Origin of the sequence: Psychrobacter sp. TB55-MNA-CIBAN-0194 (genome assembly GCF_040309505.1) — a bacterium.
Classification (GTDB): Bacteria; Pseudomonadota; Gammaproteobacteria; order Pseudomonadales; family Moraxellaceae; genus Psychrobacter; species Psychrobacter fozii.
In genome coordinates, this window is the sequence record NZ_JBEOOW010000004.1 from 1 (window position 1) to 230,686 (window position 230,686).

Sequence of the window (230,686 nt, forward strand, 5' to 3'; positions counted from 1 at the left end):
CCGATGGTACCAACGTTGACATGCGGTTTTAGACGTTCAAACTTGGCCTTTGCCATGGGTATTTCCTCTTTTTTTGGTGAATCTTTATCAATCAAAGATCAGTGAATAGCTGTTTGACGGCTCATGATGCAGGTAAGACCATCAAACCGTTGACGCTATGGTTTATCTACTAAAACTGTTCTGTAATCTTGCTAAAGTCTATGCATTCAAACCATGCAGTTCAACTTCATACAGATAAATATTATACTTACTTTTCAAGCTATTGAACATTGCCAGCTATTATATAACATCGCTGTTGCACTAATTTATCTTACTGTAGCTCATCTACAAATAAACTTAGTATTTATTAATAAATTGACAGCACTAAAGGGCAACACCTCAGTGTCACCCTTAAATCATCAATTGCTGTACTGTATTTATAATGTTCAATATCCTATGCTTTCGATATCGATGCAACGCTGTTTAAGATAGCAAAGCAAACACAAAAAGCTTAAACAATAAATGGAGCTCATATCGAGAATTGAACTCGAGACCTCTCCCTTACCAAGGGAGTGCTCTACCGCTGAGCTATATGAGCATGTTTTTAATAACTACAGTACAAATAATATTGTAGATTTACTAAAAAAATATCACGATACAGTTATCATAAACTGATTATCGTGATTTATTATTGATAATTTTTGCGATGGTGTATATATGGAGCGGGTGGCGGGAATCGAACCCGCGTCATTAGCTTGGAAGGCTAAGGTGTTACCATTATACCACACCCGCATTTACTCTTATTCTAAAGGACTCTAATCGAGAGTCTCTAAATATATAGAGTATGCTTGGCGCTATGACAAACTTAGAAAATATGGTGGTGGGAGAAGGATTCGAACCTTCGAAGCTTTCGCGACAGATTTACAGTCTGTTGGGTTTGACCGCTCCCCAATCCCACCTTAGGTTGCTTTAAACAAAAATGACTTTAGTTTAAGACATATTCATAAAAAGCTACTTTAAGAGAGATGGTGCCGACTGCCGGGATCGAACTGGCGACCTACTGATTACAAGTCAGTTGCTCTACCAACTGAGCTAAGTCGGCTTGTTCTCTTAAAGTGGTGGCTATTCTATCAAATATTTTGAGATGCGCAAGCTCTTTTTCATCTTTTTTTCAATTATTTTAATAAAAATATTTAAGCTGTTGATTAAATTAGCATTTTTATAAATAAAGATATAGCATTAAATTGGCTTTTTACTCAAAGCATTTGTTTTTGCCATCCAGATGGCTATTTAACTAGCGAATGTGCAAACCATTACACGCCATTTTTACTGCTTTTAACAAGGCGAGTGCTTTTTTATTGGTCTCATCCCATTCATCTTCTGGAATAGAGTCAGCGACGACACCTGCACCTGCTTGGATATGGATTTTGCCACGGCGCATGACAGCCGTACGGATAGCAATAGCGGTATCCATGTTCCCATGCCAGCCCAAGTACCCTACTGCACCACCAAAGACTGTTCGACGTACTGGCTCTATCTCATCAATAATTTGCATGGCGCGGATTTTGGGTGCCCCTGTTAAGGTGCCCGCTGGGAACGTCGCACAAAAGACATCTAGTGCGTCTTTATCAGGCAATATCGTACCCTCAACGTTAGAAGCAATATGCATCACTTGTGAGTAGCGCTCAATAAACATCTTTTCGGTCACCTTAACACTACCGTACTCGCAGACGCGGCCAATATCATTGCGACCCAAATCAATGAGCATCAGATGCTCAGCGATTTCTTTTTTATCATTGAGCAGTTCTTGCTCAAGCGCTTCGTCTTCTGCTTGGTTCTGTCCACGTTTACGAGTGCCCGCCAATGGTCGCACTGTTACTTTGCCATTTTCGATACGTGATAATATCTCAGGCGATGCACCAATGATGTCAAAGCGTTTGTGATCGTCGAGCGTATAACCATGCACCAAGAATAGATACGGTGATGGATTTAAAAACCGTAGAGCACGATAGACAGCCAGTGAATCTCCGGTATAATCAGCTGTCAAACGCTGCGCAGGAACGACCTGCATGACATCACCTGCTAAGATATAGTCTTTAATCTTATCCACGTCACTACAGTACTTCTCTGCACCTGTTTGTGAAGTAAACGTCGGCGTCGGCATCACTGGTGCACTTAGATTTGGCATCTCTGCCAGTTTTTCTTCAATTTTTTCTAATTCACGGATAGCATTACTGTAGCCTTCTTCACTATTGCAGTCGGCATAGACGATGATAGATAACGTGTTTTCTAAACTATCGAAAACTATCACGCTCATCGAAAGCATCAGCCACATGTCTGGCATCGACATTGGATTGGGTGCATCAGACAAGCCCACGCTTGGCTCAATGACGCGTACCATGTCATAGCCAAAGTAACCTACTAACCCACCGCTAAAGCTCGGTAGCATAGCGATATCGGCTGCTGTGGGCATATTGTATTGAGCCATCAGCTGACGAATATAATCAAATGGATCATCTATTGCATTTACATCCGTCTGATCGTTTCTTTTGACCGTCATATTGCCATCTGTATATTGCAAAATCAGATCACTACCCAAGCCAATCATCGAATATCGTGCCCAACGCTCACCCCCTACGACTGACTCAAATAAATACGCCGAACCATTCAGATCACGTACTTTAGAAAACACAGATACTGGCGTTTGTGCATCCATTAGGCGTTTTTTTACCAGTGGTGCATGACTAAAGCCACGGTCTTTAAAAGACTGATATTCTTCAAAGGTCATCATAGTAAGGCTCTCTTAGCAACATATTGGCAAAAGATAAAAAGAATTGAAACAATAAAAAGGTATAGTCGGTTTAATGTAATTTGGATACAAGGAAGGCGAGTAAAAGTATTACAAGTAGTAGACTAAGCGAGACTGACTATAGATAAAATATAGCGTCAACACTCTACTGAATGCTGACGCTATAGAAACTCGCTTTTACAGCTTAACGCTGACAGATATAAACTATCTGGCTAGTACATAAGCGACTATCGGCTATACGACGCCTTTATTAAACAACCATAGCGCTAACCCAACGATGAGAATGGCAACAAATATCCATATAAACCAACCACCGCTTGGTTTTTTCTCTATGTGTCCTGCATTGGCTGGGTTGTTGACTGCCTGATTTGCCGCGTTGTTACCTTCGGTACCAAGATCACGAGACTGGCCTAGATTGGCTGTACCTGAAAACTGTGCCGTGGCTGCTTGCTTAGCACGTAAGACATCAGGATCAGCTTCTTCTTGCAGCTCAGTCGTCGTCGTTTTGTCATGTTCTGCTTCGACTACTGGATCTTCATTCACTACGTCTTCATCTGCTTCTTCTTCGCGTATCACTTCTTCGTGCACGGCTTCTTCATGTACAGCCGACTGCTCTACTAATGGCTCACTCTCGTCCACTACTGACAATTCAGGCTCTGTCGCTACTACTTCTTGCTGCTCAGCCACTTCTTCTGCTATCACGGGTTCTTCTGCCACCACGGGCTCTTCTAGTGTTTCTTCTACTATAAGCTCTGGAGTATCATCTACTGGTGCAGACTCTACACTTTCTGCGGCAGACAAGACTTCCTCAATATTTGTTTCTTTGACAATTGGCTCTTGTGGGGTTAGTTCAGCTATTTTGGTAGCATTCTCTATAGGCAGGCTAGTATCAGGTGTTTCATTTGTTGATTCTACTGCTGCCTCTGACGCTGTATCGGCAGCTACTGTCTCAATACTCTCATTTGTAGCAGGCAGCATATCTTTAATACCTGTTTCTTTCACCACAGGTTCATCGATGGTTGGGTGTTCGATGATGTACTCTTCGAACTCATCTGCTTTGGCAGTAGCCTCAGTAACAGCAGCTTCAGTATTACTGTCATCAGCAGTATTCATATTAGCCGCTGCATCCTCTGCCGCTACAGGTGCTACGGGTATTAACGACTCATCTTCCGTAGCAACAGGCGCATTCACCAAAAAGCTAAAACTGGCAAAGCCAATTGTGTCATCTACTTGCAATAGGCTTGACTGGTTTCCTTCGATACGCTGCTCATTGATAAACGTACCGTTCGATGAGTCCAAATCTTTTACATATAACTGACCATCTAATACGCTGAGCACGGCATGATTGCGCGATACTTGCTTGCTGCCGAGTACCACATCATTATCACTGCCACGTCCGATAGATAGGCTGTCATCGACCGTCAGGGTCAATTCTCCAAGCGCTTCTGTTAATGCATTAAGCTGCCAAGTGCTCGCTGATGGTGTCGGGTTTCCGCTGTCTATATTGTTTGTCATGATGCTATTCCTTATTTTTCTATTAAATTTCAAATGATTTTAGCTAAATTATTGCCAATTTTTAAAGCGATTTGACAGCTATTTTGGTATTAACCGTCATAAATAATACCGTGTCTATTTGCGCTATTTAATAATAAAACGAGGCTTGATAATACCGTCAAGCTTGCTATATGGAATGCTTAATACAGGCATACCATAAGCATATGGACCGATAGAATAGTGCTGATAGCGAATGTCGATACCTTCATCCGTCATCGTTATATTATCACTCAATGTAAACGGCCAGTTTTTTTCATAACTACTGACATCGTCGTCCACCGTTTTAACCCACGTTTTATAAGCGTCGTATGCAAGTGCTTCGAACTTTGATTTTTTACCTGATTGAAGCATATCATCAAGTATAATTTGTTTTTTGGTGCTTAGATCAAATACTAAATACTCACTATAAGGCATGCCATGAGCACCACCAGTGAAGACATAGGAGTCAATTTCGAACAATTCAAAATCACTCACATGCCCCAAATACTCAGGCGTAACCATCAAGCTGTAAGCCCATGAACTGCCTTCAGGAATATCTATAAATTGTGAGCCAGCAAAGTCATCAATCGCTGTGTTTACCGCTGCCTGATTCAGTTTCGTTTTGATAGGTGCTGACTCAGTCGGTTTACTATTGACGACTAACGCATTAATACGCTCATTCGTCATATCATTGATCCAACGATGATTGGTATTCAAATATTTAATATCAATCTCTGGACAGTTTTCATGCTCTACACATTGTGCTTGTATGTTTTCTGGCAACTCATAATTCAAATAATCGGTACTGCTAATGAGATTACCTGCATTTGCAGGTATAGCGACGACCCCTAGCAAAAAACCACTAGCCAATAGACCCATCAGACGTGCGTGACTCGCTTTCATAGATGAGCGCAGACGTAATGATGAGTTATTAATATTAAATGGATTCGTAGCGTTCATATAGCCTCTTTCATAAACATACAACATTGCTTAACATTCTACCGTAACAATAGTGAGTTATTGTAGGAACACTGTTTGTGTTTTAAGAAATTACCAGTTTTTGAACGTCTGGTACATAAACTATAGGTAATAAAAAAGACACGGCTAGCGTGTCTTTAGAGATAAATCATATCGTGGGATAATGGATTTTAATGCTCACGAGTATTACTAAAAGTGATTTCTGGATAGCGATCTTGCATCAACTGCAAGTTAACCCGTGACGGTGCAAGATACGTCAGATAGCCACCACCATCGAGCGATAACTGGTCATGGGCTTTCTTCTTAAACTTGGCCAGTGCCACTTCATCATCACAGTGAATCCAGCGTACCGTTGCAATAGATACAGGCTCAAAGATACATTGAACCTTATACTCTTCTTTGAGACGATGCGCCACCACTTCAAACTGTAGCACACCAACTGCACCCAAGACTAAATCGTTGTTAATCTGCGGCATAAAGACCTGTGTTGCGCCCTCTTCACTTAACTGCTGAAGACCTTTTTGTAGCGCTTTAGATTTTAGTGGGTCTTTGAGTATCACACGGCGGAACAATTCAGGCGCAAAATGTGGAATACCGGTAAAGTTTAGCTCTTCACCTTCTGTGAAGCTATCACCGATTGAGATGGTTCCGTGGTTGTGCAAGCCGATAATATCTCCTGGATACGCTTCTTCTAATGCTTCACGATCACCTGCCAAAAAGGTCAAAGCATCAGCAATACGTACGTCTTTACCCAAACGTACATGCTTTAGCTTCATGCCTTTTTCGTACTTGCCTGAGCAGACTCGTAAGAATGCAATGCGGTCACGGTGACGCGGATCCATATTTGCCTGAATCTTAAAGACAAAACCACTAAAGTCAGTCTCAGTCGCGGCGACTTCACGCTCATTAGTCGGATGCGCCTTGGGTGGCGGTGCATATTTGACCAAAGTATCAAGTACCATATTGACACCAAAGTTACCCAGCGCTGTACCAAATAATACTGGCGTCATCTCGCCTGCTAAGAATGCTTCAACACTAAACTCTTCTAGCGCCATTTGTACCAGCTCAAGCGACTCTTCAAAGGCATCAAACATCAACGTCCCCAGACGCTCACGTATATCAGGATAATCATAACCTTCGCGAGTCTCAGAGACCGTCATCTTGCCGCCATTACCTTTTTGGTAAAAGTAGGTTTTGTTTTCAGTCAAGTGATACACACCAACGAAATCCTGTCCCATACCGATAGGCCAAGTCACTGGAATACATTTAATCTTTAGAACTGACTCGATTTCACTAAGTAGCTCAAGCGGCTCGCGAATTTGACGATCGAGCTTGTTAACGAATGAGATAATCGGTGTGTCACGCATCCGGCACACGTCCATCAGCTTGATGGTTCGCTCTTCGACACCCTTTGCTCCATCAACCATCATCAACGCACTATCTACAGCGGTCAAGGTTCGATAAGTATCTTCACTAAAGTCAGCGTGACCCGGTGTATCTAGTAGATTCACCATATGATCTTGATACGGAAACTGCATAACTGAGGTGGTAATAGAAATACCACGCTCTTGCTCCATACTCATCCAATCTGAGGTAGCATGACGATCAGTCTTACGGCCTTTTACTTCGCCTACTACTTGAATCGCCTGCCCCCACAGTAGCAGTTTTTCAGTCATGGTGGTTTTACCAGCATCGGGATGTGAAATAATGGCAAAGGTACGACGTTTGGCGACTTCTTTGTTTAGTTTCTTTGGATCTACGCTCATAATTTTTGGCTTCAACCTTAACTTCAAAAAGGCTGTCTTTAGACAGTAATCTGAATAAATAGAATAAATAATGGGCGTATTGTAGCGGATTTAGCGTCAAGGTGCAGAATTAGCATACAAAAAAACGTTCCCTAACAGTCAAATAGAGCCTATTGGCGCAATTTTTGAATTAATAGTAGCGTTCAATTTGGGCCGCTGATAAATCTGATGTCGTTTGCCAAACGAATGGCTGCTGCATCTATGTTTTCAGCGAATACTAGGGCGTGTCCTCAATTCAATCGATAGTTATCTAAATGGGTTAAAAATGGCTAAATCTTGCCAAATGGCGTCAAATAGCTGACTAATATCTCGATATTATCTGCGCTATTTTCCTTGTTTGACTGCGATTTATCTCATTTTTATCACCATTTTTAAAATGAGGACACGCCCTAGATCCAAAAATCGTCACTGAATCCTTTAATTACAATTCCACAGTATATATTTACGCCTGACCTATACAGCTGACTTAATGGTTTGTTATGCTGAAGCTCGTATCAAAACGTACCCGTTAAATATAAAGTAACTATAAAAACTGACAACAAAAAAGGATGTGTTATGAAAACTCTATACTCTACCAAAGCAACTGTTACTGGCGGCCGCGCGGGTTCAGCCAGCTTGAGCGACAGCGATCTCACTATCAATATGGTAGCACCAGGCTCAGGCAAAGATGGCAATAACCCAGAGCAGATGTTTGCGATAGGTTACAGCGCTTGCTTTGACGGTGCACTTGGCGCTGTTAAGCAAATGGAAAAAGCAAAGTTTGATTCAAAAACGTCGATAGAAGTAGACCTATTACAAGGCGAAGGCCCTGATTATAAGCTAGCAGCTAGAATCCATGTCATTGGTGAAAACACTGAGCTGTCTGCTGATGAGTTTCAGCAACTGGTTGAAAAAGCACATCAAGTATGCCCATACTCAAAAGCAACACGTGGCAACATCGATGTAGAATTAACTTCAGAAGTAAAATAACACAAGCTTGACGGTTAAGCAGCCTGATTGTTAAAGCTGTTTGATTGTTAGATAAGCTATGAAATAAAGAACTCAGTTCACGCTGGGTTCTTTTTTTATGTGTGATTCAATTGTCTTCCCATACGCACCATTCATATCAATAGGCAATTCAATAGGTGATATTGAACATCTCGTAATGATTAAGCAGTTCGGCACACACGGATTTTATCGTTATAATAAGCACATATTTCTATCTAATAGCTGATAAGTGACCTTTATGACTGATCCTATGACCGACTCCATCACCGACAGTGACCACAACTCCCATCAAGCGATTGATCCTGCCGCATTGCCAAACTTTGAGACCATGCCAAATGTAGCGACGATGGATACCAGTCACGTCGATAAAAACCAACCACCTTTTATCTTGGTTGATGGCTCTTACTATCTGTTTCGCACTTATCATGCCTTACCAAAGACCATGCAAAACTCGCAAGGCCTGATAACCAACGCCATCCGTGGCACGCTCAATGCGCTGCTCAAGCTGATGCGCCGTTATCACCCTACGCATATGGCCGTCTGTTTCGATACCAAATCACCGACTTTTCGTCATCATATGTCTGCTGACTATAAAGCAGCTCGCCCGCCCATCGACGTAGAGCTAGTAGAACAGATTCCTTATATCCATCGTTTGGTCACCGCCTTAGGTCTTCCCTTGTTGCGTATTGAGGGTGCAGAAGCTGATGATATCATCGGTACACTTGCCCATCGCGCTGTCGCTGAAGGTCATCATGTCGTCATTTCAACGGGTGATAAAGACATGATGCAACTGGTCAATGACTGCGTTATCTTAGAAGACAGCTTTACGGGTAAAATTACGGACACAGAAGCTGTCATCGAAAAATTCGGTATTAACCCAAATCAGATGATTGATTTCTTGACGTTAATGGGTGATGCTTCAGACGGTATCAAAGGCGTGCCTGGCATCGGTAAAAAAACCGCAAAAGACTTACTCGTTGAGTATGGCGATATCGGCAATATGTTAAAGCATATTGGTTTTATCAAAGGTCGCGGTGCTAAAGGTTTGATTGAGCACGCCGATGATATTCCGTTTAATAGGAAACTGGCTACCATCGTGACAGATTTGGCCATCGGCCAAGATTGGAACGATCTAAAAATCAATACTGATCCTAGTGCCCACATCGACGAATTACGCGAATTGTATAATGAGCTAGAGTTTAGAAACGAGCTCGCGTCTCTCGACCACCCAAATCATCCTGCAAATGGCTCGCAGAGTGTCGCTGACAGTCAAGCGAATGCTGAATCACAAGCGCAAATCGCTAAGTCGCTACAATCAAGCAGTGTTGAAAATATCCAAGATAGCAAATCGCATGATAGAGCATGGCATACTGTGCTCGACGAACCAGCCTTTGAAAGTCTGGTCCAATTGTTAGAGTCTGTACCTCATTTTGTCATTGATACTGAAACTACCAGTATTTATTGGCGTCAAGCTGAAATCGTCGGTCTCTCTTTTGCTGTGCAAGCCCATGAAGCATATTACATTCCGCTGACGCATAGTCTAGAAGGTGATGAACTAACCGCTAAACAGCTCGACCGTGACACCGTTTTGACACGCCTAAAGCCAATTTTAGAAAATTCAAACATCGGTAAAATCGGTCAACATTTAAAATACGATGCTCATATTCTCAGTCATTATGATATCGATTTGGTCGGTGCCATTCATGAACAACCCAATAACTGGACAATGGATACCATGCTTGCCAGTTATGTGATTAACGCTGCCGCCACTCGTCACGGTATGGATGACTTGGCACGGCATTATCTACAGACGCAAACCATCAGCTATGAAGATGTCGCTGGTAAAGGTGCTAAGCAAGTCACCTTTGATCAAGTCGCTATTGATATCGCCAGTGACTATGCTTGTGAAGATGCCGACATTACCTATCAATTATTTGAGGTGTTCAGCGTTGAGCTGGCGAACGATGCCAATAACGCCAAATTGCTACATGAGTTAGAGATTCCAACGGCAGAAATACTGTGCCAAATGGAAGCGAACGGCATTCTTATCAAACGTCCATTCTTAAACGAACTATCAAAACGCTTTGATGAAGAAATTATCGCGCTTGAAAAACGCGCTTATGAAGTGGCAGGTGAAGAATTCAACTTAGGCTCTCCGAAACAACTCGGTGAAATGCTGTTTGAAAAGCTTGGCGTCGCTGGTGGCAAGAAAACCAAATCAGGCCAGTACTCTACTGGCGAAGCGGTACTGTCAAAAATAGACCATCCATTGGTCGATATCACGTTGGAATATCGCAGCCTATCTAAGCTAAAGAGCACCTATACCGATGCGCTTGATAATGTGGCAGATAGCGAAACTGATCGTGTACACACTAGCTATCATCAGGCACTGACCAGCACTGGGCGTTTATCTTCTACTGATCCCAATTTACAAAACATTCCGATTCGTACCGCGACTGGTCGATTAATTCGCCAAGCCTTTATCGCTCCAGAAGGTCGTGTGATTCTCGCAGCGGATTATTCACAAATTGAATTGCGTCTCATGGCGCATTTTTCAGGCGATAATAATTTAACGCATGCCTTTAACGAAGGTCTCGACATTCACGCTGCGACTGCCGCTGAAGTGCTTGGCAAAGATGTCACAGATGTCACGTCAACTGAGCGCCGTAATGCCAAAGCCATCAACTTTGGACTACTGTATGGCATGAGTGCTTTTGGTCTGGCCAAGCAGCTACAAATGAGTCGTAATGAAGCGCAAGACTATATCGATATGTACTTTGAGCGCTACCCGGGTGTCAAAAACTATATGATCAATACGCGTGCCAGCGCTCACGAACAAGGCTATGTCGAGACAATATTGGGCCGCAAGCTTTATACCCCTGATATCACTCACAGTAACCGCATGGTCAAGCAAGGTGCTGAACGTGCAGCGATTAATGCGCCACTTCAAGGCTCAGCGGCAGATTTAATCAAACTTGCTATGATTGCCGTGGATAAGGTGTTGCCAAAAGAGCAAGCTAAAATGCTGCTACAAGTCCATGATGAATTAGTGTTCGAAGTTGATGCAGATAAAGTTGATGAGATTAGCCAGTTGATTACCGATGCGATGCAAGATGTATTGACAGTTACTGCGGTCGAAAAAGGCTGGAATGTGGACTTTGCAGTGCCGCTATTGGTTGAGACGGATAGTGGTCAGAACTGGGATGAGGCGCATTAATAGCTACAGTATAGAATTTATTCTATGTACTTTTTAATAAAAAAGGTTAGGCATTTTGCTTAGCCTTTTTTACATTCGAAGACCTATTAAGTAATGCACTAATATCAGCAATAGTCCCTTCCTCCATCATGAAAGATAAACTCCCTTGCTATGCAGCTATAAGTAAAAGTCATCCCTCGCTCATCAGAAGTAAAGTATTCCTAGCCACAACTTCCCTATAATTAACGACCTATGGCATAATACTTTTGTTTACCCTTTTCAGAGACCAAAACAATTGAAACCCTTCATGACGACATCAGCAAACTTTAACACCTGTACCGTTTATATAATTGCCAGTTTAGGTTTATGCACGCCAGTATGGGCAGATGCTACGCCCATTACAGATTCAGAATTGCTAGAATCTGTAAATACAGAAACGGCTTCGTCATCTAATGATAACGATCCCAATCGCGATGAAATTCTTGATCAACTTGGCTATCAACCTACTGAAGAACTTGTCGAGCAACCTTTCCCATCAGTACAAGAAGAGCAAGGCTGGACAGATGAACGCCGTGAAGATGTTCAAGACCAATTGCATGAATGGGCACATAAAATGGACGGCTGGTTTGGAGAACCCGATCCCAAAAAGCCTGCCAAAGCCAGCTTACGAGTCGTGCTAGATACACGTTGGGCCAATGATCCCAAAACAGGTAGTGATGTCACCGTTGAGCCGAGGATTCGTGGTCGCTTACGCTTGCCTGTGTTAGAGAGACAACTAAGTCTGATTATTGGTGATGAAGAGCTGGATGAAGATACTTTTTTAAAACAAAGCACGACAGGCAATACTTATCAAGCAACCTCCAACAATCAAGACAGACTTATTAATACTAAAAAAACGCGAGAAGACAACGCCTCTATTGCCCTACGTTGGACACGTTTTAATGACGAGCTCGAAGATCAATTAGGTGTGAACACAGATGTCGATATCGGGATTCGTTCACTGGACGATCCTTATCTAAAAGTAAGTATCGATAAAGACTGGTATAAAAGCAAAAAACTAGAAGTGACTAGTGATAGTTTTTATCGCTATGGACTTGATAGTGAGCACTATGTCAAAGGTGGATTAAATCTACAATATGGCGCAGATACCAAGCGATTTATCAATAATAACACCACTGTTCGTTATCGTAATCAAGACGAAGAAGAGCGCAAAGACTGGGATAACGACCTGAGACAGGTGCATTATTTAGGTAATGAGAAACAGCTAGCCTACGGACTCTCTGCCAGTGGTTATTTTGAAAGTGATAAGTCAACTTTAAACAGTTATGGTCCTGCCATTAGTTATCGCCAACCCATTTGGCGCGAATGGCTATATATGCAGACAGAGCTAAATTACTATAATGACAAAACAGAAGATAAAGACCATTACCCTTCTGCCTTGCTACGTATGGAAGCTTTGTTCTAACCCTACTACCAGTCAAGTTTTCTGAACCAAAATCAATAGCAACCATTGATAGTTATATTTACATTAAAGAGTATTAGGCTGCCTACATTAACAATGAATTATGACCGATTAGTTATATTAATTAACAACATGAGGTTGGATTTGGCGTTATAGTAGCGGCCTATTGAGTTATATATAGCCAAATAATTTTCATTCTGAAGTGAGCCCTTGGGCTCACTTTTTGTATTTTATGAATCAGGAGACCACCATTATCACTGAAAATAGTATTATCGAAATTGGTGAAGCCATTATCTTAACCTTATGTTTGCTACGCTGCTTACAATATTCAGTGCAAAGCCGCGTCCTACAGGGTCGCCACTTTTGGCTTGCCTCCGTTTTAGTTTTCTTCAGTGTTATTCGCAGAGAGCTGAGTTATTTGTCTGATTTATTGGTACCAGAAGACTTTGTGCTGCTCGGCCATTCTTACGACTGGTGGGAAGACAGGGTATTACTGGTCATCATTGTGGCTACGCTTATATTGCTAGTTCGTGCGCGCCATTATTTTTGGAGCGTTCTGAAAAATGTCCCAAAATCGTTATATCTGGGTGTTGCTGTCTTAGCAGTACTGCAATATATGGGTGAAAATGCGATTATGTTCCCACATGAGTTTGGCGAGGTCGTCGAAGAGCTGTCAGAGAATATTATCTATATAATTGCGCTGATTTACTTATTACAATTCAAATTATCGACGTTTGACAACCTACCAAGCAATCAGCAAAAATTCACTGTGCTAAATCGACAATAACGGCAGATAATGCCGATTAATTTGTGATGCAATTAAATTCTATTAGAGGTCATCACGATATAGTTCTCATCATATAAGTATTGTCATGTAAGTATTGCCATATGTCCATCGCAAAGTATCAAATCAGTACAGCTGTAATGTTTGAGCCATAGTTTGCTATACTGAAATGCAAACACCAAAAACAATGACAATTGTGGCCATCATGTTAGTGTTGTCGCTCAATATTGACGTCTGGCATTAACCTTTAATTTACAGCATCTGAATAACTATTGAGTGAATGACTATGAACATATTGATTACAGGCGCATCACGAGGCATTGGTCTGGCAACGGCAAAAAAGCTGGCGGCAAAAGGTCATAATGTCGGGCTATTTGCTACTAACACTACTACGCTTGGACAGGCTATTACCGATAAAGCATTTAAAAAATCGCTCAAACAAAAGCGTGTGATAACGGGTCAGCTTGATGTTACTCAGCCTGACTCATGGGACAATGCTATTACTCAGATGATTGATAATTTTGGCAGTATCGATGCGTTGGTTAATAATGCTGGTGTACTGGTCACTGGCGCATTACCGACAACTAACCTAGATGACCAACTGGCTCTCATTGACGTCAACTGTAAAGGCGTACTCATTGGCTGTCATAAACTGGCACCTTATTTAGCCGATAATAAAAACGGCAAAATCATTAATGTATCGTCTGCGTCTGCTATTTATGGTCAGCCTGAAGTTGCGAATTACGCTGCCAGTAAGTTCTTTGTACGAGGTCTCACCGAAGGACTTAATATTGAGTATGAAAAGTTGGGCATCAAGGTTATCGACGTCATGCCGCTATGGGTCAAATCTGACATGACAGCGGACATCGAAGTAACCAGTATTGATCGCTTAGGCATCAACCTAGACGTCAATGATGTCGCAAAAACTCTATGTAAACTCACCACGAGTCCTAATCGCAAGCTTAGAAGCACGCATTACTCTGTCGGCCTTCCAGCTAAGTTGTTTCAGACACTAGCACAAGTGGCCCCTGACTCATTGATACGTTGGGTAAATACTAAAGTGGGTGCATAGTAGCGCATTAGGCTAGCAACACTACGCCCATTAAAGTATAAAAAATGGCTACCGAATTTCGGTGGCCTTTTTTCTTACTCTGGTATGTTCTCATCTTAAAAGTTGTGCCTTACATTTTTTGAACATCCTGTGACACCTTAATACTATCAGTGATACCCATAACGCGTCACACTGATCATGATAAATAAGACAAATCACAATGATCAATAATAATAAGGAAAGCATTATGGATAACATTAAAAGCCCATTACCAGAAGAAATGGATCACATAGAAGGTGATACCAGTATCAATGATAACAGCCAAGAAATTGATTTAGACAATCCGATGTTACATACCATTGATAATAACGATGTCATTGATAATAGTGCAGGGTTTGACAACTCACAAGTAGGCAGTGATGCGACGCAAGGACTAACCCCGATGCATCGCCAAAATATTGATGAGTCGCGTGTCGATGAGATCTTAGTCCAAGACAATCTTGATGATAGCGATTATCCAGATGCGATGGATATCGCTGATAGAGAAGCGGCTGAACGTAGCAACGATGATGATTTTTAGCAATTAATACGACTGTTGATACAGCACTTTGGTCAAAAAAAAGCACGCTTAATTATATTAAGCGTGCTTTTTTATCGATCATAAAATAGATTAGATTTTGCTAAAAACCATTTTTACTAAACATGACTTACGCCGCTGATAACGGCTGATCGGTCCACACATCACGATAACTGGTGTAATAAGTAATCATACCTATTGGGAGCAGTATTAGAATACCCAGTCCCAATGTAAAGATGACGGCTAATATCATAATTATGGGAGCAACTATCCAAAAAACCAAAAACGGTAGAATGTTTCTTAAACAGCCCTTAAAGCTCATTTTCATCGCTCGAACAGGTTCAATGTCGTGAAGTACAATTAAAGCAGGTGCAAACCAAATGGCCATTAATACAGGGAATAACAGTAAAAAAACCAATAAAGTCCCTATCGCCATGCCTACAATCGCAACATCACTTGACTCTTGAGCTAAGGATGCAAACATACTGCCGAATACGATCAGCATCGGTATCATCATGACAATCATAGCCACTAGATACAGTACAAATAAAACAATTAATGGCATAAGATGAGTATTGAAGGCCGAAAAGAGATGATCAAATTTTAACTCTCTGCCCGTAGCTTGGTCAGCACAGCCCTTTATGATTCCACCAACAAATACAAAAGATATGAAAGGGAAAATAAAGTTTATCACAGGGACACTACTACCAATGACAGCGATGATTAGGTAAGCAACACCAATCGCTAACCACAATAAGAATTGATCTTTAAATATTGCAAATGCCTTGGTAATCCAGTTTACACCCCATCCTGCTTGGCAAACTCGTGGTTCTGCTAATAACTGTGGCAACAAATTACCATATTCATCCATTGGCGGTAAGTTCGGTGGTTGGCCGTTAGGTTTTTGCAATGATATAGGGTTCAGTGAATCGTTCAAGCTAGACATGCTTATCCTCAAAAATAAAGTGGTACAAATATAAAATTAAGCAACTATGTAAAAATAGCAAACAGCACAAAACAAAAATCTGCTTGGCACATTGTTACATACCAGCAACAAAAAATCTCAACTTTATTCTATTGATAGAACGCATACAAAAAAATACCGAACATTATGTCCGGTATTTTTTATGATTTATTCATTATAGCCATTATATCAATGACATCTAGCCGTCAAATTCAGTGACTAAGCCCAACCATCCAGTGTGCCTGCCCAACCTTTAACCAATGGTGCACTAAGCGCTTCAAGCAAATCAATATGCGCATCATCAAGGTTCAAGGCTGGAATATAGTGATATTCTTGTCCGCCCGCATGGAGAAAGTTTTCACGGTTCTCGATGGCCAGCTCTTCTAGTGTCTCTAAGCAATCCGCTGAAAATGCTGGACTAATCACTTGTACCGAGCGCACGCCAGACTTGCCCCAATCTTCCAATACGACATCAGTATACGGCTTGACCCACTCTTGCTTACCGAAGCGCGACTGGAAACTGATAATCCATTCATCTTCTGTTAGACCAAGCGCGTGAGCAACTTGTGCTGCGGTACATTTACAACGCTTGGGATACGGATCACCCTTGTCAGCATAGGGCTGCGGAATACCATGAAAGCTAAACATCAGCTTTTCAGGCTTGCCATGTATAGCTTGAAAGCGACGAATCGAATCTGCCAATGCTTCGATATAAAGTGGATGCGCGAAGTAATCTTTGACTATCGTATAGTTTGGCAAATTACGTTGCTTCAGTGTCCATTTCGTCAATGCATCATAAACCGCGCCGCCCGAAGAGGCTGAGTATTGCGGAAATAATGGCAAAATAACAAAATGATCAACACCCTCACTGCGTAGATTATCCATCACGTCAGGCAAACCAGGATTGCCATAACTCATCGCAGGATGCACAGACACGCGAAATGGTGCAGCAGTATCTGCTAGCCGTGGCTCTAACATCTCAACTTGGCTTTTTAATATCTTACGAATCGGCGAGTCGCCTTCCCAGATACTGGCGTATGCTTTTGCCACACGTTTAGGGCGGCTGGGTAATACAAACAAGTTGAGAATAATCGCCCATAAAAATTTAGGAATCTCAATCACACGTGGGTCTGACAAAAACTGTTTTAGGTAACGACGTACAGCAGGTGCTGTTGGCTCATCTGGTGTACCTAGGTTCACTAATAGGACGGCAATACGTGGTGGCAGTTTAGGTTTCATAGCAGCACTATTTTATTAGGTTAATTAAAAAGACATCAGGTAAAAGATTATTAAGTCATTATTAAATAAATGCCTTATTAGTGTAGCATTTTATCCATTAATAACGCAGGGTAAAAGCGCACTTATACAATTTGATACTCAGTTGCTATTTGTTTATTATCTACCCATTATGCATCTGCTATAACAACCAAGCACGAAAGACCTAGATCGAAGGTTGTACTCATATGCGCATCGCCATACAATAGGCAGGCGCATTATAAACACAGTGTAGGTAAGACGGTATCGGCGCAATAGTCTGTCGATGTGTTGCCATTTTTATTTTATTGATGATTGTTGTCTTGCGAGGTAGCTTTGAACGCACGCCCTGATAATACCAGTGACCAGTTCCCCACAGATACATCCGATTCAATTGACTCAACCAGTGCAGCTAGCACGGTGGGCTCAGTCGGAATCGTGACGCCCCAAATTTTTCATTTTGCTGAGCCATTGACCTTAGAGTGTAATCGCACCTTGCCCTCATTCGATTTAATAATCGAGACTTACGGCACACTCAATAGCGATAAATCAAACGCCATACTTATCTGCCATGCCTTATCTGGTAGCCATCATGCAGCAGGACTGCATAGTGCCGATGATAAAAAGGCGGGCTGGTGGGACAATATGATTGGCCCTAATAAAGCCATCGATACCAATCGATTTTATGTGGTCTGCGTGAACAACATCGGCAGCTGTTTTGGCTCGACAGGCCCAACGACGCTTAACCCTGATAGCATTAGCGCAGATGACGAAAGCACTGGCAGCGAACCGCCGGTTTATGGCCCTGACTTTCCACTCGTTACGATTAAAGATTGGGTGAAAACGCAAGCCATGCTCTCAGATCGTCTCGGCATTGATGTATGGCACGCCATCGTTGGCGGATCTATGGGCGGCATGCAAGCACTACAGTGGTCGGTTGACTATCCAGAGCGGCTAAAACGCTGTGTCGTCATTGCTAGTACACCAAAGCTCTCTGCACAGAATATCGCCTTTAATGAAGTGGCGCGTCAGTCTATATTGTCTGACCCTGACTTCAAAGATGGTCGCTACTTACAAGCAGGCACCTACCCTCGTCGCGGGCTGATATTGGCGCGTATGGTTGGCCATATTACCTATCTGACCGATGATGCAATGAAGGCAAAATTTGGTCGTGATCTAAAATCCGGCAAGTTCATGTATGGCTACGATGTCGAGTTCCAAGTCGAAAGCTACTTGCGCTATCAAGGCGAACGCTTTAGTGAAAACTTCGATGCCAATACTTATCTGCTCATGACCAAAGCCTTAGATTATTTTGATCCGACACGTGACTATCCAATACGCAGCTACCCAACACACGACTACCCATCAGTCGCAGCAACAGATACGATAGGGTCCACAGAATCAGCAGTACAACTTGAAGACTCAATCGCGGCTTCCGTCGAATCTAGTAAGAACAGTACGCAAGTTGAGCTAGAAGATGCAGTAGCGACGATTGAAGATATTGAATCTGATCGTCAGCAAGAGCTGTCTGCACTCAAAGCGGCCTTTGCTCATACTCAATGCCAATACCTAGTGGTCTCATTTACCACTGATTGGCGCTTTGCACCGGAGCGCTCACAAGAGATTGTCGATGCACTAATGGCGACTGGCAAACCTGTCAACTATATCAATGTTGATGCGCCGCATGGCCATGATTCTTTCTTATTTGATATTCCACGTTATATGGGTGCGGTCAGAGGATTTTTAACTGCGCCGTTTATTTCTGGCAAAAGTACCGCTACAGGAGACCGCTCATGAGAATGGATCATCAACTGGCTGAGCGTTGGATTGCCCCGCACTCGCATGTGTTAGATTTAGGCTGTGGTAATGGCGAACTACTCGCTCATCTACAACAAAATCGCGGCGTGACTGGCTACGGACTTGAGATTGACGAAGAAAAAATCAACGATGGCATCGCAAAAGGCTTGTCTATTATCGAGCAAGACCTCAATGATGGTCTAGCGCGCTTCGCTGATAACAGTTTCGACACCGTCGTCATGGCCCGTGCGCTACAAGCCGTGAAATCGCCTGACGTACTATTGCTTGATATGCTACGTGTCGCCCGCGAAGCCGTCATCACCTTCCCTAACTTTGCCCACTGGCAAAACCGCCTGCACTTAGGGCTTAAAGGTATGATGCCTGTGTCAGAGGCATTGCCTTATGAATGGTACAACACGCCAAACATTCATCTGTGTACCTTTAAAGATTTTGAGCTGTTATGCGCGCAACATGATATTCATATCGTCAATCGTTTTGCCGTCAGTGATTCTGAAAAAGGCCATACGTCACTGATGAAAGCATTGATTCGACAAGCTCCCAATCTGTTAGCAGACGTCGCTATTTACAGAGTGACTAAACGTACATCAGATTAATATTATCGATTTAGATGTTTGCCTCTTAGCCTAAAAATATTGATATCTGAGTAACTGTATGATTTTGTTACAAACAATATTGGGTAAATTACCGTTAACTTAGGTAATTAGTATTTGAGTTTCGTAAACTTGGATGTTAAGCTAGCAAAATAATGTTGGCCACGCCCTAATTCCGACCGTTTATCGTGTCAATTAAGGTTAACCAACCCTCAAACATTAAATATATTGCTAATAATTAGGTCAGTTAGTCTCGCTGGATGTCCCCTAATTGTTATCGCCGTCTAAATTTCTTTAGCGGTGCAACTCTTTTGCTTATTAACTGCCTAATTTTGGAGCTGCTATGAAATTATTAAAAGCTGCGTTGTTTACTGCATTGTTCTCTTGTGCAGGTCTTGCCAACGCTGAGTTAATATCAAACGTACCACTTGATACGTCACGTTTTGAGCTAATGCCAATCAGCGAGCTATCTAGTCGTGCTGCCCAAGGCAATGACCATGCTCAGTTCTATTTAGCCAAACGCTTACAGAAAGGTGAAGGTGTTGCACAAAACACTCAACAAGCCGTTCAGTGGTATACCAAAGCAGCTCAGCAAGGTGTTGCTCCTGCTCAGTTAAATTTGGCCATCATGTACTTGCGTGGTGAAGGTGTACAGCCTAACCTACAACAAGCCCGTGGTTGGCTAGAAAAAGCCGCCATGCGTGGTGATAACCGTGCCAGCTATACGCTTGCATTGTTAGATGAAAAGCAAAAGAATTTGGTCGATGCTTATAAATGGTATGACTTGGCTGCCCGTGATGGCATGCTAGATGAAAAAGTACGCAACAAAGCTCGCGGTAAAATTGGTCAGTTGGCATTGAACTTATCAAGCTCAGACATCGCTAGCGCTCGTAGCAAAGCGGATACGTGGTTCCAGAGCAAGTAAATCTAGCAACATAAAGTCTTAGTTTAAAAATAAAAATCCAGCCTTTGAGCTGGATTTTTTGTGTTTGGTGCTATAGTTGGTTTCTGTTATTAAGCAAAGTGATATGAGCCTAAATAGATTTGGATTAGAAAGAACTACTAGTTATATATAGAGCAAAATCAATGTTCTTAAAAAACAGATATTGAATAATAAAAATTTAAGGAACATTCGTATGAGTGGAACAAGAAAAATACTACTATTGGGTAATGGATTTGATTTAGCGCATTTCTTACCGACCAAGTATGACCACTTTATGCATGTCATGCGTAATGTGGAAAATTATGATAAAGATACTCCAATGACTTTTCAGGAGTTATATACAGACTTGATAAGTAATGAAAGTTACTTCTTTGAGAATACTATCAACTTTTATAAGACTGAGGACGTTACCTTACCTTTGGAAGAAGTTAAAGAGCTTCAAGATAAACTGGACAAGAATGGTTGGTTTCAATATTTTAAAAGCTATATTGATAGCGGTATTGATACATGGATAGACTTTGAGAACGAAATGGAAGTGGTGCTAAGTGCCCTCTGTTATATAATATCGGAAATAGAAAAAAATGTAGAATATCTCCGTCATTTTCCAACTGAAAGCTTAAGTTTAAGTCCTAAAATATTCAATAAAGATGTTAAGAGAAAGTATCCATTCATCAATAATTTACTCAAAAAATTTTCTATAACAGATAAACATAGCATACATGCCGACACGCACATGATATTTAATAAAGCTTTTGTAAAATACTATTCAGGACAACCTGTAGATATATGTTCTTCTAGCTTGTTGAAGCACTTAGAAGAAGATTTAATGGGTTTTATTGAGATATTCTCTGAATACATTGCCTTTATTGACAAACTAGAATTAAAAAACATTCTAAAAAATCCAGAAATTTTTGAAAAAGATTTGGATGCCATTTATAGCTTCAATTACTCATCTACTATTGAGCGTTTGTACGGTCATTCCAATATCAATTTTATACATGGGAAAGCTGGTAAAGATAGTAATAAAAAAATTGTTTTAGGTATTTCAGAGCTTCAAAATCAAATACTAATAGACAATAAAGCCTACGGGTTCGTTAAATACTATCAAAAGCTTGTCAACAATACTGATTATCAATTTCTTAGACCAAAGTCCTCTATCATAGAGATAGAGAATAAAATGAAAATTTCAAGTCTCACGAAGTACCATCCCATTGAAATTTACATTTGGGGGCACTCTTTAGATTCGTCAGACAACGACTATATTCATGAAATATTTTCTTTTAATCAAGGAAAAAAAACATCAGTTAGAGTCATCATTTATTACTATTCGAAGCCACATGCACAACTATCCAACCTGATAGATATACTTGATAAAGATATTATTGAAACTTGGATGAAAAATAAATGGTTAGAGTTTGTTGAAACACCCGACATACGAAAGCTAAATGTTAATGGTAACTATATTGATAAAAGTATCAGCGAATTCTCCAAAACTGTGCTTAAGCCAGAAGAAACCCGTAATATAGGTTTTTCTTAGGTATATAGTACTGATATTTTTGCATTGTTAAGTTTCAAAACCCATCTAAAATTTGCTACACTACGCGCGCATTATTTAATTCCACAATTAGACTAGTGTTATAACCCATTTTTAACTGACAAAGTCTATTTCAAATGAATGCAATATAAGGAAGCCGAGCGCAGATTGTACCCAAAGTACATCAAGCGAGGATGACACAATAGCGTATTTATTTGAACCAAACTGTTAACCCAACGCACTAGGTTTACGACCTAGCCAGCAGGAGAAAAACATGAGTACTACTCAAAGTAGCAATATCCAAGATAGCACCACTCACAGCCCTACTACAACTGACAACAAATCAGCGCCCGCTTACGATAGCGTGACCAATAATATTGTCGTTGCGGCACTCTATAAATTCACGCGCTTTGCAGACTTTGAGCAATACCGTGAACCAATCTTAAATACCATGCTCGATAATGATGTAAAAGGTACTTTATTGATTGCCGCTGAAGGTATTAACGGTACGATTTCTGGCACGCGCCAAGGTATTGATACTGTCCTTGAATATCTGCGTAGTATCGAAGCGATTGGCACGTTTACTTTTAAAGAATCGTATACCAACGAACAGCCTTTTTATCGCACTAAGGTAAAACTCAAAAAAGAAATCGTCACCATGGGTGTCGAAAATATCGATCCTTTGCAATCAGTCGGCCGCTATGTAAAACCAAGCGAATGGAATGCGCTAATCTCTGATCCTGATGTCATTCTGATCGATACTCGTAACGATTATGAAGTGCAAATCGGTACCTTTAAAAATGCTGTCAATCCAAATACTGAGACCTTCCGTGAGTTCCCAGAATACGTGGCAAAAGAAATGGATCCAGCTAAGCATAAAAAAGTTGCGATGTTCTGTACTGGTGGTATCCGCTGCGAAAAATCTACTGCTTATATGCGTGAGCAAGGGTTTGAAGAGGTTTATCACTTAGAAGGCGGCATCCTAAAATATCTAGAAGAAGTACCTGCTAGCGACTCTATGTGGGAAGGTGATTGCTTTGTCTTTGACAACCGTGTATCGGTCAATCACAACTTAGAAAAAGGCAGCTACGAGCAATGTTTCGCATGTCGCATGCCCATTACTCAAGAAGAGATGCAAAGCAGTGCTTACATTAAAGGCGAGTCATGCCCGCATTGTATCGATAAAGCGACTGACGAACAAAAGGCGCGCTTTCGTGAGCGTGAGCACCAAATGCAATTGGCCAAAAAACGTGGCGAAGCGCATATCGGCAGCGACGTGATAGATGTGATAGAGAAACGCAAAGCCGCTAAGGTTGAAGCACAACGTTTAGCTGATGCAGCAAATCAAGCCAAAAAGAGATAAACGGTCTTACTTTCAGGCTAAAAAAAAAGAGAGGCTCTATTTATTAGAGCCTCTCTTTTTTTATAACAAATTATCAGTGCTTATCGCAACAATCAACGCTGATATAGTTGATCCAATTTAAAAGTGGTACAAGGCAACCGAGTGCAGATGTATATGCAATACTTCAAGCGAGGTTAACGCTGCAACGCTTTTATAGTGGATTGACTATACTAGAATAAGATACGTACGCGGATCGTTTCTTCTACGTCTTTTAGCTGATCTAAAGCGGCACTTGAATCGTTATAATCCACATCCATCACCAGATAACCAACATCACCTTCGGTCATTAAGCTTTGCGCTAAAATGTTGATATGCGCTTCAGCGAACAGGCGGTTGATTTGTGACAATACGCCCGGCACGTTTTTGTGAATATGAAGCAGGCGATGCGAGTTTTCTTTAAATGGAATCGATACTTCTGGGAAGTTGACAGCAGTCGCTGTATCACCTTGATCAGAATATCGAACAAACTTGTCTGCTACTTCTAGCCCAATGTTAGCCTGCGCTTCTTGGGTAGAACCACCGATATGCGGTGTCAAAATCACGTTATCAAACTTACGTAATGGTGATTCAAACTCTTGGTCAGCAGATTTTGGTTCTTTCGGGAACACGTCAATTGCCGCGCCCAATACTTTACCAGACTCAAGCACAGCAGCAAGATCATCAATATCTACGCAAGTACCGCGTGCGGCATTGATAAAGTAGCTGCCTTCTTTCATTTGTGCGAACTGCTCAGCTTTCATCATATAGCGCGTGCTTGGTACATCAGGCACATGCAATGTCACGATGTCGGCAGTTGACAATAACTCTTCTAAGTTACTTACTTGCACGGCATTACCTAGTGGCAATTTGGTTACAGCATCATGATAAATGACTTTCATGCCGAAGCTTTCTGCCAATACTGACAGTTGTGAGCCGATAGAGCCGTAACCAACGATACCGATGGTTTTACCACGTACTTCATGTGAGTTCGTCGCAGACTTGCCCCAGCCGCCACGATGTACGGTGGCGTTCTTTTCAGGGATACCACGATACAGCATAATAGCTTCAGCCAATACCAGTTCAGCCACCGAGCGGGTGTTTGAGTATGGCGCGTTAAAGACAGGAATACCTAGGTCGCGAGCTGCTTCCAAATCTACTTGGTTGGTACCGATACAGAAGCAGCCAATACCGATCAGCTTATGTGCATGCTCAAGCACTTCACGTGTCAATTGAGTACGCGAGCGGATACCAATGAAGTGGGCATCTTTAATTTTTTCAATCAGCTCATCTTGATCTAGAGCTTGGCTGATATTTTCGATGTTATGATAGCCAGCGCCTTCCAATACTTTTAGAGCATTGGCATGTAGACCTTCAAGCAATAAAAACCGGATTTTGTCTTTTTGTAGTGATAACGCCATGTGGGAACTGTCCTATAATTGTCTTATAAAATTATCTGCGCGATAATCTATGATGGATGAAACGAAAACAGTCTAGATATCTTACACAAAATTCAACGCCGATGTTAGCAGATTAGATGAATTATTGATTATCTATCCTGAATTTTTTTTATGCTATAGTGAATTATATCCTTCAATGTTTATTAAATAGTTTCTTTACTATACTATTTACGCTTGTGCATGCACATGCCATCATATCGCTCTATAATTACCACAATCACCAACGCCTACTGAGTTGAACACACTTACCTAAAAGTGCGGCTGTCACAACAATGCGTAAGTCACTACAGTTATGATAAGTATGTTTCTATCAATTTAGCGATACAATAATCCCCTTTATACATAGCGCTTGTTTATACCGAGATCTGACCATGACTTCTTTATCTAGCCAAAGCACATCTGAAACCCATACCGCAGCTGTCCAAACTATTTTAAGTACCCTGCTTGAGACTCATCAGTTTGACGCTAGCCAAATCAAAACTGACGCTGAGAGTTTAGAGCATTGGGGCAAGGACTGGACCAAGCATTTTGCGCCTGCTGCTGCCGCCATTGTTTTTCCGAAAACTACCGAACAAGTGCAATCTATCGTCCTACTTGCCAACGAACACAATGTTGTCCTGACACCTAGTGGTGGCCGTACTGGTCTATCAGCTGGCGCAGTCGCTGCTAATGGCGAGATTGTCGTCAGTATGGACAAGATGAACCGTATCGGACAGTTCTATCCAGCCGATCGAATAGTTGAAGTCGAAGCCGGTGTCATCACTCAGCAGTTGCAAGCATTCGCAGAGTCTAAAGACTTGTACTATCCTGTTGATTTTGCCTCAGCAGGCTCTAGTCAAATCGGTGGCAATATCGGTACTAACGCAGGCGGTATCAAAGTCATTCGTTATGGCATGACCCGTCAATGGATTATGGGCCTGACCGTTGTCACGGGTAAAGGTGATATCTTGCACCTCAACCGCGGTATGGTGAAAAATGCCACGGGTTATGATCTGCGCCAATTGTTCATCGGTAGCGAAGGCACGCTAGGTTTAGTCACCCACGCGCAAATCAAGCTTGAGCGCCAACCACAAGACTTAAACGTCATGGTACTTGGCATGGACAGCTTTAACGATGTCATGAATGTACTGGCAGCATTTCAAGCTAAAATTGATTTGACCGCGTTTGAGTTCTTTGATGATGTCGCGATTGACAAGCTAATGGCACACGGTCAAGTACAAGAGCCATTTGAATCACGTACCAAGTTTTATACGCTACTAGAGTTCGAAGCGCCTTATGAGCCAATTATGGACAAGGCCATGGCAATATTTGAGCACTGCATGGAACAAGGCTGGGTCATCGATGGCGTCATGAGTCAGAGCTTGGCACAGGCTGAAGAGCTGTGGAAGCTTCGCGAATACATCTCTGAGACCATTTCAGTATTTACCCCTTATAAGAATGACGTCTCTGTTCTTATCAGTCATGTGCCAGAGTTTATCACTGAGATTGATCATATTGTCAGCAGTAACTATCCTGACTTTGAAGTATGCTGGTTCGGTCATATCGGTGATGGCAACTTGCATCTAAACATCTTAAAGCCTGAAAACATGAGCAAAGACGATTTCTTTGCAGAGTGTCAGGTTGTCAATAAATATGTATTTGAGACGGTACAAAAATATGGCGGTTCGGTGTCTGCTGAGCATGGCGTGGGCATGACGAAGAAACCGTATCTGAGTTATAGCCGCAGCGAGACAGAGATTGATTATTTACGAGAGGTCAAAAAAGTCTTTGACCCCAACAATATCATGAACCGCGGTAAGATTTTTGATATGTGATGGGCTAATTACTCACGAGATTAAAGGTATCTTAAACGTTTAACCTACCCTCAATAAAAAAGACGCTAAACCATGAAGATTAGCGTCTTTTTTTTGGCTTATAAAAGCGATAATTTATAAATATAGGAGTATCAGCGCCACCACAAGCAATACGCTTAAAAACCCTTGAATGATCAAAAAGGCTTGGTGCGGGGCGGCGATATGGCGAAACATATTACCCAGAGCATTATACGTAATACCTGCGGCTTTCACATGCGGTGGACTATCGAAGGTTTTTATGATGTGCAGAAATTGCTCAGTACGATCAGGAGACCAGCCATGCGGTGCAAATGGCAAGTACGGTGACAGTTGCGTGGCTTGATTTTTGGTCGCTGGTGACCATAACCAACGTTCCAAAAACAGCAAACGCATACGCCAGTCAGCAAAACTACGATGTTCTATGGTCTGTAAGAGCAGCACCTCAACATCTTTATGGCGGCTATCTGCAAAAATGCGTTGCTTTAGTGCATATACGTGAGCCTTCTCACCTTCGATGCATTGCAAAAAGTGGCCACTACCATAACATAGCGTACCGGTGATGCCATGCTGCTGATTATAGTCACGTGCATGGCTTTCTACTTCGTCAAATATAGAGGCGCTTAAGCGTGAGGCAATCGTCAGGCTACTGACATAAACCAATTGGACCAGAGTTGAGTCTTCTATCTCGTCCCACGTACTGATTCTATCGGTGTGACTTAAGGGCATAATAAAACAATCCTAAAAAGCCGTTTGAATACGGCTAAACAAAACAAGCAAAGGAAAACGATGCCCGAATAAAAAAGATACTGACTCACAAAAACGTAGCAAATAGTTACCACGTTAGACTGTCATTGCTTGTGTAGCTTGCTATGATAACGAGCGACATAAAGCGACTAAGCTACCAAGTAGTAAGAAATGCTATATAAAAATGCTATCGAATCAATATGAGGTTTTCTTCATACGCATTACCTGAAAATAGTCATAAACGATAGTGAAGATCGTCACATACAAATTTTGCGACTTCCTATCGTCATTTTCAAACAATCATTTTTAAGCGATATTACCTTTAAAAACCATTGTGGTAACGCTGAATTTAACAGGCAAAATAAGATAAAATACACGCATAACTTATTGTAAATACAATGATAAATTATTGTAACGGTAATGTTTTGCGATTGGAATGTTTTTATCACTTTTTTATATAAAAACTTGCCAACGTGACTGCTAAACTCGATTAAGATAATCTATATACAAGGAAGGCGAGTTAAAATATGACAAATAGCACACTCGGCCAGACTGACCACGCATCAGGTTAATATAGAATTTACACTGCCCTATTAGCTATAACTAATACCCATAAATATTCAAAACAGGAACATTATGAGCAAGATAGAAAAACTAGATGACCTTCACCTAACGATTGCTGAGATCAAGAAAAAAGATTACCCTCAATTAAAAGAATTGATGGACCGTGTTTATGTCAACTTAGGCGGCGCATGGTCAAAAACCACTATCCATACTTTGATTGATGCCTTTCCTGAAGGGCAGATTGCAATGTTTGATCATGATCAGCTGATCGGTATCGTTCTCTCTATGCGCGTGGATTATGCCAAGTTTTCTAACCCACATACTTATGACGATTTAATTGGTCAAAAAGAGATTATTAGAGACAACCCGGAAGGCGACGCTATCTATGGTCTAGATGCCTTGATTGATCCAGAGTATCGTGGCTATCGCTTAGGACGTAGATTATATGATGCGCGCAAAGAGCTGTGTCGTCAGCTGAACTTCCGCGCGATTTTAGCCGGTGGTCGTATTCCTAACTATCATAATCATCAAGATCTCACCCCTGGCGACTATATCGATGCGGTTGCTGCTCGTGAAATCCATGACTCTGCGCTATCATTCCAATTGTCAAACGGCTTTATTGTCAAACGTATCTTGACTGCTTATCTGCCAGATGATGCTCAGTCTAAAGGTTTTGCCACCCTGCTTGAGTGGGCCAATATTTATTATGAGCCAAAGGACTACAAGCCAAACACCCGTAAGTCTGAAGTACGTATCGGTGGTATCCAGTGGCAGATGCGCGAAGTAGAGTCACCAGAAGAGCTACTACAACAAGTCGAGTTCTTCGTCGATATCATGGCTGATTACAACTCAGATTTTGCCTGCTTGCCAGAGTTTTTCAATGCGCCATTGATGGGTCTATGCGAGTCAACGGATCAAAACATTGCCATTCGATTTTTGGCAGAATATACCGAGTGGTTCAAAAACGAGATATCGCATCTAGCGGTCAGCTACAACGTAAACGTCATCTGTGGCTCTATGCCGTTACTAGATGAAGATGACACCTTATATAATGTCAGCTACCTGTGCCGCCGTGATGGTACGGTTGAAGAACAGCGTAAAATCCATATTACCCCACATGAGCGCAGCGCTTGGGTCATCGAGGGCGGTGATGAAGTTAAGGTGTTCGATACTGATGCTGGGCGCATTGGCATCTTGGTTTGTTATGATGTTGAATTCCCCGAACTTGCTCGTCTCTTAGCACTTGATGACATGGATATCTTGTTTGTGCCTTTTTGGACAGATACGAAAAACGGCTACTTACGTGTGCGTCATTGTGCCCAAGCACGCGCTATAGAAAACGAATGCTATGTGATGATTTGTGGTTCAGTTGGTAACTTACCGCAGGTAGAAAGTCTAGATATTCAGTATGCTCAATCATCTATTTTTTCACCATCAGATTTTGCATTCCCGCACGATGCGATCATGGCAGAAACTACAGCCAATACCGAAATGGTGTTTTTCTCTGATTTGAACCTAGACAAACTAACCCATGTGCGTAACGAAGGCTCGGTTCATAACCTGATTGACCGCCGTGATGACTTATTCAGTCTAAAATGGAAAAAGAAAGCCAAAATTCCAGCCAGCAAACTGACTGATGAAGAACGCCGTGAAAACTCAGGCAGCGTACTTATAGGCAACCCATTACAGGACCGCGCGCAAAAGCCTTAATCAAGTGGGTAGATAATCCATCTATTAACAATCATATAATCAAATTTGTGAATAATACGGCTGATATTTCAGCCGTTTATTTTATCTACTAAAAACATGTAGGATAGCCAAGTAGCCATTATGACGACTGATATTGATAATAAAGAGCACCCTCCTACAAAAACAACCAGACAAAAAGTAATGTCTGCATTTAAGACGGTGCTGTTATACGGTCTGATGTTTATTGTGATTTACACAGCGGTTAACTGGTGGCGACAACCTGTCATGCCAGCTAATCCACAGTTGCAATTGATGGACTATCAAGGGCAAGCGGTTGATTTAGCCGCGCTGAGTAATGAGCAGCCGACACTGGTATACTTTTGGGGTACGTGGTGTTCAGTCTGTAGCTTCACCTCTCCAACGATAAACAAGCTGGCCGCCGCAAATAACTATCCTGTCGTTACTATCGCTGTTCAATCAGGTTCTAACCAAGAGTTGCAAAGTTACCTGACTGAAAAAGACTTTAACTTTACAACGGTAAATGATCAAGAAGGTTATATCTTTGATGATTGGCAAGGACAAGTCACACCCTCCTATGTCATTCTAAAAGATGGTGAGATGACGCAAGGACTAACGGGGATTCAGCCGCTTTGGTCATTAAAGTTACGGCTGTGGTTATCATCTATTTTTTAGTGTTTAATTAATAAGTAAACAGTTCATGTAATCGTAACAAATAGATAATCAATATTCTAATACGTATGATTTAATAGAAGACATATGACTGATAGGCATGATTGATTTTTGCTAAAGTTAGAGTGAAATGGACCAGCTCTTTTTACCCTACCCTTTTTGTCATATAATAGCTGCCGATCCAAATATTTTTTCTCATTATTTTTACCAGCACATTTTATGTTGCAATCGTCTCATTACCATTTATTATTGACGTCACTATTTGCGGACTAATGAGCGACAATGGTTATTTATTGACATGATGGTTGATAAACCGACTATGATGAGCAATATACCTATTATTATATTAGCAATTAAGCAGTAATAACTCAGCATAAATCCCAGTATTATATTGAACATTGAGCCTTGTATCCGGTTTTGAACCGACACACAAACCTACCTTTAAAAAGATACCTTCTATGACTGATAAAAGTACCGACACACCAAGCCAAGATTACAAAGACACACTAAACCTCGCAGACACGCCTTTTGCGATGCGTGCAAACCTTGCCAAACGTGAGCCAGATTGGCTGGCAGCTTGGGAAGCAGATGACGTCTACGGTAAAATTCGTCAGGCACGTACTGGCGCAACCAAATATATTTTGCACGATGGCCCTCCATACGCTAATGGTCAGATTCACTTAGGTCATGCGGTTAATAAAGTGCTAAAAGACATTATCGTAAAGTCAAAAACCTTATCAGGCTTTGATGCGCCTTACGTACCCGGTTGGGACTGTCATGGTCTACCAATCGAACAAAAGGTCGAAGCCAAAGTCGGTAAAGTCGGCAAAAAAGTCTCAGCAACAGAATTCCGTGGTCTGTGCCGTGAGTACGCGAGCACCCAAATCGAGCTCCAAAAAACTGACTTCAAACGTTTGGGTATCTTTGGTGATTGGGACAATCCTTACCTGACCATGAACTTCCATCAAGAAGCCAATATCGTACGTGCGCTTGCCAAAATCTATGACAATGGTCACGTCACTCGCGGTATGAAACCCGTTAACTGGTGCTTGGACTGTAGCTCTGCGCTTGCAGAAGCAGAAGTCGAATACCAAGATAAAGTATCAGATGCCATTTACGTAAGCTTTGATGTACTCGATACTGACAAAGTGGCTGCATTGGCTAACTTAGACAATATTGCCGCCATCATTTGGACAACGACCCCTTGGACGTTGCCTGCTAACCAAGCTATCGCCGTCAGCCCTGACAGCGACTATAGTGTCGTCGCGACTGAAAAAGGCAACTTTTTATTGGCGACCGATCTGGTCGAAACGGCAGTAGCAGAACTTAAGTTAGAAAATAAAGGCATCTTAGCGACGGTATCAGGCAGTGATCTTGAAGGCCTACGTGCCCAGCATCCATTGATTGAAGACCGCCAAGTACCGCTTATCTTAGGTGATCACGTGACCACTGACAGTGGTACTGGTCTGGTGCATACTGCGCCTGGCCATGGTCTAGACGATTATATCGTCGGTCTTAAATATAATTTGCCAGTTGAAAATCCAGTGAGTGGTACTGGTGTTTATTTAGAAAGCGCAGCCGTATTTGCTGGCGAGCATATCTACAAAGCCAATCCACAAATCATCGCCGCCTTACAAGACAATGGTCACTTAATCAGCCACACCAAAATTGAACATAGCTATCCGCATTGCTGGCGTCATAAGTCACCGATTATCTTCCGTGCAACACCGCAATGGTTTATCAGCATGGAAGCCAAAGGCCTACGTGATCGTGCGCTTGCTGACATTCCTTCAGTCAACTGGACGCCAGCATGGGGTCAGAACCGCATCGAATCTATGATGAATGGTCGTCCAGATTGGTGTATCTCACGTCAGCGTACATGGGGCGTGCCAATTACTTTCTTTACTCACAAAGAAACAGGCGAGTTGCATCCAAACACGCTTGAGCTGATGGAAGTCGCGGCACAAAAAATCAATGAAGGTGGCGTTGAAGCTTGGTTTGATGCGAGCTGTGAAGATTTCTTAGGCGCAGAAGCGGCTGACTATGACAAAGCGACTGATACCTTGGACGTTTGGTTTGACTCAGGAACGACGCATTTTGCGGTACTTGATCAGCGTGATGAATTGACCAATCCAGCTGACATGTACTTAGAAGGCTCTGATCAACATCGTGGTTGGTTCCAGACGTCATTACTAACCTCAGAAGCCATGTACGAGCGTCCACCGTTCAAGCAAGTATTAACCCATGGTTTTGTGGTCGATGAAAACGGTCGCAAGATGAGTAAGTCACTCGGAAACATCATCACCCCGCAAGAAGAGATCAATAAAACAGGCGCTGATATGTTGCGTTTGTGGATTGCTTCTAGCGACTATCGTTATGAGATGAGCGCCGGTAAAACGGTATTTAAAGGTGCGATCGATATGTATCGCCGTATCCGTAATACCCTACGTTTCTTGCTTGCCAATACCGATGACTTTGATCCGGCGACCAACAGTGTTGATATCAATGAGCTAGTAAGCCTTGATAAATTCATCATCGAGCGTGCACAGACAGTACAAGCACAAATCATCAGCGCTTATGATGCGATGGACTTTCACCAAGTCACTCAACATATCACCGCGTTTTGCTCGCAAGATTTGGGTAGCTTCTACTTAGACATTATTAAAGACCGTCAATATACGACACAGACTGATGGTCAGCCGCGCCGCTCTGCGCAAACGGCTATCTACCATATCGTTCAAGCGCTTATTCGCTGGATTACGCCAATCTTGTCATTTACTGCCCAAGAAGCGTGGGAAGTGTTGGAAGGTAAAAATGGAAATGAAGCTGGCTATGTGTTTACCGAAGGCTGGTACGAGTTCCCAGCTCTTGAGCTAAGTGCTATTAGCAATGATGACTGGCAACGTATCATGCGCGCTAAAGATATGGTGAATAAAAACATCGAAACCGCACGTGGTGAGAAAATCATCAATGCCAACCTATCAGCTGATGTGAACTTATATGCTGATGGTGCGATGCATGAAAGCTTAGCCAAGCTTGGTGAAGAGCTGCGCTTTGTACTCATTACCAGTAGTGCCACCTTAAAACCAATGAGCGATGCACCTGCTGGAAAAGTAAATGCAGAAAGTCAAACCGAGGGCAGTGCAGAAGAAGCTACAGATTTGGTGGTAGATATTAGTGCCGCTGCTGGTACCAAATGCGTACGCTGTTGGCATATCCGTGATGACATCGGCACAGATAGCGCACACCCTGAGTTATGCGCACGCTGTGTGACTAACGTCAGCGGTGATGGCGAGGTGCGTCATTATGCCTAACTCAACAGACCCATTAGAGCAAAAGCAGGTGCATACTCAGAGCGATGGCTCACCTGAGCCTGCTCATGCGACGATAGGGAATTCATCAACGCCGAAAGGTCGCCTAACGAAAACACCAAAAGTTCTCGCTAATGGCAGTCGCGCCTTTACGTGGTATTTACTGTCATTGGTCGTGGTTATCATCGATCAGTGGACGAAATGGTTAGCTGAAACCAAGCTGACTTTTCATGAGCCAGTGCCTGTAATTGAGCCGTTCCTTAATTGGACATTGGCATATAACTATGGCGCTGCTTTTAGCTTTTTGGCCGATGCTGGTGGTTGGCAAAAGTGGTTTTTTTCAGGCTTAGCATTGGTAACGTCACTATTTTTAATCGTGTATCTGATTAAGGCTCCGCGCAAAGCCACGCTATTATCATTAGGGCTGGCATTGGTGCTTGGCGGTGCCGTTGGCAACCTCATTGACCGACTGCTACATGGTCATGTCATTGACTTTATACATGTGCATAATGCCGATGTCTGGCATTACCCTATCTTCAATATCGCAGATATGGGTATCAGTATTGGCGTGGCGATGATTGTCATTGATATGCTGTTCTTGGAAAAGAAGCGTACTAGCTAATATCTACTCATATTTAGCAGCCTAAACAAAACCCCCATCATAGGATCTATGATGGGGGTTTTTCGACGTGGATATTATAGTTACCTATTATAAAATTTAAATAAGCGATGATTCACAAATTAAAAAGGTAATAGTGCTCTATACCTCAATACAAATAAAAGTGCTGTAAAATTAATCACTGCGGTCAAATAATATGTCATGCGAAACTCGCGCTTTTGTGACTTATGACGTAGATAAGTCTGTGCAATCATTGCTCCCACCCAACCGCCAAGCACACTTAACAGATGCAACGTTGATTCGGGTGTTCGCCAGTCACCACTTTGGGCAGCGGCTTTATCTTTGGCATACGTCATATAAGTGATAACTCCTAGCACTATATACCAACCTGCCACTAGCCAGCTAATCTCATATATTACTGTTAGAAATAGCAAAACCGCATAAAATCCGAAACCAAGAAACAAACGTTTCTTTTTTCCTGCTTCAAAGTCTTCTTGAGTACTATGCTTATGATTACTCTGACGGATTTTTTGTGCTTTTTGACGTTGTACAAAGCTGAGTTCTTGCACATCCTTTGCTCGCATACGTCCTTGATTGTCTTGACCGAGTGTAAAAACCACTTGCTCACCGACATTAGGACGACGATGCGCCTTAAACTCCTTGATATGAAAGAATATTGAGTCACCATTCTTCGTTTCAATAAACCCAAAACCTTTATCGTCTTGCCACTTTTTAACTTGCCCCTGCTGTTTACTAGCCATCGATATGCCCGCTCTCTCTTAAATTCACTAAATACGTAGTCAATCTCATATAAATCAGATACGCTTTCATGCTTGCTCAGCCTATGCGTTATAGTCCTTTCACTCGCCCTCCTCATATCTAAGCTGTCTTGAACCAACTATAGTACACTATTTGCGTTACACTTTTTACGCTTACATACACTGTCAGATGACTTATCATTTCTCATATTATTTTTTGATTTAATATTCCAATTTCGCAACGAATGGCCTCTGACTATGACCGACTCACAATTTATCAATCCCAATGAAGACACCCGTATCACTCACGGCAGTCTTGTAAAGCTACATTTTCAAGTATCACTAGAAAACGGTACGGTGATTGACTCTACTTTTAGCCGCGACGCCCCTGTGACTTTGACCATTGGTGATGAGAGCTTGTTACCAGGCTTTGAACAAGTTCTAATGAATTTACGTGCTGGTGATACGCGCTCCGCTCATCTTGAGCCAGAGCAAGCGTTTAGCGATTGGAATCCTGATAACATTCAGCATTTCAGCCGTACCCAATTTGCACTGATCGCTGACAATCCTGAGATTGGCATGATGGTGGAGTTTGAAGACAAAGGCAAAAACACCTTGCCTGGTACGATTAGTGCCATCGATGACGACCAAGTCGAAGTGGACTTCAATCACCCACTTGCCGGGCAATCGCTGCTGTTTAAAGTAAAAATATTTAAAGTGACACCACCTGGTGTGACTGGCATAAAACTCATCTAATACAATAATAAGGACACAACATGCAATATCAAAAACTGCCACAAATCGATGAAGATGTTTCTAAAATTTGTCTGGGTACGATGACATGGGGACAGCAAAACACTGAGTCCGAAGCGCATGAGCAAATGGACATGGCATTGAGTGAAGGTGTAAACTTTTGGGATACTGCTGAGATGTATCCATCACCACCGGATAAAGACAAGCAAGGCGACACTGAACGCTTCATGGGCACTTGGTTTAATAAAACCAAACAACGTGACAAAGTCGTTCTTGCCAGCAAAATATCTCCTATGGGATTTTTGCGTGATGGGCAAACACGTTTTAACGCTGAGCAAATCAGTGGCGCTATTGATGACAATCTTAAACGTCTGCAAACAGACTATATTGATATTTATCAACTGCATTGGCCTGAACGCCAAACGAACTTTTTTAGTCAGCTTGGTTATACTGAAGAGATGGCATCGCAACCGCTAGATGATTTGACGCCTTTTTTAGAGACCATTCAAGCATTGAACGATGAGATTAAAAAAGGCCGCATTCGTGCTTATGGTCTATCGAACGATACTGCATGGGGACTCATGCGCTATCTTTGGGAAGCGGATAAAAATGGTTTAATACCACCTCTTACTGTGCAAAACCCTTATAGTTTGTTAAACCGCTTGTATGAAATAAACATGGCGGAGATTGCTCATCGTGAGAATGTTGGCTTGCTCGCCTACTCTCCACTCGGCTTTGGTGTCTTATCTGGTAAATATCTGGACGGCAAACGCCCAACAGGTGCGCGCCTTACTATGTATGATCGCTTTGCCCGCTATACCAATGAAGAGGCAATATCAGCCACCGTTCAATATGCCAAGATTGCCGCTGATGCAGGATTGGATATGGCACAAATGGCATTGGCTTTCGTTAACTCACGCTCGTTTGTCACCAGTAATATCATTGGGGCAACCACGCTCGAGCAGCTTAAATCTAACATCGACAGTGTTAATTTGACCCTAAGCGCAGATGTGTTAGAAGCGATTGAGGCAGTACATACTCAGCATCCTAATCCGTCACCTTAACTCAGTCTGGCTCATAGCTATTTAAAAGAAAAGGCGCAAATCGCGAGAATTATCACTGCGATTTGCGCCTTTTTTATTTCTGCTTACTTATCAATTCAAGCAAGCCTGATACTTAAGAAAACTTATGCTTTAGATGTTTTTTCTTGAACCAGCTTTTCTTGAGAGGCTTTTGTCAGCACTCTCGAATGCAATTCAGCCAATCCTTCTTGCATACGTGCTTGCAATATATTGGTAATCTCACTCTTATTTAAGCCTTTAGGATCTATTGGCTCAAGTGGCAATACGTAAGCCGTCACATCCTTACTATCCAGTACCTTTTTCAGGCTATCTTTCATCGTCAGCTTGCCATAATAAGGCAGCTCTTCACTCAATGTGCCGTCCTTATTAACATAAGCAATCACGAGAGGACGCACAGGAACATCAGCATCTATCGCAGCTTGTAGCAAGGTGCCATGGATGCGCTTGATTTTTTTGCCATCGGTAGTGGTTGCCTCTGGAAAAAAGATAACCGAAAACCCCTTACTTAGGAAATTGGCAATCTGCATCGCGACCGTGCCTGCATCACCGGATCCACGTTCAATAAACACCGTACCTGCTGCATGAGCCAATTTACCAAATACTGGCCAATCACCGATTTCTGCTTTGGATAAGAAAAAGGCTGGGCTCAAAGTGCCTACCACAGGAATATCCATCCATGACACATGGTTAGATACCCACAGACCATGGTGCTGCTCTACTCGCTCGACTGCAATGACTTTTACACCGAAAGAGCCTGCCATCTTACGGCAAAAGGCCTGAATATAGCGTGGTAGTGTTTCGCGTGGTGGCTGTTTGAAAGCACCGATACGTTGAGCTGCGCGTAGTCCACCAGCAATAGTGGTAGTCATGCCAGCGATTTGTTTACCGCGACCGAACTGCTGTCTGAGTGAAAAGCCTGACTTAGATTGGCTCATCTGTATCCCTCGTGGTTAAAAACGTATGATTGTATATCTTAAATAAACGCAGTGAGTATAACAAAATTTATGAACTCAGTGATGATTTGTTCACTGAGTTATGGATGCCTTTTGTTAGCATTGGACACTCATCATCTTTCCCTCACCTTGATGCTACCCACATTAAATATCTCAGCATGATTAAAAGTCCACTAAACGAATTGATGGTATAGTCGATTCAATATAATTTGGATACAAGCAAGCCAAGTGAAAGTGCTACAAATAGTAGACTAAGCGAAACTGACACCGTATCCAGTTTATAGAGGATTGGCTATAGTACGCATATATTCAATAAAAGAGGCCTAATTACCAACCTTGTAACATAAAAGCATCGATATTTAGGCTAATACGCTTTAACATCAAGTGATAAGACCACATATAGAAGGTCATACAAAAGCTATTTCGACGTTTGTTAAAACGTTTATTAAATTGATAATAGCGATATATCTACTTTATTAAATAGGTGACACTCTTTGGATTATTTTGAAAGACATGAAGGTGGCGAACGCGCCATTATAGTACATTTAGACATCCGCCAAATTCAGGATCCTGACGATCTGGGTGAATTTGAGCTATTAGCAGACTCAGCCGGCGCAGATCGCTTGGCACTGGTCACAGGCTCACGTGCACGTCCCGACGCCAGATATTTTGTTGGTAGCGGTAAAGCAGAAGAGATAGCAGAAATGGTACGCGAGCATGATGCCGATATCGTGCTTTTTAACCACAGTTTATCGCCCTCACAAGAGCGTAATATCGAAGCGTTGGTGAAGTGCCGCGTGTTAGACCGTACTGGTCTGATTTTGGATATTTTTGCTCAGCGTGCCCGCACCTATGAGGGCAAGCTACAAGTTGAGTTGGCACAGCTTAATCATTTATCGACGCGTTTGGTCCGTGGTTGGACGCATTTAGAACGTCAAAAAGGTGGTATCGGTCTGCGTGGACCAGGTGAGACTCAGCTTGAGACCGATCGTCGCCTGCTACAAGTGCGCGTCATGCAGCTTAAAAGTAGAATTGAGAAAGTTAGACAGACACGTGCGCAAGGTCGAGCCCGCCGTCAAAAATCAGATGTGCCAACTATTTCACTCGTTGGTTATACCAATGCTGGCAAGTCCACTTTGTTTAATCGTTTGGTCGATGAAAACATCTATGCTGCTGATAAATTGTTTGCAACACTTGACCCGACGCTACGCCGCTTAGATTGGCAAGGTGTGGGACGTGTGGTACTGGTCGATACAGTAGGTTTTGTTCGTCATTTACCACATGAGTTGGTTGAGTCGTTCCATGCGACACTAGAAGAGACATTAGAGGCAGACTTATTATTACATGTCATCGATTCCTCTAGCGAAGACATGCATGAGCAAATTCAAGCGGTTAAAGACGTACTGGCTGAAATCGATAATGATGTGCCAGTTCTCAATGTCTACAACAAAATCGATTTAACCGATGAGCCTGCACGTATCGGCTATGCCAGTGAAGGTGAACCTAACCGCGTCTATGTGTCTTCTAGAGAGAACTTGGGCATGGAAGAATTATCATTAGCCGTGCAGCAATTACTCACAGGTACACTAACCACTTTTGATTTGACACTCCCTTATCATGCGGGGCAATTAAAAAACGCTTTGTACGAGCTCGGTGTTATCCAAGAAGAAAGCTATGATGACAGTGGTCACGAATGCTTAACGATTCGCTTGCCAAGCGATAGATTGAGACAACTCCTTGGTCAAGCGGATCTAGATCCAGTAGATGTACTGCCGCTTGCCCAAGCAACGCTACTGATGCCTGTACTTGAAGAGTTTGAGCAGCCTGATGAGGTTGAAGAGCAGACAATTACTGAAGCAGAAGAAAAAGCGTTTGACGAATTTGATGCGCTGAATACTGAAGCAGAAAGTCTAGAAACATCGTCGGTCATAGAAAAACAGCATCCTGACTCATAGAGTTAAATGTCTGAGTTTTTAGACCTAATGGCTTATGAAAATAATCGACCTTTAGAAATAGTGGGTTTCTTGGAACCATTTGGAATCACGTTGCTCTAAATGAAAGGATGATATCAATCGATATCATCCTTTTTTATGGGCTATGTATCATGATAATTGATATCTAGTCCAAACAACAAAGCACGGTATTACCTTATAGACTTTATTAGTTTGTCTACTCTGTATATAATCGCCTGTTATACATTCAACAAACATTGAGACATAGGACACGCTTAACAAGGCATTATTACCTATACTGACTTTGCGTTTATTCTATTTATCTCTGACTTGGCCAGCATTTCTTATGAAATCTACTCACTTATCTAGTATGCCTCTATGGCTCGCCGTAATCTTGACTTTGGCGCTAGTTATTCTTGTTCGTGAATCAGCCGTTATCCTCTGCCAATGGGCAGGCATCGAAAAAGCCGCCAATATTGTCGGGCTGGTCGCTATGTTTTGTATCTTGATGTCCTGGCGATTGCTCAAAGGTTTGCCAAGCTGGCTAACGCAAGCCAGTAATACCCTATTGGTCGATAGTGGCTTTGCTTTTTTGCCCGTCTCTGCTGGTGCAGGATTGCTACTCTTTGCCTTAGGTGATGAGCTATGGGGCGTGATGGCTACGATGATTATCAGTGTGCTGATTCCACTGTGGGGCTTGGCGATTCTTTCCAATCGCTGGCTAAACGACAATGTTGGTACTAACCCTACCTCTGTTGAAGAGCACAAATAATAGCTGTGAGCAATATGAACAAGGAAAAGGTATGAGTTTTGACAGTGTATTTGTGACGACCCTAGCAGCCATCGTATTAACCTTGGCGGCGCATGTCATTGCTCGATTGCTGGCACGTAAGATTTCATGGTTGCCAATGGTGATTACCGCGTTAGCACTTGTTCTTTTATTCTTGTTCCTTTTGCAATGGGATTACAATGATTACTATAGTGCGGCAAAGCCGGTATTTGATCGTCTGTTAGGGTATGTCACCGTATTATTGGCAGTGCCTTTGGCAGCGATGAGCTTTAAAGGGTTACCAGTCAAAAAGCTCATGTTAATCGTCACTATTGCGAGTCTTGTGGGTGCATTATTACCCATGTCATTGGCATATCTGTTTTCGTTAAGTCACGACACCATACTCGCTTTTGCGACACGTTCAGTGACCACACCGATTGGTCTGAGTGTCGCCGATTTGATTAAAGCACCACTTGCCATGGCGAACTTAATTATCATTGTCTCAGGGCTTATCGGTGGGGCTTTAGCGCGATTTTTGTTTCGTGGTATCGATGATGACCGTGCTAAAGGCCTAGCACTTGGCTTAGCCGCTCATGCTTTTGGTACCGTGGAGGCTTGGCAAATCAGTCATACTGCCGGACGTTACGCTGCATTTGGGTTGGCAGTAAACGGTCTGGTAACAGCCATCTGGGTACCTATTTTTATCAGCGCACTCATCAGTTAAATCCTCAATAATATGATAGGGCTGAACTAGTTATTTAGGACAGCCCTTACTGTTTTCCAGTATTTAAATACAATTGATTCAATTTAAAAGTCGTATAAGGTAACTGACTGTAGATCTATATTTAGTATTTCAAGCGAGGTTAACGCAGTAACATCTTTATAGTGAAATGATTATAGTCTCTTTCTCAAAAGTCTCTTGCTCAGAAATCCTTTGCTCAAATTATCTAAGCAGTCTTTTATGGCCAATTTTTCATATGTATAAAGCTATATAAATCCTGACCTACTTGCTTAAAACACAAACTGAAAAATCATAGCATATTGATTTTTCTAAAGTTATCCCAAGATACAACCTCTATTTTTACATCTTATTTTGACAATCCTATGCGATGAAAAGTTATTGTATGCTATAGTAAACAACTATTATTTTTTGTATATATTACGAGTGGTTTCTAGTTAAACGTGGTTTTTCTAGGTTGCTATATTCCTTATAGCTATAAAATCCGACAAGCCCAATAACCGCTTAAATGCGAAAAACGAAGCGCCTATAGGCAAAGTAATTTGCTATTACTCGATAAAAAGTGATAACCCTATGATAAACGTTGCAACCTTAGTGACTCGCTGCTTGTCTCCTGTTCTACTTACTACCGTCGTCCTCTCTAGCCTACCTATCGTTGCTCAAGCAGGAAACATAACGATTTATAAGGATGAAAGTGGAAAGGTATTACTGACTAACGTCAATCCCAGTGGTAATTTTGATCAATTTACCAAAAAAGTTCAGGTGAATTACTACAAAAGCTCTAAGTTGTATGATGGCAGTAATAATGGTTATAGCAGCAATAATAATTACGGTAGCAGCGCTGCTAGTAACAGTGGCACCCGTAACGCTTATGATAGCTATATTCGTGACTCTGCCCAACGTCATGGCGTAGACCCTGCCCTCATGAAAGCAATGATGCATACAGAATCAGCTTTTAATCCAAACGCGCGTTCACCAGTCGGTGCCCAAGGTCTGATGCAGCTTATGCCAGCGACAGCTCGCCGTTTCAAAGTGAACAACCCTTGGAACCCTGCTGATAACATTGAAGGCTCAGCCAAATATATCGCTTGGCTCATGCGCCGTTTTGACAATAGAATTGAGTATGCAGTCGCAGGCTATAATGCGGGTGAAGGAAACGTCGATAAATACGGTGGCATCCCTCCTTTTAAAGAAACACAGAACTATGTTAAAAAAGTGATGAGCCGCTACCATAGCTTATATAAAAATGACTCAGGGCTGTCTGGTGCGAGCATGAGCGCCAGTAACCAAACTAGTAATACGAACGGTGGTCTAAAAAATGTCAGTTATGGCACCAGTAGTAATAATGCCAGTTATACCAATTCTGCTTATGCTGCCTTACGTTAAACCATAAAAACCATGTACAAACAATCAGACATAAAAAAGCCCGTTAATAAATTAACGGGCTTTTTTATATTTGGAGACTCTATCTTACCTCTTATAATGCAGGTGATAGAGTCAGACTATGAATGCTGAATAAAATTTCACTCCACACGCATAGCCATTTCCAATGTAAAAACTTACTTGTTAGCTGCTTGAGTAGCCGCAACTTCAGCAGCAAAATCTTCTTGCTTCTTCTCAATGCCTTCGCCAACTTCTAGACGTTTGAAACCAAGTACTTTTACGCCTTCAGCTTTTAATACATCACCAACTTTTTTGTCGTTGTCCATAACGTACGGCTGACGCAATAAAGTAACTTCTTCTAGGTACTTACGCAGGCCACCTTCGATCATTTTTTCAACGATGTTGTCAGGCTTGCCAGACTCACGAGCTTTTGCTTCGATGATGTCTTTTTCGCGCGCTAACAAATCAGCAGCAACGTCTTCGTCATCAATCGCAACAGGGTTGAACGCAGCGATATGCATGGCAAGGTTCTTACCAGTGTCTGCAGCGCCGCCTTCGAAAGAAACCACTACACCGATACGTAGACCATGACGGTATGCAGCGATGTTTGCACCTTCAAGTACTTCAACACGGCGGATCTGAATGTTCTCACCGATTTTTTGTACTAGTGATACACGTGCTTCTTCAACGCTTTGGCCATTACCATATGGTAATTCAGCAATAGCAGCAACATTAGTCTCGTTGTTTTCTAGAGCGATGCTAGCTACTTGCTCTGCAAAAGCATTGAAGTTTTCGTCTTTTGCAACGAAGTCAGTCTGACAGTTAACTTCTAACAAGAATGCTTTGTTTTCGCCTTGAGCGATGATGATTGCGCCGTCAGCTGCGATGTTACCCGCTTTTTTAGCTGCTTTGGCTTGACCAGATTTACGCAAGTTATCAATGGCAGTTTCAACATCGCCGTTTGATTCTTCTAACGCTTTTTTACATTCCATCATGCCAAGACCAGTACGGTCACGCAATTCTTTTACCATTTTGGCAGATACTTTTACTTCTGACATAAGAGTCACCTTAGTATTGTTATGTGAGGTACAGTTAAGTCCATATAAATCCGCTACATCGTTGTATCAGAATTATTTGAATTCAACTATCGTGCTTAATTTTTGCTGATGTTGCTTTACTATCTAGCTATACAATCAAGTTGTACGGTGTCGCTCTTATTGTGAGGAAAGCGTCCGTTATGTCGTTATCACAGGAACTGTATATAGCGACAGAAGGTATAGGCGATAATACTCGCCTATTAACGAGCTATCCATCAACAACAAGGCATGACGAGTAAAACTACATCATGCCTATTGTAAGCTTGTACGCTGTTAATAACGTTATATGGATATTGATAACGGTACTATCAAGTTATCCTTACAACGTTAAACCTTTCAGGCCAGCTATTTATTCTGCTGGAGTAGCAGCTTCTTCTGCAGCTGGAGCTTCTTCAGTAGCAGCAGGTGCTTCTTGCTCAGCTTTGCCGCCAGCTTGAGTTTGTGCGTATTCTTTACCGGCAATGATAGAATCAGCCATAGAAGTAACATACAAAGTCACAGCACGGATAGCATCATCGTTAGCTGGAATGATGTAATCAACGTTATCTGGGCTAGAGTTAGTATCAACGATACCGATAACTGGGATACCCAAATTCTTGGCTTCTTTGATAGCGATCGCTTCATGATCTACGTCTACAACAAAGATAGCGTCAGGTAGGCCGCCCATGTCTTTAATACCGCCTAGTGAACGCTCAAGTTTTTCCATATCGCGAGTACGCTCTAACGCTTCACGCTTAGTTAGCTTAGCGAAAGTACCGTCTTCTGCTTGCTTCTCAAGCTCTTTTAGACGATTGATTGACTGGCGTAGTGTTTTCCAGTTAGTCAACATACCACCTAACCAGCGATGGTCAACGTATGGCATGCCAGCGCGAGCAGCTTGCTCACGGATGATGCCGCTTGCAGCGCGTTTAGTACCAACAAACAATACTTTGTTTTTCTTAGCAGCTAAGCCGTTTACGTAAGTCAATGCTTCGTTAAACGCTTTTACTGTGTGCTCTAAGTTGATGATGTGAATCTTGTTACGTGCACCAAAGATGTATGGTCCCATTTTTGGGTTCCAAAAACGTGTTTGGTGACCAAAGTGAGCGCCGGCTTGTAGTAAGTCGCGCATTTCGATTTTGGTTGGATTCTTTGTAGCCATGTGAAATATTCCTATTGGTTGGGTTATGCCTCCACATCACAAAAACTGCCTATCTAGCGACACGCATCTGCTAATGGTTAATGTTTATTGAGAAAGCACTAACTTTTTTGCAAATTAATCAAGTCGCCAAACACCCAGCAATTCTTTGCCATGATGTGTGTGTCATTGGTTGGTTTAAAAAAGAAGCTATGCTCAGATTTCAGAAATACTCTCAAACCTAAACTATAAAGCAAATTATAAAATAGCTGCGCCGTATTTTATCATATAACTTACTGTAATCGCCAGTAATTTATCAGTATAACGCAGCAAAGTAAAAGTGAGATATCACCATATTAACAGACAAAAAAAGCGACACAGATGCGTCGCTTTTTCGGGAATTACTTTGGCTGCATATCATTTGCGCTATATTAGGCTATGCAATGCAAATACCTATCACAGCTTTATGACCATGCCAAGTAAATGGCGTGACATAGCTTTGGCGGTCTTTAGGCAAATAAGACACGCTAGGCGCACTTTCTACAATATGCGGTGGAGAGATAATGAACTCAGAACCAAACTCTGTACGAGCATTACCAGAGATAGTATTGGCCATTTCACCCAGCAAATCTTTCATCATTATAATTGATGAGTCAGGCTCTCCCATGACTTTTAACACCTCTCGTAACATCACGCTTGGTGCACTCACGTACACGCAGCCTTCGAGAGGGCCAGATATTTCAATCACACCACTATAATCATAACCAATAGCACTTCTGTTATGATTCAGATAAGGGGTATCAATAGATACTTCTGAGCCATCAATCTGTGCAAAAAATGCATTGATTGAGCTAAGAAACACACCTAGTTTTTCTACTTTGACCATAATATATTAATATCCGTCTTTATTACGCGGCAGTGTCGTTAATCTTGTAAACAAACCACAATCTCGCCAACTTGTGAATGCCAAGTGATGGGGATAATAAAAGAACGCTCATTGTTCGGCAACACAATACTTTGTGGAGAGCCTTTGAACACAAGTGGCACAGAGATATGAAACTCTGATCCAAACTCTTTGCGTGCATTACCTGCGATAGTATTGGCCACTTCGCCAGCCAAATCTATATAATTTTCATCACTTTTGTCCGTTTCACCCATGCTGTCTAATATAGAAGACAATAACTGACGGGTTGCCGAAAAATACACCACGCCTTTTTGCCCACCTGATATACCGATGACACCCGTATAGTCATGAACTTTTGGCTGTTTGTTTTCTAACAAATAAGGAGTGTCTGCGACGAGCTCCTCTCCACCAAACTGATTAAAATAGTTACTGATAATATTTAAAAAAATCTGTAGCTTTTGTTCTTTCATAATAACATCTACTTAAGTCGTTGAAGGGTTTAGTCTTGCATCAATTCATACAAAGACTCGACAAGCTCTTCTTCAGAAAAAGGCTTGCATAAAAATCCGCTGGCACCCAACGACAACGCTTCAATGCCAGTGGCTTTGTCAGATAACGCTGACACTACTAAAATACGTACATCAGGATCAATCTCAATGATTTTTTCAATGCATTCGAGACCATCCATTTGTGGCATGGTCAAGTCCATCGTGATCACATCAGGACGATGAATATTAAACTTTTCGATAGCTTGAACACCACTGGTGGCCGTAGCAACCAACATAAATTGCCCTGAATCGTACGCGCGCTGAATACGATTTCTAATAATATTTGAATCATCAACAATCATTAACTTATACATAACTGACTTATTACCTTTAATGAAGTGCTTGTCGTCCCTGACAATATAACTTGCTATTTTTAATTAAGCTTTAGGCAATGTAATAACAAACCGTGTCATCTGACCCAGCTCACTATTCACATTAAGCTTACCATCGTAATCTTTTACTTTCGCTTTGATGATATCAAGACCGACACCGCGGCCGCCGTCTTCATCTGCATCATCTTTGGTAGAAAATCCTGAAGAAAACAGCTGCTTAAGTAACTGACCTTTAGTCAACTTATTGGCTTCTTCAATACTAAAACGACCTTCTGTGCTTAATTTAGTACGAATGCTATCATAATCGATACCTTGACCATCATCTTGTACAATCAGCATGAAGTTCGAATCATTATTTTGTATTTCTAGATCAATGGTTCCTACCTCAGCCTTACCAGTCAAATGACGAACACTTGGCGCTTCGATACCATGCACCACAGCATTACGTAGCAGTTGAATACTCATTTCTTTAAATGGCTTTGCTACATGTTCTGGTATATGCACTTGCGTTAGTGTACTACTCTTTACCTGCACTTGCTTACCTTGTCTTTCAGCAATATCTTTTACAAATCCTTCATAAAAAGACAAAAGACTATCATCGTCGTCACTATCTAAATCAATATCCTGACCGCCATCGATATCAACACTATCGACTGAGTCAGTTGATACTGACGTCTCGACCATGACTGTTTTTGATGTGCTATTTTTAGCAATATCATCACTTAGTATAAGCGATTCTTCTGCAGGTTTTGACGTCGTTGGTGCTGAGCGGTTGATACGCTCACCTAACGTCGAGATGGTATTTGATAAGCTTAATAAGTCATCTAAATGTACTGCCAATGGCAAGAAGTCATTGCCAGATAGCTGACCTTGGTTCTGTAATGCGTGCAATTTATCTTCCGCATCAGAAGCAATCTTCGTAAAGCTGTGTAGTTTTAGCGCAGATGCCTCACCTTTTAAACTATGCATCTCGCGATAAATAGCTTTTAGTTTCCCTTCAAGCTCATACTGCGAGCTACCAGGATTTTTCAAGATATTATTCATTTTTTCGATATGCATCTGAGTATTAATAATGAACTCATTAATAATCTTCGGATTTACATTCAAGATAGTGGTTAACATCTCAATTTGCATATCATTTTGTGAGCGCTCTTTCTCTAAACGCTGCTCTAAGTAAACGGCATCTGATACATCATTGACGTTAACCAAAATACGGGCAATGTCTTTATCATCATAAACTCGTGAAAACTTGAAGTCTAAGAAGCGATTATCTGTTGCTTTACTGCCAGACGCATTATGCAACATCACCTTATGCAAAGGATTGAGAGAATTCACCAATTTTTCTTTAACTCGTGGATTGTAGAGCTGCTCAATAAACTGCTCTGTTGTCTTCAAATCCTTATCAGAAATACGGCCACGTAAAACATTGGCAAAGTTCTCTCCTGATAACTGATCAGAACCGATAATACCGTTTAGTGCTTTAGAATGCTGTTGACCAATATTCAGATCTTTATCAAGCAAGAATAGACCCGTACTTACCGTTTCCATAATTTCTTGTGTCTCGCGACGAGCAGCGAATGCTTCAGCATCCGTTTCACGCAAACGGCGTACAAAGAAGAATACGAAGATTAGAAAGTAGGTGAAGATAGCGGCAACACCAAGTACCTGAATAAGACGAATGGTCGTCGCTTGACGTTCTGTTTCTTCATAAACTTCATTAGTCAACTGGTCTAGCGCATCGTTCATACTCAAGCTAGAGGTTTTCGCTTGCTCATAAGCCAATGCCAACTCATCTGAAGAGTCAACCCGGATATCACCAGCGCCTTCGAGATATTTTGCGATCAGTGGTTTTAGTTCACTCCAATCTTGCTGTGCCCCTTCCAATGCAGCCAATTCCGTTGCCGTTTTGATACTAGGGATCTGATGAGCATTACCAGAAGCATCAATATATTCAGAACCTTCACGCATACTCGCAAGTAGTTGATCAATACCTTGTGTATTGTTTTCTAGTCTTTCTCTTACACGTTTTTGGTGAGGAGAATTGATATGCTCACCCACACTACCTTGTAAATCGAACAAATCTTTAATAATAGCCTGAGCATTATTGGCTGTTTTATTCGATATATTTACTAATGTGGTATTGCGCTCAAGAACACTTGAGGTATAAAACGTAAAAGCGAGCAGTATTCCAATCAATGCCAAGAAGGCAGCAATCGACAAGATCAAACCCCGATAACGGGAGTTACCGTTGTGAGTTGATATAGTCATAGCAGAATCCTTTCAATGTATATAGTCCATTCTCTATAAATTGGATACGGTGTCAGTCTCGCTGAGTCTACTACTTGTAGTACTTTCGCTCGGCTTTCTTGTATCCAAATTATATTGAATTGACTATAGATAAATTTATATTTATGGTTTATTTAAAAATAATACGTTCCATAACGACTACGCTTGAGGCTACTGCAACATTTCTTGTTGCTCCAAAGAGGCTTTGGTCAAATCAGTACCGAACCATTTGGTGGTTAACTTTGCGTACGTACCATCTTCTTTTAGGCCTTTTAATCCTGTATTTACTTTTTTGAGTAAATCAGGTTGGCTCTTATCAACTAAAAACACTTTGCGAGCACCATCTGCTCTGATACTTTCATAATCAAAATATCGTGGTTGCAAACTTGGCAAATCATTTAACGTATAGCGCAGTACACCAGAATCATCAACTACAGCATCAACTTTGTCTTGTGCCATCGCTTCTACTGCTGCAAACGTAGTCGGATACTGCTCTAAAGAACCTAGCTTATACGTACCTTGCGCGAAGTATTCATAAGGTTCTGAACTGGTCAACACACCCACTCTTAAAGTACTCAAGTCATTTAATGATTTAATATTTAATGAGTCGTCTAAATATACAAGGCTAGTAGGAAGAGGTGCATAAGCATCCGAAAGTAGGTATTTGCTAGCACGCTCGCTGCTATAAGTGAGACCTGCTGCTACCATATCTCGACTTTTATTATCCAAGTTGTCAAATAACCCTTCCCAAGGATCATTATAAACTTCAACTTTAAAACCTTGGTTTTCACCAATATATTGCATCAGCTCTATATCGAAGCCCGTTACATTTCCATATTCATCTTTGAACTCATAGGGAGCGTAATTGGCTTCAGTACCAACCTTAATAACTGGTGCTGTATCAGGCAGATTGCTAACAAAGTCATTCTTACTTTCCGTTACTGGCGCATCAGCCGAATTAGTATTTTCTTGAGTGGAAGAGTTACCACAGCCAAATAGGCCGACACTCAATACAACTGGTAACACTCGATATAACTGCATCATAATCTACCCTTTACGCTTAACGTTGTTATACATTTCAGTGAAAAATAATTTAGCAAGGTTATACAATATGTTCGTAATATTTCCTTACAGAAAGTTACGTATTGATAATACTTATCTAAATTTATGATTGCAATAACTATGTTTAGTAATTCATAAAATACGCTCTGCAAAAAGAAAGCTACTCCATATATATAAGTTTATTTCTTAGGATCTAATTTTCAATAACCCTATGTTTAATAATTGATTTTTATATATTTCAAAGAAACCATGATACATAAAAAAAGCATTTATACGTACCGAACGTATAAATGCTTCTTAAAATACAATTAAAAAAATATTGCATATTTTATGCCTACTCAGCATCATCCAAATTTAAGTTACGATCTATTTGCCAGATCAAGAAGCAACCTAGGCCCATTAATGCAAACATGGCAATACCAATTTTGAGTACTGGATTGACCGGAAATAGGTTTAATAATAACCCACCGAAAATACCAACTGAGAACATCAGTGAGCCTTGTAATGCACTCGCCATACCAGCACGGCGCTTTTGAAAAGCAAGTGCAATAGCAGAAGCATTTGGCTGAGTCAGACCTAAGCCCGAAATACAAAAGAAAATACAGGCGAGCACCAATGGTAACCAAGCATCTGTACCCAAAAACAATCCTACGACGAAAAGTACGCCTGCAGAAATAACCTGCATCATCGCACCAAAGCGTAAGATACTTAGAATACGAAAGCGATTGGTCAACCATTGATTTAGCTGAGTCAGGCCCACAAAGCCTGCTGCGTTCATACCAAACAACCAACCAAAATGCGTTGCCGATACGCCATAAGTATCCATAATTAATTCAGAAGCTGAGCTGATATAGACAAACATAGCCCCCATCAGCAAACCACCACCAATCGCCGGATAGTTAAATGTTTTGTCTTTTAACAAGTCCCAGTACTGACTAAGCACTTCTTTTGCAGGGCGTACATTGCGGTTTTCTTCAGTCAGTGTTTCAAAAAAGAAAAACTTCGTAAGCAACAAATTAAGCGTACCAAAGGCCGCCAAAAACCAAAAAATAGAGTGCCAGCTAGAGAACTGTAAAAACAGCGCACCCAGCGATGGTGCTAATATTGGTGCCAGTCCCATCACCAAAATCATAATAGAAAATGCTTTTGCTGTTTGTTTAGCAGTCAAACGATCTCGAATCGCTGCACGAGTAACTACCGCTCCGACACAAGCGCCAAGTGCTTGCATCGTTCGCCCAACGAATAACACATACTCATTATCAGTGGTCGCACAGACGATTGAGGCGATGACATATAACGTCATGCCTATATATAATGGCTTTACTCGACCAACACGATCACTAAACGGCCCATAAAATAGCTGACCAAATACCAAACCTAAAAAATAAGCTGGTACAGAGTTGGCCATAAAGGCAGTGGAGACCCCAAAGTCATCTGCCATCGACGGTAGTGCCGGTAGATACATATCGATAGACAGCGGCCCTACCGCGACGATAAGTCCGAGCATCATAATCCATGCAACGGGCAAATCAGCAGAGCGTACGCGCTCAGAAGCGATAGGTTTGTTAGGCAAGGAGGATTTTTGAGCAGACATATTTAGGCCATTTTATATAGTGATTTTTATTTTATTATTCATACTTGCATTGTTTTAGCCTTTACTTAATACCGCTAGCAAAGGCTATTAACAACAATAGTGTATAGTTACATACATCTGTACAAACAGACAATGCTATATCGCACTATCTGCTTGTATTTCAATGGAAGTATAACGTTAATAAAACAATCGCTAATCACTATAGTCATTTCACTATAAAAGTATTACTGCGTTAACCTCGCTTGACGTATTTAATCTACCTCTACACTTGGTTACCTTATACGACTTTTAAATTGAATCGAATATACAATGAATGCCTAAAATATGAATGACGATTTATTTAAAAAAATCGTTTAGCGGAACTGACGTTTGCCAAATGCAGTACTGGCTTGCTTGGCTTTTCTGAGCGCAAGTTTGCGATTTTGACCAAGCATCATTTTGAGCTGCCATACTTTTTCTTTATATAAGGTTGTCGCTGGCTGATGATGCATGGCATTGATGATACGCTTACTGGCTAGTACGGCATCAGGAGAGCGCTCTGCAAATTCAGCGGCAAGCTGCTGAGCCTGCTCAAGTGGTGTCTCACTACAATGACTGACAAGCCCTAATGCCTTACCTTCATTAGCATCAATGATACGTGCACTCATGGCCAACTCTTTGAGCACATCCTCTCGCACCACGCCAAACGCCGATTGGGTCAAGCCCATATCTGGCACTAGGCCCCACTTGGCTTCCATAATAGACAGCTGACAATCGGGATGGCTGATGCGCACATCGCAAGCCAGCGCCAATTGCAGCCCTGCACCAATACAATAACCTTCTAATACAGCAATCACTGGTACAGGCACATCGCGCCAAGCAAGACAAACGCGTTGGAACGAGCTCTGCCATGGCTTTATGAGTTCCCAAAATGCAAATGCCTTGTTTTTTGGATGGTTTAAATCACCCAAATCGATACCTGCACAGAACGTGCCTTCTGCACCATTTAAAATAACCGCTCTTATCATCTTATCTTTGCTAATACGGCCTGCCAAAGCAATCAATTCACTCACTACTTTGAAACTCATGGCGTTTTTTTTGTGTGGGCGATTCAGCGTCACCGTCAATATATTATCAGTGATAGCAACTTTTAAGGTTTCATACTGGTCAGTGGCAATTGGGCTCATAACAATCCTTATTAATGAATAACATATAGTGCTGATATTTTAAGGTTCAACAGACCCCAATATTAGCAGGCTTATCTCTACCCTACCGCAGCAATAACTGACTGCGACGGTACTATATTCAATCCTCTATGAACTGGACACGGTGTCAGTCTCATTTAGTCTACTACTTGTAACACTTTCACTCACCTTCCTTGTATCCAAATTACATTGAGTCGACTATATATAAAGTGTCGTATATAAAACGCTCATGAACTGTCACAAAGCCATTTATCAAAAAGCTACTTATCAAAAAGCCACTTATCAAAAAGCCACTTATCAAAAAATCATAGACTTTATAGCTAACAACCTATCTTATTGTTCGGTTAGATCATTTTCCACGTCATATCATTTTCACTTAAACGATGATAATTAAGCTGAGGATAGCCAGATAAATCTAACATCTGCAAATTATTTAACGCTGCTATTAATCCCTCATAATACGGCTCAAGCATAGCAAACTGAGCGGGAGTCGTATGCTGAACATTCAATAAGCATTTATCTTCTAGGTCTTGACTGGCCTGACGTAACTGCGGCACACCTGTATAACGACTACCACCTAATATGCGATGGGCAATTTGCGCCAGCATGTTACGATCCCCAGTTTCCCATGCCTGAGTTAATGCCTGCTTTTCATCATTTATGGTGTCAAGCATCATAATAATGAGCTTGGCTGCCAAATCAGGTTTATTCGCTGAGCGATTGAGCGCGTCTTGCCAATCTAGAATATTTGAAGCGTTAATATCGTTGGCCCCAACATGACCGTCATGTAGGTTATGGTTACTGGGATAGTTACTGCTGTCTAGACCCTTTCTACTTTGTTCATGTGCTACCGAATCGGTACGAGCGATTACTCTGTTGTAAGAGCTGCCTATCGGTTTTTTTGGTGCTGATAATAGTGGCACTTGTCCATGTTTGTTTAAGTGTAAACCCTCATAACGTGGCTGAGTTTCGCGCGGTGGTTCTCGTCTATGATCGTCACGAGGCTGACTATCTCGCAGGTAGTCATCACGAATTTTCTTCAATGATAAAGGGCGAGTAATCTTTTGCGGATTTATGCTATCAGATACGCCATCTCTAGTAATCCCATTACTTTTTGACATAGAACCTGTCGTGACAGTTGCATCAGTAGGCCAAGTTGACTGGTTTTCAATTTCTCTATTTTGCCAATCGCTAGATTGCGTATTACTGCTTATAGAGTGGCCTATTACCGGATCGATAGCGCCTAAGCCCTGTTCTGACAAATCGCTTTCATTCAAACCAATACTTTGTAAATCAGTATCAGGCAGCAGCATCGATTCTGATGGTGTTGTACGTCCAAGCCATTTCTGTAGCACTTGCAGTAACTGCGGTTGGCTTATGGGCTTACCAACATAATCATTGATGCCACTGGCAATAAGCTTGTCACGCTCGTCAGCCAATCCATGTGCTGTCAGAGCAATGATAGGAATACGGTTGTCATCACTCTCAATATTACGAATTTGGCGTGCTGCCTCATGCCCTGACATGCGCGGCATTTGAATATCCATAAAGATTAAATCAATACTGCCTTTATCCTGAGTAGCCGCTTTATCTTCAGTATTTGCCTCTTCATAAAGCGCACTGTTTGATTTTTTATTCACCTCATCGCGCGCTTCTGCTTTAGATATCTGGGTTTTATTTGACAGACTTTGCTTATCACTTTTCGATGATTTGGTATGTTTGGTTTGTTGCTTACTGATAATTTCTATAGCATCAAAACCACTACTTGCCGTCACCACCTGTATACCAAGCTCGCTCAGCAAAGCATCTAGCACCAGTAAATTGGGTAGATGGTCATCGACTGCCAGTACCGTCACCCCTTTCCATCGTGGCTCTTGCAGGCTTTTTACAACACTGCGTTTCTGCGTATCTAGCATCGCATAGAGCTGTCTTTTATCTAATGGCTCATACAGTATATTGGCGTGATAGCGATTTAATAGCGCTTGGTCGGCCGCCACTTGATAGCCAAACACGGCAAGCTTGCCCTGATAATGTAGACGAATTTGTTTTAGCAATGCCATCATATCGTCTTGTGTATCATCATCAACGATGACCCAATCCCAATAGTTGCCGCGTTCTTTTAATGACTCAAGCACACCCGGTAATGAATTCGCTTGAGTAAGGGTAATCGGTAAATACTGTAAGCTGGCTTTGAGCACTTGGATAGACGCCGTATGATTGATCCATACCAGCACATTAAACTCATCGGTCTCACTCGCCAACGGCGCCAACACTGGTAGCTCAATCGTCTGACCAGTAGCGGCCTCTAGCACATCAACATGTGAGGGCATACGAAACCAAAACGTTGCGCCTTGATTGGCAATATTCTCTTGCGCATTGTCATGAAAACCAATATCACCGCCCATCAATCTTGTCAGCTGCTTAGATATGACCAGACCCAATCCTGTACCGCCGTATTGACGGGTAATTGATGGGTCACCTTGGCTAAAGCTCTGGAACAGCATTTTTTGATCTTCTAAAGAAATACCTTTGCCACTGTCCTGTACGCTAATCATCAAGTAGTTGTCACGGTGGTCATCCAAGCTGACACGCACCACCACATCGCCGCTGTCGGTGAACTTAATCGCATTGCCCACGATATTAGTCAATACTTGCTTGAGGCGCAGGGCATCGCCGTTGATACGCATCGGCACATCATTATAAAAGAGCACGGCCATGCGTAAGCCTTTCTCTGCTGAGACTGGCGAGAGCATATCAACCACATCATAGATGGTGTCATAGAGATCGAACTCATGGCGATCGAGTACCAGTTTACCCGCTTCAATTTTGGAGAAATCCAAGACATCATTGACCAATGCAAGCAAATGCGCAGAAGACTTACGTATGGTTTGCACATATAAGTCTTGCTCAGGATTTAGCTCACCATGACGTGCCAGAAGATTAATAAAACCGTCAATACTATTAAGTGGTGTACGCAACTCATGGCTGATATTGGCCAAGAATGCTGACTTGGCTTGACTGGTTGAGATGGCCGCATCACGTGCATTACGGATAGAGATATTTTGCATCTCCATCTCATCAAATGCTAGACGCAAATCATCTTCGGTTTGCTCAGCATGGTCTTTAAGCTCCTGAAAGCTCATATGCAAGCGGCGCAATGTCCTAACCAAATCTTGTTGTAGTAGATTTAGCTCCCCATCTGACTCTACTGGAATTGGATAATATAGGTTATCGACATGGGTACGCTGTAGCTGTAACCGCAATTCGTAGATAGGTGCTATCCAGCGCTTTGAATAAATATTTAAGCTAAGTAATAGAATTAGAATAGTGAATAAGCCTGTAATCACTAGCGCCATGGCAATACGATAACGCGCAATATACAGCGGCTCATTGTCCATATCGACGAGCAACCACAGTCTTTGCCCTTCAAACTCACCCAACACACTGCCATAAGCGGTACCAATAGGCGTTAGTTCTTGCGATAAAAACTTTGCTTTGGTATCTATTGCAGGCCACGCTTCATTTAATCCGTAACCGACTGCTGCGAGTACTTGATTGTTTTCATCAATAATAGCGATACGCTGTACGTGCTGCTCGGACTGCATACGACCCAATTTATCTTGGATACCTTCTAGCTTTGTAATCACAGTTTGCGGTGTTTCACCTACATGAATTTCGCTGATGTCTTGATTGCGTTCTTGCTCTAATAGTTCAGGAATGAGATCTGCAATCACTGGTGTATAACGAATCAGCACGGCCTCAGCCAAGACACCTTGCTCTGAATTACTGGCACGCATGGTTTCATAAAACACCAAAATACCACCGACGGCTGCCAACACACAAATTGGTAAAAACACCAATATGATCAATTGGCCATACGCACTGCTAGTATCAAAACGTTTTTTGTATGCCATGCTATCGTCACTCTCTACTGGGGGTTTTGCTATGTATCGTCAATTCTCTATAAATTGGATACGGTGTCAGTCTCGCTTGGTCTACTGTTTGTAGTACTTTCACTCGGCTTCCTGGTATCTAAATTATATTGAACCGACTATATCAATAGCAGCGGCAAGCTATTTTGCCTAAGAATAAATTTTATAAATATCTCAGCTATTTTAACAGCATTTATAGATTCTAATCGATGAAGGTGATATGGCTAATGATTGATGCCGCAACCGTCTTTTAGCTGTCTAGCTATTTCTAGACACCACTCATTTACCAAAATCTGTTGATGCCATCAGCGTAGCCAAAAACAAAATGATATAATGACGCAACTTTTTACCAGTTACCATTTTTTTGTGATTGTCACAATACAATCAACTACAAAATCATTAGCTTACCCTGATAGCAACCGTATTGACATCTTGACGCAAAAACTAAAATTATATTTAAGAAATGCACTATTATTCAAAAATCAATTTTAAAATTAATAAGGATACTTTATGTCCGCTCCGGCTATGTTAAAGGCTAACTATATTACTCAAGTGACGACGCTTGCTGATTGCGTCGGTCAAACGCCGTTGGTTAAATTGCAACGTCTACCTGAGACAGAGAAGTTAACCAATGGTGCTACGTTATTGGCCAAACTTGAGGGTAATAACCCTGCTGGCTCCGTCAAAGACCGTCCTGCTTTTAACATGATTTATCAAGCAGAACAGCGTGGTAACATCAAGCCTGGCGACATGTTAATTGAAGCGACTAGCGGTAATACGGGTATTGCCTTAGCCATGGTCGCGGCGATGCGTGGCTATCCAATAACACTGCTGATGCCAACCAACTCAACCCAAGAGCGTAAAGATGCCATGATTGCCTATGGTGCAACGTTAATCGAGGTTGATGAAGGGATAGAAGCAGCACGTGATTTGGCATTGCAAATGCAGACAGCGGGTGAAGGCATTGTATTAGATCAGTTCAACAACCCTGATAATAGTCAGGCGCATTACCTCACCACAGGGCCTGAACTGTGGGCGCAAACTGAAGGTAAAATCACGCATTTTATTAGCTCAATGGGCACTACTGGTACTATCACAGGTGTCTCACGATATCTGAAAGAACAAAATCCTGATATCAGAATCATCGGCTTGCAACCTGATGAAGAAGCTGCGATTGCAGGTATCCGTCGTTGGCCTGCCGCTTACATGCCTGGTATCTTCGATGCGGACTTAGTCGACGAAGTCATGGATATTAATCAGCGTGTCGCAGAAGTCTATATGCGCAAACTGGCCAAAACTGAAGGCATCTTCGCAGGCGTTTCTTCAGGGGCAGCGGCATGGGCAGCAGTACAGGTCGCTAAAGAAAATCCTAATGCCATTATTGCCTTTATCGTATGCGATCGTGGTGACCGTTACTTATCAACAGGTTTGTATAACGTTGTTGACAGCGATGTCGATGATAGCAGCCTAGAAGTTAAGTAACGAACAGACAACGCTGCTCAATATCGTTGGTTCAATTTAAGAGAGATTAATGCTGTCACTCTTATATGTTGGATTGACGATAAATTGATAAATAGTCAGGATTAACTATGTCACAAGCTCGACCTTCCGACCCTATACTGGTTTTTAATATCGAGACTGTCGCCGATACGGATGCGGCGCGCCGTATCTATCCGCAGTTGGCTGAACTCAATGATGCGGATACGCTAAGTGCTTTGACAGCTATCCGTATGCAAGAAGCTGGGCACGACTTTATGCGCCTGCCATTACAGCGTATTGTCTGTATTTCTGCTTTATATATTAAAGACGGCAATTTTTCATTGTTTTCGTTGACTGCAGATAAATTTAGCGAAAAAGACATTCTCACTAAATTCGTTCGAGCATTCAGCGATCTTGAAAAACTACCGCAACTGATCAGTTGGAACGGCTCAGGTTTTGATATCCCTGTGTTGATATATCGCGCCATGCAGTACGATTTGTCAGCGCCATGGTTATTTGAAGAAGGCGATCGCATCAAAAACATGCGCTTTGATAACTATATTAACCGCTTCCACACTCGTCATCTTGATTTGATGGACAGGTTTAGTCAGTACGGTGCCAGCCACCGCGAAGCCATGGATATTGTCGCAAGCCTTTATGGCCTACCCGGCAAAACTAATATTGATGGCAGCATGGTTGGTGACCTGGTTACTAATGAGGATTGGCAAGCGCTATCCATCTATTGCGAGTCTGACGTCATGAATACGTGGCTTATATATCTGCGCTGGTTGCGTCTAACGGGGCAACTGTCCTCACAAGACTTTGATAGTTGGCAGCAGCAGAGCTATGACTATTTAGTAAAACATACCCAAGCAGATGGCAGCATACGTCATCAAGCCTTCATAGCTGACTGGTCATCTGCACCCAACTCATAAAAATACCGCATTTTAAGCAGTCACTTTTACTTTTATTTCTTTGTTATTTATCATTTATTATTAAGGCAGGTTTATGCAACCCACCGATTCAAAAACGTCTATAGCATCTGACGCAGTGCCACAAACTGACGATAGACAATCCATCGTCGTTCCACCAAATAAGAAAAAATCTAAGCCATCATCAAAAACACGTCGTCGCCTAAAAGATGCAGAACCGATTCCTTTTACCATCGATAGATTGTCGCATGATGGTCGCGGTGTTGCTATCTATGGCAATGGTTTTGGGGTTGACGATGGTCATGCTGAAGACAAGCATGGCAAAACAACCTTTGTCAGTTTTGCGCTGCCAGGTGAAAGCGCATTGGTCAAAATCACCAATAGCCGTGCCAGTTTTGAGGAAGGCGATGCAGTCAGCATCACTGCCAACCCAAATCCTGAACGTACTGTACCACCCTGCCCTCATTTTGGCGTTTGCGGTGGCTGTAACTTGCAACATTGGCAGCCAGAAAGTCAAATTAGCTTTAAGCAATCTGTACTAGCCGAGATGCTTATACACCAAGCCAATATAGAGCCTGACAATTGGCTTGCACCAGTCGTTGGTGATCGCCTTGGTTATCGTACCAAAGCAAGATTGGGTGTACGTTATGTCACCAAAAAAGAAACGGCTTTGGTTGGTTTCCGTGAGCGCTCAAGTAACTTTTTAGCTGAGTTGAATGAATGTCATATCTTAGACCCACGCATTGGGTTTGAGATTGAAAACTTAAAAGCGTTGATCAGCACGTTAGAGAGTCGTAACAAGATTGCTCAGCTTGAATTGGCCATGGGTGAGCAGATACCTGAGTTGCCAGATGGCAATCAGCCAGTTGCCCTTATTGTGCGTAACTTAGAGCCATTATCAGACGGTGATGTAGAAAAGCTAAAAGTATTTTTTGCAGCACGTAATTGGCAGTTATATCTACAGTCTAAAGGTGCTGATAGCATCCAACGCATTGCATTAACAGATGCTGATGACATGAGCCAGCAGTTTGGACGTCTGTATTACCAGTTGCCAGAGTACGATCTGACGTTTGAATTTATCCCGACTGACTTTACTCAAGTTAACCTATCTGTGAATCGTCAAATGACCAAGCTCGCTTGCGATTTATTAGACCTAAAAGCAGGTGAACGCGTACTAGACTTATTTAGCGGCTTGGGTAACTTTAGCTTACCACTTGCGCGACTCGTCGGTGAGACAGGTTCCGTAGTCGGCGTGGAAGGAAGCGAAGCCATGACCGCACGTGCAGCAGATAATGCACGTCGCAATGGTATCAATAATACTGAGTTTTATAGCCAAGATTTGACACATGATTGCACTGATAAACCTTGGGCCAACCAAGGGTTTGATGCGTTACTAATCGATCCACCGCGCTCTGGTGCGTGGGAGATTATGCAGTATTTACCTAAATTTAATGCTGAGCGAATCGTTTACGTTTCTTGTAATCCTGCAACACTTGCACGTGATACAAAAGCATTATTAGAACAGGGCTATCGTCTGACACATGCTGGCGTGATGGATATGTTCTGCCATACTGGCCATGTTGAATCTATCGCTCGCTTCGAAAAAGTAGCTGTTTAACCTCTTGCTTCTTAAGTGAACTATTGAGTGTGCAAAATAGCTGTGTTTATATAATCGTTTCAATTTAAGAGTATTACAAGGCAATCGAGTGTCGGCGTATAGTAGATTCAATATAATTTGGATACAAGGAAGTCGAGTGAAAGTACTACAAATAGTAGACTGACACCGTATCCAGTTTATAGAGAATTAACTATATATTAAATACGTCAAGCGAGATCAACGCAGCAATACTTTTATGGTGGAATGACTATAGCAATTTATGCTCATCCAAAACTTGGATGCAGCAGCATTAATAAATAACAGCTATTTGCCCTGATTAACAGCAGACATTACATAGCCTTGCTTGATTTGTCATCTCAAAATGGGATAATAGTAAACAACTTTTCTATGTTTAGAAAATCAGAACTTAGTAAACGTTCATACTCATAGCTTTATATATTTTACACGCATTTTCTAGCTGCTAAAAATCGCTTTTTAGCAGTCGTATTAATTTATATCTGATACTTTATGAAAGTACGAATTTGAAATGTGTGTACAGTAGACGGGGTTATACTCAATTCAAAATAGCTAAGAGGAGTCGGCTATGGTAAAAATTCGTGAAGGATTACCGCTAGTGGATGGACAGACCACACAAGCCGATAGTGCAACGCTTGCAGCCCAGCTGGTTGCGAGCCAACGCTCTCATCAGTCTGCCAATAGCTATGCCCAAATCCCGCTCGATATCAAATACCAGCTAGCAACTCATAAGCTACACACCACTTTTGATCGCTCAGCCTTACATGCTTTTCATAGCCATGATCCAAAGCTTGAGAACGAGTATTCTGATAATCCGCTGTTGGATGATAACAATACGCTCTCTGAAGTAGAAATTGAAGCTATTGACTTGGATCAGGTTAATATCGACGTCCCCACTTGGCTAGACAATGTGGCCAAACGTATTGGTCAAGACTCTGTCCCTAACCTGCATGCTGCTTGTGAATTTATTCGCAATCATATGAATACTAGCGAGTCTGAACGCTCAGGCGCTTATGTCACTGGTATTGGTATGACCGACATATTGACCTATCTTTATCAAGATGAAGATGCACTTGTTGCTGCCATGCTCTATCGCAGTGCGCGTAAATCTATTATTAGCCTCGCTGAGATAGAAAAAAACTTTGGGTCGGATATATCCACCTTAGTCAAAGATGCCTTGGCAATGGGTAAGCTGTCTGAGATTATCGAGAGTAATAAGCGCTTAGAAGATCACTTCGTGAACAATCAGCGTGACCAGCTATCCAATATTTATAGCATGCTCATCTCTGTCACTAACGATGTACGCGTCGTACTGATTAAGCTGTCTGAGCGTACCTTTGCCATGCGTGAGCTGACGTTCTCTAGTGTAGCCAGGCAAAATCGTGTCGCACGTGAAGTCATGACTATCTACGCCCCATTAGCGCATCGACTGGGTATCGCACAACTGAAATGGGAACTTGAGGATTTAGCTTTTCGCTATCTTGCACCTGATCGCTACAAAGAGATTGCCAAGCTACTATCTGAAAAACGCAGTGAGCGTGAGTCCTATATTCAGCGCGTGCAAAACAAACTCAATGAAGCGTTAGCAGAAGCCAACATCGAAGGTGAGGTTTCTGGGCGTGTCAAACATATCTATTCGATTTACCGAAAAATGAAGCTCAAAGGCTTATCATTCGATCAGCTTTATGATATTCGTGCATTGCGAGTACTGGTTACCAACCCTTCAGACTGCTACCACGTCTTAGGTTTGGTCCATGGATTATGGCGTTATATCCCTGAACAGTTTGATGACTATATCACCAATCCAAAATCTAACGGGTATCGCTCGCTACATACTGCCGTGATTGCGAAAAATAAATCTCTCGAAGTACAGATTCGTACACATGAGATGCATTTTGAAGCAGAGCTTGGCATGTGCGCGCATGTTAACTACAAAGAAGGTTTGAAGAATAAAAAGGATAATTACCTTAATCAAAGAATCAGCTCTCTGCGTCAACTTTTATCTATTAATAATGAAACACGCAATCAGCTACGGTCATCGTCGTTAACAGGTGAGGATCTAGATGAGATAGAACTCGACGAAGAAGAACAACTCGTTGATTTTGATGAGCTAGAACGTATTTATATCTTCAGCCGTGATGGTGATATTACCGAATTACCAAAAGGTGCGACCGTTCTTGATTTTGCTTACTACGTGCATACTCAAGTTGGCAATCGTGCGCAAGCTGCTCGAGTCAATCAACGCTATGTACCGCTCACCTATCAGCTCAAAACGGGTGAACAAGTTGAAATCATCACTAAGGCATCACGTGAACCTAATCGCGATTGGCTGGTTGCCTCGCTCGGTTATATTCACACCAACCGTGCACGCTCGAAATTAAGACAATGGTTTAACAAACAAGACCGTGATAAGAATATTGAGATTGGTCGTCAAATGCTCAGCAAAGAGCTGGAACGACTATCGGTACATCCAAACAGTATCGATTTGAACGATTATCTTCAGCATTTCAATGCCAATACTACCGATGATATTATCGTCGGACTGGTCACCGGTGATATCGGTCTAAACCAGTTAACCAGCCATATCTCGCGACAGCTACATCTAGAGCCTGAAAGGCCTCCTGAAGACTTTATACCCAGTGTAGATAATAGAGACACTGGCAAACTTGATGCCTATAAGATTCACGTTGACGGTCTGGATAATATTGAAGTTAATTTAGCAGGTTGCTGTCACCCTGTACACGGTGAGCCAATTGCTGGTTACATTACTTTGTCACGAGGGGTCAGTGTCCATAATCGTGGCTGCCCTGAGTATTCGCGTCTCATCGAGCGAGACCCTGAGCGTGCGATAGAAGCCGCTTGGCGAGTACAATCTGGTCGTTATCAACCGGTTGACATCCATGTAGAGGCTTATGATAGACGAGGGCTATTGCGTGACTTGACACAAATTATTGATAAAGAAAACGTCAATATTCGTCAGGTTCAGACACTTAGTAATGACGATAATATTGCCTTTTTGAAATTTCATATTGAAGTTTCGGGACTGGCTCATTTGTCTAAGCTCTTGGCTAAGTTAGAGCAACAGCATGGCATCTTGCATGCTCGCCGCGCCGTCGTTTAAATACAAGCCTAGCTATACATATCCATTTAATCATAAAGTTGCCATAGAAATATCATGCCTGAATTGCCTGAAGTAGAAACGACCAAAACTAGCCTAGCGCCATTACTAGGGCAACAGGTTATCGATGTAAAAATATTCCAGCCGAAGTTACGCTGGGCGATGCCCGATGACTTAGATATCTTGGTTAATTTCACACTAGATAGTGTCGAGCGCCGAGCAAAATATTTAATACTGAACTTTTTACCTGCGTCATCTAATGATAGTAGCTCAGTGGCGCAATCTAATAAGCTAGCACCTCGACAGCTTTTAGTTCATTTAGGCATGTCAGGTAGCTTACAGCAGCATAGTTATGGCACGGATAAACGCAAGCACGACCATTTAGTAATAGTGTTCAATAATGCTGATAATACCAAATCCCAGCTACACTATTATGACCCAAGACGATTTGGCTCGGTATTATGGTATCAAGATTATAGTGCCAAGCTATTGGACCACCTAGGTCCTGAGCCACTTTCAGATGAATTTACTGCGGACTATCTATACCACTTGATTCAACGTACAAGCGTATCTGGTGAAAACGCCGAGTCCACAGTCACAAATAAAGCTAAATCAAAAAAGCAACCTATCTCCCGCCCTATCAAGTCAGTTATCATGGAACAGCAAGTGGTAGTAGGTGTAGGGAATATCTATGCCACAGAAAGCTTATATTTATCAGGCATCCACCCGGCCACACCTTCTCATCAACTATCGTATGATCAGATTGTCATTTTAGTTGATCACATTAAAGTTATCCTAAAAAAAGCGATAGCACTTGGCGGTTCGACACTACGAGATTTTACCGTTGCTAGCGGTCAAACAGGTTACTTTCAGCAGACACTAAACGTTTACGGTAGACAAGGTGAAGCGTGTCCACATTGTCAGACAACACTTGAGAATATCAAGCTTAATGGCCGAGCCAGTGTCTTTTGCCCTAGTTGTCAACCAATGGGTTAACCATAATTTTCAGTAATTTTACCTACCCGTTTCGATCTACAATCAACAGCGTAGTAATTTCATTTGAATGTCTTATATTTTTTCATTCAAACCAGCATATCATGCGCATTTTTGTTGCTTATTAACGCACATCTTGCTTTAATAGTAATAACACTTACATAAATAGTGCATACGGTTTATTTATCTGTAATATTTAGCTTACCTATCGCTGCGAGGATATTTTTTTGTAGAAATATCAGCAGCCACTAATCATACCAATTGTGAATTTTAGGATATCGTTATGACTGTTAAAGCCAAGAAACAACGCACAGTTAAGCAAAAAGCTTTTACTGTTGCTACCAGCTTAAGTCTGTTGGTCGCTAGCATGCAGCCAGCCTTGGCCGCAATAGAGATTGATGAAACTGACTTTGGGCCTTCCTATGGAACCATGGTTGCGGATGCTACCGTAGGTAAGCCTCTTCAACTGGTCGGTGCCGTTGCTGGTACTGCACTCTACCTTGTTAGCCTGCCTTTCTCCCTAATCGGTGGTAACGCAGATCAAGCGCAGCAGAAGCTATTCGTCGAGCCTTGGGGTGCGATGGGCCGTTGCTTAGGTTGCTCTGTTGCTGAAGACAACTATTATAAGTCACAAGCAAATGATAACAACCTTGTGCGTATCGTCGTCGACCAACCATCAGAAATTTTAATCAATACAAACGACTACGTAATCGTTAATCCATAAGCAGTTATTTTTAAGTATATTGCATTATAATATATAGATACTAAATCTAATTTGTTTGTAAATTGACAATAAAAAAGGCTAACGCGACGTTAGCCTTTTTTATTGTTTTATTCACTACATTAAATGACTTTATTTAGAGATGTCAGTATTACTTAACTTGGCACTAATTTCACGAAGTAATAGTACCTCTTCCGAAGGTTCCACAATGGCCTCTACCACTTCTTCTACTTCTTGAGCACGGCGCATTTTATTTACCGTTCTGACCATCATAAAGATAATGAACGCTAAAATTAGGAAGTTAATAAGCACCGTAATAAAGTTACCGTATGCTAATACTGGAACACCCGATTCTTTAAGTGCGTCATAGGTCATAGCAATACCTTCAGGTGCGTCCCCTAATACTAAGAACATGTTCTTAAAGTCAATTTCGCCACCGAATATAAAGGCGACGATAGGCATGATAATGTCTGCCACGAGAGAAGTTGTGATGGTTGCGAAAGCACCACCAATGATGACACCAACTGCTAGGTCCATCACATTACCTTTTAACGCAAACTCTTTAAACTCAGATACCATACTCATTATTTTTCCCCAAAATTTATCTATAAACAGATATAACTGTCTAGTTATCGCCACAATTGGCTTTAATAGTAATTATTGAATATATTAATATGACTATTCATTCTGTCTCTATTTTTGCAAAATTACAACACAAAAAAAAGCAGTATAAAGTGAAGCACTATTCGCTCACCTTATACTGCTAATTTTTTAACGGCTTCAATGTCAGAAAATCTTTACTGACATTGAATTTCAGCGTCAAACATCAATGATATGAATTACTAAGTAACCCACTTATTGATATTAAGCACCTTTTTTACCACGGCCGTGACGCTTACGCTCACTTTCAGTCAAGTAACGCTTACGTAGACGAATCGCTTTAGGGGTTACTTCAACCAATTCGTCATCTTGGATGAATTCAAGTGCTTGCTCAAGCGTAAACTTAACTGCTGGCGTCAACGTCAATGCTTCATCAGTACCACTAGCACGTACGTTGGTTAGCTGTTTAGCTGTCGTTGGGTTAACAGTCATGTCATCGTTACGAGAGTTCAGACCGACAATCATACCTTCGTAAACTTCAAGCTGTGGCTCAGCAAATAACTTACCACGTTTTTGAAGGTTAAATAGTGCAAAGCCTAGGCAAACACCTTTAGCCATAGAAACCAATACACCATTAGAGCGACCACCAACATCACCGATCTTTTGCGGACCGTAATGTGAGAAGCTAGAAGTCATGATACCGCTGCCTGAAGTCAGAGTTAAGAACTCAGAACGGAAACCAATCAGACCACGAGCAGGAATAGTCGCTTCAATACGCATACGACCTTTACCATCAAGTTCCATGTTAGTCATCTCGCCTTTGCGTAGACCAACTTGCTCCATGATAGAACCTTGATGCCCGTCTTCAATATCGAACACAACGTTTTCATACGGCTCTTGTAACTTACCATCAACTTCTTTAACGATAACTTCTGGGCCTGAAACACCCATCTCAAAACCTTCACGACGCATGTTTTCGATAAGTACAGATAAGTGAAGCTCACCGCGACCTGATACTTTAAATTTATCAGGAGACTCTGTGTCTTCTACACGTAGTGCTACGTTATGAATCAATTCACGCTCAAGACGCTCACGAATATTACGTGACGTCACAAACTTACCATCACGACCAGCGAACGGTGAGTTGTTTACTTGAAAATTCATTGATACGGTAGGTTCATCTACCGTTAGTGCTGGTAATGCTTCAACATTAGCTGGATCACAAATCGTATCTGAGATATTAAGTGCGTCAATACCAGTGATACAAACGATATCACCAGCTTGTGCATCTTCAACATCAATACGATCAAGACCATGATAGCCCATGATTTTTAGAATACGGCCATTACGCGTGTTGCCATGCTTGTCAATGACAGTTACTTGCGTGTTCAATTTAACTTTACCACGCTGGATACGACCAATACCGATAACACCAACAAAGCTGTTGTAGTCAAGGCTTGAGATTTGCATGCGGAATGGTGCATCTGCATCAACCTGTGGAGCCTGTACAACATCAACGATAGTTTTGAATAGTGGCGTCATATCATCAGCTAAATTATCAGCTTCTAAACCTGCAACACCGTTCAATGCTGATGCATAAACAACTGGGAAATCAAGCTGCTCATCAGTCGCACCTAGGTTATCAAACAAATCAAAGATTTGATCCATTACCCAATCAGGACGCGAACCAGGACGGTCAATTTTATTGATAACAACAATAGGCTTTAGACCTTGCTCAAATGCTTTTTGCGTTACAAAACGAGTCTGAGGCATTGGACCATCAACAGCGTCAACAACTAGTAATACGCAGTCAACCATTGACATAACACGCTCAACTTCACCACCGAAATCGGCGTGACCTGGGGTGTCAACAATGTTGATACGGTATTCTGTATCTACAGTTTGATCTGTCCAGCGGATAGCTGTGTTTTTAGCCAAAATAGTAATACCACGTTCTTGCTCAATATCGCCTGAATCCATTGCACGTTCAGCAACGTTTGCACGGTCGCCAAAAGTACCAGACTGATGTAATAACTTATCAACCAAAGTTGTTTTACCGTGGTCAACGTGGGCAATAATTGCAATGTTACGCAGGTGTTTGATATCGTTCGCCATATAAAATGCTCGTTTCGTCTTAAAAAATGCAGTAGCAGTAAGCGCCGCCGGATAAACCTTTATCATCAACCAGATAGATATTGAATACTTACTTTTAGACGACTGCACCATAAGTGCTGTTAATCAAATAATTTCAATATAATCAAGAATCTACACTGATAAATTCATCATACAGATAGCTATGCTAATGTACATTCTGTCAATTTACAGAATGTTTGGGCAGCTAGTATAACATTATTGATTCATAAATTTATGTAATAACTCACTTTTCTCAATACATAAACAAAAAAAAGCCACCCAGTGGGTAGCTTTTTTTGTAACTATATATTTAATCACATAACCAATTGGCTATTACTTATTGAACAACCATGTCTTTAGTTTGTTCAACAGTCATTGTTTTGTCACCAGTGATGATGGCATAAACACGACGGTTCATAGCACGACCTTCTTCAGTGTCGTTTGGAGCGATTGGGTTGTCATAACCATAACCAACAGTTGATAGACGGTTTGGAGCGATACCGAATTCGTTAGTTAGCATAGATTTAACCGCAACGGCACGAGCTTCAGACAGACGTTGGTTGTAACGTGCTGAAGGACCAGTTTTAGAAGCATGACCTTCTACGCGTGCTACAGAGTTAGGATACTCACGCATCTTCTCTGCTACTTTAGCGATTTCTGGCTGGTACTGAGTTTTGATAGCTGATTTATCGTTATCAAAGAATACACGTAGTTCCATTTTCAGTTCATCAGTAATATCTACTGGTACTGGGCAACCGCGCTCATCTACTACAACGTTCATTGGAGTGCCTGGGCATGCATCGATGCTATCAGGTACGCCATCACCATCAGAATCAAGATCAGATTCAACTACTACTACTGGAGTAGTGTCAACCATTGGCTCTTGCATTGGCGGTACTGCTACTGTAGGTGCTAGATGGCCACCAAGTACAACTTCTAGACCGGCCAAAGCCATGCCTTCCCACCAGTTGTTATCAAAGTTATGAATCGCACGAGCTTCACCACGTAGGCTTAAAGCATCGTTGATACGATACATAGCACCTAGACCTAGGTTACCGATAGTATCTTTAGAGCTTGATACTTCAGTACCAGCAGTAACTGTTTCGCCAGTTACATCAGAAACATAAGTTTCTTGGTTTTCTACTTTGATCTTAGATTGACCAGCACCAACCAATACATATGGCTTGAATGCGCTATCAGTATAACCAGTAAACTCTTCAGTACCGATTAAGAAGTTACCAGAAAGCATGGTTTGTTCAACATCAAAACGATTAGCACCAGATTTAGCTGAATCTTCAGAAGCTTCGCCATTAGCATTTGATACACCATACTCAACTTGGAACTGAGTAGAAGGAGTAAGCTCGATACCTAGAGCAGCACCAGTATATAGGCTACTTTCTTTAGCTACGCCGCCGTTAGAGTTGCCATCACGATCCGTGTTTTCTTGCAAGTTTTTGCCGGTACGAAGGATATCACGCTGCTTGTCAGCTGTATCACTGATATCATCAGTAACATGGTAACCTAGTAATAATGGGCTAATCGTTACACCAGCGTTAGCAGCTAAAGGTGCTGCTGCTACTGCAACCAATGCTAGAGCTATTTTATTCAATTTCATGGACTTCCTCCAAAGGATAATTTTAGTGATGCATTAAGCAAAACCGTTTCTCAAGATGCTTCAAATAGACATCTTTTACGAATTTCAAGTGACAAAGCAAAACCAATTAAGGAGTAGCTTAGCGATTATCGATTCAGTTTACAACTTTTTTCGTTAAGGAGCTACACATTATTACACGATAATGTTGTAACTAAAACACAATAGCTTGCTGGAGTTACCTAGAACTAACACGCCTTACGCATTCTATCTTTTGTGTGTTAGCTTCCCATAGATAGTAAACCTAATAGCACCTATTGCCTGAGTATATTTTAATACGACAAGCAATTTTTCTCTATTATTAAAACCTGTCATTCACTAATTGAAACAAATTTTGACAGTAGACATATATTCTGTATATATTAGGATAGCCAACATTATTCTGCATATGTGAAATCCCAACCTATTTTTAAGTCTTTATGCGATCAAGATACTAAAGCTACATGCTCTTATAAGGTCTTTCTAAAATACTTGAACAGCCAATGATAAAAAGCGAGATTGTTTTATTGAAATAAGTTACTCACTATAGGTAATAAGACCTTATGACACTGCTATATAGAATATTATCAAGTTATAGAAAGCTATTTGCGTTTTTATCACTTTTATTGATATTGATTCAGTATAAACACGTCCATAAGAGATTTATCTTTTTCGTAATGCGACTTCATATGTCGTTTTCTGACAAATCCACGTTTGATAAAGTCACAACAAAGACAAACATCTTTAAAGATAGACAAGGTTTTACGCTTGTCGAGCTTATTTTTACCATCGTTATTTTAGGGATTCTGGTGGCGATTGCCGTGCCATTCATACAAACACAATTAGCACATATGGAAGCCAAGCGTATTAAGGGTCAGTTAGAAAGCTCGCTGACTCTAGCGAAGGCTGAGAGTTATATTAGAAGGCAGAATGTGATTGTCTGTTTATCTGATAGTGGAGGTCGCTGTAACCGGGATAGCGACACAACATTATTGCTCTTTATAGACGAAAATAATAACAAGCATTTTGATAACCAAATAGATTCCCTACTCTCTCAGCAGCCCTTAAACCCTAAATACAGTAAGCTAAGTTTAAGAGTGGGCGCCAGACGCCATTACACCAAGTTTTGGGGTGATAGTGGTAAGCCTCGAGGACACTTTGGACATATAAAATACTGTCCAACCGTTGACTATAATAAGACCACGTATCTTATATCGTTTAGTCAAACAGGCCATATAAAGCAGAAACTTAATGAAAACCACCCTACCAAATGCGATAGCTAGTCAGCTTGGCATACGACGCCTTTTAGTAATTTTGACGTATAGCTCATCTACAACAGAGATACACTTAGAACAAGGGGTAAGTCGTTCCCTAATCACATTTCTAAAACAATATGTGAGATAGCCTGTGTTTTGAGGGAAACAACTTTTATAGATAATATGACACAACGAGCATCTTAACTATTGATAACGTTGCTGCTGCTGCCATAATAAACGACTTTGCAATGGTTGATAATCGAGCAAGTGATCGATGAGGTGTCGATATAGTTTTGACCAATGGTTCAGAGTCACTTTAGTAATACCCAACTCTGCCATTCTTATCAATTCAGCACCCATGAATACAGTTTTCATAGTTGTGCTTTCTAAGGTACTTTCTAAATGTTCAAACTGTGACTCATTCTGTAAGACAGGCATAAATCCCACATCAGGTAAAAAACGATAAGAACAATCCGGTTCGATAATATCTTGGACACTATCGTGGGTCAAAATTAAGCTAAAACCCAACTCGTTAAATAAGTGAGACTCAAATTGGCGCAGACATAATCTTAATTCATCGGCATCTAAAGGCTGTCTAAGCTGATGTAGACTGTCTTGATAATGCTGCCACAATATGGGCATAGGATCTTCAGTAGGTAACAACCGCCACAAGATTTCATTTAAGTACAGAGCAGAGTATTGCTGCTGGCCAGTGATATTTCCATAAGGCACTGACTCTAGGGTAGCAGCGATATTATCCTTATCTTCTATACTTCTTGAAGTGTCAATTTGTGACGTGATATTGATTTGACTGAACGTCTTTAAATCACGTTTGCCGTTAGCAAAGAGTTGTAACGGCATAAATAATGGCGCGCCTTTTTTCCCAATACCATGTATCACACCATGCTGCTGAGAAAACAAATAGTATAAAGCGCGCTTTTCCTGATAGGGACGCTGATGTAATAAGTAACCGACTAGCGCTTCATTACGCATTTTTTATTACCTTAGCATTTAGCACGTAAAGAAACTTTCAAAATGCTAATGTCTAATTAATACCCCAAACTGGTCAATGCACGTTCATCATCAGACCAACCACGCTTCACTTTCACCCATAATGTGAGCATGATTTTTTTATCGAAAAGCTGCTCCATATCTTTACGAGCGTCCATACCGACTTGCTTGATACGCTGTCCTTTATCCCCAATGACAATCGCTTTTTGACCGCTACGCTCGACATAAATAGTCGCATCTATAAAAGTACAAGCTTTACGTGGACGACCTGTTTTTGGATCAGTATGTGCAGGCTCATCTTTAAATGCATCAATTTGTACTGTTAGATCATATGGCACTTCATCACCTGAACTACGCATGATTTTTTCGCGGATAATCTCACTGGCCAAAAAACGCTCTGATCGATCGGTGATTTGTTCAGTATCATAAATAGGTGCAGCAACGGGCAGATGTGATGCAATCACTTCTTCTAAACGGTCTAGATTTTGGTTTTTTAGAGCAGATACGGGTACGATATCAGCAAAATCAAAACTGGCATTAAAAGTTTCGATAAGTGGCAATACACTGCCTTTATCTTTTAAGGTATCTGATTTATTAATGACCAATACCACAGTTAAATCAGTCTCACCGAGCTTCTGCAAGGTCAACAAGTCATCGTCACGCCACTGGTCTGAATCAACAACGAATAGTACCAAATCAACATCTACTAATGCAGATACGGCGGCTTTGTTCATACGCTCATTGATAGCACGCACTTCATTACGATGAATACCTGGTGTATCTACAAATACGGCCTGCATCTCATGATTTGACAGAATGCCGTGAATACGATGACGAGTCGTTTGCGGTTTGCGTGACGTAATAGACAGCTTTTGACCTAACAAATGGTTCATTAAGGTCGATTTACCGACATTTGGACGTCCAACAATAGCAACATAACCTGTCTTGAAGTTATCAGCTATACCTTCATGACGACTAGGCGAAAAGAACTCTTCAATTGCCATATCGTTTTCTGACGTAACATCTTCTGAGTGATCGATACCGTCGTTCGTTATATCAGTATTATCTTGGCTTAAGTTGATATCTTTTTTTTCAGTCATATTTTCGGCGTTATCTTCATTATTTGAGGGCAAATCAGTATGATTGCTCATAGGGTAATCCTGTAGGTTTTATAACCAGTCAAACGGTACTTAATGATGAATTGGTTTTATCCGCACTAAAAAAGAGAAACCGTTGTTGGTTGGGAAATATTTGAGGTTTGAAAGTATGTGACGTTTGAAAGAAAGCAAATCAGCAGTTTTTCAAACGTCACTTAATATGGGTCGTCAGTTTAAAATTGCGTTGGTAGTAAATCACTAAATGTTAGTTATGTACGCTTTTTAGCTGAGCCTGGAAGTTTATGCAACTGGTTGATCATAAGCTCTGCTGCTTTTTGTTCAGCGATACGGCGGCTCTCACCAGATTCAGTAATATCAGGGCAGTTAATGATATTAACATGGCAACGTACAACAAATATTTGATACGGTGCATTACCACGTGTTTCCATTAGCTCATAATGTGGCAAGTCAAACTGCTTAGATTGAAGCCACTCTTGTAAACGACTTTTTGCATCTTTTAATGCTTTGCGATCATTGACGTTATCAATTAAATCTCCGTACCAAGAGAGTACGCAATCTCGCGTAATATCCATATCTTGACTGTCTAAATATATAGCCCCTATCAGAGACTCTACCGCATCGGCCAGTATAGAAGCACGATTGCGACCACCGCCCTTCCTCTCGCCCACTCCTAGTATAAGGTGATTAGAGAGCTCTAAGTTTTGCGCAATGATGACCAGTGACTCTTGGCGTACCAACGTTGCACGCATACGAGTTAATCGGCCTTCATTTTGGCTAGGATAGCGGTGATATAAAGCCTCACCGACAATCATACCTAGTAAGGCATCGCCTAAAAACTCTAAACGCTCATAGTTTTTCTTGCTATCAAACGAGCGATGCGTCAATGCAAGTTTCGGAAGGCTCAAGTCGTTGAACACATAGCCCAACTTACGCGTTAATACCGCTAGCCGCTGAATGAATTCTGAGCTAACAACAAGCGTGTCGACAGACGTGCTATTTTGTTGAGGAGTAGGAACCGCTTGGGAATGCTGCGAAGTTGGTTTCATGCGTGGCTTGTGGTTATCCCTTCTGTTTTACGAATTTAGTCATAATATCTATCGACTAAGGTTATAAGGAAAATTTAAGAGGATATTAACACCTCTTTCAATTACTCTGCTGCCGCCATATCGATATCACCTTCAAAACGATTGACGATATCAATATTGCTAAAGAAATTATTGGTTACTGCATATTGCTTGTAAATAGCTAACTGACCGGTTTTCTTATTAGTAAAAGTAAAAACTTCTTCTGCGGTAGTATTATAGTCAGCATTGATAGATAACTGCCTATTAACACGTGCAACAAACTGCTTGGCTGTTTCGTTATTATTATTTGACTCGAGAAGTTCTGTACTCAAAGTTTTAGTCAATTGATAATCACCAATCTGAGCTGGCACAATAGCAACGGTCAGTTTAGCAGCAACACCCAACACCATAATGATGAACACGATGCTTGTCACACTAGCACCACGCTGAGTGGCCAATCCAGATAATTGCTGCATTATTGTATTCCTCTACCGATAAGTTGCTTTTATAGTAAATACCTAAACATTAGATATCCGTTTATTAGATAGCAACAATATTAGCACAAAACTATTATCGAAAAATCAACCAATAGAGATTCTTACCATCTTAATTAATAGCACCATTGCGTTGGAAAGTTGGTAAGTTAAGTCCTGGTGGCTTATGCATCCAAATATAAACTGCTTTGCCCGCTAAGTTCTCATCAGGTACAAATCCCCAAAACCGACCATCCGCACTACGGTCACGGTTATCACCCATGACAAAATAATGACCTTCTGGCACATTGATACGCCATTCCGTCCCTTCTGAGCTAACCACTTCTGGTGACTGCTGCTGTAGAAAGGGTGCGTACTGAGCACTGTTCATACCAGTCAAGTAGCGAACAAGATGCTTGTTCTCACCTGGCGTCTCTTCAAAGTACTGTGCCTCACCTTCTTCTTGCTGACCCATCGCAACTGCACTTTCCTCGGTCAGCTCTTGCCCTGGAGCAATTTGTCCCGGCAGATAAAGCTGTGACGTCAATTCAGCACTTGCCGAAAAATCTACTGGCTGAGTGTCAATGGGAACATCGTTAATCGCAAGTATCCCTTGATCGTAGCTGACAGTATCACCAGGCAACCCAATCACACGCTTGATATAATAAATACTAGGATTTTCAGGGTAACGAAATACAGCAACATCACCATGCTCAGGCGAACCGGTATCCAATATTTTATTATAAGTTAGCGGTAGTCTTACGCCATAAGAATACTTGTTTACAGCAATAAAATCGCCCGTATAAAGCGTCGGCACCATAGAAGATGATGGAATATTGAAGGGCTCAATCAAGAATGAGCGCACAATCAATACCACTGCCAATACAGGGAAAAAATCATAAGCCCAGCGTACTAGTAAGCCTTCTTGACCACGCCCACGAGTTTTACGTTGTTTGAGTGCCAATTTGTCTAATAGCCAAACAATACCCAAAACGACGGTTAATGGCACTAAAATTAAATTAAAATCAAAATCCATACTAGTTTGCCTATTAACGAGCTGCTGCTTTAACGGTTGCTATTTATCAATTAATTGTACTAATCATTGTCAGTTTTACACTAACAATGAAGACTCAATACTTACTCTACTTGCAATACAGCCAAGAAGGCTTCTTGTGGAATTTCCACATTACCTACTTGCTTCATGCGTTTTTTACCCGCTTTCTGTTTAGACAATAGCTTTTTCTTACGTGAGACATCGCCACCATAACATTTTGCTAGTACATCTTTACGCATAGCTTTTACTGTACTACGACCAATGATTTGGCTACCAATAGCCGCCTGAATGGCCACATCAAACATCTGACGTGGAATTAACTCTTTCATCTTAGTGACTAGTGCATTACCACGATAACGTGATTGGGTTTCGTGCACAATCATCGCTAAGGCATCGACTTTATCGCCATTGATTAGCACATCGACTCTCACCAGTTTATCGGCTTGATAGCGCTCAAAGTTATAATCGAGCGAGGCAAAACCACGTGAGACCGACTTTAGGCGATCAAAGAAATCCATGACCACTTCGCCCATTGGAATGTCAAATATCAGCTGTACCTGTCGACCCATAAAGCGCATATCAACCTGAACACCACGACGTTCAATACACAAAGTCATCACATTACCTAAGTACTCTTGCGGTACTAGAATCTGACAGCGAGCAATCGGCTCACGAAACTCTTCGATATTGTTTGGCTCAGGCAAATGTGAGGGGTTATCTACATAAATAACATCGCCATTCTTTTTCTCAATTTCATAGATAACTGAGGGAGCTGTAGTAATCAAATCCAAATCGTATTCACGCTCTAGACGCTCTTGGATAATCTCCATGTGCAGCATACCCAAGAAGCCACAGCGGAAACCGAAACCAAGCGCATCTGAAGTATCTGGCTCAAAAAATAGTGATGCATCATTAATTTGCAGTTTTTGTAAGGCTTCACGGAATTTTTCGAAGTCAGTAGACTCTACAGGGAACATGCCTGCATAGACTTGCGGGGTTACTTGCTTAAAACCCGGAATACGATCGACATCAGGCGTTTTGGCGTGGGTAATCGTATCACCAACAGGCGCGCCGGCAATATCTTTAATACCAGCAATAATGAAACCAACTTCACCCGCCTCTAAAATACCCGTATCTACAGGCTTTGGCGTAAACACACCAATAGAACCCACTAAATGCGCTTCTTGAGTTGATTTAATATAGAGCTTATCACCTTTGCGTATGGTTCCTTCGCGCACACGAACCAATGACACCACACCCAAATAGTTATCAAACCACGAATCAATGATTAAGGCTTGTAGCGGTGCTTCACGGTCACCAGTCGGTGCTGGAATAAATGCAACCAATGCTTCTAGTAGTTTATCAACGCCTAAACCTGACTTGGCTGATACACGCGGTGCATCAACCGCATCTATACCAATGATGTCTTCAATCTCTTGAATAACACGCTCTGGCTCAACTTGTGGCAAATCAATTTTATTCAGTACAGCCATGACTTCTAGGCCTTGATCAACTGCGGTATAGCAGTTGGCTACTGATTGCGCTTCGACGCCTTGCGCGGCATCAACGACCAAAAGAGCACCTTCACAAGCCGCTAATGAGCGCGACACCTCATAAGAAAAGTCGACGTGTCCTGGTGTATCGATAAAATTGAGCTGATAACGCTCGCCATTAGGATGATCGTAGAACAAAGTTACTGACTGCGCCTTAATAGTGATACCGCGCTCACGCTCAATATCCATGGAGTCCAGTACTTGCGCCTGCATCTCGCGATCTTGCAAGGCACCGCACATCTGAATAAAACGATCAGCAAGTGTCGACTTGCCATGATCAATGTGGGCAATGATTGAAAAGTTACGAATATTGGCTAATGCAGTCACAAAGCGCCTACTAAATTAAGGGTGATAGAATAATGAAACTAAAAGAATAAATGCTGCCACACGCAAGCGATATCATAATTGCGTATTACTGAAAATAGCTCAAATCAGCTTATACACTAAAACTGCTATCTCAAATCAATAGCTAAATAGGCTATTACTTACGTGCAGATGTAAAAGAGTATTCTAGCAGTTTTCCACTACAAAGTAAGGCGATTTTGTGAGCAGAGAGATGATTTACAAGTGAAGTTACGAGCTGATAACCATACAGAGAGAAAGTATGATGCTTATTAGGACTTTATTGTCTTCTGTAGTGCTAAGAATCTACCAAAACGACTCACAATCAATCGAAAGTAAAGGCTATTGAGATATATTGGATTTAGGGTGGCTCTTCTCTACAGACTTACTTCCTGCTTGACCCAAATATTTATACATCCACAATGACTTACCATAAAAAGCACCATTCAACTGAGTTTGCTCTATCAAATATTCACGAAATCTTAGATAAAACTCATTATCTGGACTTTTAGGCTGTTGCCAAAAATCGTTAAGTGGTTTTTGATCGGTCAGCTTAGGCGTGTTATAAATTGCACGACCCATGATCTTGGTTGGTTTTTTATGATATACCGATTGCAAACCCGTAGTGCTATTGATAGTCAACATACCAATACTATGTTTCATTAAAGTTGGCAAGTGCATATCACAACCATAAAAAACACGGTCAGCTACTTGATAACGCACTGCCAAGCTAGATACTAACTCGCGATAGTCTCGATGACCACGATCTAACGGATGATGTTTAAGTACCAACAACTGCTGCTTATCGGCATAAGTTGCAAAACTTGCAATAGACTCATCAATAAACTGTACCACATCACGATAATCACTATGATGCGTAATCTGTGAGTCATTATGCACTTGTAAGCTAATCAAGAAGTAATTATTACTTTCATTCTTAGTCAATTTATTCTGCAGTTGTTTATCAGGTATGTAATCTCGCAATTTGCGCCATGGTGCTCTCAGCCAAGCAATCGCTTCTTGCCATGCTGTCATACCACGGTAATGCGAATAGTGTGGATAGCGTCCTTTGTACATCCATGCAATAATATAATAAACAATAGCAGCGATACTCAACCGATAAAAACGATTGTGTGTGTATAGCGGCTGATCATTAGCCTTTTTAAGTGCTTTGATGTCTTCTATATTTAAACGTGAATAGCCATTAATCCCGTGTTCTTGCAAGGTGATATAGTCAGGACGTAAATACCCTTCTTCAAATACGAAAAATGAGGTCTCTAACTGCTCACTGATACAGGCAGCTTGCGTATGATGTGGGCGACAATCACCGAAACAAACAATCGCATCAATGGAATTTTCTTTAATGAATGCCTGCAACCAAGAAGAGAAATGCGCTAATGTTCCCGTATATTCATAGGTATTATCATGATGATAGAAAAAAGCATCACCTGCATTAAAGTTGATTTTGCTAACTTTGATATTTTGGGTTTGTAAAAATGTCGAAAAGCGATTAAAAAATCCGCCCATCTTCCCTTGTAACAGCAAGACGTGTCGATGAGTAAGCAAGTGAGACATCGAAGCTGCCATAGTATTGGGCTACCATTAAGTGAAAGGGTCATAAATAAAAACGAGAGTGGTCGTTAAACCGTGTGAAGACACGTAGAATAAAAAATATTATACCGAAAAAAAATCTGCTTGTCGCAGCGGAATTATGCGACGATGCTGAAGCCAATCAACGGGATACTTTACGCACGAGCTGCTGAAATCGATGACGCTGCTGCATAAAACGTGTGGCGGCATGACTCTTAATTTGTGTAGTCAAAGTAGATACTGCTGAATTAGAGGTCTGCATCGAACGATGTGTATTGTTAAACATTTTAGTTTGAGATTCTTTGTTACCATTACCTTCAAGCATATATTCGTTTATAGGTGGATACAGATAATCAATAACTTGCTCTACTTGCGCAAGCCCATAGCCATTTGGTAAACGATAGAGTGGATATCGAATGAGCACGCAATACAGTAATTGCTCAAGCGTCAACACTGTGTCTCTTTTGCGTCTATCCAAGTATTCAGATTTGGGTGGCAACTGTGCGTCAATATCGGCCGTTAACCCCCATCCTGCATAAAATGGCAAACCATAACAGGTAACCTGTAAACCACGTAACAATGCCTCAAAACCCGTCAACGAGCTGATAGTGTGCACTTCATCGACACATTCTAAGCAGTCAGGCATCGCTGTATCATAGGCGACAGCATTTACTTGACGTAAACCTGCTGCCACTACTTTGCCTGCTCGCAACCCTGCTTCAACATCAGGGTGCGGCTTATAAATCAGATAAGCATCAGGATTTTCTTGGCATACACGATCAATCAAGCCACTATTAGTCTTGATGGCTGAACCGCAATACTGAACTGACAAATCATCTTCTACTTGACCAATAATGAGGATTCGGCGTTTGTCAGATAACTTTGCTTCCTGCATCCATAAGCTATGCTGGCTATCAGAACTATTAACATCAGCGCCCACATTGTACTTACTCACGCGCTGAGTACGTAGCTTTTCTTGCAGCAGTTTTACTCGTGTACTTTGACATGGATTTAGCGCTTCGCAGTTGCATAACAATGTTTCTAAATCTGAGGGCTGAGTCGCATCATAATAGATGCCCTGCTTATCTATTACCACCGACAATGGTGCTAGTAGCGTGGCACCTAAACCATTTGAACGGATGAATCCATCTTCCATACAGTAAATAGAAGGCATTTCAGAAGACTGCATTACTAGTTTTTTCTGGCGCTTCTGTTGTACTTGCTGTCGTTTGGCTAAGCCCCATACGAGTAAAGGCTGCTGATAGTTGACTCGAAAATGATCTGGATGCAGTAGATTCTTTAAGCGTGGCTTAGGTTTAACGAATAATGTTGTACGTGGCAGATTGATAAAATCTCTCACAAAAGGCAACTTCCAGCGGCTAAACTCATATACTGTCAAATCGCCTTCCAGACGTGATTGCCAATGACGATTGGTCACCAACCACTCAATCGCCGTATCTATGTCGCAAGCCTTTTTGGTTGCAGGATCTACGTAATAGCTATAGTCAATATAAGCACTATAAAACAGTGTTTCTAGCATTGTATTTATTGTCTTATTAGACGCTGTAGAAAATAGTGACAAGCCTGATGTTTTCTTAGTACTCACTGATGCTCTGGCAGACAATTCACGACGATGCTGAACCTCTTTAAGCAAACGTTTTGGTGCGCCACTATCGTCGGTAAGCCCCCAACCGCTATACCAGTTGACACCAAAACAATGCACCTTCTTCCCCAACATCAATGCCTCAAAACCCATATGTGAGCTGACTGTATAGACATGCTCCACTTGAGAAAGCAGTGCAATTGGGTTAAGCGCTTGCGTTAATAGTCGAACGTTTTTAGGTAGTCCAAGACTGGTCAGGTATCCTGATTTTGATGCAGGATGAGCCTTTATCCAAATATGAGAATCAGGATGATTACGGCAAGCGGCTTTCAGCATTCGCTTAAATTGACGTTTGTTAGCACCAGCCCCTCTAATAGAGGCATCACCAGCCACTTGATCAATTAATAAAACATGAGATTTTAGAGGTATTTTGAGCGTGTTTGTATTTTCTTGACTAACCAAGTCGTCTAATGAAGGGCAATCAATGACTGAGTTATACTTGCTAATCTGTTCATCACAAATACGTGCTATCAATTGCTGAGCACGTGCTTCCTCTGTTCCACTCTTATCGATAGTAGCATTTTTAGTACGCTCAATTATCAGCTGCTCGAGGCGTGAACGCTGTGTCAGATCAAAGTAGATACCAATGTCATCAACGACCACACTCAAACCATGACGGCTACTAGTACCCGAATCTAGTGAGCGTAAAAAGCCATCTTCAATGCTAAGGGTTGAAAGCTGCTGCCGTGTAGCCGCCTTGTTGGCTCGTTGATAGCTTTTCTTGTGACCCCATCCAATAAATGCATCCGGTTGCTGTATTGATGAATGCATAATTTTCTGCTTTATAATACGTGGTAACGGTAAAAAGGATGAGCTATCATCAACCAAGCGATAGGCTAATCCTGACCACGGGTACCATCGCTGAATATCAGCTTGTAGCATATGTGGCAACAACACATTGTTATGACGTATACCTTTTCCTACAACAGCCAATTGGGTAAATAGTAATGACGGCTGTGCTGTAATGACAGACTCAGACATCAAAGACATGGGGTTGTCGTTATCAGTATTCGCCTGTCTTACTGCCATATTCCATACCTTACTAATTGAGCGTTATTTATCAAACATCAACAATGCATTGAGCCTTCAAATCAAAGATCAAAATATGACGTTTGCAGCGATGGCCAATTGATAGAGGATTTGTGATATACCACGGGCAATTTCTACGTTTTTAGTTTTGACTTTTGGCAATACCATAATTTCATCGCCTTGCTGAATACGGTACGCAGTGTTAACCACTTCATTTGTACCATTTTGATGAATCACAAGAATCTCTTTAGTATCAGCATTATCACCAAAACCACCGGAGCTAGCGATATAGTCGCCAACTGTATAATCGGCATTAAATGTCAGTGCCCCTTGCGCACGCACTTGGCCATTTACCGTAATGATAGAGGTTTGCGCAGGTATCTCAATGATATCACCTTGCTGTAGAATGATGTCCTGCCATGAGTTCGGTACGACAACAATTCGACCATCCGTCTGTACTTTACGAGCTTTAGCCACAAACTCTTTCACCAAAGCAGCATCATCTTGACGCAAGGCTGCTTCTTCTCGAGTGGTTGATTGGGTAGCAAGCGTTAGCTCTTCTAAGCGATCAAGCGACTCATTAATCATACGTTTTTGTTGCTCAGCAACGGATTCACGATAAATGGTCAAGTTGGTTAGCTTTGCAAGTGGACTGGGTTGCAATTGCGGGATAATATCTTTCAGGCGAGCCCCGTAAGGTACTACCATCGCACCATTACCCGTATGCGCGCCCTTAACTTGAACAGCGATGGTACCCGCATAGCGATCTGAAGTGACGACCATCTGGTCTCCGTTATAGACAGGAACGTTTTGAGCCTCAGTCAATGAATAGTATTCTGCCGTCTGTGCTCGACCTGCGCTACGGGTAATACTAACATTGGTAGCGTTCGCTGCTGGACTGGCCACTTGTAGTACGTCGCCAACGGTCAAATCATTCACATCGAATTCAAAGGTGTATTCGTTCTGAACTTGTCCACTAACTTCAAAAGTTTTCTTTTGCGGAGAGACAGTTATCACATCACCATCACGGAATGAGAATGACTGCAGTTTACCAGCCAATAGGAAATCATATAAATTGACTTGCTGTAACATCTGACCATTACGTTTTATTTGAATATCGATGTAGCTACCACGAGTTGGATCAACACCGCCTGCTCTGTCTAGATAAGACAACACTGAATCTGCTGCCAAACCGCCATAATAACCAGGTTGTTTGACAAAACCAGTAACGAATACTTTCACTGGCTGTGCTTGCTCTAATGAAGCATAGACACCGACGTTAGATCGGTAAATCTGACTGACAGCGCTTTTGACCACGTTTTGCAAATTACCATTCTGTACACCAGAGATGCGTACTGGACCAACATTGGGCAAGAATATATTACCTTGTGGATCAACGGTTGTTGTCGCTGCATATTGATAGGCACCCCACATCCTTACTTGAACGTTGTCACCAGGGTTTATCACATAGCTGTCATTAAAAGTAGAGCCAGAAGTGGTCGAGAATGCCCCGCGAAACAACTGCTCACCAAACATCATATCTTGAGTGTTGATATCTTGATACGGACGTGTGGTATTGATAACCGACTGACTGGGCAAACTCGCTGCATTCACTGCTTCTTGCATCGTTGCCTGAGCCGGAACACTACCAGAAAATGCTTGTGTTGAGGCGTTGCTAGTATTGTTACTTGTGCCAAAGCTAGATCCAGCCATCTGATTAGCAGCGCTGTCGGCTGCCATGACTGGCAAGCTCGTCGCGGCCATTGCCAAACTAATCATCATCACGATAGAACGTGGTTTCGTATTCATGCGTTGTATTCCTTTGCTGATCTATCGATCATTATTGATGTCTGGTTTGTCAAAGTTGCCTTAAACAAATCTAGCTACGATGGTCACGGACCACTGCCATTACTAAGCGCACGAAACCATAGAATATTAATAGCAATGCTAGTGATGTCCAAATGATGTAGCCACGGCGTGGATACAATGCTTCTTCAGCTTCATATGGTGTTGAAATCACAATCAGATTTTTCATCTTTTTAAAGGCTTCTAAACGCGCTTTTTCAAGTGATGATAACGATAACTTATATAGCTCAGTCGCAAATTCAACATCAGCTTTGATAGTTTCAAACTGTATGGCTTGACGGTTTAACTTGGTGGTATTTGGTGACGTTAATTTGGTTTGCTCTTGAGTAATCTGCTCTGTCACAGCTTTTATCTGACTTCTTAATGACACAACCTGCGGTGCATCTGGGTTCAAATAACTAAGCAATTGACGCTCTTCTGTACGTAATGAACTCAATTGCCCTTGTAGACTACCAATCAGCTGGTTAACGATTTGTGCATTGGCTTGTGGATCGTAAATTTCATTTTCATTTTGATAGTTTAATAGCTGCTCTTTCGTTTCATTTAAACGATCTTGCGATTCATCTAATTGTGTTTCTGCAAATACCAATTGATCACGAGCAACTTCTTGTGAAATGCGGTTTACAAACTGCTCAGACTCACTCAGGATTGTCTTATTGAGCTCAAAGGCATACTTTGCATCGAACGCTTCTGTCGATACTGAAAGTATAGAGCTTTGTTCATCCAGATTAATATGAACACGTTTTTTGAAGTACTCAAGCAGTTCTTCTTGCGTGGCATCAGGCTTAAGCTCATTGATTGGATCTGAACCATCAACATGATAAGCCTCGCGAAACTTAAACTTTTTATCAAGACGCTTCACCATATCATTAGATAAAATATATTCTGTCAGATAAGTAGCATCTTCTTTACTAGTGTTATTCACACCTAATAAAGCTGAGATCCCCCCGCCAGAAGATACACTTGATTCGCTGACTTGTTTGACTACTACATTAGCGGTCGAAGTAAATCGTGGATGGGCAAACGTCATGACGTAAAAGATCACCAACACCCAAGGAAGGATCACCATGCCAATAAACAGCGAGAAGCTAACGACCTTACTTTTTTGCTTTGTGGATATGCTTTTCATAAACTTCTATCGCTTCTGTTGTATCGTCAAAGACATGTGCTGTTTGATCCATTAACACAATACCAATATCACAGTTTCGCTTAATATCACCGATATTATGCGAAACTATTAAAAATCCTGCCTGTGCACGGCGCGCAGCCAATATCTCTTCACTACGCTTTCGAAAAGCAGCGTCACCAACGGCACCCGCTTCATCAAGCATATAATAATCAAAATCAAAAGCCAAGCTCAAGCCAAACGTTAAGCGGGCTTTCATACCTGACGAATAGCTTTTCACTGGCATGTCAAAATAACTACCAATGTCTGCGAACTCTTCAACAAAACGAATTTTTTCGTCGATGTAAGGGCCGCTCGAATATAGACGACAAACAAATCGCACGTTTTGACGACCTGTCAAACTACCTTGGAAACCACCTGCCACTCCGACTGGCCAGGAAATCGTTGAGTCAGTAATAATCTCTCCGTGATCTGGCTCATCAAGACCACAGATAATACGGAGCAATGTTGATTTCCCCGCACCGTTACGACCTAGCAAACCAACGCTCTGTTTATCACCAATGGTCAAATTTAAATCTTTAAACAGATAATGCCGACCTTTCTTGGTCATAAATGACTTAGAAACATTTTTAATCTCAATCATTTATTTACCTTTTTATATAGCTTGCATACTTGTTTTTAACGAGAGCGAATCATATCGCGTTCAGCATACTTATAAAGTAATAATCCTAAAAAATTCACCGCAAACATCCATTTTAGGAAATATCCCATGTCAATGTGATATGCAGGATAATTAGGCGCGAACGCATGACGCATTAATTCAATATTATGAATAAAGGGGTTGTAAAGTAAGTAACTAAAATAGGGCTCAGGAATGATATGAATCGGATAAATAATCCCTGAGGTAAAATATAGTATTGTAAAGAATATTGTAATCACTTTACTAATTTCACCACCATAGTAACCAATAACCATCATAATCAACGCAATGCCAAAGCTGAATATAAAGAAAGTTATCCAACAAAATAGGACTATATGTAGGTTTTCTAGATTGGCGTAGATATCAAAGAACGCCAAACCTAATAATAGTAATATTGATGTGAAGAAATAAATAACCAATTCTAAAAATGAACGCGCAATAACCACATCAATATGCTTAATTGAGCGGTACATCAATAGACCTTTATTAGCATCAACCGCGCCCAGTGCCCTTGTTGCTATCTTTTGGAACATTCGAAAAGGTACCATTCCAGCAATCAGAAATAAGGAAAACTCCATTCCTGGTACTAACCTTTCTAAAATTACACCAAACAATATTAGAAAGATAATGACTTGAAGAAGAACTTCAATAGGTGCCCATAGATAGCCCAAGCGATAACCGCCAAAACGAGTTTGCAACTCACGCATCAGCAAAGCATGGAACGCAGCACCCATGACTTTCAGGCCGCTACGGTGCTTAATAGGACGATAAGGGGGTAATTGTACAGACATAGCGTTACAGGACTTTACCGAAAACAGCCCCTATGATAAGTAAGCGCGACATAAGTTACAACAATTAATCTGTGTCTAAACAGATAAGCCTATGATTTAGTAAGAAATCAGTAAGTAATGATAGCCAAACACTCGATTTACTTAACCATCAACACACACTTCTGTCGTTTATTTCGGGCAAAAAAAAACCAATCTCGAAAGATTGGTTTTTTAGTTGATACTAATTAAAGTATCTATAAATGGTGGCGATGAAGAGACTTGAACTCTTGACCTCACGATTATGAGTCATGCGCTCTAACCAGCTGAGCTACATCGCCATTTTAGGTTGGCCATTATGCCTAAGCAGATGACTGTCGTCAACCCCTAATAAGCATTTTTTCCAAAAAATTTGACCTAATATTGAGAAACCGTCATTAACAATCAAGAGCGAGCTTTTCAATACTATTTAGGCCATTAAAAAAGGTTTGGTAAACCGATAAGCCGGGTTCTGTCGTGGACAATCATTCCTCTAGGCGTACAATCGCTCGTACGCTCAAGCAACCTACCCGCATCGAACGCGGGCCGCGCCATGCCGATGCCTATTTGGTCTTGCTACGCGTGGAGTTTACCATGCCGTGAACTGTTGCCAGCCACGCGGTGCGCTCTTACCGCACCCTTTCACCCTTACCGATGACATGAACATCTTGCGATACTCATATAAGCCAAAGGCGGTCTACTCTCTGCTGCACTGGTCGTCAAGTTACCCTGCCCAGCCGTTAGCTGGCACGCTGCCCTATGTAGCCCGGACTTTCCTCCCCTGCATGTCTGTTGCCAGTGTGCAGCGGCGATTGCCTAGTCTACCAAGCGCGCTAGTATAACAAACTTATGGCAGAGTGCGAACGTCTTTTGGATTTATTTTTAGCATCAGCACAAATAGGTCAAATAAAACCTTTGGGCAAAGATAAACAGCCATTTTCTGACAGCGTTTCGGTATTAAGCATTTCAGTATTAAGCGTCTCTGTATTAACAGACACTTTGTTTTTTAGAGACGGTATCTGTACCCAATAAGCCCTGGGATAATTTGCAGCTAAATAATTTTGTAGAAAATCCACAGTGCTATTTGCAATCTCAGCATCCGTATTATCAGCATTATCATGGATATGATTATAGATAACACTATGTACAGACAACCCACGTGCTTTTATGGCTTCTAAACTCAGTAACGTGTGATTGATACTACCCAAACGACCAGAAGTGACCAAAATAATGGGATAACCTTGAGCAGCAATATAATCCAAAATTAATAACTGCTCCGTTATTGGTACGAGCAATCCACCAGCACCTTCTAGTAATACCAAGTCGTACTCAGCTTGCAATCGTTTGGTGGCATTAGTAATCAGTTCAGGATCTAGTACTTCCCCTGATAATCGAGTCGCTAAGTGTGGTGATGCAGGCTTTTCATAGCGATGAGCGCAAGTGGTAAAATCAAGGTCACATGGCTGTAGAGGAATGCCCATTAAGTGACGATGGGTAATGATATCGTCAGCGATATTCATGTCGCCAGTATCTGGATGGATTGATACGCCCGTCTGTACCAATTTCTGCGTAATAACACTCACGCCTTGCTGCATTAACGATTTGGCAATGATGCCAGTGGCATAAGTTTTACCGATATCAGTATCGATACCTGAGACAAATAAAACATTCATAGCACACCTTATAAAAGAAATTAACTGGCCTATAATGCAGGGAGTTTTTGCTAAACTTCAATATTTGAAGCTGAACTCGAAACTTGTGCCAGATAAACTGTCACTACATTTAGTAACGATTGGCATAAGGTCACAAGCTCAGTATTGGTGATGACATAAGGCGGCATGATATAAATCAGCTTACCAAATGGTCTGACCCAGATACCATTCTCAATCAACAAAGCCTGAAAAATAGGCATATCAACAGCGTCATGTAACTGAATGACGGCGACTGCACCCAAGCAACGTACTTCAGCAACACCTTCTAATAACGCGGCTGGTGCTAGCTGCAGCTCCATCGTGCGCTGCATGTTTGCAGTACGCGCTTCAATATCATAAGAAATAATCAAATCAATCGAAGCACACGCAACCGCACAGGCCAGCGGATTGCCCATGAACGTAGGGCCATGCATCAGTGCGGGATAGTCACTATTATGGATAGTATCGGCAATTTTGCGAGTACATAGCGTTGCGGCAAAGGTCATATAACCACCCGTCAGCGCCTTGCCAATGGTCATGATATCAGGGCTAATAGCCGCATGTTCACACGCAAATAACTTACCACTACGACCAAAGCCCGTGGCTATTTCATCCGCAATCAATAGTACATCGTACTTATCGCAGAGTTGACGCAGCAGTTGTAGATACTCAGGACTATAAAAACGCATGCCGCCTGCGCCCTGAATAATCGGCTCGATAATAAAACCTGCCAGCTTATCACTATGCTCATCAAAAAATGCTGTGAGGACAACGCGATCAGATTCTGTTAAAGCCCGCTCAAATCCCAACGGTGGTGCTGCGACAAAATGCTGCGTTGGTAATTGCTTGCCATATAGGCTATGCATGCCGTTAATAGGGTCACAAATACTCATGGCATGCCATGTGTCTCCGTAATACCCTGAATGTGTTGATGCAAACTGCTGCTTGGCTGGGCTCTTGGCAGCCACTTGATATTGAAGTGCCATTTTCAGGGCCACTTCCACCGCGATACTGCCACTGTCCGCATAAAAAATAGCATCAAGTCCAGTAGGCACAATGTCTAGCAATTTCTGACCCAAATCGATGGCAGGCTGGTGGGTTAAACCACCGAACATCACATGTGCCATCTTACCCAATTGCTCGATAATAGCGTCGTTCAGTTTGGGATGATTATAGCCATGAACGCTTGCCCACCATGACGACATGCCATCGATAAGGCGCGTACCGTCTTCGGCAATGATATAAATACCTTCGGCACGATCAATAACAATATTTGGATAAGTAGGTGGCAGACTGGCATATGGATGCCAGAGGTGTTGTTGATCAAAATCGCTCGTTATCTGGTTTGCATTTATCGTCATTACATTGTTCCTAAAGCGCTTCGAACCCAAATATTATTAATAATGTATCGTTGATTCAGTTTAAAAGAGAGACAAGGCAACCGAGCGCAGATGTATATGTGATACTTCAAGTGAAGTTAACGCTGTAGCTCTCTTATAGAGGATCGACTATGTAAGCTACTTATTGACCCGTAATACGTTTGTATTTAGACAACAAATCGCTTTCTGTCTCGACATGATTGGGATCATGAGGGATGCAGTCGACCGGACAAATAACCACACACTGCGGCTCATCAAAATGCCCGATGCACTCGGTACATAAGTCAGGGTCGATAACATAAATATCATCCCCTTCTGATATCGCCTCATTGGGGCACGCAGGCTCGCACACATCACAGTTGATGCACTCATCAGTAATCAGTAGTGCCATGAACGGCTCCTTACGGTTGGTTTTTAGCCTATATGCTGCAGCTGTTGGCCTATTAAAAGGCTAGCTGTCTTGAATCACCAGTTTTTTTGTAAAGGCATCAGACACACAAGTAGGTACAAATTTAGTGACATCGCCACCAAGTTTGGCAATTTCACGAATCATGGTCGATGAGATAAAGGAATAATTCGGTGCTGGCGTCAAAAATACCGCTTCAAAATTTTCATCAAGCTCACGGTTCATGTTGGCTAACTGGAATTCGTATTCAAAATCTGACATGGCTCGCAAACCACGCAAGACAGCAGCAGCTCCTTGAACACGCATAAAGTCGACGAGCAAACCCTCAAAGCCAACCACGGATACTTGTGGCAAGTCAGCAAATACGGTCTCAACTAAAGCGACACGTTCTTCAAAGTTGAACAATGGCTTTTTATGATGCCCTGATGCAACCGCAATAACGACTTCGTCAAACAGCTTAGTCGCACGTGTGACTAAGTCCACATGACCGTTAGTAATAGGGTCAAAGGTACCTGGATATAAAATTTTGGTGTGTAACTTTGAAGAATTGGGGGAATCAGGAAGGCTCATAGCATGGCTAACATAGTCGGTAATATTGGACTATATGCTAGCAAATTTTGCTCAAACTTAATACTTATCTGCTACATTTGTCCTAACAGCTGACTTACATTTTTATCGGAGGCTTTGCTACAATGGTTGGTTCGACTCATCCTGCTTATTTTTTAAATAAAAAACACGCTAAACAAGCGAATTAGGATGAGGAATTATAGGTGAGGACAACCATGTTGTTCTTAGAAATCCTTACGAGGAAACCATGTCAAAGAAATCAAAAAAACCTGAGAATCAGATTTGTGCCAATAAAAAGGCACGCCATGAATACTTTATTGAAGAATCGTTTGAGGCGGGTCTTGCCCTACAAGGGTGGGAAGTCAAAGCCATCCGTGCTGGTAAGATGACCATTACCGAAGCATATGTGATATTTCGCAATAACGAAGCTTTCTTGTTTGGTGCGCACATTCAGCCACTACTATCAAGCTCAACGCACGTTAGCCCAGATAGCATTCGTACTCGTAAGCTGCTACTGAATCGTCGTGAAATCGAAAAACTAGCTGGGGCAATCAATCAAAAAGGTTATGCTTGCGTACCGTTGTCTTGCTACTGGAAAAACTCACTGGTGAAATGCCAGATTGGTCTTGCCATCGGTAAGAAGCAACATGACAAACGTAAAACATTGAAAGATCGTGATTGGGAACGTGATAAGCAGCGCGGTTTCAAACAACATTTAGATTAATACAGTCAAATCCACTATAGAGGTGTTACAGTGTTAACTTCGCTTGAAGTATGTTATATACATCTGCGCTCAGTTACCTTGTACCACCTCTACATTGAATTGACGATAGCTCTCTTAAACGAAGCCAGTTTGATCTAATACAAAAATGGACGATTCAGTATTATGTTGAATCGTCCATTTTTATTTATCTACTATTTAATTAGTAAATAACTCGCTTTCTTACGTGATTGGTTCTTTTGCCAAAGATTGCATATTTCTACGAGCTTGGCGCAATTGACGAATGCCATGAGCAATCAAGCAGGCAATACCAACCCAAATCAAACCATAGCTGTAAATCATCGCTGATTCAAATGGATTGCCCAATACGGTAATCGCTAAGACAAATAATAGCGCAGGCTCCAGATAACTCATCATGCCATAGACATTTACAGGTAGCATTTGACTGGCGTCAACGTTGGTTTTCATCGCCCACACGCTCAGTACACCCAGCCCAGCAATCATCATAATAAAGAACGCAGAACCGCTCACTAACCCCAAACTACTCGGTGCAAAAAGCAATAAGTAAGCTAATGCAAACGGTGCACAAATGCTTAAATCTACCAACAATCCAGTCACCGCACCGATACCCTGTAGACGACGCAAAATATAATAGACCGGATACGTGCCACAGACCCAAAGCGTCGCCCACGATATGATTTGTGTACGTACAATCTCGCTACCGACTCCTAATGCCGCAAAGCCTACTGCCAACCACTGCAAACGACTTAACTTTTCACCAAATAATAAGCAACCAAACAACACCATGGTGAGCGGAAATAAGAAGTACCCCATGGCCGTTTGTACGCCTTGACCATTGACTGGTGCCCACATAAATAGCCAAAATTGACTGAGAAATATAGGCGTCGGTAATAACAGCCATGCCCACTGCTTTGCCGTACGTAATGCTTTTAACTTATCAATATGCAACCCTAAACGACCACTGATAACCAAATAACCAACCAGTGCCACCCACATCGCGAGCATCCGCCAGATGAAAACTTGCGTCCCAGATAACGGCGCTAAAAAGCTACTATAGGCATAAAGAATACCGAATAACACATTGGACAATACGGCCAACACCACACCCAATATTAACGTACGTTGCTGAGTGCTACCCGCTGTCCAAATCGCAGGTAAAGGTATGCGCGACACCGTGGTTACCAATGTATTGGCGAACGCATTAGATAATATAGAAATAGACATGAGCAGCACCGTAAAATAGTAGTCGTTAAACAAATCAATGGTTAGCACGATGATGGTTCGTGGCTAACTATTGGTTGATAGGTTCTATTTTACTTATGTTTTACGAGATATTATCTCTATATACATCTTTATATGAATAAAATTATCTAAGGATCTATTAATAATTCAATTATTTATCAGCTTTTGAATTATAGTGATAATAGATTTAATAACAGATTTTTTAGCGGCATTCTTAGAAGCATCTTTGGAGATAAATACCGTGAGCCACATTTTAGATGATATTGATAAAGCCATTTTGAATTTGCTACAAGAGGATGCCACGCTACCTTTGAAAACAGTCTCAGAGCGTGTCCATGTGTCTATTGCTACAGCGCAGCGCCGTATTCAAGCGTTAACGAGCAATGGCGTGATTACCAAGCAGGTCGCTATTGTCGATCCTAATAAGGTCGGCTATGGACTGACGGCGGTCGTAATGATTGAGATGGCGCGCTCAAACACGTCGATGCAGCATCGGTTTGAGCGATTAATGCATTCGCAGCCACAGGTCATGAGCTGCTATGAAGTATCGGGGGATGCGGACTTTATGTTGATGGTCAATGCCAAAAACATGAGCGAATATCATCGTTTCACCACAGGCTTACTGACTTATGAAAATAACGTGCGCCACTTTAAAAGTCAGTTTGTGATGAATTTCACCAAGAGTGGCACGAAGATTACGTTAGATTAATCTCAAGGCGTGTCATAACTGATTTCTCATAACTTATAAATTATGATCGATAAGTCATGACTGATAAATAAATGTCATTGTTTTAGATCACGTTAAGTGACAGAAAACACGCCCTGATCTCATATCAAAGCTCTTATTCAAAAAGATATTAAAAAAGCTTTTCGACCACTGCCCTCGGATGACTTTGTTTGGCAGTTTCTGCGACCTGAAACAGTATTTCATCTGCTTCTACAGGGCCAACAATATCGCACAAGCAAATATAAGCAAGCTGAATCAAATTATTCAAGAGATGCTCATTGTCAGGTACGATTGGCCGAGCACCTTCCAAGAACTGATTAATGTCGATAGAATGCCCTTTAAAGGTGCGTTCTTTCGACACAGTTTGGTGCATGATATGAAAAAAACTGCGTTTGTCTGATTCTGTTAGCTGACTGCCAATGGCTTCCATCACCGTATAAAAAGCTTGTAGCATCTCAGAAACAGATTTTTGTTCATCAATTTCTAAACTACTACCGCTCTCTTCGGCCACCTGCTGATGGTCAGTCTGCATCGTATTCCAAAAACCTTTACGAATATCAGACTTGTGTTCTTGTAGCTCAGGATAGCGTCGCGTCGCATCTAAAACGCACTGCTGCATCATTTTTACAGATACCGTCGAGTGCCGCTGCCAATGCGTGGTGAGCAGTCGCACCTCTTCAGGATTTAAATATTTTGCCAGTACAACTGCCATCGCGGACACGGTTTGATTTACTGATTGAGTGTCGATATTCATCAGTTTTCTCCTATAAATGTCGCTCTGTTAAGTTTTTGGCATCGAATATTTGCTTTTGAAACTCTGGATAGCCAATCTCTGCGTGCTCGGTATAATCTAGGCCGCGCTGCTCATGCAAGCGACTGGCTTTTAATCCAAAGCTGACATCAATCAACTTATACATGACGAGTCCCAAGCCCAATCCCCAGACTAGCGCCACACCCACACCAAGCGCTTGCACACCCACACGTGATAAATTGAATAAGTCGTCTGAATAAAACAATCCAGCCGCGAGCGTGCCCCATGCACCGCCAAAACCATGAACTGCAACGGCTGAGACCACATCATCGATTTTTAATTTCAATAACGCTTGTGTCGATAAGATATATATCACGGAAGCAGCTGCACCGATGATAACGGCGAAGATAGGCGTCGTTGTCGCACAGCCTGCGGTAATGGACACCAAACCAATCAAACTGGCATTGACACTATCACTGAGCAAAATAGCTTTGTTCAATGCTTTTGAGATGAGCATATAACTCACTACCGCACTAATCGCTGCTACGAATGTATTGACGGCGATTAGGCCGATATTACCAGTGATAGATAGTGTGGAACCCGCATTGAACCCAAACCAGCCAAACCACAAGATAAAACCACCAAGTGCAACTAACGTCATATTGTGACCTGCTATCAATCGTGGCGTACCATCAGGTGCGAAACGACCTAACCGTGGGCCAATGACCAATATACCTGCCAGCGCTAGCCAGCCACCGATAGAGTGCACAACCGTAGAGCCAGCAAAATCAATGAATCCAAGCTCAGCCAACCAACCCGTACCACCGAAATAACCACCCCAGACCCAACTGGCAAATACAGGATAAATGAACAAGCAAATGAGACATGCCGCCACGGCGTAGCCCACAAAGGATACACGCTCCGCCATTGCTCCACTCGCTACCGTAACGGCTGTGGCAGCAAACATCATTTGGAAAAACATCAATGCCCAGTCCATATTGGACAAATTCACTGGCATAAAGTGATCCGTACCGAAGAACCCTGAGTCATTGGTACCCATCATCAACCCAAAACCAACGAGATAAAAGGCCAAACCACCGATACACATATCGGTATAGTTTTTCATCATGACATTGACCGTGTTCTTCGCACGTACTGATCCGCTCTCTAACAATGCAAATCCTGCCTGCATAAAGAACACTAGCACCCCACCCCAAATAATCCATGCAATATTTTGATACTCAAGTAGCTGTGCCACTGTCAGAGTCGCTTCTTCAGCAGCCATTGCGCTAGACATAATCCCAAACAGTACCGCGCCCATCAACAGTACTTTAGAGCAGAAGGAGGTACATAAAACAGATACCTTGCCCAAGCTAAAATAGGATGCTTTCACTTTATTTCTCCAAACAATTATCGATTTTATGGTATTTATATATGTATTGTTTTTATGAGCCTATCTAAATCAATAGACTCTACGAAAGAGAAAGCAAAGCGCATGCCAAAACGTACTTTGGGCATTGGGAAAATAAAATAGCTACTTTAGAAAAAGAGTAACCTTTAGTCGAAACAGACCTGTGATTGTTCATCTAGCATCAAATAAACGCCGAGATGTAGACTGATAAAAATAAGATGCCTAGTACGAAATTGATACTTAGTTTCTGTTCTACTTCATTAGCAGTAGCCAAAGTATTTTGTTCAATAGAATATGAATAATGAGTAGATAAGGCATGTCCAAACCATGTACCATATCAACGAAAGTTTGATAATAACCATCAAACAGAGAATCAATATCAATAGTCGATAGTCAATCATCATAGACAAGGAAATAGAGCATGACTCAGCACAAAGGCACACCTGCAGACAAACTAGAAAGCACCAGTAAAAGCGATAAGCATCACACTGCATTACCAGCTAAATTTAACTCAAAAGCAGTGATTATGGGTGCCTCATTGATGGCATTATTAGCGACCTCAGGCTGTGCCACTAGCTCATTATTAGACAGTGACAGTCATACCAGCACCAGTACCACCAAGAATGTGTTGTCTGAAGATCAAATCATTGCTTTTGGTCGTCCCGCTCAAGCGTTGCCAAAAATGCCAAACGCGTCCATGGTTATCGTCGGTGAAAAGAACAGCTATGTGCTGACCCAAGGTGGGACAGAGATGATCAGCTTGCTAGGTAGCTTGACGCCAAAAAATATCCAAGTCGATAACGACATGAATTTTTATGTGCCAAATAATGATGGTTATTTTCAGGGAGAGATGAAGCTTTCTTATGCCAAGTTAAAAGACGAATTTAAGCGCTCTGACTATCAGTTCTTTTTGCAAAACAGTGGTAAAGAATGTACCTCAGCCAGTGATCAGCGCATCAATGCCCAGCGCTTTTGTTTTAGCGTTCCGGTTAAAGGCGCTATCTATCCGCAGGTCAGTAATCTAAGCATGATCCAGTCGAATTACCGTCCTTTATCTAAGCCTTATATGGTGAGTTTTTATTCAAAAACCACGCAGAGCCACGTATCTAGTAGTGGTGCAAATACGGCGCAGAAGCTTGTATTGCTGCCTTTTGCCCTAGCGTTTGACGTGGTTACCTTTCCGTTTCAGCTATTAGAGTAGTCAGTTTTCTGTACTTATGACAGGGTAACTCAAGAATAACGGGTTAAATCAAAAAGGTTTCTAACAGTTTAGGAACCTTTTTACTTATAGATTATCTCATGCTATCAATAACTTATCATTAATCGCCCATCGTAGAATAGGTCGCATAGTGAGTTGGATTCATGTTAAAATGAGCGCTTTTAAATGAGCCGTTAATATTTTTAATAAATAACGGCTTTTTTTAGTGCCATTTTTCTATTCAACAGGTCCGCCCATGTCTGCCGATACCATCGCCCGCACCGCCTTTAAACAAGGCACAAAACCTCTTTTCGATTACGACAAACACTGGGCGAGCTGCTACGAGCCTGCGCCCTATCTGCCTATGAGTCGCAAAGAGATGGATGATTTGGGCTGGGATGCCTGTGATGTCATCATCATTTCAGGTGATGCTTATGTCGATCACCCAAGCTTTGGTATGGCGATCATCGGTCGTCTATTAGAGTCGCAAGGGTTTCGCGTGGGTATCATTGCTCAGCCAGATTGGAAGAGCAAAGACGCCTTTATGGAACTGGGCAAACCTGTTTATGCTTATGGCGTGACCGCAGGCAACATGGATAGCATGATTAACCGCTATACCGCTGACCGTAAAATCCGTAGCGATGACGCTTACTCACCAGGCAACGTCGCCAATAAACGCCCTGACCGCGCCGCTATCGTTTACAGCCAGCGCTGCCGCGAAGCGTATCCTGATGTGCCAATCATATTAGGCGGTATCGAAGGCAGTCTACGCCGCATCGCTCATTATGATTACTGGTCGGATAAAGTCCGTCGTAGTATCTTGATGGATGCCCGTGCCGATGTTTTATTGTACGGTAATGCTGAGCGCGCCATCGTCGATGTGGTACATGGTTTGTCTAAAGGCTATAGCTTTGAGCAAATGAGCAAGCTGCGTGGTACGTCATATCTATTGACGCCAACACGCCGCCATTGGCAAGATGATATGACCGAAGTCGCCAGTAATGATGTCGATACCGTCGGTCGTGTTGATCCGATTATCAACCCTTACGTCATGACTGAAGACGTCGATCAATGCTCTATCGAGCAAGAAAAACCGAGCGACTCGCCTGTTGGCCAAGCTATGTCTTCAATGTCATCGCAGTATAAAGGGTTTGTCGCCGAGCCTGTGACCAATAAAATCATCAATGCTGACCAAGTAGATGAAGAGACGCAAGTGGTACAAATGCGTGGTTTTGATACTGCTGAAGGAAGAAACAATAAGCCGATGACGGCGCGCAAGCATAAGCTAAAAATGCCGCCACGTGAAAAAACTGTCATTCGTCTCCCTGATTATGAGCACGTCAAATCTGACCCAGTGCTTTATGCGCATGCTAGCCGTATCTTGCATCTTGAGACCAATCCCGGTAATGCCCGCGCGCTAGTTCAGCGTCATAGTAGCGGTGCAGGCAACTCACACACCTCAATTGACGTGTGGTTGAACCCGCCACCAGTGCCACTTTCAACTGAAGAGATGGATTACGTCTTTGACTTGCCGTATGCCCGCTTGCCACACCCAAGCTATGGCGATGCGCGTATCCCTGCTTATGACATGATTAAGTTTTCGGTCAATATCATGCGTGGTTGTTTCGGTGGTTGTACGTTCTGCTCGATCACTGAGCACGAAGGTCGCATTATTCAAAGCCGCTCAGAAGACTCTATATTGCGCGAAGTAGAAGCCATTCGTGATACTGCACCTAACTTTACGGGTGTGATATCGGATCTTGGTGGCCCAACGGCAAACATGTATCGCCTTAGCTGTAAAGATGAGACGATCGAGAAGAACTGCCGTAAGCCTTCTTGTGTATACCCTGACGTCTGCGAAAACCTAATCACCGATCATAGTAATCTGACCAAACTATACCGCAAAGCGCGTGACATTAAAGGCGTGAAAAAAATCCTGATCGCTTCAGGCCTGCGTTATGACTTGGCTGTTAAAGACCCTGAATACGTCAAAGAATTGGTCAGTCATCACGTCGGTGGCTATCTGAAAATTGCGCCAGAGCATTCTGAAGAAGGCGTGCTATCAAAAATGATGAAACCGGGCATGGGCAGCTACGATAAGTTTAAAGCCATGTTTGAACAGTACAGCCAAGAAGCAGGCAAAGAGCAATATCTGATTCCTTATTTCATCGCGGCGCATCCAGGCACCAAAGATGAAGACATGATGAATCTTGCTATTTGGCTCAAAAGTCATGGCTACCGTGCTGACCAAGTACAGGCATTTTATCCTAGCCCGATGGCGACGGCGACCACCATGTATCACACGCACAAAGATCCGCTACATAAGATCAGTCGTGACGAAGGTGACATGGATATCGTCAAATCTGGCAAGCAGCGTAAATTGCATAAAGCGTTCTTGCGCTATCATGATCCAAAAAACTGGGTAATGTTGCGTAAAGCATTACAAGATATGGGACGTAGTGACTTGATTGGTAAAAACCGTGGTTGCTTGATTCCACCATTTAACGCCAGTTTAGAAGGCCGCGATGCCGCACAAGACAGCTATCAATCAGCGCGTAAAAAGAACAGTCGTGTTGGCAATGACTCGGTGAAGCGTAGCAACACCTCTACTCAAGGCGCTGCGGGTAAAAAAACAGCCAGCAAAAATACCAAAAAGCGTGTCAGCAAGGGCAACTTCCAAACCCAGCATACGGGTCTGCCACCGCGCAAAACCAAGTAGCGTTCATGATATAGAAATGCATGCTCAATTCAGAGCATGTTAAGTAAAACAAAAAAGCGTCTATCGATTCATATATCGATAGGCGCTTTTTTATGTGTGTGAGATAATTTTTAACCAGTATCATCTACGGCTTTAGATACCTTCTAAAGCACTCACAATGAGACATTACATTAGTCAGCAATTGTGTGACAAAGCAAACATGTAACAAACAATTTCTAACATTTACCTATGTTTGTTTTGGGTACTATATGGCTATAAGCTTAATGCATACTTAAATATAATTACATGATACCGTCTATATCTTTGGAGAAGACCATGAATACCCTTACTAAAATTATCGCAGCTCTACCTGCCCTCGCCCTATTAAGCGCTTGTGCAACTACTGCTCCGACTACTCCAAATACATCAGACGTGCCTGAGTCAGACACAACTGCATCAGAGACCATGCCTAGTGCCGCTTACGATCGTATGGCACCCGCACCTTACACTTGTACAGATGACAGCATCATCACGGCAAAACAATCTATCAATAAAAAACAAGTCATGCTAAACGTGACATTACCTAAAGTAAAATGGGCATCACAGCCAGTTATCTTAAATGGTGATGCGCAAGATCATGTCGCAAGCTATGTCAATGATTCAAGTCCAGATGCGGTCTATGCATGGCACATGAAAGAAGACAAAGGCATCTTCGCTATCAAATGGGCAGATGGTACAGAATATAATGTCAGCTGCCAAATCTAGTAAAATAATCATAAATAGAAAGTGATAATACACATTAGACAGTCATCATAAGGTGGCTGTTTTTTTGTGCGCATTTTTATACAACCTGCCTATTTATATAACCTGCCTGTCTTATGGATGTTGGTATAACAATCGTTTGTTTACTGCATTTCTCTAGAGAACCATAACGAAAGCTGTCAAAATAGCGCATATATACAATACGATGATGATCAATCAAGAGGATACGTCGATGGTTAAGCGCTTAATGAGTACATTAATAATTACGATGGCCAGTGTGTGGGTGCTAACAGGTTGTGGCAACAATACTGAGACGACTAGCCAAACCTCTGAAGCTGCTGTCACGACCGCAGAAAGTTCAGAAGTAGCGGAGAATACTGTCGACTGGTCTCTAGTCGCGAGCGGTGAAGCACCTGCTGATATCAGCAATTATCAGTATCCGTTTGCGCTCGATAGTCAAAATGTGCAGGACTATGCGGATTACTTCAAAGTGGATAATACTACGGCGCAGCATAATCTGACGGTGAGCATGGCAAGTAATGAGGCGCTATCAAAAGCCTTGGATCAGTTGAGTGAGACCTATGTCTCGCATGAGCTAACTGATAGCAAAGACATGACCCTTATCATTCATACCACGCCCGACATCGCTGCCAGTAGCTACGATTATGTGTTTTCTGATGATTTTGCAAAAGGGCTGGTGCTACCTATCGTGATTGTGCCAGATGGTAAGAAAGGTGATGTGAAGGCGCATAGCGAGATGGTGGAGTAGAGTATTTGCTCTACGGCCTTTTCGGTGCAAGAGGTAGCAAACTTTATACTATTTATTAGAATTAGTCGGCTACTAACTATAATTCACGTTAGATATCTATGACTTGTACATACTTAGTAGATTTAATGCTAAAATTCATTTTTCTTAAATAGAGGCTATACTATTCTATGCAAACAGTTGACGATCTAGCCCAAAACGCATGCAATTACTGGCCATCAGAGTTAGTTAAAGAAGCGGCTGATAAAAGCACTTTAATCCCTCTTCTTGAGACACAAGATACCTTCTTAAATTTATTAAAAGTAGCTGATGCCAGTCCTTATGCATGGAAAGAGGCACTTATCCAAAATAAAGCATTATCAGCTAATCTTTTCTTAAAGCACCTTATGGTACTTACGGATATTGGTGGAGAACGCCTACAACGCTACTCAAAAGATTTTTTTCAACTATTCCCTGAACAAAAACTAGAATACAAATTTGATAATGTTATTCATACTCATGAATTTAGTAAAACTGATAAACGCGTTTGGAACAATAAAAAGTTAAGGATTGAAAAATCTCTACTGCTTGAGAACCGTCAGAACTTTAATGATGATATGCTTGATGTCTGTATGCTATTGATTTGGGGAGCAAACACTACAGACCCTTCTAAGTTACCAGATGAGATATTAGAAAAAGCTATCATCGGCAGCATGATAGGAAGCCCTGATAAATTAGAAAAATACGTCAAAGAACGCTACCTATTTGTTAGCCGCCAGATTGGTGGTTCTACAGCTAATGACTTGGGGTATATTTGCGAAGCCTATATTAAAAATAAACTACAAAAGATGCTACCTGGTTACTATAATTTCGATGGGCATACATTAGTAAATGTTACCTTGAATGATGCGGAGCTAACTAAATTCGATCTAGTTGTTTCTAATTCAAACACTAATCGTTCTATAGGTATAGAGGTGAGCTTCCAAGTTACTACTAACTCTGTAATTGAGAGAAAAGCACAGAATGCTAATAACAGACAGCAACTCGCACACCAACATGACCATAAAGTTGGTTATATTATAGATGGTTCAGGTAACTTTCAAAGAAAAAGTGCTGTACAAAATATATTAAACTATAGTGATTGTACTGTGAATTTTTCTGATACTGGGTTACTGCAAATGGTTAATTATATAAAAGACAATATTTAATGATTAGATTTATTGATTTATTCGCTGGAACAGGTGGCATTAGACTTGGTTTCGAACAAGCCTTGCATGAGCTGAATATAAACTCTGAATGCGTTCTCAGTGCAGAAATAGACAAAGAAGCATGTAAAACTTATGAAGAAAACTTTGGCGAAAACCCATATTGTGATATTACACAATTATCTAATGTGAAAGATTTCGATGTATTATTGGCAGGATTTCCTTGCCAAGCTTTTTCTTCGGCTGGTAAAAGATTAGGCTTTGAAGATACCAGAGGTACACTGTTTTTCGATGTAGCACGTTTAATAGAAAGCAATCAGCCGTCTTTATGCATCCTTGAAAACGTGCGAGGCTTAGTAAACCATAATAAAGGTAAAACATTTGCTACTATTAAAAATGTCTTGATTGATTTAGGTTATAAATTTGAATATAGATTACTTAATTCAAGCAACTACAGCGTAGCTCAAAATCGCGTAAGGATTTACATAGTAGCAGTCAAAGGTATTATTCCTAAAATAACATTACCAAGCGATGTTGGGGCTGTAGATTCACACGCGTTCAAAGAGAACTTAATAAATAATGATTTATTTCATGACAACAAATCAATATTAGTCAGAGATATTTTAGAACCTAATCCTAGTTCACATTATAACTGTTCTGAAGAGTTCACAGATCAATTAAAAAAAGTATTAAAAGGAGACTTAAGTAAGTTACATGGTATACGTCTAATTGATAGTCGAGGTGGAAATTCTATACATTCTTGGGATTTAGGATTAAGGGGTGAGTGTAATAATCATGAAATTGAATTTATGGATTTGTTAATTGCCAATCGTCGGAAAAATATTTTTGGTACACATCAAGATGGGAAAGCCTTAAGTAAAGAACAAATTAGCACTTTCTATCTACATGATGATATTGATTCGATTATTAACTCGTTACTACTAAAGCGCTATATTAAAGAGAAAGATGGTCTATACAACTTAGTAGCAGGAAACATGTCATTTGAAGTATTTAAATTTCTTGACCCTGATAGTATCTCAATAACTTTAACTGCCTCTGATTCTAATAGGTTAGGAATATATCATAATGAACGTGTACGTCGTTTAACCCCTAGAGAATGTGCAAGATTACAGGGTTTTCCCGACTCATATAAATTACATCCTAAAGATAACTTTGCTTATAAACAATTGGGTAACGCAGTCAGCGTACCAGTAATCAAAGCACTCGTTAAAGATGTTTTAATTAATAACCCTAATCTTTTGAAATAAATTTTAGGGTTATTTAAGAACTCAATTCATACTTTATAAAATCCTACTTTGACCTCACCCTACACCCCAACCAACACCAAAAACTCTTCTTCACCCACAATTTTGACGCCCAGCTTTTCTGCTTTGGTGAGCTTAGAGCCAGCCTTATCTCCTGCTAGTAGCGCAGTCGTTTTGGCTGAGATGCTTCCTGATACTTTTGCGCCAAGTGCTTGCAGTCTAGCCTTGGCTTCATCACGTGCCATTTTCTCCAGCGCACCCGTAATGACCCACGTCTGCCCATCAAGTGGCAAGTCTCCAGCAGATTTTTGCTCGACCTTATCCCAATAGACACCCGCTTCAAGCAATGAATTAATCACTTCGATATTATGCGGTGCACGGAAAAACTCGTAAGCCAACTCAGCAGTGATAGTACCAACGTCAGGGGTTTTAATCAGAGTCTCAATACTGGCTGCCATCAGGCTGTCGAGGTCACCAAATTGCTGAGCAAAGTTTTGTGCCGTACCCTCGCCCACACCGCGTATGCCAAGCGCATAAATAAAACGTGCGAGCGTAGTATGCTTACTGGCTTCAATGGCATTGATGATGTTTTGTACTGACTTTTCGCCCAGTTTTTCTAGCGTGACCATCTCATCTGCATGATTGTGCAGTTGATAGATATCAGCGACGGTCTTAACCAGACCATGCTCAAAAAAGCTAAGGAGCCACCTCGCGCCAAGTCCATCGATATCCATGGCACGACGTGAGACAAAGTGAATCAATGCTTCTTGCTGCTGCGCAGGGCAAAATAGGCCACCAGTACAGCGTGCCAATGCTTCATCTTCTGGTAGCACCACAGGCGAGTCGCATACCGGACAAGTAGCAGGTAGCGTGACTGGCATGCTATCGGCTGGGCGTTGGTCGTGCCAAACGCGGCTGACTTTCGGTATCACATCACCAGCACGGTGTACGCTGATCAGATCGCCTGCACGCACGTCCAAACGCTGAATCTCACCAAAGTTATGCAAGGTGACATTACTGACGGTGACGCCGCCGACTTTGACAGGTTCGAGCTTACCAACTGGGGTGATTTGACCGGTACGCCCGACTTGCCACTCAATATCATTTAGACGCGTCATCACCGTTTCGGCAGGGAATTTATAGGCAGTCGCCCAGCGTGGCTCACGTGACAGAAACCCAAGCTGCTGCTGCAATGACATGTTATTTACCTTAATCACCACGCCGTCTATTTCAAACGGTAAACTGGCACGGCTCTCAATTACTGATTCATAATAGGTTTGTGCCGCACGTGGGTTTGCGACCACTTCTACCGCACTGACAGTAAAGCCAATGGTTTTTAGCCAAGCCAAGCCTGCTGATTGGGTTTCGATGGTTTCAGGCAATCCTTGATTGATAGAATAAGCATAGAACGCTAGTGGGCGACTGGCTGCCACACTGGGATCAAGCTGACGTAAGCTCCCAGCGGCGGCATTACGTGGATTAGCAAAGGTTTTATTTTCGCTCTCTTCTGCTAGGCGGTTGAGACGATCAAAACCTGCCTTGGGCATCAGCACTTCACCGCGGACTTCTAACAACTCGATGTCAGCAGCATCCGCGAGCCAAAGTGGCAAGTTGCGAATGGTCTTGGTATTTTGAGTAATATCCTCGCCCGTTTGCCCATCACCGCGCGTGACGGCTTGCACAAATTTTCCATGCTCATATTTTAGCGACACGGCCAATCCATCAAGCTTTAGCTCCATCTCATACTCAGGATTTTTTTGCGCATCATTTAGACGGTCGTTGACGCGGCGCATAAAGGTATGTAATTCGTCATAGTCAAAAACGTTGCCCAGTGACAGCATGGGGATGTCATGAGTCACTTGGGTAAAGGCAGATAGCGGCATATCACCGACTTGATTGATGGGGCTATCAGGCTGTACCAAATCTGGGTATGCTTCTTCAAGCTCAAGTAACGAACGGCGCAATTGATCGTATTCACTGTCTTCTAAGATCGGATTGTCGAGTACATAATAGGCATAGTTGTGTGTTTTAATGGCGTCGATAAGTGTGCGCATTTGGGCAACGATTTGCGCAGTTGTTTTTTGATTGGTTGCTGATTGAGCAGCGGTCGATAAGATAGGATCAGTCATAGTCGGTGTCTTTTTTTTGTCATTCAAGATGCCGATATGATAACAAGTTTGCAGGATACTCGGTATAGTCAATCCCATATAAATCCGCTACATCGTCATCCTCACTAACCATACTAATGTATAGCTTGCACTCGGCTTCCTTGTATCGAAAATATTTGGAATCAACTATATCTTGAACCGACTCTAGGGCGTGTCTTCATTTCAAAAATGGCGATACAAATGAGATAAATTGCCGTCAAACAAGAAAAATAGCGCAGATAATATCGGGATATTAGCCAGCTATTTGACGATGTTTGGCAAGATTTAGCCATTTTTAGCCCATTTAGATGACTATCGAGTGAATTGAAGACACGCCCTAGAATTTTGCAGAAATGAACGCGCATTAAAAAAGGCAAATAACGTCAATCGCTATTTGCCTTTTATATGACTTCTAATATTAACCAGCTCTTACTTTCCGTAACCTTTAGCCTTCAAGCTTTTAACCTTCAAGCTTCTAACCTTCAAGCTTCTAACCTTCATAGTCGCGGACTTGATTTCGTAGCTGCTGCTTATACTCAGAGGTGATTGGTTCGTTCTCTTCATCCAGCATAATCGCATCCAAATCACTGGCCATCATATAAGCAATACTCATCATACTATCGAAGCTACGCAGCGCTTGCGGATGCGGTAAAGATAAGAATACCACCACGCCATGATAGGTATTGGTCGCCACACTATGCGGATCAAAAGGCGCGATACCGCTATCGGTGATGCCCATCATGCTAAACCACAGCATACCTGTGCCGTCTTTTTTCTCATAACGATGGAACATATTCATCGCGCCATAGCGCAAACCGTATTTATCAATCAATTTCAATAAATCACGACCACGGATAATCGCGGTTGGACGATCACGATATTGGTGCGGCAAGATGGTGATGTTGATGTTGTCTTTAGCATTAATCAATGGACCGTTTTGCGCTTCGTCAACAGGCTCTGACAGATGCTGATCGAGAATCGGACTATTATTATCAAAACTCGGCTCTTCTACCGTATCAATCGATGGCATCAGACTGTCTGTCGCCGACATCAAGCTAGAAAACGCATCAGGCTCTTGCTCGGCATTTATCTGCTCAGATGCTGCTGCAAATTCAGTGTTTTCGCTGCGCTGCTGCTCATCCTGCCAGCGTGCATAACTATCATCTTCAACCATGTCTCTGTGATCGTCATTTAACTCACTGATGATATCGTTATGTCCAGCCGTCTGCTGTGCATGCGGTTGAGTCAACGTCTCTTCTTCGACGACTGCATTGAGATAGCTGCGATCAGGTGCAATACTGGTCTCGCCTGCGACGGTGTCATCAAAATCTGGCTGATCCACGAGGTTTCGCTCATGTCGCGGTATGATGGGAATACCGTTTTTATCATAGTTGACCGCCATGGCTTCAGCGCTGTTGCGGCGCTTAAAACTACGAATGACCATAAACAGCCCTGCAAGCATGATAAATGCGGCAATGGCGATCAATATAAACTGAATAGCGGTCATGAGAAATACATCCTAATATATGACAAAAGGGAATACACAAGAGGCGACAAATGGCAATAGTCTAGCATGGCTAATTAAGCTCGTCACCATATAGTCATCGTTTACCGTCAGCCCGACATACTTGTGTAACGTTACCACCTCAACTTCAACTATACCACTAGCCGTGCCCTGCCAGTTATAGTTGAATTTAAATAATTTAGATACAAGGAAACCGAGTGCAAGTTATACATTAGTATGCTTAGCGAGGATAACGATGTAGCGGATTTATATAGATTTGACTATATCAGTTATTTGAGCTACTCGGTAATATAGCGCTCAGCTTCATCTAACGACACACTGACTAACGTAGAAACACCTGCACTTGGCATGGTAATGCCTTTTAGCTCGTCAGCAATCTGCATTGTCAGTTTGTTATGACTGATAAAAATAAACTGTAAATCATCTGCCAGCTCATGAATCAAACTGGTAAAGCGTTCGACGTTGGCATCATCAAGCGGCGCATCGACTTCATCGAGCACACAGAATGGTGCGGGATGCTGCTTAAATATCGCAAAAATCAAGCTCAGCGCGGTGAGGGTTTTTTCACCACCCGACAGTACAGCTAGGCGACTATTACGCTTGCCCTTTGGCTGTGCCATTAAGGTGAGCCCTGCTCGCCACTGTTCTGATTTTGGCGCATTAACAGGCATATCGTCAGTATTGAGCGTTAAACTGGCTTGACCACCGCCGAATACTTTTGCAAATAAATTGGCAAGCTCAGTATTGACGGCATCTAATGTCTGCATAAACAGGGTCTTAGTCGTCTCATCAATAGACTCAATCGCTGCCGTCAACGTCTGCATACTGGCCGCAATATCTGCTGTCTGCTGCGCCAATGGCTCTAGACGTTCATTGACCTCAGCCAACTCTGCCACTGCGGCCAAATTGACGGGGCCGATTTTGCCTAGCTGCTGCTCAAGCGTGGCGCGTTCATATTCTAGCTCTGCGATTTTATCTGGACGCACACGGCGATCATGCGCAATAAAATCAGCGAGCAGGTTTGAGACGCTCATCACTTGTTGCTGATGCTGCGGGGCTAGCTCTGATGCTGCTTTATATTTATGGCTCACCTTATAGTACGCTTCTAAAGCGTCATGAGTATGAGTGCTCGCATCGTCCAAACGCGCCATGCTTAGTGCCAACTCAGTAGCGTGATTAGCAAGCTTGCCCTGCTGAACTTGTAGCGTATTCTGCACACTATCTAGCGCCGTCTGCTGCTGAGCATACTCTTGCTTAAGCGCTACCAATGCCGTATCACGCCCGGTCAATAGCACCTGCTGCTTATCTCGTGCTGTTTGCGCCGTCTGTAATGCCGCTTGCAAATCTGGTAGCTTATCCTGCTGCTTCTGATGACTTGCTTTTAGCTGCTGCTCGCTCTGTAGCGATTGGTCGTATTGCACAGTTGCTCGTGCAAGGCTACTGACACTATGCTCTAAGCGCATCTCGCTCTGCTGGATACGCAGCTGCAATGCTTGCCATGCATCATCATCGGCTTGGCGCATCCGATTTAGCTCACTGCGTTCAGCCTGTAGTTGCTGACTGGTCGCGCGGGCATCGGATATTTGTGGCGTTAACGCTACTATTTGACTTTGAATATCTTGCTGCTCATCACTGAGCGTTTTTAACTCTTGTTCTAACTCTTGTTGCTCTTGCTCAAGGGCAGATTTGTCTGCCATAAGACGCTGGCTATCTGCTTGCAGGCGCTCGGCATTGGCACGCTGAGTCGTTAGCTGCTGCTGATATTTATGTTTATCACGGGTGAACTGATCCGCTTGTGCACGGGTTTCTTCTAGATTGACCGTTAACGCATCATAGTCGCGTTGATTCTTTGCAATGGTCTTTTGCGTAGTTTGTATTTTGGTTTCAAACTCATCTAGCAAGTCTTCTAGTGCTTGCAAACGGCTACGCTGCTGCAAACGCTGTGTTAAAAACTGGCTATTGCTCTCACCATGACTATCTTGCTCACCTGTAAACTTACTCAGGTTAATCGTACCCTGACGACTGATGAGCCAACCGTCTGTGGTTAACAAAATAGCTGACGATGGCAATGCTTTTAAGATATTGGCAAAGTCTTCAAGATTCTGATTATTGGTCGCTTCTGATTGCGCAATATACAAGTAGCACTGCTGCCAAAGCGCCAATGCAGGCTGCTTAATCAGTTGTGACAATGGCAAGACTTTATCAAAAAAGCTATCTGATAAATGGTTGATAAATGGCTTTGTAGCTCCTTGATTCTTAGCAGGTAACCACAAGCTATGACCACTCTCTATTGAAGGTTTTCCTTCTATATTAGCCTGTTCACTCTGCGCCGTCTGATAAGCAATGATATCCGTGAGATCATGCTCAAGCACATGCCATAAACTGTTCGCTTTCTCTATATCACCGCTCGCATTATCAATGCTTGGCTGATTGGGTTGGTTAGAAATCAGTACATGACTGTCTAGCCATAATGCCAAGACACTATCGAGTAGCGCGGCGTGCTGCTGTCCTTTTTCACTCAGCTCAATCTGCTCACGTAAGGTGGTGATGGCCAACTCGTTATAGCGATTGACGACATTGCTTTCCGAGCTATCTTCTAGATTAGCCGCTGTAGAGACAGAGGCTTGCTGTTGATTTTGCGGCGTAGGTTTTGGATGCAATATCTGATGCAGGGTATCATACTCACTGGCCAATACCGCGTGTCGCTTCTCATGCTCACTCAACTCACGTTGCTGTGTATTCAATCGCTGCTGTAAATCATGCGCTTGCGGTTGTAATTCCGACAGACGCTCATCGACGCTGTCTTGTTGGCGCTCTATCTGCTGCAACTGTTTATTCAGTTCTGCAACTTGCGTTTCTAACGTCTGCTGTAGGTTTTGTGCATCCGTTGGCGCTTGTTCATCAGAGCCCTTATCAGATTCCTTATCAAAACCCTTATTATTGCTAGATGCTGATAATGACTGCTGTAATTGCTGCCATAGATTTTGCCAGTTTTGTTGGCGGCGCTGCCATTTGTCATGGTTTTGCTGATGACGTTTTTGTGCTTGGCTATTAATGGCTTGCTGCTGCTCAAGCATGCGCGCATTATCTTGCAAGCGTGATAGCTGGTTTTGCGCGTCATGCCATGCACGTTGTAACGGTTGCTCATTACGCTTATGCGTGTCACGTTTACCCATCAACTCACTGAGCTGTGGACGTAACGCCTCTAATATATTCTGCTGCTCGGCTTGCTCGGCTTTCAACCGATCAATCTCATCCCCTGCTTGCGCGCGCTGCTGATCTAAGTTGGCAAGTTGCTGCTCAATCACAGTCAATTGTGATTTGGCATCGCTCAGCGCGTGCTCAGCTTGTTGATAGCCTAGCTGTTGTTGATAATGAGCGCTTTGAGCATCATCCTTGAGCCATTGCTCTTGATTGATATGCGTGGCGAGCTTATCTTGCTGCGCTTTTAGCGTCTCATAGTCGGCTTGCAATGTAGCAACTTCGGCAGTGCTACGCTCATGGGCGATTTTTTGCTGCTGCTGCGTATGCTTGGCTTGATACAACTGCTGAATGGCCAGTTGCTGCTTGATATCAGCAAGGGTCAAGGCCAGCTCTTCGTAACGCTGCGCACTGGCAGCTTGCTTAGACAAGCGTTTTTGTTGGCTGACCAGCTCGCTTTGCATGTCATGCAGACGTGCTAGGTTCTCTTGTGTTTTCTCTAGTTTCTTTTGCGTTTCTTCGCGGCGTGCTTGATAACGAGACACCCCCGCAGCTTCTTCAATAAACTCACGCAGCTGCATGGGGCTAGATTCGACAATACGCCCAATCATGCCTTGCTCAATCACCGCATAACTACGCGCACCAAGTCCCGTCCCCAAAAACACATCGACCACATCACGGCGGCGACAACGTGTGCCATTGATAAAGTAATCTGAGCGTCCATCCTTATTTACCTGACGACGAACGGACAGCTCTTGATACAGATTAAACTCATGACGAATGCCCGTATGCTCATCTTGCGTATGCTCAAATGTCAGCTCGACACTGGCAACACTTTTGGCAGCCTTGTCTTGCGTACCAGCAAAAATGACATCGCTCATCGCGCCACCGCGTAGCTGCTTGGCAGAGGTCTCACCCAGCACCCAGCGAATGGCATCAATCACGTTAGATTTGCCACAGCCGTTTGGCCCGACAATGGCGGTGATACCATGGCGAAAGGTAAAAGTCGTTGGATTGGCAAAGGATTTGAAGCCTGCCAGCTTTAGGGATTTTAGACGCATGAAGAATCAGTAAACTTAGCAAAAACAGGCGGCTATTCTACCTGAAATTGTGGTGGGTTTTTAGGGTTAAACAGCTAACTGCATAAACGATTTTGATTCAAGGCTCTGGTGAAACCCCTGCAGCAGTTTTTGCTCCACTTGGCAGGTGTCATTTTCTGCTAAATATCGATTGTTAAACTCAATAAGAGCGGACCAAGAGATACTTGCCACTTCTAAATGCTCGACTATTTCCAACAGCTCTGTTCTTAGTAGATGCTGATACTTCCTCGGTCTTTTATGACATAACGCCAGCTCTCGGTCTACGAGCGTTTGCTTGTTTTGCTTTAGCGCGTCACCACCGATAAATAATAGTAGAAACTTTGTACCCTGCTCAATAAAGCCTTTTTCTAATAAATGCTCATACATTAGGCAGTACTTTAGGATTTGGTCTGGATTTTTCTGACCAGTGAGCTTTAACTCATTTGCTATCAGCACATTTGCCTGATGGTTATAGGCTAAGTTATCCATATACATCGCTTTTAGCTCTGTACTGTTTTCAAACATGCCGCTGTTGCCGTGTGTCGACCATGATCCACTTGGCTCAAAGCTAATAAACTGCTGATAAAATAAATCGAGATAAACATCACTACACAAGCTCAAAAATATATCGAACTCTTTATTCAGATAATCTTCAGAAAAGAACGTGACGCGGCGAACGGCCTCTCTCGCATCACAGATGCCTGACGTTTGCGTTGAGTAGGTCTCTAACTGCTCAGACTCAGTCATTTTTTGATTGAGTTTTTTGATGATTGATTGCTCAATCTCTTCTATGTTTTTACCTGCAAGCTCAGGATGGACTGCCCATTCAATGATTTGGCGCACATATTGCTTTTTACTAACCCCAAGAATACGCTGCGGCTCCCATGCCAAAAACTCTACCATATTAGAGAGGCCACTCGTCCATGATATCTGGTCTTTTAGATGACTCATTGAGCCGAAAACACGGCGGTATTTTTCTGCAGCTTTCATACTAATCATGTCTCATGGTTTACACACTAGCTTTATAAAGGTTTGTCATTGCTATAGTCATTCCACTATGAAGTATTACAGCGTTAACCTCGCTTGAAGTATCACATATACGTCTACACTCGGTTGGCTTGTACTACTTTTAAATTGAATCGACTATACAATGTATCAAGTTCATCTAAGGATTTGAAGCCTTTTAGCTTTAGAGGTTTTGGGCGCATAAAGGATCAATAAACGTAGCAAAAATAGGCGGCTATTCTACCTGAAGTTGTGGTGAGTTTTTAGGGTTTGTGAATATCAAGCAGTAGCCAAAAGTAGCGCTTATAAATTTCATTACTAACTTTCATTCAATTGTCATTGATCAGCTCTCAGATAATAAGATTTCATCTATGATTTGTTGATTGGGGTTTTCGACCTGACCACCTTGTTTATCGAGCCAAACTCCTTCACCTTTCTGAATGACAGAAACTATCCCATCTCTAAAATCACCTACGAAATCATAATTTAAAGGGATAACAACATTACCTGACTTGTCTATAAAACCACGCTTATCTTTTTGCAATACCCCTGCTAAGCCATTATTGAATTCATCAGCATAATCGTAAATTAAAGGAATGACGATATTGCCTAATATGTCAACATAGCCATACTTGCCATTGCTTTCTACAGCGGCCAAACCTTCTTTAAATATATTTGTCCAATCAAACTCATTGGATACGATAAATTTCTCATTTTTATCAATATACCCCCACATATCATTTTGCTTCACTGCTGCCAACCCTGAGTTGAAGCTATTAGCTTCTTGATACTTAGGTTCGATTATCATCTGTCCTTGTTTATCAATGAAGCCCCATTTGCCCTCTAATTGCACAGCGGCTAACTCTTCCTCAAAGCTCATGGCATCTTCATAATCAAAGGCTATGATTGTTTTACCTAGTTGGTTAATAAACCCCCATTTACCATTTTTTTTGACAACTGCTAAACCACCAGAGAAGTCATCACCGCCACTGTAAACCATAGGAATAACCAGTTTACCGAATTCATTAACAAACCCGTATCTGTCTTCATCATCGCCCCCACTCTCTAAATCTATGATATAGACCAATGCTAAACCATCTTGTAGGTTCATCACTTGATCATATGGCAGTGCAACAACGATTTTATCATTTTTATTGATAAGCACAGTGTTTCCCTGATAATTCATAATCCTGAGCGCGTCACTAAAAGATCTAATAGAAGGTATTGGTCTTTTGGCTTCTTCAATTCTAGCATGATCGGAATGTGAAAATAGCCAAGGAAAAACTGAATACAAGGTGTTTTTAAGGTTCATAATTAAGTCTTCCTTAGATATCTTAAGGTATCTTGTAATGATTTGATAAAGATTTTAGACAATGAGATGACGTTAGTGTGAGCACTGTTGATATTGAACTAAATCACCCCAATCCCACTCAACAACAACTGCCCGCCAGCAAACACTAACAACACGCCAAACGCACGTTTAAGCATCAGCGCAGGCAATACATGAGCGAGCTTGGCACCGACTTTTGCCATCGCAAAGCTGACCACTGAAATGCATAAAAAACCCGTGATATGCACAAAGCCCATCGTACCCTCAGGTAGATTGACTACGTCTTGACCGAACCATGCAAATCCTGCCGCGCCAGCCAATGCAATCGGTAGACCGCAAGCCGCTGAGGTGCCGACCGATTGTTTCATCGGTAATCCCGCCCAGTTCAAAAACGGCACCGTCAAACTACCACCGCCAATACCGAAGATAGACGACGCCATACCGATGCCTGTACCGGCACCAAATTGTATGCCAGCAGAGGGTAATGGCTTGCCTAACTGTTCTTTGTTAGAGAAAAATAGCATTTTTATCGCTACTAAGAGCGCGCCGACACCGATAATGGCTTGTAGTACCTTGCCGTCAATCATGTCCGCAACACCCGCGCCCACCAGACTACCGACGACCAAACCTAATGCCATTTTTCGCCATACTTCCCAGCGTACACCGCCGCGCTTATTATGAGCAGTAAGTGAGCTAATCGAGGTCACAACGATGGTCGCAAGTGAGGTGCCAATGGCCAAATGAGTCACTACTTCTGGCGAAAAATCATAAGCGGTAAAAATCCAGACCAGTGCGGGCACGATAATCATGCCGCCGCCAACGCCAAACAAGCCAGCGCTGACGCCAGCAAACGCCCCTGCAATCACAAACCACACATATAGCATCATCGAATTAGCCTTTTATCTTGCTTATATTTTGAACGGTATTTTTATCTTACTGATTTGCCTGTTTATGCACTTAGTAGCATCTTTTTAATTGCATTTGCCAAATCACACCCCAATCTTTATGCTGTCTGTTCGCGAAAACCGTCCAGTATATCAAAGATTATCCCAGCGACATTACTCAAGTAGAATAAACTTATGCCGATACTTAATCAATCATCTCACTCTGCGCCTGAGTCATTAACACTTGAGCATTTACCTGAGCTGAATCATCGCCATCGTGCCAGTAGCGCGTCTACGAATAGCGAGCTAATAGCGGATGTACAGAATGGCACATTGAATGCGACCGAGATGCACCTGCTAACGGCTGAAACCCAAAGCGCTGGTCGAGGTCAACACGGGCGCTCATGGCAATCACCGCGTGGCAATGTCTATCTGTCGCTATACCATCCAGTGCATATGCCGATTAGTGGCTTACTCTCATTAATCATCGGTGTAGAGCTGGCAAAAATGCCTGTCATCCAAAGGCTAAATGAGCAATTGCACACGGAAGGACTGACGCCAATCGGCGTGAAATGGGCAAATGATTTGGGCTTTTACCAAAGTCAAAATCAATCTCAAGTCCAGACTGCCTTAGATAACGTTGATGCGCATAATACGGAATTAGACGATCAGACGCTGCCATTTAATAAACTTGCTGGGATTCTGATTGAACCCGTATCGCAAGCCGGCAAACTGGTTGGCGTGGTCATAGGTGTCGGCCTCAATGTCCAAGCCACTCCCACGCTAACTGCGCAAACCTCTGAAGGCATGAGTTATCAAGCGATTAGCTTACAAGATATTGCTGAGACACTACAGCCAAAAGCGCAGGCTGCCAGTCTACCGAGCTTACGTGTGCTTTATCAGCAAATGAGTAAAGCATTGATGGCGGCGATGACGCGCTTTGAGCACTTAAGTATAGAAAAACCAACGGGACATCGTTATTATCTGGACAGCTTTTTAAAGCAGTTTGACTCGATGGATGCACTGAGCGAACTGCGATTACGTGTGACCCAAGAGCATAACGGTCAAACCAATATACTCACAGGCCACGCTTGTGGTATCGATACACATGGATGTTTGCAATTGCGCCAAGATAACGGTAAGATTTCTGCACTTTTCACCGGACGCATTGACGTTATTCAAACGACTTAATCGTTTAATCAACGAGCACTAAAGTGCAGTAGCTATCAGGATAGGATGTTGATAATTGCTTCACTGTATATAAAGGGAATTTTATGCTCTGGCTTGATCTTGGAAATACCCGCCTGAAATACTGGCTCACCGATGATATCGGTCAGATAGTCACACATGATGCCAAACAGCATTTGCAGGCACCAGCCGAATTACTGATGGGTCTGACGGATCGCTTTGAGCGTTTTGCTCCTGACTTTATTGGTATCTCATCTGTACTAGGTAATGAGCTGAATGCTAAGGTATCAGAAACTTTGAGCCGTCTTAATATTCCGTTTGAATTTGTCCACGTCGATGCCGCTCACCCGCTAATGAAGAGTCAATATAATGATGAGCAGCTCGGCTGTGATCGTTGGCTACAAATGCTGGGCGCGGTCGATAAGAAAAAGCGTCAATGTGTGATTGGTTGCGGTACAGCAGTGACCATTGATTTGATCGATCATGCTGAGCATTTGGGCGGTTATATCTTTCCCAGTATCTACCTGCAACGTGAGTCATTGTTTTCTGGTACCAAGCAAATAACCATCTCTAACGGGACTTTCGATAGTGTCGGTCAAGGTGTGACCACACAAGATGCGGTACATCGCGGCATCCTATTATCAATCGTCGGTGCGATTAATGAGATTAGCCATCGTCACCCCAACTTTGAAGTCATCATGACGGGTGGTGATGCAGCCATTATTTCGCAGCACGTCAACCGTCCGGTACGTCTGCGTGATGATCTATTATTAAATGGTCTAGCACGATATTTTGATCATAGTAAATAACTAACGTGCGTTGTCATATTTTATAAAGTTAGAATAGAAAAAGCAGTACGTCTTAGGCGTACTGCTTTTTTTGATTTAACACACCTAATTTCTTGTTATCACCTATTCTGCTATAAAAACAATAGGTACATCAACTTTTCCACGAATTGCTTTTCCTTCAAACACAAATGGCCTCATCCGACCACTTCTTATCTGACGAGCAGCGCTTCGATCAAAACATCTATTACCACTGCTTTCTTTAACACTTATTCTGCTAATCTTACCTTGTCTATCGACTAATAATTCCAACAAAATCTTAAGCTTTTGTCCACGGACCACTTTAATAGGTTCACCCGTCTCTTTATCTGTACAGCGAAGAGACTGTCTAGCAAAATTAAAACTGGGCGGCTTCAACCAACTTGCATCACGACTAGCAAACTTAATAACAGGTTCAGGATTCGACAAATCAACCAGCTCTGCTTGTGCAGGCGTCATACTCGCTGTTATCGTAAACAATGCAAACAAAGTGGTTAACAGACTATAAGTACTGATAGATTTTATATTGCTGAGAAAATGAGAAGCTGTCTTGTTGGAAGCTATGTGATTAAAGGCTAGCTTGGTATGTGATTTATGGGTCATTGTAAAATTCTTTTATTCCAGTCATTAAAAAGTGCCACGCTATGAGACATATAACGTAGCACATTTTTAGATTTTAAAATAAAATTATTCGATAAAAGTTAACTTTTAAGTCGTGGTTACATTTTATTTAGTCTCGCTTTATTTGGTCTCGTTAAACAACTCACGACCGACTAGCATACGGCGAATTTCGCTGGTACCTGCGCCAATTTCATATAATTTGGCATCACGCCAGTAGCGCCCAAGTGGATACTCATTGGTGTAGCCATTACCGCCAAATATCTGAATACCCTCGCCTGCCATCCACGTGGCTTTTTCGGCACACCATAGAATCACACTGGCGCAGTCTTTACGTACTTCTCGACTATGACCAGCACCGCGCGCGTCCAGCATATCGAGATTTTTCCCGACAGTATATAGGAAGCTACGACCAGCTTGCAGTATCGTATACATGTCCGCGACTTTACCTTGGATAAGCTGGAACTCACCGATCGCTTGACCGAACTGCTTACGGTCATGGATATAAGGCACGACATTGTCCATCACGGCTTGCATGATACCGATAGGACCCGCAGCCAATACGGCACGCTCATAATCTAGGCCGCTCATCAATACCTTAACGCCTTCATTGAGACCGCCTAAGATATTTTCACTCGGCACGGTCACATTGTTAAAGGTCATCTCACCCGTATGGCTACCACGCATGCCGAGCTTATCGAGCTTTTGCGCTGTGCCGAAACCTTCCATGCCTTTTTCAACGATAAAGGCTGTCATGCCTTTGCCGCCTAGCTCAGGATTGGTCTTGGCATAAACCACCATCACATCCGCATCAGGACCATTGGTGATCCACATTTTGCTACCGTTCAAAATATAGCTACCGTCTTTTTCTTCGGCTTTGAGCTTCATACTGACCACATCTGAGCCAGCACCAGTCTCACTCATTGCCAGTGCACCGATGAACTCACCGCTGACCAGCTTTGGCAAATACTTTTGTTTTTGCGCTTCACTACCATTACGTTTGATTTGGTTGATACATAGGTTTGAGTGCGCACCATAGCTCAGCGCCACCGATGCCGAAGCACGGCTAATCTCTTCCATCGCAACCATATGTGCGACGTAGCCCATGTTAGAGCCGCCGTACTCTTCAGGAACGGTAATACCATGTAGACCAATATCACCCATTTTTTGCCACAGATCCATAGGGAACTCATCGCTGCTATCAATCTCGGCAGCACGTGGGGCGATTTCATTGGCTGCAAACTGCTGTACCATATCGCGTAGGGCATCAATATCTTCGCCAAGCTGAAAATTCAATCCAGGTAAACTCATAACTATTCCTCGTATTTTAGTATTTAATTTTTACAATAATTTTTTAAGACTGACGTTTGTTAATTAAAGCTCGTGCCACGTTTGAACCATTCGGACGCTTTAAAAACTCACTGATACGCTCGCCTGCCACGACCAATTTATCCAAATCAATACCAGTACTGATACCCATACCATGCAGCATATACACCACATCTTCGGTTGCCACATTGCCTGTTGCGCCTTTGGCATAAGGACAGCCGCCAAGCCCAGCCACTGAGGTATCAAATTCGCTAACACCCATTTGTAGTGCGGCTAGCGTATTGCTCAATGCTTGACCATAAGTATCATGAAAATGACCTGATAGCATAGAAATATCAGCATATTCTAATGCAGCTTGTAATGCTCGTTGCACTTTAAGCGGCGTACCAACACCAATGGTATCAGCAATACCAATTTGCTCTGCACCAATCTCTATCAGACGCTTGGTCACATAGGCTACTTGGCTTGGATCAATGTCACCTTCATAAGGACAGCCGACTGTACATGAAATCACACCTCGTACTTTGATACCCTGCGCTTTTGCCGCAGCAGCCACTGGCGCAAAACGCTCGATACTCTCATCAATACTACAATTGATGTTTTTTCGACTAAAGGTTTCGCTGGCTGAGCCGAAAATAACGATTTCATCAGGACGGTGAATAATGGCATTTTCAAAACCGCGCATATTGGGCACCAGTACCGAGTAGCAAATGTCCGTTTGTCGCGTAGATGCTAGGGCATCAAGCAGCGCGCTATTATCACCCATTTGTGGCACCCACTTTGGCGAGACAAAACTGGTCGCTTCCAGCTTTTTGACACCGGCTGCAATCAAATCATTGATAAGTGTTTGCTTAACCTCAGTCGGTACCGTCGTTGACTCGTTTTGCAAGCCATCGCGTGGACTGACATCAACGATGGTGACATGGCTTGGATATGAATGGTTTGGATACGAGTGGCTCATACTTATCATCCTTTTTATTATTCGTCTTTCTATGAGGCTTTTTTATTAGGCTTCGTCAGCTATGCGCTCTCAGTATTTTCACCAGTATCAATGCGTAATAACTCGTCACCATCAGCGACCAAATCCCCTGCTGCAAATAGCAATTCTGCCACCACGCCATCCGTCGGCGCAGTAATAGTATGCTCTATCTTCATCGCCTCGATGACTGCTAACGGCTCGCCTTTTTTCACAGTATCGCCAACCGCTACTTTAAAGGCAACAACCTGCCCTGGCATCGGTGACTTTAAACTACCGACCGCTGCGGACTCTTCGCCTACGTGCGCCATGATATCAACAAGCGTAATTTCGTCACGGCCACTGTCTGTGAACACATAAACGGTCTCATTAAGTACCCAACTTTGCGCGCTAGTACCTGCACCATCTAACCATAACGTATGATTATTTTCGTCACTACTGGTATAGCTCACCTGACCTTCATAGACTGTTTCGGTCTGAGCAGCTACGTTAATATTGTTATTATCCTGCGTGTTAGCGATTTCTTTTTCAATAACGAGCGTAAAGCTGCTGAGGTTATCGCTGCCCTTTTTGCTATCAGAACAATTCGCATTATGCCAATTGCTCAGGCGGGCAGTATAAGCACTCTCATCATAAACCAAGCTGAATGAGCGAGTGTAATCGTTATAAGCACGGAAGCCAGTAGGTTTGCTAAATGGATCGATATCTGACTCTTGCGTCGCCATCTCACTCGCAAGCTGACGAGTAATGGCGGTCACAACCAGCGTCGATAATGCCAAAGGCTGCTGATTAAAAATCGCATCACGCTCGTGCTCAATCAATGCCGTATCGAGATTGGCTTTGCTAAAAGACGCCGTATTCAAAATATAGCGCAAAAATGCCGCGTTATTCGGCAAACCCACGATACGCGTTTGGGCAAGTGCTCGATCGAGCTTGGCTAATGCTTGCTCTCGCGTTGGCGCATGCACGATGAGCTTGGCAATCATAGAGTCATAGAACGGGCTAATCACATCACCTTCGCGCACGCCATCATCGATACGCACGCCAGTACCATTTTTATCAATCATAAAGGTGCTGTGTTCAGGTTTTTGATACGTAAACAATGTACCTGTCGCTGGCAAGAAGCTATTGTCAGGATTTTCGGCACAGATGCGTGCCTCAATTGCATGACCGTTGATAGTCAGATCGTCTTGAGTTTTTGGCAATGGGTGACCTGCCGCTACCAAGAGCTGCCATTCGACCAAATCAACACCCGTAATCGCTTCACTGACTGGATGCTCAACCTGCAACCGCGTATTCATTTCCATAAAATAAAAATTCATAGCGTCTTCGCGCTGCTCAACGATAAACTCGACCGTGCCTGCGCCGACATAATCGACCGCACGAGCCGCTTCGATGGCAGCGGTGCCCATCGCCTCACGCATCGCAATATCAACACCCGGTGCAGGCGCTTCTTCTAATACTTTTTGGTGACGGCGCTGTACGGAACAATCACGCTCAAACAAATGCACATAGTTGCCATGCGTATCACCAAATACTTGGATTTCGATATGGCGTGGTTTTAATGCGTACTTTTCAACCAACACTTTATCGTCACCGAAGCTCGTAATGGCTTCACGGCGACATGAGTCTAATAAATCCACAAAGTCGCTGCTTTTTTCAACGATACGCATACCTTTACCGCCACCACCAGCGCTGGCTTTAATCAGTACTGGATAGCCAATAGCGTCGGCTTGCTGCTGCAAGAATTGCGCATCTTGATTGTCACCATGATAGCCGGGTATCAGTGGCACGCCAGCTGTTTCCATCAACCGCTTGGATTCAGACTTGCCGCCCATAGCTCGGATAGCATCAGCCGATGGACCGATAAAGACCAGTCCTGCATCCTGACAAGCTTGCGCAAAGTCAGCGTTTTCGCTTAAAAACCCATAACCCGGATGAATCGCTTGTGCGCCAGTCTCAAGCGCTATCGCGATAATCGCATCACCTTTGAGATAGCTGTCTTTTGGTGCCGAACCGCCCAAATAGATCGCCTCATTACAGACAGCCACATGCTTGGCTTCACGATCCGCATCAGAATAAACAGCGACGGTGCTAACACCCAGACGCTTGGCAGTCGCGGCTACTCGGCAGGCAATTTCACCACGGTTGGCAATTAGAATTTTAGAAAACATAACTATCCCTGTGTGTTATCGTTTTTATTTGAGGTCTTATCTATTTACTCATTTATCTCTCGTGCAGTATTAATCTGCCGTCAACCAATTGGGCTTACGTTTTTGCAAAAAGGCTTGCACGCCCTCTTTACCTTGCTCTGATGAGCGAATATCAGCGATGCCTTTTACTGTATCGGCAATCAGCTCATCAGTGATGGGTGCACCAGCGACATCGTGTAATAGCTGCTTGCAGGTTTTGACTGCGTCAGGGCTATTTTTGACGACTTTACTACAAAATATAGCGACCTCATCAGCCAGCCATTCTTCGCTAACACGCTCATGGATAAAGCCAAGCTGACGTGCCTTTTTGGCATCAAACACTTCAGCACTTAAGAAGTAACGCTGCGATGCTCTAGCACCCAGTGATCTGATGACATAAGGGCTGATCGTTGCAGGTGCTAAGCCCAAACGCACTTCGCTTAGGCAGAAGTTTGCAATTTTGACAGCGATGGCCACATCACAAACAGCGACTAAGCCCATGCCACCTGCATAGACATCACCTTGGATTGCCGCAACTGTTGGCTTCGGGCATTCGTAAATAGTTTTGAGCATTTGCGCCAATTTATCAGCATCCGCTAAATTTTCTTCATAGCTATAATCTGCCATGGCACGCATCCAATTCAAATCGGCACCTGCGCAGAATGCCTTGCCAGCAGCCGCTAGTACAATGACACGTACCTCATCATCAGCACCAAGCATATTAAATGCATCAGTTAGCTCAGCAATCATTTCATCATTGAAAGCATTACGTATCTCAGGACGATTTAACGTCACAGTCGCCACGTGCTGTTCTACTTTAACCAGTAGGTTTTTATCACTGTTTTTTTGCATTATTTTCTCTATATTTTTTATGTAAATACTTAAACATACTCTTGGTCAATCCATAATAATGTTAATACAAGGAAACCGAATGTAGATGTACAAATCGTACTTCAAATGAGGTTGACGCAGTAGTAGATTATTATGGGAAGGTCTGAAAATGATTACATTCTAAAAATACCAAACGTCGTCTCTTCAATCGGTGCGTTATAGGCGGCGCTTAACCCTAATGCTAATACATGACGGGTATCAGCAGGGTCAATCACGCCATCATCCCATAGACGTGCGGTGGCATAATATGGATGACCTTGCTTTTCATACATATCGAGAATCGGTGCTTTAAATGCCGCTTCATCCTCATCACTCCACGCCTCGCCTTTACGATCAAAATTGTCACGCTTGACCGTTGCCAAGACCGATGCTGCTTGCTCGCCGCCCATCACCGAGATACGTGCATTTGGCCACATCCATAAGAAGCGCGGACTATAAGCACGACCACACATGCCGTAGTTGCCAGCGCCGAATGAACCACCGACGATGACCGTGAATTTTGGTACTTTAGCATTGGCGACTGCCATGACCATTTTGGCACCATGACGCGCAATACCTTCGTTTTCATATTTGCGACCGACCATAAAGCCAGTGATGTTCTGGAGGAATACCAATGGAATTTTGCGTTTACAGCAAAGCTCGATGAAGTGCGTGCCTTTTTGCGCAGACTCACTAAACAAGATACCGTTGTTGGCGATGATACCAACTGGCATCCCTTCGATATGAGCGAATCCGCAAACCAGCGTCGTGCCAAAGCGTGCTTTGAATTCATCAAAAGCACTGTCATCGACGATACGAGCAATGATTTCTTTGATATCAAATGGCTTGCGCTTATCCGTTGGAATGACGCCGTACAACTCTTTGGCATCATAGCGTGGTGGACGTGGTTTGATTTGATTGGGCACTTGCTTCGCAGGACGATTTAGATGACTAACGATATTTCGCGCAATCGACAACGCATGAGTATCGCTCTGTGCTAAGTGATCGACGACCCCTGACAGACGGGTATGCACATCGCCGCCGCCCAAGTCTTCGGCTGTGACCTCTTCACCTGTCGCCGCTTTTACCAATGGCGGACCACCCAAAAAGATAGTGCCTTGGTCTTTGACGATAATCGACTCGTCACTCATCGCTGGTACATAGGCCCCGCCAGCCGTACAGCTGCCCATGACCACGGCAATCTGTGGAATACCTGCCGCACTCATATTGGCCTGATTAAAGAAGATGCGACCAAAGTGCTCTTTGTCAGGAAACACGTCATCTTGATTGGGTAAGTTAGCACCGCCTGAATCCACCAAATAGACACAAGGCAAGTTATTTTCTTGCGCGATTTCTTGCGCGCGTAGATGTTTTTTGACCGTCATTGGATAGTAAGTACCACCCTTTACCGTGGCATCATTACAGACGATCATACACTCGGTGCCATTAATACGACCGATACCCGCAATCACGCCCGCCGCTGGAATCTCTTCGCCATACATATCGTGCGCTGCCATCGGTGCCACTTCTAAAAATGGCGTACCCACATCGAGCAAACGCTCAACACGCTCACGAGGCAAGAGTTTGCCACGGGCTAAATGCTTGGCACGGGCACGCTCTGAACCGCCTTGCACGACTTTACGCAAGTGACCATATAAGTCATCGACCACCGCTTGCATTGCGGCACTGTTTTGCTGAAATTCAGCGGCGTTTGGACTCAGTTTACTGGTTATGATAGCGCTCATGACATCCCTTTTTCTTTAATGCGTAAATGCGAGTGGCTTTTTTATTTTATGCTTTATTTTAGCTTTTACTCATATATCTTATTCATAAAATAACAGATAAGAATGGTTAAATTTCTACAAACCCAGCTCTTCTTTCATTTGTTCAATGATTTTATATTTCTGAATTTTTCCAGTGATGGTCATCGGATATTCAGTGACAAAGCGATAATAAGTCGGCACCTTATAATGGGCAATATGCTCGCTACAGAACTCGCGAACCTCTTCTTCCGTTAAGCTATCTGCTTCTTTAGGGATAATCCAAGCCGCGAGCACTTCGCCATACTTTTTATCAGGAATACCGACGATTTGCACATCACGAATCTTTGGATGACGATAAAGATAATTTTCGATTTCGACCGGATAGATATTCTCTCCGCCGCGAATCACCATGTCTTTACTACGACCAACGATTTTGACATAACCGTCCTCATCCATCGTAGCCAAATCACCCGTATGCATCCAACCATCTTGGATGGCCGCGCGGGTTTTGAAGCGACTGCCCCAATAGCCTTTCATCACTGAATAACCGCGTGTCAGTAACTCACCCGTCTCCCCCAAGGCTACAGTCTCACCCGTTTCAGTATCGATGACTTTGACCTCAAGCGCAGGCTGCACTAAGCCAACGGTCGATACTTGCTTATCAAGCGGCGTATGTTCATTGGTCTGACAAGATACGGGACTGGTCTCTGTCATGCCATACGCAATGGTGACCTCACTCATGTGCATCTCATCGATGACACGGCGCATGACTTCGATCGGACAACTAGAGCCTGCCATGATGCCAGTACGCAAAGTCGATAAATCAAAGTTTTTAAACTCCGGATGGTCAAGCTCAGCGATAAACATCGTTGGCACACCGTGCAGACCTGTACATTTTTCTTCTTCGACTGCTTGCAAGACGGTTAATGGCTCAAAGCCATCGTTCGGATAAACGATACAGCCGCCATGCGTGAGAATCGCTAGGTTGCCAAGTACCATACCAAAACAATGATAGAGTGGCACTGGAATGCACAACTTATCTTCTTCGGTAAGGTTCATAGCCTCGCCGATGAAGTAACCGTTATTAAGAATATTACGATGGCTTAAGGTTGCCCCTTTTGGCGTACCAGTTGTGCCACTGGTGAACTGGACATTGATGGCATCCGTGTTTTTGAGCTGGGCTTGGCGCTCTGCAACCCGTGGGTCATTGGCATCGCCTTCCGCCATCCATGCAGAGAATTTCTGCATAAAACCAAAGGTCTCTTCACTGTCAGGCTCATCAATCCAAATGATACGCTCAATCGTCGGAATCTCGACCAAATCAAGCTGAGTATAGTCTTTATGATAAATCTCAGGACACAGTTCACTGATGAGACTGGCGTAATCGCTGGTTTTGAAATGACGCATGAGCACAAGCGCTGAGCAGCCCAGTTTATTCAAGGCATATTGCAGCTCAAAGGTACGATAGGCAGGGTTAATATTGACAAGAATGACACCAACTTTTGCCGTCGCTAATTGCATTAATAGCCATTCAGCATTGTTATGTGACCAGATGCCGATACGATCACCGATTTCCAGTCCCATCTCAATCATGCTACTGGCTAGCTGATTGACTTGCTGTTGTAGCTCACGGTAAGTCCAGCGGATGTTTTGATGGCGAGAAACCAAAGCTTCACGCTCTGGATACTTGGATACGATAGCATCAAAAAAGTCACCGATAGTCGCCTCAATAAGCGGCACCTCAGGACCTTTATCATAGCTTTGGGTAAGCGGTGCATTTGCTGAGCGTGCGCCCATATTAATACTAGGAATGCTATTTAAAATAGTATCAAAATCAATGTGAGTCGCATCAAAATCAGAAGTTTGCGTCATAACGAGTCCTTTCGTTTTACTTTTTATCGTATTGGTCATTTATAAATAGTACGTATTGATAGCCTGTAGACCCGTTATTCTTCCTTGAATAGGTCTTATATAGATTGTCACTACTATACCGTTGTAAACAAACAGCTGTCAATCATAGTAATACAATGCGTATCATTTAATTAAACCTTTATCTTATAAAAGATAGGCACTTCACTAAAACTATCATAAAAATATGGCAAATTGTTGACACAAAAAAGCCAATCATACTATGGCTAGTACAATTGGCATTAGTATCAAAATTGCTATTAACATTGCTATCAGCACTGCTATTAATGCTCGATTTAAAAACTGAATCTTTAGAATAAACCCAACTTTACGACCATTTAGTTTTAACAGCCATTAAGCTTTAACGATTGGCGGTAACTTAATGGTCAACGTAGCGCTAACTTCATCACTATCATTAAGCAAGTCCATGACTAACGCTTCATCACTTTCCGTCTTGACCTGCCAGTTGCCAGTCGCTTGCGGCACACCTGTTACCATGACAGAGATTGCTTTGTTTTTCAGGCGAATCATGGGCGGTCTATGCTCATAGCCACTGTGTTCATGACCTAAGATATCATCAGCGATGGTAGCAGCCTGTGCGCGTAATGGAGCCACGTAACGACACGGCACGCCATCGATAGACATGCAGTCACCAATCGCATAAATATTGGCTGTACTGGTACGCAAGGTTGGCGCATCCACCACGATACCAGTGCGACGATTGAACTCGACGCCAGCAGCAGCAGGCAGCTTATCATCGACCGTCAGACCTGTACTGGCAATCACATGATCTACGATGAGCGGTTCAATTGGCTCAGCAGTCGTACTGTCTGTCGCTGATGCTAGCGCCTCATAACTGACCTGCAGTTTCCCATCACTAATACGAGTAATACCAGATACCTGATACCCTCCTAAAAAGTTAATCCCTTGCGACTTGACCGCTTGGGCGATACGAGCCGTCGCTTTTGGCGGTAGCATTTGCGATAGTGGCGCATCGTTTAAATCAATGAGTGTCACCTGATGACCAGCTTTGAGTAAGTCTTCTGCAATCTCCGTCCCAACCATACCTGCACCGACGATGGCAACGTGCTGACTGCCAGTGGCTAACTTTTCTTGCAGCTGTCCAAAACGCTCAATATGATTGACGTGCCAAACTAAATCCTCTGGCAAGCTTTTTGGAAAAATAGGATGCGCACCCATCGCCAGTACTAACTTGCCATAACTGATCGTGGCGTAATTGGTATAAACAGGATCTGAGCGCAGTGCAGAGAATAACTGTAATTCTTGAGTTGTCGTATCAACATCCGTTACTTGCGTGTTAGCAAGTAGCTTAACATTTGCAGCCTCTGCCGCATCAACACCAGTCGCTCTTACCAAGTCTGCCGCACTTTTCTTTTGGCTAATGGCCATTGTCAGCATTGGCTTGTGATAACGGTCGCCACTGTCAGCAGTAATTAAGGTAATCGGGATGTCTTTGTCTTTTGCACGAATGGCATCAATCACATGCCAGCCTGCCAAACCTGCACCAATAATGACGATACCGTTGTTTGATACTTCTGAGTTTTCAGCGCTCATATTAGCTCCAATATAAATAAGAGATTATTTTAGTTGTTAGAATATTAATCGCTATTGTATCAGTAAACAGCCATGCACTCATCTATCCAATAACTCACTTAATTAGTTAATATCGAACTCCATGCGATGTGCTGTTGCACGCATGGTTTCACTATCTATTAGTTTTTCGATACAGTATAGACTTGCATGGATGCCTGCACTTATTCCCGCTGATGTGACAATATTACATGTATCATCACTGGCATCTACAAAGCGAGTATCAGAGATAACGTTGATACTCGCTTTGTAGATGCCAGATTATCCAAATCCATCCAATGCGTGGTGGCTGACCTACCAGCCAGCAAACCTGCTTCTGCCAATAGTAACGCTCCTGTACACACTGAAAGTGTAAGCTCTGCCAAATTTTCTTGAGTCTTGATCCAGTCAATCACTACTTTATTATGTATTTCTATTTTTTCAGCACCATAACCACCAGGGATTATTAGTACATCAATGTCTGGATGGTTGGTAAAATTATAATCAGGAATAACTTGCAGACCATTCCTAGCAGATATTGGCGCTTGGTTCTCAGCTATAGTGATAACGTCAAAATACTTATTGTTATCAGCATTTTCAGCTAATGAAAACACCTCAAAAGGTCCTGCAAAGTCCAATACCTCTACTTCATTAAACAGTAGTATGCCAACAGTTCGCTTTAGCGTCATAATCAATCCTAATTAAGTTGATATCATTAAGTAAAATTAAATCCGTCAGTATCATAAACACTATATTTTCAAGCTTGTCTAATCAATTAGCTTAGCCATTTCATCTGCCTTTTCCGTTTGCAGTCGCCCTAGTCCTGCGATTATGCCTGCTCTATTTTCAGCAGTCTTATTTTGACTAAGTTTAAACTGTGCTTGAACATCCGTGATATTGATGCGAATACCAACAATCGCTCGACAAAGTGCTTGAATGTAGTTCACTGGCGCATCACTAAGTGACCATGGAATAGGTTGGTTGGCTTCAAAATCTGTGGTTAGCTTCGTTAAGATTTCAATCAGCATTTCAGGCTCAGTTATCAGGTGAACTAATCCTGTGATATGCACGCTACGATAGTTCCATGTAGGCACTTCTTTATGAGTTATTGCTTTACTTGGATACCAATTGGGGCTGATGTAATGACCAGCATCTTGAAATATAACCAGCCATGGTGCATCAATATTATCACTATTGTTCAAAGTGTTTATTTTAGCAATGTGCCCATATAGACAACCGTATTCACTGCCATCATCTTGCCAGTACATAGGAATATGATAAGCATCTAGTCCAGTATTTGTTTGTACGATGATAGTAGCTTGAGGCTGCTCTTTGATAAAGGCTTTTATAGTCTCAAAGTCTTCCTCTTTAAATGCTTTGGGGGTGAACATCATAGGCTCCAAGTCGTTTTTCAAATAGCTATACGAAAGAAACTGAATACAAAGCGCCCCATTAAAGATAGCCTTTAACTGTCTTTAATAGGGCGCTTTGTATAACCAGTAGCAGTGGAAAGAAAAATAAGTTTTAGAACGTGTCTTTATGTTAGAAACAGCGCTATAGATAATCGTAAATCAAAATCTATTTAATGATTGAGGATCTTCGATAAGAACTGCTGTGCACGCTCACTTTTCGCACCTTCAAAAAACTCATCCTTACTACAGTTCTCAACAATATGACCTTCATCCATAAAGATAATACGATTGGCTACCTGACTGGCAAAGCCCATTTCATGCGTCACACACATCATCGTCATACCATCACGAGTCAGCTCCACCATCACATCGAGCACTTCTTGAATCATTTCAGGATCGAGTGCTGAGGTTGGCTCATCGAACAACATTGCTATGGGATCCATCGCAAGCGCACGCGCAATGGCGACTCGCTGCTGTTGACCACCTGATAGCTCAGCAGGATATTTATTGGCTTGAACGGTCAACCCTACTCGATCTAAATAAGCCATTGCCTTTTGCTTGGCTTCCGCTTCTTTACGACCCAATACTTTAATTTGTGCAACCATTAAATTATCAATGATGGTCAAATGAGGGAATAGCTCAAAATGCTGAAACACCATGCCGACACGGCTACGTAGCTTAGGTAAGTTGGTTTTTGGATCACCGACAGAGATGCCGTTGACCATGATATTGCCTTTTTGAAAGGGCTCTAGCCCGTTCACTGTCTTAATCAAGGTGGACTTACCGCTACCCGATGGACCACAGACCACGACGACGTCACCTTTGTGGACATGAGCGGTACAGTCAGTCAGCACCTGAAAGTCGCCATACCACTTGCTAACGCTATCTATCTCAACGACCATCTCATTGCTAGCATGACCACTGTCTGTGACCAGCCCACCAAAGTCATTTATAAACGTTTTAGCATTATTCATCGTTGGCTCCTAGCCTTATTCTTAATCTTGCCCAATTGCATTCAGTCAAAATATAGTCAATTCTCTATAAAAGAGTTACCGCGTTAACCTCGCTTGAAGTATTACATATACATCTTCACTCGGTTGCCTTGTCTCTCTTTTAAACTGAATCAACGATACATTGATAACAAATGCAGTTAAATTTTGAAAGCATTAGAGCCTATCAAGTGAGATCAGATAACCATGTTCAGATAATCATGCATTGATCGACTCTAACGCTTAACAGTCCTTTATTAAAACCTTAACCTTTTCTGTACGCGTTGTACACCGACTGAAGCTGCCAAGCTCAAGACAAAATACACAGCACCAGCGCCTAAGATGTAAGGCGTCAATAGACCCATTAGTTCACCACGTACGTATGCCGCTCGGAAGAAGTCAGTCAGACCAATAGCGAACACTAAAGTCGTATCTTGGAATAAGATAATACACTGCTGCAATATGAGCGGCAGCATCTTACGAAAGGCTTGTGGCAAAATCACCAGACGCATCGTCTGCCCATAAGTCATGCCCAATGCTTTTGCCGCATTAACCTGACCACTACCGATAGACTGAATACCTGCACGGACGACTTCTGAGAAGTAAGCCGCTTCGAACATCATAAAGGCGACAACACAAGAGGCAAAGGCTGCATCTAGTTGTAAATACTTACCCGCTGCCCAAAAATAAATCATCGGGACGGCAAAGTAGAACCACAGTAGCACCAGCAGTAACGGTACGGATCTAAAATAATTAACATATAACTTGGCGGGAATCTCTAATGCTTTGATACCTGATAAGCGCATGAGCGCCAATACAGTACCTAAGCTGATACCACCGATAATAGCCAAAAATAGGACTTTTAGCGTGGTAATCATGCCACCCATTAAGCCTGGATACGCGGTCGCAAGTTCGGTCATCATACTCATTTCTGACTCCCTGCGATAAGCCCTGGTACTCTTAATTTACGTTCGATCAGACCCATAATAGCGATTAGCGAGAGATTAAAGACGAGGTAAACAATCGTCGCATAAGTATAAATCTCAAGGCTATTCTGTGTGTATTCGCTGATGGTTTTGGTTTGACTGATGAGCTCCATGACGCCGACTAATGAGGCGACAGAGGCATTTTTAAAACAGTTGGTCAGCTCAGAGCTAAGCGGCGGTAAGATAATACGAAATGCTTGCGGTAGCAGTACTTGCTTGTAAGCTTGTGGAATAGTGAAGCCTAGCGCATACGCTGCGTTTATCTGTCCTTTTGGTAGCGACTCGATACCGGTACGTACTTGCTCGACAATACGAGCTGCTGTAAACAGTCCTAAACCAATACTGGCTGAGAGCATCGCGGATGTATTCGGCGATAGATCTCTAAACCACCATTCTTGTAGCGCTGGCGTCAACCAACCAGGTGCCACATAAAACCAAAAAAATAGCTGCACAAGCAGCGGAATATTACGAAAAAAGGTCACATAAGCGGTGCCAATGCGACGAGCTGTTTTGTTAGGTAAGGTACGCATAATACCGAAGACAGTACCGACGACCATAGCAATGGTCCAAGCAATACTACCAATCAGTAATAACCAGCCAAGACCAGTAATCATCCAGTGGATATACAGCTCGTTGCCAATACCCGTATGCTCAAAGAGCACACCCCAGTTCCAGCTATAATTCATGATTGTCTCTCCGAACAGCGATTGAAAAACTTACGTGTCAGATGAGCGATAAGTTCGTTCTGAACACGTAAGCAAGCTAGATTGAAGGACAAATACTACTGTGCTGCTGCTACTTTTGGCTGATCGCTATCATGCGGATTGGCGATAAGTGCTTTTAGGTTATCTGACATCTCAAAGTTCAAGTTGACATTCTTTGGTGGAATTGGGTTTAGGAACCACTTGTCATAGATACTATTGATTTCGCCTGAGCTAAAGGTTTTGTTCAGCGCGTCGTTTACAACTGTTTTGAATTCAGCATCGTCTTTACGCATCATACAACCATAAATTTCAAACGATTGCGGCGTACCAACGATAACCCATTCATCAGGATTTTTAGCTTTGGCTTTTTCGCCTGCTAGCAATACATCATCCATCATAAACGCATCAGCACGGCCGCTTTCTAACATCAAGAAACCTTCGCCATGATCTTTAGCAGAGATGATATCGGTATCCATCTTTTTCTCGTCATTATACTGACGAATATAACGCTCTGAAGTCGTACCAGCGGTAGTCACTAGTCGCTTACCTTTTAGGTCTTCAAAGTCATTGATACCAGAATCTGCTTTGGTCAATAGACGGGTGCCAATCTCAAAGAAACCATTAGAGAAAGCCACTTGCTCTTGACGCTCGACATTATTGGTTGTTGAACCACACTCAAAGTCGACTGTACCGTTTTGGACCAAAGGAATACGAGTTTGTGAGGTGATGAGGTTATAACGAACTTCTAGATCTGGCATGTTGAGTTTTTCTTTAATACCCTCAACCACCTTCATCTCTAGATCATGTGCATAGCCCATAGGCTGATTAGGATCATCGGCAACATATGAAAAAGGAATAGAAGAATCACGATAGCCGACAACGATAGTGCCAGAGTCTTTAATTTTTTGTAGCGTACCATTCATGGTTTCTGTCGCTGCTGCATCATCTGCTGGCGCGTCAGTGCTAGTGTCGCTGCTGTTATTACAGCCTGTTAGGCCTAATGCCACTAGAGCAGCTAAAGTCAACGGTTTAGAAAAGAAGTAAGTCATGAAAAACATCCTTTATCACATTATTACGAGATTTAATGAGTGTTGGACAACATAGTGCTTATTGCCTAACCTAGTTACCATGTATCCATACGGTTGTTGCTGTTGTTTATCACAATGCAACTGAATGTTACTGTACAACAAATTTAATGCTGGTAGTAAACTTTTTTAGTAAAGGATTCATTTTTCCACATATGTACGTTTCAGCAGGTGCAGCCACCTCATCGCTGTCATATATCTATAGCTATGTCGGTCAAGACAATTAATTTTTCACAGATTCATCCTAACGTTATGCCATACAGATACGACCTATGAGTGACTTTCTTACACCAAAACTAGGTATAGTTGGTAATATTTAGACTGATAATAAACCATAAATATATGCAAACTGTACGAGAGAGATGATTGATAAATCACGATGAATCCCCATAAAGCAAACAACTTCTTAATACTACACATGACCTATGACACAAGACACTCAAGCCCCAAATACGGATAGCCAAGCCGCTAGCAACCATCATGACAACGACGTGCGCCAACGCTTCTTTATCGAAGACTCTCCCGTACGTGGTGATGTGGTGCGCCTATCACGCAGCTACGCGAGCACGATTGCACAAAAGCCTTATCCCGAAGCCATCAAACGCTTATTGGGTGAGATGCTGACGGCTGCCAGTTTGCTCATCAGCACGGTCAAAATAAATGGCCGTTTGTCCATTCAGCTACAGTCATCAGACAGCGACAGCTTGCTCAACTGGGCAATGGCAGAGTGCGATCAAAACGGTGTCATCCGCGCGCTTGCTAGCTGGAAAGCTGAAACGGATGAGCAAGTACAAGCGTGGGACAATATGATCCATGCCAAAGAAGCCTTTGCTGAACTAGGCGAACCTGGACAAGGCGTATTGTTTATCAATATTCAGCCTGAAGGTGGCGAGCCATATCAAGGTATCGTTGAGCGTAGCCATGACAATTTGGCTGACTGCTTGGCGCATTATCAAAAGCAATCTGCACAAATTCCAACGTTGATTAATCTGGCGTCTGATGGCCTGCAAGCGGGTGGTATATTGGTACAGATGCTGCCTCGTACTGCCGCAGAGACTTATGAAGTTGAGCAAAACGAAGATGCTGGTATCGATGATGATTTATGGATACGTTTGTCTGTATTGACGCGTACAGTCAAGGCCGAAGAGCTGACCACCCTCGATGCTAACGAGATTCTATATCGCTTGTATCATGAAGAAAACATCGTCGCACCTGAACCTGCGCCGTTATCATTTGGTTGTACCTGCTCACGCGAAAAATGTGAGATGGCCATTGAGCAAGTCGGCGAAGTAGAAGCATTAGATATCGTGGAAGAGCAAGGCGGCACGTTTGAGATGGATTGCGGATTTTGCGGTGAAGTCTACAAGTTTAATAAAAATGATGTCGCAGCGATATTTGCTGAGTAGTCGTTTGTCACTACACATTCGCTTTTATAGAAAAACAAAAACCCCTCAAGCGTGATGCTTGAGGGGTTTTTGTTTTATACTAAGTCTTTAAAATATGGGTATTTGCTATGAATGATTTTTGGCAAGAGTTGATTATAGGTAATGCTGTTTTAGTTGGCTTAATTACTTATATAGGCAAAATATACCTAGAAAGAATTGGTCGCAAAGAACAAGCAGCTATTGATGAGCGACTAAAACGACTTGAACAAGATCACGAGAAAATATTAAATAAAGACGAACATTTTCATCAGGTTACCCTAGATACTTATCAAGAAATATTTAAGAAGAAGATAGAAGTTTATGATGAGCTTACACGCTTAAAATCTTTATACATCAATCATAACTCTATTGTTATCTCTCTTAGAAACAACAAAGATTTTCTAAATGAGCAATACTATGATAGCAGCAAAGGCATTGAATGCTATAGTCTATTACTCCAGATGTATGCATATACTATCAAGAGCCAATTATACATCAGTACAAAATTATTAGAAAAATTCACTGAATGGATGAATAAAAAGAATGACCTACATGCTACATATATAGCTGAAACTCTACCTCATGTTAATGAAGAAAATATAGAAAACTATGTAGGTGATAATTTGAAAGCTACCATGATTGAGTTTGATGGACGCTCTACACACATCTTGGAAGAAAATATCAACGAAATATTTTCTCAAATTGATGAGGATATAAAGTTTGTGAAAGGTAAACATGGGTTTTGATTGCTAGTGTATATATACTTAGCTATTAGTGTAGATAGCCCGAAAAAAAACTTAAAATCCTTTAAAACACCAGAAATTTAATTAGCCGATATGCTACTCGCCTTCTCAATTAAATATAGTTACATTGATGGGTTAAATTCAAAACATACCTATCTACACCGCCACATCCCAACTTCTAGGATAAGAATATATCCGATCTTCACCCGTATAGTCACGCTGACCATTATCCAGTAACCATGCAACCACTTGCTCACGCACTCTTCTACTATTGATTAGATTCATATGGCTCACCCCATAAAACACTGCTTTGTGACCATCTGGCACAAACAGCGCATGCTCAGTATCATCTTCACCTAGCGCAGAGGCTACCGACACCAGACCATCACCTAACAAGTCCGTCATCTTAGAGTCATAGTGCGTCTCGACCAAGGCACTGGCGACAAAGTAGGTTTTGATACCACTTGGCAAACCCGTAGGATGACGAAAGTCTTGTGGCAGCACACTACGTCCTTCTAAAGATTTCCAATCAACATCACGGATACTGCCATGACGCAGATCAATGATACCCGCACTACGCATATCACCTAGCTTTGCAAGCGAGCCTGCAAACGGCAGCTTGGCAATAATTTCTTGCACGTAATTGCCAATACGTTCGAGCACGGCACCGTGATGTGGCGAGCCTAGCGTGATGAGATTACCGACTCGCTTCACCCAATCCAAGTGATCTTGCTCACCGTAAAACAGCGCACTGCGAGAGACCAAGCCGCCCATACTATGACCAACCAAATCTATCTGACTGATATTAGGGTTGTCATCGACCAACTCTTGCAATATTCGGCAAAACTTACGACCGCTGCGTGAGATGCGTCGACCCGTATTATAATCAAGATATAGCACTGTGGTATCAGGCTGGCTAAGACTAATCGCACTACCAAGACCATTACCCTCTTGTGATTGCCAACTCAAATGGCTCATGCATAGACCATGACATAGGATGACCACGCGCCCTGATAGTTTTTCACGTTCTGGCAGTTTTTCATGTTCTGACAGTACTTCACATTGCGGATTGCCGTCTTTATCGTATAGCACCATCGGAATGGCGAGCGGGTTTTGGCTATTGACCAAATGATCGCCCATGACGCCATTTAACACATTGACCAGTTTTTTTAAGGACTCAGGCAATGGCTGAGACGTCTTTTGCATAATAATGTTTTTATATACTCTGAGCACCGATGCCAGATTATTACCCACCATCAGCATGACATGACGTATCGTGCCATAAATGCGGCCAGTGATACCGCGCTGCCACTTGTTTAGATGGTTTTCGTTGAAACGACCTAGAGGGCGCAAAATCACTTCGCGGTGAATGGCTTCTACAATATCAGTCACCTCTACCACACCAACCGTCGCAAGCTGCGCTAAGCCTTCAAAAAAATCCGTCAAAGACACGGGTTTCGTTATCGTTTCTTGACTACCATCGGCTAATAGTTTGACCAACTCATCCACGTCAATGGCTTCGAGTTGGTCTATCTGCTCATACAAATCACTGTGCAGTGGCGCGCTGTTGTCTGGTATAAAATGTGCTTCAAGTTCGTGTCGAATAGTATCGCTGTCGTCACGACCAATGCTATCGCTTACACGGTCTTTATAACGCAAGTTTGGAGGGTTCATCATGTTGCTCATAGCGTTCATTGTGTTGGCACATTTAGCGAAAAGGATAGTTTTCTATACTAGTCTTTAAATAGTGTAAATAGAAGAAATCATTGGATTTTGAAGTGTATTAATTGTTAGGAAATATTGTTGGAAAGGACTGATAGGCAGTTGATGTTGCTTGTTTTTTTAATATAGCCAACGAACTGCCAAACCGCTACGGTGTTACTCTCCTTAGATGCCCTACTTGTAAAATCTGCAGCCAGCTGCCTTGTACCCATTTCAGAGTTCTTTGACTATGCTGTGCCCCAACACAAAAATCCCAAGCCATTGCTTGAGATTTGATGTAGGTGAGTCATTTAGCGATAATTTAGAAATAGCGCTTTACGAGAACGATTCTGCCAATATCACATCACCATCATTTTTGGTAATCATTACCGTAGCAGATCTTGGCGTACTACCGCCTTTGACTGCGCCCCAAGCATTACCAGGGTGCTGAATGTTGATAAACAAGGTTTTAAAATCTGGTGTCATGGTGATACCTGTCACCTCACAGCCTTCAGGACCGACAAAGAAACGCTTAAGATTGTCATCAGTCGCTGCTGAGCCTATACGAGTTTGTTGCCCTGTCGAGGCTGTTTTAACTGATCCATCATTCACTTTACCGGGCAATGCTGCCAATAGCATACAGTTGGTCGTGTCTGTATATGCACCATCATCTGTTTGAATCCACAATACGCCGCGCGGGTCAAAAAACAAACCGTCTGGAGAAGACAAATCGTTATTAGCATTCAATCCTGATAGGTTTTCTGCAGACTTGTCACTAGGTGACGCAAATAGATAAATGTCCCACTCAAAACTGGTGGCTGCATGATCACCATTTGTTTCGGCCCAGCGGATGATATGACCATTATCATTACCAGCGGCTTTACCGTTCACATTATAACTGCGAGGATTACTGGCTGAAACAGGCTGATCGTCATCGACGCCGCGGTTTTTATTATTGGTCAAGGTTACATATACTTCACCAGTGACGGGGCTGACCGATACCCATTCAGGGCGATCCATCTTCGTCGCACCCAACACATCGGCAGCTGCACGCGCAAAAACCAATACGTCATCTTGACCATTAAACGGCAGCACACTGTTGGTATTGTCTAATCCATTTTGACCATAAACTAATGGCTGCCATGTGCCACTGCCATCTTCATTAAAGATTGCCGTGTATAGCGTGCCTTCGTTCATGTATTTGTCACCCGCTTTTAGGCCGCCACCGATATCACTTTTTGACCACTTGGCTTTTGACACGAACTTATAAATATACTCACCGCGTGAGTCATCACCCATATAAAACACAACAGGGCGACCTTGTTTCACAGGTGCAAACGCACAGTTTTCATGAGCAAAACGACCCAAAGCTGTACGTTTTTGAGGCATAGCATTTTTATCAAACGGGTCAATTTCGGTGATATAGCCAAAGGTATTAAATGCATTACGATAATCATCAATGGCCGTTTTACCTGCGACGGTCATGTTCCAGCGCGCAAACTCGTCAGTCATGGTAGCGTCTGCTGCTTTTGGTGTATGCCACAAGTAACCCCAAGTAGCATGGTCTTCTTTTGCACCATAACGCTCGCGGCCATAATTTTGGGCAGCACTTAATTGGCTGGCATCTTTACCGCGTGCGAAAACTCCTAAGAAATTCTCTTCGGTGGTCAAATAAGTACCCCAAGGCGACAATCCCGCCCCGCAGTTGTTATTGATGCCACGTGTTTTTAAGCCAGTAGGGTCAAATTTAGTCTTGACCAAATCAGACCCTGCAACAGGGCCAGTGAGCTGTGATGGAGTACTACTGGTGATGCGGCGGTTATATTTAGAGTCTCGAACCATCTCGTAACCCTTACCACTAGCGCGGCGCTTCATCTCAACCACAGAAACACCGTGACAATTTACCTCGCGGCGCACATCAGTAGCACGGCGAACTTCTTGAAAAATAGGCTCAGCACTGCTGTCTTTTTTTACATCATAGCCAAACGGGCTTAATTCGGCGCTGTTCACGTATTCATGATTCATGACTAGCAAGCCGCTTTCAGAGGCTTTGACATCGTAATTATTACCTGTTTTGCCAAAAAACCACATGCCATCATGATTGTCACCCATGCGCCAGTCAAATGATTCAGCAGATTGCTCACGGTTGTCTTTCCAGTCCTCGATTCCCGACATCAGTGGCGTACCAAGTGGCAATATCATTTCTGCCTTGTAGCCGTCAGCCACGCTCATTTCTGCTGCGGTCGAATGTGCCACTGCGGTGAATTTTAATGTTTCTGGGCGGCTTCGATTACCATGTGCTGGAACAGCGGCATCATCGCCACTACGAACTGTCATGGTGCTATTAGCGTTTTTAGTATGACCAACCAGTGGCAATGTACCAAAGAAAGCGGCAGCGGTTAATCCTGTACCACCTTTTAATAAACTGCGGCGGTTCAATCGACGACTGATAATGGTTTGAAAATCCATATTATTAGTAGGATTAGAATCTTCAACGACTTCATGAGCGAGGTTTTGATTGTTGTTTACTTGCTGATCGTTATTTACTGGCTTATTGCTTAATAGGGTCATTATCAGTCACCTTGCTATTCGGCTGGATTGTCATAAAAAACATTATGGCACTGCTATTAACAGCACCAAAAAAATATGAAGTAGCCGCTATCCTACTCAGCATTCATGACAGTATGTTGAACGTTAGATGACAATCTGATGACAAGAAGTTTTGGTGATGATAGAAAACAAAAAAATCCCAAGCGCTAACTTGGGATTTTTTGATATTTATTTGATACTAACCGTGGGCTGAGCAAGTTTACTGTACTTGTGATACCCACTCATGTGCGCCTAACTTAAGTTTTACTTGATCACCGGCTTGCAATATACCAACACCACTTGGGGTGCCAGTCATAATCACATCGCCTGCTTGTAAGCTAAACGCGTGGCTAATTTCTGCAAGTAACTCGTAAACTGAAAACAGCATTAAGGCGCTATCACCATCTTGCTTGAGCTCATCATTGATGATGAGCTGATAGTTTACTTGGCTAAAATCCCCAAAGGCTTGTGGATCAACCCAATCAGCCAAGACACAAGAGCCATCAAAGCACTTGGCACGCTCCCATGGATGACCTTTTTCTTTTAGCTTACTTTGCAAGTCACGTAACGTTAAGTCCAATCCCAACGTTACACCACCAATCGCTTGCTTGGCTTGCTCAGCAGTTGCCGCAGATAGATCCGCTGACAGCTGAATACAAAGCTCCGCTTCGTAATGCGTATCGCCATATACTGCTGAATCAGGACGAGCAATGGCATTGCGTGTACTGACTACTGACGATGCAGGCTTCATAAATAAGATGGGCGATTTCGGTATCTCATTTCCCAACTCGCGGGCATGTTCGGCATAATTACGACCAACACAGACCACCTTACCGATGGGGGCACGCAATCTGTTATTAACATTGGCGACACTGGTATCATCATGGACGCTAGTAGAAATCGCATCGGCTAAAGACATATGTGGTGACTGGCTCATAATAGGCGCTCACAGCAAATTATTGTTATTTTCGTAAATGTACATACCGCACTATTTAGTCTAGGGCGTGTATCACTATTATGCTTATGATAAATAATTTTTGCCACAACTTCTTAAGGAATCGTACTGGTAATCACGTCTGGTGGTACATAGCTTGTGTGGCGATTCATTCTCTTTTCAAACAATCTAAAGCTAAACAAAATCACCCATGACAATAGCAGATACACGATACCAGCAGCGAAGAACAATTCCATCAAGGTATAAGTACGCGCACTAATCGTACGAGCAACACCTGTGATATCCATCAACGCAATGGTAGATGCCAATGCACTACCTTTTAGCATAAAGATGACTTCGTTACTGTAGGCTGGAATCACGATACCAAAGGCACGAGGCAACGTAATACGTGTCAGCTTCTGCCACTTTGACATGCCAATAGCATCAGCCGCTTCCAACTCACCAACAGGAATAGTCTGAATCGCACCGCGAATGATTTCTGCTAAATAAGCACTGGTATTCAGAGTGAAAGCAATAATGGCACACCAATACGCTTGGCTAAGTACGGGTTCCCATAAAAACGATTCACGTACTGCCTCGAACTGACCCAGACCATAATAAATCAAAAATATCTGTACCAGTAGCGGCGTGCCACGGAAAAAGAAAATATAAGAGAATGGTAGTATTTGCACCAGCCAGCTCTTTGACAAGCGTAACTGCGCTAAAACCAAACCAAAAAATAGACCGATAATACCGGAGACAACGACCAGCTGTGCGGTCAACACAGCGCCCTCTAATAACTCAGGAATATTATCAAAAATGACCTGCCAATTCCAATCCATAGTATCTCTCCCTTTATCCTATGGTCGATTGACGATGAGTGGACTGACGGCTCAGCTTTTTAGCATAGCGTGCTGCTGGATTGGCGCGCCATTCAAGCCACATCATAAAGCCAGTAATCAACATGGTCAGACCCAAATAAATAATCGCTGCTGCCATATAAAAAGTAAAGGGCTGCTGCGTTGATTGAGCGGCACGTGATGACTGATACATAATGTCTTTGAGGCCTATGACCGATACCAATGCGGTATCTTTGAGCAAGACCAAAAACAAATTGCCCAATCCTGGCAACGCAATCTGCCAAACTTGTGGCAAAGTAATACGATAAAACGTCTGAAAAGGACGCATACCAATCGCTTGCGCCGCTTCACGTTGTCCGATGGGAATCTCTTGAATTGACATGCGAAAGATTTCAGTCGCATAAGCGCCAAAAGCAATCGATAGCGCCATTACGCCACCCCAAAAGGCACTAATCTCAACGTATTCGTTATAGCCGAATTTTTTGAGAATCGTCATCAGCAGTATCGAGCCGCCATAATAGATGAACAGCACCAATAGCAACTCAGGGATACCACGCATCGTCGCCGTATATACAGTCGCAAGCTTACGTAGCAGCCAGACATTAGACAGCTTAGCGGTCGCACCAAGCAAGCCCAAAGCCATACCAATAATTAAACTGGTAACGGCAAGCTTGATGGTGACGGTAGCGCCGCTCAGTAGTAGCGCGCCAAATCCTTGTAAATCAAACACAATTATCCACTCTGTCTCTTTATATTAGCAATTTGCAAAATATGAGTTAAAAGAATCAGCATCAATAGCTGAGCGCTACTAATAATCGTATTTTATACCAAATTAGGTATGGGTATTTTGCGTCATATATTAACGTCAAAATGATACGAAAATTACTGCGAAAATTGACGCGGTAGAAATGAGGGCTGATTTTATCATATTCACTGCAAGCTATGTTAATACTCACATGTAAAAGCAGTGCCTAAATAGGCACTTATCTTCTTAAAAACGAGTCAAATCAGGACTGTTTTTATAAACCAAGCAGTCAATATAGCGAATATCCAACTATTTTTTAGAAAAAAAGAAGGGCACTACCATTAAGGCAATACCCTTCTTACTGATTAAATCAAAAACTAGCTGATGAGACATAACCATTTAAACGGTTGTTAATTCAGATTATGGCTACTCGCTCAATAAAGTATTTAGCGAGTTATCGAACAAGTCACTGAGCAAATCACTGAACAATTTACTTAGCTTACTCGGCAGGTTCCGCTACCGTATCAGTCTCAGTTGCTGTTGTGGTACTGGTTTCTGGCACCGCAAAATATTTGTTATTGATATCATCATAAGTGCCATTTGCTTTAATATTGGCTAACGCCTGATTGATCTTTGCTTGTAGTTCGTCACCTGGACGAACCGCGATGGCAAAGTTGTCATTGATATCAATCTCTTCACCTTTGAGCCCATACTGACTGCCTGATGTTGAACCAAGCCACTCTAGTGCTGGCAATTTATCAGATACCATTGCATCAACACGGTTTGAGCCCAAATCCAAAAACGCATTACTGAGCGTATCATACAGCTTCATATCAGCGTCTGGATATGCCTTCTCAAACCACTGCGAAGAGATGGTCGAGCGCTGAGCAGCGATAGAGTTTGCATTGATATCACTACTATTACTAGGATCAAAACTGCTGTCTTTTTTGGCTAAAAAAACCAACGTATTGCTAAAGTATGGCTCAGTAAAGCTGACTTGTTGCTCACGCTCAGGGGTGACTGACATAGCCGCCACAATCGCATCATATTTACCTGCCTTTAGACCGGGAATAATACCGTCCCAATCTTGCGCCGTAATTTCACAAGTCATCTTCATATCGGCACAGAGAGCATTGGCAATATCTACATCAAAACCACCAAGAGTGCCATCCGCATTGGTATAGTTAAAAGGCGCATAAGCACCCTCAGTACCAATACGTAGCACTTCACCCGTCGTTTCTGCCTCAGCAATCACTTGAGTGGCATCATCACTCGCATCATCTTGACCATTACTACAGCCTGCTAAAGTTAAAAGCGCAGCCATCGTCACTAAAGGCACTGAAAATCGTCGTGCCTTTATACCATTGATAACTGATGCGTTCGTGACTGCATTGTGTTGGTCAAAATGGTTTTTCATGATCATCCTTGGAGTTTGTTAATAGAAATATTGCTCATCGCTATCGGTTCACGGTACTGTATTTGTTCACGATACTATTGTTCACGGCACTATTGCTCACGGTACTGCGACCTCACCCTTGTATCAGCTAAAGATAGTGATAAACGGTGAGATACATCAGTAGTCGCTTGCGGCTGTTTTTCTTCAGCAATTATTTTTCTTCAGTAGCCATCGCATCAGCTGGCGCTTCTTCGACACTATCAGTTGTTGCTACTGCTTTTTGTGCGGCAGCCGTTGAGCTAGTACCAAAATAGCTACCAGTGATCTGATCATAGGTACCGTTGTCTTTTAGCTCAGCCAAAGCAGTATTGAATTTAGCCACTAATGGATCACCTTTACGGAATGCAATACCCATAGCATCTTCTTCAGTGCTGATTTCTTGACCTTTTACTTCATAGTCTTTGCCAGCGTCAGTTTTTAGCCAATCGTTACCAGTGACTTTGTCAGACATCATCGCGCGCACACGACCTGAAGTCAGATCCAAATACGCATTATCTTGAGTGTCATAGAGCTTGATGTCAGCTTCGGTATGCTCATCTTGTAAGTACTGTGAAGAGACTGTTGAACGCTGCGCAGCAATAGGCTGATTGTTTAGATCAGCAACGCTGATATCGTCGCCTTTTTTACCAATCAAGATAATACCGGTATGAAAGTACGGCTCACTGAAATCCACGACTTCTTTACGCTCAGAGGTGATCGACATACCAGCGATGATTGCATCAAATTTTTGTGCATTTAGGCCAGGGATTAGACCATCCCAATCTTGAGAAATAACTTCACACTCAGCTTTCATTTGCGCACATAACGCATCGACCAGCTCAATCTCATAGCCAATCAGTTTGCCATCAGCATCGGTATAGCTAAATGGCTTATAGCTCGACTCTGTCGCAATTTTAATGTTTAAAGGCGCATCGCTAGCTGTATCAGCTTCAGCGCTTTCTGCTGGTGCTGAACTATTATTACAACCTGCCAGCATAAGCATTGCAGCACTTAGTGGGGCAAGCCATAATGCTTTTTTACCCATTGATGATGTCATTGAATTTGTCATTCTCGTTGTTCCTTAATATAGTTACTAGCCGGTAGTCACTCATGACTGATGTATGAAAGCTCATTTATTACAGCTTATTGACCAAAGTTCGCCTGCTCAAGACGAGCCAGCTCACCGTTACTACGGATTTCACTTAAGGCTTTGTCAAAATCAGCTTTGAGTGCATCACCTTTACGGACAGCAATAGCAATATTGTCGTTGTTATCAATTTCATCGCCAACGATACCGAAGCCTTCAGTATTATCCGCTAACCATGATTTAGCAGAAACTTTTTCAGCCAATACGGCATCACTACGACCAGATTTTAGATCCAAGTAAGCATTGTCATAGTTGTCATACAACTGCACGGTATTACCGTCTTTGCCTTCATAGTTATCTTGTAGATAAGCGCCAGGCGTGGTTGAACGTTGGCCACCAAGGGTCAAACCTTTGATCGACATAGGGTCAAAACCACCAGTGCTATCCGTCAACCATACCATTGTGTTGGCGAAGTAAGGCTCGCTGAAGTCTACTTTCTCTTGACGTTCAGGCGTAATCGACATACCTGCGATTACGGCATCGTATTTCTGTGCCAATAGACCTGGAATAATACCGTCCCAATCTTGAGCCACGATTTCACATTTGACTTGCATCTGATCACATAAGGCATTGGCGACATCAATATCGTAGCCTGCCAAAGTGCCGTCAGCATTGGTATAGTTAAAAGGAGGATAAGCACCTTCGGTAGCGATACGAATGGTTTTGCCAGCCGTTTCTGCTGCAGGGGCATCAGCATTGTTATCGGCGGCTTCATTAGAAGATTGACCACAAGCGCTCAACATCAATGCTGCAGTAACGGTCATCGACGACCACAATAGGCGAGAATTCGACATCATACATTCCTTAAATTCTGATGGGTTTTTAATGTAGGGTTCTGATATTTTGTTCTCTGACGTCCCTGTCAGACAAGCAATATAGACAGCAAAATAAACAAGTAGCCGTTATAGATGGCCACTCGTAAGCCTTTTGATAATACCTGAGTAAAATATCAAAAACAAACGTTTTGCATACCGACTGTCATTAACGAGTAATAAACAGTCAACGATACTTACTAATCCGTAATTTTCTATTTAAAACGACAATAGGATGGTAAGAGCCTTACCATCCTATTATGTTGAGTAGAGAATCAGAGCTTGCGAGAGCTTTTTGAGGCAATGACTATTAGATACTTAGCTCTGATAAATATTTAGCTTTGATAAATACTTAGTTTTGACGATGTGACGCCATAAAGTCTTTGACACGCTCAGAAGTGGGGTTATCAAAGACTTGCTCAGGGGTGCCAATCTCTTCAATGACACCTTGATGCAAGAACACCACTTTGCTTGATACTTCACGGGCAAAACGCATCTCATGCGTGACGATGAGCATCGTGCGACCTTCTTCTGCCAGCTCACGCATCACAGCGAGTACTTCATTGACCAGTTCAGGATCTAGAGCAGAGGTTGGCTCATCGAACAGGAGCACTTGCGGCTGCATAGCCAATGCGCGTGCGATAGCCACACGCTGACGCTGACCACCAGACAAGTTCGCTGGATACGCATCTTTTTTATCAAGTAGACCTACTTTATCTAGCAGCTTTTCAGCATCGCTGATGGCTTGATCTTTTTTGATTTTTAAAACCTGCGTTGGTCCTTCGATGATGTTTTGCAAAATCGTTTTGTGTGGCCACAAGTTAAAATTCTGAAAAACAAAGCCAACACGCGCGCGCAAGCGTTCTAATTGCTTGATTTCTGCTGCCTGCAACTCACCTGATTTGGCAGGCTTTAGCATGAGTTCATCGTTACCAATGATGATACGACCTTGATTGGGCTTTTCGAGCAAGTTAATGCAGCGCAATAAGGTGGATTTACCTGAGCCAGATGAGCCCAAAATTGAGATAACATCACCATCATATGCGGTAAGGGATACCCCTTTTAGCACTGCCAATGAGCCATAGCTTTTATGGATGTCTTGTAAATCTAAGGCGATAGGCCGAGTCGGATTTTTTTCAATATCAAGCATGGTTCAGCAGACTTCCAATAAATATGAATGAAAATACGTAAAAAATCGTGGTATGGAGTATAAGTATCAACCCTAATAAGGTCGTGATACGCTTATAACTCGTCATACAAAGAGAAAAAGTGACACATTGTCTCTTATTACACAGTAAAAAGGCAAATCCTGCGTTTAAGCAATCTGCCACTCAGCATTTATAAACCACTGAATAGCTGACATAAAAAAGCTCAGACTACATTTGCAGTGCTGAGCCTTATTTTATCACTTTCACGTACTAGGCGTTGTTTTATCTGTTTACCCACTTTCAATATCTAATGTGGATAAGTGGTAGCTGCTTAGTATGTCGAGACTTAGCATATCAAAACTTAACACGTTAAAAATCAATACGTCGAAACATGCTCTTCACTTTCAGTACCATCCAACATCTCTGTATCATCGGCAGTCGCTACCGCTACATCGTCATTATCGCCCACTGCCATGCCATCATCGGCACTAGCAACGGCAATATCATCGCCGTTACCTGCACTAGCCGCATCTTCCTCTACTGCTGTCTGTGCATCAGCCGCTGGCTCAGTTTCCATAGGAGCCTCATCTTTTTTACCACAAGCACTCAACGTCAGTGCAGCTGCCACCAACCCTATTGTTAGCCAGCTTTTAGACATTCCATTTTTTTCGATAGTATCATTTGTAGTAGCCATAATAATGCTCCGCTCGTTATAGTTAATGCTTAACTATCAATAAAAATCATCTGATTGATAACATTGTATTGATATTCTTAAAATACCAGTCTTAGCACTTACTATACTGACGATCGATCGTCGCTACCTTAGTACTTACAACGCAGTTCTGTTAAAACCATGTAACGATGTATTTGATTTTTAACCAACCTTTAACAGTAGCCATATTAGAAACGCATGTGAATAAAACAAGAAGAGCATCAAAACAGTGCTTATAAACGCTTTATAAAACGGGCGCTGTTCACAAAATCAACTTTACTATCGCCCTCATCTGCTCTATGTTAAATAGCATAATGCTGGATAAGCATTCAAATGTCATTTTTTGCCAAACTTTCGCCTTTTTGGGCGCTTTTATCTGTTTAAAACATTTATAGTTATAAGGAAAATAATTTATGAGTCAATCGAATACCACAGACATTACCGCATATATGCAATCTGTCGGCAAGCAAGCACGAGCCGCATCACGCGCCCTCGCTGCTGCCAATACTGGTGACAAGAACGCTGCCCTCATGGCCATTCATGATGTATTAAAAGCCGCCAAGCCAGATATTTTAGCAGCCAATAAAATCGATATGGACAATGGTCGAAACAACGATTTGGATGCCGCATTGCTTGATCGTCTGGAGCTAAATGATGCGCGCTTTGATGGTATGCTACAAGGTCTCAAGGACGTAGCATCGTTGCCAGATCCTATCGGTGAAGTCACTGACATGACCTATCAGCCATCAGGCATTCACTTGGGTAAAATGCGTGTACCACTTGGTGTGGTCGGTATGATTTATGAGTCTCGTCCTAACGTAACATTAGAAGCGGCTTCACTGGCATTAAAATCAGGAAATGCCATTATTCTACGTGGTGGCTCTGAAGCTTTTGAATCCAACCAAGCCATTGCCAAATGTATCTTGGAAGGTCTAGAAAAGGTAAATCTATCTGGGCATAGCGTGCAGGTATTACAAACCACTGATCGCGCCGCTGTCGGTGAGCTCATCACTATGACTGACTATGTCGACGTCATCGTACCACGTGGCGGCAAAGGACTGATTGAACGTATCAGCCGTGATGCCCGTGTGCCTGTGATTAAGCATTTAGACGGTAACTGTCACACCTTTATTGACAGTGATGCAGATGCCGACATCGCTATCAAAGTCAGCGTCAATGCAAAAACGCATCGCTACGGTACGTGTAATACCATGGAGACACTACTGGTCGATGAGTCAGTCGCCGATGAGCTATTACCAAAAATTGCTGAAGCTATCATCGCTGCTGACGATGCCATGCAATTGCGTCTCGATGACAAGTCACAAGCCATCTTAAACGACAATGCTACGCTCAAAGGCCATCTATCAGCTGCCACTGCTGAAGATTGGGATACCGAATATCTTGCTCCTATCCTAGCGGTAAAAGTCGTGTCTGGCATTGATGAAGCGATTGAGCATATCAATACCCATGGCAGTCATCATACTGATGTCATCATTACGGATAACTATACCAAGTCGCAACGCTTCATCCGTGAAGTAGATTCTGCCAGCGTCATGATTAATGCCTCCAGCCGTTTTGCTGATGGTTTTGAATATGGATTGGGTGCCGAGATTGGTATCTCAACAGATAAGATTCATGCTCGTGGTCCTGTGGGATTAGAAGGTCTGACCTCACAAAAATGGATCGTGTATGGCCACGGTGAGACGCGCACTTAACGGATAGCGTCTCAACCTAGCACTTATCTACTCACTTAAAGTATAATCCACAAAAAACGTCAGCTCCATTGCTGGCGTTTTTTTATTAGGGACGAATAGGTTATACAGGCGGCGCAATCGTAATTTTGCACCATAACACAAACATGCGATAGGAAAGTAGGCTCATGCAAAGTGGTGAAATCAAACACTGGAATTCAGATAAAGGCTATGGCTTTATTGATGTCGATGATCAAAGTGAAGACGTATTTTTTCATATTAGCAAAGCGCGAATGCCACAGCCGATAACGGTCGGACAAAGAGTCTACTTCAATAGTGCACGTAATGACAAAAATCAGTTGAGAGCAACCGAAGTAACCCCTGCTTCGCTCAGTATTCAAGAAAGTGGAAATACAGATACCGCTAAAAGCACGTCATACAATGCTAATCAGAACGATTCTAGGCAGAACAACTCCAATAATAACAATGCTAGCCGAAAAAACACTGGTCGCAATACTAGAAACCAGTATCAAAATAAAAAAAGCCCCCTGTCTACGCTATTCAGTCTCATCGCCATTATCGCGGTCGCCTTTTACTTCTTTGATGATCTACAGTCCACCTTTTTTGCTAGTAGCACAGAACCTACAACGATACCTCAAACGTACTCTGACAACTCAGATCCAGTATCTAACTCTGCGGTAACAGGCGATGCGCAAATAGATCAGACCATCATGCTGATCAAGCAAGGTGGACCATTCCCTTATCCTCATAAAGATGGCACGACGTTCTATAACCGTGAGGGACAGCTACCAACACAGTCGAAAGGCTACTATCGTGAATATACCGTGCCAACCCCTGGCATATCGCATCGCGGTGCAAGACGTATCGTCACGGGTGGCAATCCGCCAACTGTCTATTATTTAACCGTTGACCACTATGATAGCTTTCGCAGACTGGACGTAAAATAATATGAGCCAAGCCATACATTATATAGACAAGAATAGTAACCAAAACGCTACAGCACTAAGTGCTGGCATCCCGACACAGGCTGTTACCATAGCAGCGGACGAAGTACTAAATAAAAACACGTTATTAACAAATCTAGCCAATGCCTGTGATTTTCCCAGTTATTTTTCACACAATTGGGATAGTGCGTGGGATTGCTTAACAGATAGCGACGTGACACACCTAATGTTAGATCTAACATCGGTGAAAAAAATAGACACGGAAGATTTTAATGTCTTCAAAAGCATCATAGAAGATGCCTACACAGATTTTGGCAAGCCGCAATTGTGGGTGATCATGCCGTCTACGGATGACGCCTAGCCGATAAATCATCAAACAAGCCTGAATTCGAGATAAAGCCATATTTATCCCAAATTCAGGTTAATTTAGTTTTATAGAAAGGATTAACCTATGGAAATTACTTTAAATGGCTATTACACCCTAATCTTTGCCACCTTGGTACTATTGCTTGGACGATTTTTGGTCAAAAAAGTCAAGTTTTTAGAAGATTTTAATATTCCAGAACCAGTAGCAGGTGGTTTGATTGCTGCGGTCATTGTGTATGCTCTTAACTTTATTTGGGGCTACAGTTTTAATTTTCATCAAGGGTTACAAACAGCCACTATGCTGATGTTTTTTGCCTCTATCGGTCTGAGTGCTGATTTTGGTCGATTGAAAGCAGGTGGTACACCGTTACTGATTTTCACTATCGTGGTGTCGGTATTTATTATATTGCAAGACGTGGTTGGCGTGACAATGGCAAGCGCTTTAGGACTAGATCCATTGCTCGGACTCGTCACAGGCTCTATCGCACTTACAGGCGGTCACGGTACGGCAGGCGCATGGGGCGCTGTATTAGAGCAAGAGTATGGTGTGGTTGGCGCAACGACCCTCGGCATTGCAGTAGCTACCTATGGCTTGGTAGCAGGTGGTATCGTTGGTGGTCCTGTTGCGCGTCGATTGATTAATAAACTTGGCTTAAAACCGACACCAGCCAATGCAAACCCAAGTGACGTTGAAAAAGTGGCAGGTGCACAGTCCTTATACAGTACTAAACATAGCGAAAACGATGATGATGGTACTCAGGAAATGTTTGAAAAGCCTGATAACATTCGTCTGATTACCGCATCATCAACCATTGAAACTTTAGCGCTATTTGCGGGTGCATTGGCATTTGCTGATTTGATGACGATTGTGGCTGAAGGTACCTCATTTGAGCTACCTACCTTTGTATGGGCACTGGCAGGCGGTGTGATTCTTCGTAATTCATTAACCATGATTTTTAACTTTGATATGTTTGATCGTGCCATTGATGTGATTGGTAATGCGTCATTGAGCCTATTTTTAGCCATGGCGCTGTTGTCATTGAAGCTATGGGAATTAACAGATTTGGCAGGCCCTGTACTCATTATATTGCTAGTACAGACGTTTGTGATGATTCTATACGTTTACTTCGTCACCTTTAAAGTGATGGGCAAAAACTATGATGCTGCGGTGCTATCAGCAGGTCATTGCGGTTTTGGTATGGGTGCAACACCAACGGCGATTGCCAATATGCAGGCAGTTACTGATCGCTATCTGCCCTCGCCTAAGGCATTTTTGATTGTACCGATGGTTGGTGCTTTCTTCGTCGATATCGTTAATGCCACGGTATTGCAGATATTTACTAAATTGCCGTTTATGTAGGCTACTTGGTAAAAGGTTAGACTGAATTGATGTGAATAAGCCCCGATTATATTTCTATAATCAGGGCTTTTACTTTCTATACTTTGACGTTACTTATCGGAGCCAATACCAAGCCCAAATTTTCAACCTTTCCTCAATACTAAAATTCCCTTATAAAAATTAATTTAGATAGCCTCACTTCTATGGCATCTCTTCATCTAAAAATGGTGATAAGTTGTAGTAAAGCCAAACATGCAACTGACTTAGATACGCCTATATATTTCTCTGGACTTAATTTAGTCGTCCACTTATTATCAAACTAATGACGACTATTGCAAATTCTTATGAATTCAAACCTTATTCTATCTAAATTACCTATCGTCCTCGCTCTAGCGACAGTGTTCTACGCAGTGCCAACGTGGGCAGATGACTCATCTATAAAGATATGTCAGAAACCTCCTGTAGCAGGCTACGATAGTGTTGATTGCTTAAGCGAAGGACTTGCTGTCGTTATACGCTCTACCTTTGAACGTCCATATTTTTATCACAAACATGGTTATATTGATACCTCAGGTCAAATCGTGGTGCCACTACAATATGATAAGGCTAGATCTTTTCAAGAAGGACTCGCAGCTGTTGCGACGTCTCGTCCATTGACAAATATAGCCATGCTATATAAATGGGGGTTTATCAATAAAAATGGTGAACTTATTGCTCCACTACAATATGAAAATGTTAAATCTTTTTCTGAAGGTTTAGCCATGGTTGAGAAAAACAGTAGTAGCGGGTTTATCAATAAAACTGGAGAGGAAGTCATCTCACTACAATATAGTCAAGCTAGCTCTTTTTCTGAAGGCGTGGCAAGCGTTCAAAAAGGTGATAAATGGGGTTTTATTAATAGAGCTGGAGAGATTGTTATCCCTATCCAGTATGACTATGCAAACTCTTTTTCTGAAGAATTAGCCCTCGTCGAAAAAGACGGCAAGTATGGTTTTATCAATAGGCAGGGTGATGAAGTTATCCCTCTACAATATGGCTATGCAACCTCTTTTAATGAGGGTCTAGCCAGCGTATCAATGACAGAATACTATCCATCATCAGAGTATAATTATGGATTTATTGATAAGAAAGGAGATTTTGTCATTCCAGAGCAGTATGATCATGCTTATGCCTTTGATAACGGTGTAGCTCGGGTGGTCAAAGGAGACAAATGGAGTCTAATCGACCCAAGTGGCAATAGAGTCACTTCTACAAAATATAGTGCTATTGAAAATTTTAATGAAGGGCTAGCACGCGTTGAGAAGGATGATAGATTTGGCTTTATTAATAGATCAGGATATGAGGTTATACCTACAGAATACGATTATATGGAGAGCTTCGATCAAGGATTAGTCATCGTCACTAGAGAAGAAAAAGAAGGTGTTATAAATAATGTAGGAAAAGTCATTGTGCCCGTGCAGTTTGACCATATCTCCTACACTGCCGACGGTATCATACATGTCTCTCAAGCAGATAAACATGGATTCATCGATAGATCAGGTACTGTTATTTCACCCCTACAGTACGATGAGGCCAGTGTATTTATTGATGGTTTAGCACGGGTTAAAAAAGACGGCAAATATGGCTTTATTGATAGAACTGGCAACGCTGTTATTCCTTTGCAATACGAGGCTGCCTTAGACTTTAATGAAGGCCTTGCTGCAGTTACCAAAAACGGTAAATCAGGTTTTATAGATAATACAGGAGCTATCATAATCCCTCTACAGTACGATGATGCTTGGCATTTTGATAAAGGCTTATTGGCAGTTGATACAGAAGATATGATGGGAATCATCGACAAAACTGGACAAGTCGTCATTCCCTTAGAATACGATAACATTGATACATTCAAAGAAGGTTTAGCTTCGGCCCAAAAAGAAGGATTATGGGGCTTTATTGATACTGAAAATAAAACCGTTGTTCCCTTCAAATACGATAAGGTCGAGCCTTTTGTTAGTGATATGGCTCTCGTTACCAAGAGCAATAAGGTAGGTTTAGTAAATAAGTCAGGCCAAGAGATAGTGCCAGTACAATTTAATGATCTTAAGTTTTTAGATTTAACGTATATTAATTTTTTGGATGAAGCTCTGAAAGGTGCTACGACCTTTGAATTAGAAGATGAGCAAGGTAACCCTATAGCTGTAGCAGACAACAAAACGCATTTTTCAGAAGATAGTCTATGGTACTTTGAAGGAGACATCACTAGTGTGAAACAAGACGCGCAGTTAGGATATCTCGATAATGATATCGCCATTATTCCGCAGAACCAAGGCGCTATAAAGCCTTTCAATAAAGGCATCATACTTGTCAAAAAAGAAGGTAGTATATTTTATATCAAAGCAGAAGTGAGCTGATTAAAGCGTAAGATGTTTAGGCTTTGTTCGATAACTCTGGTACTAACATCGATTCAATAACTAAATAAGCTCTCTTCTTTCTCGAAATAAATGGGATACCAATGACTAGATCTCTCTCACTTTTTAAGTTAAGCATAATTTTTGTATTACTTACCACTCTATTCGCCAATAGTGCTTGGTCAGATGAACTGTGTGAAAAACCACAAAATAAAAGTTACGAATATACGCAATGCTTGAATGAAGGTTTAGCCATTGTCAGTAAAGATGGTAAGTACGGTTTTATAGACAACACAGGCTCAACTATTATTGAAATGCATTACGATGATGTATCGTCATTTAATGATGGTTTGGCTCAAGTAACGAAGGGCAATAAAAGTGGATTCATCAATAAAAAAGGAAATATTATAATTCCTCTTGAATATAATTATGCCGACTCTTTCAAGGAGGGCTTAGCAAGTGTCAGTAACAGCACTAAATATGGTTTCATTAATAAAAATGGCAAAGTCATCATTCCATTTGAATATGACCAAGCATGGTCGTTTAACAATGGTTTAGCTCGAGTTAAGAGCAATAATAAATATGGTTTTTTAGATACCAGCGGAAAAGAAGTGATACCAGTTCAATACCTCGAAACATATTATTTTGAACAAGGTTTAGTACTGCTTAGAAAAGGTGATAAACGAGGTTTTGCTAATAAAAATGGAGATATTATCGTCCCATTAAAGTATGACTATGCAGAGTCATTTACTAAAGAAGGTTTAGCTGTCGTGCAAGAAGAAGATAAAAGTGGTTTTATCGATACAATGGGGCATGTAGTTATACCATTAAAATACGATGATGCCTCATCTTTTCGAGATGGACTAGCGCTTGTTAGAAGTGGTAAGAAATATGGCTTTATCGATAATGTTGGCACAATGGTCATTCCTTTTCAATATAATGCTGCACAATCATTTAATAAAGGATTCGCGTTTGTAGCAATAGACGATGAATGGATTGAAATCGATAAATCAGGTAAAACTATAAGAAATGTTATTTTTATAGGGTGTTGTACTAAATAAGTTATAAGTATAAAAATAATATACAAACGTATGGCTGTCATAGCTAAAAAACTAAACCAGACAACCACAAAAAAAACTGCCTAGCACAAGCTAAGCGATTTTTCGTTTAACCAGCACTTAATCAGAGCTAACCAAATCAGTACAGGGTTAAGCTTACTGGTTTTTTTCGTAAACTGGCAATTCTGCGTAAATCGCCTCTACCTAAAGTCTAATAGCTATCTAGCAAATAACAAATACTAGCCATCGAAAAGCCCGCCAAGACTAATCTTGGCGGGCTTTTTTAATTATCAAGTTATAATAAAGTGTTCAATCAAACTCATTATTTATACTTTTTAATTTCACCACTTTTCACACGAGCTATGAAAGAATTAACCTCTTTTTTCACAATTGGCATCAAGAAGTATAGACCGATGATGTTAAAGATCGCCATAGCGAACAGAGCCGCATCTGAGAAGTCGATAACAAAGCTAAACTGTACGATGGTACCGATAACAACGAAGACTAAGAAGATAAGTTTGTATATCATCTCGCCGCCTTTACCTTCACCAAAGAGGTAAGTCCAAGCTTTTAGACCATAGTATGACCATGAAATCATCGTTGAAAAAGCAAACAATAATACTGCGACAGCTAGGAAATACTGGAAGATAGGCGCCGTTTCCATAAAGGCAGCACGGGTTAGATCCACACCAGTGAGCGCTTGGGTTTGCAAGTTTGCGACAGTGTTCACCCCAGAGATAGTAATAACGAGCGCCGTCATAGTACAGATAACAACTGTATCAATGAAAGGCTCTAACAGTGCTACTAAACCTTCAGTAGCAGGCTCTTTGGTTTTTACCGCTGAGTGAGCAATAGCGGCTGAACCAACACCCGCTTCGTTAGAGAAAGTCGCACGTTTTAAACCTTGAATTAACGCACCAATAAAGCCACCAGCCACGCCAGCACCAGTGAAGGCACCCGTGAAAATCTCGCCAAATGCGGCACCGATATGATTAAAGTTTGCAACCAGTACGATGACACTCATTGTGATATACAATAAAGCCATAAAGGGTACGACTTTTTCAGTAACGGTTGCAATGCGCGGCATACCACCAATGATAACCATACCGACTAAAAACGCTAAGCCAATACCAAAGAATATACTGTAATCCGTTGGAATGCTAAAAGTAGAGCTCATGACTGCAAAGGCTTGGTTACCCTGAAACATGTTACCAGCACCAAAAGTGGCCAATATACACATAAGGGCAAAACCGACGGCTAACACTTTACCAAACCCACCCATACCACGTTCAGCCATACCACGGCTTAGGTAGTACATAGGTCCACCTGATACGACGCCAGATGGTAGTACCGTACGGTATTTAACACCTAACGTACACTCTACAAATTTGGTCGCCATACCGAACAGACCAACCATGATCATCCAAAAGGTAGCACCAGGTCCACCAATAGCGAGTGCTGCACCCACACCCGCAATATTACCAAGACCAACTGTACCTGACAAAGCAGTGGCTAGTGCTTGAAAATGGCTAACCTCACCTTCTTCTTTGACAGCAGGGTTTGGATCAGTATATTTGCCTCTGACAATATCTAAAGACAGGCCTATATGACGGAACTGAATAAAGCCAAAGTAAAAGGTAAAGACTAATGCGGCAACTAACAACCAACCTACAATTAGCGGAAAGCTTACGTCGCCAAGAGGTACTGAAAAGAAAATAAGATCGACGAACCAGCCAAATATATTGGCCATAAAGGCATCGAGACCAGCACCAAATGCTGCTAGACCTGATTGTTCTGCAGCTTGCGCAAGAGTAGTACTAAGTAATAGAATCGTTGCGACTAAATATTGTTTTTTCATATAAATTCCTTCAGTGAAAATCATATTTATATAATCATTTACAGCGATACTGATACAAAGTGTAATTATTTATTATACTTTGTATCAGTATTATTACTAAATGTTCAATGTCGACTATATACTAATAATTTTATATAAACAAAAACATTTGCATATTTTTCTCAATTAAACATCAACTTAGCGCTTTAAAGCTGACAACCAGAATTAGTCAAACTCATTATAATTATCGAAAAATGTCGGTAGTAGCTCTTAGTATAGATAAAAGACTTAAATATAATTAAAAGAGCTCAATGACAATATCAACACAGGTTTGCGTTACATGATCTACTTTTCTGAAATTTCAGTCCTTTCATTTATACTGAACTTCTATCGTCTACAAACCATTAACCATACTTCACTAGGTTATCCAGCATTGTAGAAAGCCATGCATTGTTATCTGCAATATGCGTGTCCCCTAGCGCGATGATTTCATCACCAGCTTGAACTGTGTGAGGATAGTCAGTCAGGGCATCTTGTATATAATCCTGCCCATGCAACACCATATCCACCATACTATTTTTAGTCACTTCAAAATGACATTGCCAACCAAGCACCCACGTACCTAACTCTTTATGTTTTGGCGTTTGATAGATAAAACCTTGATTCTCCCAAGCCTTTGACTTTGCAATTGCAGTCGCACCTTGAGGACACTCAAAACCATCGCCATGCCAATGAAAAACCGTAAATTCGTGCTTTGGTAAATCTTTTAGTAGCTGATGCTTTAGCCCTTGTTTGGTTAACTGGATTGGCATCCAACCAACCTCTTTTATACCTGATGGAGCAACTTTTGCCCCCAAACTATCCGCTATTAACTGCGCCCCTAAGCAAACACCAACGACTGTTTTTCCTTCTTCGATACTTTGCTGAATGAAGGCCTTCTCATCGGCTAGCCATTCAAAGTCAGCTTCATCATGAATGCTCATTGGCCCACCCATAATAATCAACCAATCAAAACTGTCTTGAGAAGGCAATACGTCGTTTTCGTAAAAACGCGTGACAGCAATGCTATGACCTTGATTATCTGCCCACTGTTTAATATAGCTGAGTTCTTCAAAATCGACATGGTAAAGTGCATGAATACGTAGCGTCATTGAATTATCCTTTTATTAAAAAAGAAAAACCGCCTAGCAAAAGCTAAGCGGTTTTTTATTGTACAACTCTGAATCAGAGCTGGCTAAATCAGTACAGATTTGAGCTTACTGGTTTTTTTCGTAAACTGGCAATTCTGCACAAATCGCTTCTACTTTACCGCGTACTTCAGTAGCGACCGCTTCATCACCACGGCTGTCTAGTACGTCACAAATCCAACCTGCCAACTCGCCCGCTTGTGCTTCGTTGAAGCCGCGAGTAGTAATCGCTGGTGTACCGATACGGATACCAGACGTTACGAACGGAGATTTTGGATCGTTTGGTACGGCATTTTTGTTCACAGTGATGTGAGCTTCGCCAAGCCATTTGTCCGCTTCTTTACCCGTCATTTCTTGCTTAACGAGGCTGATCAGCATTAGATGGTTTTCAGTACCGCCAGAGATAACTTCATAGCCACGCTCTTGAACCACTTTTGCCATCGCTTGTGCATTTTTCACCACTTGCTGCTGATAAGTAGCAAAGTTGTCTTCCAATGCTTCTTTAAAGCAAACTGCTTTCGCAGCGATAACATGCATCAATGGGCCACCTTGGTTGCCCGGGAATACAGCTGAGTTTAGTTTCTTGGCAAGTACTTCATCACGAGACAAAATCATACCTGAGCGTGGGCCACGTAGAGTTTTGTGCGTGGTAGTAGTTACGACATCAGCGAAAGGTACTGGGCTTGGATAAACACCGCCAGCAACTAGACCTGCCACGTGAGCCATATCTACTAACAGGTAAGCACCTACTTCGTCTGCGATGTCACGGAAACGCTGCCAATCGACCACTTGTGAGTATGCTGAAAAACCAGCGATGATCATTTTAGGCTTGTGCTCACGTGCTAGAGCGTCTACTTGATCATAATCAATCAAGCCAGTGCCATCTACCAAGCCATACTGTACGGCATTGTAGTTCAGGCCTGAAAAGTTGATGTGTGCGCCATGAGTCAAGTGACCACCAGCATCTAGGCTCATGCCCAATACTGTGTCATTGGCTTCTAGCAATGCTAAAAACACCGCTGAGTTTGCTTGGCTACCAGAATGTGGCTGAACGTTCACATACTCTGCACCGAATAACTCTTTAGCGCGGTCAATAGCCAATTGCTCTACAACGTCCACATGCTCACAACCACCGTAATAACGCTTGCCAGGATAGCCTTCAGCGTATTTGTTGGTTAGATCAGTACCTTGCGCTTCCATCACTGCTTGTGAGCAGTAGTTTTCAGAAGCGATAAGCTCAATGTGGTTTTCTTGACGAACGCTTTCTGCGGCCATCGCTTCAGCAAGTACTGGATCAAAACTTTGAAGAGAGATATTTTTAAACATATTTAATGTCCTAAGTAGTGACTGTCATTGAAAAAACGTCATTTAAAAGAAGCTTATAGCCTGCCCACAATAAAACAACTACTGCGTCAATGCCGCTAGAAGTACGCGTGATACCTCTGCACTTTTTTCCAGCAATCTATTGTTTTTCGGCAATCTGTTTTATGGTATGACCATTATTGTGAATGGGATCTATTAGCAGAGATTAAAATAAGAATAAATGCAGGCGAGTGGCCCGCCATGAAGTTGTCCAATTCGGCAATAAATTCGATACACGTATGCATCGATATCATCGCTAAAGATTAAGTGTAACATGAAAATTTGTGCTGCGAACGCAAAAAAACCTCACCTTAAGATGAGGGAATTAAATGACCATATAACACAGATAAATAGCCAATAAAATAAAGGATTTACCTGCTATGAATTCTTGGCAACATGCTGTTTTACACGTATATAGGCATAAAATATTTTTAAGCATGGCTAGATAAAAATGCAGGCAGGAACGTTTCACTGATCATTAGCGTACGACCGTACCAATCATAACGGGTTTGCCGTTGCCAACCTGAGGCTGTTTGCTCAATAAATCGCTGATTGGGCAACGTGCGGCTGCGCTTGAATAGCACATAACCAATAGGTGTGCCTTTGAGCTGTTGTAGGCGACGTGCGCGGCCTTTTAGACTGGATAGCGGAAAGATACTTTGGGCATCTACCCATGGTAATTCATCATTGCCATAAAGCTGCACCTCACGCACCCAAGCCAACATCGGACGATTAAGCGCTGCCCCCTGCAGACCCAATTGTTGCTTTTGTAACAGAGACAGCTGCCGATAGCCCTCAAAGCTGCGCTCTACACGCAAGGGCTGCCCTGCTTTTACTTCCAACATGGCAGTGAGAGAGCCTTTGGCGTTGAGCCACGGTAGTAGCTCACTAGGAGGTGACGGATTGCTAAAACAAGACGTTTGAGTACTGAACATAGTTAACGGCTAATTGTGAAGGATTAAATAAGAAAGGCTGATACTAATTATTTATATCAAACTCTGGCATATTGTCCGCATTAAATGGCAAAGCCTCAAATGCCTGCTGACGATACTGCGCCATATGCTCACGGTCTTTGCGACAAAAATCTGCAATCGCGGGTACAAAACGTGGATCATAAATACGGTGCAACGAGTGCGTCGTCGTTGGGATAAAGCCACGAACCAGCTTATGCTCCCCTTGCGTACCCGGATCAAAATACTTCAGACCTTGCTCAATGGCAAACTCGATACCCTGATAGTAGCACAGCTCAAAGTGCAAACTGTCGTACTCACCTAGCGCCCCCCAATAACGTCCATATAAGGTCGCATTATTATCAACATCACCATCAGACTTGTCGCTATCAGCGTTATCGTACAAGAACAGACTGCTAGCAATAATTTCACCATCACCATTGAGTGCTTGTGCCAGCATCAAATGCTCAGGCATGCTCGCTGCCAACGCCATAAAAAAATCTATCGTCAGATAAGGCTGTTGACCACGCACCGCATACGTCATCACATAGCAGTGATAAAACGCTTTCCAATCACCATCGGTAATATCCGCTCCACACTTACGCTGACAGCTGATATTTTGCTCAGCAACTTTGCGACGCTCCGCACGGATCGTTTTACGTTTTTTGGCTTTTAGCGTCATTAGAAATGCATCGAAATCTACGAATGGCTGACTGTCTTGTAGCAAGTCTTTATTTTGCCACAAGAACTGACAGCCTTGACGCTCCAATATGGGCATCTCAATAGCAGTTGGCTCTAAGCTATTATCTTGGGCGGCTAATGCCTGCTCTATATCGATATCTGTCGGCAGCGCTGCGGTCGCGATAGAGGCGAGCTCAGGCGTGACAAACAGTCCATGCCAGCTGGATGCGCCTACTTGTTGAGCAATATCATCAACACCTGCGATAGCTGTTTTTATCACTTCTTCACTTAAGGTTTCGCCTGTGGCCAACCATAAGCGCTGACCCGTAATCGGTGTATAAGGGACGCTACTGACCAATCGCGGATAATAATTAATGCCGTAGCGTGCGTAGGCTTCCGCCCATGCATGATCAAACACGAACTCACCTCGATGATGACCCTTTATAAATACGGGTAATACCGCAACAGGATGCAATGCACTTCTTTCTACACCGCCTATTGCATTGCCATTACTGTCTTCTTTATCATTGCTGTCGTCGCTATCAGCATAATTGGCGACACGGTGCACCAAAATAAATATTGGCAACCAACCTGCCTGCTCACCTATTGCACCCGTGTCTGCCAGCGCTTGCCAAAAGGCAAATGACATAAAGGGCGTATCTGGTGTTTGCCAGTCTGCTTGGCTCTGCCAACTGGTATCATTAATCAGCGCGTATTCTAAACTCATACTGTTTGTCATTATTATAGTCGCTATATATTTATCGATAACCGATTGATTAGTGACCTAGCCTAGCAAATTTTTGATAGTTTGCTGTCACAATTTGCAAAAATTCATCTATATGCAATAAAAAACCACCTACTATAATAGAGGTGGCTGTGTTTTATAATGATGCTTATATCCTACTCTCCATCTCATTATAAAAGCCAATGAAAAGACAGTAGTTGCATGGAAAAGATGATATCGAAGCTGATGACTGGTAGAATAAGGTTGTTATTAGCTTAATATAATTCAGATACATAGGATATGAGCGAAAACAGTATACTTAGTTCATTATACAAGATTGACATCATAGCCGATTTATAGTGGATTAACTATAATATGAAGTCAGCAGTTCACCTTCAAGCCCTTTTGTATAGGCAGTCAAAGCATCGTACTGTTTTAAGAAGCCTGTTTGATGAACGCTAATAGACGTGCGTAAAAGAAAAATTTAAATGGTCTCCAATATTTCTGAGACCACATATGATGTACTTGATCTAACCACATAGTTCGTTGTTGCATAGTATCATCCGACGATATTCGAATTTATGTGTACGTATTATTTTTAACGACAACTAAAGGGATACCCGATTACAATGTCAAAAATTATCTATACAAAAACTGATGAGGCCCCTGCTCTAGCAACCCTTTCATTCTTGCCTATTGTTGAAGCGTTTACCAAAACGGCAGGGATTGCTGTTGAGACAACTGATATTTCTGTTGCAGCGCGAGTATTGGCTGAATTCCCAGAATATTTGACGGAAGAGCAACGCGTACCAAACAATTTGGCTGAGCTTGGTCGTCTGACACAAGATCCAAACACCAACATCATTAAACTGCCAAACATCAGTGCTTCTGTGCAGCAGCTTAAAGCCTGTATCAAAGAGTTGCAAAGCAAAGGCTTTGCATTACCTGATTTCCCAGAAGATCCAAAAACTGACGAAGAAATAGAACTTCGTCGCCGTTATGGTAAAAGCTTAGGTAGCTCGGTTAACCCTGTACTACGTGAAGGTAACTCAGATCGCCGCGCCCCTAAAGCCGTCAAAAACTATGCTCGCAAGCATCCGCATTCTATGGGTGAGTGGAAGCAGTGGTCAAGCACGCACGTGTCACACATGCATGGCGGTGACTTCTATGATGGCGAGCAATCTATCACTTTAGATAAAGCTCGTACCGTACGTATGGAGTTGTTACTTGATGACGGCACCAATAAAGTCTTGAAACCTAAAATCGCTTTGCTTGATAAAGAAGTGATTGATTTAATGGTTATGAGCAAGCAGTCATTGCTAGACTTTTATGAGCGTGAAATGGAAGATTGCCGCGAAGCCGGTATTCTGTTCTCACTACACGTAAAAGCCACGATGATGAAGGTGTCACACCCTATCGTATTTGGTCACGCGGTTCGTATCTACTACAAAGAAGCCTTTGCAAAACATGGCGCTACGTTTGACGAGCTAGGCATTAACGTCAACAATGGCATGGCTGATTTGTTCGACAAAATTGCAACTTTGCCAGCCTCAAAGCGTGAAGAGATCGAGCAAGACTTGCATGCTTGTCAAGAGCATCGCCCACGTCTGGCTATGGTTGATTCTTCAAAAGGCATCACCAACTTCCATTCTCCAAGCGACATTATCGTAGATGCATCAATGCCTGCTATGATTCGTAATGGCGGTAAAATGTGGGGCGCCGATGGCAAACTGTATGATTGCAAAGCCGTTATGCCTGAATCTACCTTTGCCCGTATTTATCAAGAAATGATCAATTTCTGCAAATGGCATGGTAACTTTGATCCAACGACAATGGGTACGGTTCCTAACGTTGGCTTGATGGCACAAAAAGCAGAAGAGTACGGTTCACATGACAAGACTTTTGAGTCAAGCAATGCTGGTATTGCACGTATTGTTGATGTAGATACTGATGAAGTATTACTCGAAAAACGTGTTGAAAAAGGTGATATCTGGCGCATGTGTCAGGTTAAAGATGATCCTATCCAAGATTGGGTGAAACTGGCTGTTCGCCGTGCGCGCGAATCAGACACGCCTGTTATCTTCTGGTTAGACCCATATCGTCCACATGAAAATGAGCTGATCAAAAAAGTTCAGACATACTTGAAGGATCATGACACTACAGGTCTACACATTGAAATCATGTCACAAGTTCGTGCCATGCGTTATACCCTAGAGCGCGTTGCTCGTGGTCTAGATACTATCTCTGCCACTGGTAACATCTTGCGTGATTACCTAACTGACTTGTTCCCAATTCTAGAGCTAGGCACTAGTGCCAAGATGCTATCAGTCGTACCACTAATGAAAGGTGGTGGTCTGTTCGAAACAGGTGCAGGTGGTTCAGCTCCGAAACACGTTGAGCAGCTCGTAGAAGAAAACCATTTACGTTGGGATTCATTGGGTGAGTTTTTAGCCTTGACCGTATCTTTGGAGCATTTAGCCGAGAACGATAACAATGCTAAAGCCAAAATATTGGCTGACACGCTAGATACAGCGACAGAAAAACTGCTGTTGAATGACAAATCACCATCACGTAAAACAGGTGAATTAGATAACCGTGGTAGTCACTTCTATCTGGCCATGTACTGGGCTGAAGAGCTAGCAGCGCAAGACCAAGATAGCGAGCTAAAAGCACAATTTACACCATTTGCGCAAAAGCTTAAAGACAGCGAAGAAGCTATCGTCAAAGAGCTGAACCAAGCTCAAGGCAAGCCTGTGGACATCAAAGGCTACTACTATGCCGACGAAGAATTGGCTAAGAAAGCCATGCGTCCAAGTGCTTTGTTTAACGAAACACTGGCATCGCTGTAATTTCTAAGCGATTGCACTTAGACAGTTAAGCTTAGTCGCTGTTGGGGTTTATATCCAAGAGCGATTAAGCAAGTTTAAGTCTTAGTAAATAAAACACCTCAACTGCCTTAGGACGTTGAGGTGTTTTTTATGGTCTTTAACAGCATATCCAAGTTGTATTGGAACGATTGTATTGTAGAGCCCTGTCTGGGTGCCGTCATACAGCCTACGCCCTCAATCACCTCAGCAAAAAACATGAGTGGCCCTGTGAACAATAGAAAAACACTTTATAATAGACGCTTGTCTTAATTAGAAAAATATATAGTATTCCAAAATATGAAAGATCTATCAAAATATAGATGAAATGGAAGCCCTTAGCTCGTACTGCCTTACTTTTGTAGCAGGACGCAGTATATCTAGAGCGTGTGCTCATTTTTATTTTGAATGTTAGGGTGTATCATCATTTGGATAGTAAGTAATACTGACTCATTTATATTTAGGAAACAGCTGTTTATGTCGACCTCTAGTCTCGTACTATTCAACAAGCCTTATGGCGTGCAAAGTCAGTTCAGAGATGACAGCAATAACAACCACACCACGCTATCTGAATACTTTACGGACAAATCATTGCGGATAGCAGGCAGACTTGATGCAACCTCAGAAGGCTTACTGATTCTGACTGATGATGGTCGAGTAAATAAAGCAATTACCCATCCACCCAAAGCCAATGCTGGTCGCAAACAAGGCAAGACGTACTTAGTACAAGTTGAAGGCATCCCTACACCTGAGCAGCTTAGTAAGCTCCAAAAAGGCGTGATTCTCAAAGATGGCAAAACCCTGCCTGCTGAGCTTAAACATGTCAGTGAAGATGAGTTACCAATGCCGCTCTGGCAACGTGACCCACCGATACGTGAGCGTAAAAGTGTGCCAGATTCATGGCTGATGCTGACGATATATGAAGGTAAAAATCGCCAAGTAAGGCGCATGACCGCACATGTGGGGCTGCCTTGCTTACGTTTGATACGTTGGTCAGTTGCAGGTTTTGAATTAAGTAACTTAGCAGTTGGTGAGTCTATACGAATTCATTTGGATAGTGAGCGCTGTAAGCAGTTAGGGATATTCGGTTAATCTATAGTTAATCCTCTATAAAAGAGTGACAGCGTTAACCTCGCTTGAAGTATCCCATAGACATCTGCACTCGGTTGCCTTGACTCACTTTTAAACTGAATCAACTATATAGCATTTTTTGTCTATAAATTAGTTAGCTTACGACCCATTAAACATAGCGTCTCGAACGGGTAAGGTTTATCTGCTAAGCTTCGGAACATGAGTGATTGTCTGTAACAGGTCTCATTCATTTATTATTAAATTTTTATTCTAGGAATACATCATGATTGCTTCTCATCGTTTTTTATTGTTGGCCACCAGTATTTCTGCTGCGCTCATACTGAGTGCCTGTCAGCCGACAACAGAAAACAATGAAGCGACCACTGACGAAGAAGTCACCACGCCAGTGACTGATATAGCAGAGACTCAAGATGAAGCCGAAGTTAATGACTTAGCGGAAAATGAAGACATCATTGACGAAAGCCAAATGACTGATGTGCTCAAAGACTATACAAAATCAATGACTAGAATGCATGATGAAATGATGATCGGCATGGGTTACAACGACCCTGACACTGCCTTCGCCAAAAGCATGCTTGGGCACCACCGTGGCGCGATAGATATGGCAAAAATTCAGCTGAAATACGGTACTGATGAAAAAGTACGTCAGCTCGCCCAAGAGATTATTGACGCTCAACAGATTGAAATCGATATTTTGAATAAATGGCTTGCCAGCCACCCTGATACAGCCAAACCTAAACCTAATACTGAGGCCATGCAACAGGCCTATGCTAGAAGTATGGATGTCTTGAATGGTGAGATGGTATTAGGTATTGCCGATCCTGTCCCTGACATGGCATTCACGCGCGGCATGCTACCGCATCATCTGGGCGCAGTAGAAATGGCAACTATCCAGCTGAAATATGGTACTGATGAAGAGATGCGTCAACTGGCGCAAGATATCATCGACACTCAGCAACCCGAAATCAAACGGATGCAAAATTGGATTGCAGACTCTCAAGCAGATGAAAGCATAGAAGATGAACTTGGTGAAGGTGAAGTAGACGCAAAAACTGAAACACCTGACTCTTAAAGACTGAGTTACTTCTGATGTTTGAAGAAAACCCCAAAGTATACTGATAGTGTATGACGCAAAACCTCTGCTAAATATGATCATTTAGCAGAGGTTTTTATTTTCTATGAATGCTCAAACTAAATACTTAAGCAGAGTGGCTAAAATCGATAACCTTAAATTAGTGTACTTAACTCAATACACTTAACGCTGATAACGCTCTATCGCATTAAGCCACGCTTGCCAGCTCGCATTACCTGAAGAATTCTCATCACTGGCTCTTGACGCTATATCATCTTTTGCTAAGTGCAAACTTACTTTATGCGGAAATGCTTTTTCATTAAGATCATTCTTACTATTATCAGCACTGGCTGACTGTTGTACTTCCATAGCTGCTTTCGGCAGTACATTGACACATATCAACTCATCACGGCGGAACAAGTAACATTCAACGTTATGTGCTGCATTGCTAAGCGATGCCAACTGCTTGCTATCTGCTTTAATGCCGTCAATCGCCATAATGACATCATGTGCTGAAATCCCAGATCTGGCAGCCGCACTATCACGCTGTACTCGATTAACCTTTAGTCCGGCAGGCGTTTCAGTACAACGCATACCCCACGGCACATGCTTATCAGCGGTCTCTTTTGTATTGGTACGCATGTTAGTACCATTGGCAGCCAACAGCGCTTCAATTGGTAATTCTTCAACACCGTTGACATAGCGATGCTCAAAATCCTCCCAATCCGCTAATGGCATAAACTGCCCAATGACCGCACCCATATCAGCACTACTGATGCCAACACGCTTGTTATCGTTTTGCTTGGCTTGAGTATAAAAGGCCTTGACCACATCAAACAGACGATAGCGACCAGCGCTCTTTTGTAGCAGCGTCAAATCCAAACATAACGCAACCAGTGCCCCTTTATTGTAATAGCTAATACCCGCATTACCCGTATTTTCATCATTACGGTATAACTTAATCCAAGCATCAAAGCTCGACTCTGCGACACTCTGATACGCACGCCCAGCGGTTTGATAGTAACGATTGATTTGTTCCGCTAACAGCTTGAGATAGCTTGATTTGTCAATCACACCTGACGCTTGCAACATAAAGTCATCGATATAAGACGTAAAACCCTCAAACACCCAAAGTAACGGCGTGAAAGCCTCACGGCGCAAATCAACCTCTAGCATGACATCAGGGCGTACTGTTTTGACCCACCATGAATGAAAATACTCATGGCTGCATAAACCTAAAAACCGCTGATAATCTGTGCTTGGTATTTTTGGCTCATTGATACTTGGCAAGTCACGGCGCGGGGTAATCAAGCTGGTAGAGTTGATATGCTCAAGGCCACCGTAATCTTGACCACTGGCAAAAGTCATAAACGTATAATCACTAAAAGGTGCGTCACCTAGCCAGTCTAAATACGTCTGGCAAATCTGAGTGATATCTTGCTGCAACCTACCCATATTAGCATTGTGCTTACCAGCAAGGTAAAAACTATGGTGTAGCGTCTGATGTTCGTTATCTTGAATAATAAAATCAAACTTATCTTGTTCTGCGATTTCAAAAGGATAGTCGATCATCTCGTGATAGCTATCTGCTTGTAGCCCATAAGCATGCTGACCATCAAGTTTCAAATGGGTAGATTTCAAACCAGATGCCAAAACGACACGCGCTTCTTCTTTGTCTGTAAAAAACGCGGCCGGGACGATTAAGCTCATATTGACAGGTGTATGCTCTTGTCCCTCAACTGCTAAGGCAAGCGAGGTGAAATTGCCGTATAAGCGCTGCTGATCCACGTAAGCAGTACGCACAGATAGGTCATAACAGTACACTTCATAGTGAACCTCTACTGTCTGCCCTGCCTCTACTTGAGGTAGCTGCCAAGTATGTTTGTCTATTTTCTGCGCACGATAAGTCTTAAGTGGTGTGTCACTATCTGTTGTTTGGCTAGTTGTTTTGCTATCCGTTGCTTGACCATCTAACACCTGATAGTGAACGGCGGTGATGTTGCGGGCAAACTCACGCATCAGATAACTACCCGGTATCCATGCTGGCAACCAAAGCTGAGGAGAATTAGCCGTTGCTGTAAAGCTCAGCGACACATCGATCAAATGCTCAAAGAAACGATCAAAATTGAAGCGATAATTGATATCAGCGATTACGTTGGCATTGTTAGTACTGTCATTTTTGGTATTGCTATCTATGAGTTGGTTATTCGCAGTAGTGGTAACGGAAGTCATTGTCTTTTTCATCCTTGTTTTTATCATTATGTTAGAAGCCCTTACTCAAAAACGCAACCGCCAAACCACGAATACCCAATAGCTCACTCTAAACTGCTTAAAACAGCGTTTATTTTAATAAAATGTGACATTTATTGAGATTAAATGGCATTTTTTCTTGTTTTTACCTTGAAAGTTATATGCGCCATCTCAATTAAAGATGCTAACTGCTAAAGTTACTTTAATAAACTGATGATAATTGACTCATGACGTGGCTATTTGGCCTGCTAATTGGATTTTTTAGGTTTATTGCAACCGTATTTAATTTTTTACACAGATATATTTAGGATAATTTATGACTACTATCGCAAAAGATACCGCCGTCAAATTCAATTACACACTAAAAGACGACGAAGGCAACATTCTTGACCAATCACCAGAAGGTCAACCACTTGCTTATTTGCATGGCCATAGCAACATCATCCCAGGCCTAGAGCAACAGCTAGAAGGTAAATCTGCTGGCGAACAAGTCAATGCAGTTGTTGAACCTGCTGATGGCTATGGCGAGTATCAAGAGCAAGCAGTACAACACGTACCACGTGACAACTTCCAAGGCGTTGAAGACATCCAACCTGGTATGCAGTTTCAGTCAGAAGCTGGTGGCCAAGTAATGCTAGTTACTGTTACTGCTGTAAGCGATGAAGAAGTAACCGTTGATGCCAACCATCCATTGGCTGGTAAGCGTTTGACGTTTGATGTTGAAATCCAAGAAGTACGTGCAGCAACTGAAGACGAGCTAAACCATGGCCATGTACATGGTGCTGGTGGCGTTGAGCACTAATCTCTTCTAGAGAATAGCAAGAAAGGATGAGGCGGTAAGTCACTAATGTGACTGTTGTTTTATCTAAAAAGGGTCAGTAGCTATCGCTACTGACCCTTTTTTGCGCCTACAGTTTATAAAAAATACTGCTGAGACTGTGGCCGTTCAATAGGTCTTCAGCCAAAATCTATCAATTACTATCCTGCAGACGTAACAAAGCCGCATAACGACAAGCGTTGTGCGGCTTTTATCACTAACCATCCATGTCATCGTTATAAGATACCTAATCCCGGGGCATCTTGTAACTATTCGGGCATCCAGCCCTATCATCCCTAACCAGCAAACCACCTATCCTTGATGCGACTTGTAAGATACCAATCCCTAGTACCAATGAACCTTTTCGTTCAGCCGTGCCGTACAGTTATAATCGCAGATTGCCCCATGGTTAGTAAGAGGTATAAACGTCAATCCATGTAAGCATATGCTTACATGGATTTGAATAATACATTTTTGCCATTCACAGCACTGTTGCTTATAGCTTCTCTTGAGGACTAAGCAACGCTTTCGGTTCAGCGCTCAGCATGACATAAGCGGCTTCATTGATGAAGGCTTCGTCTTCAGGTAACTCTGGACGTTCACTAGCCTTCATGCGACTGCGTTCTTCAAATTTTGCATCCATTGCCGCTTGATAAGTATTCCAATTGGCATAAGGACGCTCACCAGTTGAGATAAGACGTTTGTTTTCAGCTTCCAACGAACGTTTTTCAATCAGTTGCATTTTGGCTCGGCGACTATTGATATCGAGCTGGATAGGTTTTTTCTCATCTTCCATATCGCGAATATCATTTAGCGCTGATAAATAAACAAACTGTGGATTTTGCTCTTGACGGATTTTGGATTGCTGATTGAGTGTCGCTAATGTATCGTTGGTAAACTTGCCTTCAGGCTTATAAGGGGCTGTTTTGATAGTATCCCACGGTAAGGCTTTTTTCTGTGCGCGCTCACCAAAGGTAGCATCATCATAGATATTGACCAGTTCAACATCAGGCACCACGCCTTTATTCTGCGTACTACCGCCAGTAATACGATAGAATTTACGCTGCGTTAAAGTGGCTGAGCCTAGCGCCAAACTATCCAATTGAATTTGGGCAGAGCCTTTACCTGTCGTCGTACTACCGACAACCAGACCACGACCATAATCTTGAATAGCAGCCGCAAATATCTCACTGGCTGACGCAGATGCTAAGTTGGTAATGACCGTCATGTTGCCACTATAAAGTTGCTCACCACCATCATCGTCACGGTAGACTTGAATATTGCCGCGATTGTCACGAATTTGCACCATCGGCCCGCTCTTAATAAAGAAGCCAAGCATTCTAGCGACTTCATCTAATGAGCCACCTGGGTTATTACGTAGATCGACAACCAAACCATCAATATTTTCTTTATTGAGCTCCTTTAGTGCTTTTTCGGTATCGATACTGACGCTACGGTAGTCTTCACCGTTACGGCGGGCTTGATAATTCAGATAAAAGCTTGGAATCTCAAGCACACCGATACGTTTTGGTGTTTTATCAATATTAGGACGCTGCACTTCTACGACACGATGAGTAACACCTGACTCTTCTTGTTTAATAATATCACGGACGACCGTGACGTTACGGGCGCTAGCATCAGGAGTATTAGGCTGTCGTACTTTGATAGTCACTGAGGTTCCGCGCTTACCACGAATCAAACTCACAATCTCACGCGTTGACCAGCCAACCACATCGGTCATGGTTTCACCGTCTTTTGCGATACCAACGATCAAATCATTTGGCTTGATTTGTCCAGATTTAGCCGCTGGACCGCCATCTACTAAAGTGACAATGCGAGTATAATCTGGGTTTTTACGGTCTGGACGGATAGAAACGCCAATCCCTTCTAGTTGTAGACTAGATTGAATTTGCAGCTCAGTTGCCTGAATCGGTGCATAGTAATTGCTGTGTGGATCGTAAGTCAGCATTGCTGTATTTAGGACCGTTTCCATGATCTCATCATTGGTAAGGCGTTTTGACTGCTCTTGCTGACGCGACAAACGGTTTTGTAAAATTTCGCTCGGGGTACGCTGATCATTGCGAACCAAATCTTGTCCACGCGTAATATCTGGATTGCTTAAAAACACTTCCTCTTTAGCTTTTTCGTCTTCTTGACCCAGTGTGATACTCATTAAACTAAACTTTAACTGGCGCGCCCAATAGTCACGCTGCTCTTTTTTGGTTTTGAAATGATTGAGTTTTTCACGATCAAGTACGATGGTGTCTTTGCCAGTCAAATCGATCTTCGTTTTTAGCATTTTACTTGCCATCGCAAAATACTCATTTGAACGTTTGCGATATCGCTCGAAAACATATACGCCTGCAGATAAATCACCCTGTTTGAGACGAGCACCGAAGTCATCGGCATATTTTTTCTTAAACTCGTCGACATCAGACTGTAGAAATAGCGTATGGTTTGGATCAAGGCTATCAATATACATAGATAGAATCTCGCTACCCGTTTTGCTGTCGAGCGGCTGATTCAGATAATGACTACGGTCCAGCAATGCCGCTACTTGGCGAGTGGTGACTTTTTGTTCGGGAGTTTGCACGAAGCTTTCAGTGTTGGTATCGGCGACTGCCGTTCCATAGCTCTGGGTAAGAATAATACCGGCGATGCCCACTGACGCTGCACTGAGTAACCACTGTGCTGGTTGTTTTTTCATCATATATCCCTAGTTATTTTGCGTTAATAATATTATTTGTTTTATAAAGATCAAAAGTGCTTAAATATCTCGCTACCTATAAATTTCATTTCTTCTGTACGTTAAAATATTTGTTACTGATAATGCTTGGTAGACATCTTACGATTACAGCGTTCTAATAATAGCCTCTAAATTTCGTCAAAAACTGCCAATATAATGTTCAAATAGCCTTCAAAATCAATCAATATTATCATGAGCATTATGGTTCGACTGTCTCAAACTGTATAAGCAATATTACACGCTACACCTGCACATACCAAACTTTCTATGATATTTGTTGTGCATCATTATTTGGACGTATTGGTACTGCTCTAATGGCTATCCAAAAATTGATTTGAGTCGATACCTGTGCCACATTATGCTCAGTTAATAATAGCTGTCATAATAAGGTAGTTCTGATTCATCACCTTCTACTTTTAGCATTACCCATCATATAACAATATATAACACCATAAGGATTACGCAATGTACGGCGTCTTAATGATTGATATCGATAGTACCGCACTGACTGCTGAAGATGTTAGTTTACTCAAACAGGCACAAGTTGGCGGGGTAATTTTATTTGCTCGAAATGTAGCAGATGCTGCGCAAGTGCGAGCCTTGTGCGATGACATACGCTATCACAACCCTGATATATTAATCGGTGTCGACCAAGAAGGCGGTCGGGTCGCGCGTCTGCGCAATGGCTTCACCCCTTTGCCAGCGATGGGCAAGCTCGGTGAATTATTCAACCAAGACCCTAGCCTTGCGCTGAGCCTTGCTTATGATTGTGGCTATCTAATGGCGACAGAAGTATTGGCCGTGGGTATTGACCTCAGTTTTGCACCAGTGCTTGATAGAGACGGCATCAGTCAAGTCATTGGCGATCGCAGCTTTCATAATGAGCCACAGGCGATCACTGCCCTAGCGACACAGTTTATGCGCGGCATGAAAACGGCAGGCATGGCAACCACAGGCAAGCATTTTCCAGGACACGGTGCGGTTGCGCCTGATTCACACGTGGCTGAGGCCATCGATACACGTAGTTTTGATGAGATTATGAATAGCGATATGCAGCCTTTTGCGCAAACGCTCACATCGCTTGATGCGTTAATGCCTGCCCATGTTATCTTTTCGCAAGTCGATGATAAGCCAGCAGGATTTTCTAAAATTTGGTTAAAAGACATCATTCGTAATCAGCTTGATTTTGATGGTGTCTTGTTTTCTGATGACCTATGCATGGCAGGTGCCAAAGCAGCGGGCGATGTCAGCGCACGTGTAAAGGCGGCAATAGAAGCAGGATGTGACATTGCACTGGTTTGCAATGATCGAGTCGCCGCACATGAAGCGGCTCAAGCAGCGCAAGACCTCCCTTATCCCAACCAAAATCGCATCAAAACGATGTGTGGCGACATACCAGTATGGCAAGGGGACCTTGAATCTACTTGCCAGCAGTTTGAGTATTGGCAACAGGCCAAGCAAAATGTGACTCAGGCCTTTTTTAGTCCTCAATCTGATGGGCAAACACCTAATAGTACCAATGCACCAAAAGACCCTACTGACTATAAATAGCCCTTTATCATTTATAAATAACAAATTTAATAAAGTAAAAAACCGCATCTTAATCAAGGTGCGGTTTTTTATTATTAATAGTACTTCAATCGAAATAATATCGATTAATTGGCTGGATCTACTGCCGTACCCTGAATCGCATCATCACTATCAGGCAATACATCATCGTTATCACTGTCCAGTGGGTTCAAGTCTGGGTCAAGCGCATCATTACCAATAATCATTCCATCGTTTGCACCAGTAGGTTGATCGTCAACGACAAACTCAATACGGCGGTTATGGAAACGACCTTGTTCGGTTGAGTTATCAGCGATAGGTTCTGATTCGCCCATGCCTTTTACTGTAAGCTTATTGGCATCAACACCTTTAGAAACCAAGTACTGTTTGACAGATTCAGCACGCTCAAGAGACAACTTGTTATTATATTCGTCCGATGCTTGACCATCTGTATGACCGACAATCATCAGTTTTATATCCGGTGCTTTGCTAATAATTTTAGCAGCACGGTCAAGCAACTCTTTATTGACCTCAGGAAGTGTCGCGTCATCTACAGTAAAATTGATAACCTGAATACTTAGCGCACGAGCCACATCACTTGGATCGGGATTGTCACCAAGATTTTTCATAGCATTGTTTGCAGCGAATAGACTACTCTCTATCTCATTTTTTAAGTCTAACGGTCTTTCCGCTTGTACCTTCATGGCTGGAGCAGCGGCTTTTAAGTCAGCGATTAGCTGGTCCAGTGCTAGTACATCAGACGTATTAACGGTGATAGTATCGCCTTCGATCAGCATACTCGCATTTGGTACATTTTTGAGAATAGGCAAAATGGTCGTCAGCTGAGCTGTGGCTGGCATATCTATCGCAAATTTATCATCGACATCAGCACGGCATTTATTGGCTTCATCACCAAATGCAGCCGTGAGTGCATTCATCATGTTGGTCTGCAACGTCTCATCACCCACACGCATACGGCAAGCATATAATTCACTGTTTTCATCAGTAGCAATACGCAATGAAGCAAGCTCTACATTGCTGACACCAGCGACTTGCTGCGCCATCGCTGGTGTAGCAACAGGCTCAGGATTTTCTTGGCAACCACGTAGTAAGGCCCAAGCCAATGCACCCAAAATAATCAAGCCAATAATTGGTAGCAGCGCTTTCAAAAAGCTGTCTTTTGGCTCGTCTTCATGTGGCAATGCTTCTGTAGTCGCTGTCTGAGAAACAGGCACTTCAACCGCAGGCTCAGCGGCCAAGGCACTGACAGGTAAAACAGCGCTTGCCCATGTAGGAATATGATGCTGATAGCTGTCTAGATTATCATGTAAAAATTGTGGTACAGGCGTGGTACCTGCCAAGCTTTTTATTTCATGAAAAGCAAGTGGCGCGGCCATAGCAATGAGTCCGCGAGAGGCTGTCGCATCGACATTGTGTTTGCCTGCCAGCTCACGAGCGATTTGATCACGTTGCGAGCTGTCTGTCCATACACGATCATAGAACTCTTGATCATCACGAGTAATACTCTCATTGGCAAAACGGTCATAGGTAGCATTATCCGCTAGGCGGGCAGCAAAAATAGCGTAGAACTGCTCAAGTAGATTTTTTTTAGCTGGGCTACGATCATCCTCCAATACTGCCGGACTTACTGTTCGGGTCAAATGACTGGTAATATCCATAATATAACTCCCTATTTATTAATACCTGATTATAGGCTTAAAATACTTAAAAATATTGTTAGATAAGATTTTGATGACAGATAAAAGCTATAACGGTCGGTGTCATTATTGCTGTATTCAGTTTTTCATTATTATAAAAGTATTAAATCAGCTTTAACAATCAACACGTTGTTGTGCGAATGATACGTTAGGTAATGTCGCCACTGTCACATATAAACCTATCACACACAATATCCTATATCACACAGCACCTTAGATAAAAAAATGGTGGTACGAGAAACTCATACCACCACCTCATACTGCTTATCTGCCTAAATTGTTAATCCTAAAGTAAAAACAATCAAACATCTCTTGTTATCAAACTTACTAGTTTCTGACTTGGGCAGGCTCAGCTATAAAAGAGGTACCCGCCAAATCATCTAATTCTGATTCTGAAATAGGGCCTGATGGGCGGTTATTCATCGGTGCATTGTTGGGAATATTGCGAGTATTATTAACAGGCTCATTCATAGCATTATTGTTCATGCCGTTATTAGGGACTGGCACCATACGATCACCTGTATTGTCATCTGCTGCTTGGAACTCTCCAGACCCGCCGTTGCTATCACCGTTACCATACTGATTATTTAAAGCAGCCTCATCGTTTGCAAACTGACCGCCCATCTCATTCATTCCTGACATACCGTTCACGTTATCATTGTTGCCATTATTACCATTGTCAGGTAATGGCAGTGGCTCCTTGCTATCTACTATCATCGCTGGCGCCAACGTGCGGATATCCGTAACCAGTCGTTGTAATAAAGTACTATCTGGCGCTGCTAACGTGAGGCGATCATTCTGCAATTCCAGACGTGCAAATGGCACCGCTCTAAGCATGTTTAAAATATTAGGCAGCATCTCTGTCGGTAGATTTGCCATACTATTGGCGACGCCTGCCCGCACTGTCAACTCACAAGTGCTTGATTGCTGACCAAAACTGGTATTGAACGCTTGTTGCAATGCACTCTGTAGCGCTTCATCACCCACGACAGCGCTACAGCTAGTGAGTCCCCCGCTGTTATCCATTCCCACGATGAGCTCGACCGGTGTCAATACTTCTACAGGTGGCGTAGGTGCAACGACGGCAGGTACTGTCGCAATTGGCTCCACAGGTGGTACGTTGTTTGGCTTGATTAGTAGCGCCCAAGCAGCCAGTGCCATAGCAACAATCGCGAGGACTAATAAAAACACCTTTACCAATAAATCATTGCGTTGATTACGAGTGCGTACTTTTGCTCGCTTGATGCTACTGTTTTCTGCCAGATGATGTGCTGATGGGTTGACATGAATGGTATCCAAGTTAGGACTCAGGTCATCGCTTTCTTTCTCTGTCTCAGCGCTATCTATATCAGCTGCTGCCATTGCACTGATTGCGCTTGTCTCTACATTGGGCTTATCAAGTTTACCTAAAACGTTATCAGTTTCTAATACAGGCCTTACTTCCGCTATGGTTGTTGAACCTGCCTCATTGTGCAGACTTGAATTGGCGGCAATAATAGGTGCTGACCATATCGGTAAGTACTGACGCAGCGCCGCCTGCTCACCCTGCAAAAATGCTGGCAAAAACTGTCCATTGGCCAATATTTTTAGCTCACGATAAGCGAGTGGTGATGAATTGATAAGTAACTCTGCTGTCATTGATTCATCAATATGATGCGTAGCGGCAAGCTCTTGGATGATAGTCTGCTGCATTTCATTATCTTGCCATAGCTGCTTAAACAATGTCGTCTCTGTGCCATTGTTGCTCGCCAGCAATTGATCAGTGCGAAGTAATTGCGAGTAAACCTGAGGCAATGCTAGGCGTGCGGCTAAAATGGCATAAAACTGCTCAAGTAGACTGACATGCGCCACGCTATCTTTGCTATCACTCTGACCTAATACAGCTGGGGTAACGGTTTTTTCTAACTGGTCGATAATACTCATAGATTATTGCCTCTTTCGGCCTTCGCTTTATACGTGTAAAAGAATTGAGTGTTGGTTTTAATTTTAATTTTGTCTACTAATGACGTATTCTTAGCATATTTCTATCATTGATGAGACTGTTACCATCAGCTCTACTTACTATCAATCATCATTACTATTAGTACTAGTTACTGTCATTATACGAAGCATTACTTATTCTGCCTGATACATTGTTATATTATTCACTATAACAGCCTGAAAATGCATTGTTTTGTCACACAATAAGTTTTCGTATCATCATAACTACTGTTAGTATGACTTCATTATTAATATTCGACATTTAATCATTAATTATTGGTCATATGTAGGTTTTTACTCAGCCGTAACGCTTAGGCTTTGAACACTGCCAGCATTTATAATACTGCCATTTATAACATTGTCATACATCAGGCGCGGCCTAAGGATTTTCCTTTGTTCAATCATACGACCCTTATCATTATAATTACCGTTATTATCAGCTTATTAGCATGGCAAAATAAAGCGTTATTCAATCGACTTATTTTTTATCCACCAGCGGTAAACAATGGTCAATGGGATCGTTTTGTGACGCATGGTTTTATTCATGCCGATAGTATGCACTTGCTTTTCAACATGTTCACCTTGTACTTTTTTGGTCGCGCGATTGAAGGATTGTATCGGTCATTCTTATTCGGTTATGGTTTTGTGGTGTTCTACATATTGGCCATCATCATTGCGATGATTCCAAGCTACCTTAAGAATAAAAAAAATGCCAGCTACTTAAGCCTTGGTGCTTCGGGCGGTGTATCAGCAGTATTGTTCGCCTTTATTTTGTTAGCACCGTGGGAAAAAATCTATCTATTTGCGGTCATTCCTATCCCTGCTATCTTATTTGCAGTCGCTTATGTCGCTTATAGTATATATGCAGACAAACGTGGTGGCTCCAATATCAATCACATGGCGCATATGTGGGGTGGTGCCTTCGGAGTCATAGCGACGATTGTGCTAGAGCCACGGGTGTTATCACACTTTATCAATGCGTTATTATCTCCTAGCTTCTAAATAGACAGCTCTTGGATTAGAGATAATAAAACAGCAGTGGTACAGGGCTACTCTCAACGACCATAACTTATAACGATAGTAGCTTCTAACAATAATAGCTCTTAACGATAGTAGCCTTCTGAAATCATTACAGAGAGTCGTTATCCTAGCCTTGTCAGTTTCGTATTCTTCGACTTTTTTATATTAAGATTTGATAGTTAATTATGATTATAGATATTATCGGTGATATTCACGGCTATGCAGATAAACTGGTCGGCCTGCTGCTACAGTTAGGGTATGTTCATAATGGTGAGTGCTTTATACCGCCAGCAGGTCATCGAGCGCTATTTATCGGTGATTTAATCGACCGCGGGTCGCAGCAGGTGGCGACATTAGAAATTGTCTTTGCGATGCTAGATGCTGATGTGGCTGATGCAGTGATGGGCAACCATGAATACAATTCGCTGGCTTTTGCCACCCCTAATCCTGATAGTCCTACCCAATATCTGCGTTCGCACAATGATGTGCACACACGTCAACATGAAGCATTTTTAGCCGAATTACCATTTGGTTCAGAGAGCCATCAATATTGGCTACAGCGATTATATGAAATTCCATTATGGATTGAAACGGACTATGCTTGCTTTGTGCATGCCTGTTGGGATGTAGATAGTATGGCGGTATTAATGCCATTATTGACAGATAACAACTGCCTAACCCCATACGGCTTAATCGCCACTGCCAAAGAAGATACCGCACAGTTCGATGCATTAGAGCGGGTATTAAAAGGTGTAGAAACACCACTGCCTGATGGTTTGGTCATGGTCGATAAGGAAGGTACTGAACGCTCACGCGTGCGGGTACGTTGGTGGCTTGATGAATTAGAGTCGCGCACACTGCATGAGATTTCACGTGCGCCTTCATCAGCAATGGCTCAGATACCGAAAGATGCAATGGCCGAAAACATCGATTTTGCATTAAAGACGCACAAACCTGTATTTGTTGGTCATTATTGGCTCACTGGCATGCCCGAGCCACTGAGCAATCAGGTCGCTTGTACTGATTATTCAGCAGCAGTAGACAGTGGTTATCTTACCTGCTATCAGCTCGATACCGAGCAGCCGCTACCATTACAAGCCAGCAACTTCATACAATATCGCCATGATGAAAATATTCATATAAACCCATAATATTGGCGATATTGACGCATCTATCGTATTAAACCGTAAACTTGGCTTTACGAAGGCGGCTAAATTTTTGTATGATGGTCTTTTTGAGGATATCAAAGCATGAGCACCACATCGGCAACTGTTACTACTGTTGAGCAAAACGGACCTATCACCTCTCCTGCTGGTCAACCAAAAGTTGGCATCATCATGGGCTCACAGTCTGATTGGGCGACCATGAGCGCCGCTGCACAATTACTAGCAGATTTCGATATCGCTTTTGAATGCGAAGTAGTCTCAGCACATCGTACGCCTGATAGACTATTTGATTATGCCAAAAATGCGAAAGGTAACGGCCTACAAGTTATCATCGCTGGTGCAGGTGGCGCGGCGCATCTGCCCGGTATGTGTGCCAGCCAAACACCACTCCCTGTCTTTGGTGTTCCTGTAAAATCCTCTATGCTTAGCGGTTGGGACAGCCTACTGTCTATCGTACAGATGCCTAAAGGCATTGCCGTTGGTACTTTGGCAATTGGTGCTGCTGGTGCTTATAACGCTGCCCTGCTTGCTATTCAAGTCTTGGCCTTGCATGATGACACGATTGCTACTAAGCTAGATCAGATGCGACAGTCTCAGACAGAGACCATTCTTGCCAGCCCAACGCCAGGTATTATCAAAGCCTAGGTACACATAGACTGGCTAGCTTTTATAGCAGAGTTTTTAATGTTGATTGAACATACCTGAATATTGGTAGCCAAAAAATAAAAGCTTTCACACTGTGTTCTTTAAGCAAGTCCGATTAGATATAAGGTGCATACAGTGCACCTTTTCCTATTTTCACCCATTGATTTTTAGATTTTAATGTACAAAAACCTTATTCACTTTTATTCAAAGAGCCTGCCATGACTACAGCAAACGCTTATCCTGTTACCCAAACCATTCGTACCATCGGTATTTTAGGCGGTGGTCAGCTTGGTATGATGCTTGCCGAAGCAGCCATGCCCCTAGGCTACCAATGTGTATTTTTGGAAGACAGTGCCGACTGCCCTGCCAGCCTATACGGTCGCGTGTTTCATAGCGAGCAATTAGAAGCATTTATCGAAGCCGCTGATGTTTTTACTCTCGAGTTTGAAAACACGCCGACGGCGACTGTTGAACAGCTTACTGCCTTATCAAAATCTGGTAGCAAGCAAGGCATGTTTCCACCATTGATTGCGCTAGACATCGCTCAAGATCGCTTAAAAGAAAAGCAGATGTTTAACTCGCTTGATATTGCCACCGTACCCTTTATGGCTGTCAATTCTGAAGCTGAGTTGAAGCAAGCTTGTGATGAATTAGGATTGCCTATCGTTCTAAAAACCAGCCGCGGCGGTTATGATGGTAAAGGTCAGTTCGTCATCAAACAAGACAGCGATATTAAAGCCGCTTGGCAAGAACTCAAAGACGCAGTCACTGGAAAAGGCTCACTCACACCGACGCCAGCACCATTAATTGCCGAAGGATTTATTAACTTTAGCCGTGAAGTGTCTATGATTGCGGCACGTACACAAAACGGTCAGGTTCGTTGCTATGACTTGGTTGAAAACCATCATCACCATGGTATTTTAGCCAAAACCCAAGCCCCTGCTGTTGGAACTAGCCATTTGCTTAAGCAAGCAACTGATGCTATTACCACCGTCATGAACCATTTAGACTATGTTGGTGTCATGGCGCTGGAGTTATTTGTGACCAAAGACGAACGCGGTAATGATGCATTACTTGCTAACGAAATTGCGCCGCGCGTACATAACTCTGGACATTGGAGTATTGAAGGGGCTATTACCAGTCAGTTTGAAAACCATATTCGCGCAGTCGTCAATCTACCATTAGGTGATACGGATAATGTACACCCAGCGATTATGCTCAATATCTTGGGTCAATATCCTGATATCAGCGCCGTGCTAGATATCGATGGTGCGCACTATCATAGCTACCACAAAGAAGAACGTGACGATCGTAAGATTGCGCATATTACTTTGATGCCGAATGATGTGGCTGATTTAGAGCCTGCTTTAGCCAAGCTCGTTGCCACTCTACCTAACAAGATGGGGCTTGAGAAAAAACCTTCTCCAATTGATAGTCAGCCGAAAATGGAAGTGAATCTAACCGCGACTGAAACTGACACTGCTATAGAAAATACAGAACTCAGTATTGAAGACAGCCAGTCAGATAAAGCTATCAATGCTAAGTCGAAAACAGAAAAGGCTAAGAAATAATGCAGATTTGGGTGGATGCGGATTCAGTACCATTGATAGCCAAAGACTTGATTATCAAAACGGCTGAACGCACACAAACCATGGCGATATTCGTCGCCAATCAGTCGATTAAACTGCGCAAGTCACCACTGCTCACTATGACAGTGGTACCGTCAGGGTTTGATAAGGCCGATGATTATATCGTTGAGCAAATACAGCCAGGCGATCTGGCCATTACTAGCGACATACCGTTAGCCAATGATATTTTGGACAAAGGTGGCATGGTTTTGACCACTCGCGGTGTGATCTACGATAAAAATAATATCAAGCAAAAGCTCAATATGCGTGATTTTATGGATACCATGCGTGGCACTGGCGTCTTGGAGCTACAAGAGATGAGCGGACAGAAGCCTTACGGTGACCGCGATAAAAAAGCGTTTGCTGATGGATTAAATAAACTGGTGCGCTAACTTCTAACATTAACCAGACATTTTTCATTTGGTTTTTTACCATGCTAACGTCCATTATTAGCAATACCTATTTTATTTCTCCCCTTGCAAACCCTATACACTATATAACCAAACACTATGCAAACGGCACGCTTCATAACGAAGCGTGCTGCCTATTCTTGTTACGCTGTGTTCAGTTTTTAAATAAAGATAACGTAAATAAAAATAGGAATGACGATGAAAATTTTAGTAATTGGCGCAAGTGGTCGAGTAGGTACTGATTTGGTTAAGCAGTTATTGGCTGACGACCATCAAGTGATTGGTACTACCCGTCAGGAAGAAAAACTATTTAAAGACGATAATTATAGCCAGTTAGATTTAGACATTACGGCTGAAAAAGACTCCATTCAAAAGCAAATCGATCAAGATATTGATGCTGTTTATTTTGTTGCAGGGTCAGGCGGCAAAGATGTCTTAGAAGTAGACTTACATGGTGCGGTTAAGACCATTCAAGCGACGCAAGACAAAGGCATCAAACGCTATATTATGCTCAGCACAGTATTCTCGTTAGATACCAGTAAATGGGATAAAATTGCCGACTTAAAAGAATACTATATCTGTAAACACTATGCTGACCAATGGTTAATCAACAACAGCACTTTGGACTACACCATCGTACAGGCAGGCGCACTAAAAGAGCGTGAAGCCACTGGCAAAATTACTGTCAATAATGACAGCTCAGGCGAAAATTCGATTGAAGATGTCGCTGCTACTTTGGCAGCTGTATTAAAGGCAAACAATACTATAAAAACCGTCTTTAGCATGCAAAATGGTGAGGCAGCCATTGATGAAGCTATCGCAAAGCTATAATCATTGAAGCAAAAAAGCGAGTAAACCGAAAGGTTTACTCGCTTTTCTATGGCTGTCGTTTGAGAATGGATTATTAAGTGAGCAATAATAGCTACTTTCTGTAGAAAAACTATGCCAAACCGCTTGGAAACGGAATCACTTTCTCTAGACTGCTAGATCCTGTGATAACCATTAGTAGCCTATCTACGCCGACAGCAATACCACTACAAGGTATCAAATCATCAGACGCCGCTAGTAAATGCTCATCGATTGGCATTTGTGGCAGGTTATGACGCTGACGCAATTGGTTATCTTGCTCAAAACGCTCTTTTAACGCTTGCCCATCTGCCAACTCATCATAAGCATTGGCAATCTCGATACCATTAATATATAGCTCAAAACGTTTGGCAATTTTATTACCGTCTTTGTCCAAAGCTGTTTTTGCCAATGCGGCGGTCGCTGGCGGATACTCTATAATTAACGTTGGTAGATCATGGCCTAAATTTGGCTCAACCGCATGGCTGAATAACAAATCTAACCAGCTCTGGCGACGGTCTTCTTCCGTATTTACTTCACTGCTCAACTCACTGTTAAAGTCAAAACCTGTTAAGCCTTTATCTTCTGCTACTGCTTGTAGGGTAGCGAGGCTAGCAGTTAACGGATGAATACCAACAAAATCCATAAAAGCATCAACATAACGATAATGGCTCATTACGACCGCATTACCATAAAGCGCTTCTAATAGCTCACCCAGTTCAGTCGCTATATCATCTAGGCTATAGTTTGGCTGATACCATTCGAGCATGGTGAATTCGATATTGTGTCGTACCCCTATTTCATTGTCTCGAAAAACAGGACAAATCTGATAAATAGGTACTTGCCAACTGGCCAATAAACGCTTCATAGCGAACTCAGGTGACGTATGCAAATAATAGGTCTGAGGTTTGTCTTGATAAGTGACCTGCGCCGCAACTGACTGCAAAAAAGTATCGGTATTACCCGCTTGTGACAGTAGTGGTGTCTGCACCTCTAACACTTGTCGCTTAGCAAAAAACTGACGGATATTACTCATAAACTGCGCACGCTGCTGCGCCATCGCCAATGTCATGGTCGGTGCATAGCTAAGCTTAGAACTAATGGACTTAGAAGTAATAGGCTGCGAAGAAATGTTATTTGCTTGAGTCATTTGAGATCTACTGCGATTGATAAATAATCGGTTTGGTAATTGGGTGTTTGAATTTTTTAAAACTGCCACTCACGACGTAGATGATAATCGCGTCTCAAACCATCAAAGTCAGCACCATTTATCTGCCCATTAGCTTCTTTGCTTCTCAATGAGGCATCATCTTGCTGAATATCATAGAACTTTATCAGTCTATCGGGATGTGCCTTTAATTCAGACCATAGAAATAAGTTAAGCGGTAATAGCGCGTGCATCGTTTGGGTAGGTATAACGGCCAGTTTCTCACATAGCACATCATAAATGATTTGCGTACCACGCAGCTTACCTTCTACCGTGTAGCCAGCGATATGAGGAGTGGCGAAGGCAAGCTTGGATAATAATTGCTCAGCAATCTGAGGCTCGTGCTCAAACACATCAAGCACTACTTGTCGTCCAGTACGCTCAATATCTGCTACCAGCGCATCTGCCTCAATCACAGGCCCACGCGCGCTATTAATCAGTATTGTATCAGCAGGTATCATAGCCAATGTATCTGCATCAATGAGATGCCGTGTTGGATACTCGCTGCCTCTAGAATGTGCATCACTCTTCTTGTCTGTCAAAGGTACATGCAGACTGACCACATCGCTTTGGCTCAGCACCTGCTCTAAACTGGCATTATTTATCTTGGATTTTGGTAATAATGGATCATAGCCTAATACTTGCCAGCCCAAATCATTGGCATACTGCGCAAGCGTACTACCAATATTGCCCAGACCGATAATACCGAGAGTAACTGATTGCTGCCAATACTGCGGACGCAACGTCAATGCTGCTGTCAGTACGTACTGTGCGACAGAATGCTTACTACAACCAGCAGCATTGGCAAAAGTGATATGGCGCTGCATTAAATAATCTTGATCGACATGATCCGTACCGATGGTTGCAGAACCCACAAACTGAACACTGTCGTTATTCGCTAACAATGCCTCATTTACTTGCGTCACAGAACGTATCAGCAGAATATCAGGTTGCAGTTCTGCAAGTAATGACGCGTTGATATCTCGTCCAGCAACGGTGATGATATCTACAGCCTGCTCCGATGCTTGGCCAAGTGTAGAGGCGTTAAAAAACTTGTCCAAACTGGCGATATTGCTATCAGCCAAAATAGTAATATGCTTAATAGTATTCACCCTACCCTTCATCGTTTTTATAACATAGTCAAATAATAGTGGTTCTAGTAGTAGAATCGCTGTTATTTATTGCGACTCATTCACTGGTGGCAATGCGTCGTCATCAGACAATTCTATCTCTTGTGGCGAAAATATCTCATTTTTATGCTGCGATATCCATTCACGCCAAACGGCAAGTCCTATGGCCAATACCACAGGCCCAATAAACAGACCAACAAAACCGAAAGCCGTTAAACCACCTAGCACACCAATAAAAATAATAATAAAAGGAATTTTGGTCGCACCACTAATCACAATAGGACGGATTAAGTTATCAACCCAGCTGATAACCAATACACCCCATAGTGCCAAACCAATACCTTCTGTCGTATGACCTTGACTCATTAACCAAATAGAGACAGCGCCCCAAGCGAATGGTGTCCCAAACGGAATCAATGCGATAATAAAGGTTACAATAGTCAATAAAATCGGACTTGGCGCACTGGCGAAGTAATAACCGACACCTGCAAGCAGTGCCTGTGCCAATGCCGTCAAACCAATACCATAAACCACTGCACGCGTGGTCGTGCCCACAGAGTCAATATAACCATCAATACGATTGCCGATGATATTACGCAGTGCTTGACGGATCTGGCGAACCAAGCTGGTACCATCACGATAAAAGAAAAACAACGTCATCAGTGCCATACCCAACTTGGCAAGACCACTAAACACCACATCAAAGGCGACTTTGCCATAATATAAATGTGACTGTACCCAAAGGCGAAACGTCTCTAACGTCCCTTCAGGGTTTTTATTGATTCTCCACAGTACATCTTTGACTTGCTGACCGACGATAGGTAAATCTTTAACAGAGTCTGGCACATCTAAATAGCCGACTTTTATACGATAGATCAAATTACTGATTAAACTGAGCGCCTCTTGCTGTAGGATAAACACACCAATGACAAGTGGCACACCTATCATTAACGAGATACTCATCGTCATGATGGCAGCGCTGACATTAGGGCTTAGCTTTACTTTTTCATAAAAAAAGTTATAAACAGGAAAAGTTACATACGCTAAAATCGCTGCCCACAGTGCTGGCACGATAAAAAACTGTATCACCTGAAAACATAGTACAAACAGCACGACCAATAAGGTAATGGCCAGTAAACGCTGAATAATAAACTCTTTTGTCCAATTTTCAATCATAGCGTATAAACCAAGTACACACAGCAAAGACCTATTATGACTCTGCTGACGAGTTTATAAATGTGAGATGAACCGCAATTTACAGACCGCGTCCATAAACTGCATCCATTAGCGAGGGTTGTCAATCACCAACATAAATATATGGGTAAAAATCTAATTCAAGAGCGTTAGATCATAGGATACCGTAACATAGATATTGGCTATAATTTTGACTAAAGTGAGATAAAAAACAAAGCGATTATCAGCGCTTATTATGCAACAAAATACGATGACTATTATAACGCTATGTTGTAATCTTTACTTACAACTTTCTATGCGTAAGCTTACTAGATGATGACACGAATAGATAGAAGCCAATACATGGGTTTAGTATGTAAAAACAATACATTGATAACTGATTCTACATTCACACTTTAAAGCAATACCTTGAAAGGTAATTCACTGGCGCGTTCTATTTGTCGCGACAATTGATGTTATACTAAAGTCATTATTTTAAGCTTTTCAATATAGTTAAGTTTGTTTGGCCTTATTTATTTTGACCGTTATACAAACACAGTATTTTTCAAACTATATGCCACAACCCTCTTTTATCGCCCTTCTATAGACTATCATAAGATCTAACCTTTAGAGCGGCGTCATAATTTTGGATATTATGCGTAAGCGTTCGTCAGCACTGTAGTTTGCCAACGTCATATAAAAGCCTACGCGTAATTTAAGCTCATCATATAGGTTCAATATTAGAACTCGATATGAAAAAGTGCTATTTTTAGTTAATTTCGGACTTACTTTGATTTTATTTTAAATCAATACTGACCCATCAAATTTTAAATAATATATCGATAGGAACAATAAAAATGTCAAAAGACACTGATAATCCCAATATAACCCCCTCAACCGAGGCAAACAAGACTAAGAAACCACAAGACACCGTTACTTTTGCTTTGGCCCAATCACATTTTTTGGTTGGTGATATCACTGCCAATGCCGAAAAAATGCGTACATTAGCATTAGAAGCACGCAAGCAAGGTGCAGATGTCATTATCTTCCCAGAGCTAGCACTACTTGGCTATCCTCCACAAGATTTATTACTGCGTCCAAGCTTATCGGGTCGTGTCAAAAGCGCTTTATCTAGCTTAAGTGATATCAACGATATCGTGATGATTGTTGGCTACCCACATGTCGATCATCATGGCACGTTTAACTCTGCTGCTATCCTACATAATGGCCATCAAAAAGGCTTTTATCATAAGCAAATCTTACCAAATTATGGCGTTTTTGATGAGCGTCGTTACTTTGATAAAGGTCGCAATCAAGTCTTGTTTGATTATAAAGGCATCACCATTGGCCTACTCATTTGTGAAGACTTATGGGAAAAAGGCCCGATTGCTGAGCTTAAAAAGCAAGGAGCCGATCTGGTTGTTAGCTTAAATGCGTCACCTTTCGAGATCGAAAAACAAGAAAACCGTAAGACCATGCTTGCCAAACGCAGCCGTGAAAACAACTTACCTATCGTTTATGTCAATGCCGTTGGTGGTCAAGATGATTTAGTATTTGACGGTGGCTCCATGGCCGTACAAGCTGATGGTAGCGTCGCACACGAAGCACCGCGCTTTATGAATCAGTTACTGCTAGCTACTTTAGATGTCAAGACTGCTAAGTTTGATAGCCAAGTCAAAGCACCTTTGACCTTGAGCCGTGAATCAGAGATGTACCAAGCATTGGTCGTCGGCTTACGTGACTATGTGAACCACTCAGGATTCTCTGGCATTATCGTTGGTCTATCAGGTGGTATTGATTCAGCATTGACGCTATGTATCGCCGTTGACGCTTTGGGCGCTGACAAGGTATACGCGGTAATGATGCCTTACGAATATACATCGCAAATCAGTTTAGAAGATGCACAAGCACAAGCACGTCGTTTGAATGTGTCTTATACCGTTTGTCCTATCTTTGATGCTGTCGAAGGTATCCGTCATACCCTAGCGCCTCTATTTAACAAGTCACCGGCAGATACTACCGAAGAAAACATTCAAGCACGTGCGCGTGGTGTGGTTCTGATGGCATTGTCTAATAAATTTGGTCACTTGGTCATCACTACTGGTAATAAGTCTGAGTTGGCAGTTGGCTACTCGACGTTATACGGTGATATGGCAGGCGGCTTTGACGTACTAAAAGATGTTTATAAGTCACAGGTCTATAAGCTAGCCAGCTATCGCAATCGCTTAGAAGATACCCCAGTCATTCCCGAGCGTGTCATTACTCGTCCACCATCTGCTGAATTGCGTCCAGATCAAAAAGATCAAGACAGCTTACCTGACTACGATATCTTAGATGGCATTCTTATGTCATATATCGATGAAGACATGGGCTATCAAGATATTATTGATAAAGGCTTTGATGCTGAGATGGTCGCAAAAGTCATTCAAATGGTAGACAATAGCGAGTACAAGCGTCTGCAATCACCGATTGGCACTAAAATCAGCCACAAAGCTTTCGGGCGCGAACGCCGTTATCCTCTAGTAAATAAATGGTCAATCAAAGGCTAAGTAACATAAGGTTAAATAACATTCAGCGTCTCTATTTGCCTGACTTCTATTACCTAGGGGTTTAGGCGGCGCTTATAGCCTCATTTTTTGCCAAAAACTAAAATACTTTATGACTAGCTGGGTGCTTGCCCAGCTTTTTTAGGTTCTATAAACCGAATTTCTATCAATAATACCTACCTTTTAACCCTAGCCGCTTATTTTTTACATTCAACCAATTACCTTTCTTGTTAATCCTTATCCTTTTTACCGAGTATCTCATGAGTTTGCTAACTGCTAGTGTCTTTCTTATTTTACTACTGGCTCTCAGTGCCTTTGTCTCTGCAGCTGAGATTGCTATCGCAGCGGGTCGCAAAATTAAGCTGCAAATCATGGCAAAAGAAGGGGATGTTCGCGCATTTGACGTCCTTAAAATGCAGGAGAACCCTGGCAGCTTTATTACTGTTGTACAAGTCGTTTTAAACGCTGTCGCGATTTCAGCTGGTGCAGTAGGTGAGTCAGCCATCAGCCCTTACTTGCGGGTTTTGGTGAACAATGAAGCGGTGTCATCCGTTATATCCTTTGTACTGATTACCAGTTTATTTTCTCTGCTCGCCGACTTAATGCCCAGACGATTGGCAATGTCAAACACAGAGAATATAGCCGTGCGACTCGTACGACCAATGATGCTTTTGATTTTTGTTTTGAAACCAGTAATTTGGATATTTGATGGTGCGGCAAACGTTCTCTTTGAAGTACTAGGTATCTCCACCACACGCCAAGACGATATGACGCCAGAAGATATTTATGCCGTGATGGATGCTGGTGCTGAAGCTGGGGTACTCAAAAAGCAGGAACACCATCTGATAGAAAACATCTTTGATATGCAAGAACGTACGGTGACTTCAGTAATGAATCCGCGCGAAAACATCGTTTATTTTGATACCAAGACAAGTACTGAAAAAGTGGTCGAAGTGATGATCGATCAACCGCACAACAAATTCTTGGTTTGTCATGACGATGATTTAGAGCATATTGTGGGTTATGTAGAATCACGAAGCTTTCTCGCGTTAGTGCTTAACCGACAAGAAGTCAGCTTAACGAGCAAAGAGCTATTAATGCCTGCCCTTTTCGTCCCTGATACTTTGTCTTTATTTGAAGTGCTAGAGATGTTCAAATCTACTGGCTCTGACTTTGCCGTAATCGTCAATGAGTATGGATTAGTCGTAGGTGTTATTACGCTCAAGGATGTGATGAGTATCGTCATGGGTGAGCTTGTGACGCTAGAGGAGCAGCCCATTGTACAGCGGACTGATAACTCGTGGTTAATCGATGGAATGACGCCTATTGAGGACGTGGTTCGTGCGTTAGATATTGTCAATCTGCCTCGCAGTCAAAACTATGAGACACTCAGTGGTTTTATGATGTATATGTTACGCAAAATTCCAAAGAAAACAGACACGGTCGAGTATGCCAATTATCGATTTGAGATTATCGCGACCGACAATCTCAAAATCACTCAAATGCTAGTGACCAAAATCGATGAGATTGTCTGATAAATAGCACCTAATGAATCTAGGATAATGTCATCAGTCAAAACATTCTTATTTTCGTCCTGATGATCTCATTGATGACATACCTTACCGACTATCTAGCGTTAGTAAATTAAGATTAAGCTCGTGCACCAAATATGCCAGTGCCGACACGCACCATCGTCGAGCCATTGGCTATGGCTTCCGTCATATCGCCACTCATACCCATACTCAATGTATCCCAACCATTCAGCTCTGGATGCTTTTCTTTAACCTCCTCAAATAGTTGCTTAGTACGAGCAAATGCACCAGTATCTGACTTGGCAGGAATAATCATCAGACCACGTAACTTTAGTCTCTCATATGCTTTGATAGTGGTTACCAATTCCAGTAGCTGATCTGGCAGACAACCTGATTTACTTTCTTCATTGTCGATATTTAATTGAATTAGTACGTTCAATGGTGGCAGTTCAGCTGGACGTTGATCGTTTAAACGTTTGGCAATAATGTCGCGCTCAACCGTTTGCACCCAATCAAAACTCTCAGCAATATCGCGGGTCTTGTTACGCTGAATACTACCAATATAGTGCCAAACTATTCCCTTACCTTCGGGTTGCGACTTTAAATTGTTAATTTTTTCGAGAGCTTCTTGTAGATAATTTTCACCAAAATGACGCTGCCCCTTCTGAGCCAAAGCAGAAATCATATCGGCTGGCTTGGTTTTGGACACAGCTAATAAAACAACACTATCAGCTTGTCTTCCAGCACGATCACTTGTCTGATGTATTTGTTTACTGACTTGCTGCCAGTTATCAATAAGGCTTGAATTATCCATATTATTCTCAGTTTTATTCATGTATCACTCACAGAGGTAATTTGATCCGTTTTTAAATTCGTAATTTTTAATTCTTGTACCGATATCTATTATTGGTCATGATCGCATTTTTTATAGCCATAATTCCATATCTAGCCCAAATCCATATAAACCCGCTATATTTTTATCCTCGCTAACCATACTAATGTATAACTTGCACTCGGTTTCCTTGTATCGAAATTATTTGAATTCAGCTATAAATGAATTCAAATCTATAAATTACGGGGGTAAATGGATAATTTACATTTTCTTAGCGTAGTAGATGGTTAAATGTCAGCAGTCTTGTTATTATATTGTTACATGGTTTAACATATGCTACTGAATGTAATAGTAATGGTAAAAGCACTAAATTATGTTTTATTCGTATAGTGAACCTAAGATAGGTCTTTTGTTGATTATCAACCACGCCCTTTTATGCTCGTTTGTTCTACCCTTATTGATTGATAGGAATACCTGATTATGGCTGAAAAAAACAACTTAAGCATCGAAGATTTGCTGCGCTTTACCGTCAAGCATAAAGCATCGGATTTACATATTTCAGCCGGCATGCCTGCCATGATTCGTGTCGATGGTGAAATGACGCGTATTAATATGCCAGACATGACTCACCAAGTCGTACATCAGCTTATCTATGACATTATGAACGATAAGCAACGTGCAGACTTTGAGGAATTCTTTGAGACGGATTTCTCTTTTGAGATTCCTAATCTAGCACGCTTTCGGGTAAATGCCTTTAATCAAAATCGCGGTGCTGGTGCTGTCTTTCGTACCATTCCTTCCAAGGTATTGACCATGGAAGATCTAGGTATGGGCGAAGTATTCAAGCGCATATCAGACTTAAAGCGTGGTGTGGTACTGGTCACTGGTCCAACAGGTTCTGGTAAATCAACAACACTAGCGGCCATGATTGATTATATCAATGAAAGCCGTAAAGAGCATATCTTAACCATCGAAGACCCTATCGAATTTGTCCACGAATCTAAAAAAAGTCTGATCAACCAGCGTGAAGTTCACCGTGACACTCTAGGCTTCGAGCCTGCTCTACGCTCTGCATTACGTGAAGATCCGGATATTATTCTGGTTGGTGAGCTACGTGACCTTGAGACCATTCGTTTGGCATTGACTGCGGCAGAAACCGGTCACTTAGTATTTGGTACTCTGCACACCAGCTCGGCGGCAAAAACAATTGACCGTGTCATCGATGTATTTCCTGCAGCAGAAAAGGATATGATTCGTGCCATGTTATCAGAATCACTCCAAGCCGTGATATCGCAAACGCTGCTACGCCGTCAGGCAGGTGGACGTGTTGCAGCACACGAGATTATGCTAGGTACTCCTGCTATTCGTAACTTAATACGTGAAAATAAAATCGCTCAGATGTATTCTGCTATCCAAACAGGTGCAGGTGATGGAATGATCACACTCGATCAGACACTTAAAAATCTAGTGTCAAAAGGTACAATCAGTAAAGACGTTGCCCGTCCTTATGCTAAACAGCCTGATGCATTTTTGTAGCATTATTTTTATTATTCACCATTAGCGATCTTTCAATCATGATTTCAGACATTTTCTTAATCGAGTTACATCGAATGCAGGTACGATATGGATATTGATAAACTATTACAGTTAATGATCAATAAAAATGGCTCTGACCTTTTTATTACCGCTGATGTAGCACCTTCCATGAAAGTAAATGGGAAGATTCTACCTGTTGGTAAAACGCCCTTAAGTTCAGAACAAACCATGCGATTGGTCAAAGGTGTCATGACACCAGGCCAGATAAAAGAGTTCGATGAAACCAACGAGTGTCAGTTTGCTATTGCAGATGAAGCACAACAAGCCCGTTTTCGTGTCAGTGCTTTTATACAGCGTGACATGGCAGGAATGGTTTTACGAAAAATCGAAAATAAAATTCCAACGGTTGAAGAGCTACGTTTACCACCAGCACTAAAAGAGTTGGCGATGAAAAAACGCGGTATCATTCTACTTGTGGGTGCAACGGGTACTGGTAAATCCACCACCCTTGCCTCCATGATAGGACACCGTAACCAAAACTCTCATGGTCATATCATCACTATCGAAGACCCTATTGAATTTGTCCATCAACATCGTGGATGTATCATCACCCAGCGCGAAGTTGGTATCGATACTCACTCATTTGAAGCAGGCCTAAAGAACACCTTGCGCCAAGCGCCAGATGTTATCTTGATTGGTGAGATTCGTAACCTTGAAGTCATGAGCTACGCCATTCAATATGCAGAAACTGGGCATTTGGTTTTTGCAACCTTGCACGCTAACAACGCCAACCAAGCAATTGACCGTATTATTCACTTCTTTGAAGCAAATCGCCACAATCAGCTATTCATGGATTTATCACTTAACTTGCAAGCAATCATCGCGCAGCAGCTCATTCCAACACCTGATGGTAAAGGACGCCGCGCTGCTATTGAGATTCTATTGAACTCACAGCTCATTAGTGACTATATCCGTAAAGGTGAAGTTCATGAGATTAAAGATGTAATGAAACGCTCGCGTGATAGTGGCATGCAGACTTTTGATCAGGCACTTTTTGACTTATATGAGCAAGGAGAGATTACGTATAAAGAAGCCATTCTCCATGCGGACTCTCCTAACGATCTACGCCTTCAAATTAAGTTGAATAGTAAAAATAGTACAGGCAATCTAGATGAAGGTGCTGACAGCTTATCTTTAAATATCACTTAAATACGGCTGTCTGTTTGAAGCGGTAATAGAGCCTTTGCTAGAACACTTGTGCTATTTGCCACAGAAAAGCCCTCATTACTAATAATGAGGGCTTTTGCTATTTCAAACACGGTTTACAGTCTCTGAGAAGCAATGTGTATTGAGAGTAGTAAAAAATCAAAGATGGTTATTTGATACTATCCTGACATTCTTGTTCATCGCAGATACCATATAGCACCAATGAATGACCTGACAGCTTAAAGCCATGTTTTTCTGCAACCTTTAGCTGCTCTTCTTCGATTACCTCATTGTGGAACTCTACAATCTTTCCACACACATCACAAACCAAATGATCGTGATGACCTTCTTGGGTAATTTCAAACACTGACAAATTGTTTTCAAAGTTGTGACGTTCAACGATGCCTGCTTGCTCGAATTGCGTGAGCACTCGATAAACAGTCGCTAGGCCAACATCTTCGCCTTGTTCAATCAACGCTTTATAAACCTCTTCTGCACTCATATGATGCAGCGCTGCACTTTCCAGCAGCTCTAAAATTTTGATACGAGGTAACGTCACCTTTAATCCGGCTTTACGTAAATCTTGATTGGTAAAAGAAGCCATAATATCCCTTCTGACTGTGACAGTCTTAGCAAATAAAGAACCAAAAATATGAGATAAATAATCATTAGCGATTATTTTTTATAATATATGAAGCATTTTAAGAACAGTAAACTTACTTATTCTGAGTGAATTATTAGTCTATTATTTTTCAATAAATATTTATGCAAGTATATGAATTTAAAATATAAATGATAACACCACTCAGGTAGCGTTTGGTAAATAATGTCGTAAGTGGTAGGAAATTGCAAGTAAATGACGTATCATTTGTCCAAGATTGTCGGTCAGACTAGCACCAACCAACTTTGGCCGCGCCTAATTCATTTCTTGTGAGTCATCTTACCATGATAAAGACATTAACTTTTCGTCCGTTGAGCCGTACAAGCACATTACGCAAGATTGTCATCACCAGTATGCTTAGCGCTACTGTCGCTATGTCTGGCTGCTCATTATTGAGTGTTTATAAGATTGATTTGCCACAAGGCACTGCTATTACTCAGGCGCAAGCGCAAAATCTACAAGTAGGCATGAATCAAAACCAAGTACTTTATATTCTCGGTAGCCCAGCCATTAGAGACACTCTAGAACCTAAGCGTTGGGATTATATTTATGACTATAAAGCAGGGACAGAAGGCAGCCGTAAAGGTATTGCTGATGTCAAAAATGCTAGCCAACATTTAGTTATTTATTTTGATGATAACGGTTTGGTCAGTCGTATCGAAGGTATAGAAAGCCTTCCTGCTTCGTAATAATGACAGGCTTAACTGCGAGATTTACTTTTGCGCTGAGACATAGGATCAGCGCTTAAGCTGCGATATACCTCAATACGGTCAAAAGGCTGTAAGCGATAGCTAAGCGGTTGCTTCTGTGCGTAGATACCTACATGCCAACGCTTAGCAGTCGGAGTCACAATATCAGCAACCTCATCACACCATATTGCTAAATCCGGAAACTCTACCAACCAGCCTGCTTGCTTTAGTGCATCATACAGACTGGTATCACGGCTAACTTGTAACGCTGAGTAATGCTGACGCTTTTCATCTTCGGCATAGGCCAAATATACGGTCATTAACTTCGTCTGCTCTGACGGCAACACATCACTATTATCAACACCGCTATTTTGATCAGCTGTTAGCTTATCCACTGCATCACCCAACCTATCAAGGCCAATAACAGTGCAACTGGTACGACCAAACGTATCGCTATCCGCCATAAGTTATACAGCGCCTCATTGCCAAAGTTCAACGACTTACGCAAATGACTGATTTTCATCTGCCAACCTGCGAATATCGATAACAGCAACACTGCCACACTACTAATGATGACCAAAATACCGACCAACCACGTGGTTGGAATGGAAATGACTAACACCAGTGCTAGCACCAACGTCAGTCCCAAACTGACCAACAGCCCGAACTTGTGTGCCAACTGTTGCGTACTATAATGTAGCAGATAACTCGCGACAAACAACACCCCTACCCAATATAACAGCTGTCCAATTGGTGGTAATGACACACCGCTAATTAATAGTGCAACTACACCAACGATTAACTGCAATATCCAAATAGGTAGTACCAATTTGGTTGCACGATACTCAGCTGTCACTCGACTGTGAGCAGGCGTTTGCGCATTATAATTGTCTGTGTCTACTGCTGTTGCCGTCTGTTTGGTTATTAAATTTTGACCGAACCAGTACAAGCCTGTTCCTGCACCAACACTCACTAGCGCTAACGCTACTGCACGTGCCCATTCATTTAAGCTAATGTCAGTCATCGCAAAGTCGATACTAGGTAGACCATTCGCCACACCTAGTACCAAACCGACAACCATCAACCCGAGTCCAATCGCTAAAGGAGCAACGCCCACCAAACTCAATAATAGAGCGATGACCATCAAGCCCGCAGCGACTGCAAAGCTTGGCACATCAGGTGCGCTATTCAGTTCAGTCAATGCACCTAATATGCCAGAGCTTGCACCAGATACAACCAATGCTGCGATGATGATAGACACCAATGCTGCCAACCAACCAAAACTACGCCAGATTGGACTGGCATCTGCTTCACGAGTCAGCTTTTGCATCCCTGCTAATGGTGCCTCAACACTACGATAGGCCAACGCTATTTCAGCATAAATGACCGGCAATGATACCAGTACCATTGCTAGTAACCAAAGTAGCCAGAAATCAATCTCGCCAATAGATGCAGGTGCAAACCAACGAAACAAGAGTAACGGTAGCAGGGCTGCGATAAAGTAAGAGGCATAACGGATCATCATAATCTAAATCCAAACGAGCTAATATCATTCACAAAAATTAGAGTAGCAAGAAAAATGAGTGCAAGCGCTATACAATGTAGGCTAAATGACTTTGACACGGCTAATCATACTTTTTGAGTTTGATGTAAAGTGAATAACGATAATTTATAATTATACGGTACAAGGAAGAGCACCTGTATATATACTGCCCCTATAATATAAGGGATGAATAGTTATAAAAAAACCCCGAAATCGGGGTTTAATAATAAAACAATGACGGCTATACGGTCTAGAGATCAGTAGCGGCACTTACGAAGCATCTACTACGTACTCGTAAACAGTATTAATAAATTAGTGAACAGCACTTACGTAGTCTGACAAGATACGAATATCATGATCTGACAGTTTCGACGCAACTGTCTGCATCATACCCATATCGCCTTCTTTCGCTGCATCGTTGACTCGCTTTTGGTCATCACTGTCGATATCATCGACACGGCCAGCGGCACGGAAGAGTTTTAGCTGAGTAGATATGTATTCTGCGTGCTGACCGCCTAGCTTTGGAAATGCCGCCCAAGTGTTACCAGCAGCATCTGGCCCATGACAACCCGCACAGCCGATAACGCCGCGTGATTTGTCACCACCTAAGAATAACTTAGAGGCTGCTTGATTGGTCGCAGGGTTACCAAAGCCAACACCCCAAGGCGCTTGACTAGCATAGTAACCAGCCACGTTGGCCAAGTCTTGCTGCGATAAGTTCGCAACTTGCGATTGCATGATGCCATTCTTGCGGTAACCCGCTTTAAAATTGACCAGCTGTTTATAAAGATATTTGACGTTTTGGCCACCTAAGTTAGGCTGCGCAGGGACAACACTAACACCAGTAGCACCATGACAGGCAGCACATACGGTTTCTGCGATTTGCTTACCAGCATTGACGTCGTGTTCAGGAACAATAATAGCAGCTTGTACGCTGAAACTTGCAACGCATAAGCTGGCAGCAGCGATTAACTTTTTCATTGATACAAATCCTACTAACTCGGTGTAAGTATTATTGAGAATGAGTGTACTAATAAGACACCTGATACAAACTGCCTTATAATTAGCGAGGCAAGTATATGATTTAAGGTCTTGGCCACAAACAATCTGAAAGTACTTACTAACATCAGGGTTTATTTTCGATTATTATAGCAAGACTTTGTAGCATTTGCCTACTTAATCGTCACATCAGTCAGTTTTTCTAACAAAGCACGCTAGGATACTCACAAAAAATAAAAAGCGCATAAGAGTCGTAAAACCCAGCGCTTTGTTTAGTATGACTTTGTCTTATTCCCGCATCTATTACTTGCTCATATATTCAATAAGCTTACGATAGTCATCATCACTGCAAGCGTCACAAAGACCGCCAGCAGGCATTTGAATCATACCGCTTTTGACTGAATTGATCAGCGTAGGCATGCTTTTTTGCTTTATGAGCTGCTGCCATTTCGCACTATCACCTTTTTTAATCGCATTTAGCGCCCCACTATCGTGGCAAGCTGCACATGAGTTATTATAGGTCGTGGCGGTATCAGCAGAGTTTGCGTTGGTCATAAAGACGGTGCTTAGTACTAATGTCGAAACACTAGCTATTAGAATACGGCGAGCTTGGCTAAAAAGCGTGGTGATTGAAATCATATAACACCCCTTTTGCTATCTTATTCGTTTAATCACTCTTCCTATTAAACGTCTTCCATTTATTGGATCTTATTGAATATTGTAACAATATATGTCATCTAAATATAGATAAATCGAGTTTCACTTTGGTAATGCATTTGGTATAGCGATAACCAGTACCCATGACTTTAATGTTATGTTGCTATTTATATGATGCTAATCGCAGTTATTTCAATAAGTAAGACCACTAATAGTATAGAATGGTCAGTAATTTGAAACGACTGCTTTTACGACCCATGAACACTGGAAATTGCAACGCACAACGTTGCTCAGTCTTTTGTCGAATGCACCGCTTTCTCAACCAGCTAAATCAAATTTTATAACCGTATCCAATTTTTTAAGATTAATGAGCCATTTATGAATACCCCGTTTACAGATGTCGCCGCCGAACATGCGGTGTTCAACACCAAATCCCGTCAAAAGATTCAGCAAACTGAATTTATGATGTCAGCACCTACTTTTCGCCTTTGCCCACCTGACATGGGGCTAGAAGTTGCTTTTGCCGGACGTTCAAACGCAGGCAAATCGTCGGCTATTAATGCCTTGACCAATCAGCGCCAATTGGCACGTTCGTCTAAGACACCTGGACGTACGCAGATGATTAACTTTTTTAGTATCGGTGATGCTGATAGACGCTTAGTTGATTTACCTGGTTATGGCTATGCAGCGGTGCCACTTGAGATGAAAAAAGAGTGGCAAGTTGAGCTAGAAGAGTACTTGGTATCACGCTCAAGCCTTGCCGGTTTGGTACTGATGACTGACATTCGTCATCCATTGAAATTCTTTGATGAGCAAATGCTACGTTGGGCAAATGATGGCGAACTGCCAGTACATATCTTGCTAACCAAAGCAGACAAACTGAAATATGGCGCATCCAAGAATGCTCTACTGAATACTCGTAAAAGGCTAAAAGAGCTGGGGTTGAATTGCACCATTCAGCTATTTTCAGCTTTGAGAAAGGAAGGCTTAGATGAGTTGGCTGGGATAATGGGCAACTGGTATGAGTACCAGCTTGATGCAGACAAAATTATTGAGTCCTCTTTTGCATTGCTAGAAGGCGAAGAGCTAGAAGACGCCATTGAAAAAGATAGCGCTGAAAAAGAAGGCGCTCAAAACGAGAGCAAATAGCTATTATGGTTTGCTATAAAAAAAGGGTTTATCGTTATTATCGATAAACCCTTTTTTATTGTCACAAAAATCATATTGTAGCGACACTATTAAATAGCTAAGCCACTCAAATTGAACTTATCCACATAAGATTTTAGCCAGTGCTTCTGGTGTATCGACCTGATAAGTAGGCTGCTGCGCGGCAAGCTCAGCATTAGATGCTGTACCATAATCCACCGCTATGCTAGTCATGCCTAGCTGAGTTGCCATTTGAATATCGTAGATACTATCACCGATAAATACGGCATCGGCGATTTGCTGCTGTGTATACTCTAAAATATCGATAAGCATCTGTGGATCAGGTTTTGAGCCTGCTTCATCGGCACAGCGCGTCATCACAAAGTAATGATGACTCTCTGAAGCATCTAGCACACGCTCCAAGCCTTTTCGCTTTTTACCCGTTGCGACCGCTAGTTTTTTACCCTGCTGCTGTAAAGTCTGCAACATACCTTCTATAGGCGTAAAAAGCGGCGTACTGTGGCTGTTGGCAATATAGTACTCTGCATAGCTTTGTTGAATAGCCAGCTTCTGCGACTCATCTGCTTGCGGATACAAAATCTCAATGCCGTTCATCAAGCTAAGGCCAATGATGTCCTGCACGGCTTTATCAGTCGTCTGAAACCCATGTGCCTGTCCTGCCACATGCATCGACTCAACGATTAAACCAATTGAGTCCATCAATGTACCATCCCAATCAAAAATAATCAGCGTCTTATCTGCTAACTGATGATTGACTAGTAACGAAGCGCTTTCGGTAGAAGTTGTAGTACTGGCTACAGTTTGTTCACTCATGAATAGGCCTTAGCGAATAGCGATAATAAAGTGTAGATACGAAAACGTCACGGCGACTTATTAAGAGAAATAAGAGTTCGTGACGTTTAGGATGGATACTTAATAGGTAAAGCGTTGACTATGCTACTTATTCAGGCAATGTAATTTGCTCTGGTAGCCAATCTGCCATGTCATCTGGTAGCGGTGCGGTAATGGTTTCATAACCTGGAATATCTAAGCGCCATGCATGTAAGCACAGGCGATGAACACCTGACTTGTCATGTACGTTATATTTATCATCACCCAAGATAGCATGACCAATATGAGCCAAATGCACACGAATTTGATGCGTGCGCCCAGTCAGTGGCTTGGCTTCAATCAAACTCACTGGCTGATCAGCAATCATAAAACGACCATGAACGACAATATCTGTCTGGCTTTCTTTAGATTGTGGGTCTTGCTTATCTACTTTGACGCGGCGTTCACCACTAGCGACTGTATAGCGTAGTAATGACGCATCAATACGTTGCTCGTTTAGCGCTGGTTGGCCTTTTGCGATACACAAGTAGTGCTTCTGGATGGTTTTGTCTACTAGGTGCTGTTGCAATGCTTTTAGCGCTGAGCGTTTTTTAGAAATCATCAACAGACCTGACGTATCTTTATCAATGCGATGTATCAGTTCTAGGTATTTTTTACCTGTGACTTCACGCATGGCTTCGATGACGCCAAAGTCTAAACCACTACCGCCATGAACGGCGATACCAGAAGGCTTATTCAGCACTAGCATCCCTTCATCTTCGTAAACCACGCGTGCTAATAAACTCTTAGCAAACTCAGTGCTAATGATAGGTTTTTCACGGGTAGCGAGTACCACTGGCGCGATACGTACCACGTCTTCACGCTGTACTCTATCGTGCGCTTTGCAGCGTTTGTTATTGACACGTATTTCATCAGAGCGAATCATTTTATAAATATGCGGTTTTGGTAAACCTTTTAAGCGGTTCAACAAAAAGTTATCCAAGCGTTGGTCGTGCTGATGGCGTGTTACTTCAAGATAATTAACCTTACCAAAGTTGCTGATTTCATCGTCAGCGCTTTGCGGGCGTGTTTTGCTATTAAAGATAGCAGGAGCTTCGTGGGTAGGTGCGTCTTCAGTCATTTTTGAGTTCGTCATTTTTAGTTAGGTATTTACACAAAGATTTGCTATAGTTTAGCATGTTGAGCGACAATTAAGCAGAGGCTGCGGCAATAATCATTGTTGTTTCAGATAGCTGGCCACCATTTTTGCTACTTGCTAGCAACAAGGTATAAGCTGTATACCCTGCCAATATTGTACGTTTCATCTAATTTTAAGGTGTACTATCTGTTTAAAAAAATATCCATTACCGATATTTGTAGATATTAGCCCATAAATTGAAAGAACAGCACTGACTTTTATGCAGTGCCATAACATTAAATAGTGACACTAAATACCTTTGTGTTAATAAATTCAGCATTAATAAATTTGGCAAAATGCCTATTTATCAATCGCTAATAACACTACATTGACTCACAACCTGCATAACAATGACATTTTTTGATAGTCCTTTATGCGAGCGTAGCTGAGCAAGTATGGGTGATTTAGCATTAGGATCGAAAAGTATATCGATAGCTGCCTAAGTATTGGTGGTCAAACAGATGACGATAACAATGTAAATACAGCACCACGCCGATAGCCTGGTCATTTATTCTGTTTGCCAAGTACGCCCCGCTAATAACCAAAGCCGCGATGCCTAACCTTAAAACACCCAAGATATTATTGACGTTATACTAGAAAGAACGATAAATAAAAAATGACCAATTGCTTTACCTAGAGAGATAATTGCTGAATAACTATTTTATATAATAGTACTCATAACAGCGATATTATTGCTAGACTTTGATGGATTGACTGCAACAGCAATATATCTTTTCAATATTTTTAAGCCAGTAACTGACCGTCGATTGCTCTTACAAAGCGTGCTGACATCACTACCAACAGAACTTACTGATAATGAAAATTTAATAGTATGCTGATGCATGAACATTTAAACCAAGCCTATCAATAATAAGATATGAATAGATAGCCTTACACCCTATACGATTTATATTTACGTTAGCACTGCTCACCTGCTTTAGGTAAAAATAAGCCATTAAAAAAGCCCAAGCGCTTTATTAAATACATCATTTACGTTCTACCGTTGACTAACGTCTACCAATGCTAATAACACATTAGCCATACTTGCCATCACGCCCTAAAGCCCGTCTCGTCGTTGTTATGCGTACTCATAGGATACAAATATGAAACGCATTTTGATCAACGCTACTCAAAACGAAGAAATTCGTGTCGCCTTATGTAAAGGCAATCATCTGTACGATTTCGACTTAGAAAACCGTACCCGTGAACAAAAAAAATCTAACATCTATAAAGGTCATGTGACCCGTGTCGAGCCGTCTCTAGAAGCCGTGTTCGTTGAATATGGTTCACAGCGTCAAGGGTTTTTACCGATTCGTGAAATCTCTGCTGAATATCTAAGCGGTAACCCACGTGACGAAAATATCAAAAAACTGATCAAAGAAGGCGATGAATTAATCGTCCAAGTTGAGAAAGAAGAGCGTGGCAATAAAGGCGCTGCCTTATCGACTTACGTCTCATTAGCAGGTCGCTATCTGGTATTGATGCCAAACAACCCTCGCGGCGGTGGTATCTCACGTCAAATCTCGGGTAAACTTCGCGAAGACATGAAGCGTATGCTGAGCAATCTTGATTTGCCAAAAGGTATGAGTGTCATCATTCGTACTGCTGGTATTGGTAAAACTCAAGAAGACTTGCAACACGATTTGAACCACCTTCTCAATATCTGGCAGGCCATCCAAGAACAAAACCAAAAATATCCTTCGCCGCGCTTGGTTCACCAAGAAGCGGGCGTTGTCACACGTGCCGTTCGTGATTATCTACGTGATGACATCGCTGAAATTTGGATCGATAATGAAAACGCTTATATTGAAGCGGCAGGCTTTATCGATGCAGTGATGCCAAAACAAGCTGAAAAATTGCGTAAATATACTGATTATGAGCCGATGTTTTCGCGCTTTAATATCGAAAAACAAATCGAAACAGCCTATCAGCGTGAAGTTCGTTTGCCTTCAGGTGGCTCAATCGTTATTGACCAAACGGAAGCACTGGTCTCTATCGATATCAACTCAGCCAAATCGACCAAAGGTTCAGATGTCGCTGAAACTGCCTACCATACTAACTTAGAAGCCGCTGATGAGATTGCTCGTCAGCTACGTTTGCGTGATATGGGTGGTTTGATTGTCATTGATTTCATCGATATGAATGACAATAAGCATCAAAAAGAAGTGGAAAAACGTCTGATTGATGCCACTAAATATGACCGTGCACGCGTTCAATTCGGTGATATTTCTAAATTTGGTCTCATGGAAATGAGCCGTCAGCGTCTACGTCCTTCACTAGAAGAATCAACTGGCTATATCTGCCCACGTTGCCACGGTAACGGCATGATTCGTGACTTGCGCTCATTGTCACTATCTATCATGCGTCAGATTGAGCAAATCGCTCTAAAAGAACGTCAAGGTGAAGTACAAGCAGAAGTACCAACTGATATCGCAGCATTCTTGTTAAATGAAAAACGCGACAGCTTGGTATATCTTGAGCAAGACAGCGGCACTCGTATCACGATATTACCGCACGCACATTTGGAATCACCAAACTTTAAGCTGCACTTCAATCGTGATGGTTTTGCTCCATCAAGCTATGAGCGTATTACGGATACCGCCCAAGAACATAGCGATTTGGGCTATGAAGTTGACTGGCAAACGGCTGAAAAAGAACGTCCAGAACAACAGCCTACTCGTCAGCCACGTCAAGCAGTAGATAATAAGGCTGCTAATAATAAGCCAAGCAATACCGTTGAGCATAGCAACGATCATCGCAACAATAAAAGTGCTGCTAACGTTTCATCTGCGCGTGCACCGCAAGCCAGTAAAAGCCAAAGTGTTGCAGCACCTGTCGCTCCAGTAGCGGCTCAAGCACCAGCTCCTGCACATGTTGAGACGGCTGCACAGCCACAAGCCGTAGCATGGTTGTCAAATCTATTTGCTCAAGCACCACAAGCATCGACAACCCCTAGCGTGAGCAGCCGTGATGCAGCAGAAGCTATTGAAGCACTCGTAAACACTGGCGCACAAAGCTTAGGCTCATTTGGACAAACTGATAACAGTGCGTTGACTACTGCAGCTAACCCTGCGCAAGCAACTCAGCAGCACAGTAATCAGAAGAATGAGGCTCAGCAGTCAAATAACGACACCAATCGTCAGCAAGATCGTCGTGCCTCTGACAGCGACACTGATGATAGTAATAATGAAGACAGAAGAAGACGTAAACCGCGTAAATCTAGATCTTCTAAGCCGCGTCAAAGAAAAGATCAAACAGATGAGACTAGCAATAATGTAAGTAGCGATGCTGATAGCAACACGTCAGAGAATGCTGCAAATAATGTCGCAAATAATGCTGATGACAAACAGTCAAGCAATCAGGACAAACGTCAGCATGACAATAGACGTACGAATGATCGTAATCGCAACAATCGTCAAGACAGTAATAACCAAAATAGTAACCGCAACGCAAACGCGCGTAACACTGCTGATGACAAAGAAAGCGAAGCATCAGAGGAGCAAGTTCGCACTAAACGTAAATCGCACACCCAGCGCGGCTCACGTGGCAAGCTAGAGCGCGGTGAAACGCTAACAGCTGAAAATGTTAAACAACACAATCAGCAAGCGACGGCAAGCAATAACGGCGGTAGAAACCAAGCCAATACGCGCCGCAATCAGAACCCTAACGAAGTCGTGCTACAAGTCAACGAAGCACCTGCTGCACTTAAGCCATCAGAAGTTGTGCATCTGTCGTTAGATGACAGTAAGTCAACACAGGCAAAACCTCAACCTACTGAAAAGCAAAGTTCAACAAATGACGTTGCGAAAGATGAAGTAGCCAAAGCGCCTAATGCTCAACCGCAGACTAACAGCAGAAGCGCTGATAAAAAAGAGGCTGATGTTAAGGTCACGGCTGAAAAAACGACGGACAATAATGCTGTAGAAGTTAGCGAAGCTAAGGTTGATAGCACTGCTAAAGACGATAGTCATAATGGCCAAAACAACGTCGTGAAAGCTGATGCTAACACTGATATCAAAAACCCTGTCGTAGATGAGCAGTCAGTATCCAAAAGTGATAAAGACAGCGCATCTGACACTGTGAAGCCAGTAGTTGCTGAAGCAGATAGCACGCCAGTAGCAGAGAAACCTCAGGAAGCGAATACGCCTGATGAAGCTGCTACTGATGAAACTACTAAGAGCAGTAATGAGGGTGACAATGCTGAGAAAGCTGCGAGCGCTCAAACTACTAGCCCTAGCGTAGAGGCTAGTAATCGTGGTAGCAATGATAGTGACAGCGCCAAGAATAACTCTGCACTTGAGCTGACACATGAAGCATTGTTTGCGACACGCTACGTGACTGCTGAGAAGTTTGGTCAAGCCAGTAACGATCCACGTGTTGTGCTTAGTCAGCAGGCACAAGTGATGCCAAAGCCTCAAGTCAACGAGCAAGCAGCTGTAAGCGTGCCAGCGATTCGCGGTACGGTTGGTGAGTTTATTCGTGCGACGTTGCCAGAAGCACAGACTCGCTTAACAGCAGATGGCGTGATCAACTGCTTTATCGAGACAGTTGCGTTGCACATGGCGCAAGCTCAGGGCTCTGATAATAGTGTAACCGTAAGCGCTATCGATAGTAACGAGCTTGCAACTCAGAGCTTTAACTTTAGCAACTACGGCTATCAGCCATTAGCAGCCGACTATCTAGCACGCTTCGAAACGTTGACCCAAGCGGTCAGTCAGTTTGCAGCCACGCAAGGTAAAACCGACGTTGAACCTCGCGCTATCGGCAAACGTGCTAGCAATGATCCACGTGGTCAGCACCCTGACTATCAGGAGCCAGCCGTGTTGAGCTTACCGACTGAACAAGCGGCTGATACTAGTACTGAGCAAGCAGTCTCTGAAAAAGCGGAGAACGAAGTAGATGCTCATAATGTAGAGGCTCATGCACTAGCCAGTCAGGCTCAAACGGACGACGTCAGTGCTGATAGCGAGCAACTGCTAGAGGCAGATCAAGCCTTATCAGAGTCTACCAACCAGCCAGCTGAAGAAAACACGGCTGCTGAAAACGTAGATTCCGAAGAGACTAGCGTCACAAGTGATGAAGCAACTGCTGACACTGCTATCGAACCAGCACCTGAAGCTAAAGTAGAAGAGCCTACTAAAGAAGAAATTCAGGCGGCAAAGTCAAAAACCACAATAGCCAGCTATAAAAACATGATCGAAAATGTGGCTGAGCAACTATTACCTCAGACAGGTATGTTCAACTTAACCACACCTAAAGTCCCAAAGGCTCGCACTCGTAAGCCTAAGACGGATCATAAGAAGCCAACGCAAGCAGAGCAGTTGGATAGTGATAACTCAGACAGCTAATAGTCATTAGTTACTCTAAACGTAAAAAGCCCCGCATATTATATGCGGGGCTTTTTATTGCCTGCTAGCTAGAACTTATAAACTTTAATGAGCAGTAGACTCTTTACCACCGCGCACGTTATTGATGGCAGTGATGATAAACAAAACAATTGCACCAACCACGAATCCAAGAATACCATGCAATAACATAGTGACCAAACCTTCTAGTACCCCTATCTGATGCACAATGCCTTCTAAAAAATGCTCTAAAGGTGCAATACCATGGGCGATAATACCACCACCCACTAAAAACATAGCTATCGTGCCAGCAATGGATAAAAACTTCATCAGCTTTGGTGCAGCAGACAGCATAAACTGACCAAGCTTGCGAGTACCATCGCTAGCATCTGGCTTCTCAATCAGATGTAGCCCCGCATCATCAATTTTTACAATACCGGCAACCAGACCATAAATACCAATGGTCACAACAATAGCAACGATAGAAAGCACGATTCCTTTCTCTAAGATACCTGCTCCTGCTGCAGTTATTGCGCCTAAAGAGATGACTAAGATTTCAGCTGACAAAATAAAGTCAGTACGAATAGCCCCTTTGATTTTATCTTTTTCAAACGCGACCATATCCACATTATCATCCGCATTTGCCGCACGTCGTGCTTCATGAACTTCGTCATGTGGTAATAGCTTTGGCCAAAATTTATGAATGACCTTTTCGGCTCCTTCAAAACTCAGGTATAGACCACCTATCATGAGTAAAGGCGTGATTAACCAAGGTATAAAATAACTGATGAGTAGTGCTGCTGGTACTAAGATAAGCTTGTTGACGAACGAGCCTTTAGCCACTGCCCAGATGACAGGTAGTTCACGACTTGGTCTAACGCCAGTTACTTGCTCAGCGTTGAGTGCTAAATCATCCCCAACCAAACCGGCTGTTTTTTTAGCAGCTACCTTGGTCATGACAGCTACGTCATCCATCAATAGGCTCATGTCATCAAGTAAAAGTAATAAACTGGCGCCTGCCATGTGTGTTCCTTATTATGAATTTTTTGAAATAAATAGTGATAAGCGTATTATTATATAGAGTCTGATAAAAACAATGTTAAATACTACTATGGTTAATTTTATATAAGCTAGATATGGTTTTAGAGTTGTTCAGCCTATTATTTGTGATACTTTTACTAGCCTTCTTTATATTCGAACTCTCTTAAAACACTCATATTAATAGCCTAGCGATACAAACATAGATATTAAATAGTACAAATGTATCTAATTTTTTGAGTTTATCTTTATCAATACTACTATAATCATAGTCGATATAGACCAATAGCCTGTGGCTGTTATTTACCATAAATATGTTAATATAGACGACATTACCGCTTACCTTACATGACCGATACTTTCCTAAATCTCCTTAATATTCAAAATTTTAAGGGGTTTTTCATGCACTATCATATATGTAATTTCATCACCTTCTTTCTAAAAAAAAATTTATGACTAGGCTCGATGCCGATAGGACACCCATATGCCACTTCCCTTTGTAAAAAACACCTTGGCTCGTAAGCGCTTTCCTCAAAGTAACTTATCTCGTTTTATGATGAGTGCCTTGCTTGTTGTTGTGGCGGCAGGCTGCTCAAATAATGCAGCGGATGCAACCAGCAATACCAGTGTTGTCAACAATACAAAGACCAACGTCAGCACCACTAAAACGTCAACGGGTAACGATGCTACCGTGGTAGATGCGTTGCAAGCGAACTTGAAAGCGTCTGGCATTGAAGAGAAAATTATTTCAGCAGTACCAACTGATATGGACGGGATTTATTGGGTAACCGCAGAAGGGTTACCTCCTTTCTTTGCTGACAAAGTTGGTAAGCACATTATTCAAGGGCAAATCATCGCGGTAGGTCAAGGCGCTCCTGTCGATATTAGTGCGGCCTTGGTTGCTACTACAGCCCAAGAAGCACTGAAAGCAGTCGATAAAAAAGACATGGTTATCTATCCGGCAAAAGGCGAAACGAAGGCTATCATTTATGCCTTTACCGATGCCGACTGTGGTTATTGCCGTAAATTGCATTCAGAAATAGATGACATCAATGCACGCGGTGTCGAAGTGCGTTATTTAGCATGGCCACGCAGCCAAGAGTCCGTGCCAAAGATGGAAGCGATTTGGTGTAGTGAAGATCGTCACGCCGCCATGAATCAGGCAAAAATAGGTGCCAATATTCAAGCGCCTAGCTGTGTCAATCCTGTGCAAGAGCATATGGCGCTTGGTACCAAACTTGGTGTACGTGGTACTCCAGCTATCTTTACTGAAGCAGGACAACAAATTGGCGGCTATTTACCTGCAGCACAATTGGCTGAAGCAGCTGGCGCTAACTAAAATTTATCAGATGATTTAATGATTTGTGACACTTATCGTTGTTTCGAGATAATTCAGATATAGGCAAGGCGAGTGAAAGTACGACACATAGTAGATGGAACAAACCTAACCACATGTCTGACTTATCTAGAATAGACGGTATAACGATTGCGACATTGTATAGACGTCACAACTGCTTGTCGGTATGATACGATAAAGTGCTATGAAAAATCTGCAGCATACTTTTATTTGAGCATTTTTTATTCAACTATAATGGCGCCGTGATAATACGACTACTGTCAAAATTCGCTGAATACTATTCGCAAATTTGACTCGTAATGGCTTTATACTTGGTTCATTATATTTAACCTCTTGAGGATACTGTGAGCAATTCCATCAAACTAGCGATACTTGGTCTGGGCACCGTCGGAACGGGCGTGATCAATCTAATTAATGATAACTTAGATGAGCTAAAACGCCGTAGCGGACGCAATATTATTATTACCGAAGTGGGTACGCGCCGTCAGCGTGATGATATTGATCCCGATATTATTCAAAACAGTGACTTGATGGCAATTGCTGCGAGCGAAAATGTCGATATCGTGATCGAAGTGATCGGTGGTACGACCTTAGCCAAAGACGTCATCATGCACGCTATTAAAAATGGCAAGCATGTGGTCACTGCAAACAAAGCGCTGTTAGCTGAGCATGGCAATGAGATTTTTGCTTTTGCTGAAGCCAATAATGTCCACGTTGCTTATGAAGCAGCCGTGGCAGGCGGTATTCCAATCATCAAAGTGATGCGTGAAGCACTCGCTGCCAATAAAATCGACTGGCTTGCAGGTATCATCAACGGTACTGGCAACTTTATCATGACTGAAATGCGTGACAAAGGTCGCCCGTTTGCAGACGTACTGAACGAAGCGCAAGAGCTGGGTTATGCTGAAGCAGATCCAACTTTTGATGTTGAAGGGATTGATGCGGCGCACAAATTAGCCCTACTCGCCTCTATCGCTTTTGGTATTCCATTACAGTTTGATAAAGTCTACTGTGAGGGTATCACTGGCATTACTTTACAAGATGTGAACTATGCGGAAGAGCTTGGCTACCGTATCAAGCATTTAGGATTTGCCGTACGCCGTAATGGCCAAGGCGACAATAATGCCGCTGGTATTGAGCTACGCGTACACCCAACGCTTATTCCACAAGATGCACTACTCGCCAACGTCAATGGCGTAAAAAATGCCGTATTGGTTAACTCTCACCCACTTGGGCAGACACTCTATTGTGGTGATGGTGCTGGCGCTGGCGCGACGGCTTCTGCAGTCATGGCCGATGTCATGGATTTGGTTCGCGTATTGGGTAGTACAGACAATGACGACCAAGGTAGCAATAATCAAAACAACCATGGTCACCATGTACCGCACTTGGCCTTTATCCCTGAGCAACTATCAGATACACCGATATTACGTGCCGAGCAGATGACCACTGGTTATTATTTGCGTGTGCATGCTAATGACAATCCAGGTGTACTCGCGGATATTACCCGTATCCTAAGCGATGCTGGTATCAATATCGATGCGATTTTGCAAAAGCCTGCGCATAAAGTGGGTCAAGTACCCGTGATTATCTTGACGCTACCTGTAGTCGAGAGTCAGATGAATCTAGCCATTGAAAAAATTGAAAAGCTAGAGACTATTACTGATAAAGTAGTACGCATTCGCTTAGATGAGCTAGCGTAAGAAAATCCAAAACCTGCTAGATTATCAGCGTTTGATCATTAGTAAATGTTTGATTTTACTCAACGTAAGATACTCTCATTTAAAATACGTAAAAAGGAATAATAAAAATGTCAAATGATGCAATTGTAATTCTAAACGGCGCACGTACACCAATGGGCGGCTTCCAAGGCGCGTTGCAAGACATGAGCGCAACTGATCTTGGCGCTGCTGCTATCAAAGCTGCGGTTGAGCGCTCAGGTGTGAGTGTTGATAGTATTGATGAAGTTATCATGGGCTGTATCTTGACCGCAGGTTTAGGACAAGGTCCTGCACGTCAAGCCATGCGTAAAGCTGGTCTGTCTGATGCTACTGGTGCTGTCACTATCAACAAGCTATGCGGCTCAGGTCTAAAAGCAGTGATGCAAGCACATGACGGTATCAAAGCAGGCAGCTTCAATGTTGCCGTTGCTGGTGGCATGGAGTCTATGACCAATGCCCCTTACCTTATGCCAGGATCACGTGGCGGCTATCGTATGGGACACAAAGAAGTCAAAGATCATATGTTCTTAGATGGTCTAGAAGATGCTGAGACTGGTAAGCTCATGGGCAACTTTGCTCAAGAAATGGCAAATGAAAAAGGCTATACACGCGAGCAAATGGATGCGTTTGCTATTGAATCGCTGAATCGTGCGCTAACAGCTATCAAAGATGGTCACTTCGTAGACGAGATCGAAGCCGTTACCTTTAAAACCCGTAAAGGTGAGCAAACCGTTGATACTGATGAGCAACCAGCACTTGCCAATGCTGATCGTATCCCGACTTTACGTCCTGCCTTTGCAAAAGACGGTACTATCACTGCTGCAAACGCCAGCTCAATATCTGATGGTGCTGCTGCCGTTGTCGTCATGAAAGAGTCTCAAGCAAAAGCTGAAGGTTTAGATTACCAAGCGCGTATCATCGCGACTGCTTCTAACTCTCGTCATCCAAGCGAATTCACCATTGCCCCAATTGGTGCGATTGAAAAAGTATTGGCTAGCGCTGGTTGGTCAGTGGCAGATGTCGATCTATGGGAAATCAACGAAGCCTTTGCTATGGTGACCATGGCTACTATGGACGAGCTAAAAATTGAACATGCTAAGGTCAATATCGAAGGTGGTGCTTGTGCGCTGGGTCATCCAGTAGGCTGCTCTGGCGCTCGTATCTTAGTTACGCTTATTAACTCTCTAAAGCGTACAGGCGGCAAAAAAGGCGTTGCTACGCTATGTATTGGTGGCGGTGAAGCCGTTGCTATTGCGATAGAACTTGCCTAGCATTTCAAACTACCTGAAATTTAAGCATGTTAATGACTTAGCAGGTTCAAACTAGGTTAATAACTTTAAATTTTTACTAATTTTCTTAATATTCAAAAACCGCAGCGCTTATTACTCTGCGGTTTTTTTGTGTCTATCAATTCTCAACACGCATAGAACATTACTCTCTGTAAAGTCGCGTTAACTTATACCCCTAGCTATGTTATGCCACTTACAGCCTATTACACGCAATTACTTCAAGTGCACACTTTGCTACCTTGCTCATATATCTCATCAAAAATCATGATGTTAGGATTGTTTCAAGTCAACGTAGAAGCATTTCTTAATGACTTGATACCTGTTTTATTATAAAAATAACTTTTCAAAAATATGATATTTCTACAATAACTGTCAATAATTAACTCATAAAAAAGGAATACAACAATGAGCCAACTAATTCGTTTAAAAGACATCCAAGCAACTCACCATGACCTTATCGGTGACGACTATTACGACCCAACAGGCAAAACTGCCTATGGTGTCAATGAAGAAAAAATCGGTAAAATTGAAGGTGCACTAGTAGAAGATACGACAGGCCGTATCCGTTACTTAATCGTTGATGCGGGCGGTTGGTTCAGCTCAAAAGAAGTGTTAGTACCAGCAGGTTTAGCACGTATCGTTGGAGATGATGTATTTTTCGATAGCTTAACACAAGCACAAGTTGAAGCGATGGAAGTATATGACCATGACTATCAATACAGCTATAAAGATCAGTATCAAAAAGACCGTCAGGCATTTGTCGCTGATACCGTCCCTGTTGCTGAACGTATGGAAATCGAAGACCATGCTTATGACGCACCAAACACGCTAGAGCTACTAGAAGAGCGTTTAACTGTCAATAAAGACCGCATCGTTGCAGGCTTAGTGAAAGTTGGTAAGCATATCGTGACTGAAGAGCGTAATGTTGATGTTGAGCTAGAAGAAGAACACGCCAATATCCAACGTACTAATGTGGATCGTCCAACAGACCGTCGTATCGGTGAAGTAAATGGCAACGAAACTGTGGAAGTTGAGCTACAGGCTGAACGTGCTCGTGTCGGTAAAGAAACTTATGTCACTGAAGAAGTAAATGTTGGCAAGACGACTGAACGCCATACCGAAACTATCGTTGAAACCATTCAGCGTGAAGAGTTGGATGTTGACCGCGACGGTAACGTAGTCGACCGTGAAGGTAACATCATAGACCGTGATGGCATCACTGCAGAAGACGTACGCCGTGCTCGTGGTATGTAATATGCCAAGCCATCGTATCTTTGCTCGGCTCCAGCCAAAAGTGTCTTTAAAGCAAAATACGATAGTAATAAGCAACTAAAGATATTTACTTAATAACTTAAGATCAGAGCATGTCTCTGGTCTTTTTTTGCTAATGAGTCTGACAAAATTAATGATAACGTTAAATCAACCAAACTTCTTAATATTGACGCTCCATTAGCTGTATAACTATAAATACTGCCCACTTATAAGGAAATTATGATGACGATTGATAACAATAATAAATTTCACAAAGACAGCACCCATGATGAGCAAGTCATATTATCTAATCAAGAACGTGATATCAAAAATATCGGTAATGGCGATACGGATGGCTACTTAGAACTATTAGAAGAACGTCCTGTCATCAACAAGGAACGCCTAGATGTAGGCAAAGTAACCGTCACCAAACATGCACGCACCAAAACCATTGATGTACCTATTGAGCTCGTAGAAGAGTATATTACTATTCGTACTGAATACCATGATGCAGACAGTCAGGATCTGTTATCTGGTGATTACGATAAGCAGGACATACTGCGTCATGTTGAGCCATCACTTGATAGTAAAGCCGTCGTCACTGTCAACGGTAAGCAAATTGAAATTGGTGATGAACCTATCGAAATAGTCTTATCTCGCCAAGTAGCCACTATTACCAAAGATACTTATGTTATCCAAGAAGTCGATATCAGCAAGACCACCCATAAGCATACCGACACTATCCAAGTAGCGCTTAAGCATGAAGAGTTAGATGTGACGGAAGAAGGGTTTTTAGAACATGAGTCTGAATCTGGTACTACAAATAAATAATGTCTGACCAATTTCCCAAAAATTAGAGATAAAAAAAGCAACGATAACGTTGCTTTTTTTGACGGCTATCATTGATTCACTTTATACAAGATGATGTATTTCTGGGATACATTTATTAAAACCTTTAGCGATCTTTATATGCAGCAATTGAAGAAAACTTATACTGAAAGTGCATCGTGACAGTCATGATTGTCTTATTTTGCACTACTATGTCTAGTTAACATCACTATCGCTATCTTCATCTACCGAAATAACACTACCCTCTTCGACTTCATCTACAGACGTATCTGATGTATCGATGATTATATTATTAGGTTCAGCAGGTTCGGCAGACATCGGCACCGTTTCTTCAGTATCGGCACCATGCGCCATGTCTACGTCTGTCTCTGATTTTTGCTGACAGGCACTGATAGATAGAACACCTGCAAGCAGTGCGCTCAACACGACTGAGCCACGTAACCGTTTTAATAACTCTACACTCATAACACACTCCCAAATAAACATGTTAAACACTATAGCCTTTCAATAAATTCACGCCTATGCCGAATTTGTAAGCAATCAATACAGCATAACTGAGAATTTTAATAGAGTCAGCTTTACTATCGAAAAATTATAGAATGATACTAGTGGCTACGAAAAAGCCCCTATCCGCTTCAGATAAGGGCATTTCATAATACGCGACTAATACATCACTACTAATGCTCAAATACCCATGTTTGATATGTATTTATGGATAATCGAAACTATATTTTCCCATGACATTGTTTGTACTTGAGGCCTGAACCACAAGGACAAAGTGCATTACGACTGATATTTGAGCCAGCATATGGATTTGGTTCATCATCACCTGCTATAGCACCACTCACACCAGCTGCTGCAACACCGCCACCTAGAGTACTACTTTGGGCTTGAGCCTGACCAGCGGCTCTATTTTCGTTGCTATCTAGGTTATCCACACCATCATGCTCGAACTGCATTTGCATATGAGCGGCATTTTCACGCTGCTGAATCTCTAACGCTTCTAACTCTTCTTTGGTTGGAATATGTACACGTGATAAGTCTTGTACAGTCTCAGACTTGATAGCACCAAGCATCATTTGGAATAACTCAAACGACTCACGCTTATATTCTTGCTCAGGGTTTTTCTGTGCATAGCCACGTAGATGAATACCTTTACGGAGCTGATCCATCTGGGTCAAATGCTCTTTCCAGTGTTTATCTAAACTCTGGAGCATAAAGTGGCGCTCAAGCTGAGCTGCGTCTTGTTCACCCATCTGGTCACGACGACCATGATAACGTTCTAACGCTGTTTGGACGATTTTTTCACGCAGGCCTTCTTCATCTAAACGGCGATCTTCATCAAGCCAGTCATTAATCGGCATTGAGATTTTGAACTCGTCTTCTAGCTCATCTTCAAGACCGTCGACATTCCATTGGTCATCAATAGAGCCCGGCGGAATAAATTGATTGATCATCGCGTTGTAGACTTCACGATGCATCACTTCAAGAGCATCGAGCAAATCCATCTCTGCCAATAAATCATCACGCTGACCATAGATGACTTTACGCTGCTCATTGGCAACATCATCATACTTCAACAGATTTTTACGGGCATCAAAATCGCGGCTCTCTACTTTGCCTTGCGCATTCTCAATTGATTTAGAAACCATTTTATGTTCGATGGCTTCATCTTCTTTGAGACCCATCGCACGCATCATATTGACCACGCGATCGCCTGCGAAGATGCGCATGAGATCATCTTCTAATGACAAGAAGAAGCGCGACATACCTGGATCACCCTGACGACCAGCACGACCACGTAGCTGATTATCAATACGGCGTGATTCATGACGTTCAGAACCAATGATATGCAAACCACCCGCAGCTACCACTTGGTCATGCTTAACTTGCCACTGGGCTTTTAGGCGCTGCATTTCTTCAGGGCTGACAGAATCAATATCTTCAATAAACGACTGCCAGTTACCACCAAGGATAATATCGGTACCACGACCTGCCATGTTGGTCGCGATAGTGACAGATTTTGGGCTACCTGCCTGTGCGATAATCTCAGCTTCACGCTCATGCTGCTTGGCATTCAAGACGTTATGTTTGACGTTTTCTTGATCCAATAAATAAGACAACTCTTCACTGGCTTCAATCGTCGCCGTACCAACCAATACTGGTGCGCCTTTGGCTTGAATCTCTTTGATTTCGCGGATGATGCCTTTGTATTTCCCTAACTTGGTTAAGAAAATCTGGTCATCCATATCAATACGAGCAATCGGCTCATGCGTTGGAATGACGATGACATCTAGATCATATGTAGACTTAAATTCTGCCGCTTCAGTATCAGCAGTACCCGTCATACCTGATAGCTTTTCATACAGACGGAAGTAGTTCTGGAATGTGGTGGTCGCAAGCGTTTGGTTTTCTGCTTGAATTTCAGCGTTTTCTTTGGCTTCTACCGCTTGATGCAGACCTTCTGACCAGCGACGACCAGGCATCGTACGACCAGTATTTTCATCAACGATGACCACTTCGCCTTCATCGACGATGTAATGAACGTTTTTAACAAACACATGATGGGCACGAATAGCTGCCTGTACGTGAGCCAATAACGGCAGACGGCTTGGGCTATATAAACTTTCATTTTCGCCAAGTTCACCGACTTCGATTAAGAAACGCTCGATTTTTTCATAGCCTTTTTCACTAATCTCAATCTGACGGTTCTTTTCATCAATCCAGAAATCTTCTTCTTCGTTATTCTTATTGGCTTCTTCATCTTTTGAACGAATAAGTACCGGAATAATCGTATTAATTAGCGCATACATACGTGACGAATCTTCGGCTTGGCCTGAAATAATCAACGGCGTACGTGCTTCATCAATTAAGATAGAGTCAATTTCATCAATAATACAGAAGTTTAGCGCGCGCTGTTTTTTCTCTTCTAACTTAAATACCATGTTATCGCGTAGGTAATCAAAACCGTATTCGTTATTGGTACCATAAGTAATATCGGCTTGGTAAGCGGCGATTTTTTCTTGTGGTGGCTGCTGCGAATAAATAACGCCAACCGTCATACCCAAAAATCCAAACAACGGACGGTTTAATTCAGCATCACGCGCAGCCAAGTAATCATTGACCGTGACCAGATGTACACCTTTACCGCTGATGGCGTTTAGGTACATAGCCAAGGTACCCATCAAGGTTTTACCTTCACCAGTCTTCATCTCAGCGATTTTGCCTTCGTGCAAGGTGATACCACCGATCAGCTGCACATCGTAGTGACGCATACCATTGACACGTAGTGATGCTTCGCGGCAGACGGCAAAAGCTTCTGGCAATAATGCATCTAAGCTCTCACCGTTTTGATGACGTGCTTTAAACTCTGCGGTTTTTTGCTGTAATTGCTCATCAGACAGGGCTTGTATTTCGGCCTCTCGTGCGTTGATTTTGCTGACCACTTTACGCATGCGTTTCAATTCACGCTCGTTTTTAGTGCCAACGACACTGCCTATAATCTTTGATAACATAATTTTTTGACCTATGGAAATATTCGATAATTAGTGCGCATTAGCCAACGCTTAGCTCGCTGCCTTGTCATTATCCGGCTAACTATAGTCAAAGAAGTCTAAAACAGCTACAAGACAGCCAACTGCAGATAGTACAAGTCGTACATCTAAGGAGGGTAACGCCGTAGCTATTTAGTGGTTCTCTGACTATACCACTCAATGAAGTATCGCCTAATGAAGTATTGCCCAATTAAGTGTGACGCCATTATATATGGTTATGGTGCTGATGGATACAAGGGCAACGAGTAGATATTTGCCAACATAAAAGCTCAGTAGGACGTGTTAAAATGATGCTTGCACACTCAAATCTATTGAATTTATTAGGGTGTAATTCACCCGTTATGACCCATTATAAACGAAGGCTTTTAGTACGATTCAACCAAAATCATAAGAACTCATTATCTAATACTTTTTTCATTTATTCTTTGATGTAATACCTAGATCTAATATTTAATCCTGCTTATCTAATGCTCATTTACTGAAAATCATCAATAAAAATTCATTTAATGTTTAAGCACCATTTATATTTAAAACTATAAGAGACTCTGCATGACCGTTAAACCATCCGTTCAAAACTCTAATACCTCAAAACTTAATTTATCAACAGATACTGCTTCAAAGAAAGGTGGCTCTAAAGATAATTCTGAGCCATTAACTACTGACCATTTAATGATAGGCGATAGTGTTTATAACTTGGCCGATCATACGCCGATGATGGTGCAATATCTAACCATGAAAGCCAACTATCCACAAGCGCTGCTGCTGTACCGGATGGGTGATTTTTATGAGCTGTTTTTTGATGATGCCAAGCGCGCAGCACATATATTAGATATCACGCTCACTCGCCGTGGTACGGATAAAGCTGGCAACACAATTGCCATGGCAGGTGTGCCGTTCCATGCTGCCGATAGCTATATGGCACGATTAATCGCTGCTGGGCAGACAGTTGTCGTCTGTGAGCAAATTGACGAATCAACCACTGACAGTACGAGTAACAAACCCAATGCCCCTACGATAGGCGATAAGCAAAAGAAAGACAAAAGCAAATCTACTGCTGGCGGTATCATGCGCCGCGAAGTGGTTAAGACTTTGACAGCAGGAACCATTACTGATGATGCATTAATTGCGCCAAATCATACGCCTACTGTCGTCGCCATTGATATTGCCATACCTAGAGCGAATAGCAAACAGCCTCTACAAGCTGCTATTAGCCAAATGGACTTGGCTGCTGGAACATTGACCACGCAGACCCTACGTGCAGATCATGACGATATTGAAAATTTGCAAACGCAAATGCTGACGGTACTCGCACGCTTTGCTCCTAGTGAATGCATCATTAGTGAAGTGCTCAGCGATAGTGTTGGCGATACTGATGCAGCGTGGATACTGTGGTTACGTCAAAATCTTGACTGCCCCATTATAGAAGTCGCTGCCAATGACTTTCATCCTGAGCACGCCAGCTCGACCCTATGCCAGCAATTTGAGGTTCAACGTCTCGATGGATTGGGTATTAGTGATGCACCACTGGCTCAATCTAGCTGTGCAGCGCTCATTCACTATGCACGGCAAACTCAGCAGCGCCACGTGCCACAACTCAATCAGCTAATCGTAGAATACAGCGACGACTATCTGATTATTGACGCCAATAGCCAACAGAATCTTGAGCTGTTTACGCCTGTTAGCAGCAACGGAACTTCATTGATATCGGTGCTGAATCATTGCCAGACTCCTATGGGTAGACGATTGCTAGTACAACAAATGAAGCGCCCACTTCGTCAGCATTCACGTATCAATATGCGTTTGGACGCGATAGCATCTCTATTGAATACAGAGGGTCATTCAACCCAACCTGCTCAAAGCTCAAAAGATAGCTCACTGGTGACAAACTTACGCGAGACGCTACATGCCATCGGTGATGTTGAGCGAATCAGTAGTCGCATCGGTCTGATGAGTGCCAAACCTCGCGACTTGCGTAAACTTGCCGAGGGTATCGCCAGTAGCAATCAACTGACTACTTTACTCAATGAATCAGACATTAGCCATGAGCATGCTGGTCTATTACCGATGCTTATGCAGCAACTGCCAGCTCAGTTACCTGCCATACAATCCGTAGCCGAGCTAATTGAGCGAGCTATTATCATAGAACCACCTGCCCATATTCGTGATGGTGGCATGCTTGCTGCTGGCTATGATGAAGAGTTTGATCGCCTGACCCATTTACATGACAATATCCAAGTGACTTTGGATGAAATGGTCGAGCGCGCCCGTCAAGATAGCCAACTGCCCAGTCTAAAAGTTGGCTTTAATAAAGTCAGCGGCTTTTATTTCGAGTTGCCCAAAATGCAGGCGAAAAATGCACCAGCGCACTTTATCCGTCGGCAAACGCTCAAAAGCAGTGAGCGCTTTATCACGGATGAGCTAAAAGAGGTCGAGACAGAATATCTGAGCGCGCAAACATTGGCATTAACTCGGGAAAAACAATTGTATCAAGAGCTATTAACCATCTTGAGCAGCCATTTAGCCGAACTGCAACAGCTTAGCGCCGCCATCGCACAGATAGATGTGCTGAGTAATTGGGCACAGCTCGCTTTGGATTATAACTGGCAGCGTCCAGTGATGAGTAACGACTCAGAACACACTATAGCTACTCGCAATCAGACCAGTATTGATATCAAACAAGGTCGCCATGTCGTCGTTGAAGCAGCCTTACAACCAACGAATAGCGTTACTCAAAGTAAGGCAAAACACGCTACCCAGTTCGTTGCCAATGATTGTACTCTTGGTCAAACAGTAGGCAGCAATGAAAACCCAGAGCGACTACTAATGATTACTGGCCCTAATATGGGTGGCAAATCGACTTATATGCGCCAAACTGCGCTGATTGTGTTACTCGCTCATTGCGGTAGCTTCGTCCCAGCAGCGAGTGCTCATATCGGTGATATCGATCGTATTTTTACCCGTATTGGCTCGGCTGATGATTTGGCAGGCGGTAAATCAACCTTTATGGTGGAGATGATTGAGACAGCTAACATCCTTAATCAAGCGACAGATAAATCTTTGGTATTAATGGATGAAGTGGGACGCGGTACAGCTACCACTGACGGTTTGGCCATTGCCCATGCCTGTGTCAATCGATTGGTAGAAATTGGCTGCCTGACCTTATTTGCCACCCATTATTTTGAACTGACACAATTGCCGCAGAATGCTGAAAATCTTCAAGCGAGCATACGCAATGTCCATGTTGCGGCCAGTGAGATCGATGGTCAGTTGCTACTACTGCATCAAATCCGCGAAGGTGCAGCAAGCTCTAGCTTTGGACTGCATGTAGCAAAGATGGCTGGTATCCCTACTCAAGTGCTGAATGACGCTAAACGCTACTTATTAGATAACTTAACGGCAGATAATGTAAAGTTAGATGATCTAAAAGCAGAAAACGAACAACCTATTGATGATAAAAATGACTTAGCTAAGTCAGTAAAGGATAAACGTGAACAGGTTTATGATATTGAAACAGAGAAGGCAATCATAAGTATTGATGGTAAAAATCCAAGCATAGATATTATTCCACAACAAAATCAGTTATTTAGCTTGCAAGACGAACTGCACGCCATTGATCCTGATAGCCTGACGCCCAAACAAGCGCACGATTTACTGTATCACCTAAAGAAAATCATTAGTCATTAAAGGGAATTGTCAATTAGGCGTAAAGGCGTTAAAATACGCTTTATTTTCATCTATTCTATTTAGCCCTAAGCCAATAACAGGTAGACACCACTATGACCTTTGTCGTTACAGATAACTGCATCCTTTGCAAATACACCGACTGTGTAGAAGTCTGTCCTGTGGACTGCTTTTATGAAGGTCCAAACTTCCTCGTCATCGACCCTGATGAGTGCATCGACTGCGCGCTATGCGAGCCTGAATGTCCTGCCAATGCCATCTTTTCAGAAGACGAAGTGCCAAAAAGCCAAGAGATGTTTACCCAGCTCAACGAAGAGTTGGCGCAAAAGTGGCCGAATATCACTGAGATGAAAGATCAGCTGCCAGAAGCAGCAAAGTGGGATGGCGTAGAAGGTAAGATTCAGTATTTAGAGAAGTAGTTCGCGCCTTAAAATGCTTGTTTGAAGAATGGCGTAGTATTTTAAGACAATAAAAAACCATCTAATAGCATTTGCTGTTAGGTGGTTTTTTATTACTTACTCTGTAAGTTTAATATAATTTAAAAATTATGATTTTCTATGAGACTATTAAACTTACTATGTAATCTAAGCCATAATTTTTTTAGCTAAGGGGTAGCATAATAGCATTAGTACGCCCCAAGCAACCCAACCATATTTCAATATACTTTGAGAAGGTATAACACCAATACCATTTACAAACAAAGCAATAAGAAAAAAAATAAGAGCACTAATCATCATAGCACCGACAACATATTTCATGATTATCCTTAAATCTATCTGTAAAAAACTTAAGTAAGGCGTCCTACTTATTAAGGTCGCAAATCCACAATATCAAGAACCATACCCTTGCTATCTGTTAATACTACCATATCAAGTACCGTTGCTTTTAGCGGCAGCCAGCCATTTGCATCAGGATAATGATGCAATATGTCTTGTACTTTTTGAGCATTATTATTATTAGTCAATATATTTAACGGTCTGGCTTTGCTTTGGATTACATTAGCTGCCGTTGCAATCTCCTGATAGCTATCGGTTCTATAAATGGTAGGCACTCTCATAAAGAACTCTTTAGGTTTTTCAACTACTTTAGTCGTCTTCTCATCTGAGCCAACAGAATAGACAAATTTGGGTTTCTCAAATAACCCTAAAGACTCTACTGCATTCAGCTCTGCACTGAGGCTCTTTCGAGCCCATTCATTATCAAACGAGCTCACCATCTCGAAGTCATCCACCGCAAATACTAAATAATTTGGCCGACCAGCCTCGACAATATATAGTCCATAGCTCAATGCTGCTATCTGTAGCGCCAATACTACTATCAAATCACGAGCAAGCTCTTGTTTATTGTCTTTATAGACGATAAAGGTCAATAGCGGTGCGACGATTAAATTAAGAGCAATCATCATTAACGCTGTAATCAAAACACCAGTCGCTTGATAAAGATGGTTCGGATACCAAATAAAATAAATGAGCGCAATAATAATAATACTAAGGATTAAGGAATATAATAAATGGTAGCCAGTTAATGCCAGTCTAGAGTGCTGTTTTAAATTTATGATAGACATCTCTCATTCCAGTACAATTTTTGTCAATTGTAGCCTTTTTTATTAGGACATTTAAATACTAGTTTATAGACAATCACCAGTACCTGGCTTAAAACCACGTGTAGAGTCACAGGTCGTACCAGTATTGGTCCAAACCATAATAGAAGTGCCAGCTAAAGTAGGTGTATTAATATAAGTTAAAGCTGTGCCTGCAGTATCTGTTGCGCCAGTAGTTGCCCTGATAACACCGTCTGTCACCGAGGTCAATGCTGTAACGTTGCTAGTAGTCGTAAAGGCAGCAATAGTTGGGATAGAGTTAGCACCGGCGTTACAGCCTACGATCGCGTTAGTAAGAGCGACACATTCATTGACTGCGAATTTGATTGAAGCAAGCTCAGCGGCAGCAGCAGCAGCGCGAGTACGTGACGTATAATTACCATACTGTGGAATAGCGATCGCAGCTAGGATACCTATGATAGCAATAACAATCATTAATTCGATTAAGGTAAAACCTTTTTGGGTAGTCGCTTTCATAGTGTTTCCTTTATATATAGTAATGATATTTGGTCCTCTGTCTATCAATTATAGCTGTATGTTAGTTGATCGCTACTAATCAGCTAAGTTAACGTTTTAGCTGTTTTATGAACTACCCTACCAATAGTATTTTTACAGTTCATATCTGATATCTACCTAATACTCAAAACGCACTTCATTTTGATCTCCTTATATTTAATGGTATAGAGACAACTATATATCGCAATTATTGTGCCATAAGTTATTGATTAAACAGAAAAAAGCCAAACATTATGTTTGGCTTTTTAATCTATCTAATTAAATATTAGATTATGGGCAATCACCTGTACCGGCTTTAAAGCCGCGAGTAGCGTCGCATACTGTACCAGTGTTAGTCCAAACCATATTAGCAGCATTAGCACCAGGCTGAGTAGGCGTATTGATATACGTTAAGTCAACACCTGCAGTGCTTGTTGCTCCAGTAGTTGCAGTGATAACGCCATCAGCTACTACTGGTGCTACAGTAACGTTTTGAGTAGTGGTAAAGTCAGCAGCTGCTGGTATGCCATTCGTATTAGAATCGCAACCTGCGATAGCGCCAGTGAATGCGATACATTCGTTAACAGCTGATTTTACAGAAGCTAGTTCTGCAGCAGCAGCAGCAGCACGAGTACGTGACGTGTAGTTACCGTACTGAGGGATAGCGATCGCAGCCAAGATACCGATGATAGCGATAACAATCATTAATTCGATTAAGGTAAAACCTTTCTGGGTAGTAGCGTTCATAGTACGTCCTTTAGAGTAAGGTGATAACAGATTGATATGCTGTCTCGCTTCATCATTCGTTATCTATTATAAATAATGGTTTGTTAGCATGAGTGAGTAACCCACTCGTCTAACTGTCTTATTTATAATGTTGCAGGTAGTGTGCCAACTTTTGGTCAATACCCAGATTTTCTGATGCAAGCGTCATCACTTACTATGAGCAATCCATACGCTTCTAAAGCTTATATGTCTATCTCTCTCTTATGAAGCCATGGTTAATAGTGCATTAAATATTGGTATCAAAGGCATTGAAGACAGTATTTTGAGTGAATAAGGACATTGGAAATAATTCAACTGTTGGTTATATTTACATACTCTGCTCGATGACAATTTTTGTCTACTTTCTATTGTTACAGTTAAATTGCTGAAAATTGTCAGTTTAAGTGATATTTAGATGTATAAGGTAAAGCAGCATGACATTTTTTGTCAAACTACTGACTCAGTATTATTTACAACCCAATAAAAAAGAGGCAACCTAAATAAGAAAATAATTTAGGGTGACTCTTTAGCGTACTTTGAATATATCTTATTTGTGCCAGATAACAGTTTTAGTCATTCCAGTCATCACCCGTACTACAAGTGGCCGATCGACATTTCGTACCTTGAAAGTCCAAGCTGAGCACCCCGTCAGTAGCCATCTGTCCTCCTACTTCAGGCGTAGCAATAATAGTCCAGTTAGAAGTGAGAGGATTAGGGGTGAAAGTCACTTGATAAAGAGCAGTGCCTTGAGCAGGATAGCTACCGCCCAATCCCGTCACTAAATCATTACTATAGGTGCCTTGCGCCAGCTTGTTAGTTTGGATTTGAGTGGCGATATTTTGCATCTCACTCATCATATCAACACGCTTAGACTCAATGACATAGCGCTGATAATTTGGATAGGTAATAGCAGCTAGCACACCGATGATAGCAATGACTATCAGTATTTCAATTAATGTCATGCCATGCTGCGAGTGAGATGGACTTCTTGATTTATCTAAAGTAACAATCATCACCAGTCCTCCTGTCCTGTACTGCAATCGCTGTCTGCGATGGCTAAGCTATTGTTTTTACTCTGACAACGTAAGCCAGCACTGGTGATCATAATCTCATTAGCATTAGCTGTAATGCCTGTAGGGTTTGGTAGCGCCAACATTTTCCATGTACGCCCAGTACTGCTGTTGACATTAGCGCTAGCAGCACGGATTAAAGAGCTGGCAGTATTGTTACCATCTACAAGGGTAATCAAATAGTGATAGTTTGCTGCATCACTACCATCTGGCACATAAATGGTAGTGTTATCTGATTCATCGTAACTATAGGTAACAGCATTGGTTGTACTATTGATGACTTTTGGTTGAAAGCCCTGATAACTCAACGCTTTCGATCGCCAGCCTTCAAGCTCTACTTGTAACTGTAGCATTTTGGCCTGTGCCTCACGCTCAGCATTTCTCACTACATATTGACGATAGTTGGGTATGGCTATAGCAGCAAGGATACTGATAATCACTACTATAACCATCAGTTCTATTAGCGTAAAACCATGTGCCCCGCTATGTGTTGTCATATTTGCTGTCTTATTCTGATACGACTTGGTCATATACCGCGCCCTATTATGAATACCATTAGAGTCACCACTCATTACTATCGTTTGCCAACAATTATGGTGCTAGCAGTGAATAGTAACTAGAAGCAACCATCACTGCCTGTACTTTTTATACTTTGTACTGTTTACTGCGTTCGCTTGTACCATGTTCGTGGTTGCAAAGTATAACGCTCATTGAATAAGAATTCAGCAGCACTACCATCACCACCTGTGACTGTAGGACGAATAGCTTCGCCTGGATATAAATCTTTGATATTACTCGTATCCTTACTGCCATCGTTACCATAGTTCTCACGATTAGCCGCTTCTATACGCTCAGTCAGTGTGGTCGTTCCGATGAGCACCTTAACATCTGTGTTGTCTTCGTTGTAAGCACCAAGGGTCAATTCTTGAATACCTTGACCAGCAGGAATGTAGCCACCTGTACCAGATATTGAGGTATCATCCATACAGATACCATAAGGTAAGCAATAAAGCTGACGCTCTGAACCACCTGTTATCTGCGCAGCACAGCTAGCCACTGAAGTATTATATTGCTTATCAGGATTATACACTGTGGTATATAACAAGTTATTGATAACAGCACTATCACCTACACCTTTATTATATCTGACATTATTGTAGCCATCGAATCGGGTCAATGGATAATACCAACCTTGGCTAGTACCTCTAATCATATTTGCTTTAGCAGTCGTTTTTACCGCTGTCGTAGGCGCAGTACCAAGAGCAGTCGCCAATGCGGTCAAATCACTTTCAGTTATGTCTTCAACCGTCGGCGAAAAGCCATCACTTAGTACATCGGTATTTGTAATATCCGTATCGATAATGCCATAAACGCGGTTGGCAAAATCATTATCATTACGCAGGGTAGATAAAGGCGCACTACGGTTACCTGAGATAACATTGACCAATGCAAATAGTTGACCGTTGTTAGTAATATTCTCTCCAACGATACCTTCATTACGATAAAAACTCACAACTGGACGCTCATAAAAGCGATATGCATACTTTTTGTTTGCATTACTACTAGGAGCTACATCAAGTATTCGCGTCACTCCTTTATTCGAAAAGTTATTTACTTGAGTAAAACCATTGGCAGCAGGGCGCGCATTTTCAAAGTCTGCGCGGAATACCTGTCCACCTAAGTCTGCAGCATAGAGATGATCCATCAGTCCGTCATTATCTCGATCCAATACTGTAATTTCACCAGTAATACTATGAATCATATCATCTGTTTTAGTATTTCTAGCCACACCGTTTTCATTAGTAGTCGACCACAACAACCTACCAGTTTCAGCATTAATCATATAGATAGCATTCCCTTTAGCAGGTGCTGACGACGTTGGGACATAAGTGTCCTCTTCATAATTCATATCGTAGCCACCACCAAAAACCAGAACATCTATTGGATCTTGGTTTTGTCTCCATCGAATTTTGGCTGCAGTTGGTTTACTCCAAATCTGACCTAGACGAGTGAACCTTCTATTCGTGCTATTAAGATCATTCCTGCCATCTGCAGTAATCGTAAATAAAATTTCAGGCGCAGACACATCCGTAATATCCATACCGTAGAAAGCTTCTCCACCCATACGCAGACCACCATAAGCGAACATGCCTTTACCTGCTGAAGTGTCAACAGTGACTCTAGGATTCGTAATATCTAAATCATAAGTGTAATCTGTGGTCACTAACCATGGTGCATCAACACCAAAGTATGGCTGACCTATCTTATCTATCGTAGAACCATCAACTAGGGCTTTCGGCTGTACTTCCATCATGTATTTAGGAATGATAGCGACCGCTTCTTCACCATTATCGGCATCGACTAAGTGCAAAGCACCATCCATAGATCCGAATAATGCATAATCATCACGTGGATCAATAATACGGCCATTGGTATCCAAAGTCGCACCGTATGATATTGCTGTAGGCTTTGAATGAACGACACCGCCTAAAACTTTGGTCTCTGTGGTCGGTATAGAAAGTATTAAACTTTCAACATCCGTTGTGTCGGTCGGCTGTCCATCATTGGTCAGCACGTTATTAAAGCCTAAGAAGGCTAACAGGCGACGCTTGTTAAGTTGGGTATAAGTGGTCGTGTCTTTTAGTTGATCAAATCCTTGTGGTCTACCACTTCCATTGACACTCAGCCTACGTAATACTGGAGTCGTGTCAGTCGCAGAGGTATCATCCTCAACATACAGTGTACGTACACTACCTAACCCTGCATTTGGCGCTTGTAGTTGTGCATAGACACCACCAGCTGTAATATCGTTATTCGCATTACTGCCATCTACTGTGAAATTAGATGTTTGCCATACATCTTGAGTATCTTCATCAAGATTACCTGCGACATCTTTGTATAGTGGCCTATCACTATTACCAAATAGCGTGCCCTGATCTAAATTATACTTTTTAAGGTTACCGCGCCACGTACTAGCGGCAGAGGCGATATCAGGATCTAGCATCGGTAAATAAGCAAATGGTAACTGGTTTGCAGTGCGATATGGGTCATCAGGAATCGTAATCGTACCAGATGGAGCAGTATCAATTGTATTCACAAGACCTGTGGCAAAATCAACAATACTCGCGGCAATATCTGCAGACTCTTCTGTGTAATAAAACCCACCATCACCGTAGGTTTTGGTTTCATTATCACCTTTGCGCTCGCCGAGCTTGCACAAATTACGAGTATCATTGCCTACACCACTTCCACTATCACAGTCAGTCACTTCTTTTGATTCACCGTCAACTGTGATGGTGCGCGTGCCAGTGAGTCCAGCAAAAGCGCTACCGAAACCAACTGTTGCTGTCTTAATAGGTAAATTAAGAGGATTATTGGCAGTATTACGCAATAAAGCTGCATACTCTGCCATACAACCCCAAGCACCACTGCTACTGCCCCCAGTTAAAGCTGAGCAGCTAGTCACGGATAATGGCGATGAAGAACCTAATAATGAAGTATTCATTACTGCCTTAGACATATCATTACTACTAGCATTGGGTTCACCATCGGTTAATAAATATATTCCGCTACCACTGCACTCCTTATCACTCAAAGGAGATAAGTAACTCTGTTGATCCGTTTTCTTGGATGTATTTACTGAACTATTAAACCCACTGGCAGGGTCAAAACCTTGATAAAAAGTATCATTGCTAAAAAAGTTGTAAGTCGGTACTGTGGATGTATTAGTAGACCAATTACCCCAATTGGTACAAGTATTGACATAGGTATTTAAACTGGCGTCGAACGAGAACGACGTCGTATTAGTATTACACTTTCGATAATAATATCTTCTGTTTGAATATGTTCGCTCCGCAACAACTTTCGTATCCCCTTTCAGAGTAGTCGTACCCATCATATACG

At 42.3% G+C, this 230,686-nt stretch carries 174 protein-coding genes, 5 tRNA genes and 1 other RNA gene (1 of these 180 cut by a window edge); 72 read left to right on the forward strand and 108 right to left on the reverse strand.

Annotated features, from left to right (window positions below; genetic code table 11):
* Positions 1-502: 502 nt before the first annotated feature.
* From AAEY75_RS05755 to AAEY75_RS05790, 8 genes are all read right to left on the reverse strand, one after another.
* Positions 503-577: transfer RNA gene (locus tag AAEY75_RS05755), tRNA-Thr, on the reverse strand.
* A gap of 120 nt (positions 578-697) precedes the next feature.
* A tRNA-Gly gene (locus tag AAEY75_RS05760) sits at positions 698-771 on the reverse strand.
* A gap of 83 nt (positions 772-854) precedes the next feature.
* A tRNA-Tyr gene (locus AAEY75_RS05765) sits at positions 855-938 on the reverse strand.
* Between the two features lie 67 nt (positions 939-1,005).
* A tRNA-Thr gene (locus AAEY75_RS05770) sits at positions 1,006-1,081 on the reverse strand.
* A 192-nt stretch (positions 1,082-1,273) separates the two neighbouring features.
* A complete protein-coding gene (gene trpE / locus AAEY75_RS05775) occupies positions 1,274-2,770 on the reverse strand; it encodes an anthranilate synthase component I (RefSeq protein ID WP_197215945.1) in 1,497 nt (498 codons plus the stop codon).
* 252 nt (positions 2,771-3,022) lie between these two features.
* Positions 3,023-4,303, reverse strand: a complete 1,281-nt coding sequence (locus AAEY75_RS05780) for an FHA domain-containing protein (RefSeq protein ID WP_197215944.1) — start codon at positions 4,301-4,303, stop codon at positions 3,023-3,025.
* 123 nt (positions 4,304-4,426) lie between these two features.
* Entirely contained in the window at positions 4,427-5,281 is an 855-nt protein-coding gene (locus tag AAEY75_RS05785; protein ID WP_352259016.1) for an RsiV family protein, read from the reverse strand.
* A gap of 188 nt (positions 5,282-5,469) precedes the next feature.
* Positions 5,470-7,065 (reverse strand): peptide chain release factor 3, encoded by a 1,596-nt coding sequence (locus tag AAEY75_RS05790; protein WP_194195869.1) that lies wholly within the window; start codon positions 7,063-7,065, stop codon positions 5,470-5,472.
* A 594-nt stretch (positions 7,066-7,659) separates the two neighbouring features.
* On the opposite strand from AAEY75_RS05790, the gene AAEY75_RS05795 reads away from it, so the two are divergent.
* The 6 genes from AAEY75_RS05795 to AAEY75_RS05820 all read left to right on the forward strand — a co-directional run bounded on the left by AAEY75_RS05795 (position 7,660) and on the right by AAEY75_RS05820 (position 15,164).
* The gene (locus tag AAEY75_RS05795) at positions 7,660-8,073 is read left to right on the forward strand and encodes an organic hydroperoxide resistance protein (protein ID WP_197215941.1); all 414 of its coding nucleotides are present in this window, start codon (positions 7,660-7,662) and stop codon (positions 8,071-8,073) included.
* A 256-nt stretch (positions 8,074-8,329) separates the two neighbouring features.
* Entirely contained in the window at positions 8,330-11,308 is a 2,979-nt protein-coding gene (polA, locus tag AAEY75_RS05800) for a DNA polymerase I (protein WP_502944376.1), read from the forward strand.
* A 286-nt stretch (positions 11,309-11,594) separates the two neighbouring features.
* On the forward strand, positions 11,595-12,752 hold the full coding sequence (locus AAEY75_RS05805) for a hypothetical protein (RefSeq protein WP_197215939.1): 1,158 nt from the start codon (positions 11,595-11,597) through the stop codon (positions 12,750-12,752).
* Between the two features lie 229 nt (positions 12,753-12,981).
* Positions 12,982-13,536: a hypothetical protein gene (locus tag AAEY75_RS05810; RefSeq protein WP_227681270.1), complete on the forward strand. Its 555-nt coding sequence runs from the start codon at positions 12,982-12,984 to the stop codon at positions 13,534-13,536.
* A 283-nt stretch (positions 13,537-13,819) separates the two neighbouring features.
* A complete protein-coding gene (locus AAEY75_RS05815; RefSeq protein ID WP_197215937.1) occupies positions 13,820-14,605 on the forward strand; it encodes an SDR family NAD(P)-dependent oxidoreductase in 786 nt (261 codons plus the stop codon).
* Positions 14,606-14,831: 226 nt separating this feature from the next.
* Complete coding sequence (locus tag AAEY75_RS05820) at positions 14,832-15,164, forward strand: hypothetical protein (protein ID WP_197215935.1); 333 nt, start codon at positions 14,832-14,834, stop codon at positions 15,162-15,164.
* Positions 15,165-15,291: 127 nt separating this feature from the next.
* On the opposite strand, the gene AAEY75_RS05825 is transcribed toward AAEY75_RS05820, so the two are convergent.
* On the reverse strand, positions 15,292-16,107 hold the full coding sequence (locus tag AAEY75_RS05825) for a BPSS1780 family membrane protein (RefSeq protein WP_197215933.1): 816 nt from the start codon (positions 16,105-16,107) through the stop codon (positions 15,292-15,294).
* Between the two features lie 237 nt (positions 16,108-16,344).
* Positions 16,345-17,364 (reverse strand): ferrochelatase, encoded by a 1,020-nt coding sequence (gene hemH, locus AAEY75_RS05830; RefSeq protein WP_352259020.1) that lies wholly within the window; start codon positions 17,362-17,364, stop codon positions 16,345-16,347.
* Positions 17,365-17,799: 435 nt separating this feature from the next.
* Between hemH and metX the strand changes: the two genes are divergently transcribed.
* From metX to trhO, 5 genes are all read left to right on the forward strand, one after another.
* A complete protein-coding gene (gene metX / locus AAEY75_RS05835; RefSeq protein ID WP_352259211.1) occupies positions 17,800-19,176 on the forward strand; it encodes a homoserine O-acetyltransferase MetX in 1,377 nt (458 codons plus the stop codon).
* Positions 19,173-19,790: a methionine biosynthesis protein MetW gene (gene metW / locus AAEY75_RS05840; protein ID WP_352259022.1), complete on the forward strand. Its 618-nt coding sequence runs from the start codon at positions 19,173-19,175 to the stop codon at positions 19,788-19,790. The genes metX and metW overlap by 4 nt, the downstream gene beginning before the upstream one ends.
* A 340-nt stretch (positions 19,791-20,130) precedes the next feature.
* Positions 20,131-20,712 (forward strand): tetratricopeptide repeat protein, encoded by a 582-nt coding sequence (locus AAEY75_RS05845; protein ID WP_194195877.1) that lies wholly within the window; start codon positions 20,131-20,133, stop codon positions 20,710-20,712.
* A 211-nt stretch (positions 20,713-20,923) separates the two neighbouring features.
* On the forward strand, positions 20,924-22,267 hold the full coding sequence (locus AAEY75_RS05850) for an AbiH family protein (protein ID WP_352259025.1): 1,344 nt from the start codon (positions 20,924-20,926) through the stop codon (positions 22,265-22,267).
* Between the two features lie 271 nt (positions 22,268-22,538).
* Complete coding sequence (gene trhO / locus AAEY75_RS05855) at positions 22,539-23,627, forward strand: oxygen-dependent tRNA uridine(34) hydroxylase TrhO (RefSeq protein WP_502944377.1); 1,089 nt, start codon at positions 22,539-22,541, stop codon at positions 23,625-23,627.
* Between the two features lie 209 nt (positions 23,628-23,836).
* Here trhO and serA read toward each other — a convergent pair whose 3' ends face one another.
* Entirely contained in the window at positions 23,837-25,063 is a 1,227-nt protein-coding gene (gene serA, locus AAEY75_RS05860; protein ID WP_352259027.1) for a phosphoglycerate dehydrogenase, read from the reverse strand.
* A 410-nt stretch (positions 25,064-25,473) separates the two neighbouring features.
* Between serA and AAEY75_RS05865 the strand changes: the two genes are divergently transcribed.
* Positions 25,474-26,916, forward strand: coding sequence for a D-2-hydroxyglutarate dehydrogenase (locus AAEY75_RS05865; protein WP_352259029.1), 1,443 nt, complete (start codon positions 25,474-25,476; stop codon positions 26,914-26,916).
* A 114-nt stretch (positions 26,917-27,030) separates the two neighbouring features.
* Here the strand turns inward: AAEY75_RS05865 and AAEY75_RS05870 are convergent, their stop codons facing one another.
* The gene (locus AAEY75_RS05870) at positions 27,031-27,660 is read right to left on the reverse strand and encodes a BLUF domain-containing protein (RefSeq protein WP_110921711.1); all 630 of its coding nucleotides are present in this window, start codon (positions 27,658-27,660) and stop codon (positions 27,031-27,033) included.
* A 654-nt stretch (positions 27,661-28,314) separates the two neighbouring features.
* Here AAEY75_RS05870 and AAEY75_RS05875 point away from each other — a divergent pair.
* The 4 genes from AAEY75_RS05875 to lspA all read left to right on the forward strand — a co-directional run bounded on the left by AAEY75_RS05875 (position 28,315) and on the right by lspA (position 34,554).
* Positions 28,315-29,952, forward strand: coding sequence for a carbon-nitrogen hydrolase family protein (locus AAEY75_RS05875; RefSeq protein ID WP_110921712.1), 1,638 nt, complete (start codon positions 28,315-28,317; stop codon positions 29,950-29,952).
* Positions 29,953-30,072: 120 nt separating this feature from the next.
* Positions 30,073-30,624: a protein disulfide oxidoreductase gene (locus AAEY75_RS05880; RefSeq protein WP_197099866.1), complete on the forward strand. Its 552-nt coding sequence runs from the start codon at positions 30,073-30,075 to the stop codon at positions 30,622-30,624.
* A gap of 455 nt (positions 30,625-31,079) precedes the next feature.
* Entirely contained in the window at positions 31,080-33,935 is a 2,856-nt protein-coding gene (gene ileS, locus AAEY75_RS05885; protein ID WP_197215912.1) for an isoleucine--tRNA ligase, read from the forward strand.
* Complete coding sequence (gene lspA / locus AAEY75_RS05890) at positions 33,928-34,554, forward strand: signal peptidase II (protein ID WP_197215910.1); 627 nt, start codon at positions 33,928-33,930, stop codon at positions 34,552-34,554. Before ileS ends, lspA begins: the two co-directional genes overlap by 8 nt.
* 119 nt (positions 34,555-34,673) lie before the next feature.
* Here the strand turns inward: lspA and AAEY75_RS05895 are convergent, their stop codons facing one another.
* Entirely contained in the window at positions 34,674-35,312 is a 639-nt protein-coding gene (locus AAEY75_RS05895) for a DUF1294 domain-containing protein (protein WP_197215908.1), read from the reverse strand.
* 255 nt (positions 35,313-35,567) lie between these two features.
* Here AAEY75_RS05895 and AAEY75_RS05900 point away from each other — a divergent pair, with 255 nt between their 5' ends.
* Both AAEY75_RS05900 and AAEY75_RS05905 read left to right on the forward strand, forming a co-directional pair.
* The gene (locus AAEY75_RS05900) at positions 35,568-36,065 is read left to right on the forward strand and encodes an FKBP-type peptidyl-prolyl cis-trans isomerase (protein ID WP_197215906.1); all 498 of its coding nucleotides are present in this window, start codon (positions 35,568-35,570) and stop codon (positions 36,063-36,065) included.
* Positions 36,066-36,085: 20 nt separating this feature from the next.
* The gene (locus AAEY75_RS05905; RefSeq protein ID WP_197215904.1) at positions 36,086-37,126 is read left to right on the forward strand and encodes an aldo/keto reductase; all 1,041 of its coding nucleotides are present in this window, start codon (positions 36,086-36,088) and stop codon (positions 37,124-37,126) included.
* Between the two features lie 122 nt (positions 37,127-37,248).
* On the opposite strand, the gene AAEY75_RS05910 is transcribed toward AAEY75_RS05905, so the two are convergent.
* Complete coding sequence (locus AAEY75_RS05910) at positions 37,249-38,079, reverse strand: lysophospholipid acyltransferase family protein (RefSeq protein ID WP_197215903.1); 831 nt, start codon at positions 38,077-38,079, stop codon at positions 37,249-37,251.
* Positions 38,080-38,591: 512 nt separating this feature from the next.
* Here AAEY75_RS05910 and hflX point away from each other — a divergent pair.
* From hflX to AAEY75_RS05930, 4 genes are all read left to right on the forward strand, one after another.
* Positions 38,592-40,052, forward strand: coding sequence for a ribosome rescue GTPase HflX (gene hflX, locus AAEY75_RS05915; protein WP_352259034.1), 1,461 nt, complete (start codon positions 38,592-38,594; stop codon positions 40,050-40,052).
* A 343-nt stretch (positions 40,053-40,395) separates the two neighbouring features.
* Positions 40,396-40,821 (forward strand): CidA/LrgA family protein, encoded by a 426-nt coding sequence (locus AAEY75_RS05920; protein ID WP_197215901.1) that lies wholly within the window; start codon positions 40,396-40,398, stop codon positions 40,819-40,821.
* Between the two features lie 31 nt (positions 40,822-40,852).
* On the forward strand, positions 40,853-41,542 hold the full coding sequence (locus tag AAEY75_RS05925) for an LrgB family protein (protein WP_110921721.1): 690 nt from the start codon (positions 40,853-40,855) through the stop codon (positions 41,540-41,542).
* 588 nt (positions 41,543-42,130) lie between these two features.
* On the forward strand, positions 42,131-42,943 hold the full coding sequence (locus AAEY75_RS05930) for a lytic transglycosylase domain-containing protein (RefSeq protein WP_197215900.1): 813 nt from the start codon (positions 42,131-42,133) through the stop codon (positions 42,941-42,943).
* Between the two features lie 173 nt (positions 42,944-43,116).
* On the opposite strand, the gene tsf is transcribed toward AAEY75_RS05930, so the two are convergent.
* From tsf to AAEY75_RS05980, 10 genes are all read right to left on the reverse strand, one after another.
* Positions 43,117-43,998 (reverse strand): translation elongation factor Ts, encoded by an 882-nt coding sequence (tsf, locus tag AAEY75_RS05935; RefSeq protein ID WP_110921723.1) that lies wholly within the window; start codon positions 43,996-43,998, stop codon positions 43,117-43,119.
* A 388-nt stretch (positions 43,999-44,386) separates the two neighbouring features.
* Positions 44,387-45,178, reverse strand: coding sequence for a 30S ribosomal protein S2 (gene rpsB, locus AAEY75_RS05940; protein ID WP_110921724.1), 792 nt, complete (start codon positions 45,176-45,178; stop codon positions 44,387-44,389).
* 412 nt (positions 45,179-45,590) lie between these two features.
* Complete coding sequence (locus tag AAEY75_RS05945; protein WP_197099855.1) at positions 45,591-46,040, reverse strand: chemotaxis protein CheX; 450 nt, start codon at positions 46,038-46,040, stop codon at positions 45,591-45,593.
* A gap of 38 nt (positions 46,041-46,078) precedes the next feature.
* Positions 46,079-46,528: a chemotaxis protein CheX gene (locus AAEY75_RS05950; protein WP_197215899.1), complete on the reverse strand. Its 450-nt coding sequence runs from the start codon at positions 46,526-46,528 to the stop codon at positions 46,079-46,081.
* 29 nt (positions 46,529-46,557) lie between these two features.
* On the reverse strand, positions 46,558-46,920 hold the full coding sequence (locus AAEY75_RS05955) for a response regulator (protein WP_110921727.1): 363 nt from the start codon (positions 46,918-46,920) through the stop codon (positions 46,558-46,560).
* A 63-nt stretch (positions 46,921-46,983) separates the two neighbouring features.
* Positions 46,984-49,206, reverse strand: a complete 2,223-nt coding sequence (locus AAEY75_RS05960) for an ATP-binding protein (protein WP_352259038.1) — start codon at positions 49,204-49,206, stop codon at positions 46,984-46,986.
* Positions 49,207-49,395: 189 nt separating this feature from the next.
* The gene (locus AAEY75_RS05965; RefSeq protein WP_197215896.1) at positions 49,396-50,268 is read right to left on the reverse strand and encodes a substrate-binding periplasmic protein; all 873 of its coding nucleotides are present in this window, start codon (positions 50,266-50,268) and stop codon (positions 49,396-49,398) included.
* A gap of 352 nt (positions 50,269-50,620) precedes the next feature.
* Positions 50,621-51,880, reverse strand: coding sequence for a multidrug effflux MFS transporter (locus AAEY75_RS05970; RefSeq protein WP_201588483.1), 1,260 nt, complete (start codon positions 51,878-51,880; stop codon positions 50,621-50,623).
* Positions 51,881-52,233: 353 nt separating this feature from the next.
* On the reverse strand, positions 52,234-53,046 hold the full coding sequence (locus AAEY75_RS05975) for a crotonase/enoyl-CoA hydratase family protein (protein ID WP_197215893.1): 813 nt from the start codon (positions 53,044-53,046) through the stop codon (positions 52,234-52,236).
* Between the two features lie 362 nt (positions 53,047-53,408).
* The gene (locus AAEY75_RS05980) at positions 53,409-56,978 is read right to left on the reverse strand and encodes a hybrid sensor histidine kinase/response regulator (RefSeq protein ID WP_352259041.1); all 3,570 of its coding nucleotides are present in this window, start codon (positions 56,976-56,978) and stop codon (positions 53,409-53,411) included.
* A 528-nt stretch (positions 56,979-57,506) separates the two neighbouring features.
* Between AAEY75_RS05980 and cysM the strand changes: the two genes are divergently transcribed.
* The 6 genes from cysM to AAEY75_RS06010 all read left to right on the forward strand — a co-directional run bounded on the left by cysM (position 57,507) and on the right by AAEY75_RS06010 (position 65,875).
* Entirely contained in the window at positions 57,507-58,478 is a 972-nt protein-coding gene (gene cysM / locus AAEY75_RS05985; RefSeq protein ID WP_502944378.1) for a cysteine synthase CysM, read from the forward strand.
* Positions 58,479-58,585: 107 nt separating this feature from the next.
* Positions 58,586-59,410 carry a 3'-5' exonuclease gene (locus tag AAEY75_RS05990; protein WP_110921733.1) on the forward strand — a complete coding sequence of 275 codons (825 nt, stop codon included), beginning with the start codon at positions 58,586-58,588 and terminating at the stop codon, positions 59,408-59,410.
* A 73-nt stretch (positions 59,411-59,483) separates the two neighbouring features.
* On the forward strand, positions 59,484-61,025 hold the full coding sequence (gene rlmD, locus AAEY75_RS05995) for a 23S rRNA (uracil(1939)-C(5))-methyltransferase RlmD (protein ID WP_197099849.1): 1,542 nt from the start codon (positions 59,484-59,486) through the stop codon (positions 61,023-61,025).
* 583 nt (positions 61,026-61,608) lie between these two features.
* A complete protein-coding gene (locus AAEY75_RS06000; protein ID WP_197215889.1) occupies positions 61,609-64,161 on the forward strand; it encodes a RelA/SpoT family protein in 2,553 nt (850 codons plus the stop codon).
* A gap of 54 nt (positions 64,162-64,215) precedes the next feature.
* Positions 64,216-65,154, forward strand: a complete 939-nt coding sequence (gene mutM / locus AAEY75_RS06005) for a bifunctional DNA-formamidopyrimidine glycosylase/DNA-(apurinic or apyrimidinic site) lyase (RefSeq protein WP_197099847.1) — start codon at positions 64,216-64,218, stop codon at positions 65,152-65,154.
* Between the two features lie 280 nt (positions 65,155-65,434).
* On the forward strand, positions 65,435-65,875 hold the full coding sequence (locus AAEY75_RS06010) for a hypothetical protein (RefSeq protein WP_352259045.1): 441 nt from the start codon (positions 65,435-65,437) through the stop codon (positions 65,873-65,875).
* Between the two features lie 129 nt (positions 65,876-66,004).
* Here the strand turns inward: AAEY75_RS06010 and mscL are convergent, their stop codons facing one another.
* From mscL to AAEY75_RS06025, 3 genes are all read right to left on the reverse strand, one after another.
* Entirely contained in the window at positions 66,005-66,457 is a 453-nt protein-coding gene (mscL, locus tag AAEY75_RS06015) for a large conductance mechanosensitive channel protein MscL (RefSeq protein WP_110921738.1), read from the reverse strand.
* Between the two features lie 279 nt (positions 66,458-66,736).
* The gene (gene typA / locus AAEY75_RS06020) at positions 66,737-68,587 is read right to left on the reverse strand and encodes a translational GTPase TypA (RefSeq protein ID WP_110921739.1); all 1,851 of its coding nucleotides are present in this window, start codon (positions 68,585-68,587) and stop codon (positions 66,737-66,739) included.
* Between the two features lie 355 nt (positions 68,588-68,942).
* Positions 68,943-70,220 carry an OmpA family protein gene (locus AAEY75_RS06025; RefSeq protein ID WP_110921740.1) on the reverse strand — a complete coding sequence of 426 codons (1,278 nt, stop codon included), beginning with the start codon at positions 70,218-70,220 and terminating at the stop codon, positions 68,943-68,945.
* 704 nt (positions 70,221-70,924) lie between these two features.
* Here AAEY75_RS06025 and AAEY75_RS06030 point away from each other — a divergent pair.
* Positions 70,925-71,518 (forward strand): GspH/FimT family pseudopilin, encoded by a 594-nt coding sequence (locus AAEY75_RS06030; RefSeq protein ID WP_197215888.1) that lies wholly within the window; start codon positions 70,925-70,927, stop codon positions 71,516-71,518.
* 177 nt (positions 71,519-71,695) lie between these two features.
* On the opposite strand, the gene recO is transcribed toward AAEY75_RS06030, so the two are convergent.
* From recO to coaD, 18 genes are all read right to left on the reverse strand, one after another.
* Positions 71,696-72,484, reverse strand: coding sequence for a DNA repair protein RecO (gene recO / locus AAEY75_RS06035; RefSeq protein ID WP_197215887.1), 789 nt, complete (start codon positions 72,482-72,484; stop codon positions 71,696-71,698).
* A gap of 56 nt (positions 72,485-72,540) precedes the next feature.
* Positions 72,541-73,506: a GTPase Era gene (gene era / locus AAEY75_RS06040; RefSeq protein ID WP_352259214.1), complete on the reverse strand. Its 966-nt coding sequence runs from the start codon at positions 73,504-73,506 to the stop codon at positions 72,541-72,543.
* A gap of 362 nt (positions 73,507-73,868) precedes the next feature.
* Positions 73,869-74,666, reverse strand: coding sequence for a ribonuclease III (gene rnc, locus AAEY75_RS06045; protein ID WP_110921742.1), 798 nt, complete (start codon positions 74,664-74,666; stop codon positions 73,869-73,871).
* Positions 74,667-74,767: 101 nt separating this feature from the next.
* Positions 74,768-75,160 carry a DUF4845 domain-containing protein gene (locus tag AAEY75_RS06050; protein WP_352259049.1) on the reverse strand — a complete coding sequence of 131 codons (393 nt, stop codon included), beginning with the start codon at positions 75,158-75,160 and terminating at the stop codon, positions 74,768-74,770.
* A gap of 130 nt (positions 75,161-75,290) precedes the next feature.
* Positions 75,291-76,193, reverse strand: a complete 903-nt coding sequence (gene lepB, locus AAEY75_RS06055) for a signal peptidase I (protein WP_352259051.1) — start codon at positions 76,191-76,193, stop codon at positions 75,291-75,293.
* Between the two features lie 101 nt (positions 76,194-76,294).
* Complete coding sequence (gene lepA, locus AAEY75_RS06060; protein WP_110921745.1) at positions 76,295-78,091, reverse strand: translation elongation factor 4; 1,797 nt, start codon at positions 78,089-78,091, stop codon at positions 76,295-76,297.
* Between the two features lie 357 nt (positions 78,092-78,448).
* Positions 78,449-79,681 (reverse strand): capsule polysaccharide biogenesis protein, encoded by a 1,233-nt coding sequence (locus AAEY75_RS06065; RefSeq protein ID WP_352259053.1) that lies wholly within the window; start codon positions 79,679-79,681, stop codon positions 78,449-78,451.
* 157 nt (positions 79,682-79,838) lie between these two features.
* Positions 79,839-82,388, reverse strand: coding sequence for a capsule polysaccharide biogenesis protein (locus tag AAEY75_RS06070; RefSeq protein WP_352259055.1), 2,550 nt, complete (start codon positions 82,386-82,388; stop codon positions 79,839-79,841).
* Between the two features lie 69 nt (positions 82,389-82,457).
* Positions 82,458-84,197, reverse strand: a complete 1,740-nt coding sequence (locus AAEY75_RS06075) for a polysaccharide biosynthesis/export family protein (protein WP_352259057.1) — start codon at positions 84,195-84,197, stop codon at positions 82,458-82,460.
* A gap of 70 nt (positions 84,198-84,267) precedes the next feature.
* The gene (locus AAEY75_RS06080; protein WP_352259059.1) at positions 84,268-85,383 is read right to left on the reverse strand and encodes a KpsE/RkpR family capsule polysaccharide export protein; all 1,116 of its coding nucleotides are present in this window, start codon (positions 85,381-85,383) and stop codon (positions 84,268-84,270) included.
* Positions 85,352-86,023 (reverse strand): ABC transporter ATP-binding protein, encoded by a 672-nt coding sequence (locus AAEY75_RS06085; RefSeq protein ID WP_352259061.1) that lies wholly within the window; start codon positions 86,021-86,023, stop codon positions 85,352-85,354. The genes AAEY75_RS06080 and AAEY75_RS06085 overlap by 32 nt, the downstream gene beginning before the upstream one ends.
* A gap of 35 nt (positions 86,024-86,058) precedes the next feature.
* Positions 86,059-86,871: an ABC transporter permease gene (locus AAEY75_RS06090; protein ID WP_352259063.1), complete on the reverse strand. Its 813-nt coding sequence runs from the start codon at positions 86,869-86,871 to the stop codon at positions 86,059-86,061.
* A 240-nt stretch (positions 86,872-87,111) separates the two neighbouring features.
* Positions 87,112-87,188, reverse strand: a tRNA-Met gene (locus tag AAEY75_RS06095).
* Positions 87,189-87,331: 143 nt separating this feature from the next.
* Positions 87,332-87,714, reverse strand: an RNA gene (gene rnpB / locus AAEY75_RS06100) — RNase P RNA component class A.
* A 74-nt stretch (positions 87,715-87,788) separates the two neighbouring features.
* Positions 87,789-88,559: a dethiobiotin synthase gene (gene bioD, locus AAEY75_RS06105; RefSeq protein WP_352259065.1), complete on the reverse strand. Its 771-nt coding sequence runs from the start codon at positions 88,557-88,559 to the stop codon at positions 87,789-87,791.
* Between the two features lie 50 nt (positions 88,560-88,609).
* Complete coding sequence (gene bioA / locus AAEY75_RS06110; RefSeq protein ID WP_352259067.1) at positions 88,610-89,938, reverse strand: adenosylmethionine--8-amino-7-oxononanoate transaminase; 1,329 nt, start codon at positions 89,936-89,938, stop codon at positions 88,610-88,612.
* Between the two features lie 160 nt (positions 89,939-90,098).
* Positions 90,099-90,347 carry a YfhL family 4Fe-4S dicluster ferredoxin gene (locus AAEY75_RS06115; protein WP_197215874.1) on the reverse strand — a complete coding sequence of 83 codons (249 nt, stop codon included), beginning with the start codon at positions 90,345-90,347 and terminating at the stop codon, positions 90,099-90,101.
* 60 nt (positions 90,348-90,407) lie between these two features.
* Positions 90,408-90,932: a pantetheine-phosphate adenylyltransferase gene (gene coaD / locus AAEY75_RS06120; RefSeq protein WP_197099835.1), complete on the reverse strand. Its 525-nt coding sequence runs from the start codon at positions 90,930-90,932 to the stop codon at positions 90,408-90,410.
* Positions 90,933-91,176: 244 nt separating this feature from the next.
* Between coaD and smpB the strand changes: the two genes are divergently transcribed.
* Positions 91,177-91,653 (forward strand): SsrA-binding protein SmpB, encoded by a 477-nt coding sequence (smpB, locus tag AAEY75_RS06125; RefSeq protein WP_197099834.1) that lies wholly within the window; start codon positions 91,177-91,179, stop codon positions 91,651-91,653.
* 219 nt (positions 91,654-91,872) lie between these two features.
* Here smpB and AAEY75_RS06130 read toward each other — a convergent pair whose 3' ends face one another.
* Positions 91,873-92,895, reverse strand: coding sequence for an EamA family transporter (locus AAEY75_RS06130; RefSeq protein WP_352259070.1), 1,023 nt, complete (start codon positions 92,893-92,895; stop codon positions 91,873-91,875).
* A gap of 259 nt (positions 92,896-93,154) precedes the next feature.
* Here AAEY75_RS06130 and AAEY75_RS06135 point away from each other — a divergent pair, with 259 nt between their 5' ends.
* A complete protein-coding gene (locus tag AAEY75_RS06135; protein WP_352259072.1) occupies positions 93,155-93,622 on the forward strand; it encodes an Lrp/AsnC family transcriptional regulator in 468 nt (155 codons plus the stop codon).
* Positions 93,623-93,770: 148 nt separating this feature from the next.
* Here AAEY75_RS06135 and AAEY75_RS06140 read toward each other — a convergent pair whose 3' ends face one another.
* Both AAEY75_RS06140 and AAEY75_RS06145 read right to left on the reverse strand, forming a co-directional pair.
* Entirely contained in the window at positions 93,771-94,394 is a 624-nt protein-coding gene (locus AAEY75_RS06140) for a hypothetical protein (RefSeq protein ID WP_352259074.1), read from the reverse strand.
* A gap of 10 nt (positions 94,395-94,404) precedes the next feature.
* Positions 94,405-95,712 (reverse strand): ammonium transporter, encoded by a 1,308-nt coding sequence (locus AAEY75_RS06145; RefSeq protein WP_352259215.1) that lies wholly within the window; start codon positions 95,710-95,712, stop codon positions 94,405-94,407.
* Positions 95,713-96,328: 616 nt separating this feature from the next.
* On the opposite strand from AAEY75_RS06145, the gene AAEY75_RS06150 reads away from it, so the two are divergent.
* From AAEY75_RS06150 to dcm, 6 genes are all read left to right on the forward strand, one after another.
* Positions 96,329-97,003 (forward strand): YidX family protein, encoded by a 675-nt coding sequence (locus AAEY75_RS06150; protein WP_352259216.1) that lies wholly within the window; start codon positions 96,329-96,331, stop codon positions 97,001-97,003.
* A 253-nt stretch (positions 97,004-97,256) separates the two neighbouring features.
* Positions 97,257-99,719 carry a YgiQ family radical SAM protein gene (locus AAEY75_RS06155; RefSeq protein ID WP_352259076.1) on the forward strand — a complete coding sequence of 821 codons (2,463 nt, stop codon included), beginning with the start codon at positions 97,257-97,259 and terminating at the stop codon, positions 99,717-99,719.
* Between the two features lie 315 nt (positions 99,720-100,034).
* Positions 100,035-100,463, forward strand: coding sequence for a hypothetical protein (locus AAEY75_RS06160; RefSeq protein WP_201549104.1), 429 nt, complete (start codon positions 100,035-100,037; stop codon positions 100,461-100,463).
* Between the two features lie 229 nt (positions 100,464-100,692).
* Entirely contained in the window at positions 100,693-101,229 is a 537-nt protein-coding gene (locus tag AAEY75_RS06165; RefSeq protein WP_197215867.1) for a hypothetical protein, read from the forward strand.
* 167 nt (positions 101,230-101,396) lie between these two features.
* On the forward strand, positions 101,397-102,413 hold the full coding sequence (locus AAEY75_RS06170) for a hypothetical protein (RefSeq protein ID WP_197215865.1): 1,017 nt from the start codon (positions 101,397-101,399) through the stop codon (positions 102,411-102,413).
* Positions 102,413-103,678: a DNA (cytosine-5-)-methyltransferase gene (gene dcm, locus AAEY75_RS06175; protein WP_197215863.1), complete on the forward strand. Its 1,266-nt coding sequence runs from the start codon at positions 102,413-102,415 to the stop codon at positions 103,676-103,678. Before AAEY75_RS06170 ends, dcm begins: the two co-directional genes overlap by 1 nt.
* Positions 103,679-103,737: 59 nt before the next feature.
* Here the strand turns inward: dcm and ligA are convergent, their stop codons facing one another.
* The 6 genes from ligA to AAEY75_RS06205 all read right to left on the reverse strand — a co-directional run bounded on the left by ligA (position 103,738) and on the right by AAEY75_RS06205 (position 114,846).
* The gene (gene ligA, locus AAEY75_RS06180; protein ID WP_201550320.1) at positions 103,738-105,804 is read right to left on the reverse strand and encodes an NAD-dependent DNA ligase LigA; all 2,067 of its coding nucleotides are present in this window, start codon (positions 105,802-105,804) and stop codon (positions 103,738-103,740) included.
* 508 nt (positions 105,805-106,312) lie between these two features.
* The gene (locus AAEY75_RS06185; protein ID WP_201549106.1) at positions 106,313-107,329 is read right to left on the reverse strand and encodes a cell division protein ZipA; all 1,017 of its coding nucleotides are present in this window, start codon (positions 107,327-107,329) and stop codon (positions 106,313-106,315) included.
* A 296-nt stretch (positions 107,330-107,625) separates the two neighbouring features.
* Positions 107,626-111,609: an AAA family ATPase gene (locus AAEY75_RS06190; RefSeq protein ID WP_352259079.1), complete on the reverse strand. Its 3,984-nt coding sequence runs from the start codon at positions 111,607-111,609 to the stop codon at positions 107,626-107,628.
* A gap of 66 nt (positions 111,610-111,675) precedes the next feature.
* Entirely contained in the window at positions 111,676-112,617 is a 942-nt protein-coding gene (locus AAEY75_RS06195) for a hypothetical protein (RefSeq protein WP_352259081.1), read from the reverse strand.
* Positions 112,618-112,975: 358 nt separating this feature from the next.
* Positions 112,976-113,944, reverse strand: a complete 969-nt coding sequence (locus AAEY75_RS06200; RefSeq protein ID WP_352259083.1) for a WG repeat-containing protein — start codon at positions 113,942-113,944, stop codon at positions 112,976-112,978.
* 98 nt (positions 113,945-114,042) lie between these two features.
* Positions 114,043-114,846, reverse strand: a complete 804-nt coding sequence (locus tag AAEY75_RS06205; protein ID WP_197215990.1) for a sulfite exporter TauE/SafE family protein — start codon at positions 114,844-114,846, stop codon at positions 114,043-114,045.
* Between the two features lie 195 nt (positions 114,847-115,041).
* Here AAEY75_RS06205 and AAEY75_RS06210 point away from each other — a divergent pair, with 195 nt between their 5' ends.
* Both AAEY75_RS06210 and AAEY75_RS06215 read left to right on the forward strand, forming a co-directional pair.
* Positions 115,042-116,037: a biotin--[acetyl-CoA-carboxylase] ligase gene (locus AAEY75_RS06210; RefSeq protein WP_197215853.1), complete on the forward strand. Its 996-nt coding sequence runs from the start codon at positions 115,042-115,044 to the stop codon at positions 116,035-116,037.
* A gap of 83 nt (positions 116,038-116,120) precedes the next feature.
* Positions 116,121-116,843: a pantothenate kinase gene (locus tag AAEY75_RS06215; RefSeq protein ID WP_197215852.1), complete on the forward strand. Its 723-nt coding sequence runs from the start codon at positions 116,121-116,123 to the stop codon at positions 116,841-116,843.
* Positions 116,844-116,945: 102 nt separating this feature from the next.
* Here the strand turns inward: AAEY75_RS06215 and AAEY75_RS06220 are convergent, their stop codons facing one another.
* The 14 genes from AAEY75_RS06220 to AAEY75_RS06285 all read right to left on the reverse strand — a co-directional run bounded on the left by AAEY75_RS06220 (position 116,946) and on the right by AAEY75_RS06285 (position 133,244).
* Positions 116,946-117,461, reverse strand: a complete 516-nt coding sequence (locus AAEY75_RS06220) for an energy transducer TonB (RefSeq protein WP_352259086.1) — start codon at positions 117,459-117,461, stop codon at positions 116,946-116,948.
* A 138-nt stretch (positions 117,462-117,599) separates the two neighbouring features.
* Positions 117,600-118,787: an isovaleryl-CoA dehydrogenase gene (locus AAEY75_RS06225; protein ID WP_197215849.1), complete on the reverse strand. Its 1,188-nt coding sequence runs from the start codon at positions 118,785-118,787 to the stop codon at positions 117,600-117,602.
* 43 nt (positions 118,788-118,830) lie between these two features.
* Positions 118,831-119,766: a hydroxymethylglutaryl-CoA lyase gene (locus AAEY75_RS06230; protein WP_197215848.1), complete on the reverse strand. Its 936-nt coding sequence runs from the start codon at positions 119,764-119,766 to the stop codon at positions 118,831-118,833.
* A 59-nt stretch (positions 119,767-119,825) separates the two neighbouring features.
* Positions 119,826-121,955, reverse strand: coding sequence for an acetyl/propionyl/methylcrotonyl-CoA carboxylase subunit alpha (locus tag AAEY75_RS06235; RefSeq protein WP_197215846.1), 2,130 nt, complete (start codon positions 121,953-121,955; stop codon positions 119,826-119,828).
* Between the two features lie 69 nt (positions 121,956-122,024).
* Positions 122,025-122,825 (reverse strand): enoyl-CoA hydratase/isomerase family protein, encoded by an 801-nt coding sequence (locus tag AAEY75_RS06240; protein WP_352259089.1) that lies wholly within the window; start codon positions 122,823-122,825, stop codon positions 122,025-122,027.
* A gap of 152 nt (positions 122,826-122,977) precedes the next feature.
* Positions 122,978-124,588 carry a carboxyl transferase domain-containing protein gene (locus AAEY75_RS06245; protein WP_352259091.1) on the reverse strand — a complete coding sequence of 537 codons (1,611 nt, stop codon included), beginning with the start codon at positions 124,586-124,588 and terminating at the stop codon, positions 122,978-122,980.
* Positions 124,589-124,702: 114 nt separating this feature from the next.
* Entirely contained in the window at positions 124,703-126,478 is a 1,776-nt protein-coding gene (locus tag AAEY75_RS06250; protein WP_352259093.1) for an AMP-binding protein, read from the reverse strand.
* Positions 126,479-126,868: 390 nt separating this feature from the next.
* Complete coding sequence (locus AAEY75_RS06255) at positions 126,869-128,089, reverse strand: FAD-dependent oxidoreductase (RefSeq protein WP_352259095.1); 1,221 nt, start codon at positions 128,087-128,089, stop codon at positions 126,869-126,871.
* A 245-nt stretch (positions 128,090-128,334) separates the two neighbouring features.
* On the reverse strand, positions 128,335-128,793 hold the full coding sequence (locus AAEY75_RS06260) for a DJ-1/PfpI family protein (protein ID WP_352259097.1): 459 nt from the start codon (positions 128,791-128,793) through the stop codon (positions 128,335-128,337).
* Between the two features lie 78 nt (positions 128,794-128,871).
* Positions 128,872-129,498, reverse strand: coding sequence for an FMN-binding negative transcriptional regulator (locus tag AAEY75_RS06265; protein ID WP_352259099.1), 627 nt, complete (start codon positions 129,496-129,498; stop codon positions 128,872-128,874).
* Positions 129,499-129,686: 188 nt separating this feature from the next.
* Complete coding sequence (locus tag AAEY75_RS06270; protein WP_197215988.1) at positions 129,687-130,418, reverse strand: amino acid ABC transporter ATP-binding protein; 732 nt, start codon at positions 130,416-130,418, stop codon at positions 129,687-129,689.
* A gap of 344 nt (positions 130,419-130,762) precedes the next feature.
* The gene (locus AAEY75_RS06275) at positions 130,763-131,434 is read right to left on the reverse strand and encodes an ABC transporter permease subunit (protein ID WP_010201838.1); all 672 of its coding nucleotides are present in this window, start codon (positions 131,432-131,434) and stop codon (positions 130,763-130,765) included.
* Positions 131,431-132,177, reverse strand: a complete 747-nt coding sequence (locus tag AAEY75_RS06280) for an amino acid ABC transporter permease (protein WP_352259102.1) — start codon at positions 132,175-132,177, stop codon at positions 131,431-131,433. The genes AAEY75_RS06275 and AAEY75_RS06280 overlap by 4 nt, the downstream gene beginning before the upstream one ends.
* A 95-nt stretch (positions 132,178-132,272) precedes the next feature.
* Positions 132,273-133,244, reverse strand: coding sequence for a glutamate/aspartate ABC transporter substrate-binding protein (locus AAEY75_RS06285; protein WP_197099804.1), 972 nt, complete (start codon positions 133,242-133,244; stop codon positions 132,273-132,275).
* A 461-nt stretch (positions 133,245-133,705) separates the two neighbouring features.
* Between AAEY75_RS06285 and hslO the strand changes: the two genes are divergently transcribed.
* Positions 133,706-134,686 (forward strand): Hsp33 family molecular chaperone HslO, encoded by a 981-nt coding sequence (gene hslO / locus AAEY75_RS06290; protein ID WP_352259105.1) that lies wholly within the window; start codon positions 133,706-133,708, stop codon positions 134,684-134,686.
* A 107-nt stretch (positions 134,687-134,793) separates the two neighbouring features.
* Positions 134,794-135,450 carry a hypothetical protein gene (locus AAEY75_RS06295; RefSeq protein WP_352259107.1) on the forward strand — a complete coding sequence of 219 codons (657 nt, stop codon included), beginning with the start codon at positions 134,794-134,796 and terminating at the stop codon, positions 135,448-135,450.
* A gap of 153 nt (positions 135,451-135,603) precedes the next feature.
* Here AAEY75_RS06295 and AAEY75_RS06300 read toward each other — a convergent pair whose 3' ends face one another.
* The 10 genes from AAEY75_RS06300 to AAEY75_RS06345 form a co-directional block, all read right to left on the reverse strand.
* Positions 135,604-137,124: an alpha/beta fold hydrolase gene (locus tag AAEY75_RS06300; RefSeq protein ID WP_352259109.1), complete on the reverse strand. Its 1,521-nt coding sequence runs from the start codon at positions 137,122-137,124 to the stop codon at positions 135,604-135,606.
* Positions 137,125-137,484: 360 nt separating this feature from the next.
* A complete protein-coding gene (locus AAEY75_RS06305) occupies positions 137,485-139,719 on the reverse strand; it encodes a PhoX family protein (RefSeq protein WP_352259111.1) in 2,235 nt (744 codons plus the stop codon).
* 238 nt (positions 139,720-139,957) lie between these two features.
* On the reverse strand, positions 139,958-140,674 hold the full coding sequence (locus tag AAEY75_RS06310) for a fumarylacetoacetate hydrolase family protein (protein ID WP_352259113.1): 717 nt from the start codon (positions 140,672-140,674) through the stop codon (positions 139,958-139,960).
* 113 nt (positions 140,675-140,787) lie between these two features.
* The gene (locus AAEY75_RS06315; protein ID WP_110921786.1) at positions 140,788-141,513 is read right to left on the reverse strand and encodes an ABC transporter permease; all 726 of its coding nucleotides are present in this window, start codon (positions 141,511-141,513) and stop codon (positions 140,788-140,790) included.
* A gap of 13 nt (positions 141,514-141,526) precedes the next feature.
* On the reverse strand, positions 141,527-142,261 hold the full coding sequence (locus AAEY75_RS06320) for an ABC transporter permease (protein WP_110921787.1): 735 nt from the start codon (positions 142,259-142,261) through the stop codon (positions 141,527-141,529).
* Between the two features lie 514 nt (positions 142,262-142,775).
* A complete protein-coding gene (locus AAEY75_RS06325; protein ID WP_502944381.1) occupies positions 142,776-143,600 on the reverse strand; it encodes an ABC transporter substrate-binding protein in 825 nt (274 codons plus the stop codon).
* 283 nt (positions 143,601-143,883) lie between these two features.
* On the reverse strand, positions 143,884-144,780 hold the full coding sequence (locus AAEY75_RS06330) for a transporter substrate-binding domain-containing protein (RefSeq protein ID WP_352259118.1): 897 nt from the start codon (positions 144,778-144,780) through the stop codon (positions 143,884-143,886).
* Positions 144,781-144,854: 74 nt separating this feature from the next.
* On the reverse strand, positions 144,855-145,655 hold the full coding sequence (locus AAEY75_RS06335) for a transporter substrate-binding domain-containing protein (RefSeq protein WP_352259120.1): 801 nt from the start codon (positions 145,653-145,655) through the stop codon (positions 144,855-144,857).
* Between the two features lie 367 nt (positions 145,656-146,022).
* On the reverse strand, positions 146,023-146,820 hold the full coding sequence (locus AAEY75_RS06340; RefSeq protein ID WP_110921791.1) for an ABC transporter ATP-binding protein: 798 nt from the start codon (positions 146,818-146,820) through the stop codon (positions 146,023-146,025).
* A 374-nt stretch (positions 146,821-147,194) separates the two neighbouring features.
* Positions 147,195-147,512, reverse strand: coding sequence for a hypothetical protein (locus AAEY75_RS06345; protein WP_197215824.1), 318 nt, complete (start codon positions 147,510-147,512; stop codon positions 147,195-147,197).
* A 431-nt stretch (positions 147,513-147,943) separates the two neighbouring features.
* Between AAEY75_RS06345 and AAEY75_RS06350 the strand changes: the two genes are divergently transcribed.
* The 6 genes from AAEY75_RS06350 (at position 147,944) to AAEY75_RS06375 (ending at position 155,342) form a co-directional block, all read left to right on the forward strand.
* Positions 147,944-149,245, forward strand: a complete 1,302-nt coding sequence (locus AAEY75_RS06350; protein ID WP_197215822.1) for a glutamate-5-semialdehyde dehydrogenase — start codon at positions 147,944-147,946, stop codon at positions 149,243-149,245.
* Between the two features lie 164 nt (positions 149,246-149,409).
* Complete coding sequence (locus tag AAEY75_RS06355; protein WP_197099794.1) at positions 149,410-150,189, forward strand: ribonuclease domain-containing protein; 780 nt, start codon at positions 149,410-149,412, stop codon at positions 150,187-150,189.
* A 1-nt stretch (position 150,190) separates the two neighbouring features.
* On the forward strand, positions 150,191-150,547 hold the full coding sequence (locus AAEY75_RS06360; protein ID WP_110921795.1) for a barstar family protein: 357 nt from the start codon (positions 150,191-150,193) through the stop codon (positions 150,545-150,547).
* Positions 150,548-150,637: 90 nt separating this feature from the next.
* The gene (locus tag AAEY75_RS06365; RefSeq protein ID WP_197215820.1) at positions 150,638-151,912 is read left to right on the forward strand and encodes a sodium/glutamate symporter; all 1,275 of its coding nucleotides are present in this window, start codon (positions 150,638-150,640) and stop codon (positions 151,910-151,912) included.
* A gap of 323 nt (positions 151,913-152,235) precedes the next feature.
* The gene (locus AAEY75_RS06370) at positions 152,236-154,284 is read left to right on the forward strand and encodes a WG repeat-containing protein (RefSeq protein ID WP_352259124.1); all 2,049 of its coding nucleotides are present in this window, start codon (positions 152,236-152,238) and stop codon (positions 154,282-154,284) included.
* 101 nt (positions 154,285-154,385) lie between these two features.
* Positions 154,386-155,342: a WG repeat-containing protein gene (locus AAEY75_RS06375; protein ID WP_197215816.1), complete on the forward strand. Its 957-nt coding sequence runs from the start codon at positions 154,386-154,388 to the stop codon at positions 155,340-155,342.
* 319 nt (positions 155,343-155,661) lie between these two features.
* Here the strand turns inward: AAEY75_RS06375 and AAEY75_RS06380 are convergent, their stop codons facing one another.
* The 5 genes from AAEY75_RS06380 to AAEY75_RS06400 form a co-directional block, all read right to left on the reverse strand.
* Positions 155,662-157,197, reverse strand: coding sequence for an alanine/glycine:cation symporter family protein (locus tag AAEY75_RS06380; RefSeq protein WP_352259126.1), 1,536 nt, complete (start codon positions 157,195-157,197; stop codon positions 155,662-155,664).
* Between the two features lie 383 nt (positions 157,198-157,580).
* On the reverse strand, positions 157,581-158,327 hold the full coding sequence (locus AAEY75_RS06385; RefSeq protein ID WP_352259128.1) for a type 1 glutamine amidotransferase: 747 nt from the start codon (positions 158,325-158,327) through the stop codon (positions 157,581-157,583).
* 105 nt (positions 158,328-158,432) lie between these two features.
* Positions 158,433-159,689, reverse strand: a complete 1,257-nt coding sequence (gene glyA, locus AAEY75_RS06390) for a serine hydroxymethyltransferase (protein ID WP_352259130.1) — start codon at positions 159,687-159,689, stop codon at positions 158,433-158,435.
* A 467-nt stretch (positions 159,690-160,156) separates the two neighbouring features.
* Entirely contained in the window at positions 160,157-160,660 is a 504-nt protein-coding gene (locus AAEY75_RS06395) for a chorismate--pyruvate lyase family protein (RefSeq protein WP_352259132.1), read from the reverse strand.
* 43 nt (positions 160,661-160,703) lie between these two features.
* Positions 160,704-162,083 (reverse strand): GNAT family N-acetyltransferase, encoded by a 1,380-nt coding sequence (locus AAEY75_RS06400; protein WP_352259134.1) that lies wholly within the window; start codon positions 162,081-162,083, stop codon positions 160,704-160,706.
* Positions 162,084-162,709: 626 nt separating this feature from the next.
* Between AAEY75_RS06400 and AAEY75_RS06405 the strand changes: the two genes are divergently transcribed.
* The 3 genes from AAEY75_RS06405 to copM all read left to right on the forward strand — a co-directional run bounded on the left by AAEY75_RS06405 (position 162,710) and on the right by copM (position 167,108).
* Complete coding sequence (locus AAEY75_RS06405; protein ID WP_352259136.1) at positions 162,710-164,929, forward strand: NADP-dependent isocitrate dehydrogenase; 2,220 nt, start codon at positions 162,710-162,712, stop codon at positions 164,927-164,929.
* Positions 164,930-165,421: 492 nt separating this feature from the next.
* Complete coding sequence (locus AAEY75_RS06410) at positions 165,422-166,036, forward strand: pseudouridine synthase (protein WP_352259138.1); 615 nt, start codon at positions 165,422-165,424, stop codon at positions 166,034-166,036.
* Between the two features lie 262 nt (positions 166,037-166,298).
* Positions 166,299-167,108: a CopM family metallochaperone gene (copM, locus tag AAEY75_RS06415; protein WP_352259140.1), complete on the forward strand. Its 810-nt coding sequence runs from the start codon at positions 166,299-166,301 to the stop codon at positions 167,106-167,108.
* A gap of 183 nt (positions 167,109-167,291) precedes the next feature.
* Here the strand turns inward: copM and AAEY75_RS06420 are convergent, their stop codons facing one another.
* Positions 167,292-169,340, reverse strand: a complete 2,049-nt coding sequence (locus AAEY75_RS06420; protein ID WP_352259141.1) for a M61 family metallopeptidase — start codon at positions 169,338-169,340, stop codon at positions 167,292-167,294.
* A gap of 334 nt (positions 169,341-169,674) precedes the next feature.
* On the opposite strand from AAEY75_RS06420, the gene AAEY75_RS06425 reads away from it, so the two are divergent.
* Positions 169,675-170,160: an FKBP-type peptidyl-prolyl cis-trans isomerase gene (locus tag AAEY75_RS06425; RefSeq protein WP_352259142.1), complete on the forward strand. Its 486-nt coding sequence runs from the start codon at positions 169,675-169,677 to the stop codon at positions 170,158-170,160.
* Between the two features lie 511 nt (positions 170,161-170,671).
* On the opposite strand, the gene AAEY75_RS06430 is transcribed toward AAEY75_RS06425, so the two are convergent.
* On the reverse strand, positions 170,672-172,882 hold the full coding sequence (locus AAEY75_RS06430) for a carboxy terminal-processing peptidase (RefSeq protein ID WP_352259143.1): 2,211 nt from the start codon (positions 172,880-172,882) through the stop codon (positions 170,672-170,674).
* A 504-nt stretch (positions 172,883-173,386) separates the two neighbouring features.
* Between AAEY75_RS06430 and nagZ the strand changes: the two genes are divergently transcribed.
* Positions 173,387-174,472 (forward strand): beta-N-acetylhexosaminidase, encoded by a 1,086-nt coding sequence (nagZ, locus tag AAEY75_RS06435; RefSeq protein ID WP_352259144.1) that lies wholly within the window; start codon positions 173,387-173,389, stop codon positions 174,470-174,472.
* 104 nt (positions 174,473-174,576) lie between these two features.
* Here the strand turns inward: nagZ and AAEY75_RS06440 are convergent, their stop codons facing one another.
* Together AAEY75_RS06440 and AAEY75_RS06445 are read right to left on the reverse strand one after the other, a co-directional pair.
* On the reverse strand, positions 174,577-176,148 hold the full coding sequence (locus AAEY75_RS06440; RefSeq protein ID WP_352259145.1) for an OmpA family protein: 1,572 nt from the start codon (positions 176,146-176,148) through the stop codon (positions 174,577-174,579).
* Positions 176,149-176,514: 366 nt separating this feature from the next.
* Positions 176,515-178,110, reverse strand: coding sequence for a hypothetical protein (locus AAEY75_RS06445; protein ID WP_352259146.1), 1,596 nt, complete (start codon positions 178,108-178,110; stop codon positions 176,515-176,517).
* A 450-nt stretch (positions 178,111-178,560) separates the two neighbouring features.
* On the opposite strand from AAEY75_RS06445, the gene AAEY75_RS06450 reads away from it, so the two are divergent.
* The 6 genes from AAEY75_RS06450 (at position 178,561) to AAEY75_RS06475 (ending at position 183,867) form a co-directional block, all read left to right on the forward strand.
* Positions 178,561-179,169, forward strand: coding sequence for a rhomboid family intramembrane serine protease (locus AAEY75_RS06450; protein WP_352259147.1), 609 nt, complete (start codon positions 178,561-178,563; stop codon positions 179,167-179,169).
* 203 nt (positions 179,170-179,372) lie between these two features.
* Positions 179,373-180,338, forward strand: a complete 966-nt coding sequence (locus AAEY75_RS06455; protein WP_352259148.1) for a metallophosphoesterase — start codon at positions 179,373-179,375, stop codon at positions 180,336-180,338.
* 99 nt (positions 180,339-180,437) lie between these two features.
* Positions 180,438-180,998, forward strand: a complete 561-nt coding sequence (gene purE / locus AAEY75_RS06460) for a 5-(carboxyamino)imidazole ribonucleotide mutase (protein ID WP_352259149.1) — start codon at positions 180,438-180,440, stop codon at positions 180,996-180,998.
* A gap of 218 nt (positions 180,999-181,216) precedes the next feature.
* Complete coding sequence (locus AAEY75_RS06465) at positions 181,217-182,569, forward strand: 5-(carboxyamino)imidazole ribonucleotide synthase (RefSeq protein ID WP_352259150.1); 1,353 nt, start codon at positions 181,217-181,219, stop codon at positions 182,567-182,569.
* Positions 182,569-183,018, forward strand: coding sequence for a YaiI/YqxD family protein (locus tag AAEY75_RS06470; protein WP_197099776.1), 450 nt, complete (start codon positions 182,569-182,571; stop codon positions 183,016-183,018). Before AAEY75_RS06465 ends, AAEY75_RS06470 begins: the two co-directional genes overlap by 1 nt.
* A gap of 216 nt (positions 183,019-183,234) precedes the next feature.
* The gene (locus AAEY75_RS06475) at positions 183,235-183,867 is read left to right on the forward strand and encodes an NAD(P)H-binding protein (protein ID WP_197215794.1); all 633 of its coding nucleotides are present in this window, start codon (positions 183,235-183,237) and stop codon (positions 183,865-183,867) included.
* 109 nt (positions 183,868-183,976) lie between these two features.
* Here the strand turns inward: AAEY75_RS06475 and epmA are convergent, their stop codons facing one another.
* The 3 genes from epmA to AAEY75_RS06490 all read right to left on the reverse strand — a co-directional run bounded on the left by epmA (position 183,977) and on the right by AAEY75_RS06490 (position 187,395).
* Complete coding sequence (gene epmA / locus AAEY75_RS06480; protein ID WP_197215792.1) at positions 183,977-185,032, reverse strand: EF-P lysine aminoacylase EpmA; 1,056 nt, start codon at positions 185,030-185,032, stop codon at positions 183,977-183,979.
* A 56-nt stretch (positions 185,033-185,088) separates the two neighbouring features.
* The gene (locus AAEY75_RS06485; RefSeq protein WP_352259217.1) at positions 185,089-186,192 is read right to left on the reverse strand and encodes a 4-phosphoerythronate dehydrogenase; all 1,104 of its coding nucleotides are present in this window, start codon (positions 186,190-186,192) and stop codon (positions 185,089-185,091) included.
* Positions 186,193-186,267: 75 nt separating this feature from the next.
* Positions 186,268-187,395 (reverse strand): AI-2E family transporter, encoded by a 1,128-nt coding sequence (locus AAEY75_RS06490; protein ID WP_197215790.1) that lies wholly within the window; start codon positions 187,393-187,395, stop codon positions 186,268-186,270.
* Positions 187,396-188,249: 854 nt separating this feature from the next.
* Here AAEY75_RS06490 and AAEY75_RS06495 point away from each other — a divergent pair.
* Both AAEY75_RS06495 and paeA read left to right on the forward strand, forming a co-directional pair.
* Entirely contained in the window at positions 188,250-189,941 is a 1,692-nt protein-coding gene (locus AAEY75_RS06495; protein ID WP_197215788.1) for an NAD+ synthase, read from the forward strand.
* Positions 189,942-190,198: 257 nt separating this feature from the next.
* Positions 190,199-191,473: a polyamine export protein PaeA gene (gene paeA, locus AAEY75_RS06500; protein ID WP_197099771.1), complete on the forward strand. Its 1,275-nt coding sequence runs from the start codon at positions 190,199-190,201 to the stop codon at positions 191,471-191,473.
* A gap of 115 nt (positions 191,474-191,588) precedes the next feature.
* Here paeA and AAEY75_RS06505 read toward each other — a convergent pair whose 3' ends face one another.
* A complete protein-coding gene (locus AAEY75_RS06505) occupies positions 191,589-192,305 on the reverse strand; it encodes a YggS family pyridoxal phosphate-dependent enzyme (protein WP_197099770.1) in 717 nt (238 codons plus the stop codon).
* A 477-nt stretch (positions 192,306-192,782) separates the two neighbouring features.
* Here AAEY75_RS06505 and AAEY75_RS06510 point away from each other — a divergent pair, with 477 nt between their 5' ends.
* Positions 192,783-193,838: a type IV pilus twitching motility protein PilT gene (locus tag AAEY75_RS06510; RefSeq protein WP_110921823.1), complete on the forward strand. Its 1,056-nt coding sequence runs from the start codon at positions 192,783-192,785 to the stop codon at positions 193,836-193,838.
* Positions 193,839-193,925: 87 nt separating this feature from the next.
* A complete protein-coding gene (locus tag AAEY75_RS06515; RefSeq protein WP_197099769.1) occupies positions 193,926-195,047 on the forward strand; it encodes a PilT/PilU family type 4a pilus ATPase in 1,122 nt (373 codons plus the stop codon).
* A gap of 166 nt (positions 195,048-195,213) precedes the next feature.
* Here the strand turns inward: AAEY75_RS06515 and fur are convergent, their stop codons facing one another.
* On the reverse strand, positions 195,214-195,648 hold the full coding sequence (gene fur / locus AAEY75_RS06520) for a ferric iron uptake transcriptional regulator (protein ID WP_110921825.1): 435 nt from the start codon (positions 195,646-195,648) through the stop codon (positions 195,214-195,216).
* A 326-nt stretch (positions 195,649-195,974) separates the two neighbouring features.
* Here fur and AAEY75_RS06525 point away from each other — a divergent pair, with 326 nt between their 5' ends.
* Complete coding sequence (locus tag AAEY75_RS06525; protein WP_194195994.1) at positions 195,975-196,394, forward strand: outer membrane protein assembly factor BamE; 420 nt, start codon at positions 195,975-195,977, stop codon at positions 196,392-196,394.
* Between the two features lie 11 nt (positions 196,395-196,405).
* On the opposite strand, the gene AAEY75_RS06530 is transcribed toward AAEY75_RS06525, so the two are convergent.
* From AAEY75_RS06530 to AAEY75_RS06545, 4 genes are all read right to left on the reverse strand, one after another.
* Positions 196,406-196,789 carry an RnfH family protein gene (locus tag AAEY75_RS06530; RefSeq protein WP_320158617.1) on the reverse strand — a complete coding sequence of 128 codons (384 nt, stop codon included), beginning with the start codon at positions 196,787-196,789 and terminating at the stop codon, positions 196,406-196,408.
* Positions 196,777-197,919 (reverse strand): hypothetical protein, encoded by a 1,143-nt coding sequence (locus AAEY75_RS06535; RefSeq protein ID WP_197215782.1) that lies wholly within the window; start codon positions 197,917-197,919, stop codon positions 196,777-196,779. Before AAEY75_RS06535 ends, AAEY75_RS06530 begins: the two co-directional genes overlap by 13 nt.
* A gap of 330 nt (positions 197,920-198,249) precedes the next feature.
* On the reverse strand, positions 198,250-198,918 hold the full coding sequence (locus AAEY75_RS06540) for a c-type cytochrome (RefSeq protein WP_110921827.1): 669 nt from the start codon (positions 198,916-198,918) through the stop codon (positions 198,250-198,252).
* A 321-nt stretch (positions 198,919-199,239) separates the two neighbouring features.
* Positions 199,240-199,575: a c-type cytochrome gene (locus tag AAEY75_RS06545; RefSeq protein WP_197099768.1), complete on the reverse strand. Its 336-nt coding sequence runs from the start codon at positions 199,573-199,575 to the stop codon at positions 199,240-199,242.
* Between the two features lie 396 nt (positions 199,576-199,971).
* Here AAEY75_RS06545 and yihA point away from each other — a divergent pair, with 396 nt between their 5' ends.
* Positions 199,972-200,742: a ribosome biogenesis GTP-binding protein YihA/YsxC gene (gene yihA / locus AAEY75_RS06550; RefSeq protein WP_201549215.1), complete on the forward strand. Its 771-nt coding sequence runs from the start codon at positions 199,972-199,974 to the stop codon at positions 200,740-200,742.
* 117 nt (positions 200,743-200,859) lie between these two features.
* Here yihA and AAEY75_RS06555 read toward each other — a convergent pair whose 3' ends face one another.
* Positions 200,860-201,573, reverse strand: coding sequence for an HAD family hydrolase (locus AAEY75_RS06555; RefSeq protein ID WP_197215778.1), 714 nt, complete (start codon positions 201,571-201,573; stop codon positions 200,860-200,862).
* 127 nt (positions 201,574-201,700) lie between these two features.
* Complete coding sequence (locus AAEY75_RS06560) at positions 201,701-202,711, reverse strand: RluA family pseudouridine synthase (RefSeq protein ID WP_197099765.1); 1,011 nt, start codon at positions 202,709-202,711, stop codon at positions 201,701-201,703.
* 1,160 nt (positions 202,712-203,871) lie between these two features.
* On the opposite strand from AAEY75_RS06560, the gene AAEY75_RS06565 reads away from it, so the two are divergent.
* Positions 203,872-208,116, forward strand: coding sequence for an Rne/Rng family ribonuclease (locus AAEY75_RS06565; protein ID WP_352259151.1), 4,245 nt, complete (start codon positions 203,872-203,874; stop codon positions 208,114-208,116).
* An 84-nt stretch (positions 208,117-208,200) separates the two neighbouring features.
* Here AAEY75_RS06565 and AAEY75_RS06570 read toward each other — a convergent pair whose 3' ends face one another.
* A complete protein-coding gene (locus AAEY75_RS06570) occupies positions 208,201-209,136 on the reverse strand; it encodes a DUF808 domain-containing protein (RefSeq protein WP_352259152.1) in 936 nt (311 codons plus the stop codon).
* A 499-nt stretch (positions 209,137-209,635) separates the two neighbouring features.
* Between AAEY75_RS06570 and AAEY75_RS06575 the strand changes: the two genes are divergently transcribed.
* The 5 genes from AAEY75_RS06575 to AAEY75_RS06595 all read left to right on the forward strand — a co-directional run bounded on the left by AAEY75_RS06575 (position 209,636) and on the right by AAEY75_RS06595 (position 215,600).
* On the forward strand, positions 209,636-210,490 hold the full coding sequence (locus tag AAEY75_RS06575; RefSeq protein WP_352259153.1) for a DsbC family protein: 855 nt from the start codon (positions 209,636-209,638) through the stop codon (positions 210,488-210,490).
* 362 nt (positions 210,491-210,852) lie between these two features.
* On the forward strand, positions 210,853-212,211 hold the full coding sequence (locus AAEY75_RS06580) for a homoserine dehydrogenase (RefSeq protein WP_352259154.1): 1,359 nt from the start codon (positions 210,853-210,855) through the stop codon (positions 212,209-212,211).
* Positions 212,212-212,318: 107 nt separating this feature from the next.
* Entirely contained in the window at positions 212,319-213,500 is a 1,182-nt protein-coding gene (locus AAEY75_RS06585; protein ID WP_197215767.1) for a thiolase family protein, read from the forward strand.
* Between the two features lie 423 nt (positions 213,501-213,923).
* Positions 213,924-214,772, forward strand: a complete 849-nt coding sequence (locus tag AAEY75_RS06590; RefSeq protein ID WP_197215765.1) for a DUF2382 domain-containing protein — start codon at positions 213,924-213,926, stop codon at positions 214,770-214,772.
* A 237-nt stretch (positions 214,773-215,009) separates the two neighbouring features.
* Entirely contained in the window at positions 215,010-215,600 is a 591-nt protein-coding gene (locus AAEY75_RS06595; RefSeq protein WP_197215763.1) for a YsnF/AvaK domain-containing protein, read from the forward strand.
* A 213-nt stretch (positions 215,601-215,813) separates the two neighbouring features.
* Here AAEY75_RS06595 and AAEY75_RS06600 read toward each other — a convergent pair whose 3' ends face one another.
* Together AAEY75_RS06600 and secA are read right to left on the reverse strand one after the other, a co-directional pair.
* Positions 215,814-216,083 carry a hypothetical protein gene (locus AAEY75_RS06600; protein WP_197215761.1) on the reverse strand — a complete coding sequence of 90 codons (270 nt, stop codon included), beginning with the start codon at positions 216,081-216,083 and terminating at the stop codon, positions 215,814-215,816.
* A 260-nt stretch (positions 216,084-216,343) separates the two neighbouring features.
* Positions 216,344-219,133: a preprotein translocase subunit SecA gene (secA, locus tag AAEY75_RS06605; RefSeq protein WP_197215760.1), complete on the reverse strand. Its 2,790-nt coding sequence runs from the start codon at positions 219,131-219,133 to the stop codon at positions 216,344-216,346.
* 588 nt (positions 219,134-219,721) lie between these two features.
* Between secA and mutS the strand changes: the two genes are divergently transcribed.
* Positions 219,722-222,856, forward strand: coding sequence for a DNA mismatch repair protein MutS (gene mutS, locus AAEY75_RS06610; RefSeq protein WP_352259155.1), 3,135 nt, complete (start codon positions 219,722-219,724; stop codon positions 222,854-222,856).
* A 92-nt stretch (positions 222,857-222,948) separates the two neighbouring features.
* Entirely contained in the window at positions 222,949-223,272 is a 324-nt protein-coding gene (gene fdxA / locus AAEY75_RS06615; protein WP_110921842.1) for a ferredoxin FdxA, read from the forward strand.
* Positions 223,273-223,437: 165 nt separating this feature from the next.
* Here the strand turns inward: fdxA and AAEY75_RS06620 are convergent, their stop codons facing one another.
* The 7 genes from AAEY75_RS06620 to AAEY75_RS06650 form a co-directional block, all read right to left on the reverse strand.
* On the reverse strand, positions 223,438-223,611 hold the full coding sequence (locus AAEY75_RS06620; RefSeq protein WP_352259156.1) for a hypothetical protein: 174 nt from the start codon (positions 223,609-223,611) through the stop codon (positions 223,438-223,440).
* 50 nt (positions 223,612-223,661) lie between these two features.
* A complete protein-coding gene (tfpZ, locus tag AAEY75_RS06625; protein ID WP_352259157.1) occupies positions 223,662-224,417 on the reverse strand; it encodes a TfpX/TfpZ family type IV pilin accessory protein in 756 nt (251 codons plus the stop codon).
* A gap of 63 nt (positions 224,418-224,480) precedes the next feature.
* Entirely contained in the window at positions 224,481-224,930 is a 450-nt protein-coding gene (locus AAEY75_RS06630; RefSeq protein WP_352259158.1) for a pilin, read from the reverse strand.
* A gap of 309 nt (positions 224,931-225,239) precedes the next feature.
* Positions 225,240-225,695, reverse strand: coding sequence for a pilin (locus AAEY75_RS06635; RefSeq protein WP_352259159.1), 456 nt, complete (start codon positions 225,693-225,695; stop codon positions 225,240-225,242).
* 587 nt (positions 225,696-226,282) lie between these two features.
* Positions 226,283-226,726 (reverse strand): type IV pilin protein, encoded by a 444-nt coding sequence (locus AAEY75_RS06640; protein WP_352259160.1) that lies wholly within the window; start codon positions 226,724-226,726, stop codon positions 226,283-226,285.
* A complete protein-coding gene (locus AAEY75_RS06645; protein WP_352259161.1) occupies positions 226,726-227,313 on the reverse strand; it encodes a type IV pilin protein in 588 nt (195 codons plus the stop codon). Before AAEY75_RS06645 ends, AAEY75_RS06640 begins: the two co-directional genes overlap by 1 nt.
* Before the next feature lie 131 nt (positions 227,314-227,444).
* Positions 227,445-230,686 carry the 3' portion of a pilus assembly protein gene (locus AAEY75_RS06650; protein ID WP_352259162.1) on the reverse strand. 694 nt of this gene lie beyond the right edge of the window, so the window shows 3,242 of its 3,936 coding nt (coding positions 695-3,936); the start codon falls outside the window, past its right edge; its stop codon occupies positions 227,445-227,447.

Bases quoted from the DNA above. Each gene is read 5' to 3' on its own strand.
- trpE (WP_197215945.1), bottom strand. From the start codon at position 2,770: ATGATGACCTTTGAAGAATATCAGTCTTTTAAAGACCGTGGCTTTAGT.
- AAEY75_RS05780 (WP_197215944.1), bottom strand. From the start codon at position 4,303: ATGACAAACAATATAGACAGCGGAAACCCGACACCATCAGCGAGCACT.
- AAEY75_RS05785 (WP_352259016.1), bottom strand. From the start codon at position 5,281: ATGAACGCTACGAATCCATTTAATATTAATAACTCATCATTACGTCTG.
- AAEY75_RS05790 (WP_194195869.1), bottom strand. From the start codon at position 7,065: ATGAGCGTAGATCCAAAGAAACTAAACAAAGAAGTCGCCAAACGTCGT.
- AAEY75_RS05795 (WP_197215941.1), top strand. From the start codon at position 7,660: ATGAAAACTCTATACTCTACCAAAGCAACTGTTACTGGCGGCCGCGCG.
- polA (WP_502944376.1), top strand. From the start codon at position 8,330: ATGACTGATCCTATGACCGACTCCATCACCGACAGTGACCACAACTCC.
- AAEY75_RS05805 (WP_197215939.1), top strand. From the start codon at position 11,595: ATGACGACATCAGCAAACTTTAACACCTGTACCGTTTATATAATTGCC.
- AAEY75_RS05810 (WP_227681270.1), top strand. From the start codon at position 12,982: ATGAATCAGGAGACCACCATTATCACTGAAAATAGTATTATCGAAATT.
- AAEY75_RS05815 (WP_197215937.1), top strand. From the start codon at position 13,820: ATGAACATATTGATTACAGGCGCATCACGAGGCATTGGTCTGGCAACG.
- AAEY75_RS05820 (WP_197215935.1), top strand. From the start codon at position 14,832: ATGGATAACATTAAAAGCCCATTACCAGAAGAAATGGATCACATAGAA.
- AAEY75_RS05825 (WP_197215933.1), bottom strand. From the start codon at position 16,107: ATGTCTAGCTTGAACGATTCACTGAACCCTATATCATTGCAAAAACCT.
- hemH (WP_352259020.1), bottom strand. From the start codon at position 17,364: ATGAAACCTAAACTGCCACCACGTATTGCCGTCCTATTAGTGAACCTA.
- metW (WP_352259022.1), top strand. From the start codon at position 19,173: ATGAGAATGGATCATCAACTGGCTGAGCGTTGGATTGCCCCGCACTCG.
- AAEY75_RS05845 (WP_194195877.1), top strand. From the start codon at position 20,131: ATGAAATTATTAAAAGCTGCGTTGTTTACTGCATTGTTCTCTTGTGCA.
- AAEY75_RS05850 (WP_352259025.1), top strand. From the start codon at position 20,924: ATGAGTGGAACAAGAAAAATACTACTATTGGGTAATGGATTTGATTTA.
- trhO (WP_502944377.1), top strand. From the start codon at position 22,539: ATGAGTACTACTCAAAGTAGCAATATCCAAGATAGCACCACTCACAGC.
- serA (WP_352259027.1), bottom strand. From the start codon at position 25,063: ATGGCGTTATCACTACAAAAAGACAAAATCCGGTTTTTATTGCTTGAA.
- AAEY75_RS05865 (WP_352259029.1), top strand. From the start codon at position 25,474: ATGACTTCTTTATCTAGCCAAAGCACATCTGAAACCCATACCGCAGCT.
- AAEY75_RS05870 (WP_110921711.1), bottom strand. From the start codon at position 27,660: ATGCCCTTAAGTCACACCGATAGAATCAGTACGTGGGACGAGATAGAA.
- AAEY75_RS05875 (WP_110921712.1), top strand. From the start codon at position 28,315: ATGAGCAAGATAGAAAAACTAGATGACCTTCACCTAACGATTGCTGAG.
- AAEY75_RS05880 (WP_197099866.1), top strand. From the start codon at position 30,073: ATGACGACTGATATTGATAATAAAGAGCACCCTCCTACAAAAACAACC.
- ileS (WP_197215912.1), top strand. From the start codon at position 31,080: ATGACTGATAAAAGTACCGACACACCAAGCCAAGATTACAAAGACACA.
- lspA (WP_197215910.1), top strand. From the start codon at position 33,928: ATGCCTAACTCAACAGACCCATTAGAGCAAAAGCAGGTGCATACTCAG.
- AAEY75_RS05895 (WP_197215908.1), bottom strand. From the start codon at position 35,312: ATGGCTAGTAAACAGCAGGGGCAAGTTAAAAAGTGGCAAGACGATAAA.
- AAEY75_RS05900 (WP_197215906.1), top strand. From the start codon at position 35,568: ATGACCGACTCACAATTTATCAATCCCAATGAAGACACCCGTATCACT.
- AAEY75_RS05905 (WP_197215904.1), top strand. From the start codon at position 36,086: ATGCAATATCAAAAACTGCCACAAATCGATGAAGATGTTTCTAAAATT.
- AAEY75_RS05910 (WP_197215903.1), bottom strand. From the start codon at position 38,079: ATGAGCCAATCTAAGTCAGGCTTTTCACTCAGACAGCAGTTCGGTCGC.
- AAEY75_RS05920 (WP_197215901.1), top strand. From the start codon at position 40,396: ATGAAATCTACTCACTTATCTAGTATGCCTCTATGGCTCGCCGTAATC.
- AAEY75_RS05925 (WP_110921721.1), top strand. From the start codon at position 40,853: ATGAGTTTTGACAGTGTATTTGTGACGACCCTAGCAGCCATCGTATTA.
- AAEY75_RS05930 (WP_197215900.1), top strand. From the start codon at position 42,131: ATGATAAACGTTGCAACCTTAGTGACTCGCTGCTTGTCTCCTGTTCTA.
- tsf (WP_110921723.1), bottom strand. From the start codon at position 43,998: ATGTCAGAAGTAAAAGTATCTGCCAAAATGGTAAAAGAATTGCGTGAC.
- rpsB (WP_110921724.1), bottom strand. From the start codon at position 45,178: ATGGCTACAAAGAATCCAACCAAAATCGAAATGCGCGACTTACTACAA.
- AAEY75_RS05945 (WP_197099855.1), bottom strand. From the start codon at position 46,040: ATGGTCAAAGTAGAAAAACTAGGTGTGTTTCTTAGCTCAATCAATGCA.
- AAEY75_RS05950 (WP_197215899.1), bottom strand. From the start codon at position 46,528: ATGAAAGAACAAAAGCTACAGATTTTTTTAAATATTATCAGTAACTAT.
- AAEY75_RS05955 (WP_110921727.1), bottom strand. From the start codon at position 46,920: ATGTATAAGTTAATGATTGTTGATGATTCAAATATTATTAGAAATCGT.
- AAEY75_RS05960 (WP_352259038.1), bottom strand. From the start codon at position 49,206: ATGACTATATCAACTCACAACGGTAACTCCCGTTATCGGGGTTTGATC.
- AAEY75_RS05965 (WP_197215896.1), bottom strand. From the start codon at position 50,268: ATGATGCAGTTATATCGAGTGTTACCAGTTGTATTGAGTGTCGGCCTA.
- AAEY75_RS05970 (WP_201588483.1), bottom strand. From the start codon at position 51,880: ATGTCTGCTCAAAAATCCTCCTTGCCTAACAAACCTATCGCTTCTGAG.
- AAEY75_RS05975 (WP_197215893.1), bottom strand. From the start codon at position 53,046: ATGAGCCCAATTGCCACTGACCAGTATGAAACCTTAAAAGTTGCTATC.
- AAEY75_RS05980 (WP_352259041.1), bottom strand. From the start codon at position 56,978: ATGGCATACAAAAAACGTTTTGATACTAGCAGTGCGTATGGCCAATTG.
- cysM (WP_502944378.1), top strand. From the start codon at position 57,507: ATGTCCGCTCCGGCTATGTTAAAGGCTAACTATATTACTCAAGTGACG.
- AAEY75_RS05990 (WP_110921733.1), top strand. From the start codon at position 58,586: ATGTCACAAGCTCGACCTTCCGACCCTATACTGGTTTTTAATATCGAG.
- rlmD (WP_197099849.1), top strand. From the start codon at position 59,484: ATGCAACCCACCGATTCAAAAACGTCTATAGCATCTGACGCAGTGCCA.
- AAEY75_RS06000 (WP_197215889.1), top strand. From the start codon at position 61,609: ATGGTAAAAATTCGTGAAGGATTACCGCTAGTGGATGGACAGACCACA.
- mutM (WP_197099847.1), top strand. From the start codon at position 64,216: ATGCCTGAATTGCCTGAAGTAGAAACGACCAAAACTAGCCTAGCGCCA.
- AAEY75_RS06010 (WP_352259045.1), top strand. From the start codon at position 65,435: ATGACTGTTAAAGCCAAGAAACAACGCACAGTTAAGCAAAAAGCTTTT.
- mscL (WP_110921738.1), bottom strand. From the start codon at position 66,457: ATGAGTATGGTATCTGAGTTTAAAGAGTTTGCGTTAAAAGGTAATGTG.
- typA (WP_110921739.1), bottom strand. From the start codon at position 68,587: ATGGCGAACGATATCAAACACCTGCGTAACATTGCAATTATTGCCCAC.
- AAEY75_RS06025 (WP_110921740.1), bottom strand. From the start codon at position 70,220: ATGAAATTGAATAAAATAGCTCTAGCATTGGTTGCAGTAGCAGCAGCA.
- AAEY75_RS06030 (WP_197215888.1), top strand. From the start codon at position 70,925: ATGTCGTTTTCTGACAAATCCACGTTTGATAAAGTCACAACAAAGACA.
- recO (WP_197215887.1), bottom strand. From the start codon at position 72,484: ATGCGTAATGAAGCGCTAGTCGGTTACTTATTACATCAGCGTCCCTAT.
- era (WP_352259214.1), bottom strand. From the start codon at position 73,506: ATGGCAATTGAAGAGTTCTTTTCGCCTAGTCGTCATGAAGGTATAGCT.
- rnc (WP_110921742.1), bottom strand. From the start codon at position 74,666: ATGAAACCAACTTCGCAGCATTCCCAAGCGGTTCCTACTCCTCAACAA.
- AAEY75_RS06050 (WP_352259049.1), bottom strand. From the start codon at position 75,160: ATGCAGCAATTATCTGGATTGGCCACTCAGCGTGGTGCTAGTGTGACA.
- lepB (WP_352259051.1), bottom strand. From the start codon at position 76,193: ATGGATTTTGATTTTAATTTAATTTTAGTGCCATTAACCGTCGTTTTG.
- AAEY75_RS06065 (WP_352259053.1), bottom strand. From the start codon at position 79,681: ATGTCTCACTTGCTTACTCATCGACACGTCTTGCTGTTACAAGGGAAG.
- AAEY75_RS06070 (WP_352259055.1), bottom strand. From the start codon at position 82,388: ATGGCAGTAAGACAGGCGAATACTGATAACGACAACCCCATGTCTTTG.
- AAEY75_RS06075 (WP_352259057.1), bottom strand. From the start codon at position 84,197: ATGAATACGAAACCACGTTCTATCGTGATGATGATTAGTTTGGCAATG.
- AAEY75_RS06080 (WP_352259059.1), bottom strand. From the start codon at position 85,383: ATGAAAAGCATATCCACAAAGCAAAAAAGTAAGGTCGTTAGCTTCTCG.
- AAEY75_RS06085 (WP_352259061.1), bottom strand. From the start codon at position 86,023: ATGATTGAGATTAAAAATGTTTCTAAGTCATTTATGACCAAGAAAGGT.
- AAEY75_RS06090 (WP_352259063.1), bottom strand. From the start codon at position 86,871: ATGTCTGTACAATTACCCCCTTATCGTCCTATTAAGCACCGTAGCGGC.
- bioD (WP_352259065.1), bottom strand. From the start codon at position 88,559: ATGAATGTTTTATTTGTCTCAGGTATCGATACTGATATCGGTAAAACT.
- bioA (WP_352259067.1), bottom strand. From the start codon at position 89,938: ATGACGATAAATGCAAACCAGATAACGAGCGATTTTGATCAACAACAC.
- AAEY75_RS06115 (WP_197215874.1), bottom strand. From the start codon at position 90,347: ATGGCACTACTGATTACTGATGAGTGCATCAACTGTGATGTGTGCGAG.
- coaD (WP_197099835.1), bottom strand. From the start codon at position 90,932: ATGAGCCTTCCTGATTCCCCCAATTCTTCAAAGTTACACACCAAAATT.
- smpB (WP_197099834.1), top strand. From the start codon at position 91,177: ATGTCAAAGAAATCAAAAAAACCTGAGAATCAGATTTGTGCCAATAAA.
- AAEY75_RS06130 (WP_352259070.1), bottom strand. From the start codon at position 92,895: ATGTCTATTTCTATATTATCTAATGCGTTCGCCAATACATTGGTAACC.
- AAEY75_RS06140 (WP_352259074.1), bottom strand. From the start codon at position 94,394: ATGAATATCGACACTCAATCAGTAAATCAAACCGTGTCCGCGATGGCA.
- AAEY75_RS06145 (WP_352259215.1), bottom strand. From the start codon at position 95,712: ATGGGCGCGGTACTGTTTGGGATTATGTCTAGCGCAATGGCTGCTGAA.
- AAEY75_RS06150 (WP_352259216.1), top strand. From the start codon at position 96,329: ATGGGTGCCTCATTGATGGCATTATTAGCGACCTCAGGCTGTGCCACT.
- AAEY75_RS06155 (WP_352259076.1), top strand. From the start codon at position 97,257: ATGTCTGCCGATACCATCGCCCGCACCGCCTTTAAACAAGGCACAAAA.
- AAEY75_RS06160 (WP_201549104.1), top strand. From the start codon at position 100,035: ATGAATACCCTTACTAAAATTATCGCAGCTCTACCTGCCCTCGCCCTA.
- AAEY75_RS06165 (WP_197215867.1), top strand. From the start codon at position 100,693: ATGGTTAAGCGCTTAATGAGTACATTAATAATTACGATGGCCAGTGTG.
- AAEY75_RS06170 (WP_197215865.1), top strand. From the start codon at position 101,397: ATGCAAACAGTTGACGATCTAGCCCAAAACGCATGCAATTACTGGCCA.
- dcm (WP_197215863.1), top strand. From the start codon at position 102,413: ATGATTAGATTTATTGATTTATTCGCTGGAACAGGTGGCATTAGACTT.
- ligA (WP_201550320.1), bottom strand. From the start codon at position 105,804: ATGACTGATCCTATCTTATCGACCGCTGCTCAATCAGCAACCAATCAA.
- AAEY75_RS06185 (WP_201549106.1), bottom strand. From the start codon at position 107,329: ATGACCGCTATTCAGTTTATATTGATCGCCATTGCCGCATTTATCATG.
- AAEY75_RS06190 (WP_352259079.1), bottom strand. From the start codon at position 111,609: ATGCGTCTAAAATCCCTAAAGCTGGCAGGCTTCAAATCCTTTGCCAAT.
- AAEY75_RS06195 (WP_352259081.1), bottom strand. From the start codon at position 112,617: ATGAAAGCTGCAGAAAAATACCGCCGTGTTTTCGGCTCAATGAGTCAT.
- AAEY75_RS06200 (WP_352259083.1), bottom strand. From the start codon at position 113,944: ATGAACCTTAAAAACACCTTGTATTCAGTTTTTCCTTGGCTATTTTCA.
- AAEY75_RS06205 (WP_197215990.1), bottom strand. From the start codon at position 114,846: ATGCTATATGTGTGGTTTGTGATTGCAGGGGCGTTTGCTGGCGTCAGC.
- AAEY75_RS06210 (WP_197215853.1), top strand. From the start codon at position 115,042: ATGCCGATACTTAATCAATCATCTCACTCTGCGCCTGAGTCATTAACA.
- AAEY75_RS06215 (WP_197215852.1), top strand. From the start codon at position 116,121: ATGCTCTGGCTTGATCTTGGAAATACCCGCCTGAAATACTGGCTCACC.
- AAEY75_RS06220 (WP_352259086.1), bottom strand. From the start codon at position 117,461: ATGACCCATAAATCACATACCAAGCTAGCCTTTAATCACATAGCTTCC.
- AAEY75_RS06225 (WP_197215849.1), bottom strand. From the start codon at position 118,787: ATGAGTTTACCTGGATTGAATTTTCAGCTTGGCGAAGATATTGATGCC.
- AAEY75_RS06230 (WP_197215848.1), bottom strand. From the start codon at position 119,766: ATGAGCCACTCGTATCCAAACCATTCATATCCAAGCCATGTCACCATC.
- AAEY75_RS06235 (WP_197215846.1), bottom strand. From the start codon at position 121,955: ATGTTTTCTAAAATTCTAATTGCCAACCGTGGTGAAATTGCCTGCCGA.
- AAEY75_RS06240 (WP_352259089.1), bottom strand. From the start codon at position 122,825: ATGCAAAAAAACAGTGATAAAAACCTACTGGTTAAAGTAGAACAGCAC.
- AAEY75_RS06245 (WP_352259091.1), bottom strand. From the start codon at position 124,588: ATGAGCGCTATCATAACCAGTAAACTGAGTCCAAACGCCGCTGAATTT.
- AAEY75_RS06250 (WP_352259093.1), bottom strand. From the start codon at position 126,478: ATGACGCAAACTTCTGATTTTGATGCGACTCACATTGATTTTGATACT.
- AAEY75_RS06255 (WP_352259095.1), bottom strand. From the start codon at position 128,089: ATGAGCGCTGAAAACTCAGAAGTATCAAACAACGGTATCGTCATTATT.
- AAEY75_RS06260 (WP_352259097.1), bottom strand. From the start codon at position 128,793: ATGACGCTAAAGCGAACTGTTGGCATACTACTGTTTAATGAAGTAGAG.
- AAEY75_RS06265 (WP_352259099.1), bottom strand. From the start codon at position 129,498: ATGATGTTCACCCCCAAAGCATTTAAAGAGGAAGACTTTGAGACTATA.
- AAEY75_RS06270 (WP_197215988.1), bottom strand. From the start codon at position 130,418: ATGGTCGTTGAGATAGATAGCGTTAGCAAGTGGTATGGCGACTTTCAG.
- AAEY75_RS06275 (WP_010201838.1), bottom strand. From the start codon at position 131,434: ATGAGTATGATGACCGAACTTGCGACCGCGTATCCAGGCTTAATGGGT.
- AAEY75_RS06280 (WP_352259102.1), bottom strand. From the start codon at position 132,177: ATGAATTATAGCTGGAACTGGGGTGTGCTCTTTGAGCATACGGGTATT.
- AAEY75_RS06285 (WP_197099804.1), bottom strand. From the start codon at position 133,244: ATGACTTACTTCTTTTCTAAACCGTTGACTTTAGCTGCTCTAGTGGCA.
- hslO (WP_352259105.1), top strand. From the start codon at position 133,706: ATGACACAAGACACTCAAGCCCCAAATACGGATAGCCAAGCCGCTAGC.
- AAEY75_RS06295 (WP_352259107.1), top strand. From the start codon at position 134,794: ATGAATGATTTTTGGCAAGAGTTGATTATAGGTAATGCTGTTTTAGTT.
- AAEY75_RS06300 (WP_352259109.1), bottom strand. From the start codon at position 137,124: ATGATGAACCCTCCAAACTTGCGTTATAAAGACCGTGTAAGCGATAGC.
- AAEY75_RS06305 (WP_352259111.1), bottom strand. From the start codon at position 139,719: ATGACCCTATTAAGCAATAAGCCAGTAAATAACGATCAGCAAGTAAAC.
- AAEY75_RS06310 (WP_352259113.1), bottom strand. From the start codon at position 140,674: ATGAGCCAGTCACCACATATGTCTTTAGCCGATGCGATTTCTACTAGC.
- AAEY75_RS06315 (WP_110921786.1), bottom strand. From the start codon at position 141,513: ATGGATTGGAATTGGCAGGTCATTTTTGATAATATTCCTGAGTTATTA.
- AAEY75_RS06325 (WP_502944381.1), bottom strand. From the start codon at position 143,600: ATGGCTGCGCTTTTAACTTTAGCAGGCTGTAGTAATGGTCAAGATGAT.
- AAEY75_RS06330 (WP_352259118.1), bottom strand. From the start codon at position 144,780: ATGACAAATTCAATGACATCATCAATGGGTAAAAAAGCATTATGGCTT.
- AAEY75_RS06335 (WP_352259120.1), bottom strand. From the start codon at position 145,655: ATGATGTCGAATTCTCGCCTATTGTGGTCGTCGATGACCGTTACTGCA.
- AAEY75_RS06340 (WP_110921791.1), bottom strand. From the start codon at position 146,820: ATGCTTGATATTGAAAAAAATCCGACTCGGCCTATCGCCTTAGATTTA.
- AAEY75_RS06345 (WP_197215824.1), bottom strand. From the start codon at position 147,512: ATGGCTACTACAAATGATACTATCGAAAAAAATGGAATGTCTAAAAGC.
- AAEY75_RS06350 (WP_197215822.1), top strand. From the start codon at position 147,944: ATGAGTCAATCGAATACCACAGACATTACCGCATATATGCAATCTGTC.
- AAEY75_RS06355 (WP_197099794.1), top strand. From the start codon at position 149,410: ATGCAAAGTGGTGAAATCAAACACTGGAATTCAGATAAAGGCTATGGC.
- AAEY75_RS06360 (WP_110921795.1), top strand. From the start codon at position 150,191: ATGAGCCAAGCCATACATTATATAGACAAGAATAGTAACCAAAACGCT.
- AAEY75_RS06365 (WP_197215820.1), top strand. From the start codon at position 150,638: ATGGAAATTACTTTAAATGGCTATTACACCCTAATCTTTGCCACCTTG.
- AAEY75_RS06370 (WP_352259124.1), top strand. From the start codon at position 152,236: ATGAATTCAAACCTTATTCTATCTAAATTACCTATCGTCCTCGCTCTA.
- AAEY75_RS06375 (WP_197215816.1), top strand. From the start codon at position 154,386: ATGACTAGATCTCTCTCACTTTTTAAGTTAAGCATAATTTTTGTATTA.
- AAEY75_RS06380 (WP_352259126.1), bottom strand. From the start codon at position 157,197: ATGAAAAAACAATATTTAGTCGCAACGATTCTATTACTTAGTACTACT.
- AAEY75_RS06385 (WP_352259128.1), bottom strand. From the start codon at position 158,327: ATGACGCTACGTATTCATGCACTTTACCATGTCGATTTTGAAGAACTC.
- glyA (WP_352259130.1), bottom strand. From the start codon at position 159,689: ATGTTTAAAAATATCTCTCTTCAAAGTTTTGATCCAGTACTTGCTGAA.
- AAEY75_RS06395 (WP_352259132.1), bottom strand. From the start codon at position 160,660: ATGTTCAGTACTCAAACGTCTTGTTTTAGCAATCCGTCACCTCCTAGT.
- AAEY75_RS06400 (WP_352259134.1), bottom strand. From the start codon at position 162,083: ATGAGTTTAGAATACGCGCTGATTAATGATACCAGTTGGCAGAGCCAA.
- AAEY75_RS06405 (WP_352259136.1), top strand. From the start codon at position 162,710: ATGTCAAAAATTATCTATACAAAAACTGATGAGGCCCCTGCTCTAGCA.
- AAEY75_RS06410 (WP_352259138.1), top strand. From the start codon at position 165,422: ATGTCGACCTCTAGTCTCGTACTATTCAACAAGCCTTATGGCGTGCAA.
- copM (WP_352259140.1), top strand. From the start codon at position 166,299: ATGATTGCTTCTCATCGTTTTTTATTGTTGGCCACCAGTATTTCTGCT.
- AAEY75_RS06420 (WP_352259141.1), bottom strand. From the start codon at position 169,340: ATGACTTCCGTTACCACTACTGCGAATAACCAACTCATAGATAGCAAT.
- AAEY75_RS06425 (WP_352259142.1), top strand. From the start codon at position 169,675: ATGACTACTATCGCAAAAGATACCGCCGTCAAATTCAATTACACACTA.
- AAEY75_RS06430 (WP_352259143.1), bottom strand. From the start codon at position 172,882: ATGAAAAAACAACCAGCACAGTGGTTACTCAGTGCAGCGTCAGTGGGC.
- nagZ (WP_352259144.1), top strand. From the start codon at position 173,387: ATGTACGGCGTCTTAATGATTGATATCGATAGTACCGCACTGACTGCT.
- AAEY75_RS06440 (WP_352259145.1), bottom strand. From the start codon at position 176,148: ATGGATATTACCAGTCATTTGACCCGAACAGTAAGTCCGGCAGTATTG.
- AAEY75_RS06445 (WP_352259146.1), bottom strand. From the start codon at position 178,110: ATGAGTATTATCGACCAGTTAGAAAAAACCGTTACCCCAGCTGTATTA.
- AAEY75_RS06455 (WP_352259148.1), top strand. From the start codon at position 179,373: ATGATTATAGATATTATCGGTGATATTCACGGCTATGCAGATAAACTG.
- purE (WP_352259149.1), top strand. From the start codon at position 180,438: ATGAGCACCACATCGGCAACTGTTACTACTGTTGAGCAAAACGGACCT.
- AAEY75_RS06465 (WP_352259150.1), top strand. From the start codon at position 181,217: ATGACTACAGCAAACGCTTATCCTGTTACCCAAACCATTCGTACCATC.
- AAEY75_RS06470 (WP_197099776.1), top strand. From the start codon at position 182,569: ATGCAGATTTGGGTGGATGCGGATTCAGTACCATTGATAGCCAAAGAC.
- AAEY75_RS06475 (WP_197215794.1), top strand. From the start codon at position 183,235: ATGAAAATTTTAGTAATTGGCGCAAGTGGTCGAGTAGGTACTGATTTG.
- epmA (WP_197215792.1), bottom strand. From the start codon at position 185,032: ATGACTCAAGCAAATAACATTTCTTCGCAGCCTATTACTTCTAAGTCC.
- AAEY75_RS06490 (WP_197215790.1), bottom strand. From the start codon at position 187,395: ATGATTGAAAATTGGACAAAAGAGTTTATTATTCAGCGTTTACTGGCC.
- AAEY75_RS06495 (WP_197215788.1), top strand. From the start codon at position 188,250: ATGTCAAAAGACACTGATAATCCCAATATAACCCCCTCAACCGAGGCA.
- paeA (WP_197099771.1), top strand. From the start codon at position 190,199: ATGAGTTTGCTAACTGCTAGTGTCTTTCTTATTTTACTACTGGCTCTC.
- AAEY75_RS06505 (WP_197099770.1), bottom strand. From the start codon at position 192,305: ATGAATAAAACTGAGAATAATATGGATAATTCAAGCCTTATTGATAAC.
- AAEY75_RS06510 (WP_110921823.1), top strand. From the start codon at position 192,783: ATGGCTGAAAAAAACAACTTAAGCATCGAAGATTTGCTGCGCTTTACC.
- AAEY75_RS06515 (WP_197099769.1), top strand. From the start codon at position 193,926: ATGGATATTGATAAACTATTACAGTTAATGATCAATAAAAATGGCTCT.
- fur (WP_110921825.1), bottom strand. From the start codon at position 195,648: ATGGCTTCTTTTACCAATCAAGATTTACGTAAAGCCGGATTAAAGGTG.
- AAEY75_RS06535 (WP_197215782.1), bottom strand. From the start codon at position 197,919: ATGATGATCCGTTATGCCTCTTACTTTATCGCAGCCCTGCTACCGTTA.
- AAEY75_RS06540 (WP_110921827.1), bottom strand. From the start codon at position 198,918: ATGAAAAAGTTAATCGCTGCTGCCAGCTTATGCGTTGCAAGTTTCAGC.
- AAEY75_RS06545 (WP_197099768.1), bottom strand. From the start codon at position 199,575: ATGATTTCAATCACCACGCTTTTTAGCCAAGCTCGCCGTATTCTAATA.
- yihA (WP_201549215.1), top strand. From the start codon at position 199,972: ATGAATACCCCGTTTACAGATGTCGCCGCCGAACATGCGGTGTTCAAC.
- AAEY75_RS06555 (WP_197215778.1), bottom strand. From the start codon at position 201,573: ATGAGTGAACAAACTGTAGCCAGTACTACAACTTCTACCGAAAGCGCT.
- AAEY75_RS06560 (WP_197099765.1), bottom strand. From the start codon at position 202,711: ATGACTGAAGACGCACCTACCCACGAAGCTCCTGCTATCTTTAATAGC.
- AAEY75_RS06565 (WP_352259151.1), top strand. From the start codon at position 203,872: ATGAAACGCATTTTGATCAACGCTACTCAAAACGAAGAAATTCGTGTC.
- AAEY75_RS06570 (WP_352259152.1), bottom strand. From the start codon at position 209,136: ATGGCAGGCGCCAGTTTATTACTTTTACTTGATGACATGAGCCTATTG.
- AAEY75_RS06575 (WP_352259153.1), top strand. From the start codon at position 209,636: ATGCCACTTCCCTTTGTAAAAAACACCTTGGCTCGTAAGCGCTTTCCT.
- AAEY75_RS06585 (WP_197215767.1), top strand. From the start codon at position 212,319: ATGTCAAATGATGCAATTGTAATTCTAAACGGCGCACGTACACCAATG.
- AAEY75_RS06590 (WP_197215765.1), top strand. From the start codon at position 213,924: ATGAGCCAACTAATTCGTTTAAAAGACATCCAAGCAACTCACCATGAC.
- AAEY75_RS06595 (WP_197215763.1), top strand. From the start codon at position 215,010: ATGATGACGATTGATAACAATAATAAATTTCACAAAGACAGCACCCAT.
- AAEY75_RS06600 (WP_197215761.1), bottom strand. From the start codon at position 216,083: ATGAGTGTAGAGTTATTAAAACGGTTACGTGGCTCAGTCGTGTTGAGC.
- secA (WP_197215760.1), bottom strand. From the start codon at position 219,133: ATGTTATCAAAGATTATAGGCAGTGTCGTTGGCACTAAAAACGAGCGT.
- mutS (WP_352259155.1), top strand. From the start codon at position 219,722: ATGACCGTTAAACCATCCGTTCAAAACTCTAATACCTCAAAACTTAAT.
- fdxA (WP_110921842.1), top strand. From the start codon at position 222,949: ATGACCTTTGTCGTTACAGATAACTGCATCCTTTGCAAATACACCGAC.
- AAEY75_RS06620 (WP_352259156.1), bottom strand. From the start codon at position 223,611: ATGAAATATGTTGTCGGTGCTATGATGATTAGTGCTCTTATTTTTTTT.
- tfpZ (WP_352259157.1), bottom strand. From the start codon at position 224,417: ATGTCTATCATAAATTTAAAACAGCACTCTAGACTGGCATTAACTGGC.
- AAEY75_RS06630 (WP_352259158.1), bottom strand. From the start codon at position 224,930: ATGAAAGCGACTACCCAAAAAGGTTTTACCTTAATCGAATTAATGATT.
- AAEY75_RS06635 (WP_352259159.1), bottom strand. From the start codon at position 225,695: ATGAACGCTACTACCCAGAAAGGTTTTACCTTAATCGAATTAATGATT.
- AAEY75_RS06640 (WP_352259160.1), bottom strand. From the start codon at position 226,726: ATGATTGTTACTTTAGATAAATCAAGAAGTCCATCTCACTCGCAGCAT.
- AAEY75_RS06645 (WP_352259161.1), bottom strand. From the start codon at position 227,313: ATGACCAAGTCGTATCAGAATAAGACAGCAAATATGACAACACATAGC.